This window comes from Streptomyces sp. NPDC056128 (assembly GCF_042263835.1).
Lineage (GTDB): Bacteria > Actinomycetota > Actinomycetes > Streptomycetales > Streptomycetaceae > Streptomyces.
Genome location: NZ_JBHJVQ010000001.1, coordinates 338,356 through 569,041 on the forward strand (window position 1 = coordinate 338,356; position 230,686 = coordinate 569,041).

General features: G+C 72.7%; 188 protein-coding genes, 1 tRNA gene and 1 pseudogene (1 of these 190 cut by a window edge). 121 read left to right on the forward strand and 69 right to left on the reverse strand.

The features are described from left to right. The first annotated feature begins 123 nt into the window (after positions 1–123). The 5 genes from ACFC1X_RS01580 to ACFC1X_RS01600 all read left to right on the forward strand — a co-directional run bounded on the left by ACFC1X_RS01580 (position 124) and on the right by ACFC1X_RS01600 (position 5,764). Positions 124–795: a DUF4328 domain-containing protein gene (locus ACFC1X_RS01580; protein ID WP_376347773.1), complete on the forward strand. Its 672-nt coding sequence runs from the start codon at positions 124–126 to the stop codon at positions 793–795. Positions 796–938: 143 nt separating this feature from the next. After that, entirely contained in the window at positions 939–2,774 is a 1,836-nt protein-coding gene (locus tag ACFC1X_RS01585) for a gamma-glutamyltransferase family protein (RefSeq protein ID WP_376347775.1), read from the forward strand. Positions 2,775–2,859: 85 nt separating this feature from the next. Further along, complete coding sequence (locus ACFC1X_RS01590) at positions 2,860–3,705, forward strand: inositol monophosphatase family protein (RefSeq protein ID WP_122618892.1); 846 nt, start codon at positions 2,860–2,862, stop codon at positions 3,703–3,705. A 99-nt stretch (positions 3,706–3,804) separates the two neighbouring features. Continuing rightward, on the forward strand, positions 3,805–5,214 hold the full coding sequence (locus tag ACFC1X_RS01595) for a phytoene desaturase family protein (protein ID WP_376347777.1): 1,410 nt from the start codon (positions 3,805–3,807) through the stop codon (positions 5,212–5,214). 40 nt (positions 5,215–5,254) lie between these two features. Beyond that, complete coding sequence (locus tag ACFC1X_RS01600; protein ID WP_376347778.1) at positions 5,255–5,764, forward strand: O-acetyl-ADP-ribose deacetylase; 510 nt, start codon at positions 5,255–5,257, stop codon at positions 5,762–5,764. Between the two features lie 176 nt (positions 5,765–5,940). Here the strand turns inward: ACFC1X_RS01600 and ACFC1X_RS01605 are convergent, their stop codons facing one another. The 4 genes from ACFC1X_RS01605 to ACFC1X_RS01620 all read right to left on the reverse strand — a co-directional run bounded on the left by ACFC1X_RS01605 (position 5,941) and on the right by ACFC1X_RS01620 (position 12,733). Continuing rightward, entirely contained in the window at positions 5,941–8,148 is a 2,208-nt protein-coding gene (locus ACFC1X_RS01605) for a trypsin-like serine protease (RefSeq protein ID WP_376347780.1), read from the reverse strand. A gap of 34 nt (positions 8,149–8,182) precedes the next feature. After that, the gene (locus tag ACFC1X_RS01610) at positions 8,183–8,689 is read right to left on the reverse strand and encodes a hypothetical protein (RefSeq protein WP_376347782.1); all 507 of its coding nucleotides are present in this window, start codon (positions 8,687–8,689) and stop codon (positions 8,183–8,185) included. Positions 8,690–8,900: 211 nt separating this feature from the next. Continuing rightward, positions 8,901–9,296, reverse strand: a complete 396-nt coding sequence (locus tag ACFC1X_RS01615) for a hypothetical protein (protein WP_376347784.1) — start codon at positions 9,294–9,296, stop codon at positions 8,901–8,903. Next, on the reverse strand, positions 9,293–12,733 hold the full coding sequence (locus tag ACFC1X_RS01620) for an ALF repeat-containing protein (RefSeq protein ID WP_376347786.1): 3,441 nt from the start codon (positions 12,731–12,733) through the stop codon (positions 9,293–9,295). The genes ACFC1X_RS01615 and ACFC1X_RS01620 overlap by 4 nt, the downstream gene beginning before the upstream one ends. Positions 12,734–13,228: 495 nt before the next feature. Between ACFC1X_RS01620 and ACFC1X_RS01625 the strand changes: the two genes are divergently transcribed. Next, on the forward strand, positions 13,229–14,263 hold the full coding sequence (locus ACFC1X_RS01625) for a LuxR C-terminal-related transcriptional regulator (protein ID WP_376347788.1): 1,035 nt from the start codon (positions 13,229–13,231) through the stop codon (positions 14,261–14,263). Positions 14,264–14,325: 62 nt separating this feature from the next. Here the strand turns inward: ACFC1X_RS01625 and ACFC1X_RS01630 are convergent, their stop codons facing one another. The 7 genes from ACFC1X_RS01630 to ACFC1X_RS01660 form a co-directional block, all read right to left on the reverse strand. Further along, positions 14,326–15,543: a cytochrome P450 gene (locus ACFC1X_RS01630; RefSeq protein ID WP_376347789.1), complete on the reverse strand. Its 1,218-nt coding sequence runs from the start codon at positions 15,541–15,543 to the stop codon at positions 14,326–14,328. A gap of 70 nt (positions 15,544–15,613) precedes the next feature. Further along, positions 15,614–16,234, reverse strand: coding sequence for a GAF domain-containing protein (locus ACFC1X_RS01635; protein ID WP_376347791.1), 621 nt, complete (start codon positions 16,232–16,234; stop codon positions 15,614–15,616). Beyond that, complete coding sequence (locus tag ACFC1X_RS01640) at positions 16,231–17,130, reverse strand: S8 family serine peptidase (RefSeq protein ID WP_376347792.1); 900 nt, start codon at positions 17,128–17,130, stop codon at positions 16,231–16,233. Before ACFC1X_RS01640 ends, ACFC1X_RS01635 begins: the two co-directional genes overlap by 4 nt. 4 nt (positions 17,131–17,134) lie before the next feature. After that, entirely contained in the window at positions 17,135–20,506 is a 3,372-nt protein-coding gene (locus tag ACFC1X_RS01645; RefSeq protein ID WP_376347794.1) for an adenylate/guanylate cyclase domain-containing protein, read from the reverse strand. Positions 20,507–20,521: 15 nt separating this feature from the next. After that, complete coding sequence (locus ACFC1X_RS01650; RefSeq protein ID WP_376347796.1) at positions 20,522–20,725, reverse strand: aroma-sacti cluster domain-containing protein; 204 nt, start codon at positions 20,723–20,725, stop codon at positions 20,522–20,524. Further along, complete coding sequence (locus tag ACFC1X_RS01655; RefSeq protein WP_376347798.1) at positions 20,718–21,449, reverse strand: iron-containing redox enzyme family protein; 732 nt, start codon at positions 21,447–21,449, stop codon at positions 20,718–20,720. Before ACFC1X_RS01655 ends, ACFC1X_RS01650 begins: the two co-directional genes overlap by 8 nt. Further along, positions 21,446–22,573 (reverse strand): radical SAM protein, encoded by a 1,128-nt coding sequence (locus ACFC1X_RS01660; RefSeq protein WP_376347800.1) that lies wholly within the window; start codon positions 22,571–22,573, stop codon positions 21,446–21,448. The genes ACFC1X_RS01655 and ACFC1X_RS01660 overlap by 4 nt, the downstream gene beginning before the upstream one ends. A gap of 399 nt (positions 22,574–22,972) precedes the next feature. On the opposite strand from ACFC1X_RS01660, the gene ACFC1X_RS01665 reads away from it, so the two are divergent. The 7 genes from ACFC1X_RS01665 to ACFC1X_RS01695 all read left to right on the forward strand — a co-directional run bounded on the left by ACFC1X_RS01665 (position 22,973) and on the right by ACFC1X_RS01695 (position 30,842). Beyond that, a complete protein-coding gene (locus ACFC1X_RS01665) occupies positions 22,973–23,257 on the forward strand; it encodes a hypothetical protein (protein ID WP_376347801.1) in 285 nt (94 codons plus the stop codon). 129 nt (positions 23,258–23,386) lie between these two features. Beyond that, a complete protein-coding gene (locus tag ACFC1X_RS01670; RefSeq protein ID WP_376347802.1) occupies positions 23,387–24,586 on the forward strand; it encodes a radical SAM protein in 1,200 nt (399 codons plus the stop codon). Between the two features lie 24 nt (positions 24,587–24,610). Then, on the forward strand, positions 24,611–26,005 hold the full coding sequence (locus tag ACFC1X_RS01675) for an MFS transporter (protein WP_376347803.1): 1,395 nt from the start codon (positions 24,611–24,613) through the stop codon (positions 26,003–26,005). After that, a complete protein-coding gene (locus ACFC1X_RS01680) occupies positions 26,002–28,164 on the forward strand; it encodes a prolyl oligopeptidase family protein (protein WP_376347805.1) in 2,163 nt (720 codons plus the stop codon). Before ACFC1X_RS01675 ends, ACFC1X_RS01680 begins: the two co-directional genes overlap by 4 nt. Before the next feature lie 280 nt (positions 28,165–28,444). Next, a complete protein-coding gene (locus ACFC1X_RS01685) occupies positions 28,445–28,654 on the forward strand; it encodes a hypothetical protein (protein ID WP_376347806.1) in 210 nt (69 codons plus the stop codon). A 4-nt stretch (positions 28,655–28,658) separates the two neighbouring features. Then, complete coding sequence (locus tag ACFC1X_RS01690; RefSeq protein WP_376347807.1) at positions 28,659–28,886, forward strand: hypothetical protein; 228 nt, start codon at positions 28,659–28,661, stop codon at positions 28,884–28,886. 111 nt (positions 28,887–28,997) lie between these two features. Further along, the gene (locus ACFC1X_RS01695) at positions 28,998–30,842 is read left to right on the forward strand and encodes a BTAD domain-containing putative transcriptional regulator (protein ID WP_376347809.1); all 1,845 of its coding nucleotides are present in this window, start codon (positions 28,998–29,000) and stop codon (positions 30,840–30,842) included. 25 nt (positions 30,843–30,867) lie between these two features. Here the strand turns inward: ACFC1X_RS01695 and ACFC1X_RS01700 are convergent, their stop codons facing one another. Next, a complete protein-coding gene (locus ACFC1X_RS01700; protein ID WP_376347811.1) occupies positions 30,868–32,028 on the reverse strand; it encodes a Cmx/CmrA family chloramphenicol efflux MFS transporter in 1,161 nt (386 codons plus the stop codon). A 321-nt stretch (positions 32,029–32,349) separates the two neighbouring features. Between ACFC1X_RS01700 and ACFC1X_RS01705 the strand changes: the two genes are divergently transcribed. From ACFC1X_RS01705 to ACFC1X_RS01750, 10 genes are all read left to right on the forward strand, one after another. Then, on the forward strand, positions 32,350–33,942 hold the full coding sequence (locus ACFC1X_RS01705) for an ABC transporter substrate-binding protein (RefSeq protein ID WP_376347813.1): 1,593 nt from the start codon (positions 32,350–32,352) through the stop codon (positions 33,940–33,942). A 32-nt stretch (positions 33,943–33,974) separates the two neighbouring features. After that, a complete protein-coding gene (locus tag ACFC1X_RS01710; protein ID WP_376347814.1) occupies positions 33,975–34,943 on the forward strand; it encodes an ABC transporter permease in 969 nt (322 codons plus the stop codon). Then, a complete protein-coding gene (locus ACFC1X_RS01715) occupies positions 34,933–35,850 on the forward strand; it encodes an ABC transporter permease (protein ID WP_376347816.1) in 918 nt (305 codons plus the stop codon). The genes ACFC1X_RS01710 and ACFC1X_RS01715 overlap by 11 nt, the downstream gene beginning before the upstream one ends. Continuing rightward, a complete protein-coding gene (locus ACFC1X_RS01720; protein ID WP_376347817.1) occupies positions 35,847–36,833 on the forward strand; it encodes an ABC transporter ATP-binding protein in 987 nt (328 codons plus the stop codon). Before ACFC1X_RS01715 ends, ACFC1X_RS01720 begins: the two co-directional genes overlap by 4 nt. Further along, on the forward strand, positions 36,826–37,485 hold the full coding sequence (locus ACFC1X_RS01725) for an ABC transporter ATP-binding protein (protein WP_376347819.1): 660 nt from the start codon (positions 36,826–36,828) through the stop codon (positions 37,483–37,485). The genes ACFC1X_RS01720 and ACFC1X_RS01725 overlap by 8 nt, the downstream gene beginning before the upstream one ends. Before the next feature lie 125 nt (positions 37,486–37,610). Next, a complete protein-coding gene (locus tag ACFC1X_RS01730; protein ID WP_376347821.1) occupies positions 37,611–39,212 on the forward strand; it encodes an alkaline phosphatase D family protein in 1,602 nt (533 codons plus the stop codon). Between the two features lie 181 nt (positions 39,213–39,393). Beyond that, entirely contained in the window at positions 39,394–43,308 is a 3,915-nt protein-coding gene (locus ACFC1X_RS01735) for a glycoside hydrolase family 2 TIM barrel-domain containing protein (RefSeq protein WP_376347823.1), read from the forward strand. 142 nt (positions 43,309–43,450) lie between these two features. Then, positions 43,451–44,923: an AlkA N-terminal domain-containing protein gene (locus ACFC1X_RS01740; protein WP_376348507.1), complete on the forward strand. Its 1,473-nt coding sequence runs from the start codon at positions 43,451–43,453 to the stop codon at positions 44,921–44,923. Between the two features lie 19 nt (positions 44,924–44,942). Beyond that, a complete protein-coding gene (locus ACFC1X_RS01745; protein ID WP_376347825.1) occupies positions 44,943–45,437 on the forward strand; it encodes a methylated-DNA--[protein]-cysteine S-methyltransferase in 495 nt (164 codons plus the stop codon). 178 nt (positions 45,438–45,615) lie between these two features. Beyond that, entirely contained in the window at positions 45,616–46,467 is an 852-nt protein-coding gene (locus ACFC1X_RS01750) for an LLM class flavin-dependent oxidoreductase (RefSeq protein ID WP_376347827.1), read from the forward strand. 34 nt (positions 46,468–46,501) lie between these two features. Here the strand turns inward: ACFC1X_RS01750 and ACFC1X_RS01755 are convergent, their stop codons facing one another. Together ACFC1X_RS01755 and ACFC1X_RS01760 are read right to left on the reverse strand one after the other, a co-directional pair. After that, the gene (locus tag ACFC1X_RS01755; protein ID WP_376347828.1) at positions 46,502–47,227 is read right to left on the reverse strand and encodes an NAD-dependent deacetylase; all 726 of its coding nucleotides are present in this window, start codon (positions 47,225–47,227) and stop codon (positions 46,502–46,504) included. Between the two features lie 41 nt (positions 47,228–47,268). Then, positions 47,269–47,763: an NUDIX domain-containing protein gene (locus tag ACFC1X_RS01760; RefSeq protein WP_376347830.1), complete on the reverse strand. Its 495-nt coding sequence runs from the start codon at positions 47,761–47,763 to the stop codon at positions 47,269–47,271. Between the two features lie 183 nt (positions 47,764–47,946). On the opposite strand from ACFC1X_RS01760, the gene ACFC1X_RS01765 reads away from it, so the two are divergent. Continuing rightward, complete coding sequence (locus tag ACFC1X_RS01765) at positions 47,947–49,071, forward strand: glycerate kinase (protein WP_376348508.1); 1,125 nt, start codon at positions 47,947–47,949, stop codon at positions 49,069–49,071. Between the two features lie 173 nt (positions 49,072–49,244). Here ACFC1X_RS01765 and pssA read toward each other — a convergent pair whose 3' ends face one another. From pssA to ACFC1X_RS01810, 9 genes are all read right to left on the reverse strand, one after another. Further along, entirely contained in the window at positions 49,245–50,063 is an 819-nt protein-coding gene (pssA, locus tag ACFC1X_RS01770; RefSeq protein WP_376348510.1) for a CDP-diacylglycerol--serine O-phosphatidyltransferase, read from the reverse strand. Between the two features lie 22 nt (positions 50,064–50,085). Further along, entirely contained in the window at positions 50,086–50,742 is a 657-nt protein-coding gene (locus ACFC1X_RS01775) for a phosphatidylserine decarboxylase (RefSeq protein ID WP_161330558.1), read from the reverse strand. A 170-nt stretch (positions 50,743–50,912) separates the two neighbouring features. Then, the gene (locus tag ACFC1X_RS01780; RefSeq protein WP_376347832.1) at positions 50,913–52,118 is read right to left on the reverse strand and encodes an acyl-CoA dehydrogenase family protein; all 1,206 of its coding nucleotides are present in this window, start codon (positions 52,116–52,118) and stop codon (positions 50,913–50,915) included. Continuing rightward, a complete protein-coding gene (locus ACFC1X_RS01785) occupies positions 52,119–52,631 on the reverse strand; it encodes a MaoC family dehydratase (protein ID WP_376347834.1) in 513 nt (170 codons plus the stop codon). It abuts the gene before it with no gap. A gap of 5 nt (positions 52,632–52,636) precedes the next feature. Beyond that, positions 52,637–53,599 carry an HpcH/HpaI aldolase/citrate lyase family protein gene (locus tag ACFC1X_RS01790; RefSeq protein ID WP_376347836.1) on the reverse strand — a complete coding sequence of 321 codons (963 nt, stop codon included), beginning with the start codon at positions 53,597–53,599 and terminating at the stop codon, positions 52,637–52,639. Beyond that, a complete protein-coding gene (locus tag ACFC1X_RS01795; RefSeq protein ID WP_376347838.1) occupies positions 53,596–55,623 on the reverse strand; it encodes a protein meaA in 2,028 nt (675 codons plus the stop codon). Before ACFC1X_RS01795 ends, ACFC1X_RS01790 begins: the two co-directional genes overlap by 4 nt. 10 nt (positions 55,624–55,633) lie before the next feature. Next, positions 55,634–56,971 (reverse strand): crotonyl-CoA carboxylase/reductase, encoded by a 1,338-nt coding sequence (ccrA, locus tag ACFC1X_RS01800; RefSeq protein WP_376348512.1) that lies wholly within the window; start codon positions 56,969–56,971, stop codon positions 55,634–55,636. A 387-nt stretch (positions 56,972–57,358) separates the two neighbouring features. Beyond that, positions 57,359–58,174, reverse strand: a complete 816-nt coding sequence (locus tag ACFC1X_RS01805) for a TetR family transcriptional regulator (RefSeq protein WP_376347840.1) — start codon at positions 58,172–58,174, stop codon at positions 57,359–57,361. A gap of 136 nt (positions 58,175–58,310) precedes the next feature. Next, entirely contained in the window at positions 58,311–60,116 is a 1,806-nt protein-coding gene (locus tag ACFC1X_RS01810) for a 3-hydroxyacyl-CoA dehydrogenase family protein (RefSeq protein ID WP_376347842.1), read from the reverse strand. 384 nt (positions 60,117–60,500) lie between these two features. Here ACFC1X_RS01810 and ACFC1X_RS01815 point away from each other — a divergent pair, with 384 nt between their 5' ends. Then, on the forward strand, positions 60,501–61,094 hold the full coding sequence (locus ACFC1X_RS01815) for an adenylosuccinate lyase (RefSeq protein ID WP_376347844.1): 594 nt from the start codon (positions 60,501–60,503) through the stop codon (positions 61,092–61,094). A 4-nt stretch (positions 61,095–61,098) separates the two neighbouring features. On the opposite strand, the gene ACFC1X_RS01820 is transcribed toward ACFC1X_RS01815, so the two are convergent. From ACFC1X_RS01820 to ACFC1X_RS01835, 4 genes are all read right to left on the reverse strand, one after another. Further along, a complete protein-coding gene (locus ACFC1X_RS01820) occupies positions 61,099–61,602 on the reverse strand; it encodes a GNAT family N-acetyltransferase (RefSeq protein WP_376348514.1) in 504 nt (167 codons plus the stop codon). A 20-nt stretch (positions 61,603–61,622) separates the two neighbouring features. Further along, positions 61,623–62,021 carry a RidA family protein gene (locus ACFC1X_RS01825; RefSeq protein ID WP_376347846.1) on the reverse strand — a complete coding sequence of 133 codons (399 nt, stop codon included), beginning with the start codon at positions 62,019–62,021 and terminating at the stop codon, positions 61,623–61,625. An 80-nt stretch (positions 62,022–62,101) separates the two neighbouring features. Continuing rightward, complete coding sequence (locus ACFC1X_RS01830; RefSeq protein ID WP_376347848.1) at positions 62,102–63,703, reverse strand: alpha/beta hydrolase; 1,602 nt, start codon at positions 63,701–63,703, stop codon at positions 62,102–62,104. 146 nt (positions 63,704–63,849) lie between these two features. After that, entirely contained in the window at positions 63,850–64,905 is a 1,056-nt protein-coding gene (locus tag ACFC1X_RS01835; protein WP_376347850.1) for an Rv2578c family radical SAM protein, read from the reverse strand. A 159-nt stretch (positions 64,906–65,064) separates the two neighbouring features. Between ACFC1X_RS01835 and ACFC1X_RS01840 the strand changes: the two genes are divergently transcribed. From ACFC1X_RS01840 to ACFC1X_RS01855, 4 genes are all read left to right on the forward strand, one after another. After that, on the forward strand, positions 65,065–65,511 hold the full coding sequence (locus ACFC1X_RS01840) for an SRPBCC family protein (protein ID WP_307016039.1): 447 nt from the start codon (positions 65,065–65,067) through the stop codon (positions 65,509–65,511). Positions 65,512–65,685: 174 nt separating this feature from the next. After that, positions 65,686–68,085 carry an MFS transporter gene (locus ACFC1X_RS01845; RefSeq protein ID WP_376347852.1) on the forward strand — a complete coding sequence of 800 codons (2,400 nt, stop codon included), beginning with the start codon at positions 65,686–65,688 and terminating at the stop codon, positions 68,083–68,085. 144 nt (positions 68,086–68,229) lie between these two features. Next, complete coding sequence (locus ACFC1X_RS01850; protein ID WP_376347854.1) at positions 68,230–70,707, forward strand: SpoIIE family protein phosphatase; 2,478 nt, start codon at positions 68,230–68,232, stop codon at positions 70,705–70,707. A 126-nt stretch (positions 70,708–70,833) separates the two neighbouring features. Continuing rightward, on the forward strand, positions 70,834–71,562 hold the full coding sequence (locus ACFC1X_RS01855) for a class I SAM-dependent methyltransferase (RefSeq protein ID WP_376347856.1): 729 nt from the start codon (positions 70,834–70,836) through the stop codon (positions 71,560–71,562). A 28-nt stretch (positions 71,563–71,590) separates the two neighbouring features. Here the strand turns inward: ACFC1X_RS01855 and ACFC1X_RS01860 are convergent, their stop codons facing one another. Beyond that, entirely contained in the window at positions 71,591–72,424 is an 834-nt protein-coding gene (locus tag ACFC1X_RS01860; RefSeq protein ID WP_376347858.1) for a PIG-L family deacetylase, read from the reverse strand. A gap of 209 nt (positions 72,425–72,633) precedes the next feature. On the opposite strand from ACFC1X_RS01860, the gene ACFC1X_RS01865 reads away from it, so the two are divergent. The 4 genes from ACFC1X_RS01865 to ACFC1X_RS01880 are packed head-to-tail and all read left to right on the forward strand — an operon-like array spanning position 72,634 to position 77,690. Beyond that, complete coding sequence (locus ACFC1X_RS01865; protein ID WP_376347860.1) at positions 72,634–73,467, forward strand: M55 family metallopeptidase; 834 nt, start codon at positions 72,634–72,636, stop codon at positions 73,465–73,467. Next, positions 73,460–74,779, forward strand: coding sequence for a M20/M25/M40 family metallo-hydrolase (locus ACFC1X_RS01870; protein ID WP_376347862.1), 1,320 nt, complete (start codon positions 73,460–73,462; stop codon positions 74,777–74,779). The genes ACFC1X_RS01865 and ACFC1X_RS01870 overlap by 8 nt, the downstream gene beginning before the upstream one ends. A gap of 26 nt (positions 74,780–74,805) precedes the next feature. After that, positions 74,806–76,761: a prolyl oligopeptidase family serine peptidase gene (locus ACFC1X_RS01875; protein WP_376347864.1), complete on the forward strand. Its 1,956-nt coding sequence runs from the start codon at positions 74,806–74,808 to the stop codon at positions 76,759–76,761. Then, complete coding sequence (locus ACFC1X_RS01880; protein ID WP_376347866.1) at positions 76,758–77,690, forward strand: LD-carboxypeptidase; 933 nt, start codon at positions 76,758–76,760, stop codon at positions 77,688–77,690. Before ACFC1X_RS01875 ends, ACFC1X_RS01880 begins: the two co-directional genes overlap by 4 nt. Before the next feature lie 22 nt (positions 77,691–77,712). Here ACFC1X_RS01880 and ACFC1X_RS01885 read toward each other — a convergent pair whose 3' ends face one another. Genes ACFC1X_RS01885 through ACFC1X_RS01895 form a run of 3 tightly spaced genes read right to left on the reverse strand, consistent with a single transcriptional unit; the run spans position 77,713 to position 81,302 of the window. Next, positions 77,713–79,233 (reverse strand): peptide MFS transporter, encoded by a 1,521-nt coding sequence (locus ACFC1X_RS01885; protein ID WP_376347868.1) that lies wholly within the window; start codon positions 79,231–79,233, stop codon positions 77,713–77,715. After that, on the reverse strand, positions 79,230–80,672 hold the full coding sequence (locus ACFC1X_RS01890; protein WP_376347870.1) for an NAD(P)/FAD-dependent oxidoreductase: 1,443 nt from the start codon (positions 80,670–80,672) through the stop codon (positions 79,230–79,232). The genes ACFC1X_RS01885 and ACFC1X_RS01890 overlap by 4 nt, the downstream gene beginning before the upstream one ends. Positions 80,673–80,729: 57 nt before the next feature. Continuing rightward, complete coding sequence (locus ACFC1X_RS01895; RefSeq protein ID WP_376347872.1) at positions 80,730–81,302, reverse strand: XRE family transcriptional regulator; 573 nt, start codon at positions 81,300–81,302, stop codon at positions 80,730–80,732. Positions 81,303–81,396: 94 nt separating this feature from the next. Between ACFC1X_RS01895 and ACFC1X_RS01900 the strand changes: the two genes are divergently transcribed. Next, a complete protein-coding gene (locus ACFC1X_RS01900; RefSeq protein WP_376347874.1) occupies positions 81,397–81,969 on the forward strand; it encodes a GNAT family N-acetyltransferase in 573 nt (190 codons plus the stop codon). 135 nt (positions 81,970–82,104) lie between these two features. Beyond that, on the forward strand, positions 82,105–84,087 hold the full coding sequence (locus ACFC1X_RS01905) for a DUF5107 domain-containing protein (protein WP_376347876.1): 1,983 nt from the start codon (positions 82,105–82,107) through the stop codon (positions 84,085–84,087). Positions 84,088–84,110: 23 nt separating this feature from the next. Here ACFC1X_RS01905 and ACFC1X_RS01910 read toward each other — a convergent pair whose 3' ends face one another. Beyond that, complete coding sequence (locus tag ACFC1X_RS01910; protein WP_376347878.1) at positions 84,111–84,458, reverse strand: VOC family protein; 348 nt, start codon at positions 84,456–84,458, stop codon at positions 84,111–84,113. An 80-nt stretch (positions 84,459–84,538) separates the two neighbouring features. On the opposite strand from ACFC1X_RS01910, the gene ACFC1X_RS01915 reads away from it, so the two are divergent. The 14 genes from ACFC1X_RS01915 (at position 84,539) to ACFC1X_RS01980 (ending at position 95,087) form a co-directional block, all read left to right on the forward strand. Beyond that, the gene (locus ACFC1X_RS01915) at positions 84,539–85,021 is read left to right on the forward strand and encodes a phage holin family protein (protein ID WP_376347880.1); all 483 of its coding nucleotides are present in this window, start codon (positions 84,539–84,541) and stop codon (positions 85,019–85,021) included. Positions 85,022–85,132: 111 nt separating this feature from the next. Then, entirely contained in the window at positions 85,133–86,890 is a 1,758-nt protein-coding gene (locus tag ACFC1X_RS01920) for an FAD-dependent oxidoreductase (protein WP_376347882.1), read from the forward strand. Further along, positions 86,887–88,734, forward strand: a complete 1,848-nt coding sequence (locus ACFC1X_RS01925) for a transketolase (protein ID WP_376347884.1) — start codon at positions 86,887–86,889, stop codon at positions 88,732–88,734. The genes ACFC1X_RS01920 and ACFC1X_RS01925 overlap by 4 nt, the downstream gene beginning before the upstream one ends. Continuing rightward, a complete protein-coding gene (gene ligD / locus ACFC1X_RS01930) occupies positions 88,731–89,663 on the forward strand; it encodes a non-homologous end-joining DNA ligase (protein ID WP_376347886.1) in 933 nt (310 codons plus the stop codon). The genes ACFC1X_RS01925 and ligD overlap by 4 nt, the downstream gene beginning before the upstream one ends. Before the next feature lie 106 nt (positions 89,664–89,769). Then, on the forward strand, positions 89,770–90,132 hold the full coding sequence (locus ACFC1X_RS01935; protein ID WP_376347888.1) for a gas vesicle protein: 363 nt from the start codon (positions 89,770–89,772) through the stop codon (positions 90,130–90,132). A 57-nt stretch (positions 90,133–90,189) separates the two neighbouring features. Further along, complete coding sequence (locus ACFC1X_RS01940) at positions 90,190–90,627, forward strand: gas vesicle structural protein GvpA (RefSeq protein ID WP_376347890.1); 438 nt, start codon at positions 90,190–90,192, stop codon at positions 90,625–90,627. Next, entirely contained in the window at positions 90,624–91,397 is a 774-nt protein-coding gene (locus ACFC1X_RS01945; protein ID WP_376347892.1) for a GvpL/GvpF family gas vesicle protein, read from the forward strand. The genes ACFC1X_RS01940 and ACFC1X_RS01945 overlap by 4 nt, the downstream gene beginning before the upstream one ends. A 4-nt stretch (positions 91,398–91,401) precedes the next feature. Next, the gene (locus tag ACFC1X_RS01950; protein WP_376347894.1) at positions 91,402–91,665 is read left to right on the forward strand and encodes a gas vesicle protein GvpG; all 264 of its coding nucleotides are present in this window, start codon (positions 91,402–91,404) and stop codon (positions 91,663–91,665) included. Then, positions 91,662–92,342, forward strand: coding sequence for a DNA primase (locus ACFC1X_RS01955; protein WP_376347896.1), 681 nt, complete (start codon positions 91,662–91,664; stop codon positions 92,340–92,342). The genes ACFC1X_RS01950 and ACFC1X_RS01955 overlap by 4 nt, the downstream gene beginning before the upstream one ends. Further along, positions 92,339–93,499 (forward strand): SRPBCC family protein, encoded by a 1,161-nt coding sequence (locus ACFC1X_RS01960; RefSeq protein WP_376347898.1) that lies wholly within the window; start codon positions 92,339–92,341, stop codon positions 93,497–93,499. The genes ACFC1X_RS01955 and ACFC1X_RS01960 overlap by 4 nt, the downstream gene beginning before the upstream one ends. After that, positions 93,496–93,822: a gas vesicle protein gene (locus ACFC1X_RS01965; protein WP_376347900.1), complete on the forward strand. Its 327-nt coding sequence runs from the start codon at positions 93,496–93,498 to the stop codon at positions 93,820–93,822. Before ACFC1X_RS01960 ends, ACFC1X_RS01965 begins: the two co-directional genes overlap by 4 nt. Beyond that, positions 93,819–94,613 (forward strand): GvpL/GvpF family gas vesicle protein, encoded by a 795-nt coding sequence (locus ACFC1X_RS01970; protein WP_376347902.1) that lies wholly within the window; start codon positions 93,819–93,821, stop codon positions 94,611–94,613. The genes ACFC1X_RS01965 and ACFC1X_RS01970 overlap by 4 nt, the downstream gene beginning before the upstream one ends. Then, positions 94,610–94,792 (forward strand): gas vesicle protein, encoded by a 183-nt coding sequence (locus ACFC1X_RS01975; protein WP_376347904.1) that lies wholly within the window; start codon positions 94,610–94,612, stop codon positions 94,790–94,792. Before ACFC1X_RS01970 ends, ACFC1X_RS01975 begins: the two co-directional genes overlap by 4 nt. A 1-nt stretch (position 94,793) precedes the next feature. Beyond that, a complete protein-coding gene (locus ACFC1X_RS01980; RefSeq protein WP_376347906.1) occupies positions 94,794–95,087 on the forward strand; it encodes a gas vesicle protein K in 294 nt (97 codons plus the stop codon). Positions 95,088–95,122: 35 nt separating this feature from the next. Here ACFC1X_RS01980 and ACFC1X_RS01985 read toward each other — a convergent pair whose 3' ends face one another. Next, positions 95,123–95,941, reverse strand: a complete 819-nt coding sequence (locus ACFC1X_RS01985) for a class I SAM-dependent methyltransferase (RefSeq protein WP_376347908.1) — start codon at positions 95,939–95,941, stop codon at positions 95,123–95,125. Positions 95,942–96,043: 102 nt separating this feature from the next. Next, complete coding sequence (locus ACFC1X_RS01990; protein ID WP_376347910.1) at positions 96,044–97,552, reverse strand: bifunctional phosphatase PAP2/diacylglycerol kinase family protein; 1,509 nt, start codon at positions 97,550–97,552, stop codon at positions 96,044–96,046. A gap of 122 nt (positions 97,553–97,674) precedes the next feature. On the opposite strand from ACFC1X_RS01990, the gene ACFC1X_RS01995 reads away from it, so the two are divergent. Then, positions 97,675–99,294 carry an ATP-binding cassette domain-containing protein gene (locus ACFC1X_RS01995; RefSeq protein ID WP_376347912.1) on the forward strand — a complete coding sequence of 540 codons (1,620 nt, stop codon included), beginning with the start codon at positions 97,675–97,677 and terminating at the stop codon, positions 99,292–99,294. Between the two features lie 25 nt (positions 99,295–99,319). On the opposite strand, the gene ACFC1X_RS02000 is transcribed toward ACFC1X_RS01995, so the two are convergent. Then, the gene (locus ACFC1X_RS02000; protein ID WP_376347914.1) at positions 99,320–100,441 is read right to left on the reverse strand and encodes a Vms1/Ankzf1 family peptidyl-tRNA hydrolase; all 1,122 of its coding nucleotides are present in this window, start codon (positions 100,439–100,441) and stop codon (positions 99,320–99,322) included. A 60-nt stretch (positions 100,442–100,501) separates the two neighbouring features. On the opposite strand from ACFC1X_RS02000, the gene ACFC1X_RS02005 reads away from it, so the two are divergent. After that, positions 100,502–100,777 (forward strand): DUF6158 family protein, encoded by a 276-nt coding sequence (locus ACFC1X_RS02005; protein WP_376347916.1) that lies wholly within the window; start codon positions 100,502–100,504, stop codon positions 100,775–100,777. Positions 100,778–100,814: 37 nt separating this feature from the next. Here the strand turns inward: ACFC1X_RS02005 and ACFC1X_RS02010 are convergent, their stop codons facing one another. Next, positions 100,815–101,357 carry a type 1 glutamine amidotransferase domain-containing protein gene (locus ACFC1X_RS02010; RefSeq protein ID WP_376347918.1) on the reverse strand — a complete coding sequence of 181 codons (543 nt, stop codon included), beginning with the start codon at positions 101,355–101,357 and terminating at the stop codon, positions 100,815–100,817. A 34-nt stretch (positions 101,358–101,391) separates the two neighbouring features. Continuing rightward, entirely contained in the window at positions 101,392–101,781 is a 390-nt protein-coding gene (locus ACFC1X_RS02015) for a DUF2795 domain-containing protein (RefSeq protein WP_376347920.1), read from the reverse strand. Positions 101,782–101,982: 201 nt separating this feature from the next. Here ACFC1X_RS02015 and ACFC1X_RS02020 point away from each other — a divergent pair, with 201 nt between their 5' ends. The 7 genes from ACFC1X_RS02020 (at position 101,983) to ACFC1X_RS02050 (ending at position 109,874) form a co-directional block, all read left to right on the forward strand. Further along, a complete protein-coding gene (locus ACFC1X_RS02020) occupies positions 101,983–104,379 on the forward strand; it encodes an ATP-binding cassette domain-containing protein (RefSeq protein WP_376347922.1) in 2,397 nt (798 codons plus the stop codon). Between the two features lie 58 nt (positions 104,380–104,437). Continuing rightward, positions 104,438–104,866, forward strand: a complete 429-nt coding sequence (locus ACFC1X_RS02025; protein WP_122618953.1) for a helix-turn-helix domain-containing protein — start codon at positions 104,438–104,440, stop codon at positions 104,864–104,866. Between the two features lie 5 nt (positions 104,867–104,871). After that, a complete protein-coding gene (locus tag ACFC1X_RS02030; RefSeq protein ID WP_376347925.1) occupies positions 104,872–105,288 on the forward strand; it encodes a VOC family protein in 417 nt (138 codons plus the stop codon). Positions 105,289–105,599: 311 nt separating this feature from the next. Further along, the gene (locus tag ACFC1X_RS02035; RefSeq protein ID WP_376347927.1) at positions 105,600–106,394 is read left to right on the forward strand and encodes an RNA polymerase sigma factor SigF; all 795 of its coding nucleotides are present in this window, start codon (positions 105,600–105,602) and stop codon (positions 106,392–106,394) included. A gap of 182 nt (positions 106,395–106,576) precedes the next feature. Next, a complete protein-coding gene (locus tag ACFC1X_RS02040) occupies positions 106,577–107,431 on the forward strand; it encodes a hypothetical protein (protein ID WP_376347929.1) in 855 nt (284 codons plus the stop codon). A gap of 122 nt (positions 107,432–107,553) precedes the next feature. Continuing rightward, positions 107,554–108,816, forward strand: a complete 1,263-nt coding sequence (locus tag ACFC1X_RS02045) for an aminotransferase class I/II-fold pyridoxal phosphate-dependent enzyme (protein WP_376347931.1) — start codon at positions 107,554–107,556, stop codon at positions 108,814–108,816. After that, on the forward strand, positions 108,813–109,874 hold the full coding sequence (locus tag ACFC1X_RS02050) for an MBL fold metallo-hydrolase (protein ID WP_376347933.1): 1,062 nt from the start codon (positions 108,813–108,815) through the stop codon (positions 109,872–109,874). The genes ACFC1X_RS02045 and ACFC1X_RS02050 overlap by 4 nt, the downstream gene beginning before the upstream one ends. Positions 109,875–109,925: 51 nt before the next feature. Here the strand turns inward: ACFC1X_RS02050 and ACFC1X_RS02055 are convergent, their stop codons facing one another. Beyond that, positions 109,926–110,561 carry a DedA family protein gene (locus tag ACFC1X_RS02055; protein WP_122618958.1) on the reverse strand — a complete coding sequence of 212 codons (636 nt, stop codon included), beginning with the start codon at positions 110,559–110,561 and terminating at the stop codon, positions 109,926–109,928. Beyond that, positions 110,558–111,331 carry an MBL fold metallo-hydrolase gene (locus tag ACFC1X_RS02060; protein ID WP_376347935.1) on the reverse strand — a complete coding sequence of 258 codons (774 nt, stop codon included), beginning with the start codon at positions 111,329–111,331 and terminating at the stop codon, positions 110,558–110,560. The genes ACFC1X_RS02055 and ACFC1X_RS02060 overlap by 4 nt, the downstream gene beginning before the upstream one ends. A gap of 83 nt (positions 111,332–111,414) precedes the next feature. On the opposite strand from ACFC1X_RS02060, the gene ACFC1X_RS02065 reads away from it, so the two are divergent. The 6 genes from ACFC1X_RS02065 to ACFC1X_RS02090 all read left to right on the forward strand — a co-directional run bounded on the left by ACFC1X_RS02065 (position 111,415) and on the right by ACFC1X_RS02090 (position 119,003). Further along, a complete protein-coding gene (locus ACFC1X_RS02065; RefSeq protein ID WP_122618959.1) occupies positions 111,415–111,816 on the forward strand; it encodes a hypothetical protein in 402 nt (133 codons plus the stop codon). Positions 111,817–111,972: 156 nt separating this feature from the next. Beyond that, entirely contained in the window at positions 111,973–114,063 is a 2,091-nt protein-coding gene (locus tag ACFC1X_RS02070; RefSeq protein WP_376348516.1) for a phage holin family protein, read from the forward strand. An 84-nt stretch (positions 114,064–114,147) separates the two neighbouring features. Further along, complete coding sequence (locus tag ACFC1X_RS02075) at positions 114,148–115,554, forward strand: amino acid permease (protein ID WP_376347937.1); 1,407 nt, start codon at positions 114,148–114,150, stop codon at positions 115,552–115,554. 74 nt (positions 115,555–115,628) lie between these two features. Then, on the forward strand, positions 115,629–116,690 hold the full coding sequence (locus ACFC1X_RS02080) for an ATP-binding protein (protein WP_376347939.1): 1,062 nt from the start codon (positions 115,629–115,631) through the stop codon (positions 116,688–116,690). After that, a complete protein-coding gene (locus tag ACFC1X_RS02085; RefSeq protein ID WP_376347941.1) occupies positions 116,687–118,492 on the forward strand; it encodes a hypothetical protein in 1,806 nt (601 codons plus the stop codon). The genes ACFC1X_RS02080 and ACFC1X_RS02085 overlap by 4 nt, the downstream gene beginning before the upstream one ends. An 85-nt stretch (positions 118,493–118,577) precedes the next feature. Next, the gene (locus tag ACFC1X_RS02090) at positions 118,578–119,003 is read left to right on the forward strand and encodes an OsmC family protein (RefSeq protein ID WP_376347943.1); all 426 of its coding nucleotides are present in this window, start codon (positions 118,578–118,580) and stop codon (positions 119,001–119,003) included. A 3-nt stretch (positions 119,004–119,006) separates the two neighbouring features. On the opposite strand, the gene narI is transcribed toward ACFC1X_RS02090, so the two are convergent. The 7 genes from narI to ACFC1X_RS02125 all read right to left on the reverse strand — a co-directional run bounded on the left by narI (position 119,007) and on the right by ACFC1X_RS02125 (position 128,276). Beyond that, a complete protein-coding gene (gene narI, locus ACFC1X_RS02095; RefSeq protein WP_376347945.1) occupies positions 119,007–119,729 on the reverse strand; it encodes a respiratory nitrate reductase subunit gamma in 723 nt (240 codons plus the stop codon). Then, complete coding sequence (gene narJ, locus ACFC1X_RS02100) at positions 119,726–120,220, reverse strand: nitrate reductase molybdenum cofactor assembly chaperone (RefSeq protein ID WP_376347947.1); 495 nt, start codon at positions 120,218–120,220, stop codon at positions 119,726–119,728. Before narJ ends, narI begins: the two co-directional genes overlap by 4 nt. Before the next feature lie 4 nt (positions 120,221–120,224). After that, positions 120,225–121,820 carry a nitrate reductase subunit beta gene (gene narH / locus ACFC1X_RS02105; protein ID WP_376347949.1) on the reverse strand — a complete coding sequence of 532 codons (1,596 nt, stop codon included), beginning with the start codon at positions 121,818–121,820 and terminating at the stop codon, positions 120,225–120,227. Continuing rightward, positions 121,820–125,515: a nitrate reductase subunit alpha gene (locus tag ACFC1X_RS02110; protein WP_376347951.1), complete on the reverse strand. Its 3,696-nt coding sequence runs from the start codon at positions 125,513–125,515 to the stop codon at positions 121,820–121,822. Before ACFC1X_RS02110 ends, narH begins: the two co-directional genes overlap by 1 nt. A gap of 110 nt (positions 125,516–125,625) precedes the next feature. Beyond that, positions 125,626–126,441, reverse strand: a complete 816-nt coding sequence (locus tag ACFC1X_RS02115; protein WP_376347953.1) for an SAM-dependent methyltransferase — start codon at positions 126,439–126,441, stop codon at positions 125,626–125,628. Between the two features lie 57 nt (positions 126,442–126,498). Beyond that, on the reverse strand, positions 126,499–127,362 hold the full coding sequence (locus ACFC1X_RS02120) for a helix-turn-helix domain-containing protein (RefSeq protein WP_376347955.1): 864 nt from the start codon (positions 127,360–127,362) through the stop codon (positions 126,499–126,501). 86 nt (positions 127,363–127,448) lie between these two features. Then, positions 127,449–128,276, reverse strand: coding sequence for a helix-turn-helix domain-containing protein (locus ACFC1X_RS02125; protein ID WP_376347957.1), 828 nt, complete (start codon positions 128,274–128,276; stop codon positions 127,449–127,451). Positions 128,277–128,401: 125 nt separating this feature from the next. Between ACFC1X_RS02125 and ACFC1X_RS02130 the strand changes: the two genes are divergently transcribed. From ACFC1X_RS02130 to ACFC1X_RS02140, 3 genes are all read left to right on the forward strand, one after another. After that, positions 128,402–128,707, forward strand: coding sequence for a 4a-hydroxytetrahydrobiopterin dehydratase (locus ACFC1X_RS02130; RefSeq protein ID WP_376347959.1), 306 nt, complete (start codon positions 128,402–128,404; stop codon positions 128,705–128,707). 4 nt (positions 128,708–128,711) lie between these two features. After that, entirely contained in the window at positions 128,712–129,452 is a 741-nt protein-coding gene (locus ACFC1X_RS02135) for a class I SAM-dependent methyltransferase (RefSeq protein WP_376347961.1), read from the forward strand. Positions 129,453–129,528: 76 nt separating this feature from the next. Then, on the forward strand, positions 129,529–131,403 hold the full coding sequence (locus tag ACFC1X_RS02140) for a rhamnogalacturonan lyase (protein ID WP_376347963.1): 1,875 nt from the start codon (positions 129,529–129,531) through the stop codon (positions 131,401–131,403). 45 nt (positions 131,404–131,448) lie between these two features. On the opposite strand, the gene ACFC1X_RS02145 is transcribed toward ACFC1X_RS02140, so the two are convergent. Both ACFC1X_RS02145 and ACFC1X_RS02150 read right to left on the reverse strand, forming a co-directional pair. Continuing rightward, positions 131,449–134,076, reverse strand: coding sequence for a cellulose binding domain-containing protein (locus ACFC1X_RS02145; RefSeq protein WP_376347965.1), 2,628 nt, complete (start codon positions 134,074–134,076; stop codon positions 131,449–131,451). A gap of 184 nt (positions 134,077–134,260) precedes the next feature. Then, positions 134,261–137,182, reverse strand: a complete 2,922-nt coding sequence (locus ACFC1X_RS02150; protein ID WP_376347967.1) for a glycoside hydrolase family 48 protein — start codon at positions 137,180–137,182, stop codon at positions 134,261–134,263. A gap of 513 nt (positions 137,183–137,695) precedes the next feature. Here ACFC1X_RS02150 and ACFC1X_RS02155 point away from each other — a divergent pair. The 3 genes from ACFC1X_RS02155 (at position 137,696) to ACFC1X_RS02165 (ending at position 141,310) form a co-directional block, all read left to right on the forward strand. Beyond that, on the forward strand, positions 137,696–139,414 hold the full coding sequence (locus ACFC1X_RS02155) for a glycoside hydrolase family 6 protein (RefSeq protein WP_376347969.1): 1,719 nt from the start codon (positions 137,696–137,698) through the stop codon (positions 139,412–139,414). Between the two features lie 151 nt (positions 139,415–139,565). Then, positions 139,566–140,498 carry a class I SAM-dependent methyltransferase gene (locus tag ACFC1X_RS02160; protein ID WP_376347971.1) on the forward strand — a complete coding sequence of 311 codons (933 nt, stop codon included), beginning with the start codon at positions 139,566–139,568 and terminating at the stop codon, positions 140,496–140,498. Between the two features lie 110 nt (positions 140,499–140,608). Further along, positions 140,609–141,310 (forward strand): SDR family oxidoreductase, encoded by a 702-nt coding sequence (locus tag ACFC1X_RS02165; protein ID WP_376347973.1) that lies wholly within the window; start codon positions 140,609–140,611, stop codon positions 141,308–141,310. Between the two features lie 70 nt (positions 141,311–141,380). Here ACFC1X_RS02165 and ACFC1X_RS02170 read toward each other — a convergent pair whose 3' ends face one another. The 3 genes from ACFC1X_RS02170 to ACFC1X_RS02180 form a co-directional block, all read right to left on the reverse strand. After that, positions 141,381–142,214 (reverse strand): aldo/keto reductase, encoded by an 834-nt coding sequence (locus ACFC1X_RS02170; RefSeq protein WP_376347975.1) that lies wholly within the window; start codon positions 142,212–142,214, stop codon positions 141,381–141,383. Between the two features lie 83 nt (positions 142,215–142,297). Then, entirely contained in the window at positions 142,298–144,124 is a 1,827-nt protein-coding gene (locus ACFC1X_RS02175) for an AMP-dependent synthetase/ligase (protein WP_376347977.1), read from the reverse strand. Positions 144,125–144,337: 213 nt separating this feature from the next. Further along, positions 144,338–145,843 (reverse strand): MFS transporter, encoded by a 1,506-nt coding sequence (locus tag ACFC1X_RS02180; RefSeq protein WP_376347979.1) that lies wholly within the window; start codon positions 145,841–145,843, stop codon positions 144,338–144,340. Between the two features lie 114 nt (positions 145,844–145,957). On the opposite strand from ACFC1X_RS02180, the gene ACFC1X_RS02185 reads away from it, so the two are divergent. Then, entirely contained in the window at positions 145,958–146,941 is a 984-nt protein-coding gene (locus tag ACFC1X_RS02185) for an Lrp/AsnC family transcriptional regulator (RefSeq protein ID WP_376347981.1), read from the forward strand. Here the strand turns inward: ACFC1X_RS02185 and ACFC1X_RS02190 are convergent. Beyond that, positions 146,920–147,801 carry a LysR substrate-binding domain-containing protein gene (locus ACFC1X_RS02190; RefSeq protein ID WP_376347983.1) on the reverse strand — a complete coding sequence of 294 codons (882 nt, stop codon included), beginning with the start codon at positions 147,799–147,801 and terminating at the stop codon, positions 146,920–146,922. The two genes, ACFC1X_RS02185 and ACFC1X_RS02190, sit on opposite strands and share 22 nt — an antisense overlap. Positions 147,802–147,973: 172 nt before the next feature. Here ACFC1X_RS02190 and ACFC1X_RS02195 point away from each other — a divergent pair. Further along, a pseudogene (locus ACFC1X_RS02195) lies at positions 147,974–148,984 on the forward strand (bile acid:sodium symporter family protein); the annotation flags it as partial. Here the strand turns inward: ACFC1X_RS02195 and ACFC1X_RS02200 are convergent. Together ACFC1X_RS02200 and ACFC1X_RS02205 are read right to left on the reverse strand one after the other, a co-directional pair. Then, positions 148,884–150,890: an exo-alpha-sialidase gene (locus ACFC1X_RS02200; RefSeq protein WP_376347985.1), complete on the reverse strand. Its 2,007-nt coding sequence runs from the start codon at positions 150,888–150,890 to the stop codon at positions 148,884–148,886. The pseudogene ACFC1X_RS02195 and the gene ACFC1X_RS02200 sit on opposite strands and share 101 nt — an antisense overlap. Before the next feature lie 114 nt (positions 150,891–151,004). Continuing rightward, positions 151,005–151,394 (reverse strand): hypothetical protein, encoded by a 390-nt coding sequence (locus ACFC1X_RS02205; protein ID WP_376347987.1) that lies wholly within the window; start codon positions 151,392–151,394, stop codon positions 151,005–151,007. 250 nt (positions 151,395–151,644) lie between these two features. Between ACFC1X_RS02205 and ACFC1X_RS02210 the strand changes: the two genes are divergently transcribed. From ACFC1X_RS02210 to hypE, 15 genes are all read left to right on the forward strand, one after another. Beyond that, positions 151,645–153,375: a hydrogenase maturation protein gene (locus tag ACFC1X_RS02210; protein ID WP_376347989.1), complete on the forward strand. Its 1,731-nt coding sequence runs from the start codon at positions 151,645–151,647 to the stop codon at positions 153,373–153,375. 55 nt (positions 153,376–153,430) lie between these two features. Further along, positions 153,431–154,516, forward strand: coding sequence for a hydrogenase expression protein HypE (locus ACFC1X_RS02215; protein WP_122618983.1), 1,086 nt, complete (start codon positions 153,431–153,433; stop codon positions 154,514–154,516). A 54-nt stretch (positions 154,517–154,570) separates the two neighbouring features. Next, complete coding sequence (locus ACFC1X_RS02220; RefSeq protein ID WP_376347991.1) at positions 154,571–156,352, forward strand: nickel-dependent hydrogenase large subunit; 1,782 nt, start codon at positions 154,571–154,573, stop codon at positions 156,350–156,352. Next, complete coding sequence (locus tag ACFC1X_RS02225; RefSeq protein WP_376347993.1) at positions 156,349–156,927, forward strand: hypothetical protein; 579 nt, start codon at positions 156,349–156,351, stop codon at positions 156,925–156,927. The genes ACFC1X_RS02220 and ACFC1X_RS02225 overlap by 4 nt, the downstream gene beginning before the upstream one ends. A gap of 74 nt (positions 156,928–157,001) precedes the next feature. After that, a complete protein-coding gene (locus ACFC1X_RS02230) occupies positions 157,002–157,610 on the forward strand; it encodes a DUF5947 family protein (protein ID WP_376348517.1) in 609 nt (202 codons plus the stop codon). After that, complete coding sequence (locus tag ACFC1X_RS02235; RefSeq protein WP_376347995.1) at positions 157,607–158,245, forward strand: DUF6084 family protein; 639 nt, start codon at positions 157,607–157,609, stop codon at positions 158,243–158,245. Before ACFC1X_RS02230 ends, ACFC1X_RS02235 begins: the two co-directional genes overlap by 4 nt. Then, a complete protein-coding gene (locus ACFC1X_RS02240; RefSeq protein WP_376347997.1) occupies positions 158,242–159,705 on the forward strand; it encodes a hypothetical protein in 1,464 nt (487 codons plus the stop codon). Before ACFC1X_RS02235 ends, ACFC1X_RS02240 begins: the two co-directional genes overlap by 4 nt. Further along, entirely contained in the window at positions 159,702–160,211 is a 510-nt protein-coding gene (locus tag ACFC1X_RS02245) for a hydrogenase maturation protease (RefSeq protein ID WP_376347999.1), read from the forward strand. The genes ACFC1X_RS02240 and ACFC1X_RS02245 overlap by 4 nt, the downstream gene beginning before the upstream one ends. A 45-nt stretch (positions 160,212–160,256) precedes the next feature. After that, the gene (locus ACFC1X_RS02250) at positions 160,257–160,373 is read left to right on the forward strand and encodes a DUF6893 family small protein (RefSeq protein ID WP_373463032.1); all 117 of its coding nucleotides are present in this window, start codon (positions 160,257–160,259) and stop codon (positions 160,371–160,373) included. A gap of 145 nt (positions 160,374–160,518) precedes the next feature. Further along, positions 160,519–160,911 carry a hydrogenase maturation nickel metallochaperone HypA gene (locus ACFC1X_RS02255; protein ID WP_376348519.1) on the forward strand — a complete coding sequence of 131 codons (393 nt, stop codon included), beginning with the start codon at positions 160,519–160,521 and terminating at the stop codon, positions 160,909–160,911. A gap of 2 nt (positions 160,912–160,913) precedes the next feature. After that, positions 160,914–161,609: a hydrogenase nickel incorporation protein HypB gene (gene hypB / locus ACFC1X_RS02260; protein WP_376348001.1), complete on the forward strand. Its 696-nt coding sequence runs from the start codon at positions 160,914–160,916 to the stop codon at positions 161,607–161,609. Continuing rightward, on the forward strand, positions 161,606–164,029 hold the full coding sequence (gene hypF, locus ACFC1X_RS02265; RefSeq protein ID WP_376348002.1) for a carbamoyltransferase HypF: 2,424 nt from the start codon (positions 161,606–161,608) through the stop codon (positions 164,027–164,029). The genes hypB and hypF overlap by 4 nt, the downstream gene beginning before the upstream one ends. A 10-nt stretch (positions 164,030–164,039) precedes the next feature. After that, positions 164,040–164,369, forward strand: a complete 330-nt coding sequence (locus ACFC1X_RS02270; RefSeq protein ID WP_376348004.1) for a HypC/HybG/HupF family hydrogenase formation chaperone — start codon at positions 164,040–164,042, stop codon at positions 164,367–164,369. Next, entirely contained in the window at positions 164,366–165,502 is a 1,137-nt protein-coding gene (hypD, locus tag ACFC1X_RS02275) for a hydrogenase formation protein HypD (RefSeq protein ID WP_376348005.1), read from the forward strand. Before ACFC1X_RS02270 ends, hypD begins: the two co-directional genes overlap by 4 nt. Beyond that, the gene (hypE, locus tag ACFC1X_RS02280; protein ID WP_376348007.1) at positions 165,495–166,562 is read left to right on the forward strand and encodes a hydrogenase expression/formation protein HypE; all 1,068 of its coding nucleotides are present in this window, start codon (positions 165,495–165,497) and stop codon (positions 166,560–166,562) included. The genes hypD and hypE overlap by 8 nt, the downstream gene beginning before the upstream one ends. Positions 166,563–166,596: 34 nt before the next feature. On the opposite strand, the gene ACFC1X_RS02285 is transcribed toward hypE, so the two are convergent. The 7 genes from ACFC1X_RS02285 to ACFC1X_RS02315 form a co-directional block, all read right to left on the reverse strand. Continuing rightward, on the reverse strand, positions 166,597–166,827 hold the full coding sequence (locus tag ACFC1X_RS02285; protein WP_376348009.1) for a hypothetical protein: 231 nt from the start codon (positions 166,825–166,827) through the stop codon (positions 166,597–166,599). Then, positions 166,811–167,038, reverse strand: coding sequence for a DUF6400 family protein (locus ACFC1X_RS02290; protein WP_125490636.1), 228 nt, complete (start codon positions 167,036–167,038; stop codon positions 166,811–166,813). Before ACFC1X_RS02290 ends, ACFC1X_RS02285 begins: the two co-directional genes overlap by 17 nt. A gap of 179 nt (positions 167,039–167,217) precedes the next feature. Next, positions 167,218–168,066, reverse strand: coding sequence for a formate dehydrogenase accessory sulfurtransferase FdhD (fdhD, locus tag ACFC1X_RS02295; RefSeq protein WP_376348011.1), 849 nt, complete (start codon positions 168,064–168,066; stop codon positions 167,218–167,220). Between the two features lie 17 nt (positions 168,067–168,083). Further along, positions 168,084–168,944 carry a 2Fe-2S iron-sulfur cluster-binding protein gene (locus ACFC1X_RS02300; RefSeq protein ID WP_161330810.1) on the reverse strand — a complete coding sequence of 287 codons (861 nt, stop codon included), beginning with the start codon at positions 168,942–168,944 and terminating at the stop codon, positions 168,084–168,086. Next, positions 168,941–170,881 carry an NAD(P)H-dependent oxidoreductase subunit E gene (locus ACFC1X_RS02305; RefSeq protein WP_376348013.1) on the reverse strand — a complete coding sequence of 647 codons (1,941 nt, stop codon included), beginning with the start codon at positions 170,879–170,881 and terminating at the stop codon, positions 168,941–168,943. The genes ACFC1X_RS02300 and ACFC1X_RS02305 overlap by 4 nt, the downstream gene beginning before the upstream one ends. Continuing rightward, complete coding sequence (locus tag ACFC1X_RS02310; RefSeq protein ID WP_376348015.1) at positions 170,862–172,805, reverse strand: molybdopterin oxidoreductase family protein; 1,944 nt, start codon at positions 172,803–172,805, stop codon at positions 170,862–170,864. Before ACFC1X_RS02310 ends, ACFC1X_RS02305 begins: the two co-directional genes overlap by 20 nt. Beyond that, on the reverse strand, positions 172,802–173,773 hold the full coding sequence (locus ACFC1X_RS02315; RefSeq protein ID WP_376348017.1) for a 2-dehydropantoate 2-reductase: 972 nt from the start codon (positions 173,771–173,773) through the stop codon (positions 172,802–172,804). The genes ACFC1X_RS02310 and ACFC1X_RS02315 overlap by 4 nt, the downstream gene beginning before the upstream one ends. 169 nt (positions 173,774–173,942) lie before the next feature. Here ACFC1X_RS02315 and ACFC1X_RS02320 point away from each other — a divergent pair, with 169 nt between their 5' ends. The 19 genes from ACFC1X_RS02320 (at position 173,943) to ACFC1X_RS02410 (ending at position 198,016) form a co-directional block, all read left to right on the forward strand. Further along, positions 173,943–175,283, forward strand: coding sequence for an OFA family MFS transporter (locus ACFC1X_RS02320; protein ID WP_376348018.1), 1,341 nt, complete (start codon positions 173,943–173,945; stop codon positions 175,281–175,283). Continuing rightward, entirely contained in the window at positions 175,252–175,395 is a 144-nt protein-coding gene (locus ACFC1X_RS02325) for a hypothetical protein (protein ID WP_163016127.1), read from the forward strand. The genes ACFC1X_RS02320 and ACFC1X_RS02325 overlap by 32 nt, the downstream gene beginning before the upstream one ends. 177 nt (positions 175,396–175,572) lie before the next feature. Further along, positions 175,573–176,523, forward strand: a complete 951-nt coding sequence (locus ACFC1X_RS02330) for a beta-ketoacyl-ACP synthase III (RefSeq protein WP_376348019.1) — start codon at positions 175,573–175,575, stop codon at positions 176,521–176,523. 129 nt (positions 176,524–176,652) lie between these two features. Further along, complete coding sequence (locus tag ACFC1X_RS02335) at positions 176,653–177,330, forward strand: GntR family transcriptional regulator (protein ID WP_307016132.1); 678 nt, start codon at positions 176,653–176,655, stop codon at positions 177,328–177,330. 240 nt (positions 177,331–177,570) lie between these two features. Beyond that, positions 177,571–178,752 carry an ROK family transcriptional regulator gene (locus ACFC1X_RS02340; RefSeq protein ID WP_234956977.1) on the forward strand — a complete coding sequence of 394 codons (1,182 nt, stop codon included), beginning with the start codon at positions 177,571–177,573 and terminating at the stop codon, positions 178,750–178,752. A 109-nt stretch (positions 178,753–178,861) separates the two neighbouring features. Beyond that, entirely contained in the window at positions 178,862–180,379 is a 1,518-nt protein-coding gene (locus ACFC1X_RS02345; protein ID WP_376348021.1) for a sugar ABC transporter ATP-binding protein, read from the forward strand. Next, the gene (locus ACFC1X_RS02350; RefSeq protein ID WP_376348023.1) at positions 180,376–181,395 is read left to right on the forward strand and encodes an ABC transporter permease; all 1,020 of its coding nucleotides are present in this window, start codon (positions 180,376–180,378) and stop codon (positions 181,393–181,395) included. The genes ACFC1X_RS02345 and ACFC1X_RS02350 overlap by 4 nt, the downstream gene beginning before the upstream one ends. Positions 181,396–181,412: 17 nt before the next feature. Next, the gene (locus tag ACFC1X_RS02355; protein WP_376348025.1) at positions 181,413–182,456 is read left to right on the forward strand and encodes a substrate-binding domain-containing protein; all 1,044 of its coding nucleotides are present in this window, start codon (positions 181,413–181,415) and stop codon (positions 182,454–182,456) included. 86 nt (positions 182,457–182,542) lie between these two features. Continuing rightward, positions 182,543–183,796, forward strand: a complete 1,254-nt coding sequence (locus ACFC1X_RS02360) for a Gfo/Idh/MocA family protein (protein ID WP_376348027.1) — start codon at positions 182,543–182,545, stop codon at positions 183,794–183,796. Positions 183,797–183,812: 16 nt separating this feature from the next. After that, positions 183,813–184,811 carry a sugar phosphate isomerase/epimerase family protein gene (locus ACFC1X_RS02365; protein ID WP_376348028.1) on the forward strand — a complete coding sequence of 333 codons (999 nt, stop codon included), beginning with the start codon at positions 183,813–183,815 and terminating at the stop codon, positions 184,809–184,811. A 263-nt stretch (positions 184,812–185,074) separates the two neighbouring features. Beyond that, positions 185,075–188,788: a ThuA domain-containing protein gene (locus ACFC1X_RS02370; protein WP_376348029.1), complete on the forward strand. Its 3,714-nt coding sequence runs from the start codon at positions 185,075–185,077 to the stop codon at positions 188,786–188,788. A 121-nt stretch (positions 188,789–188,909) separates the two neighbouring features. Continuing rightward, the gene (locus ACFC1X_RS02375) at positions 188,910–190,082 is read left to right on the forward strand and encodes an inositol-3-phosphate synthase (protein WP_376348031.1); all 1,173 of its coding nucleotides are present in this window, start codon (positions 188,910–188,912) and stop codon (positions 190,080–190,082) included. A gap of 518 nt (positions 190,083–190,600) precedes the next feature. Next, positions 190,601–191,602 carry an SCO3242 family prenyltransferase gene (locus ACFC1X_RS02380; RefSeq protein WP_376348520.1) on the forward strand — a complete coding sequence of 334 codons (1,002 nt, stop codon included), beginning with the start codon at positions 190,601–190,603 and terminating at the stop codon, positions 191,600–191,602. Next, positions 191,599–192,513: a sugar phosphate isomerase/epimerase family protein gene (locus tag ACFC1X_RS02385; RefSeq protein ID WP_376348032.1), complete on the forward strand. Its 915-nt coding sequence runs from the start codon at positions 191,599–191,601 to the stop codon at positions 192,511–192,513. Before ACFC1X_RS02380 ends, ACFC1X_RS02385 begins: the two co-directional genes overlap by 4 nt. 14 nt (positions 192,514–192,527) lie before the next feature. Further along, positions 192,528–193,265, forward strand: a complete 738-nt coding sequence (locus ACFC1X_RS02390) for an EboA domain-containing protein (protein WP_376348033.1) — start codon at positions 192,528–192,530, stop codon at positions 193,263–193,265. Beyond that, positions 193,265–194,113, forward strand: coding sequence for a TatD family hydrolase (locus tag ACFC1X_RS02395; protein WP_376348035.1), 849 nt, complete (start codon positions 193,265–193,267; stop codon positions 194,111–194,113). Before ACFC1X_RS02390 ends, ACFC1X_RS02395 begins: the two co-directional genes overlap by 1 nt. A 3-nt stretch (positions 194,114–194,116) precedes the next feature. Then, the gene (gene eboE, locus ACFC1X_RS02400) at positions 194,117–195,292 is read left to right on the forward strand and encodes a metabolite traffic protein EboE (RefSeq protein WP_376348037.1); all 1,176 of its coding nucleotides are present in this window, start codon (positions 194,117–194,119) and stop codon (positions 195,290–195,292) included. After that, positions 195,289–196,668 carry a nucleotide pyrophosphatase/phosphodiesterase family protein gene (locus ACFC1X_RS02405; RefSeq protein WP_376348039.1) on the forward strand — a complete coding sequence of 460 codons (1,380 nt, stop codon included), beginning with the start codon at positions 195,289–195,291 and terminating at the stop codon, positions 196,666–196,668. Before eboE ends, ACFC1X_RS02405 begins: the two co-directional genes overlap by 4 nt. A gap of 112 nt (positions 196,669–196,780) precedes the next feature. After that, positions 196,781–198,016, forward strand: a complete 1,236-nt coding sequence (locus ACFC1X_RS02410) for a sugar phosphate isomerase/epimerase family protein (protein ID WP_376348041.1) — start codon at positions 196,781–196,783, stop codon at positions 198,014–198,016. A gap of 110 nt (positions 198,017–198,126) precedes the next feature. Here the strand turns inward: ACFC1X_RS02410 and ACFC1X_RS02415 are convergent, their stop codons facing one another. The 4 genes from ACFC1X_RS02415 to ACFC1X_RS02430 form a co-directional block, all read right to left on the reverse strand. Beyond that, positions 198,127–199,506 (reverse strand): OFA family MFS transporter, encoded by a 1,380-nt coding sequence (locus ACFC1X_RS02415; protein ID WP_376348043.1) that lies wholly within the window; start codon positions 199,504–199,506, stop codon positions 198,127–198,129. Between the two features lie 123 nt (positions 199,507–199,629). Further along, the gene (locus tag ACFC1X_RS02420; RefSeq protein ID WP_376348522.1) at positions 199,630–201,774 is read right to left on the reverse strand and encodes an acetate--CoA ligase family protein; all 2,145 of its coding nucleotides are present in this window, start codon (positions 201,772–201,774) and stop codon (positions 199,630–199,632) included. Positions 201,775–201,778: 4 nt separating this feature from the next. Further along, positions 201,779–203,011, reverse strand: a complete 1,233-nt coding sequence (gene frc, locus ACFC1X_RS02425) for a formyl-CoA transferase (protein ID WP_376348045.1) — start codon at positions 203,009–203,011, stop codon at positions 201,779–201,781. An 11-nt stretch (positions 203,012–203,022) separates the two neighbouring features. Then, complete coding sequence (locus ACFC1X_RS02430; protein ID WP_376348047.1) at positions 203,023–204,705, reverse strand: thiamine pyrophosphate-binding protein; 1,683 nt, start codon at positions 204,703–204,705, stop codon at positions 203,023–203,025. 143 nt (positions 204,706–204,848) lie between these two features. Here ACFC1X_RS02430 and sucC point away from each other — a divergent pair, with 143 nt between their 5' ends. From sucC to ACFC1X_RS02445, 3 genes are read left to right on the forward strand one after another with little or no spacing between them, the layout of a single operon-like run. Beyond that, entirely contained in the window at positions 204,849–205,991 is a 1,143-nt protein-coding gene (gene sucC, locus ACFC1X_RS02435) for an ADP-forming succinate--CoA ligase subunit beta (protein WP_376348049.1), read from the forward strand. A gap of 22 nt (positions 205,992–206,013) precedes the next feature. Then, positions 206,014–206,916: a succinate--CoA ligase subunit alpha gene (gene sucD, locus ACFC1X_RS02440; protein WP_376348051.1), complete on the forward strand. Its 903-nt coding sequence runs from the start codon at positions 206,014–206,016 to the stop codon at positions 206,914–206,916. Further along, complete coding sequence (locus tag ACFC1X_RS02445) at positions 206,913–208,472, forward strand: aldehyde dehydrogenase family protein (protein WP_376348053.1); 1,560 nt, start codon at positions 206,913–206,915, stop codon at positions 208,470–208,472. Before sucD ends, ACFC1X_RS02445 begins: the two co-directional genes overlap by 4 nt. A 3-nt stretch (positions 208,473–208,475) precedes the next feature. Here the strand turns inward: ACFC1X_RS02445 and ACFC1X_RS02450 are convergent, their stop codons facing one another. Continuing rightward, a complete protein-coding gene (locus tag ACFC1X_RS02450; protein WP_376348055.1) occupies positions 208,476–209,816 on the reverse strand; it encodes a DUF2254 domain-containing protein in 1,341 nt (446 codons plus the stop codon). Positions 209,817–209,957: 141 nt separating this feature from the next. On the opposite strand from ACFC1X_RS02450, the gene ACFC1X_RS02455 reads away from it, so the two are divergent. Together ACFC1X_RS02455 and fusA are read left to right on the forward strand one after the other, a co-directional pair. Next, positions 209,958–210,042, forward strand: a tRNA-Leu gene (locus ACFC1X_RS02455). A gap of 378 nt (positions 210,043–210,420) precedes the next feature. Further along, the gene (gene fusA / locus ACFC1X_RS02460) at positions 210,421–212,466 is read left to right on the forward strand and encodes an elongation factor G (protein ID WP_376348057.1); all 2,046 of its coding nucleotides are present in this window, start codon (positions 210,421–210,423) and stop codon (positions 212,464–212,466) included. A gap of 57 nt (positions 212,467–212,523) precedes the next feature. Here fusA and ACFC1X_RS02465 read toward each other — a convergent pair whose 3' ends face one another. Then, positions 212,524–214,341, reverse strand: a complete 1,818-nt coding sequence (locus ACFC1X_RS02465; protein WP_376348058.1) for a coagulation factor 5/8 type domain-containing protein — start codon at positions 214,339–214,341, stop codon at positions 212,524–212,526. 264 nt (positions 214,342–214,605) lie between these two features. Between ACFC1X_RS02465 and ACFC1X_RS02470 the strand changes: the two genes are divergently transcribed. The 4 genes from ACFC1X_RS02470 (at position 214,606) to ACFC1X_RS02485 (ending at position 221,188) form a co-directional block, all read left to right on the forward strand. Then, on the forward strand, positions 214,606–215,679 hold the full coding sequence (locus tag ACFC1X_RS02470; RefSeq protein WP_376348060.1) for a DUF1996 domain-containing protein: 1,074 nt from the start codon (positions 214,606–214,608) through the stop codon (positions 215,677–215,679). An 86-nt stretch (positions 215,680–215,765) separates the two neighbouring features. After that, on the forward strand, positions 215,766–217,535 hold the full coding sequence (locus tag ACFC1X_RS02475) for a discoidin domain-containing protein (RefSeq protein WP_376348061.1): 1,770 nt from the start codon (positions 215,766–215,768) through the stop codon (positions 217,533–217,535). Positions 217,536–217,579: 44 nt separating this feature from the next. Then, positions 217,580–220,093 carry a glycoside hydrolase family 3 C-terminal domain-containing protein gene (locus ACFC1X_RS02480; RefSeq protein WP_376348063.1) on the forward strand — a complete coding sequence of 838 codons (2,514 nt, stop codon included), beginning with the start codon at positions 217,580–217,582 and terminating at the stop codon, positions 220,091–220,093. 54 nt (positions 220,094–220,147) lie between these two features. Continuing rightward, positions 220,148–221,188, forward strand: a complete 1,041-nt coding sequence (locus tag ACFC1X_RS02485; RefSeq protein WP_355835635.1) for a LacI family DNA-binding transcriptional regulator — start codon at positions 220,148–220,150, stop codon at positions 221,186–221,188. Positions 221,189–221,297: 109 nt separating this feature from the next. Here ACFC1X_RS02485 and ACFC1X_RS02490 read toward each other — a convergent pair whose 3' ends face one another. Beyond that, positions 221,298–222,608 (reverse strand): ROK family protein, encoded by a 1,311-nt coding sequence (locus ACFC1X_RS02490; protein ID WP_376348065.1) that lies wholly within the window; start codon positions 222,606–222,608, stop codon positions 221,298–221,300. Positions 222,609–222,781: 173 nt separating this feature from the next. On the opposite strand from ACFC1X_RS02490, the gene ACFC1X_RS02495 reads away from it, so the two are divergent. The 4 genes from ACFC1X_RS02495 to ACFC1X_RS02510 are packed head-to-tail and all read left to right on the forward strand — an operon-like array spanning position 222,782 to position 227,435. Next, positions 222,782–224,098: an ABC transporter substrate-binding protein gene (locus tag ACFC1X_RS02495; protein WP_376348066.1), complete on the forward strand. Its 1,317-nt coding sequence runs from the start codon at positions 222,782–222,784 to the stop codon at positions 224,096–224,098. 58 nt (positions 224,099–224,156) lie between these two features. After that, positions 224,157–225,194 carry a carbohydrate ABC transporter permease gene (locus tag ACFC1X_RS02500; RefSeq protein WP_376348068.1) on the forward strand — a complete coding sequence of 346 codons (1,038 nt, stop codon included), beginning with the start codon at positions 224,157–224,159 and terminating at the stop codon, positions 225,192–225,194. Beyond that, positions 225,187–226,041 carry a carbohydrate ABC transporter permease gene (locus ACFC1X_RS02505; protein ID WP_376348070.1) on the forward strand — a complete coding sequence of 285 codons (855 nt, stop codon included), beginning with the start codon at positions 225,187–225,189 and terminating at the stop codon, positions 226,039–226,041. Before ACFC1X_RS02500 ends, ACFC1X_RS02505 begins: the two co-directional genes overlap by 8 nt. Before the next feature lie 35 nt (positions 226,042–226,076). Next, a complete protein-coding gene (locus ACFC1X_RS02510; protein WP_376348523.1) occupies positions 226,077–227,435 on the forward strand; it encodes a GH1 family beta-glucosidase in 1,359 nt (452 codons plus the stop codon). Between the two features lie 188 nt (positions 227,436–227,623). On the opposite strand, the gene ACFC1X_RS02515 is transcribed toward ACFC1X_RS02510, so the two are convergent. After that, the gene (locus ACFC1X_RS02515; RefSeq protein ID WP_376348072.1) at positions 227,624–228,442 is read right to left on the reverse strand and encodes an SAM-dependent methyltransferase; all 819 of its coding nucleotides are present in this window, start codon (positions 228,440–228,442) and stop codon (positions 227,624–227,626) included. A 167-nt stretch (positions 228,443–228,609) separates the two neighbouring features. Here ACFC1X_RS02515 and ACFC1X_RS02520 point away from each other — a divergent pair, with 167 nt between their 5' ends. Both ACFC1X_RS02520 and ACFC1X_RS02525 read left to right on the forward strand, forming a co-directional pair. Continuing rightward, the gene (locus tag ACFC1X_RS02520; RefSeq protein ID WP_376348073.1) at positions 228,610–230,256 is read left to right on the forward strand and encodes a phosphodiester glycosidase family protein; all 1,647 of its coding nucleotides are present in this window, start codon (positions 228,610–228,612) and stop codon (positions 230,254–230,256) included. Positions 230,257–230,324: 68 nt separating this feature from the next. Further along, on the forward strand, positions 230,325–230,686 hold the start of the coding sequence (locus ACFC1X_RS02525) for an alpha/beta hydrolase (protein WP_376348075.1). 682 nt of this gene lie beyond the right edge of the window; the window shows 362 of its 1,044 coding nt (coding positions 1–362); its start codon is at positions 230,325–230,327; its stop codon lies beyond the right edge, outside the window.

Consider the following 230,686-nt stretch of genomic DNA (forward strand, 5'->3'; position numbering starts at 1 on the left):
GGCTGACCGCACGAGAGCGGCAGCCTGCCGCGCCGGGCCTGGGACAGGTCACCGCGCTCAACACCGCCTCGGGGGCCCGCCATGACGTATGCGTCGACACCCACGCCGAGTCCGCACCCGCCCGTGCCCGGCCGTGTGCTGCGCTCGCCGATCGGCCTCGCGCACGCCGTCACCGCCTTGCTCGGCGTCGTCATAGCTGCTGATCTGCTGACCGTCGCGGCATCGCTCAACATGCGGGCGATGATGGGAAGGGTGGCCTCGGGCGGCGCGGTCGACTTCGACGAGGGCGAGTTGAGCCGGGCCGACTTCGCGATGGCGGGATCGGTCGTGCTGTACGGCATCGCCATGCTGGCGACGGCCGTGGTCTTCGTCGTCTGGTTCTACCGGGTCCGCCAGAACGCGGAGGTGTTCGCGCCAGGTGCCCTGAGCAGGGCTCCTGGCTGGGCGATCGCGTGCTGGTTCATCCCCGTCGCGAACCTCTGGATTCCGCGGAGCATCGCCGCCGACATTCTGTGGGCCGCCCAGCCCGAGCCTCGCAGCCGGGCACCGCGCCACCGGGGACTGCTCAACGCCTGGTGGGGCGCCTGGGTCTGGGCCATCATCTTCGACCGGTACGCGTCGAGGACGTACGACAAGGCGCAGGGCGTCGAGGCGGTCCGCGACGCCGCCGGGCTGGTCACGATCAGCGCCGGATTCGATGTGCTGGCCGCGGTACTCGCGATCCTCTTCGTGCGCCGGCTGACCGCCGCACAGCATGAAAAGGCCCTCGCCGGGCCGGCCACACAGGGCCGTTGAAGGGGCGGGCGGAGGGCGATCGATAGCCTCCTGGGGGAGCGGGAGGAGGAGGCCGCTGACGCGTACTCTCCAGATTCCCCAGAACTCGTCCTACGTGCCCAACACCTGGGCCGCGACACGTAAACAGCGAGGTGAGAGGCCCGATGTTCACCACCCGACCCACCCTCCAGGGCACCTTCGGCATGGTGTCCTCCACCCACTGGCTGGCCTCGCAGTCGGCCATGGCCGTCCTGGAGGACGGGGGCAACGCCTACGACGCCGCCGTGGCCGGTGCCTTCGTGCTGCACGTCGTCGAGCCGCATCTCAACGGGCCCGCCGGGGAGGTGCCGATCCTGCTCGCGCCCGCGGACGGCGAGGTGCGGGTGCTGTGCGGGCAGGGCGTCGCGCCCGCCGGGGCGACGGTCGCGCACTACAAGGGGCTCGGTCTGGACCTCGTACCCGGCACCGGCCCCCTGGCCGCCGCCGTGCCCGGAGCCTTCGACGCCTGGCTGCTCCTGCTGCGCGACCACGGCACCAAACCGCTGGCCGACGTGCTGCGGTACGCCATCGACTACGCCGAGCACGGGCACGCGCCCGTGGAGCGCGTCGCGGAGACCGTCGAGACCGTACGGAACCTCTTCGAGACGGAGTGGACGACCTCGGCCGAGGTCTACCTGCCGGACGGCCGCCCGCCCCGCCCCGGCGAGCTGTTCCGCAACCCCGCCCTCGCCGCCACCTGGAAGCGCCTGCTCGCCGAGGCGGCCGGCGCGGGGGACCGGGAGGCGGAGATCGACGCCGCGCGGGAGGTCTGGCGCTCCGGGTTCATCGCCGAGGCCCTCGTACGACAGGCGGGCCGGCCCACCACGGACACCAGCGGCGAACGCCACACCGGCACGCTGACCGCCGCCGACCTCGCCGGCTGGTCCGCGCATTACGAGGCTCCCGCCACCTACGACTGGAACGGCTGGACCCTGTGCAAGGCCGGCCCGTGGAGCCAGGGTCCCGTCCTCCTCCAGCAGCTGGCGCTGCTCCCGCCCGAACTGCCCGCATACGGCTCCGCCGACTACGTCCACCTGCTGGTCGAGGGCTGCAAGCTGGCCATGGCGGACCGGGAGGCCTGGTACGGCGACGCCGACGGCGCCGACCGGGTGCCGCTCGGCGACCTGCTCTCGGCCGGGTACAACGCCGCGCGGCGCGACCTTGTCGGCGACAAGGCGTCCTTCGAACTGCGGCCCGGCGGTCCGGGTGGCCGCACCCCACGGCTCAGCGCCCACGCGCTGCTGGCGGCCGACGAGGCGGAGGGCTTCGACGCCCTGGGGGTCGGCGAGCCGACGGTCGCCAAGAGCCCGGCCTCCCCGGTGCCGGGCGAACCGGACGTTGCCGCCGACGGAGGCACCCGCGGCGACACCTGCCACCTCGACATCGTGGACCGCTGGGGCAACATGGTCTCGGCCACGCCCAGCGGCGGCTGGCTCCAGTCCAACCCCGTCGTGCCCGAACTGGGCTTCCCGCTCGGCACCCGGCTGCAGATGACCTGGCTGGAGGAGGGCCTGCCCAACTCGCTCACCCCCGGCCGCCGCCCCCGCACCACGCTCACGCCCTCAATCGCCCTGCGCGACGGCGTCCCCGTCATGGCCTTCGGCACGCCCGGCGGCGACCAGCAGGATCAGTGGCAGCTGCACTTCTTCCTGGCGGTCGCCCTGCGCGCGCGGATCCGCGGCGGCCTCGACCTCCAGGGCGCCATCGACGCCCCGAACTGGCACAACGACGGCTTCCCCGGTTCCTTCTTCCCGCGCGGCATGCGGGCAGGCAGCGTCACCGTCGAGTCCCGGATGCCGGCCGAGGTGGTCGAGGAGCTGCGGCGCCGCGGGCACGACGTGACGGTGGGCGACGCCTGGTCGGAGGGCCGGCTGTGCGCCGTCGCACGGGACCCGGAGACAGGCGTGCTGTCGGCGGCGGCGAACCCGCGCGGCATGCAGGGGTACGCGGTCGGCCGCTGACCCCCGCACCTCATGTTCGTGTCGATTCCACCCGGAGTACACCACCCGGGCGGGCATTGTCAGTGGGACGTGCTCTCATGGAGTCATGATCGAGAACAACGAAACCATCGACGAGTTTCTCGCCCGGCACGCCGACGACGTGGAGGAGGCCGTCCGCAAGGCGGCCGCCCAGGAGATCATGCCGCGCTGGCGGCGGCTCGCGGCGGACGAGGTCGACCAGAAGGCCGGCCCGCACGACCTGGTGACGGACGCCGACCGCAAGGCCGAGCTGTACCTCACCGACGCCCTCGCCGACCTGCTGCCCGGCTCGGTCGTCGTCGGCGAGGAGGCGGTGCACGCCAATCCCGCCTCCTACGAGGCGATACGGGGCGACGCACCGGTGTGGATCGTCGACCCGGTCGACGGAACCCGGCAGTTCGTGCGCGGCGAGCGGGGCTTCTGCACCCTGGTCGCGCTCGCCCGGCACGGAGTCGTGCACGCCTCCTGGACCTACGCCGCCGCCGACGACCGGCTCGCCACGGCCGTCCGGGGCAGGGGCGCCTACCTGGACGGGGAGCGGCTGTACGCGGGCGTGCCCGAGCCCGGCCGCGACCTGCGCGTCGCCACCTCCCACCCGGACTACACGACGGACGAGCAGAAGCACGACCTGCTCGGCCTGCGCACCCCGGGCGTGGCCCCGCGGGCCTGCGGCTCGGCCGGCCTGGAGTACCTCGCCGTCGCCCGCGGCGAGTCCGACGCCACCGCCTTCTCGTGGGAGGCCGCCTGGGACCACGCGGCCGGACTGCTCCTGGTCGAGGAGGCGGGCGGCGTCCACCTGACCCGTACGGGCGTACCCTTCCGCATCACCGGTGGCAATGACCTGCCGTTCACCGCGGCCCGCGACGCGGCCACGGCCCGCCGGGTGGTGGGGCTGCTGTCCGGCGAGGCCTGATCCTCGCCCGCCCCACCCGCGACCGCCGACTGTCGGACCCCGGGCATATCCTGATCCGGAGTTGCCATCGGCTGACGAAGGGGTCCGAAGGTGCCGTCGATGCTCGATGCGGTCGTAGTGGGTGCGGGGCCGAACGGGCTGACCGCTGCCGTGGAGCTGGCCCGCCGGGGTTTCTCGGTCGCCGTCTTCGAAGCCCAGGGCGCGGTGGGCGGCGGGGCGCGCACCGAGGAGCTGACGCTGCCCGGCTTCCGGCACGACCCGTGCTCCGCCGCGCACCCGCTCGGCATCAATTCGCCCGCCTTCCGCGACCTCCCCCTGGAGCGGTACGGACTGGAGTGGCTGCACCCCGCGCTGCCCATGGCGCACCCCTTCCTCGACGGCTCCGCCGCGGTGCTGTCCCGGTCGGTCGGCGAGACCGCCGCCTCCTTCGGGGCGCGCGACGCGGGCACGTACCGCAGGCTGGTCGAGCGCTTCCTGCCCCGGTGGGACACCCTGGCCCGGGACTTCATGTCCCTGCCGCTGACCGCGCTGCCCCGCGACCCGGTCACCCTCGCCCGGTTCGGCCTGGTCGGGCTGCCCCCGTCGACGTGGCTGATGCGCCGCTTCCGCGACGAGCAGGCCAAGACCCTCTTCGCGGGCCTCGTCGCGCACGTCATGGCCCCGCTCGGCGGCTTCGCCACCGGCGCCATCGGCCTGGTCTTCGCCCTCGCCGCGCACGCCCGCGGCTGGCCCGTGGCCCGCGGCGGCTCCCAGGCCATCTCCGACGCCCTGGCCGGCCACCTCGAGGACCTCGGCGGCACCATCCACACCGACTACGTGGTCAAGCGCCTCGACGACCTGCCGCCCGCCCGCGCGTACGTCTTCGACACCTCGCCCACCGCCCTCGCCCGCATCGCCGGCCTCGGCAACCACTACGCCGGCTACCGGTACGGCCCCGGCGTCTTCAAGATCGACTACGCGCTGGACGGGCCCGTGCCGTGGACCGCCGAGGCACCGCGCCGCGCGGGCACCGTGCAGATCGGTGCCGACAGCGCGGAGATCGGCGCCGCGCTGAACGCGGCCTCCCGCGCCGGCCGCGCGCCCGACGCGCCGTTCCTCATCACCGTGCAGCCCAGCGTCGCCGACCCCACCCGCGCCCCGGCCGGCAAGCACGTCTTCTGGGCGTACGGCCACGTCCCCAACGGCTGGACCGGCGACCTCACCGACGCCATAGAACGCCAACTGGAGCGCTTCGCCCCCGGCTTCCGCGACCGCGTCCTCGCCCGCGCCACCGCCGGCCCACCCGAACTGGCCGCCCGCAACGCCAACTACGTCGGCGGCGATATCGCCTCCGGCGCGGTCTCCGGCCTCCAGCTCCTGCTCCGCCCCAAGCTGTCCCTGTTCCCGTACGCCACCCCGCACCCGGCCGTCTTCATCTGCTCGTCGGCCACCCCGCCCGGCCCGGGTGTGCACGGCATGTCGGGACACAACGCGGCCAAGGCCGTGTGGCGCAGGCTGCGCCAGACGTGACGGCGCGCGGGAATCGCCGACGACCGGGAAGGGGTACCCCATGACCACCATCACGCTCGTCCAGGGCGACATCACCCGCGAGAGCGCCGACGCGATCGTCAACGCGGCCAACTCCTCCCTGCTCGGCGGAGGCGGCGTCGACGGCGCCATCCACCGGCGCGGCGGCCCCGCGATCCTCGCGGAGTGCCGAAGCCTGCGCGCCGGTCACCTCGGCAAGGGCCTCCCCACCGGCCGCGCGGTCGCCACCACCGCCGGCGACCTGGACGCGCGCTGGGTCATCCACACGGTCGGCCCGGTGTACAGCACCACCGAGGACCGCTCCGACCTCCTCGCCTCCTGCTACCGCGAGTCCCTCCACCTCGCCGACGAACTGGGCGCCCGCACGGTCGCCTTCCCGGCCATCTCCACGGGCGTCTACCGCTGGCCGCTGGACGACGCGGCCCGCATCGCCGTGGAGACGGTGCGGGGAGCCGAAACGGCCGTTGAGGAGGTCAGGTTCGTCCTCTTCGACGACCGGGCCTACGAGGCGTTCGCTGCGTATGCCGGCTGACCGCCGGGGCGCTGGATCGTGCCACACCCCCGGGCCCGCAACCGCACCAGCCGCTGCGCAGCACTCGGCCCCGCCGGGCCGAAGCCCGGCGGGGCCGAGAGGAGCCTGCCCCCGAATGACCGACAACGTCATGTCGCGATCCCCGGGGGAGGGCTCATGTCATGCGGTCGCAGCCTTTACCGCGCCGAGTACCCGAAGTAGTTGCCGTTGGCCGGGAGTCCGCCCTTGCCCGGCTGGTACGTGGTCGCGGGCATGCTCGTACCGCCCGATACGGCGTTCGGGAACGGCAGGACGTGCAGGGCTCCGGTGGCGGCGGGCCCGTAGGGCATACCGGCGTAGAGGTTCCGCGGGGTGAAGTGGATGCTCGTGCCCAGCTTGTTGCCCTCACCCGGGGATCCGGGGATGCCGTCGCCGTCGCCGGCCTCGATCCACAGGTCGTTGGCGCCTGCCGAACCCATCAGCGAGAAGGTGTGGATGGCACCGGCGTCGGTGACGCCCGCGAGATCCTCACCCGGGGTGCCCACGGCGATCTTCAGGGTGGCGGCCGAACCGACTTCCCGGGGCGCGGTGTTGACCGCGCTGAGGGACGAGCCCGTGTAGTCACCGGCCTCGATCGTGCCGGAGCGGTCGTCGGTCCCGGAGCCCTGGTTGAGCGCGTGCATGTAGTCCCAGGTGCCGTTGGCCTTGAGGTGCACGAGGATGACGTTGCCCGCGCCGGCCTGCTGCGCGGCCCCGGTCTCGGCGGCCAGGGCCTCGCCGGGCGTGCCGACTGCCAGGATCGAGTCGGTGGCCGTGGCCGCACCGGACGGGCGGTAGGCGACCATCGCGAGGGCCTGACCGAACTTGTCACCGGCCTCGGCGCCGGCGTTGATCTTCTCGTTGTCCTGGTCCAGGCCCGCGACCACGGAGGGCCGTCCGTCGGCGTTCAGCTTGTGGCTGAGCACGGCCAGGTTGCCGGCGTTCGCGTCGCCGCCGATGTCGTCACCGGGAGCACCGATGGCGATGAAGTTGGCATCGCCGGTGACGGACGTGCCGAAGGCGTCGTTGGCCTCGGCCGCGCCGGGGACGTCCGCGGTGTCCTGGTTGATGCTGACGTTGGTGTCGCCGTGCACGTAGAAGGCACCACCCGCCTTGGCGAGCGAACCGAGCGCCTCGCCCGGCGCGCCGATCAGGATCCACGGCTTGCCTTCGGCGGTGGTTCCCGCATCGAGGGCGGCACCCATCCGGTCGCCGGTCTCGGGCGCGGCGGCGCCGATGGAGCCGTTGCCGGAGCCCTGTTCGAAGTGGCGGGCGGCCGGGCCGCTGCCGAGGCCGTTCTTGCCCCCGAACAGGATGTCGACGAAGCCGGCGTCGACACCGCTGCCGACGTTCTCCTCGGACGCGGAGACGACGAGGTCGGTGTAGCCGTCCTCGTTGTAGTCGACGGTCGCGAGGTGGTTGCCGAAGTGGTCCCCGGCCTCGGCGCCGCCGGGCACCCAGTCGAGGTCCTGGGTGATCTCGGCGTTGCCCTTGCCGCCGCCGTGGACGACGCGGACGAGACCCGCGGTGGTCTCCCCGCCGACCGTGGCCATCGGGTCGCCGACGGCGATGTCCTCGATGGCGTCGCCGTTGAAGTCGACGATGCGGGTGGCACCGGCCTTCGCGTTGATCCAGGAGGCGAGGTCGTCGACGCGCGCGATGACGCCCGCGGTGGAGGTCTGGGTCTCGTCGACGCCGAGGCAGCCGCCCTGGAAGGACTGGCTGTTGAGGCCGACGAGCTTGCCGCCGGAGATGACCGGGCCGCCGGTGTCGCCCATGCAGGCGGCCGCGCCGTTCTTGCCGGTGACGCCCGCGGAGGTGGCCGCGGTGGAGTCGACGGTGTAGGTGCCGGTGTGCAGCTCGAGCGGTGCCCAAACGGTCTTCGTACGGCCGTAACCGGCGAAGGTCAGCTCCGCACCGGCCGCGGGCGCGGCGGTGGCGAGCTGGGCCGGGGTCACGTTGGTGACGGGCCGGTTGAGGCGGGCCAGGACCACGTCGCGGTCCGTGCGCGGCACGATCTCGACGACGCGGCGCTCGGCGCCCTGCGTGCCGGAGAGGTCGGAGCGGCCGATGACGGCGGTGGTCGACTTGGCGGGGGCGCCGGCCGGGACGGCGAGCGAGGCGGCCGGGTTCTCGGCGAAGCAGCTGGCCGCGGTGAGCAGCCACTCGGCGTCGACGAGGACGGCGGAGCAGCCGCGGTCGTGGGCGCCGATGGTGATCTGTGCGGCGTAGGCGTAGGTGGTGTCCGAGTCGGCGACCGGTGTGCCACCGGTGATGGCGACGGCAGGTGCCGTGCTCAGCGCGAGCGACCCGGCGGCCAGGACCACGCCGAGCGCGGTCAGCCGGGGACGTCTGATGGAAGACATACGAGTGGTTTCCTCAATCACAGGGCGACGTCGGTTAGTTGGTGACACGGATCTCGACCAGGACGTGGTCCCTGCCGTCGACGGACTCGCCGACGCCCTTCCACGTGTCCGCGGGGATGTCGTACTCGACCTGGTCGTCCTCGGCGGTCATCTCCAGGTGGGTGTTGGTGGAGTCATCCGTCTTCACCCCGTGCACCGCGGGCAGTTCGAGGGTGAGCCAGCCCTCGTCGGCGGTGACCTTGAAGCAGACGTCCTCGTGGTCGCGCGCGAGGAACTGCAGGAGGTTGTCCCCGCTGGCGCAGTCGGCGAGCACGATGTGGCCATCGCCGCGCTTGAGGAGGATGTTCTGCTCCGCCAGGATCTTGTCGGCGTTCGGGTAGTTGTAGTCCTCGACGACGTAGCCGGGCGCGGCCTCGGCGACGGTCTCGGTGGAGGACCCGGCGGCGGCACCAGCGCCGCCCTGGGCGAGCACGGCCCATGCCAGGGCGCCGGCGGTGGCCGCGGCACCCAGAACGCGCACGAATGCGCTGCGTGTCTTCATCACAGTCCTTGAAACTCGACTTTCTTGGGGTTGAAGTCCCTTATCGGAGCGGGCGTTTGGTGAGCCCGTCCCATTCCTAAGGGTTGTAGTGATCGTCATAACGACTTCGTAAAGGCGCGCAATGCGGTCCGACCAGAGGCGTCCGTGAAGAAGGGGGGTAAGGGCGCGAAGGAAAACTCCGCGACCTCACCGCCCTGCGCCGTCAGGCCGCTCAGCTCGCCTTGTCGAGCTTCTGGGTGATCGGCCCATCAGGGTCGTACCGGAAGTACACCGTGTCCTGGTCCTCCGTGTAGAGCTGGATCCCGCCCGTCTTGCCGAGCTCGCCGTCCTCGACGAGCAGGTACACGAAATCGCTCGAAGTGTCGCGCTTCACGTAGTCCCAGTTGCCGCTGAAGTCGACCGGGCCATAGCCCTCGCGCGTCGTCACGTCCGTGGCCGAGAACGTTCCGCCGGCCCCGAGCTCGATCTGCGCGCCCTCGGCATTGCGGTACACACCGGGCAGCTTCTCCGGGTCGACCGCCTCCGAGCACCCCGAGACGAGCAGTGCGGAAGCGGAAGCGGCCAGGGCGGCGAAGAGCCACTGCTTTCCGGTCCTCCCGCGGATCACGGGCCCAGCGTGACGTTGAACTCGATCACCTGAGTCGTGCGCGACCCCGGCCCGTCGTCACCGATGACCTTGTCCAGGAACGCGCCCACGTTGTCGCTCCACCAGTCCGTGTACCCGATGACCGGCGGGTGCGTCGCCGACTCGATGTCCGATTCGTTGTACATGGTGTAGCGCCATACGACCGACCCGTCCGAGTTCTTCCGGATAGGAGTCATACGTACCTGGTGCGAGCCCAGGTACGTGTACGCGAGGTTGCCGGTGTGCCCGGCCGTGGTGAGCGTCCCGAGGTCCCTGAGGTACTTGCCGACGCCCTCCCAGGTACTGAGTGAGTAGTCGTTCATGTAGGTGTGGCCCAGCTCGTAATCCCCGCTCCGCTGCATTTCGAGGAAGAAGTCGAGCACCGCCTGGGTTTCCGAGTGCTCGCGGTAGGTCTTGGTGAAGGGGTCGTCCGGGCCGAAGCACAGCGACCGGGGGCCGTCGCCGCTGAGCCAGCTCCACCCCAGCTCCCACGGGTTGGTGTTGTTCCGGTGCGTGATCGGGTCGCCGAACGGCGTCAGGCAGCTCTCGGCGCCCTCCGGCAGGCCGTTTTCGTCGTTGATCGGCACCTTCGAGTTGTCGATCGCGTTCTGGTACGCCTGCCGGATCGCGGCCTGGATGACCAGGATCTTCGCCTCGGTCGCGGCGACGGCCGCCTCGGTGGCGCTCTTGCCCGCCGCGAGCTTCGAGGCCCGCGCGGACGCCGCCGAGGCCTGCGCGTCCGCGGCGTAGGACGCGGCGACCACGCCGGAACGCGCGGCCCGGCCCGCGGCGTTCCGCGCCACTCTGCTCGCCTCACGGGCCACCGCGGCGGCGTTGGCCGCGGTCCGCGCGGACTGCGCGGCGGCGGCCGCGGAGGCTTCGGCGGCCGTCGCGTTCTGCCGGGCCTCCTCGGCGGAGACCTTGGCGTCGGCCGCCCACCCCTTGGCCTTGTTGGCCCAGTCGGTCGCCTTCTCCGCCTCCGAGCGGGCGAGGGCGGCCGCCTCGGAGGCCCGCGCCGCGTCCTCGAGGGCGTCCTGCGCGATCTTGGCCGCTTGCGCGATCGCCGCACGGATCGCGCTGATGTGCGTGGCGTGGTCGTGGTCGATCCGCGCGAACTCGTGCTGCGTGGTGCCGACGAACTGGCGCAGCATGTGCGAATCGCCTTCGAGCGCGACCTTCGCCGCGGCCTGTACGTACGGGCCGCCGGTCGTCAGGAGCGTGGTGGCCGCCACCTGGTCGTCCTCGTGGACGGCCGCGGGGAGCTCCACGTGCAGGAAGTGGTGCAGCGCTTCGCCGGTGCCCTTCTCGAGCGCTGCCTCGGCCGCCCGCCGTACCGCCTTACCGGTGGAGTCGTCGGCGAGGAGCGTGGTCACCTCGACCTCGTTGTCGTCCCTGGCCGCCTCGACCGCACCGGTCTCCAGGAACGCCTTGATGGCGGCGGCGTCCTCGGTCTGCAGCGCCGACGCGGCCGCCGTGGCCACGTGCTGCGTGGAGATTGCGGCGATGGCCGCTGCGTTCTCCGCGTTGTCCTGCTGCAGGGTGAGGACCCGGTCGGCCTCGATCCACCGCAGTACGTCGTCATCCGAGCCCGCGAGGGCGAACTGGGCCGCCTCCCGGGTCCACGTACCCGGCCCGTCGAGCAGCTGGACGGCGGCCTGCCGCCCCTTGTCCACGGCCTCACCGGTCCGGCCTCCGGCGAGCGCCGCCTCCATCGCGGTGATCAGCGTGGCAAGTTCCTCGGAGAGGCGTGCTTCCTGGGTGCGCTCCTGGTTGGCGCGCGCCAGCTCGTCGCTCTCGGTGGCCGCCTGCTGCTTGGCGACCTCCATCGCTTCCGCGGCCTCCTCGTTCAGCCGCGCGATCTCGGCCTCACGGGCCTCCTGCTCGACCTCCCGCGCCTCGTTGACGGCGTCGTACGCCTTGTTCGCCGCTTCCACGGCGGCGTTCGCGGCGGCGGTGGAGCGGTTGGCGTAGTCCACGGCCTTGCCGGCGTGCCGGGCCGCTTCCTCGGCGGCGTCGGCCGCCTTCTCCGCGTGGTCGGCCGCGCTGTCGGCGGCGGCGGATGCGGAACGCGCGGCGGCAGCTGACCTGCTGGACAGAGCCGAGGCCCGGCTCGCGGCCGCCGTGGCCCGACCGGCGGCGGCCTCCGCGATGGCGGCCTGGCGCTGCGCTTCGGCGGCCTCGGACCGCGCGGCACCGGCGGACACGGCGGCGTCGGCCGAAGCGCGCGCGGCGGCGGCGGAGTTGACCGCGGCACCCGCGGCGGCGTTGCCCGCGGCCCTGGCCGCATCGGAGGCGAAGGCCGCGAGCTTGGCCTTCGCGGCCACGGTGCGCACCCAGTCGACCATGACCCGCGCGGCCTTCGCCGCCTGATTGGCGGCCTCCGCCATGTTCGCGTTCTTGGAGGCGCTGATCGCGGCGCGGTACGCACGCGATGCGGCGCGCCCCGCGGCGGCGGCTGCTGCCGCGGCGGCGTTCGCCGCGGCCACGGAACGCCGGGCCGCGGCCTGCGCGGTACGCGAGGCGGACACCGCGGTCGAGGCGGCGGCCGCGGCACCCTGGGCGGCCCGCGCCGCCTTGTTCGCGGCCTTGGCCGAGCGCTGCACGTCCTGCTCGGCGGCCTTCGCCTCCGCCTTCGCCTCCAGCGCGGCCGCCTTGGCCTTCTCGGCGGCCTTGACCGCCTGCTCGGACAGCTCGACCGCTTCGTCGGTCTTGCGCTCGGCGCGCCGCCCCTCCGACTCCACGATCTTGACCAGCTGCTGGATCTCCGCCGACTCCTCGTCCCGCGCCCGGGCGATGTACTGCCCCGTCGTCAGGAACCACTGGATCGCGCGCGGCGAGCCGTCGTTGAGCGCCCGCTCCGCGTACTCCCGCACCTGCGGCGAGGCGGTCACGAGGATGGAGGTCACCTGGACGCGCTGGTCCTCGTCGTGCGCGTCGTACTGCCCGCTGCTGAGGAAGTTCCGCAGCGCGAAGTCCGTACCGGTCGCGAGCGCCTCGGAGGACTCACGCTTCACGGCCCTGCCGCCATGGGCGTTGACCGTGGTCACGGCCACTTCGAGGTCCTCGTGCACCGCCGACGCGAAGCCGCCCTGCAGATAGGCGGCGACCGCGGCGTCCCCGTCGGACAGCGCCTGCCCGATCCCCGCACGCGTCGCCTTGCCCGCACTGACCAGGGCCTGGGTGAGCGTGAACCGGTTGTCCTCGGCCGTGGCCGCCGGCAGCTTCTCGCGGAGGAACGTGGCCACGTCCTCAGCGCTGCCCACGAGCGCCGCCGCCGCGGCCGTGCGCACCGCGCGGTTGCCGGTCCGGTACGCGTGCACGACCTTGCCCCGGTCGGTGTCGGGCAGCTGTGTAACGCCGTCGGCCCCCGCCGTGTCCGCCGCGTACGCGGCCTGGGACCCGAACAGCCCCAGGGGCACTGCGGTACCTGCCGCGATCCCCCCGAAAATGGCCAGTGACTGGCGTCTGCTAAATACCCGTGGTGATGCTGACATCACGACTCCCCTTCACGTGACGAGGGGAAATCGCGCCGCCCCCCCTGCGGTCCAAGCGCTCTATCGAAGCCTGGGCTTGGGGGACTCGTCCAATGCAGAAAACGGTCGGAAATCGGGTAATCCTCGAGTGCCCGTCGTGATGTGTGTCACGACCCGAAAGGGTTGTAGCGATCTTGATAACGAATTGATGGAGACTGCGAATTCGCTTGATTCCACGTCCGGCTGCGGAGGCCGACTGTACGATGTCCGGAGTGTGGCGTTCGCTGCGCTCGCACCGGGGGGAGCGCGTGTTCATCAGGCGTACAGCTCGTGGCCCGGGGCGCCACGGCCGCCTGGGCGCCGGTTCGGTCACGACCCAGGACCCTGGCCCCGGGAGGCGCTATGGCCGACCAACCAGACACGCCGACAACGTTTCCTTACTTGAGCGAGCAAGAGATCCTTGTCTATCAACTCGCGCTGCGCAAAGGCGACCTGACGCGAAGACAGGTCTCGCAGGAGTTGGGACTGGCCGACGCGCACGTGGCTGGGATCGTCTCCGTCTTACTCGACCTGCACCTGCTGCGCCCCAAGGACGAGCCCCAGGCGGACGGTTCCGCCCGCGTGTTCCTCCCGGTCCCGCCGGCCGTGGCTGCGGCCAGCCGGGTGGCACCGGTCGAGGCGGAGCTGCGGCGTCGGCTGGCCGAGGCGGAACGGGCGCGGGCGCAGCTGTCGGTCCTGGAGGAGGTCTACGCCGCGGGCGGCCGGCGCTCGGAAACCAGCGGCTTCGACGAGATCCTCGACCTGCCGACGGTGCTCGACCTGATCGAGTGGCTGACCACGACCTGCCGTACAGAGGTGCTGACCGCGCAGCCGGGCGGCCCCCGCGCACCGCATCTGCTGGAGCAGGCGTTCGCGCGGGACCTCGCGATGATCCGCCGCGGGGTGCGCATGCGCACCCTCTACCAGCACACCGCGCGGCGGCACGCGCCGACGCAGGAGTATGTGCAGCGGGTCACCGCCGCCGGGGCCGAAGTCCGGACGCTCACCGAACTGTTCGGACGGATCCTGGTCTTCGACCGGGAGGTGGCGGTGCTGCCGCACCGGCTCAGCATCGATGGTGCGGTCGTGGTCCGCGAGCCGTCGCTGGTGCTGTATCTGTGCGGGGTGTTCGACCAGTCCTGGTCCTCCGCCGAGGCGTACACCCCGCTGCGGCAGTGGGACTACGTCCTCGACGACGTGAAGCACGCGGTGATCCGCCTGCTCGCGGAGGGCATGAAAGACGAGATGATCGCGCGGCGCCTGGGCATGTCGCTGCGCACATGCCGCAAGCACGTCGCCGAGCTGATGGAGGTACTGGGGGCGTCCAGCCGGTTCCAGGCGGGCTACCTCGCCCGTACAAGGCTCGACGTGACCGCGCCGATGGCGATGGCGCCCCCGTCCGCGGGTACGGAGCGGCCGGAGGCCGACCAAGGGTGAGGCGCGGCGGGGTGCCGACCGTGCGTGAGGCGCCGCCCGGACGGGCCGTGCGTGGGACGCTGTCACGTGGCCTTCCCGGTGAGCAGCGGCAGTTCCAGCAGCCGACGGTGCTGGTACCCACCGCCCCAGCGCAGCCGGCCCGACGGTACGGCGAGCCGCAGGTGCGGCAGCCGGCCGACCAGCGCATCCAGGGCCGCGACCAGGGACATCCTGGCCAAGGCCGATCCCAGGCAGTAGTGCGCGCCCAGCCCGAAGCTCAACTGGCGGGCCCGGGTCGGCCGGTCCAGTCGCAGCAGGTGCGGCTCCTTGTGGGCGCGGGGGTCGTGGTTGGCGGCGGACACCGACAGCAGTACCGCGCTCCTCGCCGGGATCACCGTCCCTCCGATCTCCACGTTGCACAGGGCGCGGCGGGTGGTCGCGAAGGGGCCGGGTGTGTCGACGCGCAGCAACTCGTCCAGTGCGCCGGGCAGCGACCCGGGGTCGGCGGCGAGCGAGGCCAGAGTGCCTTGCGGGGCGGTGACCAGCGTCAGCACGGCCATGCCGAGCGCCTGCACCGTACTGTCGTAACCGGCCAGCAGCAACATCGCGAGCAGGTCGAGGAGTTCGTCCCGGCTCACGGGCGGCCCGTCCGCTGTGCCGTCCGCAGCCCGCCAGGCCCCGACGATCTCCGCGAACACCCCGCCGGACCCCTCCGGCGGCCGATTCCGGTCGGCCGCGACGCGCACGCAGGCGTCCAGGGCGTCCAGGGCCGACTCCCGCTGCCGGTCGGTGCGGCCGCCCGAGTCGGCCAGGACGTCGAGTGCCCGGTGGACGCCGGGACGGTGGCCTTCCGCGACGCCCATGACCTCGGACAGCACGGCGAACGCGAAGGGGCGGGCGAAGTCCGTCAGCAGCTCCAGGCGCTCGGGGCGGCCGAGTCCGTCCAGCGTGTGCCGGGCCAAGGCGTCGACGCGGACCCGCAGCGGGGCCAGCCGTGCCGGGGCGAGCGCGGGCGCGGCCAGGCGCCGCAGACGTGTGTGGTCGGGAGGGTCGTAGTTCACCAGCGTCCGGTCCAGGGCGCGCCGACGCCGCCCGGACGGGCGCGGCACGCTGTGCAACGACAGCCGCTGATCGCGCAGTGCGGCGCGCACGTCCGCCTCCCGGGTCACCACCCACACGACGTGCCCCGACGGTGTGGTGGTACGGGTCACCGGACAGGCTTCCCGCATCCGCGACAGCACGGGTCCGGGGTCGGAGACGAAGGCGGCGCCCAGCGGTGAGTCGGTCGGCTCGAAGGACACGAAGGGCTCCTTGGACGTCAGGGTGCGGGTGTGTGGGTGCTGTGGCGACGAGAGCCGGGGCGCGGGCGGTTCAGGAGCGGCCGCCCGGTGCCAGGAGCAGGTCGCGTACGGCGTCGACCAGGACCAGGCCCACTGCCCGGCCCGCCGCGTCGAGCTCGGCGACTGCCTGCACTCCCGTAGCCTCCCGTGGGCGGGGCGGATGGCCGGGGACGCCTTCCGTCACCACGCGCAGGGCGCTGGCGGACTGGCGGGCGAAGAGCGAGAGCAGATCGAGTTCGGCCAGGTCGGAGCGGGCCTGCGGGGCTGGGTCCAGGACTTCCAGCACACCCAGGACGCCGGCGGAGTCCAGCAGCGGCGCGGCCATCAGGGCGGTGGGCACGAACCGGGTGGACTCGGCCAGGTCGCGGGCGAAGCTGCGGTCGTGCGTGAGGTCGTCCACGACGACGGGCTCGCCGGAGCTGACCACCCAGCCCGCGATGCCGCGTCCGGCGGGGAACCTGCGGCCGACGAGGAAGTCCTGTCCCTCACCGGAGACCGCCTGGAAGACCAGTTCACCGGCTTCCTCGTCGAACAGGAAGATCGAGCTGGCCGCCGCGCCGAAGATGGCCCGCGCGGTGTCCACGACGGACTGGAGCAGTTCGCGTGCCCGCGGGTCCAGCCGCTCTGGGGCCGCGTTGTCGGGGTGGCTCATGCTGCACCTCTGGAATCGACTCGTACGTTGGCTGCGGTGAGATAGAGGACGCTCTTGAGCTGGAACAGCGTCAGGTCCGGGTGCTTGGCGCGGACGCGCGCGCAGGTGCCGGCGATGTAGGGGGCGGCGAAGCTGTTGCCGGTGGTGCGGATCGTCCCGGCGTTCAGCCAGGCGACCGGGATGTTCTGGCCGGGGGCGAAGAACTCCACGGGCGGCTCGGGGTTGTAGAGGTGCAGGCCGGGTCCGGTCTCCTGGTGGCTGCCCACCGAGAACACCGAGGAGAACCGCCACGGGAAGCTCTCCACGGGGGCGTTGTGTGCGGACGCGACCAGCGCGGTGCCGCCGAAGTACGCCTCGTCGGCCAGCTCCCGCAGTTCCTGTGCGAACCGGGCGCGGGTGGTCGACAGGCTCAGGTTGACCACGTCGAATCCCTCCCGTACGGCCCAGCGCAGCCCGGCGAGCAGCACGTCGCCGGTTCCGGAGAAGCGCTCGCCCAGCACACGGAGGCTGTGCAGTTCGCAGTCGGGCGCGAGCCGCCGGATGATCCCGGCGCACGCGGTGCCGTGCCCGCAGGTGTCCCCGGTGTCGGTGGGCACGACGCGTGGCCCGTCTGCGTCGCTGGTGACCACCCAGGACCCGTCGACCGGCCCCACGTCCGGATGGTCGCGTTCGACGCCGCTGTCCACGACACACACCCGCACCCCTCTTCCGCCGGATCCGCCCCAGGCCCAGTCGGGGGTGACGCGTGGCCCGTCGGCAGCGAGCGCGATGTCCAGCGGGGTGCGCCCCCGCAGACTCCAGGTGAGCCCGGGCGGCTCCGGCCGGGGCCGGGCCGTCGGGGAAGGCGGCCCCTGGCCGCCCGGCGGCGCGGTGGGATCTGCGGTTGGCGGAGTCATGCTGTCATCTCTCCTGCGGGACGGGGGCCTCGTGCCGGCGACCGGACGTGCCCAGGAACTCTTCGGCGCGGCGCGCGCCCGGTCGATGGCCCTTGGCGGTGAACAGGGCGTGCGCCGTACCGGCGGCCCGGAGCGCTTCCGCACCCAGCCCCGACTCCGCGGCGCAGCAGGCCAGATCGAGGGCCGCGGTGGCCTGGAGCACCGGCGAGTCGGCGGCCTGGGCCTCGGTCACCGCCTGCCGGGCCAGCTCCAGGGCGCGGGCGGGATCGGTGTGTACGAGAGCGCGGGCGAGCAGCCCGTGCAGGTCGACGGCGTCCTCCAGGGGCAACGGGCCGGGACGGGCAGGCGGCAGCAGTCTCCGCGCGGCGGCAGGGCGCCCGGCGTCGAGCAGCGCCCTGGACTCGGCGCGCGCGAACTGGTCCGGCGTCCCCGCCGCTCCCAGGCGCGACGCGGCCTCACCCGCCTGCCGCAGCAGCTCGTACGCCGCGTGCGGGCGGCCGGTGAGCGACGCCACGGTGGCGCGGAAGAACGGAAGGAAGACGGCCGTCTCCGCGTACCCGCAGTCGCGTGCGCACTCCTCGGCCGTGTCCAGGCATGCCGTGGCCTGCTCGGGCCGGTCGTCGAGGGCCAGCAGCACAGCCAGGGGGCCGTTGAGGGTGACGCGTACGATGCGCCGGACGCCGTGGCGTGCGAGCAGCGCCCGGCAGCGTTCCACGGCCTCGGGCACCGGAGTGGGCCCGCCCCACAGGGAGATGCCGAGCGCGCCCAGCACGGCCGCGCGCTCCGGTTCGGCGTCGGCGCGCAGCGCGTGCTCGGCGGCGCGCAGCAGCAGCCGCTCGGCCTCGCCGTGGCGGCCGAGGGTCTGCCGTGCCTGGGCCATGCGCAGGCAGGCCCGGGCCTGGCCGAGTTCGTCCCCTGCGGCGACGAACTCTCCCATCAGCTCGTCGGCGACGCGTGCGGCGTGGAAGGGGTCCGTGTCCGTGCCGGCGTGCACGGCGCTCGCGAGCCGGGCGTGCGCGCGGATCAGGGTGGGGGACGCGCGGCCGGGGCCGGTGCGCGGGGTCGCCCGGACGGGCGGACAGGAGGAATGTGCCTGCGCCGTCTCCGGGGCCACGGTCGTGGCAGTCTCCGCTTCCGCGTCCCTGTACGCGTCGGTGTGCGTGACCGTCCTCGTGTCTGTGGCCGCGAGGATCTCCCCGAGCAGCGCACGGCCCTCGTCCAGCTCGCCCCCGGCCACCAGTACCTCGGCCAACTGCCAGAGCACATAAAGACGTTGCATGTCATGGGGGCGGGTCAGTGCCGCCGCGCGACGCAGGAGCGGTTCCGCCCAGCCGAGGTCGGCCCGGGCGAGTGCGAGCGCACCCGCAGCGGCCGTGTACGTGGCCGCCTGGACCCGCAGGTGCTCGGTGCGGTCGTTGGCCATGCCCAGTTCGGTGCGGTAGTGGTGGGCGTGTTCCAGGTGGGCGCCGATCTCGTGGTCCGGGGCGGCGGACGCGGCGAGCATGTCGGCGGTGCGTTCGTGACGGTCGGCTCTGGTCCGCTTGGCGGTGCGCTGGTACGAGACCTCCTGGACCAGGCCGTTGGCGAAGCGGTAACGGCTCGCAGAACGGTCCCGCCGCCCCACCTCCTCGACCATGCTGCGGCGGGTCAGGTCGCGCAGCGCGGTCGCGGTCGCGTTCCGCAGTTCACCGCCGGGCGCACCCTCGGGGCCGGAGTGGGCCAGCCCCGCGACCTGCTCGGCCTCGAACTCGCGGCCGAGGACCGCGGCGAGGGACAGGGCAGCGCGTTCGGCCGCACCCAGCGCGTCGATGCGGACGCCCAGCAACGCCTGGACCGTGGGCGGCAGGTCCTCGGCGCCGGCGGTGCCGGCGACCACGAGGAGCTGTTCCAGCAGCAGCGGGTTGCCCTCGGCGCGTTCGAGGACGCGGGCGGAGACCCGAGGACTTCCCGCGCCGGACGGCCCTGAGGGCGGATGTCCGGCCGGCGGCTGCCCGGTGGGCCGGCCTCCGGGCAGCCCACCCGCGGGGGTCCGTTCGACGTGCGCCGCGGCAAGGCGGGCGCATTCGGCCTCGGACAGCGGGGGGAGCGTCAGCCGGGCGTCTGCCCGGGTGCGGGCCGGGCCCGCGGCGGGGGCGCGGTCGGCCGGGTCCTCCGGTCGTCCGGCGCAGATCAGCAGCAGGGGAATGCCTGCCGTGAAGGCCGACAGCCGTTCCACGCAGGTGCGCAGGTCCGGCCGCGACCAGTGGAAGTCGTCCAGCACCAGCACCAGGGGCTGTTCGGCCGCCAGCTCCCGCAGCACGACCGCCAGCGCGGCGCAGGTGTCTTCGACGGACGGGACGGGGGTGCCGTCGTGCAGCATCCCGGCGCGCAGCAGGGCCAGCGCGTCCGCCAGGTCCGGCGCCACGGCCGCCTCGTCCGGGCCGGTGGCGGGGGTGCCGGCCGCGTCGAGGAGCGCGGTCACGGCCTCGGCCAGCGCTGTGAGACTACCGCTCTCGCCGTACGGGCGGCAGCGCCCGGTGCCCGCACGCGCCCGCCGGGCCGGTGTCCGGTCCAGCCACTCCCGCAGCAGCCGGGTCTTGCCCAGGCCCGCCTCGGCCCGCAGCGTAAGCAGCCGTACCGCACGCTCCCTGATCACATCGGCCAACGCATCGTCCAGCGCGGAGAGTTGATCGCTACGCCCCACGAAGGGCAGGTCGAACCTGCGCAACATGTCAGGGTCGTCGCCGTTCAGGGCGCGCAGCCGGAAGGCGCGTACGGCATCGGCCTTGCCGCGCAGTTCCAGTGGGCCCGCTTCGTCCACGACGGCCGCCGAGGCGACCGCGAGGCGGGTCTCCGGGCAGATGAGGATCTCACCGGGCGCCGCGTTCTGCTCCAGTCGGGCAGCCACGTTGGGGACTTCGCCCGACACGAGGACCTGCCTCGCGTCGGCGTCGGTGCCGACCACCGCCTCGCCGCTGCTCACGCCGATCCGCACGGCCAGGCGTACGCCGAGGGAGGCGTCGAGTTCCCGGTTGAGGCGCTCGACGGCACCCAACGCCTCCAGTGCGGCGGAGGCGGCGCGCAGCGCGTCGTTCTCGTGCAGCCGCGGAATGCCGAAGACGGCCATCACGGCGTCGCCGATGAACTTCTCGACGGTCCCGCCGTGTGCCTCGATAGGGATGCGCACGGCCTCGAAGTACCGGAGTACGACGGACCGCAGCGTCTCCGGGTCGAGGCGGCCGGACAAGGCGGTGGAGCCCACCAGATCGCAGAACAGCACGGTGACCGGTCGCCGCTCCTCTCCCTGCCGGGTGGAGGCGGCGGCCACGGGCTCGCCGCAGTGTGGGCAGAAGCGAGCGTTGCCCGGCAGCGTCCCGGAACACGAACGGCACTTCATGGGGCCTCCTTTCAGTCAGAACAGGGCGCCGCCGGCCAGGCTGGTGTGCGCCTGGACCTCCGGTTCGACCTCGTCGAGCCGCGCCTTGAGGCCGAGCAGCAGTCCGACCTCCTCTTCCGACATCGAGCCGAGGACGTCTCGCTGCTCCTGGCTCAGCGCGGCCAACGGGAGGCCGGCCGCGGCGAGTCGGTCCAGGACGGGATTGCCGAAGTCATCCACGGTTACCTCCGGGGCGCGGTGCGGAAATCTCGGTGATCAGGTCGGTCAGGGCACCGATGGTGTGCAGTGCGCTCGCCCCTACGGCGGCGGTCTCCGCGCCGCTCAGCGGGAGGCTGTCCAGCAGGGCGTCGAGCTCACCGGCATGGCCGGGGTCCAGGGTGGCGTGGGCGCGTACGGTGCGGAACGCGGAGGCGGGCAGACCAGTCAGCGCCGCGAGCCGGTCGGCCAGCCCGGCGGCCGGGGCGCGGCCCTCGAGCACGGCCATGTACCCGAGCAGGGACACCGGATGGCAGTGCTCGATCCAGTAGTACTGCGCGCCCACCAGACGCGCCGCCGCCGCGCCGGCCCACGGCGCCGGAACCGGGCCGCGGCTGCCGTGCAGCACGGACAGGTCCTCCAGCAGCCACTGGTCGTGGTCCTGTTCCTCCGTGATGTGCCGCGCGAAGTAGGCGGCGAGGGGCGTGGAGAGCGCGTCGGCGCCCCCGCGTTCGGCGCAGCGCGCCCCCGCCAGCTCCATCAGGGGGACCGAGGCGCGGATCACCTGGTGCATCGCCGCCAGGTAGCGGGCATACCGCGGGAGCAGGTCGCCGTCGTCGTGCCACAGGCCTGCGAGGGAGGTGCTCAACACCTGGCCGGTCAGGCGGATCTTGAGGTTCAGAGCCTGGCTGTGAGGCAACGGTGTCCGCGAGGGTGACGGCGCGGTCCGGCTGCGGCCGGCGGTCATCGGGAGCCGCCCGGCGAGACCAGCCCCGCGTAGCGCGCGCAGCCGAAACGTCGCACGAGCGCGACCGGGCCGGAACGGGTCTGGGTCCGTGCGGCGTACGCGTCGAGCAGTTCCCCGGCCGGCCCTGCCCCGTAGCCGCGCACGGCCTCGTGCAGTGCGCGGTCCCGGGGGAGTGCGACACAGGTCGCGCAGTATCCGTCCGCGCCGCACACACCGGCCCCGGACGCCCCGGCCCCGGACGCCCCGGCCTCGGACGCTCCGGGCCCGAAGCGGCTCCGCAGGTGCAGCGGTCCGAGCGACCGGATCAGCCGCAACTCGGGGGATTCCAGTGCACGCCGGCGCAGCGTCGGCCAGTCGTCCTGGGCGATGTGTCCGAGCAGGAGGTGCTCCGGCACTGGCCGCAGATCCACGGCGTCCTGGTTCCCACAGGCGAGCACCGCACCGTCGGGCGCGACGACCGGCCAGGCGGCCATCGCGCAGGGGAGGACCCGCGCGGTGTCCGGCGGCGCCGCCGAGGGCGCGGTCGGGGTCCCGGCCCACGATGCCGCACGGCCCACCGCCCGTACCTCGTTCACGAGCATCGGAACCTGGTCGCCGAAGGCCAGCCGGACCTCCCGGGTGACCTCGGCCAGGTACGGATCGTCGTCACCGAGGCCCGTGACGTGCAGGCTCACGGCCGTGCCGTCCTCCAGGAGCGCCGCCAGCACGCGCAGCACCTCGGCCCTCGGCACCTCGCGTTCGTGCTCACGGTCGATGCTCGCGGAGAAGTGGTCGACCGCGTGGACCGCACGCCGGATCGAGGCCGGCAAGCGGCCGCCGCGGGCGAAGAACATGCCGCTCAACAGGGCGGTGCGTACGCCGCGAGCCCTGGCTGCCTCGGCCAGCTCGGTCACCAGCCGGGGGCGCAGCAGCGGCTCCCCGCCGGTGAGCATCAGCAGCTCCGGGCGGTCCGCGGGGCCGAAGGACTCGACCAACCGCAGCAGTGCCGCGCCGTCCGTGTGCGCGCCCGCCATGGTGGACGAGGTCGAGCAGTGGGCGCAGCGCAGCGGACAGCGCTGCGTGACCATCAGCAGTACGCCGGCGCAGGGCACTGGCCGCAGTCCGACCAGTTCGGCTAGCTCCACCGCGGTCTCCTTCCGGCTGACGGGGCGTCCGAGTCGGGGCATCCGTTTGTGGACGCCCGCACAGCACCGTCCCGGGGTCCGGTTCCGCACCGGTTGGCGACCGCACTCGTGTCGGTATACCCGCAGCTCAGGGGAGAGGAAGAGGCCTGCGAAGCACCCGGGTTGCCGGACCGCGCGCCTGGTCGGCGCTCGCATACGTCCGCCTGCGGGACCGCCGGGCTGGGGCTATACCGGCACCGAATCACGGGGCAACCGTGAGCGAACCGGAGGCGCCGAACGTGGTCGCCGTACTCCCCACGAGCCGCATCCGGCGACCGGGACAGGCCGTGTGAGCGGCGGTCCCGGGCGTCGGATGCCGGCCCGAGAGCCTCATTCCTCCGTACAGATCTGGAGACCACGATGGCCGAGAACAACAAGCCCGCCCCCGACGAGCAGTCCGAGCCCGAGTCCGAGGTCACCGCGCACTCCGCCGGTGAGGACACGCCGTGGTGCGCTGTCAACACCGGCACGGCGGTGGACGAGCCGGAGGTCAAGGCGCATTCCGCGGGTGAGGACACGCCGTGGTGCGGCGTCAACACCGGCACGGCGGTGGACGAGCCGGAGGTCAAGGCGCATTCGGCGGGTGAGGACACGCCGTGGTGCGGCGTCAACACCGGCACCTCCGTCGACGAGCCCGAGGCCTGACCGACCCCCCCCCCCGTAGAACACCGCCGGGCCCAGGGGCAGGGCGTACGCCCTTACGCCCCTGGGCCGGTGGCCACAGGCCCGTCCCGTTCCGTTCCGTTCCGTTCGACAGGAGGCACCGTGCTCCGGATGCTCAGACCGCAACCCGTCGCGGACGCGCCCTCGCGCCTGCTCCCCGCCCACGATGGCTGGTGGTTCGTCAGCGAGAACGGCTACGCCAGGCTGCGCCCCACGCAGGTGGATCCGGAAGGTGTGCCGGAACCGGCCGTCATGGACCGGCTGCGCGCCCAAGGACTGCTGCGGAAGCGCGAGCCGGGCTCGTACTCGCTGACCGTGCTCACCAGTACCGACTGCAACCTCGGCTGCGGCTACTGCTTCCAGAACACCGCGCAGGACCCGCGCGGGGGCTCGCGGCCGCCGCGTATCGCGCATGCCCGGCTCACCTCTGACACGATCACCCGCGTACTGGACTTCACACGACAGAGGATGCGGGCGGGCGGGTTCGACACGCTGGCTCTCATGCTGTTCGGTGGCGAGCCCCTGCTCAATCTTCGTGGAGCCGTCGAACTGCTGCAACGCGCAGCCGAGTTGGGCGAGCTCAATGTGTCGATGACGTCCAACGGCACACTGATGACACCACTTGTCGTCAAGAGCCTGTACGCGGCAGGGCTGAGATCCGTCCAGCTCACCCTCGACGGTGACAGGCGCGAACACGACGCCATCCGCGTCACCCGCGCCGGTGGGGCCACCTTCGACCGCATCGTGGAGAACGCGGCCCGCGCGATGGGCACCGTACCGCTCCGCTGGCACCTGCGGGTCAACGTCTCGCACCACAACAGGCACGGCATGGACGCCTTGGTGGAACGGCTCGCGGAGCGTCTGGACCCGTCTCTGTGCGGCATCCAGTTCGCCCTGATCGGCGACGTCGGCGTCGGCTACGGCAACGACCTGGACTACGGTGGCGCGCTCGCCGCCGACTTCACACGCTGGCACCGGCTGGCGCTGGACCGCGGGTTCTCGCTGACCCGCCCCCGTTCCGGCAAGGGCTGCCAGGCGTGCGACCACCCCGACGGCCTGTACGGCGCGGTGGTCAGCGCGGACGGCTCCCTGTCCAGTTGCTGGGAGACCGCGGGCCGGCCCGATTGGACGGTGGGCGCGATCGACGAGGGCTACCTGCCGGCGGAGCAGACCGAGGGCCGCTGGATCACCTGCACCGACCAGTATCAGCACGGTGAGAACGCGGCGGCGCTGGCCGCCTTCCAGGACGAGGTGGACGCGGCCCTGCTCGACCTGCTGGACGGGGCGGGCCGACTCGGCCCCGCGAGCTGACCCCGCTGGGTCTCGGAGGTACACATGAAAGGCACCGCCGGTGCCGGGGTCCTGCGTGGGAACAAGGACTTCAGGCTGTACTGGACCAGCTCGGCGCTCTCCACGCTGGGCTCGCAGATGTCCCTCATCGCCTTCCCCCTGCTCGTCCTCTCGCTGGGGCAGGGAGCCGCCCAGGCCGGGCTCGTGGCCACCGCGTCGCTGCTGACCCGCTTCGTACTGCGCCTGCCGGCAGGGCAGTTGGCCGACCGGATGGACCGGCGGCGGCTGATGGTCGGTACGGACCTGATCCGGATGGTGGCCGTGGGCAGCATCCCGGTCGCCGCGTCGCTCGGCTCGCTCGTCTACCCGCACCTGCTCGCCGTCGCGGTGGTGGAGGGCTGCGCCACGGCGGTCTTCTCCCCGGCCGGCGTCATCGCGGTACGGGACGTGGTGTCCGAGGACCAGTTGCCCGACGCCCTGGCGAAGAGCCAGGCGGCGCTGTCGACCGCCTCTCTGGTGGGGCCCTTCACCGGCGGCTGGCTGTTCGCCGTGGACCGGTTGCTCCCGTTCACCGTCGACGCCCTCTCGTACGGTGTCTCCGCGCTGCTGCTGCTCCGCATGACCTCCCGGCCGCCCTCGGCCGAGCCGTCCGCTGCCGGAGACGGCAGTCCGCTCGCCGGACTGCGCTGGCTCGGACGGCAGCCCACGCTGCTGCGGGCGTTGCTCTTCGCCGCGGTACTCAACCTGGCCGGCTCGGCCGCGGAGGTGGCCGTGGTGATCACCCTGCGTGGGCAGGACACCGGCAGCACGGCGATCGGCCTCGTGATGGCCTGTGCCGGTGTCGGTGCCGTGCTCGGCGCCCTCGCGGCGCCCAGGGTGCTCCGGTTGCTCACCCCGGCGCGCTTGTTCCTGGCCGTGGGCGTGATCTGGGCGCTGGGCCTGGCGGTCCTGGCGATCCCACCTGGGCCCCTGGTGGTCGGCGTGGTACTGGTGCTGCTGATCTTCCTCACCTCACCGGCCGGGATCGTCGTCGGCGGGGCCCTGATGACCGGCCCGCCACGGGAACTGCTCGGCCGGGTCAGCACCGCGGGGAACCTGCTGATAGCGGGTCTCGCGGCGGTGGGGCCCGCTGTGGTGGGCCTCCTGATCGAGGACGTGGGGGTGTCCAACACCTGGCTGCTGCTGGCCGCCCTGGTGGCCGCCGCGACCGCGGCCGCGGCGATCCCGCTGCTGCGGGGCGGATCGCTGATACCGGCCGCCGAGGAGGCGGCGGCCGAGGAGGCGGCGGCCGCCGACAAGCCGCAAGGTGATCTCGTCCTGCATTCGGATTCGGCCCCCCAGCGTTCCGGAACCGAGCCCGGAGGCCCCGGAACCGTTCCCCTCCTCCCCGACGCCGGCCAGGGAAAGACCGACGCCGACCGCGCCGAGGAGCCCTCGTGACCGCCCCCGCCGTCACCGACGCCCCCGAGTACCCGCCGGCCCGGCGGACGGGCCCCGTGGAGCGCCTGCACGGCACGGCCGTGGCCGACCCCTACCGGTGGCTGGAGGACGAGGACGAACCGGCCACCGCCGCGTGGAGCGCCGCCCAGGACGCACTGTTCGCGGCGCACAGGAACACCTGGGCGTCGCTGGGGCCGCTGCGCCGGCACCTGACGGTCCTGATGGCAGGCGGCTCGGTCACCGCTCCCGTCCCCCGGGGCGGGAGGCTCTTCGACAACGTCCGCGCACCGGGCCGTGACCAGCCCGTACTGCGGGTCGTGGAGGACGGCGGCGCACGCACCCTGTGGGATCCGCTCGCCCACGACCCGGCAGGGCTGACCGTAATGGAGAGTTGGGAACCGTCCTGGGACGGTTCCCTGGTCGCGGTGCAGTATTCGGCGGGCGGCACCGAGCGGTGCGAACTCGTGGTGCTCGACGTGGCGAGCGGGCGCACGCTGGACGGACCCATCGACCGGCTGCGGCGTTCCCCCGTCGCGTGGCTGCCGGACTCCGCCGGCTTCTACTACGTACGCAACCTCCCGCCGCCGGACGCACCGGGAGAGGAGCGCTACCACCGCCGGGTGCTGCTGCACCGGATCGGCGCCGCCCCGGAGCGGGACGCGCTGGTCTTCGGCGCGGGCCGCGCGATGGACGACTACTACGTGCCGGCGCTGTCCCCCGACGGCCGCTGGCTCACGGTCACGGCCACCCGGGGCGCCTCACCGGCTACGGAGCTGTGGCTCGCCGACCTGACGGCGGCCGCCCCCGAGTCGCCCCGGCTGCGCCGGGTGGGCGGCCCCGACGGCACCCGGGCGACGCTGCTGCTGCCGTCCGGCACGGCGCCGGACGGCCGGGCGTACCTCCTGACGCGCCGGAACGCGCCCAACGGGCGGGTCGAGGTGACCTCACCGGCGCGGCTGACCGGGTGCGGGGCGCGGACACCGGACGAGCGCCACGCCACCTCGGCGCCCGCGACCGTCCTGATACCCGAGGACCCCGTCGCCGTGCTCACCGACTTCGCCGTGCTGGACGGGCCGGGACTCGCCCGCTCCGTCGCACTGGTCACCCGGGTGCGACACGCCGTCGGCGAGATCACCGTCCACGACCTGGAAACAGGACGCCTGCTCAGCACGCTGGAACTACCCGGGCCGGGCACCGTAGGTGAGCTGCACACCGCGCCCGGTGGGCACGAGGCCTACTTCGGCTACACGGACCACGCGACACCGGCACGCGTACTGCGCTTCGACGCCCGCTCCGGGACACTGGCACCGCACCACGGCGGGAGCGTCACCGGACCGCCCGACGGGCGCGCCGCCGGGTGCGTCACACGGCGCGTGCGCTACCGCTCGCACGACGGGACGCCGGTCACCCTGTTCGTGCTGTCGCCCACCGGTCGCCCGGACCGGCCCCGGCCGACGGTGCTCAGCGGCTACGGAGGCTTCGGGGCGTCCATCGTGCCGGGGTTCGCGCCACAGGCGCTGGCCTGGGTCGCGGCAGGCGGCGTGTACGTCTTCGCCTGCCTGCGCGGCGGCGGCGAGGAGGGCCAGCGGTGGCACGACGCGGGGCGACGCGCCGACAAGCAGAACACGTTCGACGACTTGGACGCCGCGGCGGACTGGCTGGTGGCCGAGGGCTGGGCCGACCCGGCCCGGCTCGGACTGCTCGGCAGCTCCAACGGCGGCCTGACCGTGGCCGCCGCGATGACCCAGCACCCGGAGAAGTACGCGGCCGTCGTGGCGGTCGCTCCGCTGCTCGACATGGTCCGCTACGAACGCTCCGGCATGGGGCCGAGTTGGCGAGAGGAGTACGGCAGTGCCGAAGACGCCGGCGACTTCGCCGTGCTGCACGCCTACTCCCCGTACCACCGGGTCCGGGCGGGCGTCCGCTACCCCGCGGTCCTGCTCGGCGCGGCGGACGGCGACACCCGGGTCAGCCCGTCGCACGCCCGCAAGATGTGTGCCGCCCTCCAGCACGCGACCACGGGCCCCGGACCAGTACTGCTGCGCCTGGAGCACGGGGTCGGGCACGGCACACGCGGCACCGCGACGACCACGGCACTCTTCGCCGACGTGATGGCGTTCCTGGCCGAGCATCTGCGTCTGGCAGTCCCCGGGGCCTGACCGGCTCCCGCGCGTCGTGCGGGGCAGATTCCGTGAGATACGACGACACAACGACACGCGCGAGCATATGCGCGCCATTTCCACCGTCAACAGATGATTTGCGCGACAGGGTTCTTGGTGCATGCAGTTTCTGACATGGGAGCGCTCTCTTCAGCGGCCACCGTCCGTGGAGGAGTCTGAGACCACGACAGGGCGCGGCAGCCCGGAACGGCGGAAAGCCGACCGGGCCACGGTCGCCAGTCGTCGGCCCGACTCGACCCACCGACCGAGGGAGCACCCGATGAACCGAATCCGTCGCCTCACCCGCCGCTACGGCGTCGCAGCAGCGCTGGCCCTGCTCCTGGCGGGCCCACTGGCGGCGGCAGCCGGGCACGGCCCCGCCGTGTCCGACGGGCCTGGTGGGATCGTCAGACACCTGACCGGCACGGCTGCCGTCCACTCGAGTGCCGTCGCCGACGGCACCACCGACGACACAGCTTGGGGTCGTTGACGCGGTGCACAGTCCTCAGCAGCCCGATCCCGCCGCCTCGCGGGAGCGCCGGCGCCCGCAGCGGCTCCGCTCGGCGCTGCCGATCGTGCTGGCCGTGCTGGCCGGGCTCGGCGGCGCCGCGGCCGTCCGGTGTGCGACCCGCCTGACGGCCGCCCGTCGCCGTGTCCATCAGCGCCGGGCCCGGCAGGTCCTGGCGGAGCAGGACCGGGACGAGCAGTACCCCTGGCCCTGAGGCGCGCGGGTACGACGGGACCCATGGATACGACGGGCCGCCGCCACCGGCGACGCAGTACGGGCGGCGAGCCGCCGGCGTCCACCGCACAGCAGACAGGGAGGAACCGTCATGGCCGGATCCGCGGTCCAGTTCCGCGTCCTCGGCGAACTGGCCGTCGAGGTCGGCGGCCGGGAGGTCGATCCCGGCCCCCACAAGCGGCGCCTGGTGCTGGCCCTGCTGCTGTGCCGGGCGAATTCCGTGGTCTCCACCGATCTGCTCACCGAGGCCGTCTGGGGCGACGATCCGCCGCGCACCGCGCGCAAGAACCTCCAGGTGCACGTCTCGTGCCTGCGCGCCCTGCTGCCGACCGCGAGTCCGGGCGGCGCGCCGCGGATCGTGCACCGGCCGACCGGCTACCAACTGCGCGTCGAGCCGGACGAACTGGACCTGCTGCGCTTCGAGCGCCTCGTGCACACCGCCCGGAAGGCGTCCTTGCTCGCCGCGGAACAGGTCGGCCGGGCCGCCTCCGGGGTCTCCGAACACGCCGCGCGGCTCCTGGAGGAGGCGCTCGCCCTGTGGCACGGCGACATGCTGGCGGATCTGGGCGACTCCGATGCGATACGCGAGGAGGCCGACAGGTGGTCCCTGCGCCGGCTGACGGTCTGCGAGGACTGGGCCGAGACCTCCGTGGCGCTCGGCCGCCACACCGTCGTGGCGGACCGCCTCGCCGATGCGGTACGCGCCCACCCTCTGCGGGAACGGCTGCTCGCTGTGCACATGACCGCCCTGCACCGCTCGGGACGCCGCACGGAGGCGCTGGCCTGCTACGACGAGTACCGCAAGCTGCTCGCTGCGGAACTCGGCCTTGAGGTGGGCCCCGCAGTCACCGCCGTGCACCGTTCCTTACTGGCGGCCGCGTCCCCGGCCCCGCTCGCGGAGTGGGCACGGGAGCGGCCGCGGCGCGGTGCCGCTCCCCGGACCCGGCTGCTGCTGCCGGCCGACCTCGACGACTTCACGGGGCGTACCGCCGAGACAGCCGAGATGCTGGACAGCATCGGAGCCCGCCGCAGGTCCGTGCAACTGTCCGGGCCGCTCGGCGTGGGCAAGACCGCCCTGGCCGTACACGCCGCACACCGGTTGGCGGCGGCATTCCCAGACGGCTGCCTGCTGATCCGGATGCGTCGCCCCGACGGCACGTCCCGCCCGGTGTCCTCCCTGCTCGCCGAAGTCCGGCGGATCACCGGGACGGCCCTGCCGCCGCCCGACGACGAGGAGGACGCGGCCCTGCTCTGGCAGGCCGAGCTCCTGGACCGCGCGCTGCTGCTCGTACTCGACGATGCCGCGTCCGCCGCGTCCGTACGTCCGCTGCTGCCCGGCTCCGGCGACAGCGCCGCGGTGGTCACCACGCGCTGCGGGCTGCCCGGCATCGGCTCGCCGCACCGGATCGAGCTCGGCCCCTACCCGCTGCGCGACGCGGTGGAGTTCCTCGGCCGCCTGGTCGGTGCGCACCGCGTTTTGGCCGACCGCGCGGCGGCGGAGCGCGTCGTCGCCGCCGTCGGCCTGCTTCCGCTGACCATCCGCCTGTACGGCGGGAAACTCGCGGCGCTGCGGCACATGTCCCTGCCCGCGTACGCGTCACGTCTGGAGCGAGGGGCCGCGATGCTCGACGAACTGACCACGGCCGATCCCGCTGTCCGCCCACTGCTGGCCGGCTGGTGGCGTGATCTGCCGCCGTCCGCCCGCGACACCCTCGCGGCACTGGGCCGACTGCCCGGGCCCCTGTTCACACTGGCCGACGCGGCCGAAGCCCTCTCACTGCCGGAGGAACACGCGTACCGCCTCCTGGAAGTGCTCCTGGAACGGGGGGAGTTGGACAGTCAACTGGCGGAGGTCACCGCCCACACCACACTCTACGAGCTGCCCCTGCTGTCCCACCTCTACGCCCGCGAACAGGTGACGTCCGCGCAGGCGTGAGCCTCGGGCGGTCGTACGACGCGTTTCACCGCGCGGGTCGGCTGACCGGTTTCCCCAGCGACACCCCCACCACCAGCGCCACCGCCACCAGCCCCCCGCTCACCCACAGCGGTCCGGTCGCCCCTGCCGGGGTGTGGAGGGTCGTCGCCGCGATGACGGGACCCGTGGCCGCGCCGGTGTTGAGGGCCGCCGTCGCGTACGAGCCGGCCATGGTGGGGGCGCCTGAGGCGGCGTAGAGGACCCGCGTGATCAGCGTGCTGCCCACCGCGAAGGACAGGGCGCCCTGCGTGAAGACCAGGAGGAGCAGCGCGGTGGGCCGGTCCGCCAGGACGGCCATGGCCGGCCAGCCGAGGAGCAGCGGCGGGCCGCAGGCGGCGACGACCGCGCCGGGACGGCGGTCGGACAGCCGGCCGGCGACGGTGACCCCGGTGAGGGAGCCGGCTCCGAAGAGGACCAGGGCCACCGTGACCCACAGTTCGCCCAGCCCCGCGGTGTCGGTCACGAGCGGCGCGAGGAAGGTGAGGCTCGCGAAGGTCGCCGCGTTCACCAGCGCGCCGAGCAGCATGACCACCAGCAGCCGCGCGTTCCCGAGCTGGGCGAGTTCCTGGCGGAGGGGCGCGGAGGAAGAGTCCCGCGGTCCGGGGCGGGCCGGGACGCCGGTGAGGATGCCGACGGCCGCGGGCAGACAGAGGGCGGCCACCGCCCAGAACGTGGCCCGCCAGTCGAGCAGCGTGCCGAGCAGCGATCCGCCGGGGACACCGGCGATCGTGGCCACCGTGGTGCCCGACAGGAGGACGGCGAGCGCGCGGCCCTTGCGGTCCGGCGGGACCAGTGCGGCGGCGGTCGTCAGGGCCACGGCGAGGAATCCGGCGTTCGCGAGCGCCGCGACGACCCTCGTCGCGAAGAGGAGGATGAAGCTCGACGTGACGGCGCCCGCGACGTGGGACGCCAAGAAGACCAGCACGCAGCCGAGCAGGCTCGCCCGTGCGGGCAGGTTGCGGGCGAGGGCCGCCATGAGCGGCGCCCCGACGACCATGCCGACCGCGAAGGCCGAGGTGAGGGTGGACGCGGTGGCTACGCTCACGTCGAGGTCGGCGGCGATGTCCGGCAGGAGGCCGGCCAGCATGAACTCCGAGGTGCCCATGGCGAAGACGGCCACGGCGAGCAGGTACAGGGGGAGGGGCATCGCGTGGCTCCGGGGTGAGGAGAGGAACGAGGAGTCATCTCGTCACCGCGGCCGGCCCGTCCCCGAAGGCGCACCCGTCGGACCGCGGAAGGCGGTTCGACGACGGGACTGCACTACTACGGGGATGTGAACTGCGGACTAGTGGTTCAGGGGACCGACGGCGTGACCGAAGGCCCCCACCCTGTCCGACTCGGGGCTCGACATGGCCCGCACGCTACCCGACCGCTCCCCGCCCCGCCCCGCACGCACCCCCACCTGGCTTGACGCTTTAATGCCACTGATGTGCAATAACGACGCATCGACAACAAGCGTGGGGGAGACATGACAACCCGTCGGATACGAAGTGCCGCCGTCGCGGCGGCGGTTGCCGTCGGCGTCACCGCCTGCTCCGCGCCCGGCGGCGGCGGAACGGGCGACGACGCCAACGCGGCCGAGTCCGTGGTGATCGGGGTGGGCTCCGAACCGGACACCCTCAGCCCGCTGCTCGGCTACGGCAAGGACGGAAACTCCAAGATCTTCGACGGGCTGCTCGCCCGCGACACCGACCTGAAACTGAAGCCGGCCCTCGCGACCGCCCTGCCTAAGATCGCCGACGGCGGCCTGACCTACACCTACACGCTCCGCAAGGGCGTGAAGTTCAGCGACGGCGAACCGCTCACGGCACAGGACGTGGTCTACACGTACCGCACCGTCCTCGACGAGAAGACGAACAACACCGCCCGCAGCGAACTCGACGCCGTCAAGGACGTCCGCGCGACCGGTGACGACACCGTCGTCTTCACGCTCAAGTACCCCTACGCCGCCTTCGCCGCCCGCACGGTGCTGCCCGTCGTCCCCGAACACGTCGCGGGCGGGCAGGACCCCAACACCGGTGACTTCAACACCAAGCCCGTCGGCACCGGGCCGTACGTGCTCACCAACTGGAGCAAGGGCGAGAAGCTCGCCTTCAAGGCGAACCCGCACTACTGGGGCGACAAGCCCGCCGTGAAGTCGTTCACCATGGCGGTCATCGCCGACGACAACGTGCGCGCCACCCGGCTGCGCTCCGGCGACCTCGACGGCGCCGTCCTGCCGCCCAACCTCGCCGCCACCTTCAAGAACGACGAGGGCAAGCGCACCTACGAGGCCAGGTCCTACGACTTCCGGGCCGTCACCCTGCCCACCTCCGGCAAGGTCACCGGCGACCGCGCGATCCGGCGGGCCCTGGACGCCGCCGTGGACCGCCGGGCGATGGTGGACAAGATCCTCGACGGCGCGGGGCGTCCGGCGTACGGGCCGCTGCCCGTCGACGACCCCTGGTACGAGCGCGCCATCGAGCGCCCGCACGACCTCGCCAAGGCCGAGCGCGTCCTGGACGAGGCCGGCTGGAAGGCCGGTTCCGGCGGCATCCGGGCCAAGGACGGACAGCGCGCCTCGTTCACCCTGTACTACCCCTCGGGCGACAAGGTCCGCCAGGACCACGCGCTCGCCTACGCCTCCGACGCCAAGAAGGCCGGCATCGAGGTGAAGGTGGAGGGCGCCACCTGGGAGGTCATCGAGCCGCGCATGGGACGCGACGCCGTCCTCGCGGGCTTCGGCAGCGTCGGCGACCCCGACTTCGGCCTCTACACCCTGCTGCACTCCTCGCTCGCCGGCGACGGCTTCAACAACATGGCCCACTACGACAACCCGGCCGTGGACCAGGCCCTCGACACCGGCCGCCGCACCCAGGACCCGAAGACACGCGCCGCCGCCTACAACAAGCTCCAGAAGGCGCTCGTCGAGAACCCGGGCTACACCTTCCTCACCCACATCGACCACCTCTACGTCCTCGCCGACCGCTGGGACGGGCTGACCACCCAGCTGGAGCCGCACGAGCACGGCTTCGCCAGCGGACCCTGGTGGAACATCGAGGACTGGCAGCCCAAGAAGTGACCCGGTCTCCCCGGCGCGTGCCCTGGGGAGCGATGGCACGGCTGGCGGGGCGGCGGGCGCTGTTCGCCGTCCCCGCCGTCCTCGTCGTCACCTTCGGCGTGTTCGCGATCGCCGCCGCCTCCCCCTTCGACCCCGTCAAGGCGTACGCCGGCACCGCCGCGCTCGGCGCCGACCAGGAGACCCTGGACCGGCTGCGGGAGAACCTCGGTGTCGACCAGTCCTTCGTCGTCCGCTGGTGGAACTGGCTGACCTCCGCCGTCACCGGCGACCTCGGCCACTCCGGGGTGATGCGCCAGCCGGTGACACAGGTCATCGGCGAACGCCTCGTCTGGTCCGCGCTGCTGTGCGCCGTCGCCTTCGCCGCCGCCGTCCTGGTCGGCACGGTCCTCGGCGTACTGGCCGCCCGCCGCCCCGGTTCGATGCTCGACCGGGCGGTCACCTCACTCGCGTACACCCTGGAGGCGGCACCGGTCTTCTGGATCGCGCTGCTCGCCGTGTGGCTGTTCGCCCTCCAGTGGGACGTCCTGCCGGCCGGCGGCCTGACGGACACCGCCAGCGAGCGGGTCACCCCCGGCCAGGTCGCGAGCCACGTCGCACTGCCCGCGGGCGTGCTCGCCGTCTCCCAACTGCCGTGGTTCACGCTGTACGTGCGCCAGGGCGTCGGCGACGCCCTCGCGGAGGACCCGGTGCGCGGTGCGAGGGCCCGCGGCCTGGGGGAGGGCACCGTCCTGCTCGGGCACGCCCTGCGCTCGGGACTGCTGCCGGTGCTCACCCTGATCGGCTCGCGTGTTCCCGAACTCATCACCGGTGCCCTGCTGGTGGAGAGCGTCTTCAGCTGGCCGGGGATCGCCGCGGCCACCGTCGAGGCGGCCACCGCCGTCGACTTCCCGCTGCTGGCCGCCCTGACCACCCTCGCCACCGCCGCCGTACTCGCCGGCAACCTGCTCGCCGACCTGCTCTACGGACTGTTCGACCCGAGGGTGAAGCTCAGTGACATGTGACCCCGCCGCGCCGCCACCCACCGCGCCCGCACCCACCCCGGCCCCCGAACCCGCCTGGCGCTCCCAGGGCACCGCCCGCCGCTCCACCCGCACCCTGCGCCTGCGCACCTCCGCCGCGCTGCTCGCCCTGACCGTCCTCGCCGTGCTGCTCGTGCCGCCGCTGGTCCAGCTCGACCAGCAGGCCGTCGACCTCGCGGCGAAGCTGCGGCCACCGAGCTGGGAGCACCCCTTCGGCACCGACGACGTCGGCCGCGACCTGCTGCTGCGCTGCGTGTACGGACTGCGCGTCTCCCTGCTGGTCGGGGTGGCGGCCGCGCTGACGGCGACGGTCGTCGGCACCGCCGTGGGCGCCACCGCCGGGGCGCTGGGCGGCTGGGTCGACCGGGGCGTGATGCGGGTCGTCGACACCATCTCCTCCGTGCCCCACCTGCTGCTGGGCATCTTCATCGTGGCGATGTTCCGGCCGGGCGTCTGGCCGGTGGTGGCCTCCGTCGCGCTCACCCACTGGCTGTCCACCGCGCGCATCGTCCGCGCCGAGGTGCTGTCCCTGCGCTCGCGTCCCTACGTCGACGCGGCCGTCTCCGGCGGCGCGTCCCGGTGGCGGGTGGCCGTACGGCATCTGCTACCCGGCGTGCTGCCGCAGGCCGCGCTGGCCGCCGTACTGATGGTGCCGCACGCCATGTGGCACGAGTCGGCGCTGTCCTTCCTCGGGCTCGGGCTGCCCACGCACACCGCCAGCCTCGGCAACCTCATCCAGGAGGCGCGGGGCTCGCTGCTCGCCGGGCAGTGGTGGCCGACCCTCTTCCCGGGACTGTTCATCATCGTCCCCACCCTCGCCGTCGCCGGACTCGCGGGCGCCTGGCGGGAGCGGATCAACCCCCGCCGCCGATCGGAGCTGATGCTGTGACCGAGCGAGCCCCCGTGCTGTCGGTACGCGGTCTGTCGGTGCGCTTCCTGATGCCCGGCGGGCGCCGCGTCGCCGCCGTGACCGACGCCCACTTCGACGTGGCGGCCGGCGAGTGCCTGGCCCTGATCGGCGAGAGCGGCTGCGGCAAGTCCGTCCTCGCCTCCGCCCTGCTTGGCCTGCTGCCCGGCAACGCGCAGACCGCCGGTGCAGCGCTCCTCGGCGACCTGGACCTGCTCGCCACCGACGAGCGCACCTTCGCCCGCACCGTGCGGGGCCGGCTGGTCGGCCTCGTCCCGCAGAGCCCGGCCGCCCACCTCACCCCCGTCCGCACCATCCGCTCCCAGCTGGAGGAGACGGTCGCCGAACTCACCGGCGTCCGTGGCCGCGCGGCCCTGCGCAAGGCCGCCGAAGCCGCCGCCGGACGCGCCGCGTTCCCCGTGGACCACCTCGACCACCACCCGCACGAACTCTCCGGCGGCCTCGCCCAGCGCGCCGCCACCGCCCTCGCCCTGGTCGGCGACGCCCCGCTGCTGCTCGCCGACGAACCCACCACCGGACTCGACCGGGACCTGGTCGACCGCACCGTCGACGAGCTGAGACGACATGTCCACAACAAGACGGACGGCGAGGGCCGCGCCCTGCTGATGATCACCCACGACCTGGCCGCCGCCGAGCGCGTCGCCGACCGGATCGCCGTGATGTACGCGGGCCGGATCGTCGAACTCACCGACGCCACCGAATTCTTCGGCGCCCCCGGCCCGCGCCACCCCTACAGCCGGGGTCTGCTCGACGCGCTGCCCGACCGCGCCTTCACCCCGATCCCCGGGCTGCCGCCCGAACTCGGCGCCCTCCCCGACGGCTGCGCCTTCGCCGCCCGCTGCGACCGGGCGACCGACGCCTGCGCCGTCCTGCCGCCGCTGACCGGCACGGTCGCCTGCCACCACCCGCACGCCGCGCTCCCGGAGGCCGCCGACCGTGCTTGAACTGCGCACCGTGACCGCCGGATACGCCCGCAACGCGCCCGTCTTCCGGGACGTCACCCTCTCCGTCGCGCCGGGGGAGGCCGTCGGACTGCTCGGCCCCAGCGGCTGCGGCAAGTCCACCCTCGCCCGCGTCGCCGCCCTGCTGCACCAGCCCGAGGCCGGCACCCTGGTCGTCGACGGCACGCCCGTAGGGCGCTGGCGCCACCGCGCCCCGCGCGAGCGCCGCACCGCCTTCGGCGTCGTCTTCCAGCAGGCCCGGCTCTCCGCGGACCCCCGGCTGACCCTCGCCGACCTGATCGCCGAACCGCTGCGCGCCACCGGCCGGCGCGCGGACGCCGCCGTCCGGGTCGCCGAACTGGCCGCCACCGTCGGACTGACCACAGACCTGCTGACCCGGCGCCCGCACGAGGTCAGCGACGGCCAGTTGCAGCGCGCCTGCCTGGCCCGCGCCCTGGTGCTGCGCCCGCGCTGGCTGGTCTGCGACGAGATGACGGCGATGCTCGACGCCTCCACCACGGCCGCCCTGGTGCGGGTCGTGGAGGACTACCGGGCGGCCACCGGCGCCGGGCTGCTGGCCGTCGGCCACGACCGCGTCCTGCTGGACCGCTGGTGCGACCGCACCGTCGAGTGGGACACCCTCACGCGTCCCTGACCCCTCCCGGCCGAACCTCTGCATGGACATGTATCGGTCAAGCTTGGTCCACGAGGGCAGCAGTTGGGGTTCACCTCGCGCCGTTTGCCTGGTTGTCGTCCGACCATCCGTCCCCTGGAGGTTCGATGACCCCGCCGCGCAGCTATCCGAACTCCCCGAACCCGCTGAACAGAAGGGGCTTCCTCGGCATCGCGGGCGCCGCCGGCGCCGGCGCGGTGCTGCTCGGCACCGGCGCCGCGCCGTTCGCCACCGCCGCGCCCGGCCGTGTCCCGACCGACCCGTTCCGGCTCGGGGTGGCGTCCGGCGACCCGTTGCCCGACGGCGTCGTCCTCTGGACCCGCCTCGCGCCCGAACCGCTCGACGACGACGGTGGCATGCCCGCACGTCCCGTCGCCGTGCGCTGGGAGGTCGCCCTCGACGAGCGGTTCCGCAAGGTCGTCCGGCGCGGCGTCGAGCACGCCGTGCCCGCGGAGGCGCACACCGTCCACGCCGACGTACGCGGCCTGCGGCCCCACCACGAGTACTACTACCGCTTCCGCGCCGGCGACACCCTCTCCCCGGTGGGCCGCACCCGCACCGCCCCGGCCCCCGGCACCTCGCCCGCCGTCGACTTCGCGTTCGCCTCCTGCGCCAACTGGGAGGAGGGCCACTTCACGGCGTACCGGCACATGGCCGAGGAGCACCCCGATGTGGTCTTCCACCTGGGCGACTACCTCTACGAGTACGCGGCCGGCGCCAACGGCGACGTGCGCACCCACCACGGTGACGAGATGAACACCCTCGCCGAGTACCGCGCGCGGCACGCGCAGTACAAGACCGACCCCGACCTGCGGCTGCTGCACGCCGCCGCGCCGTTCGTCGTCACCTGGGACGACCACGAGACCGACAACAACTATGCCGACCTGAGCCCGGAGAACAACGACGCCGGCCAGGGCAACGACAGCACCGCCCGCTTCGCCGCCCGCCGCCGCGCCGCCTACCAGGCGTACTGGGAGCACATGCCGCTGCGCCGCCTGCGCAAGCCGGTGGACACCGCGCTGCCGCTGTACCGGCGTCTGGAGTTCGGCGCCACCGCGACCTTCAGCGTCCTCGACACCCGCCAGTACCGCACCAACCAGCCGTACGGCGACAAGTGGCAGGTCTCCGGGCCGGAGCAGTGGGATCCGAAGGCCACCATCCTCGGCGACGAGCAGCACGCCTGGCTGGAGCGGAGCCTGTCGCGCTCGCGCTCCACCTGGAACGTGCTCCCGCAGCAGATCTACTTCGCCAACTGGGACGCCGTGGCCGGCCCCGATGACGGCGGCTACAACGACGGCTGGGACGGCTACCGCGTCTCCCGCGACCGGGTGCTCGGCTACGTCGAACAGCGCCGCATCGACAACTTCGTGGTGCTCACCGGCGACGTCCACCACAACTGGACCAACGACCTGCGCCGCGACTTCGAGCGCCCCGAGACGCGCGTGCTGGGCAGCGAGTTCGTCACCACGTCCATCACCTCGGGAGGCGACGGCTCGGCCACCCACGACCCCGGCCAGGTGTACTGGGACGAGAACCCGCACACCAAGTACTACAGCAGCCGCCGCGGCTACGTCCGCTGCACCGTCTCCCGGGACAGCTGCACCGCCGACTACCGCGTGGTCGACTACGTCACCCGACCCGGCGCGCCGGTCCGCACCGACAAGTCGTTCGTGATCGAGGCGGGGGTGCCCGGGGTCCAGGACGCCTGACGGCCCTCGCTCAGGAACCAACAGAGTCCCACGGGGTAATTGATTCGTTTGTGTGCGGGTCCTAGGGTGACCCTGACTCAGTAGTCGCCGCGTCACCGGCAGTTGTGAACGATCCCAGTGTCAACTGCTTCCACAGCACCGTGTGTTGAGCCGCCCCCGAAACCCACGGAAGGCCACGGTCATGCCGCACTCGCCCGTGTCACCCACCGGATCCCCGGCCCGCCCGCCCCGCACCGTCGTCAGCCGCCGCCGTCTCATGGAGGGCGGTGCCGCCGTCCTCGGCGCCCTCGCCCTGTCCGCGCCGCCCGCCGGAGCGCACGCGGCCGGACGGCGGCCGCAGCCCGCCGCGCCCCCGGAGTGGAACGACTTCGGCGTCTTCCGGCTCGGGACCGAGCCCCCGCACACCACGCTCATGCCGTACCAGGACGTCGAGCAGGCCCTCGCCGCCGACCGCACCCGCTCGCCGTACCGGCAGAGCCTGGACGGCACCTGGAAGTTCGCCTACGCCGACCGCCCCGAGGACCGGGACGCCGACTTCCACCGCACCGACACCGACGACGGCGACTGGGAGACGATCCCCGTCCCGTCCGTCTGGCAGCTGCACGGCCACGACTTCCCGATCTACCTGAACATCACCTACCCGTACTGGGGCCCCAACGGACGCGGCGAGGACCCGCAGCCGCCCACCGCGCCGACCCGCTACAACCCGGTCGGCCAGTACCGGCGCACCTTCACCGTCCCCCGCGACTGGACGGGCCGCCGCACCTTCCTCCACTTCGAGGGCGTCAAGTCCGCCCACTACGTGTGGATCAACGGCGAACTGGTCGGCTACGACGAGGACTCCTACACCCCCTCCGAATACGACATCACCGACCACCTCAAGCCCGGCACCAACCAGATCGCCGTGGAGGTCTACCGCTACGCCGACGGCGACTGGCTGGAGGACCAGGACATGATCCGGCTGAGCGGCATCTTCCGCTCGGTCTACCTCTACTCCACCCCCGCCGTGCACCTGCGCGACTTCAAGCTCGACACCCCGCTGAACGACACGTACACCGCCGCCGAGCTGGCCGTCACCGCCAGCGTGCGGGCGTACGGCGACGGCGGCACCGGCCGCTACACCGTCGAGACCCAGCTCTACGACGCGCGCGGCCACGCCGTCTGGTCCCGGCCCCTGCAGCAGTCCGCCGACCTCGGCACGGCCGGCCCCGGCGAGGACGTCACCGTACGGGCCGCCAAGGCGGTGCCCGAGCCCCGGCTCTGGTCGGCCGAGCAGCCGTACCTGTACACGGCGGTGCTGCGGCTGCGGGACCCGGCGGGCAAGGTGGTCGAGACCCTGTCGCACCGGGTCGGCCTGCGCGAGTTCGCGCTCAGGGACGGGCTGATGCGGATCAACGGCCGGCCCGTCTCCTTTCGCGGCACCAACCGGCACGAGATGCACCCCTCCCGCGGCACCGCCCTCACCCGCGAGGACATGGCCGAGGACGCCAGGATCATCAAGCGGACGAACATCAACAGCGTCCGCACCTCGCACTACCCCAACAACCCGTACTGGCTGGAACTGGCCGACGAGTACGGCCTCTACCTCGTCGACGAGACCAACCTGGAGACCCACGGCATCCGCGACGAGTACCCCGGCGACCACCCCGAGTGGACCGAGGCCTGCGTGGCCCGCGCCCAGAACATGGTCCACCGCGACAAGAACCACGCCTCGGTCGTCATCTGGTCGCTCGGCAACGAGGCGGGCGGCGGCAGCACCTTCACCGCCATGCACGACTGGATCCGCTCCTACGACCCCACCCGCGTCATCCAGTACGAGGGCGACGACCGCCCCGGCATCAGCGACATCCGCTCGGAGATGTACGACACCCCGCAGCGCGTCGAGCAGCGCGCCCGGGACACCTCCGACACCCGGCCGTACGTCATGATCGAGTACGCCCACTCGATGGGTAACTCCACCGGCAACTTCAAGAAGTACTGGGACGTCGTACGCGCCCACGACGTGCTCCAGGGCGGCTGGATCTGGGACTTCGTCGACCAGTCCCTGTACACCCCGGTCCCCGCCCGCACCCTGCTCACCGAGTCCGGACCGGCCGCACTGCGCGGCGAGATCCTGGCCACCCGGGGCAGGCTGGACCGGGACGAGGGCCTGTCCGGCATCACGGTCTTCGAGCGCGACGACAGCCTCGACCTCCGCGACTCCCTGACCCTGGAAGCCTGGATCACCCCGCACGTGACCGGCTACCACCAGCCGCTCATCGCCAAGGGCGACACCCAGTACGCGCTCAAGCAGAACGACCGGAAGCTGGAGTTCTTCATCCACTCCGAGGGCCAGTGGATCACCGCGAACTGGGACGTGCCGGACGACTGGACCGGCCGCGAGCACCACCTCGCGGGTGTCTTCGACGCGGACGCCGGAACGCTGACCCTCTACGTCGACGGCGTGGTACGGGCCACCCGCACCACCGACCGGCGCCCCAGCGGCAACACCGCGCCCCTCGCCCTCGCCACCGACGCCGACGCGCAGACCCGCGAGTTCAGCGGCAGGATCCGCCGCGCCCGCGTCTACGCCCGGGCGCTCTCCGCTGGCGAACTCGCCCGGGACGACCGCGGTCCGAAGGACGACGGCGTGCGGTTCTGGTTCGACGCCGCCACGGTGAAGACCGAGAAGAAGCGGCCCCGGGAGAAGACCTTCCTCGCGTACGGCGGCGACTGGGGCGACAACCCCAACGACGGCGCCTTCGTGGCCGACGGCATCGTCACCGCCGACCGCGGCCACACCGGCAAGACCGCCGAGGTCAAGCGCGTCTACCAGGCGATCCACGCCACCCGCCGGCCCGGCGGCGACCCCGGGGCGGTCACCCTCACCAACGAGTACCTGTTCACCGGCCTGCGCGAGTTCGACGGCCGGTGGGAGCTGGTCGCCGACGGCCGGGTGGTGCGGCGCGGAAGGCTGACCCGGGACCAGCTCGACGTGGCGCCCGGGGCGGCCAAGGACATCACCGTCCCCGTCCGCCTCCCGGACGACACGGACGACGGCACCGAGTACTTCCTGGAACTGTCCTTCACCACCAAGGACTCCACGCCGTGGGCGAAGGCGGGCTTCGAGGTGGCCCGCCAGCAGCTCCCCGTCGGCCCCGAAGCCCCCGCGGCGGCCCTCGTACGGCTCGCGAGCGTCCCGGCCCTGCGCCACGACGACCGCGACAAGGACGTCAGGGTCCGCGGCAAGGGCTTCTCCGTCACCGTCGACAAGCGCACCGGCACCATCACCTCCTACGAGGCGAAGGGCACCCGGCTGCTCACTTCGGGGCCCGCGCCCAACTTCTGGCGGGCACCCACCGACAACGACAAGGGCAACGGCCAGCACACCCGCAACCAGACCTGGCGCGACGCCGGCACCCGCCGCGAGGTCACGGACGTGGCCGTGCGGCCCCTCGGCGACCGCGCCGTCGAGATCAAGGTCAGCGGCACCCTGCCGACCACGGTGGAGTCGACGTACACCACCACCTACACCGTGTTCGGCAACGGCGAGATCAAGGTCGACAACACCCTGCACCCGGGCGCCGCGACCCTGCCCTACATCCCCGAGATCGGCACCCTGCTCTTCCTGCCCGGCCGCCTGGACCGCCTGCACTACTACGGGCGCGGCCCCGAGGAGAACCACTGGGACCGCAACACCGGCACCGACGTCGGCCTCTACTCCGGCACCGTCGCCGAGCAGTGGACCCCCTACATCCGCCCGCAGGAGAACGGCAACAAGACCGACGTCCGCTGGATCGCCCTCACCGACCGCCACGGGGTCGGCCTGCTCGCGTCCGGCGAGCCGCTGCTGGAGGCCAACGCCTCGTACTTCACGCCGGAGGACCTGTCGGCCGGCGTCCGGCACGACTACCAGCTGACGCCGCGGGACGAGGTGGTCCTGCGCCTCAACCACCGCCAGATGGGCGTCGGCGGTGACAACAGCTGGGGCGCGCACACGCACGACGAGTTCAAGCTGTTCGCCGACCGGGACTACGCCTACACCTACCGGCTGCGCCCGCTGACGGACGTGAAGCAGGCGACAGCGGCCTCGCGGCGGCCCACGGCCACCGAGTAACCGGGGACGGACGGGGAGCCCGGGGCAACCCGGGCTCCCCCCACCCGGCGATCCGGGCAGGCCCAGGAAGCGCGAGGTCCATGTCGGATTCTCGCCAGCGCCCGCCCGGCCGGTGGACCATCCTGGACCCATGCAGACGGGAATGCACACCGACACCGAGCGCTGCGTGCGCGCCGTCCGGTCCAAAGACGCGCGGTTCGACGGCTGGTTCTTCACGGCCGTCCTGACCACCCGCATCTACTGCCGGCCCAGCTGCCCGGTGGTGCCGCCCAAGCCCCAGAACATGACCTTCTACCCGAGCGCGGCGGCCTGCCAACAGGCCGGGTTCCGGGCGTGCAAACGCTGCCGCCCGGACACCAGCCCCGGCTCCCCGGAGTGGAACCAGCGGGCCGACCTCACCGCCCGCGCCATGCGCCTGATCGCCGACGGCGTCGTGGACCGCGAGGGCGTGCCCGGCCTCGCCGCGCGCCTCGGCTACAGCACCCGGCAGGTCGAACGCCAGCTCCTCGCCGAGCTGGGCGCGGGACCGCTCGCGCTCGCCCGCGCGCAGCGCGCCCAGACGGCCCGGGTGCTGATCGAGACCACCCCGCTGCCCATGGCGGACGTCGCCTTCGCGGCCGGCTTCGCCTCCGTGCGCACCTTCAACGACACCGTCCGCGAGGTCTTCGCGCTCTCCCCGAGCGACCTGCGCACCCGCGCCCCGAAGCACCGCGTCGCCGGCACCACCCCCGGCACCCTCTCCCTCCGCCTCCCCTTCCGCACCCCCCTCAACCCCGACAACCTCTTCGGCCACCTCGCCGCCACCGCCGTCCCCGGCGTGGAGGAGTGGCGGGACGGCGCCTACCGCCGCACCCTGCGCCTCCCGTACGGTCACGGCATCGTGGCCCTCACCCCCGGCCCCGACCACATCGCCTGCCGCCTCACCCTCAGCGACCCGCGCGACCTGACCGTCGCCATCAGCCGCTGCCGCAGGCTGCTCGACCTGGACGCCGACCCGACGGCGATCGACGACCAACTGCGCGCCGACCCGCTGCTCGCGCCGCTCGTCGACAAGGCGCCCGGCCGCCGCGTGCCGCGCACGGTGGATGAGGCGGAGTTCGCGGTCCGGGCGGTGCTCGGCCAGCAGGTCTCCACCGCCGCCGCCCGCACCCACGCCGCCCGCCTGGTCACGGCGCACGGCGACCCGGTCGACGACCCGGAGGGCGGCCTGACCCACCTCTTCCCGTCGACGGCCGCACTCGCCGCGGTGGACCCGCAGACCCTGGCGATGCCGCGCACTCGCCGCACGACCTTCACCACCCTGGTCGCCCACCTCGCCGACGGCTCGGTCAACCTGGGCGTCGAGTGCGACTGGTCCGAGACCCGCGCCCGGCTCCTGGCGCTGCCCGGCTTCGGCCCCTGGACCGCCGACGTCATCGCCATGCGCGCCCTCGGCGACCCCGACGCCTTCCTCCCCACCGACCTCGGCATCCGCCGCGCCGCGGGAGACCTGGGCCTGCCCTCCACCCCGGCCGCGCTCACCGCCCACGCGGCGGCCTGGCGGCCCTGGCGGGCGTACGCCGTCCAGTACCTGTGGGCGACCGACAGCCACCCGATCAACTTCCTGCCCGTGTGAGCCCGGCCGAGGAGCCATCATGAAACAGCACACTGTGGTCGACAGCCCCTACGGCGCCCTCACCCTCGTCGCCGAGGACGGCGTCCTGTGCGGCCTCTACATGACCGACCAGCGCCACCGCCCGCCGGAGGAGACCTTCGGAACGCCCGACGACGCACCGTTCGCGCAGGCGCAGGAGGAACTGACCGCGTACTTCGACGGCAGGCTGACCGACTTCACCCTCGACCTGCGCCTGAACGGGACCCCCTTCCAGCGCACGGTCTGGGACCAACTCCGCAGCATCCCGTACGGCGAGACCCGCACCTACGGCGAACTCGCCGACGCCCTCGGCAACCCGGCCGCCTCCCGAGCCGTGGGCCTCGCCAACGGCCGCAACCCGATCGGCATCATCGTCCCCTGCCACCGCGTCATCGGCGCGAGCGGCGGCCTCACCGGCTACGGCGGCGGCCTGGAGCGCAAGCGCCGGCTGCTGGACTTCGAACGGGGCACGGCGGGACCGGCGCCGTTGTTCTAGGGGTGTTCCAGGGGCAAAAGACGTTGCCCGCGTCGCGCGGGCGGCGTTAAGGTCAGCGAACTCTGAGAACGAGGCTCTCCAGAAGCATGCCGCAGAACGGGAGCAGGCCCGCGCACAGCGCGCGAAGCCACGGAGGGGCGGCGCCACTGTTCGGCATGCCCTCCGGAGGACAGCTCCCATGAAGATCGGCCTCGGCCTTCCCATCGACGACCCCGCCCTGCTGCTGACCTGGGCACGGCGCGCGGACGCCGGCCCGTTCAGCACACTCGGCCTGCTCGACCGGCTCGTCTTCGACAACCCCGAGCCTCTCGTCACCCTCGCGACCCTCGCCGGCGCCACATCCCGCATCCGCGTCCAGACCGAGGTGCTGATCGCCCCGGTCCACAACACCGCACTGCTCGCCAAGCAGACCGCGACCCTCGACCGGCTGTCGGGCGGCCGCTTCACGCTCGGCATCGGCGTCGGCGGCCGCGCCGACGACTGCCTCGCCGCCGGCATCGACCTGCACCGCCGGGGCCGCCGCCTCGACGAGCAGCTGACTGTCCTGCGCCGGATCTGGAACGGCGAGCCCTACGGCCGGGACGTCGGCCCCATCGGCCCGCGCCCCGCGACGCCCGGCGGGCCCGAGATCCTGTTCGGCGGCTTCGCCCCGGCCGCACTCGACCGGGTCGGCCGCTTCGGCGACGGCTTCCTCGGCGCCGCACTGCCGCCCGCGCACATGGCGGGCCTGTTCCGCGACGTCGAGGCGGTCTGGCGGACGTACGACCGTCCCGGCCGACCGCGCCTGGTCGCCCAGGCCAGTGTCGCGCTCGGCCCCCGGAGCACGGTGGACCGGGCCCTCCACAACCTCCGCGACTACTACGCCTTCACCGGCCGCGCCGAGCACATGACCAAGGGCCTGCTCACCACCGCGCGAGAGATCCGCGCGGCCGTCGGCGCCTTCCACGACATCGGCGCGGACGAGGTCGTGCTCTACTGCTGGGCCTCGGACCCCGAGCAGGTCGACCGCCTCGCCGACGCCCTGTTCTGACGCGCCGCGCCCGGCGTCCCGACCCGCCGGGCGCTCAGCCCAGCCCGCGCAGCAGCTCGGGCAGGGCCGTGCCGATCGGCTCGCGGACCACCTCGTCGGCCATGTCGTCGTACGGTGTCGGTTCCGCGTTGACGATGATCAGCCGGGCGCCGTGGTCGGCGGCCACGCCGGCCAGACCGGCGGCGGGCTGCACCTGGAGGCTGGTGCCGACGGCGACGAACACCTGGCAGGCCTTCGTGATGGCGAGCGCCTCACCCATCACCACCGGGTCGAGGCGCTCGCCGAACATCACGGTCGCCGACTTCAGGATCCCGCCGCACTCCAGGCACGGCGGGTCGTCCTCACCGGCGTCGACCCGGGCGAGCGCGTCCGTCATCGGTCCGCGGACCCGGCAGCCGGTGCACACGTAGCTCAGCGCGGTGCCGTGCAGTTCGAGGACCTTGCGGGCGGAGAGCCCGGCGAGCTGGTGCAGGCCGTCCACGTTCTGCGTGATCACGCGGACCGGCACCCCCGAACGCTCCAGCTCGGCCACGGCCCGGTGCGCCGCGTTGGGCTCGGCCCCCAGCGTCCGGTTCGCCCGCCGCATCAGCCAGGAGCGGCGCCGGATCTCCGGATCGGCCATGTAGTACTCGTACGTGACGAGCTTCTCGGCCTCCGGGTCGCGCCGCCACAGCCCGTTCGGACCGCGGTAGTCCGGGATGCCGGAGTCGGTCGAGACGCCGGCCCCGCTGAGGACGGCGACGAGCGGCTTGCTGGTCATGCGGTCGAGGGTAGGGCGGCCGCGGTCCGCCCGGCGAACGGTTATCGGCCGACCCGGACGCCGTTCTCCAGCTCCGCCGGGCCGCTGCCGTCCGCCAGTACGTCCAGCGCGGCCAGGACCCGGCCGTGCAGTGTGCCGAGCAGGTGGGTGCCCAGTTCGCCGCGCGGCACCAGCCGCCACGACAGCAGTTCCTCCTCCTGGAGCCTGATCGCCTTCAGGTCGTCCTCGGAGAGCACCCCGCCGTCGTACAGGTACGCCACGATCGGCGGGCGGCCCGTCCCGCCCACCCAGTCCACCGCGAGCAGCGGACCGAGCCGCACGTCGAGACCGATCTCCTCCAGGGTCTCCCGCCAGGCGCCCTGCCGCGGCGTCTCCCCGTCGTCGGACTCGATCGTCCCGCCGGGCAGCGCCCATCCCTCGCGGTAGTTCGGCTCGACGAGCAGCACCCGTCCCTCGGCGTCCCGGAAGAGCGCGGCGGCACCGGCGAGGACACGGGGGAGACCGGCGATGTAGGTGGCGTAGTCAGGAGTGGTCATCCCGAAAGCGTAGCGAGAGCCGGGCCCGCCCCCGGCACGGTCGTTCCAGGGTGCGGGCAGGGCATGACGACGCGGGTGTCCTCCGGTTATGGTCGCAGCGGCGCGACTGCCTTGACGTGCGCAAGGCTCGGAGAGCAAGGGGAGATCAAGGTGGCTGACGCTGCTGTGGACGGGGCCCGTCGGGTGCTCGTCGCCGCGGACAAGTTCAAGGGGTCGCTGACGGCCGTGGAGGTCGCCGAGCGGGTGACGGCCGGGCTGCGCCGTGTCGCGCCGGACGTCCGGGTCGAGGCGCTGCCCGTGGCCGACGGCGGCGACGGCACCGTGGCCGCGGCGGTCGCGGCCGGGTTCGAGCGCCGTGAGGTGCGGGTCGCCGGGCCCCTCGGAGACGAGGTGACGGCGGCGTTCGCGCTCCGCGAGGACACCGCGGTCGTGGAGATGGCCGAGGCCAGCGGCTTGCAGCGGCTGCCCGAGGGCGTCCTCGCGCCGCTGACCGCCTCCACGTACGGCTCGGGCGAGCTGCTGCGGGCCGCGCTGGACGCGGGGGCCCGGACGATCGTGTTCGGCGTCGGCGGCAGTGCGACCACGGATGGCGGTGCCGGGATGCTCGCCGCGCTGGGCGCGCGGTTCCTGGACGCGGACGGCGAGCCGGTCGCGCCGGGCGGTGGCGGCCTCGCCGGGCTGGCCTCGGCCGACCTGTCGGGTCTGGACCCGCGGCTCTCGGACGTCGAGCTGGTGCTCGCGAGCGACGTCGACAATCCGCTGACCGGGCCGAAGGGCGCCCCGGCGGTCTACGGCCCGCAGAAGGGTGCTTCGCCGGAGGACGTGGCGGCCCTGGACGCGGCCCTCGCGCACTTCGCGAAGGTGCTGGCTCAGGCGGAGAGTGTGGGCGCGCGGGCCGCCGAGTACGCGGCGTCGCCGGGTGCCGGTGCGGCGGGCGGCATCGGATACGGTGCGCTGCTGCTCGGGGCGCGGTTCCGGCCCGGCATCGAGGTGATGCTGGACGTGCTGGGCTTCGCGCCGGCGCTGGAGCGGGCCGACCTCGTGGTCACGGGGGAGGGCTCGCTGGACGAGCAGACCCTGCACGGCAAGGCCCCGGCGGGCGTCGCGGCGGCGGCGCGGGCCGCGGGCAAGGAGGTCGTCGCGGTGTGCGGGCGGCTGGCGCTGCCGGCGGAGGCGCTGGGGCGGGCCGGGATTCGCCGGGCGTACCCGCTGACTGCCGTCGAGCCGGACGTGGAGAAGTGCATCGCCGAGGCGGGGCCGATCCTGGAGCGGGTGGCCGAGGACATCGCCCGGGACTTCCTGAGCTGAGTGCTGAACGGCGTTGTTGCGGTCCCTCCCATCCCACCGAGTCGGGTGGTGGGTGGGCATAAGGCCCGGGGGTCTGGGGGCGGAGCCCCCAGCGAGGGCGGCACCAGCGCCGGGCCCGGCCAAAGCGAAGGGCCCCGAACCCAACCCGGGTCCGGGGCCCTGCCAAGACGCCGTCACGGCAATTGCGCCGCCCGCGCCTCCCGCCGATTGTCACGGAAGTTGTTCACCCGCCGAGCCGTCGCGAACAGCGGGATCACCGCCCCCATCACCAGCTGCAACGCGCACCCCGTCTGCAGCAGCAGCTGCCCGCTCGGCGCGTCGAACGCCCACGCGGCCAGCAGCCCCATCGACAGCACGATCCACGACAGCATCGCCACCGCGAGCCGCCCCCGCGGCTTCGGGTACTCCACCCGGCTCACCATCAGCCACGCCGTCCCGATGATCGCGAGCAGCGTCGCCACGAACGGCAGCTCCAGCAGGACGATCGACACCACCGTCAGCGCCCCGAACGGCGACGGCATGCCCTGGAAGGTGCCGTCCTTGACGGTGACGCAGGAGAACCGCGCAAGCCGCAGCACCACCGCCAGCAGCACCACGATCGCCCCCACCGCCGCCACTCGCTGGTAGGCGTCGTCCGCGACCATGCCGTAGACGAGGACGAAGTACGCCGGCGCCAGCCCGAAGCTGATCAGGTCGGAGAGGTTGTCCAGCTCCGCGCCCATGGGCGACGACCGCAGCTTGCGCGCCACGAGGCCGTCGCACAGGTCGAAGATCGCCGCGCACAGCATCAGGATGACCGCGGTGGCCGCGCTGTGCCGGGCCATGCCCGACTCGTCGCTGCCCATGAGGTGCGGGATGAGGATCCCGGTGGTGGTGAAGTACACCGCCATGAACCCGCACGTGGCGTTGCCGAGAGTGAGGGTGTCCGCTATCGACAGACGGAGCGAGAGAGGCATCTCCTCCTCTTCGTCCATCTCGTCGGCCTCGGGCACCCAGCCGGCCTGGGTCTGTGGATCAATCACGGTCAATTCGAGTCACCCCAGCCACCGTCTTCTGACCCACTTCGACGTCGACCTCCACACCCTCGGGCAGGTACAGGTCGACCCGCGAGCCGAAGCGGATCAGACCGACCCGGTCGCCCTGCTCGACCTTGGTGCCCTGCGGCACGTAGGGGACGATGCGGCGGGCCACCGCGCCGGCGATCTGGATCATCTCGATGTCGCCCAGCTCGGTGTCGAAGTGCCACACGACGCGCTCGTTGTTCTCGCTCTCCTTGTTGAAAGCGGGAACGAAGCCGCCCGGCACGTGCTCGACCGACGTCACCGTGCCCGACAGCGGGGCGCGGTTGACGTGGACGTTGAGCGGGCTCATGAAGATCGCGACGCGGGTACGGCCGTCCTTCCACGGCATGATGCTCTGCACCACACCGTCGGCGGGCGAGATGACCCGGCCCTGGGTGATCTCGCGCTCGGGGTCGCGGAAGAACCACAGCATCCCGGCCGCGAGCGCGGTGGCGGGGACGGCGACGGCCTTGGCCGCGCCGGAACGGCGGGCGCGCAGGAGGCTGACGGCTGCGGTGGCGACGGTCGGCAGAAGCCACGGCGATGCTCCGCGCGCGAGGCGTACGCCGGCGAGGCTGTCGCGAGGTGCAGAGGTTTGGCTGTGGGGCATGGATGACCTTCGTAGCGGATGATGCCGCACACTGACGGGGGACGGCGGCTTTCCGGCGATCGTAGCGGCTCTCAGCCGCAACTGGGTAAGCCAGGAAGCCGAGTCGGCGGCCGAACACTGCCTACGGGGTGTGACCTTGTTCTCCAAGAAAACACCCCGTATCCGGACATCTAACCCTGGAATCGATACTCTTCGAGCAGTCGGCGGCCGATGATCATTTTCTGGATCTCGGCGGTGCCTTCACCGATCAGGAGCATCGGAGCCTCGCGGTAGAGGCGCTCGATCTCGTACTCCTTGGAGAAGCCGTACCCGCCGTGGATCCGGAAGGCGTCCTCCACGACCTCTTTGCAGTACTCGGATGCGAGGTACTTGGCCATCCCCGCTTCCAGGTCGTTTCGTTCGCCCGAGTCCTTTTTGCGTGCAGCGTTCACCATCATCGCATGCGCCGCCTCCACCTTGGTAGCCATCTCCGCGAGCTTGAACTGAATGGCCTGGTGCTGGGCGATCTGCTTGCCGAAAGTGTGACGCTGCTGGGCGTACCGGACGCCGAGTTCGAAGGCACGCTGAGCGACGCCGCAGCCACGCGCCGCCACGTTCACGCGGCCGACCTCGACGCCGTCCATCATTTGGTAAAAACCTCGCCCGGTGACGCCGCCGAGCACCCGATTGGCCGGAATGCGCAGGCCGTCCATGATGAGCTCGGTGGTGTCGACGCCCTTGTAGCCCATCTTGTCGATCTTGCCGGGGATGGTCAGGCCGGGGCGGACCTCACCGAATCCGGGCTCCTTCTCCACCAGGAAGGTCGTCATCGACTTGTGGGCGGCGGTCCCCTCGGGGTGACCCTCGTCACTTTTCACCAGAACGGCCACCAGCGACGACGTACCGCCGTTCGTGAGCCACATCTTCTGGCCGTTCAGGACGTACTCCTCGCCGTCCCGCACCGCCTTCGAGGAGATGGCCGACACGTCGGAACCCAGCGCCGGCTCGGACATCGAGAAGGCGCCGCGGATGTCGCCCGCCGCCATCCGGGGCAGGAAGTGGTCCTTCTGCTCCTGGGTGCCGTGCTGCTTGAGCATGTACGCCACGATGAAGTGCGTGTTGATGATGCCGGACACCGACATCCAGCCCCGGGCGATCTCCTCCACGCACAGCGCGTAGGTGAGGAGCGACTCGCCCAGGCCCCCGTACTCCTCCGGAATCATCAGCCCGAACAGGCCGAGTTCCTTGAGCCCGTCGACGATGTCCTGCGGGTACTCGTCCCGGTGCTCCAGCTCCGTCGCGACCGGGATGATCTCCTTGTCCACGAAGTCCCGGACGGTGGAGAGGATCTCCGTCTGGACGTCCGTCAGGCCGTGGGTCTGGGCGAGGCGGCTCATCTACTTCCCCTGTTCCTTCAGCTCGGGGCGGCCCGGCTGCTCGCCGCCGCGCTCCTTGATGTACGTCTCGGTCGGCACCATCACCTTGCGGCGGAACACGCACACGAGGGTGCCGTCCTGCTTGTAGCCCTTGGTCTCGACGTGGACGATGCCCCGGTCGTTCTTCGACTTGGACGGCCACTTGTCGAGCACGGTCGTCTGGCCGTAGATCGTGTCGCCGTGGAAGGTCGGCGCCACGTGCTTCAGCGACTCGATCTCCAGGTTGGCGATCGCTTTGCCGGAGACGTCCGGGACGGACATGCCGAGCAGGAGCGAGTAGATGTAGTTGCCCACCACCACGTTCTTGCCGAAGTCCGTCGTCTTCTCGGCGTAGTTCGTGTCCATGTGCAGGGGGTGGTGGTTCATGGTGAGGAGGCAGAACAGGTGGTCGTCGTACTCCGTGACCGTCTTGCCCGGCCAGTGCTTGTACACCGCCCCGACCTCGAACTCCTCGTAGGTCCGTCCGAACTGCATCGCCGTCACGCCTCCGGGATCTCGAACTTGCTGGTGCGCTTCATGCCGGCGGCGCGTCCCTTGCCGGAGACGACCAGGGCCATCTTGCGGCTGGCCTCGTCGATCATCTCGTCGCCGAGCATCGCGGAGCCCTTCTTGCCGCCCGCCTCGGACGTGTAGTAGTCGTACGCGTCCAGGATCAGCTCGGCGTGGTCGTAGTCCTCCTGGGACGGCGAGAAGATCTCGTTGGACGCCTCGACCTGGCCCGGGTGCAGCACCCACTTGCCGTCGAAGCCGAGGGCGGCGGCGCGCTGCGCGACCTCGCGGTAGCCGTCGACGTTGCGGATCTGGAGGTAGGGGCCGTCGATCGCCTGGAGGTCGTTGGCGCGGGCGGCCATCAGGATCTTCATCAGGATGTAGTGGTAGGCGTCGGCCGGGTAGCCGGGCGGCTGCTCGCCCACCACGAGCGACTTCATGTTGATGGACGCCATGAAGTCGGCCGGGCCGAAGATGATGGTCTCGACGCGCGGGGAGGCCTCGGCGATCTCGTTGACGTTGTTCAGGCCCTGCGCGTTCTCGATCTGCGCCTCGATGCCGATGCGGCCGACCTCGAAGCCCATCGTCTTCTCGATCTGCGTGAGCAGCAGGTCGAGGGCCACCACCTGCTGGGCGTCCTGCACCTTCGGCAGCATGATGCAGTCCAGGTTCGGGCCCGCGCCCTCCACCACCGTCACGACGTCGCGGTACGTCCACTCGGTCGTCCAGTCGTTGACGCGCACGACACGGGTCTTGCCGGTCCAGTCGCCCTCGTTGAGGAACTTGACGATGGTGTGCCGCGCCTCGGGCTTGGCGAGCGGCGCGCACGCGTCCTCCAGGTCGAGGAAGACCTGGTCGGCCGGGAGGCCCTGCGCCTTCTCCAGGAAGCGCGGGTTGCTTCCCGGAACCGCCAGACAGGAGCGGCGGGGACGCAGGCGGTTGACGCTGGTCATGCGGGGACCTCCAGGGGGTCGAGCTTGTTCGCGTACCGGATCTCGTCGACGATCCGGCCGATGATTCCGGTGATGTCGAAGTCCTTCGGGGTGAAGACCGCGGCCACTCCGGCGGCCCGCAGCGCTTCGGCATCTCCGTTGGGGATGATGCCACCGGCGATCACCGGTATATCCGTGGCACCGGCCACACGGAGGCGGTCCAGCACGTCCGGGACGAGCTGGGCGTGCGACCCGGACAGGATGGACAGGCCCACCGCGTGCACGTCCTCGGCCAGCGCGGCGTTCACGATCTGCTCCGGGGTCAGCCTGATGCCCTGGTAGACCACTTCGAACCCGGCGTCGCGGGCCCGCACCGCGATCTGCTCGGCGCCGTTGGAGTGGCCGTCCAGGCCGGGCTTGCCGACCAGGAAGCGCAGCTTGCCCACCCCGAGGTCCTTGGCCGTCAGTTCCACCTTGCGACGCACCCCGGCCAGCGCCGACCCCTCCTCGGCGGCGACGGCGACCGGCGCCGACGACACGCCCGTCGGGGCCCGGAACTCGCCGAAGACCTCGCGCAGCGCCCCGGCCCACTCGCCGGTCGTGACGCCGGCGCGGGCGCACTCCAGGGTGGCCTCCATGAGGTTGTCGGTGCCCTTGGCGGCCTCCTTCAGCTTGTCCAGCGCCTTGCAGGGGCGCGGGTGGTTGAAGGGCGGCTGGTAGCGGGTGTCCCGCCAGTTCAGCAGCGAGGCGATGACCCGTGCCTCGACCGCCGGGTCGACGGTCTGGATCGCGGTGTCCAGGTCGGCGGTGAGCGGGTTCGGCTCGGTGCCCTCGAAGGCGTTGACGCCGATGATCTTCTCCTCGCCCGACTCGATCCGGGCCCGGCGCTCGGCGTGCGAGGAGACCAGCTGGGACTTGAGGTAGCCGGACTCGACGGCGGCCATGGCGCCGCCCATCTCCTCGATGCGCTCCATCTCCGCGAGCGACTCCTCGACCAGCTCGGCCACCTTGGCCTCGACCACCGTGGAGCCCTCGAAGAGGTCGCCGTACTCCAGCAGGTCGCTCTCGTACGCCAGCACCTGCTGGATGCGCAGCGACCACTGCTGGTCCCAGGGGCGGGGCAGGCCCAGCGCCTCGTTCCAGGCCGGCAGCTGCACGGCACGCGCGCGTGCGTCCTTGGAGAGGGTGACCGCCAGCATCTCCAGGACGATGCGCTGGACGTTGTTCTCCGGCTGGGCCTCCGTCAGGCCCAGGGAGTTGACCTGGACGCCGTAGCGGAAGCGGCGGTGCTTGGGGTTCTCGATGCCGTACCGCTCGCGGGTGACGCGGTCCCAGATGCGGCCGAAGGCGCGCATCTTGCACATCTCCTCGACGAAGCGGACGCCCGCGTTCACGAAGAAGGAGATGCGGCCGACGACGTCCCCCATGCGCTCCTGCGGCACCTGGCCGCTGTCGCGCACGGCGTCCAGCACGGCGATCGCGGTGGACATCGCGTACGCGATCTCCTGCACCGGCGTGGCGCCCGCCTCCTGCAGGTGGTAGCTGCAGATGTTGATCGGGTTCCACTTCGGGATGTGGGAGACCGTGTAGGCGATCATGTCCGTCGTCAGGCGGAGCGAGGGCCCCGGCGGGAAGACGTGCGTGCCCCGGGACAGGTACTCCTTGACGATGTCGTTCTGGGTCGTGCCCTGGAGCTTGGTGATGTCCACCCCCTGCTCCTCGGCGACGACCTGGTAGAGCGCCAGCAGCCACATGGCCGTGGCGTTGATGGTCATCGAGGTGTTCATCTGGTCCAGGGGTATGTCCTGGAACAGCCGGCGCATGTCACCGAGGTGCGCCACCGGCACGCCGACCCGGCCCACCTCGCCGCGGGCGAGGATGTGGTCGGAGTCGTAGCCGGTCTGGGTCGGCAGGTCGAACGCGACCGACAGACCCGTCTGGCCCTTGGCGAGGTTGCGCCGGTACAGCTCGTTGGACGCCTCGGCCGTGGAGTGACCGGCGTAGGTCCGCATCAGCCACGGCCGGTCCTTCTGACGATCGGTCATGCGGCGCTCCTCAGATGTTCCGGAAGCGGTTGATGGCGTCGACGTGCTTGGCGCGCATCTCCTCGTCGCGCACGCCCAGGCCCTCCTCGGGGGCGAGGCACAGCACGCCGACCTTGCCCTGGTGGGCGTTGCGGTGGACGTCGTGGGCGGCCTGGCCGGTCTCCTCCAGGGCGTACACCTTGGAGAGGGTCGGGTGGATCTTGCCCTTGGCGATGAGGCGGTTGGCCTCCCAGGCCTCGCGGTAGTTGGCGAAGTGGGAGCCGATGATGCGCTTCAGCGACATCCACAGGTAGCGGTTGTCGTACTCGTGCATGTAGCCCGAGGTCGAGGCGCAGGTGGTGATGGTGCCGCCCTTGCGGGTGACGAAGACGCTCGCGCCGAAGGTCTCGCGGCCGGGGTGCTCGAAGACGATGTCGATGTCCTCGCCGCCGGTGAACTCGCGGATGCGCTTGCCGAAGCGCTTCCACTCCTTCGGGTCCTGGGTGGTCTCGTCCTTCCAGAACTTGTAGCCCTCGGCGTTGCGGTCGATGATCGCCTCGGCGCCCATCGAGCGGCAGATGTCCGCCTTCTGCTCGCTGGAGACGACACAGACCGGGTTGGCGCCGCCGGCCAGCGCGAACTGGGTGGCGTAGGAGCCGAGGCCGCCGCTGGCGCCCCAGATGAGCACGTTGTCGCCCTGCTTCATGCCGGCGCCGTTGCGCGAGACCAGCTGGCGGTAGGCGGTGGAGTTGACCAGGCCCGGTGCCGCGGCCTCCTCCCAGCTGAGGTGGCCCGGCTTGGGCATCAGCTGGTTGGACTTGACGAGCGCGATCTCCGCGAGGCCGCCGAAGTTGGTCTCGAAGCCCCAGATGCGCTGCTCGGGGTCGAGCATCGTGTCGTTGTGGCCGTCGGAGGACTCCAGCTCGACGGAGAGACAGTGCGCGACGACCTCGTCGCCGGGGTGCCAGGAGTTGACGCCGGGGCCGGTGCGCAGCACCACGCCCGCGAGGTCGGAGCCGATGATGTGGTACGGCAGGTCGTGGCGCTTGGCCAGGTCGCTGGTGCGGCCGTAGCGCTCCAGGAAGCCGAAGGTCGACAGCGGCTCGAAGATCGAGGTCCACACCGAGTTGTAGTTGACCGAGGAGGCCATGACGGCCACCAGGGCCTCGCCGGGGCCCAGCTCCGGCAGCGGCACCTCGTCGAGGTGGATCGACTTGCGCGGGTCCTTGTCGCGGGTTTCGAGGCCCGCGAACATCTCGGTCTCGTCCTTGTGCACGGTGATCGCGCGGTACGACTCGGGGAGCGGCAGGGCGGCGATGTCGGCCGGCGTGGAGTCGGCCGACTGGATCGCGGCCAGGATGTCCTTCATGGTCACGGTGTTGCCTCCGGCGTCGAGCGCCCTGAGGGAGGGGCGCTGAGGGTTACGTCGGTGTTGCTGAGGGTTGGGTGAGGGGTGCCGTCGGTTCGGCGGGTGTGGTGCTGTTCGGCGGCGCTTTGTGGCGCGGAGGGTGCCTGTGACGCAGGCGCCGGGCACGCGGGCGATGGCTCGCGGGGACAGCCCGGACACCTTCAACGTATGGCACCGCGTGTCACCCCGCAAGGCACTCGGTGCCAGAACTTGCTCTCAGATGAAATCTTTACGCGACAGATGAGCGATGATCGATCGAATAGGGGTCGCGAGAGGCGGGAAAAGGGGCGTTGACATGCAAAAACGGCCACCCGAAGGGTGGCCGTCGTCACAGGGGGAAGGGCGGGCTCAGTGCTCCTTGAGGGCCTGTTCGATGGTCCGCATGACCTCGTGCAGCGGCGCGTCGGTGCGTGCCACCGTCACCAGCACGTCGCCGTGCACCGAGGCCGAGGCACCCTCCGGACGCCCGGTGGAGGCCGTACCGCGCCCCGCGCCGATGCCCGTCCCGAACGTCTTGCGCACGATCGCGAAGGCGTGGTCGAGCTGCGCCTCCACGTCGCCCTGCCCGCCCGCCCGCAGCCAGCGCCGCAGCACGTGGTTGTGCGCGGTGACCACGGCGGACGCGGCCACCTCCGCCAGCAGCGGGTCGTCGTTGGCGTCGTCGTCGTGCGCGTGCTCGTCGAAGTGGCCGAGCAGATAGCGGGTGAACAGGCGCTCGTAGCGGGCCACCGACGCGATCTCCGCCTCGCGCAGCGTGGGCACCTCGCGGGTCAGCTTGTAGCGGGCGACCGAGATCTCCGGCCGCGCCGCGTACATCTTCATGACCTCCTTGATGCCGCGGCACACCGTGTCGAGCGGATGCTCGTGCGCCGGCGCCGCGTTGAGGACCGCCTCGGCGCGCACCAGGGTGTCGTCGTGGTCCGGGAAGATCGCCTCTTCCTTGGAGCGGAAGTGGCGGAAGAAGGTGCGTCGGGCGACCCCGGCCTGGGCCGCGATCTCGTCGACGGTGGTCGCCTCGTACCCCTTGGCCGCGAACAGCTCCATGGCCGCCGCCGCCAGTTCCCGGCGCATTTTGAGCCGCTGGGCGGCGGCGCGGCTGCCGGCCGCGCTCTCCGGCGCGTCGGGCGTGGCTGGTGTACGTGAGGACCTGGCGGGCTGGGGCATGACCCGAACGTACTGCATGTGTGCGCAATCATGCGCGTGACCGGGGATCTCCCCGCCCGCGGGGGGCGGGGGAGACCCGGCCGGATCGAGCAGTCCGCCCCAGTCCTCCGGTGACCGGAACCAGTCGCCCGGACGCTCAGCGGCGGGCATGTTCGCGGAAGCCGCGGCCCGTCTTGCGGCCGAGGCAGCCCGCGGCCACCAGGTGCTCCAGCAACGGCGCCGGGGCCAGGCCCGGATCGCGGAACTCGCGGTGCAGGACCTTCTCGATGGCCAGCGAGACGTCCAGACCGACCACGTCAAGGAGTTCGAAGGGCCCCATCGGGTAGCCGCCGCCCAGCTTCATCGCGGCGTCGATGTCGTCGAGCGTCGCGTAGTGCTCCTGCACCATCTTGACCGCGTTGTTCAGGTACGGGAACAGCAGCGCGTTCACGATGAACCCGGCCCGGTCGCCGCAGTCCACGGCGTGCTTGCGGATCTTCGCGCAGACCTCGCGGACGGTGGCGTGGACGTCGTCCGCCGTGAGCACCGTGCGGACCACCTCGACCAGCTTCATGGCCGGCGCCGGGTTGAAGAAGTGCATGCCGATCACGTCCTGCGGGCGCGAGGTGGCGCGGGCGCAGGCGACGACGGGCAGCGAGGAGGTGGTGGTGGCCAGCACCGCGCCGGGCTTGCAGACCTTGTCCAGCGTGGCGAACAGCTGCCGCTTCACCTCCAGGTCCTCGGCGACCGCCTCCACGGCCAGGTCGACGTCGGCGAAGTCGTCGTAGGCCCCCGTCGGCGTGATCCGCTCCAGCGTCCGCGCGGCGTCCTCGGCGCTCATCCGCCCCTTGTCGACCGAGCGGGCCAGCGACTTGCCGACCCTGGCCCTGGCCGTCTGCGCCTTCTCCGCGCTGCGGGCGGCGAGCACGACCTCGTACCCGGCCTTGGCGAACACCTCCGCGATGCCGGACGCCATCGTGCCCGACCCGGCGACGCCCACCGCGCGCACCGGACGGCCGGCGACGGGGGTGGCGTCCGCGCGCGGGGTCAGGGCGTCCGGCACCACGACCGCGCTGCCGGGCGCCTCGTAGGTGTAGAAGCCGCGCCCCGCCTTGCGGCCCGTCAGGCCCGCCTCGCTGAGCTGCCTGAGGATCGGGGCGGGGGCGTGCAGCCGGTCGTGGGAGGCGGCGTACATGGCCTCCAGGACCGTGCGCGCGGTGTCCACCCCGACCAGGTCCAGCAGGGCCAGCGGCCCCATCGGCAGACCGCAGCCGAGGCGCATCGCGGCGTCGATGTCCTCCCGCGAGGCGTAGTTCGCCTCGTACATGGCCGCGGCCTGGTTGAGGTAGCCGAACAGCAGGCCGTCGGCGACGAACCCGGGCCGGTCGCCGACCGCCACGGGCTCCTTGCCGAGGTCCAGGGCGAGGTCGGTGACCGCCGCGACGGCGGCCGGCGCGGTCAGCACCGAGGAGACGACCTCGACCAGCTTCATCGCCGGGGCCGGGTTGAAGAAGTGCAGGCCGAGCACCCGCTCCGGACGGGAGGACTCGGCGGCCAGCCGCGTCACCGACAGGGCGTTGGTGCCGGTCGCCAGGATCGTCTCCGGACGCACGATCCCGTCCAGTTCCCTGAAGACCTGCTGCTTGACCTCGTACGACTCCGGGACCACCTCGATCACCAGGTCGGCGTCGGCCGCCGCGCGCAGGTCGGTGGTGGTACGGACGCGGGCGAGGGCGTCGGTGCGCTCCTGCCCGGTGAGGCGTCCGCGCTCGACGGCGCGGGCGGTGGACGACTCCAGCGCGGCGAGCGCCTTGGCGGCCTGCGCCTCACTGACGTCGACGCCGACGACGGCACGGCCGGCCCGGGCCAGGACCTCGGTGATGCCGGTGCCCATGGTGCCCAGGCCGATGACGGCGATGGTCCGGAGCGGGGACAGAGGGGTGTGGGACAGGGGAGTGGCCATCGCGGGACTCCAGGAATGAGGGTGACGACGGAACACGCCCGGACGCGCCACTGGCGCGTCCGGATGCGTGAAAGAGGAAGGAGTGCGGAGTGCGGGTGTTGCCGGGCTGGGATCGCACACGCCCGGTGCCGTCGCGGAGGCGTGCACACGCCCGCCCGGCGGCTCTCTCCGACCTGGCCCTGTCCCGGGGCCGAGTCGTCCTGCGGTACCCGTGGTACCGAACCGACTGTTCTCCCGGTGGCCGCGTCACCAGACCACCGTGAGGAGTTGCTGCGAGTGGGTGACCCGCTCGTCTGAGATTAACTCGCGAGTAACGAGCGCGCCAGCCCCCTGTGTTCGTGATGTACGTCCCACACGCGGGGCGACCCCCCTAACCTCGGTGTCATGGACGAAGAGTTGCGAGTGCTCACGGAGCGCTTACGGGTCGAGGCGGCGACGTCGGGGGTGCCGGGCGCCCCGACGGTCCACGACCGGCTCGTGGTCACTGGGGACCAGGACGAGCTGGCCGCGGTGCTCACCGATCCCGGACACCCGCTCTGGGCCCGGGAACTGGCCGCCTTCCGGCTCGGGACGGCGGGGGACCGGCGGGCCTTCGAGTCCCTCGTGCTGCTGCTCAACCACCGGGACCCGCCGCGCTGCGCCGCCGCCGCCCATGCCCTGGCCCGCCTCGGCGACCCCCGCACCGCCCGCGCGGCCGCCGCCCTCGCCACCAACGAGCTGCGGGTCGCCTACGCCCTGCACCCGGTGCGGCTGCTGGTCGAGCTGCGGGCCCCCGAGGCCGTGCCCGCCCTGATCACCACGCTGCAACGCCGGCTGCGCCCGCACGACCCCCACCGGCGGGTCGCGCTCGCCTGCGTCGAGGGCCTGGGCGCCCTCGGCGACGACCGGGCCGGACCCGTGCTGAACGACGCCCTCGCCCACCCGGCGCTGGCCCAGGCGGCGGTGCGGGCGCTGGCACGGATCCCGGGTCAGCGGTGAGCGGTCAGCCGGACAGGTCGGCGGCGTACCGCACCTCGGGCACCTCGGCCCCCTCCACCAGGAAGGGCTCCTCGGCGCCGTCGGCGCCGAAGCCCGCCCGTTCGTAGAAGCGCCGGGCGCGCGCGTTGTCCTTGAGCACCCACAGGAGCATCCGCGGGTGCCCGGCCGCCGCGCACCGGCGCACCGACTCCCGGATCAGGGCCTGCCCGATGCCCGCGCCGAGCCGCTCCGGGTCGACGTAGATCGCGTACAACTCGGCGTCCCCGGTCGGCCGTTCACCGTCCCGGTAGGGGCCGTGGCAGGCCCAGCCCACGACGTCGCCGCGGTCGTCCTCGGCGACCAGGTTCACCACGCCGGCCGGGGCCCCGGCGAACAGGACGCGGCGCCGCTCGGCGTCCCCCGCGGCGTCCATGCCGTCCAGGTACACCTGCGGGACCAGGCCCCGGTAGGCGGTCTGCCAGCCCCGGACGCGGATCAGGGCCACCCGGTCGCAGTCGGCGACCGTCATCTCCCGCACCAGCGGCCCGCTCACGGGGCCACGACCGCGAACGCCTCGATCTCCATCAGGAACTCCGGCCGGACCAGCGCGGCCACCTGCACCGCTGAGGCGGCCGGCAGCCGGTCGCCGGGTATGTGCGCGGCGCGTGCGGCGCGGATCGCGTCCATGTGGGCCATGTCCGTGACGAAGTACGTCAGTTTCACCACGTCGTCGAAGCCGGCGCCGGCCGCCGACAGGCACCGGCGCAGGTTCTCGAAGACCTGGCGGGCCTGGGCCGCGGGGTCGCCCACGCCGACCGGCCTGCCGTCCCCGTCCAGGGCGAGCTGACCCGAGACGGCCACGAACCGCCCGGTGCCGAGGACGACATGGGTGTACTGGGCGGCGGGCGCGACGCCGTCGGGGGCGTGGATCCTGGTCAGCTCACTCATGCGCCCATCGTGGACCACGGCACTGACAACGCCCCCGGCGGGCCGTCGTCTGCGGGCCGCCGCCTGCGGGGCGCGGTCGGCTAGCCGCGGAAGCCGAGCAGCGCGTGCAGCGTCGAGCCGCGTGCGGACGTCGAAGCCGCCTTGGACTCCAGCGGCTCGGGCTGGGGCAGCGCCGCGCACACGGCGTCCGGCTCACCCGCGTCCGCCTCGCCCGCGCCGCGCGGCACGGTGCCGTCGGTCAGGTACGCGGCCAGGTGCTCGTCCAGGCAGGAGTTCCCGCTCAGCGTGATGCCGTGGTTGCCGCCGCCCTCCTCGACGACGAGGCGGGAGCCGTGCAGCAGGCGGTGCGCGGTGACCGCGCCCTCGTACGGGGTGGCCGCGTCGCCGGTCGCCTGGAACAGCAGCGCGGGCGGCAGTTCGCCGTTGGCGACGTCCACGGGTTGCCGCGCGCTCGTGGGCCAGGATGCGCACGGCGCGTTGTACCAGACGTTGTTCCAGACCATGAACGGCGCCTTCTCGTACAGGTCCCAGTTGTCGTCGCGCCACTCGTCCCAGTCGCGCGGCCAGGCCGCGTCGCGGCACTGCACCGCGGTGTAGACGCTGTAGCCGTTCTCGCCCGAGGCGTCCAGGGCCCCGAAGTTCTCGTACACCTCGACGAGCGGGTCCGTGTCCCCGGAGTTCACGTAGGCGGCGAAGGCCTCCGCCAGATAGGGCCAGTAGCCGTTGTAGTAGCCGCCGGGGATGAAGGTGTCCTCCAGCTCCGACGCGCCGACCCGCCCGTCCGCGGGCTCCTTCGCCAGCGCCGTCCGCATGGCGTACCACCGCTGCTCGATCCGCTCCGGGTCGGTGCCCATCCCGTACGCGGCGTCGTGTTCGGCGATCCACGCCAGGAACGCCCGGTGGCGGTCGTTGAAGGCGAGGTCCTGGTTGAGGTTCGCGTCGTACCAGACGTCGTCCGGCCCGACGACGGAGTCCAGGACCAGGCGCCGCACGCGCGTGGGGAAGAGCTTGGCGTAGACGGCGCCCAGATAGGTGCCGTAGGAGTAGCCGAAGTAGTTGATCCGCTCCGCGCCGAGCGCCGCGCGGATCGCGTCCACGTCCCGCGCGGCACTGACGGTGTCGATGTACGGCAGCACGTCCGCGTACTTGTCGCCGCATGCCTCGGCGAACGCCTCCGCGCGTGCGAGGTTGGCCCGCTCGACGTCGGGCGTGTCGGGCAGCGAGTCGGGGCGCACGGGGTCGAAGTGGCCGGGCAGGCAGTTCAGGGCGGGGCTGCTCTTCCCGACTCCGCGCGGGTCGAAGCCGATGACGTCGTACTGCGCGGCCACCTTCTCGGGCAGCGAGGACGCCACGAACCCGGCGAGCGTCAGCCCGCTGCCGCCGGGGCCGCCGGGGTTGACCAGCAGGGGGCCCTGGTACGTCGCGGCGGTGTGCGGGACGCGGGACAGCGCGAGCGTGATCTGCCTTCCGCGCGGGCGCGCGTGGTCGAGCGGCACCTCGAGGGACGCGCACTGGAGCGTCGGGTAGTCCGCCGTGGCGCACTTCTTCCACTGGAGGTCCGCGGCGGGCGCGGCGGCCGGGGTCCCGGCGGGGTGCGGCGCGTTCGCCTCCGCGGGGACGGCCGTGACACTTCCGGCGGCGATGACGGCGGCGCCGCACAGCACGGCTGCGCGTTGTCTCATGGCGTCCTCCGGAGACGGCGGGGCTGCGGTCCGCGCGGGTCGCGGTCCTCGCCGCATCGTCCCGGGGGGCGCCCCTGGAGGAACGCATTCTGCTCATACTTGACCCAATTGGGCCGGAAGATGCCCTCGAATGCCCTCGAATGATCCTAGATGAGCGAAAGTTGGGTCGGCTCGGTGGCGGCGGCCTCGGCGGTCTCGGCGGGCCGTGCGGGCTCGGGCTCCGCGATCCGCCGCGGCATCCCCGCGCGCGTGGGCCCGATGCCGTACTCGCGGGCCAGGTCGTGCACCTGGCGCGTGATCCGGCGCTGGTACCACTTCGGGGCGTAGGCGCCCTCCGCGTACAGCCGCTCGTACCGGCGCACCAGGTGCGGGTGGTGCTGGGCGAGCCAGGCCATGAACCACTCCCGGGCGCCCGGCCGCAGATGCAGCACCAGGGGTGTCACCGAGGTGGCCCCAGCCGCGGCGATCGCCCGCACGGTCGCGCGCAGTTGGGCCGGTTCGTCGCCGAGGAAGGGAATCACCGGCGCCATCAGGACGCCGCAGCCGATGCCGTGCTCGCCGAGGGTCCGTACGACCTCCAGCCGGCGTTCCGGCGCGGGCGTGCCCGGCTCCACGGTGCGCCACAGCTCCGCGTCGGTGAAGCCGACCGAGACCGAGATCCCCACGTCCGTCACCCGGGCCGCCCGCGTCAGCAGGTCCAGGTCGCGCAGGATCAGCGTGCCCTTGGTCAGGATCGAGAAGGGGTTCGCCCGCTCGGTGAGCGCCTCGATGATGCCGGGCATCAGCCGGTAGCGGCCCTCGGCGCGCTGGTAGCAGTCGACGTTCGTGCCCATCGCGACGTGCTCGCCCTGCCAGCGGCGCGAGGCCAGCTGGCGGCGGAGCAGCTCGGGCGCGTTCACCTTGACGACGATCTGCGAGTCGAAGCCGAGTCCGGTGTCGAGGTCCAGGTAGCTGTGCGTCTTCCTCGCGAAGCAGTACACGCACGCGTGCGTGCAGCCCCGGTAGGGGTTCACGGTCCACTCGAACGGCATGCGCGAGGCCCCCGGCACGCGGTTGAGGATCGAGCGGGCCCGGACCTCGTGGAAGGTGACGCCGCGGAACTCGGGCATGTCGAAGGTGCGGGTGGTCACCGCGTCCGCGCCGAACAGCGCGGGGTCGGCCGCTCGGGCGTGGTCGGAGTCGGTGAGGTTCTCCCAGCGCATGGACGCCTCCTCGGTAGCACTGGCCACACAATAGAACACTTGTTCCCTTGATCGTGCGGCCCAGTCGCACGGGGCCGCTTCACGCCCCCCGATTTGGTGGCCGGGCGGCGGGGTGGTTGGCTTGCCCCGACCCCGAGAACCAGGCCCTGGAGGAACCCGATGGCGCAGGTCGAGGCGGAGACGGAGCGGATCGTCGCGGCGGACGCGGAGACGGTGTTCGACACCCTCGCCGACTACAGCGGCACCCGCGAGAAGCTGCTCCCCGAGCACTTCAGCGAGTACGAGGTCCGGGAGGGCGGCGACGGCGAGGGCACCCTCGTGCACTGGAAGCTCCAGGCCACCAGCAAGCGCGTCCGCGACTGCCTGCTGGAGGTCACCGAGCCGACCGACGGCGAGCTGGTCGAGAAGGACCGCAACTCCTCCATGGTCACCACCTGGCGGGTCACCCCCGCGGGCGAGGGCAAGTCCCGGGTCGTGGTCGTCACCACCTGGCAGGGCGCCGGCGGCGTCGGCGGCTTCTTCGAGAAGACCTTCGCGCCCAAGGGGCTCGCCCGGATCTACGACGCGATGCTCACCAAGCTCGCCGCCGAGGTCGAGAAGCAGTAGTCCCGGCCGACCGTCCGGAAGTGGCCAAACGGCAAGCCACGGGCGGCCGTTGGCCGCCTCACCGGTTCGAGTGATCTCCGGTCGAACCCGCCGCGTTTCCGTAACTCGTCGCACTTGTTCGCAGTTGTCGCCTCAGGCGGCAATTCTGAGCAGGTGTGACGAGGGGAGCGGGACGTGGGCGGGATCACTCTGGTGCAGGACGAACCGGTCACCGCACCCCAGGCGCCTCCCCAGCCACCCACTCCCGACCCGGAGCCGGGCGCGGCACTGAGCCCGCGCCGGGTGCGTCTGGTCTTCGTCGGGCTGATGCTCGCGCTGCTGCTCGCGGCGCTGGAGCAGATGATCGTCGCCACGGCGCTGCCGAAGATCGTCGGCGAGCTGCACGGCCTGGACAAGATGTCCTGGGCGATCACCGCCTACCTGCTCACCTCCACCGTCGGCCTGCCGATCTACGGCAAACTCGGCGACCTCTTCGGACGCAAGGGCGTCTTCCAGTTCGCCATCCTGGTCTTCGTCGTCGGCTCCGCACTCGCCGGCCGCGCGCAGACCATGGACCAGCTGATCGCCTTCCGTGCGGTGCAGGGCGTCGGCGCGGGCGGCCTGATGATCGGCGTCCAGGCGATCATCGCGGACATCGTCCCGCCCCGCGAGCGCGGCCGCTTCATGGGCCTGATCGGCGCCGCCTTCGGACTCGCCTCGGTCGCCGGCCCGCTGCTCGGCGGCTACTTCACCGACCACCTCTCCTGGCGCTGGTGCTTCTACATCAACGTGCCCTTCGGCCTCGTCACCATGGCCGTCGTCGCCGTCGTCCTGAAGCTGCCCAAACCGCGGGTCAAGCCGCGCCTCGACATCCTCGGCGCCCTGCTCCTCGCCGCCGCCTCCACCTGCCTGGTCCTGCTCACCAGCTGGGGCGGCACCGAGTACGCCTGGGGGTCGGAGGTCATCCTCGGCCTCGCCGCCGGAGCCGCCGGGTCCACCCTCCTCTTCCTGGTCGCCGAGCGCTTCGCGCCCGAACCGCTCATCCCGCTGCGGCTGTTCCGGGACTCCGTCTTCAACGTCACCGCCCTGGTCGGCCTCGTCATCGGCGTCGCCCTGTTCGGCGCCGCCAGCTACCTGCCGACCTTCCTGCAGATGGTCGACGGCGCCAGCGCCACCGAGTCCGGCCTGCTGATGCTGCCCATGATGGGCGGCATCGTCGTCGCCTCGATCGTCTCCGGACAGCTCATCAGCCGCACCGGGCACTACCGCTCCCACCCGATCCTCGGCAGCGCCCTGTCCGTCGCCGGCATGTGGCTGCTCTCCCGCCTCGACGCCGACACCCCCCGGCTGCACTACAGCGTCTGGATGGCCGTCCTCGGCGCCGGCATCGGCATGGTGATGCCCGTCCTGGTCCTCGCCGTGCAGAACTCCGTGCGCCCCGCCGACCTCGGCACCGCCACCAGCGCCAACAACTACTTCCGGCAGATCGGCGGCAGCGTCGGCGCCGCCATCTTCGGCACCCTCTTCGCCGACCGGCTCACCGACGCCCTGGCCGACCGGGTCCCCGCCGAGGCGGGCGCCGGGCTGCCCGACGCCGAGGCCATCACCCCCCAGCTCGTCCACTCCCTGCCCCCGGCACTGCGCGACGCCTACATCGGGGCGTACGCCGACGCCATGCCGCGGATCTTCCTCTACCTGGTGCCGGTGCTCGTCCTCGGACTGCTCATCGCCCTCTTCCTCAAGGAGAAACCACTGGTGTCCCACAACGCCCCCGTCACCGACCCGGAGACCGCGCAGCCCACCGTCCAGGTCCCGCAGGCGCGATCGCCACACGCCGCCGGGATCGCCGTCTGCGGCACCGTGCAGCACCCCGACGGCACCGTCGTGCCCCGCGCGGCGCTCACCCTCATCGACGTCGGCGGACAGCAGATCGGCCGGGGCGCCAGCGGCGACGACGGACGCTACGCCCTCGCCACACCCGGCTCCGGGGCGTACGTCCTGATCGCCGCGGCCGGCGGCCACCAGCCGCAGGCGGTCTCCGTGACCGTCGGTGAACGCCCGGTCGAACTGGACGTGGTCCTCGGCGGCGCCGGGCGCCTGGCCGGCGGCGTGCTCACCGCCGACGGCAGCCCGGTGCGCGACGCGATCGTCACCCTCACCAACGTCCACGGCGAGGTCGTCGCGACCACCCGCAGCGGACGCGAGGGCGGCTACGTCATCACCGAGCTGGTGGCCGGCGAGTACACCCTCGCCGCCAGCGCCCCCGCCTTCCGCCCGGCCGCGCTGCCCGTCAGCGTCCAGGCCGCCCGCGAGACCCGCCAGGACGTCGAGCTGGCCGGCGGCGCCGTGCTGCGCGGCACCGTGCGGGCCAGTGGCGGACGGGCGGTGGAGGACGCGCGCGTGACGCTGCTCGACGCGGCGGGCAACGTCGTCGACACCCTGACCACCGGCCCCGACGGCACCTTCCGGTTCATCGACCTGTCGTCCGGCGAGTACACCGTCATCGCCGCCGGATACCCGCCCGTCGCCACCGTCCTCCAGGTGGCCGGCGGCGGCCGCACGGAGCGCGACCTGCAGCTCGGACACGAGGACTGAGGCGGTCACCGGCGCGCGGGCGCGCGCCGGTGCGTTTGCGCGCCACCAATTCCCCCGTTGCCGCACATGGTCACCGGGCACCGCCGTACGGTGGTGACGGCGACACAGATCTTGCGGAGCCGTGGGCAGAGAGGGCCTGACGCCATGGACCATGGCACCGAGCGGGACACACCTCCCGGCCGCCCGGCCGGACGCGGCGCCGTGCCGCCCGATCCCGTGACCGGCCGTGTCCCGCTGGCCGTCGTCGTGGTGGACCGCGACGGACTGGTCTCCCACTGGAGCCGTGGCGCACGGCGGCTGTTCCGCCTGCCCAAGGAAGAGGCGATCGGCCGGCCCGCACCCGACCTGCTGCCCGTCTCCGGCGTCCTTCCCGAGGCGGGTACCGAGGACGACCCGGCGTACGGCGCGTACGCCGACTACGACGGCCTCGGACCCGGCCTGGAGTCCTCCCTCGACGGGCGGCTGTCCTACCCGGCGGCGGGCCGCGCCCGGCTGACCGTGCCGGCCGACCGGCGGGTCGACGTCCTCTGGTGGGCGTACCCCCTGGTTGGGCCGGGCCCGGAGCGACTGCTGGTGCTCGCCGCCGACGCGGACGGGCTGCGGCGGGACTACGCCGACGGCGGCGCCCAGGCGCCCACGGTGGAGCGGATCGCGCCCGCTTTCGCGCTGCACACCGACTTCCCCGGCGCCGACGAACTCGCCCGCCGCCTCCCCGAGATCCTGCCCAGCATGAGCGTCGGCGAAAGCGCCCGCATCGTCGCGCAGGTCCTCGAACTGGGCTATCCCGTCCTGGAGTTCAGCCAGAACGACCGGGTGCCGGTCACCCCCGACTGGGGCGTGCCCCGGCGGGCCGGACGCAGGGCGCGCCGCGAGCGGGCCGCGCGGGCGCTGGCGGCTGGCGAACCGGTGCCGGAAGACCTGCGCGACGAGGCGGAGGACCTGGAGTACGCCGCCGTCCGCGAACGCCTGGAGTTCCTCAACGAGGTCAGCGGCGCGATCGGCACCTCGCTCGACCTCTCGCGGACCATCGTCGAGGTCAGCAGGGCGGTGGTCCCGCGCTTCACCGACGTCGCCGGCACCTATCTGCGCGAACAGGTCGTCGCCGGCGAGGGCTTCCCCGACGGCGTGCCGGACACCACGACGATGTGGCACCGGGTCGCCCTGGAGCACACCGACGAACCCGGCCGCTGGGACGACGTCGTACCGGTCGGCGAGGCCATGCCGTTTCCGGCGCACACCCCCTTCTTCCAGTGCATGACCAGCGGCGAACCGGTCCTGGTGCCGCGCATCACCGAGGAGATGGGCCACGCCATCGCCTCGCAGTTCGAGAAGCGGGACATCCGGCCGCTGATCACGGGCCGCTCGATGCTGCTGGTGCCGCTGAAGGCGCGCCATGTCGTCCTCGGCTTCATGATTCTGCTCCGGCACCCGGAGCGGCCCGTCTTCAACGACATGGACCGGGTCACCGGCGCCGAACTCGCCGCCCGCGCGGGGCTCGTGCTCGACAACGCGCGCATGTACACGTACCAGGAGAACGTCGCCGAGACGCTCCAGGACAGCATGCTGCCGCACATCCCCGAGCGCATGGCCGGCTGCGACATCGCGACCCGCTACCTGCCCGGCACCCTCCTCGGCCGCGTTGGCGGCGACTGGTTCGACTCGGTCAAGCTGCCCGGCGCCCGCACCGCCCTCGTCGTCGGCGACGTCATGGGCCATGGCCTCAACTCGGCCGCGATGATGGGCCAGTTGCGCACCGCCGTCCAGACCATGGCCGGCCTCGACCTGCCGCCCGCCCAACTGCTGCGCAACCTCGACGACCTCGCCCAGCGGCTCGGCGACACCCACCTCGCGACCTGCCTGTACGCCGTCTACGACCCCATCGCCGGGGATCTCCACCTCGCCAACGCCGGGCACATCCCGCCGGTCCTGGTCCGCGCCGAGGACGGCGCCAGCGAGCTGATCGAGCTGCCCACCGGGGCGCCGATCGGCGTCGGAGGGGTGCCCTTCGAGTCGGTACGGGTGCCGGTGGCGCCCGGCGACCGGCTGGTGATGTGCACCGACGGACTGGTGGAGATGCGGGGCGAGGACATCGGCGTCGGCCTCGCCACCCTGTGCGAGTCCGCCGCCCACCCCGCCGCGTCCATGGACGACGCCTGCGACACCATCATCCGCGCGCTGGGCACCCGCGGCGGCCGCAAGGACGACGTCGCCCTGCTGATGACGCGGCTGGGCGGCATCGAGCCCGACGCGGTCGCCGAGTGGCGCCTCGCCCGCGACCCCTCCGAGGTCGGGCGGGCCCGCGCGGCGGTCCGCGAGCAGCTGCACGACTGGGGCCTGGCGAAGCAGGCCGACGCCGCCGGGCTGATGGTCAGCGAACTCGTCACCAACGCCGTACGGCACTCCCACGCCCGCCCCGTCGAACTGCGCCTGGTGCGGGCGGACACGCTGCTGTGCGAGGTGGACGACGACGACCACGAACTGCCGGCGCTGAAGACCGCCGGACCGGACGACGAGACCGGGCGGGGTCTGCGCGTCGTCAGCACCCTCGCCCGCGAGTGGGGCGCGAGCCGGACGAGGACCGGCAAGACCGTCTGGTTCGAACTGACCCTGCCCCGCCGCTGATTGACGGAGTTCGCACGTCCGGTGAAGGAATGCGCCGGACGCTTGTGGCCGTGCGCGGAGCGCGATACACCGTACGCACCCGTCGCTCTCGACGGGCCGTACGTCGTCGCACCTGGGGAGACGGGCATGAGCGTGACGAGTCGGTACCGGGCAGCCTGGGAGAGCTTCTGGAACGAGGCACCCGGGAGCCAGGGGGCGGTGTTCTGGGACGCGGAGCCGGTGCTGACGGCCGGCCGCCACCTCGCCCACTTCGAGCCCCACCTGACCGACCCCGCCCTGCCGCTGATCGACCTCGGCTGCGGCAACGGCACCCAGACCCGCTACTTCGCCGAACGCTTCCCGCACGTCGTCGGCGCCGACCTCGCCACCGCCGCCCTCGACCACGCCCGCCGCGCCGACCCCGCGGGCCGGGCGACGTACCGGCAGCTGGACGCCGCCGACAAGGCCGAGGCGGAGACGCTCCACGCCGAGCTGGGCGACGCCAACCTCTACGTGCGCGGCGTCCTGCACCAGTGCGAGCCCGACGACCGGCAGCCCCTCGCCGACGCCCTCGCCGCCCTCCTCGGCGCCCGCGGCCGCGCCTTCCTGGTGGAGCCCGCGCAGGCGGCCCGCACCGTCCTCGCGGACCTGGCCCAGGGCCCCGACGGCCCGCCCGCCAAACTCGCCCCCGTCCTCCGGCACGGCCTCACCCCCGGCGCGGTCCCCGACGAGGCGGTACCGGAGCACCTGCGCACGGCCGGCCTCACCGTCCTGGCGACCGGCGAACTCCCCCTGATCACCACGGAGTACACGCCGGACGGCGTCCGCATCGAGCTGCCTTCCACGTGGGTGGTGGCGGGAGCCCGGGCGGTGTAGCCAGTCCGGCTGTGGTCAGGGGGGCGGATCAGCGCAGTCCGGCGAAGAGGTCGTTCTCCGGGACGGCTGAGCCGGTGGTGTCCCGGACGCGTAGGAAGGTCTCCGTGCCCATCAGCTCGCCGAACGTCTCCTTGCCCATCCTGAGGAAGAAGATGTTCTCGCCCTGACTGGCGTGCGCGGCCAGCGCGTCGAACTTCTGGTCACTGAACGCGGTGGTGTCCACCCACGTGGTGACCTCGTCGTCGGGCAGACCGATCTCGGCCATCGCGGCGGCCTCGGCGGGGTCCGGCTCCGGCATGTGTTCCTGGTGCTCGCTCATGATCTCGCCGAAGCGCCGCATCGCCGAGTGGGGCATCGTCGTCCAGTACACCTTCGGAGTCAGTTCGGTCATCTCCAGCGCCGCCATGGTGATGCGGTGCGCCTGGATGTGGTCGGGGTGGCCGTAGAAGCCGTTCTCGTCGTAGGTGACGACCACGTCGGGACGGTAGTGCCGCATGAGTTCCGCGAGCCGGGCGGCACCCTCCGCCACCGGCGTCCGCCAGAAGGAGCCGGGAGCGTCGTTGCTCGGCCAGCCCATCATTCCCGAGTCGGCGTAGTCCAGCGTCTCCAGATCGCTGATCTTGAGGGCCGCACGGCTCGCCTCGAGTTCCTGACGGCGCATCCGGGCGACGGCCGCCGGATCGTGCCCGGGGTCGCCGGGCTTGACACCTCCCGGTCCGTCACCGCAACCGCCGTCGGTACAGGTCACCAGAACCGTGCGGATGCCCTCCGCCGCGTACCGCGCGAGGATGCCGCCCGTTCCGGTGGCCTCGTCGTCGGGGTGGGCGTGCACGGCCATGAGCGTCAGGGGCCGGTCGGTCATGAAGCAGTCCTCCTGCGTAAGTACGTCTCGTTCCGGGTGCGCGGCGCCCCCGGTCTCTCCGCCGGATCCAACCGCGCGGGCCGGTCCGGCTGTTCCCGATACCGCCGTCCGACCGCGAGACGGCCGGAAGCGGCCGCCCGAGTGGTATGGACCAGTGGCTGTCGTGTGGCCCCTGGCCAGCGTTTTCGGCGCCATGTAGCGTCCTCCGCATGAAGATCCTCATCAGCGCCGACATGGAAGGCGCCACCGGCGTCACCTGGCCGGCCGACGTGCTGCCGGGGACGCCGCAGTGGGAGCGGTGCCGGTCCATGTTCACCTCCGACGTGAACGCGGCCGTGCTCGGGTTCCTCGACGGCGGGGCCGACGAGGTGCTGGTCAACGAGGCGCACTGGAGCATGCGCAACCTGCTCCTGGAGCGGCTCGACGAGCGGACCCAGATGCTCACCGGGCGGCACAAGACGCTGTCCATGGTCGAGGGCGTCCAGCACGGGGACGTGGACGGCATCGCGTTCATCGGGTACCACGCGGGCGCCGGCATGGAGGGCGTCCTCGCGCACACCTACCTCGCCAACCAGATCACGGGCGTCTGGCTGAACGACGTACGGGCCAGTGAGGGTCTGCTCAACGCGCACGTCGTCGCCGAGTACGGGGTGCCGGTCGTGCTGGTCACCGGGGACGACGTGGCCTGCGAGGACGCGCTGGGCTACGCGCCCGAGGCGCGGAAGGTCGCGGTCAAGGACCACGTGTCGCGGTACGCGGCCGTGTGCCGTACGCCGGCCAGGACCGCCGCCGACATCCGCGCGGCGGCCAAGGAGGCGACGGCGCTCGCGGTGCGGTACGAGCCGGTGCGCGGCGGGCCGTTCACCGTCGCCCTGGAGTTCGACGCCGAGCACCTGGCGGCGGCCGCGACCGTGGTGCCGGGTGTGGCGCAGGTGGGGGAGCGGAAGGTGGCGTACACCCACGACACCATGTTCGAGGCGATCCGGACGTTCAAGGCGGTCACCACGATCGTCTCGGCGGCGGTGGAGGAGCAGTATGGCTGAGCACGCGGGGACGGACGCGGAGGCACTGGACGAGGTCGTCCGGTTCACCTCCGAGCTGATCCGGATCGACACCACCAACCGGGGCGGCGGCGACTGCCAGGAGCGGCCGGCCGCCGAGTACGCCGCCGCGCGGCTCGCCGAGGCCGGGATCGAGCCGACGCTGCTGGAGCGCACCAAGGGCCGCACCAACGTCGTGGCCCGCATCGAGGGCACCGACCCGTCGGCCGACGCGCTGCTCGTCCACGGTCACCTGGACGTGGTGCCCGCCGAGGCCGCCGACTGGAGCGTGCACCCCTTCTCCGGGGAGATCCGCGACGGCGTCGTCTGGGGGCGCGGCGCGGTCGACATGAAGAACATGGACGCGATGATCCTCGCCGTCGTGCGCGGCTGGGCCCGCGCGGGGGTGCGGCCCCGGCGCGACATCGTGCTCGCCTTCACCGCGGACGAGGAGGCCAGCGCCGAGGACGGCTCCGGCTTCCTCGCCGACCGGCACGCCCCGCTGTTCGAGGGCTGCACCGAGGGCGTCAGCGAGTCCGGGGCGTTCACGTTCCACGACGGGGCCGGGCGGCAGTTCTATCCCATCGCCGCCGGTGAGCGCGGTACCGGCTGGCTCAAGCTCACGGCTCGCGGACGGGCCGGGCACGGCTCGAAGGTGAACGCGGAGAACGCGGTCACCCGGCTCGCCCTGGCCGTCGCCCGCATCGGCGGCCACGAGTGGCCGCTGCGGCTGACCCCCACCGTGCGTGCCGCCCTGACCGAGATCGCCGCCGTCTACGGCATCGAGAGCGACCTGAGCGACGTCGACGCGCTGCTGGACAAGCTCGGGCCCGCGGCCAAGCTCGTCGAGGCCACCGTCCGCAACAGCAGCAACCCGACCATGCTGGACGCCGGGTACAAGCTGAACGTCATCCCGGGCGAGGCCGTCGCGCACGTCGACGGGCGGTTCCTGCCCGGCGGCGAGGACGAGTTCCGCGACACCCTCGACCGGCTCACCGGGCCGCACGTGGACTGGGAGTTCGCGCACCGCGAGGTCGCCCTGCAGGCGCCGGTGGACTCGCCGACGTACGCCCGGATGCGCGCCGCCGTCGAGGAGTTCGCGCCGGAGGGGCACGTGGTCCCGTACTGCATGTCCGGCGGCACGGACGCCAAGCAGTTCTCGCGGCTCGGCATCACCGGCTACGGCTTCGCGCCGCTGAGGCTGCCCGAGGGCTTCGACTACCAGGCCCTCTTCCACGGTGTGGACGAACGCGTGCCCGTCGAGGCGCTGCACTTCGGCGTCCGGGTCCTGGACCGGTTCCTGCGCACGGCCTAGCGGGGCCTGGAGAGAGGGGAGAGTCAGTGCGGACTCTTGCGTACGGGGCCTGGCCCTCGCCCATCGACGCGGCGCTCGCCGCCGCGCACGACGGGCGCCCCGAGGACGTGGGCTTCGTCGGCGACGAGGTGTGGTGGACCGCGCCCCGGCCCACCGAGGGCGGGCGGCGCGCGCTGGTGCGGCGGCACCCCGACGGCACCGAGGAGCCGGTGCTGCCCCCGCCGTGGAACGTGCGCAGCCGCGTCATCGAGTACGGCGGCCGGCCGTGGGCCGCGGTCACCACCGACGCCGGTCCGCTGGTGGTCTTCGTGAACTTCGCCGACCAGCGGCTGTACGCCTACCGGCCGGGCGGTGCCGAACCGCGTCCGCTGACGCCCGTCTCCCCGGTCGGCGGCGGGCTGCGCTGGGTCGAGCCGCAGCTGCGCCCCGAGCGCGGCGAGGTGTGGTGCGTCCTGGAGGAGTTCACCGGCGACGGGCCCACCGACGTGCGCCGCCTCCCGGTCGCGGTGCCGCTGGACGGTTCGGCGGCCGACGACCGGGACCGGCTCCGCGAACTCACCGGCGCACGGCACCGCTTCGTCACCGGACCCCGCGTCTCGCCCGACGGGCGGCGCGCGGCCTGGCTCGCCTGGGACCACCCGCGCATGCCCTGGGACGGCACCGAGCTGATCGTCGCCGACATCGGCCCCGACGGCACCTTCCGGGACACCCGGACCGCCGCCGGCGGCCCCGAGGAGTCGGTCACCCAAGTGGACTGGGCCCCGGACGGCGCCCTGCTGTACGCCTCCGACCGCACCGGCTGGTGGAACCTCTACCGCGACGGATCGCCGCTGTGCGCCCGCGACGAGGAGTTCGGCGGGCCGCTGTGGAAGCTCGGGCAGCGTTGGTTCACGCCCCTGGACAGCGGACTCATCGCCGTCCTGCACGGCCGGGGCGCCGCCGTCCTCGGGATACTCGACCCGGAGACCGGCGAGGTCGTCGACGCGGCCGGCCCCTGGACCGAGTTCGCGCCCGCCCTGGCCGCGCACGGTGAGCGGGTCGCAGGGGTCGGCGCCGGTGCGCACAGCGGCTACGAGGTCGTCGAGCTGGACGCCCGCACCGGCCGGGCCCGCGTGATCGGCTCGCCCCACGAGGACGTCGTGGACCCGGCGTACTACCCCCGGCCGGAGATCCGCACCTTCACGGGCCCGGACGGCCGCGACATCCACGCGCACCTCTACCCGCCGCACCACCCCGGCTGCCGCGCGCCGGAGGGCACCCTGCCGCCGTACGTCATCTGGGTCCACGGCGGTCCCACCACCCGCTCCCCGCTCGTCCTCGACCTGGAGATCGCCTACTTCACCTCCCGCGGCATCGGCGTCGCCGAGGTCAACTACGGCGGCTCCAGCGGGCACGGCCGGGAGTACCGCAACCGGCTGCGCGAGCAGTGGGGCGTGGTCGACGTCGAGGACTGCGCGGCCGTCGCCCTCGCCCTCGCCGAGGAGGGCACCGCCGACCGGCGGCGGCTCGCGGTGCGCGGCGGCAGCGCGGGCGGCTGGACCTCCGCGGCCTCCCTGGCCACCACCGACGTCTACGCCTGCGGCACGGTCAGCTACCCGATCCTCGACCTGACCGGCTGGGGCACGGGGGAGACCCACGACTTCGAGTCCCAGTACCTGGAGAGCCTGATCGGCCCGTACGCCGAGGTGCCCGGCCGGTACACCGAGCGGTCGCCCGCCGAGCACGCCGACCGGGTCACCGCCCCGTTCCTGCTGCTCCAGGGCCTGGACGACGTGATCTGCCCGCCCGTGCAGTGCGAGCGGTTCCTCGCCCGCATGGCCGGCCGCGGGGTGCCGCACGCCTACCTCACCTTCGAGGGCGAGGGGCACGGCTTCCGCCGGGCGGAGACCATGGTGCGCGCCCTGGAGGCCGAACTCTCCCTCTACGCGCAGGTCTTCGGTCTTGACCCGCAGGGCGTCCCCACCCTGGAGCTGACCCGGTGACCGGCGCGGTGGAACTGACCCGGCCGGACCGGCTCGCCCCCGGCGCCCGGGTGGCCGTCGTCGCGCCCAGCGGGCCGGTGCCCGAGGAGCGGCTCCAGGCGGGTCTGGACGTCCTGCGCGGCTGGGACCTCGACCCGGTCGTGGCACCGCACGTCCTGGACCGGCACGGCACCTTCGACTACCTCGCGGGCACCGACACCGACCGGGCCGCCGACCTCCAGGCCGCATGGTGCGACCCGTCCGTGGACGCCGTGCTGTGCGCCCGCGGCGGGTACGGCGTCCAGCGCATGGCCGACCTGCTCGACTGGGAGGCGATGCGCGCGGCCGGGCCGAAGGTGTTCGTCGGCTTCAGCGACATCACCGCCCTGCACGAGGCGTTCGCGACCCGCCTCGGGCTGGTCACGCTGCACGGTCCGATGGCCGCGGGGGTCGACTTCATCAAGAACGCGCGGGCGCAGGAGCACCTGAGAGCCAGCCTGTTCGCCCCCGACACCGTCCGGGTGATCGCGTCCGGAGGCTCCCCGATGGTCCCCGGCCGGGCGCGGGGCGTCACCCTCGGCGGCTGCCTCGCCCTGCTCGCCGCCGAACTGGGCAGCCCGCACGCCCGGCCCTCCGCGCGCGGCGGGCTGCTGTGCCTGGAGGACGTGGGGGAGGAGACGTACCGCCTCGACCGCTACCTCACCCAGCTGCTCCGCGCGGGCTGGCTGGACGGGGTCGGCGGGGTGCTGCTGGGCTCCTGGCAGGAGTGCGAGCCGTACGAGCGGCTGCGGCCCCTGCTGGCCGACCGGCTCGGCGGCCTCGGCGTCCCGGTCGTCGAGGAGTTCGGGTTCGGGCACTGCGAGGGGGCGCTGACCGTCCCCTTCGGCGTAGCGGCGGAACTCGACGCGGACGCGGGCACCCTGACCCTGGAGCGGCCCGCACTGCGCTGACGCCGGTCCGCGCGCCGCCCGGTCACCGTCGCAGCCCGGATTCGAGCATCCGCCCCTGCGGTCGCCGTACGGCGAACAGGGTCAGCCCGATGCCGATGCCGCAGACGGCCGTGATCGTGAAGTACGAGGCGTTGTCGATCGCGGTGAACAGCTGACCGAGCAGTCCGGCCAGGGACGAGCCGAGGGCGAGGGTGAGGAAGTTGAGTCCGACCATCTGGGAGCGGAACTTCTCGGGACCGATGCGCGTGGCCAGGGACAGGCCGATGGGACCGATGAAGACCTCGGAGGAGCCGGCCATCATCATGAACAGCAGGATCAGGAACAGCGGGATCTCGGCGTCTCCGGTGGCTTCGGAGACGATGAGCAGGAACAGGTAGGCGCAGCCGATCTGGGTCAGGCCGATGGCGACCTTGGTCACCGGGCCGGGCTGGCGCTCACCCAGCCTGTTCCACAACCGTGCGACGAGCGGCGTGATGAGCACCGCCGCGAGCGGACTGGCGGTGGTGATCCAGGCCACGGGAAAGGTCCAGCCACCGATCTGCAGGTCGATGCGCTCGGTGATCAGGATCGAGATGGCGGTGAACTTCTGGAAGAGGAAGCCGAAGTAGACCCCGGAGGCCAGGAAGAGCGGCAGATAGCCGAGGATGCGGCGGCGTTCGTCGCGGCTGACGGACGGCGAGGTGGTCATGGTCAGGAAGTAGGCGGCGGCCGCCACGAGCGCGGCGACGGTCACCACGGTCGACAGGTTCTCCGGCCGCAGGACTCCGGTGCCGACCGCGCTGCCCACGGCGACGGTGAAGAGCAGCGCCGCACCGGCCGCGAGCGGTCGGCGCCTGGCGGGCAGGGGGTTGTTGACCGTGCGGGCGCGCTCGGGGAGGTGCTTCATGGAGACGGCGTACTGCGCCAGCGCGGCGCCCATGCCGATCGCCGCGAGCCCGAATCCGTAGTGGAAGCCGAGTTCGTTCTGGGCGAGACCCGTGGTGAGCGGGCCGACGACGGCACCGATGTTGATGGCCATGTAGAAGTAGGAGAAGCCGGCGTCCCGGTAGCGTTCGTCGGCGTGCTGGTCGAGGACGAAACCGACGATCGAGGTGATGTTCGTCTTGAGCGCGCCGGTGCCCAGGACGATGCACACCAGGCCGATGGCGAGGCCCGTGATACCGGGCGCGAAGGCGAGGACCAGGTGTCCGCAGGTGATGACCCAGGCGCCGTACAGCACCATCCTCTGCGGGCTGACGAGCCGGTCGCCCAGCCAGGCGCCGAGGATCTGGGACAGGTAGACGGCGCCGCCGTAGGCGCCGACGACGCCGGACGCGATGGCCGGGTCCAGGGCGAGCCCGCCGTCCGCGAGCTCGTAGAGCAGGTAGAACGAGAGGATGCCCTGGAGCCCGTAGAAGGAGTAACGCTCCCACAGTTCGGTGAAGGCCATGCTCCACAGGCCGCGCCGCGTGGCGCTCCGGTCCGTCTGGGCGGATGCCTGCTCGGCCGTCCTCTCGGATGTCGGGGGCGCGGGCGTGGCGTGCTGCTGCGGTGTCGGTTTCATTCGCTCAGTCCTGCCAGCCGGGAGCCGAAACGGGCGATGAGCGAGGTGCTCCGGGAGTGCCGGCTCTCCTCCCAGCGGTCGGCCATGCCGAAGAGCCGGTACATGCCGTGGACGCCCGTCCACCGCAGCGGTTCGGGTTCCCAGCGTCCGGAGTAGTGCTCGTTCCACGGCAGCCGGGTCAGCGCGGTGTCGCGGTGCTCGGCCCGGTCGAGCAGGGTACGGGCGGCGAGCCGGGTGGCGGTCACACCGTGCCCGGCGTAGCCGCGTGCGACGCCGATCCTCGTGGCCCGGTCGAAGGTGATGCCGGCGCACCAGTCGCGCGTGACGCCGATGGAACCGCGCCAGGCGTGCTCGATGGAGAACGGCATGTCCGGGAAGAACAGGCGGAGCCGCTCGCTGAGCGTGCGTACGGTGCGGGCGTCCACCCGTCCCTCGCCGGGGGTGCCGGAGTTGAAGGCGTACGGCGTGCCGCGGCCGCCGATGGCGATGCGGTCGTCGGCGGTGCGCTGTGCGTAGACGAAGGTGTGCGCCGCGTCGCCGAGGCACTCGCGGCCGTCCCAGCCGATGCGCTCCCAGACGTCCTCGGGCAGCCGGTTGGTGACGACCATGGAGGAGTTGACCGGGATGACGTCGCGCGCGCCCAGGCCGCGGGCGTCGCTGTCGATCTGTCCGGAGTAGGCCTCGACACAGGCCAGGACGGTTCCGGCACGCACGGTGCCGCGCGATGTGGTCACGACGCCGGGCGCGATGCGGGTCGCGCGGGTGTCCTCGCAGATCCGCACGCCCTTGGCCCGTACGACGGCCGCGAGGCCGTGGACGAGCTTGGCCGGGTCGATCCGGACGGTGCTGCGGGTGAGCAGGCCGCCCAGGGCCGGCTGGACGGCGATCCGCTTCCTGACGGCCTCGGAGTCGAGAAGCTCCAGGTCCTGCGCGGGGTATCCGTGGGACAGGTCCGCGGCGTAGGTCGTCTCCAGGCGCTTCATCGCCGCGGGGGTGGTGGCCACCCGCAGGTGCCCTCCCCGGTGCTGGTCGGCCTCGATGCCCTCCTGTTCGAGGGTGCGCAGGGTGTCGTCGATGCACCGGTGCATCTCCTCCTGGAAGGAGACGACGGCCGCGGCTCCGTCGCGCCCCCGCCGGCGCGCGGCCTTGGCGTAGACGGCCCGGTTGCCGGGGATGAGCGGGGAGAGCCAGCCGCCGTTGCGCCCGGAGGCGCCGTAGCCGACCTCCTTGGCCTCGACGACGGTGATCCGCGCTTCGGGGCGTTCCGCGATCGCGTGGTAGGCGGCCCACAATCCGGTGAGACCACCGCCCACGATGACGAGGTCCTGCTCCTGGCCGGGCAGGTCCGTCGTCGTGCGGTGGGCCTCGTGGCCCGGGTCCGCGGCGGTGCGGGCCGCCGTCATCCAGTGCGATATCTGACCGTTGCGGTACGGAGTCATGGGCGAGTTCCCGGTGGTGAGGTGCTGGGTCGGTGTGCGGTGCGGCGGTTGGGGGGCTCAGTAGGTGGGTGGCGCCATGGCCCACAGGACCCGGGCTTCGTCGACACCCGTGGTCTCGGCGACGCGGTGCGGGTCGCTGCTGCGGTAGTGAACGGAGTCCAGGGCCGACAGCCGGTGCAGCTGGTCGTGGATCTGCACTTCCACCTCGCCGGAGAGCACCAGGAGGATCTCCTCGGAGCTGCCGTGCGTGTAGGGCTCGACGCCGGTGGACCCGCCCGGAGCGAAGTGGCCGAGGAGCACCTCGAGGTGGTCGAAGGACGACGGGGTGAGCTTGATCTTCGTGGCACCCTCGCCGAACGACATGCCGTGGGCGTCGCGGAAGCGCAGTACGGGGTTGGCCGCGGTACCGGCCGCGGCGAAGAGGTCACCGACGTTGAGTCTGAGTACTTCGCACAGCCGCTGGAGGGTGCGCACGCTGGCGTTGGCCTGGTCCCGTTCGACCTGGGACAGGTAGCCCTCGGTGACTCCGGACTGGTCCGCCACGTCCTTGAGGGTCAGGTGGAGGGCCCTTCTGCGGCGGCGCAGACGTCCGCCTATGCCGGCCGCGGGGCCGGGGTGCTCGTTCGCCATGGGACGGGAACCTAACAATGGTTTGCCGTCAGCACAATGAATGTTGGCAGAATCAAAGAAATCTTTGATGACGTCGGCCCTTTAGGCTGACCCCATGCCGCACACCCCGTCCCGTCACCTCGCCGAGGGCCCTCGCGTGGGCATACGGCACTTCACCTACGCGGACGCCGCCGAGTTCACCGCCCGGGCCCGGGAGAGCAAGGACCTGCACCACCCCTGGCTCTTCCCGCCGGACAGCCCCCAGGCGTACGACGCCTACGCGGCCCGGCTGATCGAGGACCCCACCAAGGCCGGGTTCCTGATCTGCGAGAAGGACAGGGCGGGCGGTTCCGGCGACGGCGGGGCCATCGCCGGGTTCGTCAACATCAACAACATCGTCGAGGGCGGCTTCCTCAGCGGCGCCCTCGGCTACGGCGCCTTCGCACACGCGGCCGGCCGGGGGCTGATGCGCGAGGGGCTGGGCCTCGTGGTGCGGCACGCCTTCGGGCCGATGCGGCTGCACCGGCTGGAGATCAACGTGCAGCCGGGCAACGCCGCCTCGATCGCGCTGGCCCGCTCCTGCGGCTTCCACCTGGAGGGCTTCTCACCGAGGATGCTGCACGTGGACGGGGACTGGCGCGACCATCAGCGCTGGGCGATCACCGCCGAGACCGTGACTTCCGGTTGACCGCCGACCGCCCGGCCTCAAACCCCCGCCCGCACCGCGCCCCACGGAGTCAAACGTGAGCCACGTCGCGCCACGGTGACCGGCTCCGCCCCTGTTCACCGCGCCGGGGAGCGGCTTCCATGGGGAACCGTGACGATGATCCGACGTGAGGTACTGACCCTGCCCGCCGCGCCGCAGGGCCCGGACAACCCGCTGCCGCCGCTGCGCCCCCTGGACGAGGCCCACCGCATCGACGACCGGGACCGGGCCGCCCTGCCGCGCGACATGGCCCGCCAGGTCGACTACGAGCCGCTGCGCAGCCTGCTGCCCGTCATGGTCCGCGACGGCTACGGACGCGCCCGCGAGGCCCGGGAACTGGACGCGCTGGTCATCGAGAACGATCGGCTGCGCGCCACCGTGCTGCCCGCGCTCGGCGGCCGGATCGCCTCCCTGCACCACAAGCCGACGGACCGCGAACTCCTCTACGTCAACCCCGTCCTCCAGCCTGCCAACTTCGCCCTCAACGGCGCCTGGTTCTCCGGCGGCATCGAGTGGAACATCGGCGCCACCGGACACACCACCCTCTCCTGCTCCCCCGTGCACGCCGCGCGCGTGCCCGCCCCGGACGGCGGCGAGATGCTGCGCCTGTGGGAGTGGGAGCGGCTGCGCGACCTGCCCTTCCAGGTCGACCTGTGGCTCCCGGAGGGCTCGGACTTCCTGTACGTGGGTGTCCGCGTCCGCAATCCGCACGAACGCCCGGTGCCGGCCTACTGGTGGTCCAACATCGCCGTGCCCGAGGACCGCCGGGTCCTCGCCCCCGCCGACGAGGCGTACCACTTCGGCTACGAGCGGCGGCTGCGCCGCGTGCCCGTCCCGGAGTACGACGGCACCGACCGGACGTACCCCCTGAACAGCACCTACGCCGCCGACTACTTCTACGACGTGCCGGACGGCCGGCGCCGCTGGATCGCCGCGCTCGACGAGCACGGCCACGGGCTGGCGCAGACCTCCACCGACGTGCTGCGGGGCCGGAAGCTGTTCGTGTGGGGCACCGGACCCGGCGGGCGCCGCTGGCAGGAGTGGCTCACCGAGCCCGGCACCGGCGGCTACTGCGAGATCCAGGCGGGCCTCGCCCGCACCCAGCTGGAGCACGTCGGGCTGGACGCGGAGAGCGAGGTGTCCTGGCTGGAGGCCTACGGCCCGCTCGAGGCCTCGCCCGACGACGGCGACTGGCACACCGTGCTGCGCGGCGCGGAGGAGCGGCTGGAGAGCGCCCTGCCGCGGGCCGACGTCGACGCCGCGTACGAGGCCTGGCGGGCTCACGCCGACACCGAGCCCGGCGAGCGCCTGGCCACCGGCTCGGGCTGGGGCGCGCTCGAAGCGCTGCGCGCGGGTTGGAAGCTGCCCGGCACCCCGTTCGGTGAGGACACGCTCGGCGCGGAGCAGGAACCCTGGCTGCACCTGCTGCGCGCCGGGACCCTCCCCGACACCGGACGCCACGAGCCGCCCGGCGCCACCCTGGTCGCCCGGCCCTGGCGGGACATGCTGGAGACCACCGCCGCCACCCCGCTCGCCGAGTACCACCTGGGGGTCGCCCAGTGGCACGGCGACGACCGCGCCCAGGCGGTACGCAGCTGGGAGCGCGGCCTCAAGGACGCTGCCGACCGCTGGCCGTTGCTGCGCTGCCTCGCCGCCGCCGACCAGGCGGACGGCCACCCCGAGCGGGCCGCCGACCAGTACGCGGAGGCCTTCGACGACCTGTGCGAGCGCCGACCGGATCCCGCGGGCGCTCCAGACGCGGACGCCCCGGACCGGGACGAACGGTGGACGGCCGTCGCCGCCGCCCTCGGCCGGGAGGCCATCGGGGCGCTGCTCGCGGTCGGACGCACCGCCGACGCCCGTGCCGTGTGGGAGCGGCTGGACCCCGCGACCCGGGCCCGCGGCCGGTTCCGGCTGGCCGAGGGGGAGTTGCTGGCCGCCGAGGGCCGGCGCGAGGAGGCGCGGGCCGTCTTCGACGAGGGCTTCGAGGTCGCCGACCTGCGGGAGGGCGACGAGAGCATCGGAGCGCTGTGGGCGCGGCTCGGCGACGAACCGCTCCCGGCCCGGCACGACTTCCGGATGCGGCCGGACGGGGGGTGAGGTGAGCCTCGTCCGGCCCGGGGCTACGCCCGCCGGTCCACGTACTCGTAGATCGCGCCGTCCGGATGCCGGGCGATCAGGTTGCGGCCCGCGGGCGTCGGGACCGGACCGGCGATGACGTCGCCCCCCAGCGAGGTGAGGACCCGCTGGGTCTCCTCGACGTCCGTCACCGCGATCGTCGCCGCCACCTTGCGCAACACCTCGAGCTGGGACTCGGGCCCGCTCATCAGCAGGAAGCAGCCGACCGCGGCGACCTCGACCCCGCCGCGTTCGGAACGCATGGCCCGGCCGCCGGCCAGACCCTCGTAGAAGGGGATCGCCTTGTCCAGATCGTCGACGTAGACGCGCAGTGTGGCTCCCAGAATGTCCATGAGGACGAGCCTAGTTGGCGGGCGCCGGGTCCGACTCGCGCCCCGGCCATGGAAGTTCCGGGCCCGGGTACCCGCAAGGTATGGACCGCATGGATCACTTGGAACACCTGGACAAGCATCTGGTCGACGAACTGGCACAGGTGGCACGCGAGACCGTGCGCGACGAGCTGCGCGAACAGACCCGCAAGCAGCGCCGCAAGGCCACGCTGTACGCCGCGTCCGGTGCCGCCGCCCTGTACGCGGGCGCGGCCGTCGCGCTCACCGTGGGCCTGGCGCTCGCGCTGGTACTGCCCGGCTGGGCCGCCGCGCTGATCACGGCCGCCCTCCTGGGCGTCGCCGCGTATCTGCTGCGCGGTGCGGCCCGGCCCCACCCGTCGGGGCCGGGGTCCGGCCACGGCGTCGGCGGTGACGCGCCGCCCGTGCCGCCGGTCGCGCCCGAGGTGCCGCCGATGCCGCCGGTCGCGCCCACCGCCCCGGCGGGCACACCCGCACCGGGCGGTACGGGGCCGGTGGCGCCGCGCCAGGACGGCACCGACGCCGAGGGCCCGCGCGAGCGCGGCTGAGCCGCCGTACGCGGACACAGTGCCGGAAACCCGCCTGCTCGCGACGTTTGGGTGCCCTGGTCAAGGGGACGCGGAAGGCTCACGAGGTACGCGACAGCCCGGAGGCGAACCGTGAGCCGACCCCGCATCGTGATCGTCGGTGCCGGTTTCGCCGGGTACCGGACGGCCCGCACCCTGTCCCGGCTCACCCGGCACCAGGCCGACATCACCCTGCTCAACCCGACCGACTACTTCCTCTACCTGCCGCTGCTGCCGCAGGTCGCCGCCGGAATCCTGGAGCCGCGCCGGGTCACCGTGTCCCTCTCGGGCTCGCTGCCGCACGTCCGGCTGGTGCTGGGCGAGGCCGACGGCATCGACCTCGACGAGCACACCGTGCACTACACCGGGCCCGAGGGCGGCGAGGGCACCCTGCCCTTCGACCGGCTGGTGCTCGCCGCGGGCAGCGTCAACAAGCTGCTGCCCGTCCCGGGCGTCGCCGAGCACGCCCACGGCTTCCGGGGGCTGCCGGAGGCGCTGTACCTGCGCGACCACGTGACGCGCCAGGTGGAGCTGGCCGCCGCGGCCGACGACCGCGAGGAGTGCGCCGCGCGGTGCACCTTCGTCGTGGTCGGCGCCGGATACACCGGCACCGAGGTCGCCGCGCACGGCGCGATGTACACCGACGCCCAGGTCCGCAAGCACCCCATGCGCACCGGTATGCGGCCCCGCTGGATGCTGCTGGACGTGGCGCCCCGGGTGCTGCCCGAGATGGACGAACGGCTCTCCCGCACCGCCGACCGGGTACTGCGGCAGCGGGGTGTCGACGTGCGGATGGGGACCTCGGTGAAGGAGGCCACGCACGACGGGGTGGTACTGACCGACGGTACGAGCGTCGACACGCGCACGCTGGTGTGGTGCGTGGGCGTGCGGCCGGACCCGCTGGTCGAGTCCCTGGGGCTGCCGGTGGAACGCGGCCGGCTGCTCGTCGACCCGCACCTCCAGGTGCCGGGCCGCCCCGAGTTGTTCGCCTGCGGAGACGTGGCCGCGGTGCCCGACCTGACGCAACCCGGCCAGTTCACGCCGATGACCGCGCAGCACGCCTGGCGGCACGGCAAGGTCTGCGCGCAGAACGTCGCCGCGTCGCTCGGTATCGGCGAGCGGCGGCCCTACCGCCACCGTGACCTGGGGTTCGTCGTGGACCTCGGCGGGGCCAAGGCCGCCGCCAACCCCCTCGGCCTGCCGATGTCCGGCCCCGCGGCGGGCGCGGTCACCCGCGGCTACCACCTCGCGGCGATGCCGGGCAACCGCGTCCGGGTGGCCGCGGACTGGCTGCTGGACGCGGTACTGCCCCGTCAGGCGGTGCAGCTGGGCCTCGTCCGCTCCTGGTCGGTACCGCTGGAGTCGGCGTCACCGGAGGTGGCCCGGGTGGCCGGGCACCCGGAACGGGCCGCGAAGCAGACGGCGCCGACCGGGACGCCCGGGAAGGGCTCCGGCACCGCGCCCGCGAAGAGCCGGCCGGGCGGTGAGCCCGCCACGAACCGGCCGGGCGGTGAGCCCGCCAAGAACCAACCGGGCGGTGAGCCCGCGAAGAATCAGCCCGGTGGTGAGCCCGCCAAGAACCAGCCGCACCCGCCCCGTGCCGCCGGTAAGCCGCGTCGGGCCGGGGAAGGCGGCGGTACGGGCCCCGCCCGGGGTTCCGGCAAGGCGCGCAAGACGTCCCGGGCGTCCGGCGGAGGCCGGGCCGCCGCCCCGTCCGGACCGACCCGGGCCGCGGGCCCGCCCGCCGACCCCGGCCCCGAACCCCCGGCGAACCAGCCGCCCCCCGGACCCGACATCGCCCCCGGCCCGGTCAAACGCACCGACGGCCGCCGCACGGAAGGAGACTCATGAACACCGGTGAACTCGTCGACCTCGGACAGCAACTGCGCGTCGACAGCGTACGGGCGGCGGACGCCGCCGGCTCCGGGCACCCGACGTCGTCGATGTCCGCCGCCGACCTGATGGCCGTACTGCTGGCCAACCACCTCCGCTACGACTTCGCGCGCCCCGCCCACCCCGGCAACGACCGCTTCGTGCTCTCCAAGGGACACGCCTCGCCCCTGCTGTACTCCGCCTACAAGGCGGCCGGCGCCATCGACGACGAGGAGCTGCTCACCTTCCGCAAGGAGGGCAGCCGCCTGGAGGGCCACCCCACGCCGCAGCGGCTGCCGTGGGTCGAGACGGCCACCGGTTCGCTCGGGCAGGGCCTGCCCGTCGGCGTCGGCATCGCCCTGGCCGGCAAGCGCCTGGACCACAACGACTACCGCGTGTGGGTGCTGTGCGGCGACAGCGAGATGGCCGAGGGATCGGTGTGGGAGGCCGCCGAGCACGCCGGGCACGAGCACCTCGACAACCTCACCGTGATCGTCGACGTCAACCGGCTCGGGCAGCGCGGCCCCACCCGGCACGGCCACGACCTCGACGCGTACGCGCGCCGCTTCCGCGCCTTCGACTGGCACACGATCGAGGTCGACGGCCACGACGTCGACGCCGTGGACCGCGCCTACGGCGAGGCCCTGTCCACGAAGGGCCAGCCCACCGCCGTCATCGCCCGCACCCTCAAGGGCAAGGGCGTCAAGGCGGTCGAGGACCGCGAGGGCCACCACGGCAAGCCGCTGCCCGACGCCGAGGAGGCCGTCGCCGAACTGGGCGGCCCGCGCGACCTGCGGGTCACGGTGCACGAGCCCGAGGACGCGCGGTCGCTGCACTCGGCCGGCACCGGGCAGACCGAGCTGCCCCGCTACGAGCCGGGTGACGAGGTCGCCACCCGCAACGCCTTCGGCGAGGCGCTGGCCGCGCTCGGCACCGCCCGCGGCGACGTCGTCGCCCTCGACGGCGAGGTGGGCGACTCCACGCGTGCCGAGTTCTTCGCCAAGGACCACCCCGAGCGCTACTTCGAGTGCTACATCGCCGAGCAGCAGATGGTCGCCGCGGCCGTGGGGATGGCGGCACGCGGCTGGGTGCCGTTCGCCACCACCTTCGCCGCGTTCCTGACCCGCGCCTTCGACTTCCTGCGCATGGCCTCCGTCAGTGGCGCCGGCATCAACCTCGTCGGCTCCCACGCGGGTGTCGCCATCGGCCAGGACGGGCCCAGCCAGATGGGTCTGGAGGACCTGGCGATGATGCGGGCCGTCCACGGCTCGACCGTGCTGTACCCGTGCGACGCCAACCAGACCGCGCGCCTGGTCGTCGAGATGGCGGGCCTGGAGGGTGTCCGCTACCTGCGCACCTCGCGCGGCGAGAGCAAGGTCGTCTACGGCCCCGACGAGGAGTTCCCGGTCGGCGGCAGCAAGGTCCTGCGCTCCTCCGACGGCGACCGGCTCACCCTGGTGGCGGCCGGCGTCACCCTGCACGAGGCGCTGGCCGCGGCCGACGCCCTCGCCGGGGACGGCATCCCGGTCCGGGTGATCGACCTGTACTCGGTCAAGCCCGTCGACCTGGCCACCCTGCGCCGGGCCGCGGAGGAGACCGGCTGCCTGGTCACCGTCGAGGACCACCGCCGGGAGGGCGGCATCGGCGACGCGGTCCTCGACGCGTTCTGCGACGGCCGCCCCGTGCCCCGGCTGGTGCGGCTCGCCGTCGGGACGATGCCGGGCTCCGCGACCCCCGCCGAGGAACTGCACGCCGCGGGGATCGACGCCGAGTCCATCGCCGCGGCCGGACGGATGCTGGTGGAGCAGGCGATCGTGCCGTGAGCGGGCGCGACGGCGCGCGGACCGTGCGGGCGGGCCGCCGCACGGTGGAGGTCCACCGGCCGGGCAAGGTGCTGTTCCCCGCGGGCGAGGACGGCGCGCCGGAGTACACCAAGGGTGATCTCGTCGACTACCACCGCGCCGTCGCCCCGTTCATGCTGCCGCACCTGCGGGGGCGCCCGCTCATGCTGGAGCGGCACCCCGACGGCGTCGACGGGCCCCGGTTCATGCAGAAGAACACTCCGGAGCACTACCCGGAGTGGGTCGGCCGCGTCGAGGTCGGCAAGGAGGGCGGCACCGTCTGCCACACGGTCTGCGACGACTCGGCCACCCTCGTCTACCTCGCCGACCAGGCCGCCCTCACCCTGCACCGCTGGCTCTCCCGGACCGGGCAGGTCGACCGGCCGGACCGGATGGTCTTCGACCTCGATCCTGCCGGTGACGACTTCGAGGCGGTCCGCGAGGCCGCCCGGCTGGTGGGCGAGCTGCTCGACGAACTGAGGCTGCCCTCCGCGCTCATGACCACCGGATCCCGGGGACTGCACGTCGTGGTGCCCCTGACGGCGCGTCAGGACTTTGACGAGGTAAGGGAGTTCGCACGGGCCGCGGCCGAGGTCCTGGCCGCGGCCCATCCGGACCGGCTCACCACCGCCGCCCGCAAGAAGGACCGCGGGGACCGGCTCTACCTCGACATCCAGCGCAACGCCTACGCCCAGACCGCCGTGGCGCCCTTCACCGTCCGCGCCCGGCCCGGCGCGCCCGTGGCCACACCCGTCTCCTGGGACGAACTGGACGACCCCGCCCTGCACGCCCGCCGCTGGACGATCGCGGACGCCGTCGAGCAGGCCCGCACCCGGCCCTGGGCCGGGATCATGAACCGCGCCCGGGCCCTGGGTCCCGCCCGGCGACGGCTGAACGCGCTGCGCGGCTGAGCCGCCGCCGGGGGGGATGAGCCAGGTCACGTCGGCGCGTGGCACATGCACGCGTCCGTGGAGGTTTGGCGAACATCCTTGCGGCCACACGGAGGGGGAGGTGGCCATGTCGAATACGAACAACACATCCGAATCACAAGGCTCACAACAGAGTTCACGTAGGACCCGCAAGCCCCAGCAGTCACAGGAGTCACGCAAGCCCCGGCCGATGGAGGTGCTGCGCGAGGCGCGCGCACAGCTCGCGGAGCTCACCGGCATGACCGCCGAGTCAGTGTCGTCCTTCGAGCAGACGGAGGAGGGCTGGTCGCTGGAGGTCGAGGTGCTCGAACTCGAGCGGGTGCCCGACACGATGAGCCTGATGGCGAGCTACCAGGTGGAGCTTGATTCCGAGGGGCAGCTCACGGGCTACCGGCGCGTGAGGCGTTACGAGCGCGGTCGGGCCGACGCGCGAGGTTCCGGAGGCCGCTAGGCCGGACCGGACCGACTGGACGCGCACACCGCAACCCAAGATGGAGGAACGGCTGGCATGACTGTTGTACCGGCACAGCAATCCGGTGGTGGAGGCGGCAGCAGTGGCCTCTACGACGTGCTTGAGCTTGTCCTGGACAGGGGGCTCGTCATCGACGCATTCGTACGCGTCTCCCTGGTCGGCATCGAGATACTGAAGATCGACGTCCGTGTCGTCGTCGCGAGCGTGGACACGTATCTGCGCTTCGCCGAGGCGTGCAACCGGCTCGACCTGGAGGCCGGGCCGCGCAAGGACCCCGGCCTGCCCGACCTGGTCGGCAAGATGACCGAGTCCGGCGCCAAGGGCAAGTCCAAGGGCGCGCTGTCCGGCGCGGCGGAGACGATCTCCGACGCCTTCAAGCAGGCCCGTGAAGAGGACGGCTCCGAGCGCGAGACCACCTCGCGTCCGCGTGCCCGCAAGACCGCCGCCTCGCGCCGGAAGGAGGAGCAGGAGTGAGTACGTACGTCTACGGCATCACCGCCGCCTCCCATCCCTCGCTCCCCGAGGACGCCGGCGGCGTCGGCGACCCGCCGCGCGGGATACGGATCCTGAAGCAGGGCGGGCTGGCGGCCATCGTCAGCGACGCGCCCGAGGGGCTGCGGCCCAAGCGCAGGGAGCTGCTCGCCCACCAGACCGTGCTCAGCGAGGTCGGTGCCGACGGCTGCGTGCTGCCCATGCGCTTCGGCAGTGTCGCCCCGGACGACAGCGCGGTGACCGGTGTGCTCGCGGAGCGCGCCGAGCACTACGAGGAGCGCCTCCGGGCGCTGGACGGCCGGGTCGAGTACAACATCAAGGCCACCCACGACGAGGAGGCCGTACTCCACCACGTGATGGCCCAGCACCCGGAGGTCCGGGCCCTCGCGGACGCCAACCGCCAGGCGGGCGGCGGGAGTTACGAGAACAAGATCCAGCTCGGTGAGATGGTCGCGGCCGCCGTCAAGGGCAAGGAGGCCGAGGACGCCACCACGCTGGAGCGCGCCCTGGAATCGGACGCCGACGCGGTGAGCGTGGGCCCCGAGTCCACCGGCTGGCTGGCCAATGTGTCGTTCCTGGTGAAGCGGGACTCCGCCGAGGACTTCCTGGCCGCCGTGGAGCGCGCCCGCAGGGACATGCCGCACCTGGAGGTGCGGGTGAACGGCCCGCTGCCGCCGTACAGCTTCGTGGAGCCCGGCCCGGCCGAGCCCGCGGGCACCTCGGCCGGCGGGATGGATGTCGGAACGGAGTGAGGACGTGGGACTGATCTCGGAGGTCCTGCTGCTGCCGTTCGCCCCGGTGCGCGGCAGCGCCTGGGCCATCAGACAGGTCATGAACGAGGCCGAGCGGATCTACTACGACCCCGCCACGGTCCGGGCCGAACTAGCCCGCCTGGAAGAGCAGTTGGAGGCCGGAGAGATCACGGAGGAGGAGTTCGACCAACAGGAGGACGAGCTTCTGGACCGGCTGGAGATCGCTTCGCGCACGAGCGCGGGATTGGGCAACGGGACGGCACCATGAATCGAGTGGGACTGGGCCTCGCGGTAGGGGCCGGATATCTGCTGGGACGCACGAAGAAACTGAAACTGGCGGTCGCCGTGGGCACCATGGTGGCCGGCAAGAAGATGAACCTGACGCCGAAGGGCATCGCCGAGCTGGTCAGTACGCAGCTGCAGAACAACCCCCAATTCAAGGAGATCGGGGACCAGCTGCGCACGGACCTGCGGGGCGTGGGCAAGGCGGCCTCGGGCGCCATGGTCGAGCGGCAGATCGACGCGCTGGCCAACCGCCTGCACGGGCGTACCGCCGAGGTCCGCGACCAGCTCTCCGGCGTGACGTCCCAGGTGCCGGGCGTCGGCTCCCGCGACTCCGAGGCCTCGGAGGACTCGGAGGAGTACGCGGAGTCCGACGAGCGCGCCGACGACGAGCACGACGAGCACGACGAGCAGGACGAGCGCGCCGACGAGCAGGACGAGCGCGACGACCGGCGCGAGTCGGCGCCCGCCGCGCGCAAGACGGCCAGGAAGGCGCCCGCGAAGAAGACGCCGGCGAAGAAGGCGGCCGCCAAGGCGCCCGCCAAGAAGACCGCGGCGAAGCGGGCCCAGCCCGCGAAGAAGGCGGCCGGCAAGAAGACGGCCGGTGCCCGGAGCGCCGCCCGCGGAGCCACCCGGCAGACGAAGGGCGGTGGTGAGCGATGACCGACACCCTGGGATCCGCGGCCTCCACGGCGGGCAAGGCCGCGAAGAAGAACCCCCTGGCCGACGTGGCGCAGAGCGAGGCGGCGGACCGCCTCAAGGCGGAGGTGCAGGACTACCTCGCCGCGCAGGTCACGCGGCTGCTGACGGGCGTCGGCACCAAGCTCGGCGAGACCACCGGCAAGCTCAACGACATAGCCGACGGCAAGAGCCCCGGCTTCGCCAAGCTCGCCCTCGACGGCGGACGCAAGCTCGCCGAGGGCAAGAGCCCGATGCGGGCCGCGTTCGAGGTCGGCGCCGGCAAGGTGAAGGACAACGTGGTCGGCGCCGTCAAGGGCCTCTTCGGCGGCAAGGGCCGCAAGAAGGGCGGCGCCGGTCAGAAGCCGACGGTCATCCTCGAGTACGTCGACGTCGGCGTGCCGGTGCGCACCGCCTACGACCAGTGGACGCAGTACCAGGACTTCAGCACCTTCGCCAAGGGCGTCAAGAGCGCGAGCCGCGCCGACGACACGTCGTCCGACTGGCAGATGAAGGTCTTCTGGTCCAACCGCAGCTGGAAGGCGAAGACCACCGAGCAGGTGCCGGACGACCGGATCTCCTGGTCCTCGGAGGGCGCCAAGGGCACCACCAAGGGTGTGGTCACCTTCCACGAGCTGGCCGACAACCTGACCCGGGTGATCCTGGTCATCGAGTACTACCCCAAGGGCCTCTTCGAGAAGACCGGCAACATCTGGCGCGCCCAGGGCCGCCGGGCCCGCCTGGACCTGAAGAACTACGTCCGGCACATCACCCTCAAGGGCGAGGCCGACGACGGCTGGCGCGGCGAGATCCGCGACGGCGAGGTCGTCCGCAGCCACGAGGACGCCGTGGCGGAAGAGGAGCAGGAGCAGGAAGAGGGGCAGGAGCCCGAGGGCGAGGAGGAGTACGAGGGCGAAGAGGAAGCGCCCGAGGGCGAGTACGAGGAGGAGCCCGAGGCCGAGGGAGAGCCGGAGGGCGAGTACGAGGAGGAGTACGAGGAGGAGCCGGAGGCCGAGGAAGAGCCCGAGGCGGAGTACGAGGAGGAGCCCGAGGGCGAGTACGAGGAGGACAAGGAAGCCGGGGAGGACGAGACCGCGCCCCGTGAGGAGTACGAGGACGCCGGCCGCGGGAGCCGTCGATGACCACACCCAGCCGGCTGCCCGATCCCTACGGCCAGGGACAGAGCGCCAACCTCGCCGACATCCTGGAGCGGGTGCTCGACAAGGGCATCGTGATCGCGGGCGACATCAAGATCAACCTGCTCGACATAGAGCTGCTGACGATCAAGCTGCGGCTCGTGGTCGCCTCCGTCGACAAGGCCAGGGAGATGGGCATCGACTGGTGGGAGAGCGACCCCGCGCTCTCCTCGCGCGCCCGGCGCGACGAACTCACCCGGGAGAACGCCGCACTGCGCGAACGCCTGCGTGAGCTGGACCCGGGCCGTGTACCGAGGGAGGAAACGTGACCGGACTGCGGTACGTCTACGCCGTCTGCCGCCCCTTCGGCGCGGCCCTCCAGGCCCAGCTCACGGGGGTGGCGGGCGACCCGCCCCGGCTGCTGGTCCACGGCGACCTGGTCGCCGTCGTCAGCCATGTGCCCGAGGCCGACTTCAGCGAGGAGGCCCTGCGCGCCCATCTGGAGGACCTGGACTGGCTGGCCGCCACCGCCCGCGCGCACCAGCAGGTGATCGACGCGCTCACCGCCGTCACCACGCCGCTGCCGCTCCGACTGGCCACCGTCTTCCGGGACGACAGCGGCGTACGCGTGATGATGGAGCAGCGCGACGAGGCCTTCCGGAACACGCTCTCCCGGCTGGACGGACGGGTGGAGTGGGGCGTGAAGGTGTACGTCGAGGCGGAGCCCGAGCAGGCGGCCAAGCCGGCCCAGCCCGCGCCCAAGCCCGCCTCGGGCCGGGACTATCTGCGGCAGCGGCGTCAGCAGTCACGGGCGCAGGACGACCTGTGGACGAAGGCCGAGGGGTTCGCGACGGGGCTGCACACGACCCTGTCCTCCCTGGCCGACGACGCGCGGCTGCACGCGCCGCAGAACCCGCGGCTGTCCGGTCACGCCGGACGCAACGTCCTCAACGCCGCCTATCTGGTGCGCCGCGACGCCTCCGAGGAGTTCGTGGAGAAGGTGGATCTGACGAAGGACGACGCCCCGGGAATCCGCGTGGAACTCACCGGACCCTGGGCCGCCTACTCCTTCGCGGGCGAAGGAGTAGGCGCTGAGGAACAGCCGGGGGAGGGTACGTGACCGTCGTAGAACGCCGGGAGATCGCTCTCGTGGACCTGCTCGACCGGCTGCTGGCCGGCGGCGTCGTCATCTCCGGCGACGTCACGCTGCGCATCGCGGACGTGGACCTGGTCCGCATCGACCTCAACGCGCTGATCAGCTCGGTCAACAGCAACGTTCCATCGCCGTTCGGGGACTGACGTGAGCGAACAATCGGAGCCCCGCAAACGCCTCGACCTCGACCCCGACACGGTCGAGCGCGACCTGATCAAGCTGGTGCTGACGGTCGTCGAGCTGCTGCGCCAGCTCATGGAACGCCAGGCGCTGCGCCGCGTCGACGAGGGGGACCTGAGCGAAGAACAGGAGGAGCGGATCGGACTCACCCTGATGCTCCTCGACGACCGTATGACCGAACTGCGCGACCGCTACGGACTGCGGCCGGAGGATCTGAACCTGGACCTCGGACCGCTGGGCCCGCTGCTGCCCCGGGAGTGAGTCTCCCGGGGCCGCGGCCTCACCCCGTTTTCTCATCACTCCTTGCGGCACAGAACCTCTCCGTGCAGCACGCTGAACCAGCTTTCCGGCCGCTCGCCCCAGTCCCGCCAGGCGGCCGAGACCGCCCGCAGCTCCTCGACGGTCGCGTGGCCGCCCTCGGTCGCGCGGTCGGCGTACGCGGACGCCAGGGTCCGGTCCGCCCACAGGCCGCTCCACCACTCCCGCTCCTCGGCGGTGGCGAAGGTCCAGGTCGCGGAGGTCGCCGTGACGTCGGTGAACCCCGCCTCCAGCGCCCACGCCTTCAGCCGGCGCCCGGCGTCCGGTTCGCCGCCGTTGGCGCGGGCCACCCGCCGGTACAGGTCCAGCCAGTCGTCCATGCCCGGGGACGCGGGGTACCACGTCATGGCCCCGTAGTCCGAGTCGCGGACGGCGATGATCCCGCCGGGCCGCGCCACCCGCCGCATCTCGCGCAGCGCCCCCACCGGGTCGCCCACGTGCTGGAGCACCTGGTGGGCGTGGACCACGCAGAACGTGTCGTCCGGGTAGTCCAGCGCGTGTACGTCCCCCACCGCGAAGTCGGTGTTGCCGAGCCCGCGTTCCGCCGCCGTGGCCCGGGCCCGTTCGACGATCTCCGGTGCCCGGTCCACGCCGGTGACGTGCCCGTCCGGGACCAGCGCCGCGAGGTCCGCGGTGATGGTGCCGGGCCCGCAGCCGATGTCCAGGACCCTCATGTGGGGTCGCAGGGAGCCCAGCAGGTAGGCGGCGGAGTTGGCGGCGGTGCGCCAGGTGTGCGAGCGGAGCACGGACTCGTGGTGCCCGTGCGTGTAGACGGCGGTCTCCCGCGGCTTCGGCATGGTGGATCCCCTCTCCGACGGTGTGATCACGCTACGCCCGTCACCCGAATGGTGAGACCCACGTTTTACATGGTGGACTGACGGTGTGTCAGGAACGCTGAGTCAGGACAGCAGCCCGCCCTCACCGGGCAGCGGCCGGTACACCGTGAGCGCCTCCGGCAGCTTCTCCAGGGTCAGGTCGCCCTCGGTCTCCGTCAGCTCGCCGTCGAACGCCATCAGCGTGCCCGGCGCCACACCCGACAGCCGCAGCCGGGGCACCTGCACCGCCGCGTGGGCCGGGGAGCGGGTCAGCGGACCCGCGAGCGCCGCGGACAGCAGCCGCAGGGCCGGCCGGCGGCCACCGTGCACCACCCGCACGTCCAGCTGCCCATCTGCCAGATCGAGCCGGCGGCCCGAGGCGAGGCCCCTGCGGTGGTACGTGCCGTTGCCCGCGAACAGCATCCACAGCGGGCGCCGGCGGCCGCGCACCTCCGCCTCCAGCGGGTGCCGGTCCGCGCGCAGCACCCGCACCGCCGCCAGCACCCCGGCCGGCCAGCCGCCGATCCTGGACGACCAGTGCTCCCGCTCCCGCACCAGCTCCGGGTAGACGCCGAGGCTGAAGGTGTTGAGGAAGACGCCCTGCCGCCCGCCCGAGACGAACCGGCCCACGTCCACCCGCACCCCCTCGCCCCGCTCCAGCGCTCCGCACAGGTCCCGCACGTCCTCCACGCCCAGGTCGTAGGCGAAGTGGTTGAGCGTGCCGCCGGGCAGTACCGCCAGCGGCAGGCCGTGCCGCAGGGCGACCTCGGCCGCCGCGTTCACCGTGCCGTCGCCGCCGCACACGCCGAGCACCCGGGCGTGGTCCGCCGCCTTCTCCAGCTCCGCCGGGATGTCCTCCGGCTCGCACTCCACCACCTCGGCGTCGGGCAGCGCGTCGCACAGCGCCCGCACCCGGTCCGAGGTGCCCGAGCCGACGTTGGCCACCATCACGAGCCCCTCGCCCTTGGGCAGCGCCGGCACCTCGGCGCGCGGCCGGGCCGGCGGGGTGTGCTGGGCCCGCGTCGGCACCATGCCCCGTACGGCGAACGCGGCGCCCGCCCCGAGGGCCGCGCCGGCCAGCACGTCGCTCGGGAAGTGGACGCCGGTGTAGACGCGGGAGAGGGCCACCGCGGCCGCCACCGGGGCCACCGCCGCGCCCCACGCCGGAGACTCCAGCGCCACCCCGGTCGCGAACGCGGCCGCCGACGCGGCGTGCCCCGACGGGAACGACGTCGTGATCGGCTGCCGCTTCAACTGCCGGACCAGCGGCACCGGGTCCAGCACCGGACGGGACCGGCGCACCGAGCGCTTGCCGAGGGTGTTGATCGTCAGCGAGGCGAGGCTCAGCGAGGCGAGGCCCCGGGCGGCGGCGCGGCGGGCCCGCGGGGTGCGGGACGCGGCCAGGGCGGCGGCCACCCCGAACCACAGCACCCCGTGGTTGGCGGAACGGCTCAGCCGGGGGAGCAGCGGGTCGGCGCCCGGCCAGGTGCGGGCGGCGACGGCCTCGAACGCACGCTGGTCCAGCCGCAGGAAACCGTTGCGGAGGGGGTGCGGGCCGGGCGTCAGGGCGGTGAGATCTACGTCGGGGCTCATGCCCCCCGCCTACCCGGTGCGCGCCGTTTTCTGCCGGTGGCGCTCGCCACGTCCGCCGGCGCCGTCCGGCCCGCCGTAATCGGTTTGCCCGGGGCGTGGCCCGAGCCGCACAATCCGGTGCCATGGGCCATCTCGAAGCAGCGCACCTGGAGTACTACCTCCCCGACGGGAGGGCGCTGCTCGGCGACGCCTCCTTCCGGGTGGGGGAGGGGGCCGTCGTGGCCCTCGTCGGGCCCAACGGCGCGGGCAAGACCACCCTGCTCCGGCTGCTGTCCGGGGAGCTGAAACCGCACGGCGGGACCGTCACCGTCGGCGGCGGCCTCGGGGTGATGCGCCAGTTCGTGGGCTCCGTCCGCGACGAGACGACCGTACGGGACCTGCTGGTGTCCGTCGCCCCGCCGCGGATCCGCGAGGCGGCGCGCGCCGTGGACACCGCCGAGCACGCGCTGATGACCGTGGACGACGAGGCCGCCCAGATGCGCTACGCGCAGGCGCTCGCCGACTGGGCCGAGGCCCAGGGCTACGAGGCCGAGACCCTGTGGGACATCTGCACCACGGCCGCGCTGGGCGTGCCGTACGAGAAGGCCCAGTGGCGGCGGGTGAGCACCCTCTCCGGCGGAGAGCAGAAACGTCTCGTACTGGAGGCGCTGCTGCGCGGCACCGACGAGGTGCTGCTGCTCGACGAGCCGGACAACTACCTCGACGTGCCCGGCAAGCGCTGGCTGGAGGAGCGGCTCGCCGAGACCCGCAAGACCGTGCTCTTCGTCTCCCACGACCGGGAACTCCTCGCCCGCTCCGCCCACAAGATCGTCTCCCTGGAGCCCGGACCCGCCGGCGCCGACGCCTGGGTGCACGGCGGCGGCTTCGCCACCTTCCACGAGGCCCGCCGCGAGCGCTTCGCCCGCTTCGAGGAACTGCGCCGCCGCTGGGACGAGAAGCACGCGCAGCTGAAGAAGCTGGTGCTGACGCTGCGTCAGGCAGCCGAGAACAGCGCCGACCTGGCGTCCCGGTACCGCGCCGCCCAGACGCGGCTGCGCAAGTTCGAGGAAGTGGGGCCGCCGCCCGAGCCGCCGCGCGAGCAGGACATCAGGATGCGCCTGAAGGGCGGCCGCACCGGCGTCCGCGCCGTCACCTGCGAGCAGCTGGAACTCACCGGCCTCATGAAACCCTTCGACCTGGAGGTCTTCTACGGCGAACGGGTCGCCGTCCTCGGCTCCAACGGCTCCGGCAAGTCGCACTTCCTGCGGCTGCTGGCCGGCGACGACGTGACGCACACCGGGAACTGGAAGCTCGGGGCGCGCGTGCTGCCCGGACACTTCGCGCAGACCCACGCCCACCCGGAACTCCTCGGCCGGACCCTCCTGGACATCCTGTGGTCGGAGCACGCCCAGGACCGGGGCGCCGCCATGTCGAGGCTGCGCCGCTACGAGCTGACCCACCAGGCGGAGCAGACCTTCGACCGGCTCTCCGGCGGCCAGCAGGCCCGCTTCCAGATCCTCCTGCTGGAACTCCAGGGCGTCACCGCCCTGCTGCTCGACGAGCCGACCGACAACCTCGACCTGGAATCGGCCGAAGCCCTCCAGGAGGGCCTGGAGGGCTTCGAGGGCACGGTCCTCGCCGTCACCCACGACCGCTGGTTCGCCCGCTCCTTCGACCGCTACCTGGTCTTCGGCAGCGACGGACGCGTCCGTGAGACGCCGGAGCCGGTCTGGGACGAGCGGCGGGTGGAGCGGGCCCGGTAGGAAACCGGGGCGGGGGGCCTACCGGTCACTTCCAGCGCAGCAGCGCCCCCAGGCCGCCCACCGGAGCCTTGTCCGCGGCCTCCGACGGCAGCGCAGGCGTCACCGAGACCGCCGGTGCGCCGGTCATCACCGCCGACCGCAGCAGGGCGTCGTCCGCCCGCGCCGACCAGGAGTTCTGCTCGCCGAGCGTCTTCAGCTCGGTGCGGCGCACCGCGAGCTGGTCGGCGTCCTCGCCGATCCACACCTCGCGGTGGGTGTCAGGGGCGTCCGGGATGACCAGCAGCTCGTCGATGCGGTGCTCCCGGGCCGCCTCCACCAGCGCGGGCACGCCCTCGGCGGCGCCCGCCCGGCCCTCGTCGTCGGGTGCCCGGGCGGCCAGGAACCGGTCCAGCTCCTCCCGCGCCCGCGAGCGCACGTGGTCCTCGCGCAGCCCCTCCACCTCGTCGTCGAGGAGCCTGCTGCCGGCGCCGCGCGAGGCCTCGGCGATCCGCTCCTGGAGCCGCTTCGGCAACCGCTCGTGCACGGACCGCCGCTCCCGGTCGTCACCGACCAGGATCAGCAGGTCGGCGCCCGTCTCCTCCTGGCACACCGCGAGCGCGTCCGCGATCTCCGCCGCGTTGTGCTCCCAGGTGTTCTCCACCCGCAGCTGGAAGTGGCGCTCCGACCAGTCGGCGCTGCTCGTGCGGTGCAGCGGCCACTGCCGGCCGGTCACCCCGCCCGCGTCCGAGCTGCCCAGCGCGCCGCGCAGCTCGAAGTCGGCGCCCTTGCGGTCGATGTACGCCACCACGCACACCGGGTCCTCGCCCGCCAGGTCGAGCAGCGGGGCGACGTGCGGCAGCGGTGCCCAGTCGGCGGTCGTCCCGCCGTACGGGGGCCGGGCCAGCCGCGGGTCCAGGACCACCCGTCCGGCGCACGCGAACAGCGCCCGGCCGTGCGGGTCGGAGGCGTGCCGCAGCTCGTCCACGGCCTCCCGCACCGCCTGGCAGGTGGCGTCGTCGGCGCCCTGCTCCGCCAGCTCCCGGGCCACCGCGGCCGCCGTCAGCTCACGCTCGTGCGCGGTGTCCTCCGTGTGCCGGGACAGATCGACGTACACGGAGGCCCAGGGCCCCTGGTGTTCGTAGAGGGGATGCAGAAACGCGAGATCCATGGCGCTCTCCCGGGTGGCGCTGGGGGGTGGTAGTGCTGCGGGGGCGGGTACCCGGACCGCATGAACGAACACGACATAGGGGACACCATGACCGGAGTGGACCCGGGCCGCCTGGACGACCAGCAGCTCATGAAGGAGCTGGAGACCATCCACCGGACCCGCCACGACACCCTGCTCTACGGGTCGAACGACGCGCTGCGGGCCCATAATGACCGCATGGCGCGGCTGGAGGGCGAGTGGCTGCGCCGCAACCCGCGGCGCCCGGTCGCCCCCGGCCGCACCCGCGAGGGCGCCCGGGAACGCGGCTGCGGCCAGGCCGCCACCCCGGGAGCCTAGGTCTCCGGGGCGGCGGCCCGGCCGCCGTACGCGTCGCTCAGCCGCCCGCCTTGGCGAACTCGGCGAGGAAGGCCCCGCAGAACGCCTCGAGGTCGTCCGGCTTGCGGCTGGTGACGAGGATGCTGTCGCCGTGGTCGCAGACCTTCACCTGCTCGTCGACCCAGGTGGCGCCCGCGTTGCGCAGGTCGGTCCGGAGACTGGGCCACGAGGTCAGGACCCGGCCGCGTACCACGTCGGCCTCGATCAGGGTCCACGGCGCGTGGCAGATCGCGGCCACCGGCCTGCCCTGGTCGAAGAAGGCCCGGACGAACGCCACGGCCTTCTCGTCGGTCCGCAGGAAGTCGGGGTTGGCCACCCCGCCGGGCAGGACCAGCCCGCCGAACGAGTCGGCCGAGGTGTCACCCACCACCTCGTCCACCGGGAACGTGTCCGCCTTGTCGAGATGGTCGAAGCCCTGGATCTCGCCGGCTTGCGTGGACACGAGCACCGGCTCGTGACCCGCGTCCTTCGCCGCCTGCCACGGCTCGGTCAGTTCGACCTGCTCCACGCCCTCGGGCGCGGTGAGAAACGCGATGCGCATGGGGTTCGGATTCCTTTCCTGACGCCTGGGCGCCCTACGCCCCCGAAGGGCCGGCTTCGGTGAGCGCCACCGCCAGCTCCTGGACGTTGTCGTAGCGCGCCTTGTTCGGCAGCCGGTCCAGCTCCTCGACGAGGGCGTCGGGCGCGTTGCCGTGGCGCAGGGTGCGGGTCAGTTCCCGCGGTCCCGCGGGGAAGCTGCCCCGGGTCAGGTTCCGGGCCAGTTCGAACCGCAGGGCCTCCAAGTACGTCGGTCCGCGGCCCGGTGTCACCGGCCCGTGCGTGACGTCCGGATCGTCCTCCGCCACCGGCTCCGGGTCGTGCCACTCCTCGGTCCGGGTGGGGTGCCCGGACCTGAGCAGACCCTGCAGTTCGTGCTTCATCTCGTCGTCGCGGTGGGCGCTCATCCGGTCGCTGCCTCGCTGCATGTCTCCCTCCAGATCTTCAGGGGTGTCGACCGCGTACCCGGACACCGGAGACCGACACGGATTCACCCGGACGGGTCCGCTCCGATTTCGCCGGCCGGCACCGGATCAGTAATCGAGAAGCGCGGGTCCCGTCGGCCCCTCTAGCGTGTGAAGACCGCGGGCGTCAGCCTTCACATGGAGCCCCCGACAGATGGAGACACGATGAGCAGCGCCAAGAGGACGGGCAGCCAGGCACCCGTGCCGCACGCCGCCGACAGCCACGACCTCATCCGCGTGCACGGCGCCCGCGAGAACAACCTCAAGGACGTGAGCATCGAGATCCCCAAGCGCCGCCTGACGGTCTTCACGGGAGTCTCCGGTTCGGGCAAGAGCTCGCTGGTATTCAACACCATCGCCGCCGAGTCGCAGCGGCTGATCAACGAGACCTACAGCGCCTTCGTGCAGGGCTTCATGCCGACACTGGCCCGCCCCGAGGTCGACATCCTCGAAGGCCTGACCACCGCGATCATCGTGGACCAGCAGCGGATGGGCGCCGACCCCCGCTCCACCGTCGGCACCGCCACCGACGTCAACGCGATGCTGCGGATCCTCTTCAGCCGCCTCGGCGAGCCGCACATCGGCCCGCCCAGCGCGTACTCCTTCAATACCGCCTCGGTCCGGGCGAGCGGCGCGATCACCGTCGAGCGCGGCAACAAGAAGGCGGTCAAGGCGACGTACGAGCGCACCGGCGGCATGTGCACCCGCTGCGAGGGCCGCGGCAGCGTCTCCGACATCGACCTCACCCAGCTCTACGACGACTCCAAGTCGCTCGCCGAGGGCGCCTTCACCATCCCCGGCTGGAAGTCGGACAGCCAGTGGACCGTGCAGGTGTACGCCCAGTCCGGCTTCGTCGACCCCGACAAGCCGATCCGCGAGTACACCGAGAAGCAGCTGCGGGACTTCCTCTACGGCGAACCGGTCAAGGTCAAGGTCAACGGCGTCAACCTCACCTACGAGGGCCTGATCCCGAAGATCCAGAAGTCCTTCCTGTCCAAGGACAAGGAGGCGATGCAGCCGCACATCCGGGCCTTCGTGGAGCGGGCCGTCACCTTCACCGTCTGCCCCGAGTGCGACGGCACGCGGCTCAGCGAGGGCGCCCGCTCCTCGAAGATCGGGAAGATCTCCATCGCCGACGCCTGCGCGATGGAGATCCGGGACCTGGCCGAGTGGGTGCGCGACCTCGACGAACCGTCCGTGGCGCCGCTGCTCGGCGCCCTGCGGGACGCCCTCGACTCCTTCGTCGAGATCGGCCTCGGCTACCTCTCCCTCGACCGGCCGGCGGGCACCCTGTCGGGCGGCGAGGCGCAGCGCGTCAAGATGATCCGCCACCTCGGCTCCTCGCTCACCGACACCACGTACGTCTTCGACGAGCCCACCATCGGACTGCACCCGCACGACATCCAGCGGATGAACGACCTGCTGCTGCGGCTGCGGGACAAGGGCAACACGGTCCTCGTCGTCGAGCACAAGCCCGAGGCGATCGCCATCGCCGACCACGTGGTGGACCTCGGCCCCGGCGCCGGTACGGCGGGCGGCACCGTCTGCTTCGAGGGCACCGTCGAGGAGCTGCGGGCGGGAGACACCGTCACCGGCCGCCACCTCGACGACCGGGCCGTCCTCAAGGACACGGTCCGCAAGCCCACCGGCGCCCTGGAGATCCGCGGCGCCACGACGCACAACCTCCAGGGCGTCGACGTCGACGTCCCGCTCGGCGTGCTCTGCGTGGTGACCGGCGTGGCCGGCTCCGGCAAGAGCTCGCTGATCCACGGCTCGGTCCCGGCCGGCGCGGGCGCCGACGTCGTATCGGTCGACCAGAGCCCCATCAAGGGCTCGCGGCGCAGCAACCCGGCCACGTACACCGGACTGCTCGAACCGATCCGCAAGGCCTTCGCCAAGGCCAACGGCGTGAAGCCGGCCCTGTTCAGCGCCAACTCCGAGGGCGCCTGCCCCACCTGCAACGGCGCCGGTGTCATCTACACCGACCTCGCCATGATGGCCGGGGTCGCCGCCCCCTGCGAGGACTGCGAGGGCAAGCGGTTCCAGCCCGCGGTGCTGGAGTACCGTTTCGGCGGCCGGGACATCAGCGAGGTGCTCGCCATGTCCGTGGCCCAGGCCGAGGAGTTCTTCGGCTCCGGCGAGGCACGCACCCCCGCCGCGCACAAGATCCTCGACCGGCTCGCCGACGTCGGACTCGGCTACCTCACCCTCGGCCAGCCCCTCACCACGCTCTCCGGCGGCGAGCGGCAGCGGCTCAAGCTGGCCACCCACATGGGCGACAAGGGCGGCGTCTACGTACTCGACGAGCCCACCACCGGCCTGCACCTCGCCGACGTCGAGCAACTGCTCGGCCTCCTTGACCGCCTCGTCGACGCCGGCAAGTCGGTCATCGTCATCGAGCACCACCAGGCCGTTATGGCGCACGCCGACTGGATCATCGACCTCGGCCCCGGCGCCGGCCACGACGGCGGCCGGATCGTCTTCGAGGGCACCCCCACCGACCTCGTCGCCGACCGCTCCACCCTCACCGGCGAGCACCTCGCGGCATACGTCGGCGCCTGACCGCGGCGGCCCACGGCGCCGGTACCGGTGGCGGCCGGCGCTGTGGGATCGTAAGGGCGTGACGAGCCTGGAGGACCTGGCCCGGCTGCGCCGGGCACGCGACCTGATGGACCGCGAGTACGCCGAGCCGCTCGACGTACCGGCGCTCGCGCGGGTCGCCCTCATGTCGGCGGGCCACTTCTCCCGCAGCTTCCGCGCCGCCTACGGGGAGACCCCCTACAGCTACCTGATGACGCGCCGCATCGAGCGCGCCAAGGCCCTGCTGCGACGCGGCGACCTGTCCGTCACCGAGGTCTGCTTCGCGGTCGGCTGTACCTCGCTGGGATCGTTCAGCTCGCGCTTCACCGAGCTGGTCGGCGAGAGCCCGAGCGCCTACCGGGAACGCGACCACGCCGACGGCGCCGCCATCCCCGCCTGCGTCGCCAAGGTCTACACCCGACCGGTCAGGAACGGAGAAGCCGGGCCCGCGCGCCCGCCCGTAGCGTGACACGCATGGACATCAACCTCGCGCAGTGCTTCATCGCCGTCGACGACCACGACACGGCGCTCGCCTTCTACCGGGACGTGCTCGGGATGGAGGTCCGGGACGACGTCGCGTTCGAGGGGATGCGCTGGGTGACCGTCGGCTCCCCGGCCCAGCCCGACGTGGGCATCGTCCTCGAACCCCCGCTCGCCGACCCCAACGCCTCGGCCACCGACCGCGAGGCCATGGCCGAACTGCTGGCGAAGGGAATGCTGCGCGGCCTGAACTTCACCACCGACGACGTCGACGCCACCTTCGAACACATCCGGGCCGCCGGCGCCGAGGTCCTCCAGGAACCGGTCGACCAGCCCTACGGCGTCCGGGACTGCGCCTTCCGCGACCCGGCCGGGAACATGGTCCGCTTCAGCCGGCCCCGCACCGGCTGACCCGCCCCCGGGCGGCTCGGCGCATCGCGGTGCCGCCGAGGGTTTGCGACGGGCTTCAGGGGGCAGGGGCAAAATCAGTGCTTCGGACAGGAGGCACGTCCGTGGGAGCGGCGCCAATGCGCCCCGGACGAGTCGGTCCGGACCCGGACGCCCTCCCACGGAGACCGCCCGACCCCATGGGCCGGGTCGTCGTACCGGTGCAGCCCGCGCGCCGGAGGTTCCCGGAGCCCCCGCCGCCCCGCGGGCCGCGCCCCAGGGCCCAGGCCCGGCGCGACGACCGGCCCCCGCGCTCCGAGGGAGTTGCGACGCACATGCCGATCCACGCCAGCGTGAAGCACCCGCACGACGACGCCCCCGACACCGCGGACGCGTTCCGCCGGCTGACCACCCTCCCCGACGGCCCGGAGCGCGACGCGGTCCGCGACCGGATCGTGGAGGCCTGGCTGCCCATGGCCGAACGCCTCGCGGGACGCTTCCGCAGCCGCGGCGAGAGCTACGACGACCTGCGCCAGGTCGCCGCCCTCGGCCTGGTCAAGGCCGTCGACCGGTACGACCCCGAGCGCGGCAACGCCTTCGAGAGCTACGCCGTGCCGACCATCACCGGCGAGATCAAGCGGCACTTCCGCGACCACATGTGGACGCTGCACGTGCCGCGCCGGGTCCAGGAACTGCGCAACCGCGTGCGCTTCGCCCGCCAGGAGCTCTCCCAGACCATCCCGGGCCGCAGGCCCACCGTCACCGAGATCGCCGAGCACGCCGACCTCAGCGAGGAGGACGTCCGGGTCGGTCTGGAGGCGCTGGAGAGCTTCACCGCCCTGTCCCTGGACGCCGAGCTGCCCGGCAGCGAGGACGGGTTCTCGCTCGGTGACGCCCTCGGCGGGCCCGACCCGGCCCTCGACACCGTCGTGGACCGCGAGGCCGTCAAGGAGCGCCTGGCCGCCCTGCCCGACCGGGAGCGCGCCATCCTGTACATGCGCTTCTTCGACGACATGACCCAGAGCCGCATCGCCGAGCAGCTCGGCATCTCCCAGATGCACGTCTCCCGCCTGATCAGCCGCTGCTGCGACCGGGTGCGGGAGCAGGTGCTGCGGGATCCGGGGGCCTGAGGGAGCCCGCGCGCCGGTCCGGGACCGCGATTCCGGGCTCCGAAACCTCGGGCTCACCCGCCCGGGGGTCGCGTTCGCGCGAACGGCGCAGGGTGGCGCGCGCACCCGGGGCGGGCGGGCTGTGATGGCCGAGGGGCGCGAGTGCCGTGCCCCCGCCGCCGCAGCTCGAAGGAGCCCGCCCCATGCGCCGCACTGCCCGCGCCCTGTCCGTGGCCGTCCTGGCCAGTGCCGCCCTCGGCGCCCTCGCGGGGCCGAGCGCGGCCGATCCCGGCGTCCCTCCGCCGCCCGCCGGCGCCGGTGAGCCCGTACCGCCGCCGGTGGCCGAGGAACCCGTACCGCCGCCGCTCGCCGAGGAGCCCCTCGCTCCGGCGGCGGGCCGGGCGGCCGCCGAGGTCAGCCCGGCCGACGTGGTCCCGGGCGGCACCGTCACCGTGTCGGTCTCGTGCGCCCCGACCGGCGGCTCCGCGCCGGCGACCCTCGACGCCACCTCCGTGGCCTTCGACGAGGGCACCGTCGCGCTGCGCAAGGTGGAGGGAGAGGGAGGGACGGGCGCCGGTCCTGCCTACCGGGGGACCGCCCGGATAGCCGCCGCCGAGGACTTCGGGAGCGAGGCGGACGCGGAGGGCGCCGAGGAGGACTGGACCGTCGACGGCTCCTGCCCGGACGAGGCGGGCGGGGAGGGCGACCCGTGGAGCGCCACCATGAACGTGCCGGGTGGCACGGCGGGGGAGAGCGGCACCGCCAAGCCCGCGTGCCCCCCGTCCACCGCCCCGCACGGCGGGAAGCCCACCCACGGCACGTCCTGCGCCACCGAGCCGCCGTGCCCCGGGACCGCCGCCCCGCACGGTGAGTCCGCCGAGGCCGGGAAGTCCTGCGTCGGTGGGAAGGCGGAACACGGGGTGCGGGCCGGGGCCGGCGGCACCTTCACCGACTCGGTGCCCGCCCTGGCCGCGGGCGGCGTCCTGATCGCGGGCGCGTGCGCGGCCGCCGCCCACCGGCTGCGGCTCCGGCTGCGCGGGGAGGACGGGGAGCGCTGAGCCGGGCGGCCACCGTCGTGCGCGGACACACGCGACCGGGGCCGGAGTCATGGCTCGCGTGCCGGATGGGTACTGGGATCAACGACCGGTGAGCGGCAGTACGGACCCGCGCGGAGGTACGCATGCGGCGCACGGACCCCGAAGGCGACGACGCCGTGGGCCACGGCCCCGTCCGGTACGGCCCCCATCTGCCCGACGACGGGCTGCCGGTGCTGCCCGAGCTGTCCGCCGTACTCGCCGCCGCCGCGGACCGCGCCCAAGGGGAACCGGTCGGCGGCGCCCCCGCCCTCACGGCCGCCGCGAGCGGCTACTGGCACCGGCGCGGCCTGCCCACCGAGCCCGGCCAGGTGGCCGCCGCCCCCGGTGCGCACGCCCTGCTGCTGGCGCTGACCGCCGCGCTCGGCGGCGACGTCCTGGTGCCCCGCCCCTGCGCCGCCTGGTGGGCACCGGACGCGCGGCTGCTCGGCAGCCCCGTCTTCCACGTCCCGACCTCGGCCGAGAGCGGCGGCGTCCCCGACCCGTACGCCCTCCTGGAGACCGTCCGCCGGGTGCGCGCCGAGGGCGGCGCCCCCCGCCTGCTCGTGCTGGCCGTCGCCGACGACCCCACCGGCACCGTCGCGCCGCCCGAACTGCTGCACGAGACCGTCGAGGCCGCCGCCGGGGAGGGACTGCACCTGGTCAGCGACGAGACCTGGCGGGACACCCTGCACGACCCGCACGCCACCGTGCTGCTCAGTCCCGCCGAGATGCTGCCCGAGCGGGTCACCGTCGTCACGGACCTGGCCGGGGGACTGCTGCCGCCCGGCTGGCCGGCCGCCGTCGCCCGCTTCCCGGCGTCCGCGGCCGGCGACGGCCTGCACGCGCGCGTGCTCGACGTGCTCACCGCCCTCGGCGCGGGCGTGGCCGCGCCCGTCGCCGCCGCGGCCGGGTACGCGCTCGACGAACCCGAGCCGGTCACCGCCCGCCGGTCGGCCGCCGTACGCCTGCACGCGCGCGTGGCCGCCGCCATGCACGCGGCCGTCGTGGCGGCGGGCGCCACCGCGCGGCCCCCGCAGGCCGGGCGCCACCTGTACGCCGACCTCGGCCCGCTGCGCGACGCCCTCGGCGCGCAGGGCGTCGGCGACGCCCAGGAACTGGAGGACTTCCTCTCCGCCCGGCTCGGCATGCCCGCTCCCGGCGGACACCGCTTCGGCGACGACCTCGCGGCCCTGCGCGTGCGGCTCGCCACCGGCCCGCTGCTCGGCACCGGCACCGCCGAACAGCGCGCGGAATGCCTCACGTCCCCGGACCCGTTGGAACTGCCACACGTGCGACGCGCGTTGACCGCTCTCGGGTCGGTCTTCGGCGATCTGCGCGACGCTCAGCGATGGGAGCCTCCTCGATGACGCAGCAGCCCCGGTCGACCACGAGCACCCCCGCGTCCACCGAGGACACCGCCGCGCCGCCGGACACGTCCTCCCGGGCCCCCTCGTACCCGCCGCTCGCCGATCCCCGGCCGCCCGCCGAACACCGCGTATGGCCGCGCACCTTCCACGACCGGCTGACCGCGCCGCTGCCCGGCCTGAAGGCCCTCGCCAGATTCGCCCGCGAGGGCGCGGTGAGACCCGGCCGCGAGGCCCTCGCCGACATCCCCCGGCTGCCCTACGCCCCCGGCCCGCTGCCCCGCGTCGACGCCGACACCGTCGCCGTCACCTGGGCAGGACACGCCAGCTGGGTGGTGCGGATCGGCGGCCTCACCGTGCTCACCGACCCGGTCTGGTCCCGCCGCATCCTCGGCACCCCCGCCCGGGTCACCCCCGTGGGCGTCGCCTGGAGCGCCCTGCCCCGCGTCGACGCCGTCGTCATCAGCCACAACCACTACGACCACCTGGACGCCCCCACCCTGCGCAGGCTCCCGCGCGACACCCCCGTCCTGGTGCCCGCCGGGCTGGGCCGCTGGTTCCACCGCCGCCGCTTCACGCGCGTCACCGAGCTGGACTGGTGGGAGGCGACCAAGCTGGGCGGCGTCCGGTTCGACCTCGTTCCCGCGCACCACTGGTCCAAGCGCAGCCTCGTCGACACCTGCCGCAGCCTGTGGGGCGGCTGGGTGCTCACCGCACCCGACGGCCGGCGCGTGTACTTCGCCGGGGACACGGGGTACGGCCACTGGTTCACCCGGATCGGCCGCCGCTACCCCGGTATCGACCTCGCCCTGCTCCCCATCGGCGCCTACGACCCCCGCTGGTGGCTCAGCGACGTGCACTGCGATCCGGAGGAGGCGGTCCGGGCCGCCCAGGACGTCGGCGCCCGCCGCATGGCGCCGATGCACTGGGGCACGTTCGTCCTCTCCGCGGAACCGGTACTGGAGCCCCTCACCCGCACCCGCGCCGCCTGGCACCAGGCGGGCCTGCCCCGGGACCACCTGTGGGACCTGCCGGTGGGCGGGTCGCGGGTGCTGGAGTGACCCACGAGCCGCCCCTTCTCCGGGCGCCCCCTCCTCCCGCCCCGCGGAGCCCTACGCCTTAGCCGGCCCCCGGAACCGTCGCCACACTCCCGGCGCCACGCTGACCAGGACGGTGAGGGCGATGGCCGCGGCCACGCCCTCCCAGGGCTTGCTGAACAGGGCGCCGCTCAGGACGCCGATCAACTGGTACGTCACCGCCCAGGCCAGGCAGGCGGGCAGGTTGCCGCGGGCGAAGCGGCGCAGCGGCCACTCGGCGAGCAGGCAGGCCAGCATCACCGGTATGCGGCCGGCCGGCACCAGCCGGGACAGCACCAGCACCGCGACGTCGTGCTCCGCGAGCTTGTCCTGCGCCTGCTCCAGCCGGTCCTCCGGCGCCCGGGACCGGATCGCCTCCAGCCAGCGCGAGCCGTTCTTCGAGCCGACCCCGCGCCGGCCCAGCCAGTACAGCGCCATGTCCCCGCAGAACGCGGCCAGCGACGCCGTCGCGAACACCATCAGCATCGAGAACGGCAGCGTCTGGTGCATCGCCACCACGGCCGCCGAACTCACCAGCGCGCCCGTCGGCACCACCGGCACCAGCGCCCCGATGAGCACCAGCAGGAACAGCGACGGATACCCGAACGCCTGCTGCGTCGGCTCCGTCGGAATGCTCGTCATGCTCGTCGTGGCGGCGTCCAGCCAGTTCACCGCGCGACCTCCACCCGCACACTCTCGCCGTGCCCCAGCCGGTGCACGGCGACCCCCGGCGCGCGCAGCGCCGACAGGCGCACGAACTCGTCGCCCGGCGTGTGGAACTCGTGGGGGCGCACGGCGTCCATCCCGATCGGCCAGTACGTGCCGTAGTGCACCGGCACCGCCGTGCGCGGCGCCAGCCGGGTCAGCGCCTCCGCCGCCCGCCCCGCGTCCAGATGCTCCGCCCCCAGGTACGGGCCCCAGCCGCCCACCGGCAACAACGCCGCGTCGACCGGCCCGACCTCCTTCTCCATACCGTCGAACAGACCGGTGTCCCCGGCGAAGTACGTCCGCGCCTCGCCCTCGACGACGTACCCGAGCGCGGGGGAGCGGTGCCGTCCGACCGGCAGCCGCCGCCCGTCGTGGAGCGCGGGCACCGCCCGTATCCGCAGGTCCCCGACGTGCGCCACGTCGCCGGGCGCCACCTCCGCCACGTCCAGGTGTCCGAGCCGCCGCAGCCCCGGCACCGCCCGTCGCGCGCCCCGGGGCACGAGCAGGCGCGTGCCCGGCGCGAGCCGCGCGAGCGACGGCACGTGCAGGTGGTCGGCGTGCAGATGGGACACCAGCGCCACGTCCGCGCGCCAGGCGTCCGGCGGCGGCACCGCGCCCCGCCTGCGGCGCAGATGGGCGAGGCGGCGGGCGAACAGAGGATCGGTGAGCACACGGATGTCCGAGTCCTCGACCGTGCAGGTGGCGTGACCCCACCACGTGAGCTCCACCGGCACCTCTTTGCCTCCTTCGCGCGACTCCCCGAAGCCTACGTCCAGGAGTAGGGTCGGCGGCGAAAACGGGAGGTGAGGGGGACACCATGGGGCCGGTGCGGGTGACGGCGATCGCGAGTCTGACGCCGCTGGAACTGCTGGACGACGATCCGTTCCTGGTCGACTCCCGCAGCCAGCACGCCATGTGCGCCCGCTGGGCGGCGGAACACGGCTACGTCGTCGCCAGGGAACTGCTGGTACGCGGCCTGCGGCCGGACCACGACGCCCTGTGGGACGGGGTCCGCCCGGGCCACGACCTGTTCGTGGCCCCCAGCCGACGAGTGCTGGAGAGCGCGCTGGCCTCCGTCGACGACTTCACCGCGGAGTGCGCGCGGCGCGGCGCCCGCGTCGAGACCGTCGGCCACGCGGAACCGGCCTACGACGCCCGGATGAAGGCGTGCGTACACCGCAGGCTGTCCATGCCCACGGCGGGATACGACGGCCGCTGACCACCCTTTCGGGGTGTGAACCGGGCTCAGGGGGACAAACGGGTGCCCCGGAGCGTTGTGGCAGGGTGGGGAAGGCCCGGACGACGGGCCGGGACGTGAGGTGTGCGGAGCGTGGGTGGAGGCCGTTGGCGCCGGGTCGCCAGTCAGATCGGGCGGATGGTCGCGGTGTGGGCCGTGTCCACCCTCACCATGCTCGTGCTCGCGGGCATCCTGCCGGACTTCCGGCTCCAGTCGCCCGACGGGGACAGCGCGACCGACATCGCGATGACCGCCGCGGTCGGCGCGGGCGCCTTCGGGCTGCTCTCCGCCGTGGTGTGGCCGCTCATGGTCCGCCTGCTGCTCCTGGTGCCGGCGCTCGTCCTCGGACTGCTGGTCTTCTTCCTCAACGGCGGGCTGCTGCTCCTCGCGATCGACGTGAACCCGGCCGGCCGCGGCGGCGTCGCCCCCGAGACCGCGGTCGTGGTCGCCGCCGTCATGTCCGCCGTCGCCTCCGCCACCGGCGGCGCCCTGACCGTGCGCGGCGACGACGCCTACCGGCGCCGGCTCTACCGCCTCGCCGACCGCCGCCGCAGATCGGGCCCGCCCTGCCCGGCCGGCCCGGGCATCGTCTTCCTGCAACTGGACGGCGTGGGCCACGACGTCCTGCTCGACGCCGTCGACACCGGCGCCATGCCCACCGTCGCCCGCTGGCTCGGCCGCCACGGCGCGTCCGCGAGCCACCGGCTGGCCCCGTGGCGCACCGACTGGTCCAGCCAGACCGGCGCCAGCCAACTCGGCATCCTGCACGGCAGCAACCACGACGTGCCCGCCTTCCGCTGGTACGAGAAGGACACCGGCGAGGTCATGGTCTGCAACCGGCCGACCAGCGCCGCCGAACTCCAGCACCGCGCCGTCCGGCGCACCGGCGACGGCGGGCTGCTCAGCCTGGACGGCGCGAGCCGCGGCAACCTCTTCGGCGGCGGCGCCGACGAACAGGCCCTGGTGCTGTCCATCGCCACCCGCCGCCGCAGCCCCGAGACCCGGTCCAGGTCCGGCTACTTCGCCTACTTCTCCGACCCGGCCAACGCCGTCCGCACCGCGATGTCCTTCGTCGCCGAGGTGGGCCGGGAGATCGGCCAGTCCACCCGCGCCCGCGCCCACAAGGTCCGCCCGCGCGTTTCCCGCGGCGGCCTCTACCCCTTCGTCCGCGCCTTCGCGACCGTCGTCGAACGCGACGTCGTCGTCGCCGCGGTGATGGGCGACATGCTCGCCGGCCGCACCGCCGTCTACGCCGACCTCGTGGCCTACGACGAGGTGGCGCACCACTCCGGGCCGCACGGCCGGGACGCCCTCAACGTCCTCCGGCGGCTCGACCGGTCCCTCGCGCTGATCGAGAAGGTCGCCGACCAGGCCCCCCGCTCCTACCGGATCGTCCTCCTCTCCGACCACGGCCAGAGCCCCGGCGAGACCTTCCGCACCCGCTACGGCCTCACCCTCGGCGACCTGGTCCGGGCCGGCTGCGGGCTGCCCGTGCCGCGCCGCGCCCAGCGCACCCGCAGCGGAGCCGAGGCCCGCAACACCGTCCGCGCCGCCCTGCACCGCCCCGTCGAGGAGGGCGCCGCCCAGCAGAGACCCGCCGACACCCCGACCGGCCGCCGCTCCGAGCCGATCGTGCTGGCCTCCGGCAACCTCGGCCTGGTCTCCTTCCCGGACGTGCCGCACCGGATGACCAGGGAGGAGATCGACGCCCGCCACCCCGCGCTGCTGCCGACCCTCGCCAACCACCCCGGCATCGGCTTCCTGCTGGTACGCAGCGAGCAGCACGGCGGCCTGGTGCTCGGTGCGCACGGCGCCGAGATACCCCTGGACCGGCTCGACGAGGACCCCGGCCCGCTCGCCCCCTTCGGCCCCGGCGCCGCCGACGCCGTACGCCGCACGCACTCCTTCCCGCACACCGCCGACATCATGGTCAACTCCTTCCACGACCCGGCCGACGGCGAGGTCCTCGCGTTCGAGGAGCAGATCGGCTCCCACGGCGGCCTCGGCGGCGCCCAGTCGCACGCCTTCCTGCTGTCACCGGCCGTGCTGTCCGACCCGGTCGAGGAGGGCACGGAGATCGTCGGCGCCGAACACGTCCACCAGGTGCTGCGCCGCTGGCTGCGCGAGTCCAACGGCCCGCAGGTGCCGGTGGAAGATCCACGGCCGAACGTCGTCGAGAACGCACCTTTTCCCGTCGCGGACGGGTTCGTGCAGGAGAAAAGCGCCTGATTTTGAGGTGCGCCGGACCGTGCCCGACCATGGGCGCCGTCCCGGCGATCCCGGGCCACAGTTCCATGAGAGGCGCACCACCCCATGCACGTCACCGGGACCGTCCCCCCACCGGCTCCGGAACCGCAGGAGACCCCCGCGGCCCCCGACCCCACCTCCGGCAACGGCCGGCACGCCCGCCGCTTCGGGCTCCCCGTCGCCACCGCCCTGGTCATGGGCAACATCATCGGCGGCGGCATCTTCCTGCTCCCGGCCTCCGTCGCGCCCTTCGGCACCATCAGCCTGCTCGCCTTCGGCGTCCTGACCGTCGGCGCCATCGCGCTCGCCCTGGTCTTCGGCCGCCTCGCCGCCCGCGACCCGCGCACCGGCGGCCCCTACGTCTACGCCCGCGGCGCCTTCGGCGACTTCGCCGGCTTCCTCGCCGCCTGGGCGTACTGGATCACCACCTGGGTGTCCAACGCGGCGCTGGCCGTCGCCGCCGTCGGCTACCTCGACGTCCTGATCCCGGTCAACGACCACCGCTGGACCGCCTGTCTGGCCGCGCTGGTCATCCAGTGGCTCCCGGCGCTCGCCAACTTCGCGGGCACCCGGTACGTGGGCGCCGTGCAGCTCGTCGCCACCGTGCTGAAGTTCGCGCCGCTGCTGCTCGTCGCGGTCGGCGGGCTGTTCTTCTTCGACCCGGACAACCTCGGCCCGTTCAACGCGAGCGGCTCCAGCGGCATCGGCGCGGTCTCCGCCGCCGCCGCGATCCTGCTCTTCTCCTACCTGGGCGTGGAGTCCGCCGCCGTCAGCGCCGGCGAGGTGAAGGACCCGCGCCGCACGGTCGGCCTCGCCACGGTCATCGGCACCGCGGGCGCCGCCCTCGTCTACCTGCTGGGCACGCTCTCGGTCTTCGGCACCGTCTCCCACGACCGCCTGGTCACCTCGACCGCGCCCTTCTCCGACGCCGTGAACGCCATGTTCGGCGGCGCGTGGGGCGGCTGGGCCGTCGCGCTGGCCGCCCTGGTCTCGATGACCGGCTGCCTCAACGGCTGGACCCTGCTCAGCGCCCAGACCCCGTACGCCGCCGCGAAGGACGGCCTCTTCCCCGCCGCGTTCGCGCGCAGGCGCCGGGGCGTCCCCACGACCGGCGTCGCCGTCACCGTCGTCCTCGCCTCCCTGCTCACCGTCTACAACTACACGTCCGGTTCGGCGAAGGTCTTCGAGGTCCTCGTCCTCGTCACCACCTTCACCGCGACCGTGCCCTACCTGCTGGCCGCCGCCGCCCAGATCTTCCACCTCGTCTCCGGCCAGGGCGAGAAGGTCGACCGGGCCCGCCTGGTCCGGGACGGCGTGATCGCGGCGGTCGCCGCCGCCTTCTCGCTGTGGCTCGTCGCGGGCGCCGGCTACGCGGCGGTGTACCAGGGTGTGCTGTTCCTCTTCGCGGGCGTGCTGGTCTACGCGGTGATGGCGGCCCGCAGGCGGCGCGCGGAAGGGCCCGCCGCACCGTAATTCGGCTGCGTGCGGGCGCCTCGGAACCCACACTGGTGCGGTCACCTTCCCCCTGATCGCCCAGGAGCCCCTGCGTGCAGGCAGCCGTCACCGTCACTCCCGCCCGTCTCCCGGAACTGCTGCTCGGCCTCGCCACCGTGCGGCCGGTCTTCCTGTGGGGCGCACCCGGCATCGGCAAGTCCTCCCTGGTGAGGGCGTTCGCCGACTCGCTGGGCCTGGAGTGCGTGAGCCTGCTCGGCACCCAACTCGCGCCCGAGGACCTGATCGGCGTACCGCAGATCCGGGACGGCCGGTCGGTGTTCTGCCCGCCCGAGTCCATCGCCCGCGACGAGCCGTACTGCCTGTTCCTGGACGAGCTGAACGCGGCCACCCCGGACGTGCAGAAGGCGTTCTACTCCCTGATCCTCGACCGCCGTGTCGGGAACTACGAGCTGCCCAAGGGCTCCATCGTCATCGGCGCCGGCAATCGCGCCACCGACAACGCCCTGGCCCGCCCCATCGCCTCCGCGCTGGTCAACCGCCTCACCCACGTCCACCTGGACGCCTCGGCGAAGGACTGGCTCGTCTGGGCCGCTGAGCACGGCATCCACCCCTGGATCACGGACCACCTCACCGACCGCCCCGACCACCTGTGGTCCAAGCCGCCCAAGACCGAGGAGCCCTTCTCCACCCCGCGCTCCTGGCACATGCTCTCCGACGCCCTGCACTCCTTCGGCCGCGACCTCGACGAGGAGACCCTCAAGGTCCTCGCGCACGGCACGCTGACGCCCGCGCACGCGACCGCCTTCTGCGGCTACGTCAAGATCGTCCGCAGCCGGTTCGGCATCGAGGCGATCCTCAAGGGCGAGGCGCGCTGGCCCAAGGGCCTCCAGGACCGCGACCTGCTCTACTACCTCGCCGAGTCGTTCCGCGGCCGGCTGGTCAAGGAGCTGCCCGCGAGCAAGGAGCACATGTCGGCGAACGGACGCCAGACCGCGTACCGCGCCAAGTCGCTGCTCGTGCAGCTCGCCGAGATATCCGTCGAGGTCGCCCAGACCGTCATCGCCTCCGACCCCGACGGCAACCCGGTGCTGCCCGCGTGGTTCCTGGTGGAGGCGGCACGGGACATGCCCCGCCTGGTGGAGGCGCGGCGGTGAGCCGCGCCCGCAAGCAGGACCAGCAGCAGAAGAAGGACCCGGCCGCCGAGGACTGCGCCAAGGGCGTGCAGCTGGTGTGGGCCAACCCGGCGCTCGCGGCGATGGAGGTCAAGTGGTGCCGGGAGGCGGAGTGCAAGGTCGCGCCCCGGCAGGGACTCGTCCGCGTCAGCTCCAACGGCCGGGTCCATCTGCACCCCACCCGCCGCGCCGAGCCCGCCGAATGGGCCTGGGCCATCGCCCACGGCCTCATCCACCTCGGCTTCGGCCACGTGCCCGCCGCCACTGGGGAGCGCGTCCAGCCCGACCGCTACGACCTCGCCGCCCGCTGCGTCGTCGTCAACCGGTTCCTCCAGACCTTCCCGGTCGGCCGCACCCCCGACGACCTGCCGCCGACCTACCCCGACGGGGACGAGGAGCGCATCGCCGCCGCCTGGCGCCGCGAGGGCGGCATCCCGGCGGCGTACGAGCACTGCGGCACCGCGGGCGGCGAACCCGACCAGCTGCTCTCGCCCTGGGACGGCTGGAACGGGCAGGTGCCCGACTGGCAGCTGGCCTTCGCGCACGCGCTGACCCGCACCATGTCCACCGCCCTGGACCTCGCGGGCGGCCGGCGCGACGACATGCTGGGCGGCCCCACCCGCCTGCACCCCTGGCAGCAGGCCCTGAGCTGGTTCGTCTCCTCCTACCCGCTGCTCGGCGGCATCGCCTCCGGCATCACCCTCGTCGCCGACGCCGAACTCGCCCGCGCCCACGGCATCTCGATCGCCGCCGTCAACGCCGAGGCGGGCGAGATCTACGTCAACCCGCTGCGCCGGTACGACGACGAGGAATGGCGTTTCATCCTGGCCCACGAGATGCTGCACGCCGCCCTGCGCCACGGCGACCGCTGCGGCACCCGCGACCCGTACCTCTTCAACGTCGCCTGCGACTACGTCGTCAACGGCTGGCTGGTCGAGATGCGGGTCGGCGCCATGCCCGAGGGCCTGCTGCACGACCCGGCGCTGGCCGGCCTGTCCGCCGAGGAGGTCTACGACCGCATCGCCGGCGACCTGCGCCGCAAGCGCCGCCTGGCCACTCTGCGGGGCAAGGGCGTCGGCGACGTCCTCGGCGCCCCGCTGGGCTCGCCCCGCGACTACGTCGACCTCGACGGCTTCTACCGCCGGGGCCTCGCCCACGGCCTGGACCTGCACCGGCAGCAGGAGCGCGGCTACCTGCCCGGCGGCCTGGTCGAGGAGATCCGCGCCCTCAGCCATCCGCCGCTGCCCTGGGACGCGCGCCTCGCCCGCTGGTTCGACGAGTTCGTGCCCCGCCCGGAGCCCGTACGGTCGTACGCGCGCCCCTCCCGCCGCCAGGCGGCCACCCCCGGCATCCCGCGCGCCGGGCGCTACTTCCCGCCCGAGGAGATCGCCCGCTGCACCTTCGGCGTCGTCCTGGACACCTCCGGCTCCATGGACCGCAGGCTGCTCGGCAAGGCGCTCGGCGCCATCGCGTCCTACGCTGAGGCCCGCGACGTCCCCGCCGCCCGCGTCGTGTTCTGCGACGCGGCCCCGCACGACGCCGGCTACCTGCCCGTGACCGACATCGCCGGCCGGGTGCGGGTGCACGGCCGGGGCGGCACCGTGCTCCAGCCCGGCGTCGACCTGCTGCTGCGCGCGGACGACTTCCCGCCCGCCGCGCCGGTCCTCGTCATCACGGACGGCTGGTGCGACGTGCTGCGGGTCCGGCGCGAGCACGCCTACCTGATCCCGCAGGGCGCGCGGCTGCCGTTCACGGCCCGGGGGCCGGTCTTCCGGGTGAGCTGAGCCGGAGTGTGATCGGATGGGGGCGGGAACCCGGGCACGGGCTTCCATCGCCCCAGTACAGCAAGCGAATTCGAGAGGACCCGCCGTGGCAACCACGCGCTCCGCACACACCGTCTGGGAAGGCAACCTGCTCGAGGGCAAGGGTGTCGTCACCTTCGACTCGTCCGGCATCGGCGAGCAGCCGGTGTCGTGGCCGTCGCGCGCCGAGCAGGCGAACGGCAAGACCAGCCCCGAGGAGCTGATCGCCGCCGCCCACTCCAGCTGCTTCTCCATGGCGCTGTCGCACGGCCTGGCCGGCGCCGGCACCCCGCCCACCAAGCTCACCACCTCCGCGGACGTCACCTTCCAGCCCGGTGAGGGCATCAAGGGCATCCACCTCACCGTGGAGGGCACCGTCCCCGGCCTCGACGCCGACGCGTTCACCGCCGCCGCCGAGGACGCCAAGAAGAACTGCCCGGTCAGCCAGGCCCTGACCGGCACCACCATCACCCTCACCGCCAAGCTGGCCTAGCGGCTAGGAGCCCGTACGCTCCCACCCCCGCCGGTCCGGGCGCGGCCCCAGCTGTCTGGGGTCGCGCGACCGGTACACCACGTACGGGCGGGTCAGGTACTGCAGCGGCGCGCTGAACATGTGCACGAGCCGGGTGTAGGGGACCAGGGCGATCAGGACCATGCCGATCACCGCGTGCACGTGGTACAGCACCGGCACGCCCTCCATCAGCTCCACCTTCGGGTTGAGGGTGAACAGGCTGCGCGACCAGGGCGCGATGGTGCTGCGGTAGTCGTAGCCGTCGCCGGAGGTGTCGGAGAGCTTGGCGATCATGCCGAGGACGATGGCGCCGAGCAGGAAGACGTACATGAACTTGTCGTTGGCGGTGGTGGCGCGGAAGACCGGTGCCTTGGTGCGGCGCCGGTAGACCAGCATCCCGATCCCGGCGACCGTGAGGACCCCGGCCAGGGTGCCGCCGTACAGGGAGAACAGGTGGTACGCGTGTTCGCTGACGCCGACCGCCTGGGTCCAGGACGCGGGAATGAACAGCCCGATCAGGTGGCCGACGAGCACGAAGAGGATGCCGTAGTGGAAGACCGGCGAGGCGATGTTCAGCAGCTTCGACTCGTAGACCTGCGAGGAGCGGGTCGTCCAGCCGAACCGGTCGTAGCGGTGGCGCCAGACCAGGCCCGCGATCAGCAGGGCGAAGGCGGCGTAGGGCAGGACGCCCCAGAGGAAGACGTTCATCGGCGGGCTCCGGTGGAGGCGGGCGGCAGGGTGGCGCACACGGCGTCCAGCACGCAGGCGTAGGGCGTGCCGAAGGCGGTCAGCCGGGAGCGCAGCTCGTCCAGGGCGTCGCGGTGCTCGGTGAGCATGCCGATGTCCCCGGTGCGCGAGACGAACTCCAGCACCGCCGGCAGGAAGTCGGGCAGTTCCTCGCCGGTGAACTCCAGGCCGTGGGCGCGGTACAGCTCCTTGAAGCGGACCAGGGACATCCCGCGGTTGCGGGTGTCGCCGTCGGTCCACCAGCTCAGGTACAGGCTGTGCCGGTTCTTGAAGTCGAAGACCCGCACGTAGTGCGCCTGGAGTTCGCCCTGGGGCGTCACGGCCGCGTGGTCGGTGAAGGCCCGCAGCTGCGGGGCGGCCTCACGCAGCAGCGGCAGCCGGTCGCGGAAGTCGTCGTCGGGATAGGTCAGGCAGAGCGCCGCCGCCTGGTACAGCACCTCGAACCCGGGCATGGGATCAGGCCTCCCTCTCGTCGTCCGCGGTCTGCCGCCGGCGCAGGATGTGGAAGTTCTCCACCGGCACCAGCGGCAGCATCCTGCGTCCCGAGTCCTGGCCGAACGGCCCGTCGCCGCCCATGCCGGGCCCGCCCTCGGTGTCGAGGCTGCACGTGTCCGGCAGCGCCGACGCCTCCAGCCGGTGCGCGTCCCCGACGGCCGCCGTCGGGATCACGTACCGCTCCTCGTACTTGGCGAGCGCCAGCAGCCGGTACATGTCCTGGATCTCCTCCGGGCCCATGCCGACGCCCGCGCAGACCGCCGGGTCGGGGTCCTCGCCGAGGTTGACCGACCGCATGTGGGCGCGCATCGCCGCCAGCTTCTCCAGCGACGCCCGCACCGGGCCCACGTCCCCCGCGGTGAACAGCTCCGCCAGGTACTCCAGCGGGATGCGCAGGGTGTCGATCGCGCCGAACAGGTTGTCCGCGTCCTCGCCGTCGTGCCCGGTCTCCGTCAGCGCGTCCACCACCGGCGACAGCGGCGGGATGTACCAGACCATCGGCATGGTGCGGTACTCCGGATGCAGCGGCAGCGCCACCCGGTACCTGCTGACCAGCGCGTGCACGGGGGAGCGCCGGGCCGCCTCGATCCAGTCGTACGGGATCCCCGCCTCCTCGGCCGCCCGCCGCACCGCCGGGTCCTCCGGGTCGAGGAAGAGCCTCAACTGCGCCTCGTACAGGTCCTGTTCGTTCGGGGTCTCGGCGGCCTCGGTGACCTTGTCGGCGTCGTACAGCACCACCCCCAGGTACCGGAGCCGGCCCACGCAGGTCTCCGAGCAGACCGTCGGCTGGCCGATCTCGATGCGGGGATAGCAGAAGGTGCACTTCTCCGCCTTGCCGGTGCGGTGGTTGAAGTACACCTTCTTGTACGGGCAGCCGGTCACACACATCCGCCAGCCCCGGCAGCGGTCCTGGTCGACCAGGACGATGCCGTCCTCCGAGCGCTTGTACATCGCCCCGGACGGACAGGACGCCACGCACGACGGGTTGAGGCAGTGCTCGCAGATGCGCGGCAGGTAGAACATGAACGTCTCTTCGTACGCGAATCGCACCTTGTCCGACGCCTGTTGGCGGGTCCGCTCCACCATCGGGTCCAGGTCGCCGTAGGCGGGCGCGCCGCCCAGGTCGTCGTCCCAGTTCGAGGACCAGCCGATCTTCATCGGTTTGCCGTCGAGCTGCGAGACGGGCCGCGCGACCGGGTAGTCGTCGCCGAGCGGGGCGTCGGTGAGGTTCTTGTAGTCGTACGTCCAGGGCTCGTAGTAGTCCTTGATCTCCGGCAGCTTCGGGTTGGAGAAGATCCCGGCGAGCTTCTTGATCCGGCCGCCCGCCTTCAGCTTCAGCGCGCCGCGCCGGTTCAGTTCCCAGCCGCCGCGCCACCGCTCCTGGTCCTCGTAGCGGCGCGGGTAGCCCTGGCCGGGGCGGGTCTCGACGTTGTTGAACCAGACGTACTCCATGCCCCGCCGGTTGGTCCACGCCTGCTTGCAGGTGACCGAGCAGGTGTGGCAGCCGATGCACTTGTCGAGGTTCATGACCATCGCGATCTGGGCCATCGGGCGCATCAGTACTCGACCTCCTGGCTGCGGCGGCGGATGACCGTCACCTCGTCGCGCTGGTTGCCCGTCGGGCCGAGGTAGTTGAACGCCCAGGACAACTGGGCGTAGCCGCCGATGAGATGGGTCGGCTTGAGGAGCAGCCGGGTGAGCGAGTTGTGGACGCCGCCGCGCTTCCCGGTGGTCTCCGTGAGCGGCGTGTTCACCGTGCGCTCCTGGGCGTGGTGCATGTACACCGTGCCGGGCGGCATGCGGTGCGAGACGATCGCGCGGGCCACCACGACGCCGTTGCGGTTGACCGCCTCGATCCAGTCGTCGTCCGCGACCCCGATGGCGTCCGCGTCCTGCGGTGACATCCAGACGCACTGGCCGCCCCGGGACAGCGCCAGCATGAACAGGTTGTCCTGGTACTCGGAGTGGATGGACCACTTGTTGTGCGGGGTCAGGTAGCGGACCGTCACCTCGCGGTGGCCGTCCGGACCGAGCTGCGGTTCCCCGAACAGCCGGCTCATGTCCAGCGGCGGCCGGTACACCGGCAGCGCCTCGCCCAGCTCGTGCATCCAGTCGTGGTCGAGGAAGAAGTGCTGCCGTCCGGTGAGGGTGTGCCAGGGCTTGAGGTGCTCGGTGTTGAGCGTGAACGCCGTGTACCGGCGCCCGCCGGCCTCGCTGCCCGACCACTCCGGCGAGGTGATCACCGGCACGGGGGCCGCCTGCGTGTCCGCGTACGTGATCCGCTTGCCCTCGTGTTCGGCGGCGAGGTGCGCCATCTCCTGCCCGGTCTTCGCCTCCAGCGTGTGGAAGCCCTGGGTGGCCAGCCGCCCGTTGGTGGTGCCGGAGAGGGCCAGGACGGTGTTGGCCGCCTTGACCGCCGTGTCCAGCGCCGGGCGCCCGTCGGCCGGGCCGCCGCGCACCGCGCCGTTCATCAGCCGCAGCCGCTCCACCTCCTCGTCCGGCTTCAGCGTGATGCCCTTGGCGGGCAGACCCTTCGTCTCCACCAGCGGGCCGAGGGCCGCGAACTTCGCGCCGATCGCCGTGTAGTCGCGCTCCACCACGACCAGGTTCGGCATGGTCTTCCCGGGCTCCGGAGCGCACTCCCCGCTCCGCCAGTCCCGTACCACCCCGCCGGGCTGGGCGATCTCGCCCGGGGTGTCGTGCTGGAGCGGCGCCGCCACCAGGTCCTTGCGCACCCCGAGGTGCCCGGCGGCCAGCTCGCTCAGCTTCTCCGCGATCACCTTGAACGTGTCGAAGTCGGTGCGCGCCTGCCACGGCGGACTCACGGCCGGGGAGAAGGCGTGCACGTAGGGGTGCATGTCCGTGCTGGACAGGTCGTGCTTCTCGTACCAGGTCGCGGCGGGCAGCACCACGTCCGAGAGGAGCGTGGACGAGGTGTGCCGGAAGTCCAGCGACAGCAGCAGGTCGAGCTTGCCCTCGGGCGCCTCCTCGTGCCAGACGACGTCCCGCGGGCGCTCGCCGGGCGCGGCCTCCTCGGCGCGCAGCGAGGACTGGGTGCCCAGCAGGTGCTTGGTGAAGTACTCGGCGCCCTTGCCCGACGAACCGAGCAGGTTGGCCCGCCACAGGGTCACGATCCGCGGCCAGTTCTCCGGCGCGTCCGGGTCCTCGCACGCGAACTTCAGGGTGCCCGCCCGCAGTTCGGCCACCGCGTTCGCCACCGGGTCGCCGAAGGTCTCGCCCAGCTCCAGCGGGTTGCGGTCGAAGGTCGGGTAGGAGGGCATCCACCCCGTGCGCGCCGACAGGGCGAGGCAGTCCGCGCCCGTCATGCCGGAGAGCCGCCCCTCGCCGAGCGGCGAGGCCAGCACGTCCGCGCGGAACCGGTCGTAGCGCCACTGGTCGGTGTTGAGGTACCAGTACCCGGTGCCGATCATCTGCCTCGGCGGGCGCGACCAGTCCGACGCGGCGGCCAGCGTCGCCCAGCCGGTCACCGGACGGCACTTCTCCTGCCCGACGTAGTGCGCCCAGCCGCCGCCGTTGCGGCCCTGGCAGCCGGTGAGCTGGAGCAGGGCCAGGAAGGTCCGGTAGATCGTCTCGGAGTGGAACCAGTGGTTGGTGCCCGCGCCCATCAGGATCATGCAGCGGCCCTTGGACCGCTCCGCGGTCCGCGCGAACTCCCGCGCGATGCGCACACAGGCCGCCGCCGGGACCGAGGTGTGCGTCTCCTGCCAGGCCGGGGTGCCGGGCGCCGCCACGTCCTCGTACGACGCCGGCCAGTCGCCCGGCACCCCCGGCCGCGCCACCCCGTACTGGGCCAGCAGCAGGTCGAACACCGTCGTCACCAGCGGCCCGGTCGCCCCGCCGAGCCGGGTCGCCGGGACACCCCGCCGCAGCACGTCACCGCGCCCCTGCCCGTGCGCACCGCCCTCGGTGTCGAAGCGGGGGAGCAGCACCTCGACACCCGACGCCATCTCGTGTCCGTGCAGGCTCAGCCGGGGCCGCACGTCCCCCAGGTCGAGGTTCCAGCGGCCCTGGTCCGCCTCGTTCCAGCGGAAGCCGAGCGAGCCGTTCGGGACGACCGCCCGGCCCGTCGCCCCGTCCAGCACGACCGTCTTCCAGCGGGCGTCGTCGCCGCCCTGCCCCAGGTCGGCGGCGCGCAGGAACTTCGCCGGGACGTACGCCCCGTCCCGCTCGGTCAGCGTCACCAGGAACGGCAGGTCGGTGAAGCGCCGCACGTAGTCGTCGAAGAACGGGGTCTCACGGTCGACGAAGAACTCCTTGAGCACCACGTGCCCCATCGCCAGGGCCAGCGCGGCGTCCGTGCCCGGGTGCGGGTGCAGCCACTGGTCGGCGAACTTGGTGTTGTCGGCGTAGTCCGGCGACACCACCACGACCTTCTGGCCCCGGTAGCGGGCCTCCGCCATCCAGTGCGCGTCCGGCGTCCGGGTCACCGGCACGTTCGAACCCCACATGATGAGATACGCCGCGTCCCACCAGTCGCCCGACTCCGGCACGTCCGTCTGGTCGCCGAACACCTGCGGGGAGGCCACGGGCAGGTCGGCGTACCAGTCGTAGAACGACAGCATCGGCGCGCCGATGAGGGAGTGGAAGCGGGCGCCCGCCGCGTGCGACACCATCGACATCGCGGGGATGGGGGAGAAGCCCGCGATGCGGTCGGGGCCCTGGGTGCGGAGGGTGTGGACGTGGGCGGCGGCGATCATCTCGACCGCCTCGTCCCAGTCCGCCCGGACCAGCCCGCCCTTGCCCCGCGCCCGCTGGTAGCGCCGCCGCCGCTCGGGGTCGCCCTGGATATCGGCCCAGGCCAGCACCGGGTCCTTCAAGCGCCCCTTCGCCTCCCGGTACATCTCCAGGAGCACCCCGCGCACGTACGGGTAGCGCACCCGCGTCGGCGAGTACGTGTACCAGGAGAACGCCGCCCCCCGCGGGCAGCCGCGCGGCTCGTACTCGGGGCGGTCCGGGCCGACCGACGGATAGTCCGTGGCCTGCGTCTCCCACGTGATGATGCCGTCCTTGACGAACACGTTCCAGCGGCACGAGCCCGTGCAGTTCACGCCGTGCGTGGAGGTCACGACCTTGTCGTGGCTCCAGCGGTCCCGGTAGAAGGCGTCCGCCTCCCGGCCGCCGACCAGCCCGATGCTGTGCAGGTCGGGTGCGGCGGTCCCCGGCCGGAAGAACCGTCCCGCGCGCAGCAGCGCCGCGCCCGGCTCGGTGGGCGGTATCCGCGTGTCGGTCACGTGCGCTCCCTTGGTCGCCCTGGTTCTCGAACCTAGGGGCGGGCACGGGAGCGCACCCGTTCGCGGGGCCCGTACGGGTCAGCGCGGGCGCCCGGTGTCCGGCGTCCGGGTCAGGGCTTGCGCGCGACCCCCGCGTAGACCGGCACGATGCCCTCCGCCTGGGCGGCCACGTCCTCCGGGTCCGGCCGCCATCCGGTGACCGGGATGATGCCGGGGCCCAGCAGCTCCAGGCCGTCGAAGAAGCGGGCGAACTCGGTGAGCGAGCGCGGGTGGAACGGCGTGCCGCTGCGGGTGAACAGAGCGGCGGCCCGGCCCACCGCCTCGGGGTTCAGATCGGGCGTGACCTGCGACAGCACCAGGTAGCTGCCCGGGGCGAGGGCGTCGACGTACCGCCCGAGGAGTCCGTGCACGTCGTCGCCGTCGACCGCGTCGCCGAGGTAGTGCGTCAGCGCCACCAGCGACAGCGCCACCGGACGGCCGAAGTCCAGGCTCTCGCCCGCCAGCCGCAGGATCAGGTCAGGATCCCGGACGTCGGCGTGCACGTACTCCGTGGAGCCCTGCGCCGAGCCGTGCAGCAGCGCCTCCGCGTGCCGCAGGACGATCGGGTCGTTGTCGGCGTACACGACCCGCGACTCGGGGGCCACCGCCTGCGCCACCTGGTGCAGGTTCGGCTCGGTCGGGATGCCGGTGCCGATGTCCAGGAACTGCCGGATCCCGGCCTCGGCGAGGGTGCGGACCGCCCGGTGCATGAACCGGCGGTTGGCGCGCGCGCCGCGCACCGCCGTGCCGTCCGCGGCGAGGATCCTGCGGGCCAGCTCCTCGTCCACCGGGTAGTTGTCCTTGCCGCCCAGCCACCAGTCGTAGACGCGCGCCGGGTGCGGCCGGCTGGTGTCGATGGGGGCGGCGGTGCCGTCGAATCCGGTCATGCCGTGTCGTCTCCTGGGAGCCTCGGGCCTCGGGCCTCGGTGGTGGGGTTCGCCGGGTCAGTAGTTCTCGCGGTACTCGCGCAGGACCTTCTCGGTGCGCTGGGTCGACGCGGCACGCGCCGTCATGTGGTCCAGGACCTCCAGGTGCGCCGAGACCTCGGGCCGGGAGTCCAGGTACAGGGCGCCGGTCAGATACTCGGTGAAGACCATGTCGGGCAGCTCCGGCTCCGCGAACCGGAACAGGGTGAACGGCGCGTACGTCCCCGGGTGCGGCCCGTCCTCGAACTCGGCGACCTGGAGCGTCACCCGGTCCCGGGACGCGAACTCCAGCAGCTTGTCCAGCTGTTCGCGCATCACCCGGCCGTGCACGCTGACCGGGCGCCGCAGCACCGTCTCGTCCATCACCACCCACAGGTGCGGCGGGTCCGCGCGCTCCAGCAGCCGCTGCCGCTCCATCCGCAGGGACACGTGCCGCTCCACGGCGTCACCGCCCGCGTTGCCGATCGTCCCGGCCTCCAGGACCGAGCGCGCGTAGTCCTCGGTCTGGAGCAGCCCCGGGACGAAGTGCGGCTCGTAGGAGCGCACGATCCGCGCGGCGCCCTCCAGGCTCACGTACATGCTGAACCAGTCCGGCAGCACGTCGTGGTACCGCTGCCACCAGCCCGGCTGGTTGGCCTCCTCGGCGAGCGTGACGAACGCGGCGACCTCGTCGGAGGCGACCCCGTACGTCGTCAGCAGGATCTGGACATACGGTATCTTCAGCGAGACCTCGGCCATCTCCATGCGCCGCACCGTGGCCGGGGCCACGCGGAGCACCTTGGCGGCCTCCTCGCGTCTGAGGCCCGCGGTCTCCCGCAGTTCCTGCAACCGTCTGCCGAGGACCACCTGGCCCACGGTGGGTGCGGCCCGTCGCTCACTCACGCCACGCCTCCCCAACGCGCCCAAGTCACACCGCAGTCTGTCATGTACCCCCGCCGCTCTCACAGGGGTGTCGGCGATCAACCTTGTCAGGACAGCAGAGTGTGCAGGTACTTGACCGTCGCCGGGTCGGCCGGCAGCAGCGTCTCGATGGCCAGCTCGGCCACCGTCACGTCCATCGGAGTGTTGAAGGTGGAGATGGACGAGATGAACGACAGGGTCCGGCCCTCGTGCTCGATCCGCATCGGCAGCGCGAAGTACGGCACCGCTTCGTCCGGCTCCCCGTCCGGCGCGATCTCCGGCGCGGTGTCCGGCACCGGATAGGCCGCCACCTCGTCGTACAGCGCGCGCAGCGGCTCCGAGCGCTGCAGGGCGATCTGCCGCTCCATCTGCTCCAGCAGGTGCCCGCGCCACTGGCGCAGGTTGCGGATGCGCGGTGCCAGTCCCTCCGGGTGCAGGGTCAGCCGCATCGCGTTCAGCGGCGGCGCGAGCAGATGCTCGGCGACGCCGTCCATCAGCATCGCCACGCCCCGGTTGGCCGCCAGCACCTGGTACGTCCCGTCGACGACCAGCGCCGGATACGGCTCGTAGCCCCGGATCAGCCGCTCCATGCCCTCGCGCAGGGCGCCCAGCGCCGGGTCGTCCAGCGGGGTCTCCGGGTAGTGCGGGGCGTAACCGGCCGCGAGCAGCAGGGCGTTGCGCTCGCGCACGGGGACGTCCAGGTGCTCGGCGAGGCGCAGCACCATCTCCTCGCTCGGCCGGGAGCGGCCCGTCTCGACGAAGCTGATGTGCCGGGCGGAGGAGTCGGCGCGCAGGGCCAGCTCCAGCTGGCTGACCCGCCGCCGTTCCCGCCAGGACCGGAGCAGCGGACCCACGCCCTGGGCGGCGGGGACGGTGCCGGACGTGGGTGCGGTCATGGGCCGAACGGTAGTCGACGGCGGGCCGCGGCGGGACCGGCCGGCCCTCCTGACCAGGGCCCCGGCGGAAGCGATGTGGCAGGCTGAAGACCGGTTACCCGACGCCCAGGACAGGAGCGTGGCACATGCCCGTCGAACCGCTGTCACGGCAGGAGATCGAAGAGCGGCTGGCCGGGCTGCCCGGCTGGACGCTGGAGGACGGCCGCCTCACCCGTGCCTACCGGCTCGGCTCGCACTTCGCGGCGACCGCCATGGTCGTGCACATCGCCCAGGTGCAGGAGGAACTCGACCACCACTCCGACCTCACCCTCGGCTACAACACCGTGTCCCTCGCGGTGCACACGCACAGCGCGGGCGGCGCCGTCACCGCGAAGGACATCGAGCTGGCCCGCAGGGTGGAGGATCTGGCCGCCGGTCACGGGGCACACTGACGGTGTGCTCGACTACGACAAGGAAGCGGAGCGGTACGATGCGGCCCGCGGCGGCGAGCCCCGGGCCGAGGCCGCCGCACGGGCCGTACTGAGCCTCGTGCCGCCAGGGGCGCGCAGCCTGCTCGACGTCGCCTGCGGCACCGGCATCGTCACCCGGCGGCTGGCGGCCGCGCCGGGTGCCCCGCGGGTGACCGGCGCGGACCTCGCCCCCGCCATGGCCCGGCGGGCCGCGGCCCGGCTGCCCGGTGCCGTCGTGCTCGCCGACAGCCGCCGGCTGCCGTTCCGCGACGGCGGGTTCGACGCCGTCACCAGTGTGTGGCTGCTGCACCTGGCGGGGAGCGCCGGGGACGTGCGGGCGATCGTCGGCGAGTGCGCCCGCGTCCTGCGGCCCGGCGGGGTGTACGTGACCACCGTCGACAAGGGTGCCTCGCACAACGTGGGCAGTGACATCGATGCCGTGCTCGCGGCCCGCCCGCCCAGCACCGCGCACGACGCCGTCGCCCTCGTCGAGGCGCACGCCCGCGCGCACGGCCTGGTCCCGGCCGGGGAGGCCCGCTTCACCGGCCACGGTCAGGGCCGCAGCCCCCGCCGTACTGTCGCCGACCTGCGGCGCGGCTGGTTCGTCACGCTGCCGCCCGGCGACCCGCGCGCGGAGCACTTCGCCACCCGGCTGGCGGCCCTGCCGGATCAGGACCGGCCCCGGCCCGACCCCGTCTTCACCCTCCGGGCGTTCGTGAAGTCGTAGGCGGGGGGCGGCAACCCGGCCCTCCCGGGCGGCGACCGAGAGGCGGAACCCATCCGTCCTCCAGGAGGTCCGTCCCGTGAGGCACCCCCACACGTACCGCAGACGCCCGCTCGCCCTGGCCGCCGCCCTCGCCGCCGCGGGGCTGGTCGGCGCGGGCCCGACGACGCTCGCCCCCGACACCGCCCTGGCCGCCACGGCACGGCAGGTCGAGGCCCTCGACCGGGGCGTGGTCAGCGTCCACACCGGCGACGGCAATCTGGTCGGCTGGCGCTGGCTGGGCACCGACCCGGACGACGTCGCGTTCAACGTCTACCGGGCCGGCACCAAGGTCAACGCCGGCCCTGTCACCGGCTCCACCACCTTCTTCCACGCCGGCGCCCCGTCCCACGCCGACTACACCGTCCGCGCCGTCGTCGACGGCACCGAGCAGGGCGACTCCGTCCACGCCGTCCAGTTCCGGGCCGGCTACAAGGACGTGCCGATCAGTCCGCCCGCCGGCGGCACGACACCCGACGGCGTCTCCTACACCTACGAGGCCAACGACGCCTCCGTCGGCGACCTCGACGGCGACGGCGCGCTCGACCTCGTCCTCAAGTGGCAGCCGGCCAACGCCAAGGACAACTCCCAGTCCGGGTACACGGGCAACACGATCGTCGACGGCATACGGCTGGACGGCACCCGGCTGTGGCGCGTCGACCTCGGCCGCAACATCCGCTCGGGCGCCCACTACACCCAGTTCCAGGTGTACGACTACGACGGCGACGGCAGGGCCGAGGTGGCGATGAAGACCGCCGACGGCACCCGGGACGGCACCGGCGCGGTCGTCGGCAGCCCCTCGGCCGACCACCGCAACTCCTCCGGCTACGTCCTGTCCGGCCCCGAGTACCTGACGATGTTCGACGGCCGGACCGGCAGGGCCATGGGGACCGTCGACTACGTCCCCGCCCGGGGCAACGTCTCCTCCTGGGGCGACTCCTACGGCAACCGCGTCGACCGCTTCCTGGCGGGCACCGCGTACCTGGACGGCTCCCGGCCCTCCCTGATCATGGCGCGCGGCTACTACACGCGCTCCGTGATCGCGGCCTGGGACTGGCGGAACGGGCGGTTCACCCGCCGCTGGACCTTCGACACCAACTCCTCCACCAACACCGGCAAGGGCTACGACGGCCAGGGCAACCACCAGCTCTCCGTCGCGGACGTCGACGGCGACGGCAGGGACGAGATCGTCTACGGCGCGATGGCCGTCGACGACAACGGCAACGCCCTGTGGACCACGAGGAACGGCCACGGCGACGCCATGCACGTCGGCGACCTCGACCCGTCCCGCGCGGGCCTGGAGGAGTTCAAGGTCGACGAGGACACCTCGAAGCCCTCGTCCTGGATGGCGGACGCGCGCACCGGCCGGATCATCTGGTCCACCGGCGCGGGCGGCGACAACGGCCGGGGCGTCGCCGGGGACATCTGGTCCGGCAGCGCGGGCGCCGAGTCCTGGTCCTCCGCCGAGAGCGGCATCCGCGACCCCAGGGGCACGGTCGTGAACGGCCGCAAGCCCTCCAGCGCCAACTTCCTGTCCTGGTGGGACGGCGACCCGGTCCGCGAACTCCTCGACGGCACCCACGTCGACAAGTACGGCACCTCCGGCGACACCCGCCTGCTCACCGGCTCCGGCGTCGCGTCCAACAACGGCACCAAGGCCACCCCGGTCCTCGCGGGCGACCTCCTCGGCGACTGGCGCGAGGAGGTCGTCTGGCGCACGTCGGACAACGCGGCCCTGCGCGTCTACTCCACCCCGTACGACACCGACACCCGCATCACGACCCTCCTCCACGACACCCAGTACCGCACGGCCCTGGCCTGGCAAAATACGGCTTACAACCAGCCGCCGCACCCGAGCTTCTTCCTCGGCGACGGCATGCCGACGGCGCCGAGGCCGGCGGTCTACACCCCGTGAACAACGGTGGGGTGGGCGCCCTCGGACACCCGCCCCACCGTCGGCTCAGCCGGTCGCGCAGCTCCGGCCGGCCATCCCGAACGCGGTCGGTTCCGCGTTGGTCCCCGACCCCTCGCCCGTGAAGCCGAAGCTCACCGAGGCGTCGGGGGCGACGCGGGCGTTCCAGCCGACGTTCTTCGCCGTCACCGTGGTGCCCGCCCGGGTGTGCTCGGCGTTCCACATCCGGGACACCCGCCGGCCGCCCGCGAACGTCCAGTCGAGGGACCAGCCGTTCCAGGCCGCCGTGCCGGTGTTGGTGAGCCGGACGTCCGCCTGGAAGCCGCCGGGCCACTGGTTCGTGACCCTGTACGTCACCTCGCAGGCTCCGGTGGGCGTCGGGTCGGGGCCGGGGTCGGTGCCGCCGTCGCCCGCCGTGTCGCCGTACACGATCCCCCGGCCGTTGGTCGCCACGTACACCCGGCCGTACACCCGCGGATCCCCGGTGATGGCCGCGCCCGTCCAGCCCCACTGGTGCGCGTCGTCGTTGACCCGGGTCCAGCTCGCTCCCGCGTCGGTGGAGCGGAAGATGCCGCGGACGCCGCCGATCTCCGCACTGGAGTAGAGGGTCTGGTAGGACGCGCCCGGGGCCGCCTTGCCGAAGCCGATGGTGTCGGCCGCGTCGACGCCGGACAGCCTGGTGAAGGTGGTGCCGCCGTCCGTCGAGTGCCACAGGCCGTACGGGCCGTCCGCCGCCCCGCCCGCCAGCCAGACGTCGCCCTCGCCGCCGGGCAGCGCCTTGAAGCGGACGCTGTCACCGGAGGGCAGGCCGGTCGCCGGTGAGGCGGTGAAGGTCGCGCCGCCGTCCGTGCTGACGTAGAACGTCCCGGACTTGAAGCCGTAGAAGGTGTGCGGGTCGACGCGGTCGGACTCGACGACCGCCCCCGCCGGGATGCCGCTCGACGCCTGCCAGGACGTGCCGAAGCCCGTCGTGTGGTGCACGCCGGCACCCTGCGGGCTCCACACGAAGCGGCCGCCGTCCGCGCCCGCCGCGACCGTCCCGCCGCCGCTCACCCCCGCCGGGTCGGTTCCGCCGAACCAGTTGGCGCCGTTGTCCGTGGAGAACGCGATGTGCGGGCCGGAGTCGAGGTTGCCGGCCCGGACGACCGTGTCCGGGTTCGACTCCGCGAAGTCGAGGCTCGTGGTGGAGGTAAAGTTGGGGGAGGTGTACATCATCGACGGGACCTCGGTCAGGCTGGTGTGCCGGAAGCCGCCGATGTCGCCGAGCGCGCTGAGCAGCGGGGCGCCGGACGGGGGAGCGGCCAGGTCGTTGACCGCCGTCTCCTCCAGGCCGCGCACCATCGGCTCGATGGCGAAGGTGCCGCCCTCGTCGTCCCAGTTCGTGAGGTTCTCGGTGCCGTAGATCGTGGCGCCCGTGCCGTACATCATCCGGTCCGGGTCGAACGGGTCGATCTCCAGCGCCTCCGTCATCCAGCCCAGCTTCGGGGTCTGCTCGGGCGGAGCCGGGTTCGCGCCCCAGGTGAGCCACGGGGAGGAGGAGACGTCCATCGTGTAGCGGTTCTCGCGGGTCGGGTACGACGTGTAGTCCCACGCCTGCGTCCAGGTCGCGCCGCTGTCCGTCGAGCGGAAGATCTGCGTGTCCGGCCACCAGGAGCTGTACGCCGTCGCCATGACCGTCCCCGGGTTCTGCCGGTCGACGGTCAGGCCGCTGAACCCGAAGTAGGTGTCCGCCTCCGCGACCGGGCTGATGTCCGTCCAGGTGCCCGTCGCCGTGGCGTACCGGTACAGCCGCCCCTTGCCGCCGTCGTACGGCCCGCCCGTGTCGCTGTAGGCCAGGTACAGGTAGCCGTTCTCCGCGTCCAGGACGCCCTTGTGGGCCAGGTAGCCCGTGGGCTGCCCGGCGACCCGCTCCCAGGTCGCGCCCGCGTCCGTGGAGCGGTAGACGGCGTTCTCCTTGTCGGCGACGCCGACGTAGATCGTCTCCGTGGCCGTGCCCGCGCCGCCCGTCGACTCGTCGAAGGTGACCCAGGTGATGCCCTGGTTGTCGGAGGCGTAGCCGGACGTGTCGCTCGGGTCCTGCGCGTAGTTGCCGGGGTTCGGGAAGGCCGTCACCTCGGACCAGGTCACGCCAGCGTCGGTCGACCGCCACAGTCCGTGGCCGCTGGGCGCGCCCAAGTAGAGCACGTCGTTGTCGTGCGGATCGACGGCCAAACGCTCACCCATGCCCCGGCCCGGCATGTTGCCGCCCAGCTTGAACGGCAGGTCCGTCTTCGCCCAGGTCGCGCCCCGGTCGGCGGAGCGGAGCACCGCGCCGTTGCCCGGGTCCCAGTCGTTGGTGTAGGTGCCGACCGCCGCGTACACCCGGTCGGGGTCGACGGAGTCGGAGGCGATACTGGCCACGCCCGTGTGGCCCCAGTCGTCCCAGCCGACGTGGTCGAGGAGCGGCGTCCAGGTGCGGGACGACTCCTGCCAGCGGTAGGCGCCGCCGATGTCGGTACGGGCGTAGGCCAGGTCCTTCTCGGTGCGGTTGAAGACGATGCCGGGGACGAATCCGCCGCCGTCGATCCGGGCGTTCTTCCAGGTGTAGGTCTCGGCGGCCCGCGCGGTGGGCGGGCCGACCGCCAGGAGACCGGCCGCGAGCGCCAGCAGAACGGTGACGATCCTGGTTCTTCGCACGGTGGGGAACCGTCCTTCCATCAGGAGCAGAACACACACGAACACCGGACGACCCTCGCCATGAACGAGGGCCGCCCGGCAGTTGGAGCCGTAAGGCGCCCCAAAGGGGCGCGGGGAACTGCGCGACCAGCCACAACGGACCCGCAGCCAAAAACCGCCCAACCCGCGGAGCGCCCCGCGGGGGCTATTCCAGAAGCTCCGCGTACGAACCCATGGCGAGGGCGATGTCCGCCTGGGCCCAGAACCGGTGGTACGTGAACGTGGGCGCGGCACCGCCCGCGAGATAGTCCTCGATCTTCGACCAGGCCGGGTCGTCCTGGTAGAAGGAGCGGATCGAGGCGAACGTCGACGACGCGTCGATCGTGTCGCCGTTCGGCATGGTCCCGGTCCAGCCGTTCGGGACGTACACCGGGTCGTCGAAGCGGTTGTAGTCGGCGCGGGTCTCCGGGACGGCGATGCCGAGCGCGTCCTGGTTGTTCTCCCACATGCCGTCGAGCAGCGCCTTGGCGGTCGCGGCCGCCTCCGTGTCGCCCGAGCGGTCGGCGTAGTACGTCAGGGTCTTGGCGTACGCCGCCGCCACACCGACATCGTTGGTGTAGTCCGAGACGGTGACGTGCAGGTCGCCGTTGTCACCCGGGGAGGACGCGTTCCAGGTGTCGGGCTGCCCCGACCACCGCATCGTCGAGGGGATCCGGAAGGTGCCGTCCGGGTTGACCGTCGTCTCCGACAGCGCCCAGTCGACCCACTTGTCCAGGACCTCCTTCGCCGCCGCGTCGCCGCTCTGCTGGTAGTACTCGGCGACCCGCTCCATGGACCACGCCTGGAAGCCGAACCACTGGTTGGACGGCGGGTCATGGTACACCGGCTTCTCGTCGTAGTACATGCCGTAGAAGGTCGGCGTACCGGCCGGCGGTGTCGCGTACCGGCCCGCCCAGCTGTTGGTCGCGCCGCCCGCGATGGCACCCTCGTCGGACTGCAGCCAGCGGTAGAACTCCACTTGCCGGTCGAGGGACTTGGCCCAGTCGGAGGCACCGGTGGCCGACTTGGGCTTCAGGTCGGCGTAGGTGCTCAGCGCGTACGCGGCCAGCGGGTTCTGGTAGCCGCCGTGGGTGTGGCTGGAGCCGATGCGCCAGGCCCAGCCCGCCGAGGTGTCCACCGCGCCGCCCCAGGCGTAGTACCAGGACAGCAGGTAGTGCGAGGAGTCCTTGCCGGTGCCGGCCGGGCAGCTCGACGGCCCCACGCAGTTGCCGACCTTCTTGAAGTACTTGTCGAACATGGCGTAGCGCAGGTAGTCGCCCATCTTCGCGGCCTTGTCCAGGGTCCCGGCGATCTCGTCGCCCTTGCCCTGCTCCTCGGCCCAGACGTCCGCCCAGTACGCGGCCTGCACGGCCCGCGCGTCGGCGTCCGGGGCGTTGGTGAACTTCCACTGCTTCGCGTAGGACGCGTCGCCGGTGAACAGGTCCAGGTAGCCGTTCGGGCCGCCGTACTTGAAGGCGTCGCAGGTCGGCTGCGGCACCGTCTCCCACACCGACTCCTGCGCGCCGCGCTGGAAGGTATTGATGTAGGAGGGACCGGTGTCCGTCGGACCCGCCTCGCACTTGCCCGGCGAGTTGCCGTAGCCGTAGGTGTTGTCGACGTCCTGGAGCCAGTGCATGCCGTAGACGTCGTCGGTGCCGTACGCCGACTTCAGCTCGCCGGCGATCGGGTCCGGACCGACGGAGACCGCGCCGTCCAGGGGCGCCGGATACTCGTTCGGCGTGTCCAGTTCGGGGGCGTAGGTCGCCGGCTTCGAGGCGTTGTAGGCCGAGTTGGTCGGCTGGTCGGCGTGGGTGGGGATCATGTACGTCTCCATGATCTCCCAGGCGTTGTTGAACCTCGACCAGTCGCCGGTCACCTTGCCGTACATGGCCTGGAGCCACAGCAGGTAGCTGTACGCCTCGGAGGTCGTCTCGTGGCCGTGGTCGGGCGCCTCGACGATCAGCGTCTCGACCGAGTGGTACGGGATTCCCTCGGGGGAGAAGTAGCCGTTCGCCGGGTCGGTGATCTTCCCGTACAGCTCCAGGAAGCGGGCGTCGTAGTCCTTCGCCGCGGCCAGCTGGGTCACGGTGACCGCGGCCTTTCCGTGGCCGGGGGCCGTCGACTCGAAGACCGCCGAGCCGCTGCCGGAGGCGTCCGCGGAGACGGTCACCCGCTGGGCGGTGTCCCAGTTCGACGGGGTGAAGGTGAGACTCGCCCCACCGGTCAGCGAGAGCCCCGTGTTGCCGCTCGCGCGGGACGTCGTGACGGTGACACTGGCGGCCGGCTGCTTCGACAGCTTGACCTCGTACGTCCCCGACTCGCCCTGCTGGACGCCGAGTTGGCCGGGTGAGGCGACCACGGTCGGTCCCGAGGCGACCGTGATGCCGACCGGCGTCGAACTGCCGGAGGCGCCCATGCTGTCGTACGCCTTCGCCACCAGGGAATGACTGCCCACGGTCAACCCGGAGGCCGAGTGCGTGTAGGGCGCGCTGGTGTCGGTGCCGAGCAGGGTGGTGTCGTCGTAGAACTCCACCTTGGTGACGCCGGCGCCGTCGGCCGCGGCGGCCGTGGCCGCGAGCGGCACCGCCTCGCCCTGCGAGTACACCGCGCCCGCCTCCGGGCTGGTCAGCACCGTGATCGGCGGCTGGTGCGCGCCGGCGCAGGAGGTGCCGTTGACCGCGAAGTTCGTGGGTGCCGTGTTGGTGCCGCTGTACGTGAACTGCCCCCCGGTGGTGACGGCGGCCCCGGCGGCGACCCGCCCGTTGAACGAGGCGTTCCTGACCGTGACGTTCCGGCCCGACTGGGACCAGGTGCCGTTCCAGCCGTTGCTCAGCTTCTGGTCGCCCGCGTAGGCGTACGTCAGCGTCCAGCCGTCGATGGCGTCGGTGCCGCGGTTGGTGAGCGTCAGCTCCGCGGTGAAGCCCGAGCCCCAGTCGTTCGTCCGGTAGTCCACGCTGCACTGAAGTGCCGCCGCCTGGGCGGGAGTCGAACCGGTGCTCAGCATCGTGAGGGGTAGTGCGAGGGCCGCCAGCGCGGCGGTCCACAGCCGCCGCGCGGTGCGGCGTCTGCGTCTGTGTCGGGGGTGCATGGTGCTGGTTCCTCCTTGCGGCTCGGGGAGGGGTGGGGGAGGAGCAACAAGCCTTGAACCAGTGGGAGCGCTCCCATAGTGGAGAGAGGGGCAACGGCGGTCAAGATGCGTGAAGAGTCGAAAAGATTCGACAGGGTGTGCGGAGAGAAAGTCGGCAACTCCTCTGTTCTTTGCCGTCACTTGGCGCTACCTTCGCTGAACCAGTGGGAGCGGTTCCATCAGTCGGCGCGACCGTCACGGCGTGCCCGAGCTGCAAGGAGTCGCTCATGCGACACCCCCCGCTCCACCTTCCGCGTTCAGGACTTTTAGCCGCGGCTGAGGCCTGTCCTCCCACGCGCCTTCGGCCGGCCCGCCGGCCCGCACCCACCCCGGGCTCCCGCACCGTGCCCGCGGGCCGTTCCTGACCTTCGATCACGACGGCACCCCCATGCCGATCGGCAGCGGACCGCGCCGACGGACGCGCGGCCCCGGACGACAGCACCCGCACCCCCACGAAAGAAGGAACCCGCACTCATGACCCGTACCAGAACCGCGATGCTCGCTGCCCTGACGCTGGTCGCCGGCGCCTCCGGCACGGCGCTGGCCGCCCACTCCGCGAGCGCCGGAGCCGCGGCCGCCGCCTGCACCGTCGACTACAAGGTGCAGAACGACTGGGGAAGCGGCTTCACCGCCGCCGTGACCGTCACCAACAACGGTGCCGCCACCTCGAACTGGTCGCTGGGCTGGACCTACGCCGGCAGCCAGAAGGTCACAGGCGGCTGGAACGCGAAGGTCAGCCAGAGCGGTGCCGCCGTCACCGCGGCCAACGAGTCGTACAACGGCACCCTCGCCACGGGCGGTTCGGCCAGCTTCGGCTTCCAGGCCACCTACAGCGGCGCCAACGCGGTCCCGGCCACCTTCACCCTCAACGGCGTGACCTGCAACGCCGACGGCGGTCCGACCGACCCGACGGACCCGACGGACCCGCCGGAGACGGGCGACCGGGTGGACAACCCCTATGACGGCGCCGAGGTCTACGTGAACCCCGAGTGGTCCGCGAAGGCCGCCGCAGAACCGGGCGGCTCCCGGATCGCGAACCAGCCCACCGGTGTGTGGCTCGACCGGATCGCCGCCATCAACGGTGTGAACGGCGGTATGGGTCTGCGCGATCACCTCGACGAGGCGCTGACGCAGAAGGGCTCCGGCGAACTCGCCGTCCAGCTCGTCATCTACAACCTGCCCGGTCGCGACTGCGCCGCCCTCGCCTCCAACGGCGAACTGGGCCCGACGGAGATCGACAAGTACAAGACGCAGTACATCGACCCGATCGCCGAGATCCTCGCCGACCCGAAGTACGCGGGCCTCAGGATCGTCACCACGGTCGAGATCGACTCGCTGCCCAACCTCGTCACCAACGTCAGCGGCCGGCCGACCGCCACGCCGAACTGCGACGTGATGAAGGCCAACGGCAACTACCAGAAGGGCGTCGGATACGCCCTGAACAAGCTCGGCGACATTGGCAACGTCTACAACTACGTCGACGCCGGCCACCACGGCTGGCTCGGCTGGGACGACAACTTCGGTGCCTCCGCGGACATGTTCAAGACCGCCGCCACCACCGAGGGGGCGACCGTCGCCGACGTGCACGGCTTCATCGTCAACACCGCCAACTACAGCGCCCTCAAGGAGGAGAACTTCAAGATCGAGGACTCCGTGAACGGAACCTCCGTGCGGCAGTCCAAGTGGGTCGACTGGAACCGCTACACCGACGAGCTGTCCTACGCCCAGGCCATGCGCGCCAAGCTGGTCTCGATCGGCTTCGACCAGAACCTCGGCATGCTGATCGACACCTCCCGCAACGGCTGGGGCGGCACCGCCCGGCCCACCGGACCGGGCGCGACCACCAACGTGGACACCTATGTGAACGGCGGACGCTACGACCGCCGTATCCACCTCGGGAACTGGTGCAACCAGTCCGGAGCCGGCCTCGGCGAACGTCCCCAGGCGAGCCCCGCGGCCGGGATCGACGCGTACGTCTGGATGAAGCCCCCGGGCGAGTCCGACGGAGCGAGCAAGGAGATCCCGAACGACGAGGGCAAGGGCTTCGACCGGATGTGCGACCCCACCTACGAGGGCAACGCGCGCAACGGCAACAACCCCTCGGGCGCGCTGCCGAACGCCCCGGTCTCCGGGCACTGGTTCTCCGCGCAGTTCCAGGAGCTGATGAAGAACGCCTACCCGCCGCTGTCGTGAGCGGCTTCCCCCGCGGGTGAGTCACCGGGGTCCGGTCCTTGCGGGCCGGGCCCCGGCGGCCTCCCGTTTTTTGCGGGACCGGCAACGTTGTTTGCCCGGGCGGGGTGAGTCGTCGCACCCTGAGGTCACCGCGAACGGGAGGCTGACCAGCATGGCGCACGACCACCACCACGACGAGCACGGTTCCGCGCACGGGCACGGGCACGGGCACGGCCACGGCCACGGAACCGGGCACGACCACACCGACCTGGACTGGGCCGAGATGGCCCCGCTCCTCGAGGCGCAGGCCGAGCTGTACACGCCGCTGTACCGGCAGGCCATGAGCTGGCTGGCACGGGAGGTGACCGACCCCGGCCTGGTCGTCGACGTCGGCAGCGGACCGGGCGTCGTCTCCTGCCTGTTCGCCGACACCTTCCCCGGCGCCCGCGTCGTCGCCGCCGACGGCGCCGGTCCGCTGCTGGAACGGGCCCGGGACCGGGCCGCCCGGCTCGGTGTCGCCGACCGCTTCGGCACCCTCACCGGCGACCTGCCCGGCGCCCTGGGCGAGCTGGAGTACCCCGCCGACCTGATGTGGGCCAGCCAGAGCCTGCACCACCTCGGGGACCAGCGGGCCGCCCTCGCCGCCCTCGGCGGGCATCTCGCGCCCGGCGGCACGCTCGCGATCCTGGAGGGCGGCCTGCCCGCCCGGTTCCTGCCCCGCGACATCGGGTTCGGGCGTCCCGGCCTCCAGGCCAGGATCCACGCCGTGGAGGAGGACTTCTTCGCGGAGATGCGCGCGAGCCTGCCCGGCTCCGTGCCCGAGACCGAGGACTGGCCCGCGCTGCTGACCGCCGCCGGCCTCAAGCCCACCGGCACCCGCAGCTTCCTCCTTGACCTGCCCGCGCCCGTCTCCGACGCGGCCCGCGCCTACGCCGCCTCCTCCCTCTCCCGGCTGCGCGAGCGGATCGGCGACGGTCTGGACGCCGTGGACCGGGACACCCTGGACCGGCTGCTCGACCCCGGGGACGAGGGGAGCGTGCACCGGCGGCAGGACGTGTTCGTGCTGGTGGCGCACACGGTGTACACGGCGGTACGGCCGGTCTGAACGGCCGCCGTGCCGGGCCCTTGACTTCGAGAGCGCTCCAAGTGATGGACTCCCCTCCGTCCGGAAGAGGTGCCTGCACAGACACACAGGCACAGACACAGGGGGGAACCATGGCCGACGCACCGGTCGCGCTCATCACCGGCGGCGGCAGCGGTATCGGAGCCGCCGTCGCCCGGCGGCTGCTGGACGCGGGGCACCGGGTGGCCGTCACCGGGCGCGGGGAGGCGAGGCTGCGCGCGTTCGCCGGCGAACTCGGCGATCCCGAGGGCCTGCTGACCCTGGTCGGCAACGCCGCCGACCACACCCAGGTGGCCTCCGCCGTCGAAGCGACGCTCAAGGAGTTCGGCCGCCTCGACACGGTGGTCGCCAACGCCGGGTTCGCCACCCACGACTCGGTGGCCGAGGGCGACCCGGCGGGCTGGACGGAGATGGTGCTGACCAACGTGCTGGGACCGGCGCTGCTGATCAGGGCGTCGATCGACGCCCTGAAGGCGACGCGCGGGCGGATCGTGCTGGTCGGCAGCGTCGCCGGGTTCGTGAACACGCCGGGCAACATCTACGGCGCCACGAAGTGGGCGGTGACCGGTCTCGCCGAGAACACCCGTAGGGAGGTCACCCAGTGGGGTGTCGGCGTGACCCTGATCGCGCCGGGCCGGGTGGAGACCCCGTTCTGGGAGGCGACCGGCGGTCTACCGCCCGGCGACCTGCTCACCGCCGACCAGATCGCCGACTCGATCGTCTGGGCCACCACCCAGCCGGCCGGCGTCGACGTCAACACGGTGGTCGTACGGCCGCTGGGACAGCCCAACTGACAGGAGAGGAGGGGCCCGGCCGGGCCCCTCCTCTCGTGCCTGACTCTCGTGCCTGACGCTCAGACGGTGCTCAGGAGTTGACCTCCGCCGGGTCCGAACCCAGACGCCGGTCCTCGTTCAGCGCGCTGATCGCCGCCAGGTCCTCGGTGTCCAGGGTGAAGCCGAACACGTCGATGTTCTCCTTGATCCGCGACGGCGTCACGGACTTCGGGATCACCACGTTGCCGAGCTGGAGGTGCCAGCGCAGCACGACCTGGGCCGGGGTGCGGTTGTGCTTCTGGGCGATGGCCACAATCGCCGGGATCTCCAGGATCCCCTTGCCGGAGCCGAGCGGGGACCACGCCTCGGTGGCGATGCCCTGCTCCGCGTGGACCTCGCGGGAGGCGTGCTGCTGGAGGTGCGGGTGCAGCTCGATCTGGTTGACGGCCGGGACGACCGACGTCTCGCCGGTCAGCCGCTCCAGGTGCTCCGGCAGGAAGTTGGAGACGCCGATGGCCCGCACCCGCCCGTCGGCGAGCAGCTTCTCGAACGCCTTGTACGTGTCGACATACCGCTCCTTGGCCGGCATGGGCCAGTGGATCAGGTAGAGGTCCAGGTACTCCAGGCCCAGCTTCGCCAGTGAGGCGTCGAAGGCGCGGAGGGTCGTGTCGTACCCCTGGTCGCTGTTCCAGAGCTTGGTGGTGACGAAGAGATCCTCGCGGGCCACGCCGGAGGCGGCGAGCGCCCTGCCGGTGCCCTCTTCATTGCCGTAGATCGCCGCTGTGTCGATGCTGCGGTACCCGGCCTCCAGCGCCTGGACCACCGCGGTCTCTGCCTCGTCGTCCGGCACCTGCCAGACGCCGAAGCCCAGCTGGGGCATCTCGACGCCGTTGTTCAGGATGATCGGGGGGACCTTGCTGCTCACGAGCTCTTGATCCTTCGGTTGTGGTCAGGTGGTACTCATATCGTCAACGATCACGAGCCCTTACGCATTCCTGACCGTGGAACTCACGCCGTGTAAAGCGCCGCGACCTCGGCACCGTAGGCCTTCTCGATGGCCTTGCGCTTCAGCTTCAGCGAAGGCGTCAGCAGGCCGTGCTCCTCGGTGAACGGCTGGGCGAGGATGCGGAAGGTGCGGATCGACTCGGCCTGCGACACGAGCGTGTTGGCCGCGACGACCGCGCGCCGCACCTCCGTCTCCAGGTCGGAGTCGTGCACCAGGTCGGCCGGGGGCATCTGCGGCTTGTTCCGCATCGCCAGCCAGTGCTCGACGGCCTCCTGGTCCAGGGTGATGAGGGCGGCGACGTAGGGCCGGTCGTTGCCGACGACGATGCACTGGTTGATCAGCGGGTGGTCCCGCACGCGCTCCTCCAGCAGCCCCGGGGAGACGCTCTTGCCGCCGGAGGTCACCAGGATCTCCTTCTTGCGGCCGGTGATGGTGAGGTAGCCGTCCTCGTCCAGGGCGCCCAGGTCGCCGGTGGCCAGCCATCCGTCGTGCAGGGTCTCGTCGGTGGCCTTCGGGTTGTTGAGGTAGCCCTGGAAGACGTTCTCGCCGTTCAGCCAGATCTCGCCGTCGTCCGCGATGTGCACGGTGACGCCGGGGACGGGGCGGCCGACCGTGCCGTAGCGGGTCCGCTCGGGCGGGTTGGCGGTGGCGGCCGCCGTGGACTCGGTCAGGCCGTAGCCCTCGTAGATCTGCACGCCCGCGCCAGCGAAGAAGAGCCCCAGCCGCCGGTCCATCGCCGAGCCGCCCGACATGGCGTTGCGGATGCGTCCGCCCATCGCCGCCCGCACCTTGGTGTAGACGAGCTTGTCGAACAGCTGGTGCTGCATACGCAGTCCCGCCGACGGTCCCGGCCCGGTGCCCCAGGCCTTCGCCTCCACCGCCTCGGCGTACTTGACGGCCACGTCGACGGCCTTCTCGAAGGGGCCGCCCCTGCCCTCCTTCTCGGCCTTGCGCCGGGCCGCGTTGAACACCTTCTCGAAGATGTACGGCACGGCCAGGATGAAGGTGGGTCTGAACGCCGCCAGGTCGGGCAGCAGGGCCGCGGCGTTCAGCTGGGGCTGGTGGCCGAAGCGGACCTTGCCGCGGATCGCCGCGACCTCCACCATCCGGCCGAAGACGTGGGCGAGCGGCAGGAACAGCAGCGTCGCCGCCTCGTCTCCCTTCTTGGAGTGGAACACCGGCTCCCACCGCTCGATGACGGTGTCCGCCTCCCACATGAAGTTGCCGTGCGAGATGACACAGCCCTTGGGCCGTCCGGTGGTGCCGGAGGTGTAGATGATGGTGGCGACCGAGTCGGGCGTGACCGCCTTGCGGTGCCGGTGGACCACCTCGTCGTCGAGGTGCGCCCCCGCGTCGTACAGCTCCTGGACGGCGCCCGAGTCGAGCTGCCACAGGCCGCGCAGGTGCGGCAGCCGGTCGATGACGGTGGCGATCGTCATCGCGTGGTCCTCGTGCTCCACGACCGCGGCCGTCACCTCGGCGTCGTACAGCATCCACATGCACTGGTCGGCCGAGGAGGTCGGGTAGATGGGCACGACCTGGGCGCCGATCGTCCACAGGGCGAAGTCGAACAGTGTCCACTCGTAGCGGGTGCGGGACATGATGGCGACCCGGTCGCCGAAGCGGATGCCCTGGGCGAGCAGGCCCTTGGCGAGCGCCAGCACCTCGTCGCGGAACGCGCCGGCGGTGACGTCCCGCCACTGCCCGGCCGCGTCCTTGCGGCCCAGCGCGATGTGCTCCGGATCCTCCTGGGCATGCTGGAAGACGACGTCGGCCAGACCGCCCACCGGTGGTGCCGACGTCAAGGGAGGACTGGTGAACTCACGCAAACCCCGCTCCCCGCTCTGGAATGAAGCCCCCGCACAGCGCGGTGAAAGCTACCCCACCCCGGAGAGGGGCGGGAGGGGTGCCAAAATCGAACAGGGCTCATGTTCGCGCTGGTCAGCGAGAGAAAATGCGCTCACATGGGGAAGGGTCGGACAGTTTCCTGACGGTTGAGTAAGTTTCGGTGCCGTAATCTCCACCGAATCTGTACGACCCACTTACCGCCGGTACGGTGTCGCCGGCTCCTTCTCCGCGGCCGGTGCCGCGGCGGCCGTCACGCGGGTGTCGCGGCTCTCCCGGCCGGCCCGCACCAGCACGAGCACCAGTACTCCGGCGACCGCCGCGACCGTGCCTGCGGTCAGCGCCGCGGCGTTCAGCCCGGAGGCGAACGCGGCCCGCAGCGCGTGCGCACCGAACACGCCCTCCAGGGCGTTCGCCGCACCGCCCGCCAGACCGTGCGCCGCGTCGTGCGGCAGCGTGTCCGTCATCCGTGAGGTCAGCACCGTGCCGAACACGGCGATGCCGAGCGCGTACCCGAGCTGCCGGAAGGTGTTGACCGCGCCGCCCGCCATCCCGGCCCGCTCCGCCGGCACCGCCGCCAGCGCCGCGCCCGCGATACCCGGCGACACCAGACCCGTACCGACGCCCACCAGCAGCAGCCCCGGCACCAGGGCGGACGCGCCGGACGAGGCGTCCAGGAACGCCATGGCGAACTGCCCCGCCGCGATCAGCAGCAGCCCGCCCCCGATGGTGAACCGCGCGGGCACCCCGTGCAGCAGCCGCCCGCCCGCCGCGGCCACCACGAACGACGCCAGCGACAGCCACACGAACACCAGCCCGCCCCGCACCGGGCTCATCCCGAGCAGCGTCTGCAGCCAGATGGAGGTGTACGCCATGACGCCGAACGCCGCCGCGTTGAAGGCCAGCGCGCCCAGCATCACGCCCGAGAACGCGGGCCGCAGGAACAGCCGCGGGTCGAGCAGCGGATCGGCGACCCGGCGCTCGACGGCGACGAAGCCGCCCAGCGCCGCCGCCGCGAGGCCGAAGGAGACGAGGGTGCCCGCCTCCGTCCAGCCGTGCGACCCGGCCCGCACCGCCCCGTAGGTCACCGCACCCGCGAACGCCGCGAACGCGGCCGTACCCGCCCAGTCCACGCGGCGGCCGCGCGCACCGCGCGACTCGGGCACCACGCGCAGCGTCAGCCAGACCGCCGCCACGCTCACCGGCAGGTTCACCCAGAAGATCCACCGCCAGCCCGGACCGTCCGTGAGCAGCCCGCCGAGCACCGGCCCCACGGCCGCCGCGGCACCGCTGACCGCGCCCCACACCCCGAGCGCCATCGACCGCCGGCGCCCCTGGTACACCGAGCCGAGCAGCGGCAGCGTGGTGGCGAACATCGCCGCCGCGCCCACGCCCTGCAGTCCGCGGGCGGCGACCAGCATCCCCGGCCCGGTGGCCAGCCCGCACAGCAGCGACGCCGCCGCGAACAGCACCACGCCCGCCACGTGCACCCGGCGCCGCCCCAGCACGTCGGCCGCGGCCCCCATGCCGAGCAGCAGCGCCGCCAGTGCCAGCGCGTAACCGTCCATCACCCACTGCAGATCGCTCAGCGACGCGTGCAGCCCCCGGGCCATGTCCGGCAGCGCGACGACCGCGATCGTCACGTCCAGCAGCAGCATGAACGTCCCGAGGCACACCGCCGTCAGCGGCCCCCATGTACGCATTCCGTCTTCTCCCTGTGTGCGACGACTTCCCGTGCCTCCGTACGATGAGGCGCGCCCGGCCGATCGCGCCGGTCCTCGGCGTCCGGCCGACGAAATCCGACGGGAGCAGCGGTCATGCGGATGGAATCCGACACCTTCGACGAGCTGGACCTGCGCGTCCTCGACGCGCTGGAGGTCAACGGCCGCGCCTCCTTCAGCCGCATCGGGGCGGTCCTCGGCGTCTCCGACCAGACCGTCGCCCGCCGCTACCGCAGGCTGTGCGCCGAGGGCGGGCTGCGGGTGGTCGCCGTGCGGGACGCCCAGCGGCTCGGCCAGGACCACTGGACGCTGCGGCTGCGCTGCGTCCCCGACAGCGCCCCGGCCATCGCGGACGCCCTCGCCAAGCGGCCCGACACCAGCTGGATCGGGCTGGCGGCGGGCGGCACGGAGGTCATCTTCGGTACCCGCCCGCGCAGCGCGGGGGACCGGGACGACCTGCTGCTCGGCAAGCTGCCGCGCACCCCGCGCGTCCTGGAGATCCACGCCCACCAGATGCTGCACCGCTTCTACGGCGGACCCAGCGGCTGGCTCCGCAAGTTCGCCGTGCTCAGTGACGACGAGGTCGCGGCTCTGCGCCCCCGGCACGACCCGGCGGCACGGGAACCGGCCCGCATCGAGCCCGAGGACGAGCCCCTGCTGGCCGTCCTGGAACGCGACGGGCGCGCCACCCACCCGGAGCTCCAGCGGGCCACCGGGCGTTCCGAGTCCGCCGTCAAGCGCCGCCTCGCCGCGCTGTTCGCCTCCGGGGCCGTCTACGTCGACGTGGAGTACCACTCCGAGATCCTCGGCTACCCCACCGCCGCCGTCCTGTGGATCACCACCAGCCCGGCCGCCCTCCACCGGGTCGGCCAGGCCCTAGCCGCGCACGACGAGATCGCCCACGCCGCCGCCACCGCCGGCCCCTCCAACATCATCGCCACGGCGGTCGTCCGCAACACCGCCGACCTCTACGCCTACCTCAGCGGCCCGCTCGGCCGCCTGGAGGGCGTCCAGCACGTGGAGGCGTCGCCCTTCCTGCGCCGGGTCAAGCAGCTCACCTATCCGAGCCCCGCCCGCTGAGGCCGGTGCAGCCGGTCGCCGCCCGCGAGGACCGCCGCCGCCAGCGCGTCCGCCGCGCCCTGCGCGGAGGGCCGGCGCCGGCCGTGCACCAGCACGAAGTCGACGCGGCCCAGCTCGGGCAGTCCGGCCCGGTCCGGGACGCGTACCAGGCCGGGCGGGACGAGCCCGCGCGAGTGCGCCATCACGCCCAGGCCCGCGCGGGCGGCCGCGATCAGGCCGTTGAGGCTGCCGCTGGTGCACGCGACGTGCCACTCCCGGCCCTGCCGCTGAAGGGCCTCCAGCGCGAGCGCCCGGGTGATGCCCGGCGGCGGATAGACGATCAGCGGCACCGGACGGTCGGGGTCGAGGCGCAGCCGCTCCGCGCCGATCCACACCAGCCGGTCGCTCCAGACCGGCTCGCCCCGCGGGTCCTCGGGCCGCCGCTTGGCGAGCACCAGGTCCAGCTCCCCGTCGGCCAACTGCTGGTGCAGCGTGCCCGACAGCTCCACCGTCAGCTCCAGGTCGACCTCGGGATGGTCGTGCCGGAAGCCCTCCAGGATCTCCGGCAGCCGGGTCAGCACGAAGTCCTCCGAGGCCCCGAACCGGAGCCGCCCGCGCAGCCGGGTGCCGGTGAAGAAGGCAGTGGCCTGCTCGTGCACCTCCAGGATCCGGCGGGCGAACCCGAGCATGGCCTCCCCGTCCTCCGTCAGCTCCACCGAGTGCGTGTCGCGGCTGAACAGCTGACGCCCCGTGGCGTCCTCCAGCCGTCGCACGTGCTGGCTCACGGTCGACTGACGCAGCCCGAGCCGCCGGGCGGCCTGCGTGAAGCTCAGCGTCTGGGCCACCGACAGGAACGTACGCAGGTGGGAGGGGTCGTACACGCCACCAGGTTATCGCGGTACGTGATGACAGTCAGAGCGGTATACCGGATTCCCGATCGCAGGGCGGGCGAGCAGGATGGAGCGGGGACCCGTGAGCCTCCGGACGCGAGCCCCCGAACGACCGTGAACAAGCAAGTGGAGCACCGTGAAACGCCTGCGATGGCCCCGTTGGATGCCGATCGACCCGTACATCCTGCTGCTGCTCGGGACGGTGGGCCTCGCGGCGCTGCTGCCGGCCCGCGGCACGGGCGCGGACGTCGCCTCCGGGGCCTCCACCGCCGCGATCGCGTTCCTCTTCTTCCTCTACGGCGCCCGGCTCTCCACCCGTGAGGCGATGGACGGAGTACGCCACTGGCGGCTCCACGTCACCGTGCTGGCCTGCACCTTCGTAGTCTTCCCGCTGCTCGGGCTGGCGTCGCGCGGACTCGTGCCCGTCTTCCTGACCGACCCCCTCTACCAGGGCCTGCTCTTCCTCACCCTGGTCCCCTCCACCATCCAGTCCTCGATCGCCTTCACTTCCATCGCCCGCGGCAACGTGCCCGCCGCGATCTGCGCCGGCTCCTTCTCCTCGCTGGTGGGCATCGTCGTCACGCCGCTGCTGGCCGCGGCCCTGCTCGGCAGCGGCGGGGGCGGGTTCTCCGCCGACTCGGTGCTGGAGATCGTGCTGCAACTGCTGGTGCCGTTCGCCGCCGGGCAGGTGCTGCGCCGGTGGATCGGGGGCTTCGTCGCCCGGCACAAGAAGGTCCTCCAGCTCGTCGACCGCGGTTCGATCCTGCTCGTCGTCTACACCGCGTTCAGCGAGGGCATGGTCCAGGGCATCTGGCATCAGGTGAGCCCCGTCCGGCTGGCCGGGCTGCTGGCCGTGGAGGCGGTACTGCTCGCCGTGATGCTGCTGCTGACCTGGTACGGGGCGAAGGGGCTCGGCTTCGGCCGGGAGGACCGGATCGCGATCCAGTTCGCGGGGTCGAAGAAGTCGCTCGCCGCCGGACTGCCCATGGCGAGCGTCCTGTTCGGCGCCCACGCCTCGCTGGCCGTGCTGCCCCTGATGCTCTTCCACCAGATGCAGCTCATGGTGTGCGCGGTCATCGCCAAGCGCCGCTCGCACGACCCGGAGGTGCCCGCCCCCGGCGACGACACCGCCGCGTCCGTGCCCGCCCCGGTGCGCACCGGCCGCGGGGGGGGCGCCCCCCCGGGGCCGCGCAGCCCCCCCCCCCCCCCCCCGCCCCCGGGGGCAAGGGGAGGTGGGGGTCGGTGTTCCCGACGGCCGGGGGCGGGTCCCCGGCGGCGATCTCCTCGTCGGTCAGCGCCCGGTTCCACACGTGCACGTCGTCGATGGCGCCGGTCAGGCGGGCCCGGCCGTCCACGCGCTCGCCGACGTGCACGCCGAACGGCGAGTCGCGGCCGACCGACCCGGGCACGGCCGCCGTCTCGCCGACCGCCGCGCCGTCCACGAACAGCGCGAGCCGGCCTCCGCCACGGCGCAGCGCCAGGTGGTGCCAGCGCCCGTCGTTGAGCGCGCCGGCGGTGCGCACCCACGCCGAGCGGGGGGCCGCCGAGCCGTCGCGCGCGGTGATCAGCCCCTGCACCCGCCCGTTGCCGGGCTCCGCCCGCAGCCACACCTGCGGCTGCGAGGTCCCGACGCCGCCCATCCACAGCAGCGGCTGCTCCCCGTCGGCCGCCGCGTACCGGAACCGCAGCGACGCCGTGAAGTCCCCGGCCCCCAGCGGCAGCCGCTCGTCGAACGGCAGCCGTACGGCGTCGTCGGCACCGTCGAAGGAGAGCGCGCCGCCCACCGCGCCGGACGTCGTCCCGGCACCGCCGAGCACCGTCGCGGGCGCCGCGCCGGGGGCGAGGTCCGGGGTGGTGGGATCGGTGGCCCGGCGCGGCCGCAGCCAGTCCTCGGTGAAGCGGGCGAAGCGGATCTCGTCGCGGGCGTCGACCGTCCCGGCCTCGTACAGGAGGCCCACCGTCGTGTCGTCGACGGCCACCATGTCGGAGTAGCCGGACCAGTCCCGGGTGACGACCGTGCCGCGGTCCACGCTGTCCCAGGTCGCGCCGGAGTCGTAGGAGGAGCGGACCGACATCGTGCGGCGGCGGTCGGGATCGGCGGGGGCGGAGAGCAGCATCCGGTCGCCCAGGCGGAGCAGGGCCCCCTGCACCTGCGGGGTGTACAGGTCGGGCAGGGTGCGGAAGGGGGCCTCGAAGCTGTCGCCGCCGTCCCGGCTGACGGCCTGGGTGCGGTGGCCGAGGTCGGTGCCCCGCTCCTCCCGGCCGCTGACCAGGAGCGCTCCGTCGGCGCGCTCGGTGAGGGTCAGTTCGGAGGGCTTCTGCCGGAAGGTGCCGTCGGCGGCGACGGGCCAGGTGTCGGTGGCGCCGACCCTCCAGTGCTCGCCGCCGTCGTCGCTGACCACGAGCGCCGCGTGGTTGGCGGTGACCCGGTCGCCGTCCCAGGTCTCGGCGTTGACGCCGACGACGAGCCGCCCGGGGTGGGCGCCGCCGGTGAGCTGGACGCCGTGCACGGGGCCGGTGGCGTACCAGGAGTTCCAGCCGGCCGGCAGGATCTCCGGGCTCAGGTCGCGGGGCGCGGACCAGGTGCGGCCGTCGTCGTCGCTGTACTGGAGGTGGGGCGTGCGGGCGCAGGGGATCGCGCAGTTGGCGGCGTCGGTGCGGCCGGCGTTGTAGGTCTCGGTCAGCAGGATGCGGCCGGTGGCGCGGTCGACGACCGGCGCCGGGTTGCCGTGCGTGTCGCCGCCGCCGTCGTTGACGACCTGGAGCGGGCCCCAGGTGCGTCCGCCGTCGGTGGAGCGCTTGAGGACGATGTCGATGTCGGCGGCGTCCCCGCAGTTCAGGACGCGGCCCTCGGCGAAGGCGAGCAGGGTGCCGTCCGTCGTCCGCACGATCGCCGGGATGCGGAAGCAGGCGTAGCCGCCCGGGTCGGTGGCCGCCTGGAAGAGGACCCGCTCCTCGAACTCCGGTGCCCGGTTCTCGGACCGGGCGTGGGCCGGCAGGGGGGACACGGCCAGGGCGGACAGCGCCGCGAGGGCGAACCAGGGGGTGCGCGCACGCGTGCGGGAACGTGATGACGGCATGGAACGCTCTGCCCTTCGGACGGCTGGTGGGAGCCGGTCGTCCGGACATCAATACAGCAGTACGTTCCGAGCACGTCCTACATGATCACGCGCGTGTCGGCGGCAGCGGCGGGATCAGCCGGGCCGGCGCTTGCCCTTGGGCTCGTCCGCGTCGACTCCAGTGAAGGCGGAGTCGTCCTTCGTGCCGCTCGGGCGCCCGGAGCGGCCCCGGGCGCCGGTGTCCCGCATGCCCTTCTCCGGTTTGCCGCCGCGCTTCTCGCCCCGCCGGGCGTTGTCGGGGGCGACATCGCCGGAGACCGGCGTGCGCTCCTCCTTCGAGGTCTTCCGGCCCGCTCCGCGCTCCGGCGCGTGCTTCTCGGCGTGGAAGGAGCGGCGGGCGCTCGGATTGTCCTGCTGCTGCCGCGTCTCGTCGACGTCCGGCGACCAGCCGTGCTGCTCGCGACCCTGATGACGGCTGGTTCCGTGACCGTCCGACGATTTCGACGACTTGCGTTCCTCGGGCATGTGCCGACCTGCCTGTGCGCTCGCGGGAGGGCACGTCCGTCCGTGCCCAGAACACTTCAAGTGTCCCACTTGTCCGTATGGGCGGCACTTTCGTGTCCCTCGGTCGGAGCCCTGCCATGTGGCCGGAAGCGTCACCCGTGCGGGTGAGGTGCGGGGCTGGTGTCGACGTTCGGGGGCCCGTCTGTCCGACCATCGCAGGCAGCCGGACGCCCACAGCACCGACGCCCGACGCACCCTCGGAAGGGTCGCCATGCGCATCCTGCTCATCGCCAGCGCCTACAACAGCCTGACCCAGCGCGTGCACGCCGAGCTGCGGGACCGCGGGCACGCCGTGCACGCCGAGGTGACACCCCGCGGGAACGACGTGAGCGCGGCCGTCGACCGGCACGCACCCGACCTGATCGTGGCCCCCATGCTCAAGACCGTCGTGCCCCGCGCGGTCTGGACGAGCAGAACGTGCCTGATCGTGCACCCCGGGCCCGTCGGCGACCGTGGGCCCTCCTCCCTGGACTGGGCCGTCCACGAGGGTGCCGGCGCCTGGGGCGTGACCGTCCTCCAGGCCGAGGAGGAGATGGACGCGGGTCCCGTGTGGGCGACGGCGAGCTGCCCGGCGCCACGGGTCGGCAAGAGCGACCTGTACCGCAACGAGCTGGCCGACGCCGCCCTGGACGCCGTACTGACCGCCGTCGACCGGTTCGCGTCCGGCACGTACACGCCACTCGACCAGGGCACACTGCCGAGCGTGCCCGGTGCCCGGACCCGGCCCCCGATGCGCCAGGGAGCCCGCCGCATCGACTGGGCCGCCGATCCGACCGCGACCGTCCTGCGCAAACTGCGCGCCGCCGACTCCCAGCCCGGCGTCCTGGACGAGGTGCTCGGCCGGGAGTGGTTCCTGCACGGCGGCCATCCCGAGCCGCGGCTGCGCGGACGCCCCGGCGACCTGCTCGCCACCCGGGCGGGCGCGGTCTGCCGGGCCACGGTGGACGGCGCGGTGTGGCTTCCCGAGCTGCGGGCCCGCACCGGCGCCGGTGCCCCGCGTGCCTGCAAGCTGCCGGCCACGCTCGCCCTGGCGGCCGGAGTGCCGACCGGGCTGCCCGCCGGACTGCGGGAGGCCCCGGCGCCCGTACTGCCGTCGGCGGACGACGACGGCTGGTCGGACATCCGGTACCGGGAGGAGGGGGCGGTGGGCGTGCTGTCCTTCTCGTTCCCCGGCGGCGCCCTGTCCGCCGACCACTGCCGGCGCCTGCTCGCCGCCTACCGCGCGGCGTGCGACCGGCCGACCTCCGTGCTGGTGCTGGGCGGCGCCCGCGACTTCTTCTCCAACGGCATCCACCTCGGCGTCATCGAGGCGGCGCCCGATCCGGCCGCCGAGTCCTGGGCCAACATCAACGCGATGAACGACCTCGTCGAGGCCGTCCTGACCACCACCGACCGGCTCGTCGTCAGCGCGATCGGCGGCAACGCGGCGGCCGGCGGGGTCATGCTGGCGCTGGCCGGCGACGAGGTGTGGTGCCGCTCCGGCTCCGTGCTCAACCCGCACTACCGGCGCATGGGCCTGACCGGCTCCGAGTACTGGACGTACAGCCTGCCGCGCCGGGTGGGCGCCGCCATGGCGGAACGGCTGACCCGTGAGGCGCTCCCGGTCAGCGCCCGCCGGGCCCGGGAGACCGGCCTGGTCGACCGGGTGGTCGAGTGCGCTCCCGCCCGCTTCACCGACGAGGTCACCCGACTGGCCGAACGCTGGTCGGCCGCTCCCGGGGCCCAGACCCGCCTCGCCGCGAAGAAGGCCGAGCACGAGCGCCGGGAGGCCGTCGCACCACTGGCGGCGGTCCGTGAGCGTGAACTCGACCGCATGCACAAGATCTTCTTCGACCCCGAAGCCCCTTACCACGCGCTGCGGCGGGCGTTCGTCCGCAAGGAGCCGGCGCCGGAGCGGCCGCCGTCTACGGGTGCGAGGTCGGCGGAGCTGGCCGACTCTTAGCCAGGACAAAGGCCGATTCCGTCGGCTTCGCCGTTTTCCTCCCCGGGAGGCAGTGATGAACGCAGCACCCCCGGCCACGGGCGCGGAACCGGACTCCGCCGCGGTCGGCACGGACGAGAAACCGATCCACATCCTCTGGATCAACGCCGGCCTGAGTTGCGACGGCGACTCGGTCGCCCTGACGGCCGCCATGCAGCCCAGCATCGAGGAGATCGCCCTCGGGGCCCTGCCGGGCCTGCCGAAGATCGCCGTGCACTGGCCGCTCATCGACTTCGAGTGCGGACCGGTCGGCGGCTCGGACACGTTCATCGAGTGGTTCTTCAAGGGCGAGCGCGGCGAGATCGACCCCTTCGTCCTCGTGGTCGAGGGCTCGATCCCGAACGAGTCGATCAAGCAGGAGGGCTACTGGTGCGGCTTCGGCGACAACCCGGAGACCGGCCAGCCCATCACCACGTCCGAGTGGATCGACCGGCTCGCCCCGAAGGCGCTGGCCGTGGTCGCGATCGGCACCTGCGCCACGTACGGCGGCATCCACGCGATGGCCGGGAACCCGACCGGCGCGATGGGCGTGCCCGACTACCTGGGCTGGGACTGGAAGTCGCAGGCCGGCATCCCGATCGTCTGCGTGCCCGGCTGCCCCATCCAGCCCGACAACTTCGCCGAGACCCTCACCTACCTGCTCTACCAGGCCGCGGGTTCGGCGCCGATGATCCCGCTGGACGACAAGCTCCGCCCGACCTGGCTGTTCGGGGCCACCGTCCACGAGGGCTGCGACCGGGCCGGCTACTACGAGCAGGGCCAGTTCGCCGAGTCCTACGACTCGCCCAAGTGCCTGGTGAAGCTGGGCTGCTGGGGCCCCGTCGTGAAGTGCAACGTGCCCAAGCGCGGCTGGATGAACGGCATCGGCGGCTGTCCCAACGTGGGCGGCATCTGCATCGCCTGCACCATGCCCGGCTTCCCCGACAAGTTCATGCCGTTCATGGACGAGCCGCCCGGCGGCAAGCTCTCCTCCACCGCGAGCGGCGCGTACGGCGCCGTGATCCGCAGGCTGCGGACCATCACGGCCCGGACGGTGGACAAGGAGCCCAAGTGGCGGCACACCGGCCGCGAGATCACCACCGGCTACCGGCCGCCGTGGTGACATCCCGCACCCTCTCCCGCAGACCCCAACCGAACGAAGGGCAGCACAGACACCATGGCGACCTCGACGACGGCCGGTGACGGCACCGGTCTGGTGGAGATGGCGTGGGACCCGATCACCCGGATCGTGGGCAGCCTCGGCATCCACACGAAGATCGACTTCAAGCAGAAGCGGGTCGCCGAGTGCTACAGCACTTCGTCGGTCTTCCGCGGCTACAGCGTCTTCATGCGCGGCAAGGACCCGCGGGACGCGCACTTCATCACCAGTCGCATCTGCGGCATCTGCGGCGACAACCACGCCACCTGCTCGGTGTACGCGCAGAACATGGCGTACGGCGTGAAGCCGCCGCACCTCGGCGAGTGGATCATCAACCTCGGCGAGGCCGCGGAGTACATGTTCGACCACAACATCTTCCAGGAGAACCTGGTCGGGGTCGACTACTGCGAGAAGATGGTCCGCGAGACCAACCCCGGCGTCCTCGAACTCGCCGAACGCACCGAGGCGCCGCACGCCGCCGAGCACGGCTACCGCACCATCGCCGACATCATGCGCTCGCTCAACCCGCTGGAGGGCGAGTTCTACCGCGAGGCGCTCCAGGTCAGCCGGTACACCCGCGAGATGTTCTGCCTGATGGAGGGCCGCCACGTGCACCCCTCCACCCTCTACCCGGGCGGCGTCGGCACCATCGGCTCGGTCCAGCTCTTCACCGACTACATGTCCCGGCTCATGCGCTACGTGGAGTTCATGAAGCGGGTCGTGCCGCTCCACGACGACCTCTTCGACTTCTTCTACGAGGCCCTGCCCGGCTACGAGGAGGTCGGCCGCCGGCGCGTCCTGCTCGGCTGCTGGGGCGCCCTCAACGACCCCGAGTACTGCGACTTCACGTACGCCAACATGTCGGACTGGGGGCGGCGCATGTTCGTCACCCCGGGTGTCATCGTGGACGGCAAGCTCGTCACCAACGACCTCACCGACATCAACCTCGGCATCCGCATCCTGCTGGGCTCCTCGTACTACGAGGACTGGGAGGGCCAGGAGCAGTTCGTCACCCACGACCCGCTCGGCAACCCGGTCGACCCCCGCCACCCGTGGAACCAGCACACCATCCCGGCGCCGCAGAAGCGGAACTTCGACGACAAGTACAGCTGGGTGATGTCACCGCGCTGGTTCGACGGCAAGGACCACCTGGCACTGGACACCGGCGGGGGTCCCATCGCCCGCCTCTGGTCCACCGCGCTGTCGGGCCTCGTCGACATCGGCTACGTCAAGGCCACCGGCCACAGCGTCGTCATCAACCTGCCGCGCACGCTCACCAAGCCGGAGACCACCTTCGAGTGGAAGATCCCGAAGTGGAGCAACGCGCTGGAGCGCAACCGCGCCCGCACCTACTTCCAGGCCTACGCCGCCGCCGTCGCCCTGCACTGCGCGGAGATGGGCCTCGCCGAGGTCCGCGCCGGACGCACCCAGACCTGGGAGAAGTTCGAGGTGCCCGAGGAGTCCATCGGGGTCGGTTTCACCGAGGCGGTGCGCGGCGTGCTCTCGCACCACATGGTCATCCGGGACGGCAAGATCGCCAACTACCACCCGTACCCGCCGACCCCGTGGAACGCCTCCACCCGCGACACGTTCGGCACCCCCGGCCCGTACGAGGACGCCGTGCAGAACACGCCGATCTTCGAGGAGAACTCCCCGGAGAACTTCAAGGGCATCGACATCATGCGCGCCGTACGCAGCTTCGACCCCTGTCTGCCGTGCGGAGTCCACATGTACGTCGGTGACGGCCGGACGGTGAAGTCCATGCACGTGCCCACCGGACTGAGCGGCCTGGCCGGATGAGCGGCGCGCACGGCGCACTCGACGCGGAGTCGGCCGGCCAGCGGGTCGAGGAGATCCTCGACCGGCTCGCCGCCTCCGGTGACCGCACGGCGTGCGAGGCCGCCGACGAACTGGTGCGCGTCCTCATGGAGTTCTACGGCGCCGGGTTCGCCCGCACCGTCGAACTGCTCGGCCGCGAACCCGGCCGTCCGGCCGCCGGCGCCCTGGACGCCCTGCTCGCCGACGACCTCGTCGCGAGCCTGCTGGTCCTGCACGGACTGCACCCGCACGACGCCGCCACCCGCATCGCCCGCGCCCTGGAGGGCCTCCCGCAACCCGTGGAGAACACCGGCTTCGACCCGGCCACCGGCGAACTGCGCCTGCGCCCGGTCGCGTCCGGCGGCTGCGGCTGCGGCGGCTCCCGTGACGCCGTCGAGGAGTCGGCCCGCGACGCGCTCGCCTGCCTGGCCCCCGAGGTCACCAAGGTCGTCCTGGAGGACGACACGGCAGGGGAACCGGTCCTGCTCCAGATCGGCGCGGGACCCCCGGAGGCCACCGGGGCCGGCGGCCGCCCACCGGCCCGGACGACCCGGTGACCGCGCCCCGGCCGGACGCGGTCACCGCGGAACGGCGGGGGACGGGCGGCCGCCACGATGCCGGGCCCCGCGGACTGCGCCGGTTCACGGCGCCCCGCCCGCCCCGGGAGGAGCGGTGCGAGCTGTGCGCGCTGCCGTTGGCCGACACCCGGCACCGGCATCTGGTCGACACCGAGAAGCGGGCGCTGGCCTGTGCCTGCGACCCCTGCGCCCAGTTGCTGGACCGCTCCGGCGGGACCACCGGCCGCTTCCGTACGGTCCCCGGACGCTACCTGAGCGACCCCGGGCACCAAGTCGACGAGCAGGCGTGGGAACGCCTGCGCATCCCCGTCTCCGTCGCCTTCTTCTTCCGCAACTCCGCGCTGGACCGGCTGGTCGCCCTCTACCCCAGCCCGGCCGGCGCGACCGAGAGCGAACTGGAGCCGGAGTCCTGGCAGTCGGTGCTCGCCGCCTCCTCCCTGGCCGGCCTCCTCGAACCCGACGTGGAGGCGCTGCTGCTGCGCAAACACCAGGACCGCGTCGAGTGCTACCTGGTCCCCGTCGACATCTGCTACGAGCTGGTGGGCCGCATGCGGCTGCGGTGGCAGGGCTTCGACGGGGGCGCGGAGGCGCGTGCCGACCTGGAGGCCTTCTTCACCCACGTCCGCGAGCGGGCCCGCGACCACCGAGGGGACCGCCCGTGACCGCGTTCGACTTCACCTGCACCGGGGTGCGCGCCGACCCATACGCCGCGGGTCCCACGCTCGTCTTCCGGCTGCGGGTCACCGCGTCCCCCGGCACCCGCGTGCACGCGCTGGCGCTGCGCTGCCAGATCCGCATCGAGCCGGCCCGCCGCGGCTACGGCGACGGCGAGGCCCGGGCCCTGGGCGACCTCTTCGGCGAGCGCTCCCGCTGGGGCAGCAGCCTCAACCCCGTGCAGTTCGCCCAAGTACCGGTGATGGTCCAGGGGTTCACCGGCGAGACCGAGACCGACCTGGTGGTGCCCTGCACCTACGACATGGACATCGCCTCCACCCGCTACTTCAACGCCCTGGAGGAGGGCGAGGTGCCCCTGCTGATGCTGTTCTCCGGCACCGCCTTCACCGGGGCCCGCGGCTTCCACGTCGAACCCGTCCCCTGGGACAAGGAGGCCGCGTTCCGGATGCCGGTGAAGACCTGGCGGGAGATGGTCGAGCAGCACTTCCCCGGCTCCGGCTGGCTGCGCCTGCCCCGGGACGCCATGGACGCGCTGCTCGACTACCGGTCGCGGCAGGCGCTGCCCTCCTGGGAAGCCACCGTCGACCAGCTCCTGCGGGCGGCGGGGGAGAGGACACCGTGACCACGACCACGTTCACCTCCGCGACCGAGACCCGGCTGGCCGTCGCCCGCCAGGTCGCCGACGCCGTGCTGTTCGAGGGGTACGTGCTCTACCCCTACCGCGCCTCGGCCGCCAAGAACCGGCTGCGCTGGCAGTTCGGCGTCCTCGTACCCCCGGCCTGGACCTCGGCCGCCGAGGAGCACGACTTCCAGCACACCGAGCTGCTGATGGAACCCCGCAAGGGCGCGAGCCTCGCCGTCGAGGTGCGGTTCCTGCACGCCGGGCGGCGCACCGTCCAGCGGGCCCTGCCGGACGGCGGCTTCGAGACCGTACCCGAACTGCGCCTGGACGACCGGGTCCTGGTCCCCTGGGACGAGGGGCACGAGGAACAGGTCCGGCTCACCGTCGCCGTGGACGCGCTCGCGGGCGCCGGAGTCGTCGTCCCCGTCACCCGGCCGGCCGGAGAGGAGACCGAGCCGGTGACCGACGCCGCCGGGCGGACCGTGGGCCGGCTGCTGCGCCGCCGCGAGGAGATCAGCGCCCGGCTGCGCCTGTCGGCGGACGACCTGGACGGCCCGTACACCACCCAGCGCCTCCGCGTGGTCCTGGAAAACACCAGCGACTGGGCGCCGGACGAGGACACCACCCGCGACACCGCCCTGGCCAGGTCCCTGGTCGCCGCCCACACGCTGCTGAGCCTGGACGCCGGACGCTTCCTGTCGCTGACGGACCCGCCGGAGTGGGCCAAGGGCGCCGTCGCCCAGTGCCGCAACCTGCAGACCTGGCCCGTACTCGCGGGCGAACCCGGCACCGCCGACCTGGTGCTGTCCTCACCGATCATCCTGGAGGACCACCCGGCCATCGCCCCCGAGAGCCCCGGGGCCCTGTACGACGCCACGGAGATCGACGAGATCCTCGCCCTGCGCACCGCCGCCCTCACCGACGAGGAGAAGCGCGAGGCCCGCGGCACCGACGACCGGGCCGCCGCGGTGATCGACCTCGCCGACTCCATGCCCGCCGAGGTGCTGGAACGGCTGCACGGAGCGGTCCGCGGGCTGCGCGAGATCACGACCCCCGGCGCGCCCCCGCCGCCCGACGGTGTACCGGTGTTCGGCGGGCCCCCGCCCGATCCGAGCGCCGCGGGGCCGGGCGGCGTACGGCCCGACACCCCCTGGTGGGACCCGGGCGCCGACGACTCCGTGGACCCGGCCACCGACCACGTCCTCGTCGACGGCCACCACGTGCGGGCCGGCAGCCGCGTCGTACTGCGGCCCCGGCTGCGGCACACCGACGCCCAGGACCTGTTCCTCAGCGGGCGGCGTGCCCTGGTGGAGGCCGTCCTCCACGACGTCGACGGGGGCGTGCACATCGCGGTCACCGTCGAGGACGACCCCGGCGCCGACATCCGCCGGGAACAGGGCCGCTACCTCTACTTCCAGCCCGACGAGGTGGACGTCGCGGACACCGAGGAGGCCGTATGACCACCGGCACCGGACCCGCCCGCCCCCGCACCCTGGTCGCCGGGGTGGGCAACATCTTCCTCGGCGACGACGGCTTCGGCGTCGAGGCGGCCCGCGTCCTGGCCCGCCAGGACCTCCCCGACGGCGTCGAGGTCACCGACATCGGCATCCGCGGCGTCCACCTCGCCTACCAGCTCCTCGACGGGTACGACACGCTCATCCTGCTCGACGCGACCGCGCGGGGCGGCGAGCCGGGCACGCTGTACGTGATCGACGCCTCGGGCGCCCGCCGGGCACCCGACGCTCCCGCCCTGGACGGCCACCGGATGTCGCCCGATGCCGTACTGGCCCTGCTGGACACCCTGTGCGCGGGCACCGGCGCGCGGCCGCCGCGCCGGACCCTGGTCGTCGGCTGCGAACCGCAGACCGTCGAGGAGGGCATCGGCCTCAGCCCGCGGGTCGCCGCGGCCGTGCCCGAGGCGGCGCGGATGACCGGCGAACTGATCCGCGACACCGCGGTCGTCTGACGCGCCGCCGCACGAAGCCCCCCGGAACCGAGAACGGAGAACCCCATGAACAAGCGTTTCGTCGGCGGTGCCGCCGCCTCCCTCACCGCGACCGCCCTGGCGGTGGCCGTCGCGAGCTTCTGGCCCGACGTCCGGCGGTACCTGCGCATCCGCAGGATGTGACGCCGCCCGGCAGCACCTGCACCGAACGGGCTACGCGTCCGTTCCGCCCCGGCGCGCCGGTCGGTCCGGCACCGGCGAGCCTCCTCTAATGAGCGGCGCAACCAATGAGCGGCGCCGGTCATCCCCCGCCCAGGACGGAGTGGCGATGCACGAGATGTCCGTCGCGATGTCCGTCGTGGACCAGGTCGAACAGGCCGCGCACGCCCGCGGCGCCCACGGGGTGCGACAGGTGAGCGTCGACATCGGCGAACTGGCCGGAGTGGTCCCCGACGCGCTCGCCTTCTGCTTCGAACTCGCCTGTGCCGGCACGGTCCTGGAGGGCTGCGAACTCCGCACCCGGACCATCCCCGGCCGGGCGGGCTGCACCCCCTGCGCGCGGACCTGGGACACGGGAATGCCCCCGGACCTGGTGTGCGCCCACTGCCGCGGGGCCGCCACCGAGCTGCTGTCGGGCCGCGAACTGACCATCACCGAGGTGGGCTGGGCGGACGGGACACCCGTCACCACCACCCCCGTAACGCACCCCGAGGAGAACTGACGATGTGCCGCACAGTCGACCTCCGGCAGGCCGTGCTCGCCAAGAACACGATGGCGGCCGGCATCCTGCGCACCGAACTCACCGCCCGGGGCACGACGGTGATCAACCTCCTGTCCAGCCCGGGCAGCGGGAAGACGGCCCTGCTGGAGCGTGAGCTGCGGCTGGCCCGGGAGCGCGGCGTCGCCGTCGCGGCCCTCACCGCGGACCTCGCCACCGAGAACGACGCCAACCGCCTGGCCCGGGCCGGCGTACCGGTCAAGCAGGTGCTCACCGACGGGCTGTGCCACCTGGAGGCGGACATGCTCGCCGGGCACCTGCACGACTGGCTGCCCGAGGACACCCGCCTGCTCTTCGTGGAGAACGTGGGCAACCTCGTCTGCCCCGCCTCCTACGACCTGGGCGAGTCCCTGCGAGTCGTCCTCGCCTCCGTCACCGAGGGCGAGGACAAGCCGCTCAAGTACCCCACCGCGTTCGGCCTCGCCCAGCTCGTCATCGTCACCAAGTCCGACCTGGCCGGACCGGCCGAGTTCGACGAGGCCGCCTTCCGAGCCAACGTGCAGCAGGTCAACCCCGGTGTCGACGTCGTCCTCAGCTCCGTGCGCACCGGTGAGGGCGCCGGTGTGCTCGTCGACCGGGCGCTCGCCGCGGCCGGCGGAGACGCGGTCCACGCCCCGGTGATGGACCGGGCACAGGTGTGAGCACCACGCCCGGCACCGGCGCACCACCGAAGGGGGACCCACCGGCACGGCGGGCCCGTGTCGTCGTACGCGGCGTGGTGCAGGGCGTGGGCTTCCGCCCGTTCGTGTACGGGCTCGCCACGGACCTGCGGCTGGCCGGGCACGTGACCAACACCGGTGACGGCGTCCTGGTGGAGGTCGAGGGGCCGACGGGGGACGTCGACCTCTTCTGCGCCAGGCTCGCACCCGGCGCACCGCCCCTCGCGGTGGTCGACTCGGTGGAGACGACCGAGGTACCCGCCACCGAGGAACGCGGGTTCAGCATCGTCCCCTCCGGCGCCGGCGGCCGGGTCCGCACCCTCGTGGCACCCGACACCGCGACCTGCCGCGACTGCCTGGCCGAACTCGCCGACCCCGCCGACCGGCGCCACCGCCACCCCTTCATCACCTGCACGCACTGCGGGCCGCGCTTCACCATCGTCACCGGCCTGCCCTACGACCGTGCGCAGACGACGATGGCGGGCTTCCCCCTGTGCGCCGACTGCGACCGCGAGTACCGGGATCCCGCCGACCGCCGCTTCCACGCACAGCCCGTGGCCTGTCCCGCGTGCGGACCACGGCTGCGGCTCGTCACGGCGGACGGCCGGGACGCCGTCGCCCCGGACGGCTCGGCATCCGGGGCCGACCCCGTCGCCGCGGCTCGCGCGCTGCTCTCCGCCGGTGCCGTCCTCGCGGTGAAGGGCATCGGCGGCTACCACCTCGCCTGCGACGCCACCCGCCCGGAGGCGGTCGCCGAGCTGCGCCGCCGCAAGGCCCGGGGCGCCAAGCCGTTCGCGGTGATGGCCCGGGACGTCCCGGACATCGAACACCTCGTGCACCTCGGCCCGGTGGAACGGCAGTTGCTCACCGGCGCGGTCCGCCCCGTGGTCCTGATGCGGCGGCGTACGGATGTCCGTCCCGCACCGGGCGCCCCGCTGCCCGCCGACGGTGTCGCGCCGGGCAGCCCCGACCTCGGCGTCATGCTGCCGTACACGCCCGTGCACCATCTGCTGCTCGGGACGACCGACCCGGACGGCCCGGGCGACGCGCCGCGGCTGCTGGTGATGACGAGCGGCAACCTCTCCGGAGAACCCATCGTCACCGACGACGACGAGGCCCTGGAGCGGCTGGCCGGGCTGGCCGACGCCTGGCTCACCCACGACCGCGCGATCCACGTGCCGTGCGACGACTCCGTCGTCCGCGTCTGCGACGGCGAGCCGCTGGTCCTGCGCCGCTCCCGCGGCTACGCCCCGCTGCCGGTGACGCTGCCCGTCCCGGTGGCCCCGGCGCTCGCCGTCGGCGGCGACCTGAAGAACGTCTTCTGCCTCGGGCAGGGCGACCGAGCCTGGCTCTCCGCCCACATCGGCGACATGGACGACCTGTCCACCCAGCGGGCGCTCGGCCGGGCGGCACGGCAACTGGAGTCGGTCACCGGCGTCCGCCCGGAGGTGCTGGTCACCGACACGCATCCGGCGTACCGGTCGGCGTCCTGGGCGCGACGGCACGCCGGGGGCCGCCCGGTGCTCCGGGTCCAGCACCACCACGCGCACATCGCCTCGGTCCTGGCCGAGCACGGTGTGCCCGAGGGGGAGAGGGTGATCGGCGTCGCCTTCGACGGCACCGGGCACGGGGACGACGGCGCCGTGTGGGGCGGCGAGTTCCTGCTCGCGGGGTACGACGGCTTCCGCCGCTTCGCGCACCTCGCCCACGTGCCGCTGCCCGGGGGCGACGCGGCGGTACGACGTCCCTACCGCATGGCGCTGGCGCACCTGCACGCGGCGGGCCTCGCCGCCGGACCCGGCCTGCCGTGCACCGCGGCCTGCCCGCCCGATGAACTCGTACTGCTGCAACAGCAGTTGAAGACCGGGCTGAACTGCGTGCCGACCTCCAGCATGGGCCGGCTCTTCGACGCCGTCTCGTCACTGGCCGGTGTCTGCCACCACGCCGGCTACGAGGCGCAGGCCGCCATCGAGCTGGAGGCGGCGGCCGTCCTCGCCGGGGACGACACCGGCGAGGACCCGCGCCACACCTTCCACCTGACGGCCGGCCGCAGGCGGGACGACGGCACCCCGCTCCTCGCCGACCCCGCGCCCCTGCTGGCCGCCGTGGTGGAGGACGTACGACGGGGCACCCCCGCGGCCGTCGTCGCGGCCCGGTTCCACCACGCCGTCGCCCGCCTGGTGCGGACGGTGTGCGCGGCGGCCCGCGAGGAGACCGGCCTGCGGACGGTGGCCCTGACCGGCGGAGTCTTCGCCAACACGGTGCTCTCCTCCGCCTGCGCCCGCGGCCTGCGCGCCGACGGATTCACCGTGCTGCGCCATCGGGAGATCCCGCCCAACGACGGCGGACTGGCGCTCGGCCAGCTCGTCGTGGCCGCCCGCGCGGCAGCTCTCAACCAGTGAGGAGACAGACATGTGCCTGGCGGTACCCGGCAGAGTGCTGGGCGTCGAGGACAGGGACGGCACCCGCATGGCCACCGTCGATTTCGGCGGCGTGGTCAAGGAGGTGTGCCTGGAGTACCTGCCCGACCTGAAGGTCGGCGAGTACACCATCGTCCATGTCGGCTTCGCCCTCCAACGGCTCGACGAGGAGTCGGCCCGCAGGACACTGGAGCTGTTCGAGAACCTCGGGATGCTCCAGGAGGAGTTCGGCGACCCCTGGGAACAGGCCGAGCAGGCCGCCCGGTCCGGGCAGTCCGGCCCGGCGGACGGCGACGGCCTCGCCGAGGAGGTGCGGCGGTGAAGTACATCGACGAGTTCCAGGACCCGGAGCTGGCGGCCCGCCTCCTCGACGACATCAGGGCCACGGTGACCAGGCCGTGGGCGCTGATGGAGGTGTGCGGCGGCCAGACGCACACCATCATCCGGCACGGCATCGACCAACTGCTCCCCGATGAGATCGAGTTGATCCACGGGCCGGGCTGTCCGGTGTGCGTCACCCCGCTGGAGGTCATCGACAAGGCCCTGGAGATCGCCTCCCGGCCCGGGGTGATCTTCTGCTCGTTCGGCGACATGCTCCGCGTGCCGGGCACCGGCCGTGACCTGTTCCAGGTCCGGAGCGCGGGCGGCGACGTCCGCGTCGTCTACTCCCCGCTCGACGCCCTGCGGATCGCCGAGGAGAACCCCGACCGCGAGGTCGTGTTCTTCGGCATCGGCTTCGAGACGACCGCCCCGCCCAACGCCATGACGGTCCATCAGGCGCGCAGGCGCGGCATCCGCAACTTCAGCCTGCTCGTCTCCCACGTGCGCGTCCCGCCCGCTATCGAGGCGGTCATGCAGTCGCCGGACTGCCGGGTGCAGGGCTTCCTGGCCGCCGGACACGTGTGCAGCGTGATGGGCACCGAGGAGTACCCGGCGCTCGCCGAACGGTTCGAGGTGCCCATCGTGGTGACCGGCTTCGAACCGCTCGACATCCTGGAAGGCGTACGCCGCACGGTGCGCCAGCTGGAACGGGGCGAGCACACCGTCGAGAACGCCTACCCGCGCGCGGTGCGGCCCGAGGGCAACCCGGCCGCGCTGGCGATGCTGGCCGACGTCTTCGAGGTCACCGACCGCGCCTGGCGAGGCATCGGGACCATCCCGGACAGCGGCTGGCGGCTCTCCGCCCGCTACCGGGACCACGACGCCGAACACCGCTTCCAGGTCGGCGACATCGCCACCCGCGAGCCCGCCGAGTGCCGCAGCGGAGAGGTCCTGCAGGGCCTGCTCAAACCCCACGAGTGCGAGGTCTTCGGCACCACCTGCACCCCGCGCACGCCCCTCGGAGCCACCATGGTCTCCAGCGAGGGCGCCTGCGCGGCCTACTACCTGTACCGGCGGCTGGAACTGCCGGCCCGTCCGGCCGCCACGAGCCTGGAGGACAGCGCCGTTGTCTGACACCACCGCAGCACCGGACATGCTCTCCTGGACCTGCCCGGCGCCCCTGCGGGACCGGCCGCGCGTGGTGATGGGCCACGGCGGGGGCGGCGCCCTGTCCGCCGAGCTGATCGAGCAGGTCGTCGTCCCGGCGCTCGCCGGTCCCGCGCCGGCGCCGCTGACCGACTCGGCCGTGGTCGAGCTGGGCGGGGCGCGGCTCGCCTTCTCCACCGACACCTTCGTGGTGCGGCCGCTGTTCTTCCCCGGCGGCAGCATCGGCGACCTCGCCGTCAACGGCACGGTCAACGACCTCGCCATGAGCGGTGCCCGTGCCGCCTACCTCTCCTGCGGGCTGATCCTGGAGGAGGGCGTCCCGATCGACACGGTCGCCAAGGTGTCCGAGGCGCTCGGGGCCGCCGCCCGCGCGGCCGGGGTCCGGGTCGTCACGGGCGACACCAAGGTCGTGGAGGCCGGTCACGGCGACGGCGTCTACGTCAACACCTCCGGCATCGGCCTGGTGCCCGACGGCGTCGACCTGCACCCGCGGCGGGTCGTGCCGGGCGATGTCGTGCTGGTCAGCGGCGCCATCGGGGTGCACGGTGTGGCCATCCTGAGCGAGCGGGAGAACCTGCGGTTCGAGACGGACGTCGAGAGCGACTGCGCGGCGCTGGGCGGGCTGGTCGAGGCCATGCTCGCGGTCTGCCCCGACCTGCACGCGCTGCGCGACCCGACCCGCGGCGGTCTGGCCGCCTCGCTCAACGAGATCGCCGCGGCCGCCGGGTGCGGGATCGCCGTCCAGGAGCGCGCGGTGCCGGTGCCGGCGCCCGTCGCAGGGGCGTGCGCCATGCTGGGCCTCGACCCGATGTACGTGGCCAACGAGGGCAAGCTCGTCGCCTTCGTCCCACGCGACCACGCCGACGCGGTCCTCGCCGCGATGCGGGCCCATCCGCTGGGCGCCGAGGCGGCTGTGGTCGGCGAGGTGGTCGCGGACCACCCCGGCATGGTCGTCGCCCGGACCGGGCTCGGCGGCACCCGGGTGGTGGACATGCCGCTCGGGGAGCAACTGCCGCGGATCTGCTGACCGGTCCCCGCGAGGGGCGGGCCGGGGCGCCGGGTCAGCCGGACCGGCCGCGCCTTCCGGGGCGGGTGTCCAGGGTCCAGGTGTGGGTGCAGCCCGGGCACTGGAGGTGGACGCGCGGTCCTTCGTTGGCTATGAGGTAGCGCCAGTGCGCCGGGCAGTTCTGCCGCGCGGCGCACGTCCCGCAGTCGCGGGCGTCGTCGCAGCCGGGGCAGGGGACCCAGGCGCGGCGGGCCCGGTCGGCCTGCGGATCAATGGGGAGACGCATCGCCCCGGTCCGCTTCCGGCAGCACACCGGCCGCCACGAGCATCGCGTACGTCCGCTCCTGCTCCGCGTCCAGCCCGGAGTAGAGCAGGGCGTGCGCCTCCTGCTCCGAACGCAGCGCGGCGACGGGGTCCCAGTCGGGACCGAGCGCCGCCACCACCTCGGCACGCCTGCGGGCCTCCTCGAGGGAGAGGTCGAGCACGAAGTCAGTCATGGAACGCGGCTTTCGCGGGGGAACGTACTGGTCCAGCCACTCCTACCAGAGCGTGAGGCCGTGGGGAAAGGCGATGTGACCGACGCCATCCAGACCGACGCCATCCACGGCGGGGCCCCGCGGCGCAGGGGGCGCTCCCCGCCGGCCGGGGCCCCGCCGCCGTGCCGCGGGGAGCAGGGTCAGCCCTGGGCGGCCGCGGCCCGCAGGGCCACGCGGTCCTCGCCCGCGTACACGTTCATGGAGCTGCCGCGCAGGAACCCGACCAGCGTCAGCCCCGTCTCGGCGGCCAGGTCCACCGCGAGCGAGGACGGTGCCGACACCGCGGCCAGCACCGGGATGCCCGCCATCACGGCCTTCTGCGCCAGCTCGAAGGAGGCCCGGCCGGACACCAGCAGCACGGAGCGGGACAGCGGCAGGTCCCCGTTCTGCAGGGCGCGGCCGACCAGCTTGTCGACCGCGTTGTGCCGGCCCACGTCCTCCCGTACGTCGACCAGCTCCCCGTCCTCGGTGAACAGGGCCGCCGCGTGCAGTCCGCCGGTCCGGTCGAAGACCCGCTGGGACGCGCGCAGCCGGTCGGGCAGGTCCGCCAGCAGCTCCGGGGTGACCAGGACCGGGGGAGTGTCGGCGATGGGCCAGCGGGCCGTCGTCCGCACCGCGTCCAGGCTCGCCTTGCCGCACAGCCCGCAGGACGAGGTCGTGTAGACGTTCCGCTCCAGGGTGATGTCGGGAATCGATACGCCCGGCGAGGTCCGCACGTCGACCACGTTGTACGTGTTCGAGCCGTCGACCGTCGCGCCGGCGCAGTACACGATGTTCTGGAGATCGCCCCGCTCGGCGAGGACGCCCTCGCTGACCAGGAAACCGGCCGCCAGCGCGAAGTCGTCGCCGGGGGTGCGCATCGTGATCGCCAGCGGCTTGCCGTTCAGCCGGATCTCCAGCGGTTCCTCGGCGACGAGCGTGTCCGGGCGGGTGGAGACCGCGCCGTCCCGTACGCGGATCACCTTGCGTCGTTCCGTGACTCGTCCCATTCCGTGCCCCTTGCCGGTCAGTCCCGGTTCTGTACGTGCTGGTAGCCGAAGCGGCCCTTGATGCAGAGGTTGCCGTGGGTCACCGGGTTGTCGTGCGGCGAGGTGACCTTCACGATCTCATTGTCCTGCACGTGGAGCGTGAGATTGCAGCCCACACCGCAGTACGCGCACACCGTCGTCGTCGCGGTCTGCCGCTCCTCGTCCCACGTCCCGGCGGCGCGCATGTCGAACTCCGACTTGAAGGAGAGGGCGCCCGTGGGGCACACCTCGATGCAGTTGCCGCAGTAGACGCACGCCGAGTCGGTCAGCGGACCGTCGTGCTCCACCGCGATCCGGGCGTCGAAACCCCGGCCGGAGACGGAGATGGCGAAGCTGTTCTGCCACTGGTCGCCGCAGGCGTCCACGCACTTGTAGCAGAGGATGCACTTGCCGTAGTCCCGCACGTACAGGTCGTTGTCGACGCGCGGTTCCTCGTCGACCCGCGCCGCGTCCGGGCCGAAGCGGTCCGGCTTCGCCTCGTACTCCTTGATCCACTGTGCCACCGAGGGTGTGGTCGAGAGGTCGACCGAGGACGCGAGCAGTTCGAGCACGACCTTGCGGCTGTGCCGGGCGCGCTCGGTGTCCGTGCGCACCACCATGCCCTCCTCCGCGCGGCGCGAACAGGCGGGGGCGAGGGTCCGGGCGCCCTCGACCTCCACCACGCAGACCCGGCAGGCGTTCTTCGGGGTGAGCGTGTCGCCCTGGCACAGGGTCGGGACGTCCTTCCCCGCGGCCCGGCAGGCGTCCAGGATCGTCGACCCCTCGGGGACCCGGGCCTCCTGCCCGTCGAGGGTGAACTCCACCAGCCGGCGCGGCACTCCGAGCGGTATCGCGGTCATTGGTACGCCCCCAGACGGTCGATGGCGGATTCCACGGCGTTCCACGCGGTCTGCCCCAGACCGCAGATCGAGGAGTCCCGCATCGCCCGCCCGACCTCCCGCAGCAGCGCGACGTCCCCGGCCGCGGCGGCGCCCGTGCGGTCCGCGATCCGGTGCAGCGCCTCCTCCTGACGCACCGTCCCGACCCGGCACGGCACACACTGGCCGCACGACTCGTCGCGGAAGAACTCGGCGATGCGCAGCAGCAGCCGGGGGAGCGGAACGGTGTCGTCGAAGGCCATGACCACCCCGGAGCCGAGCGTCGTGCCGGCCTCGCGGGTGCCCTCGAAGGTGAGCGGGATGTCCAGCTCGTCGGGGCGGACGAACCCGCCGGCCGCCCCGCCGAGCAGCACCGCCCGCAGGTTGTCCCGGACACCGGCCAGGGTGAGCAGTTCGCCCAGGGTCGCGCCGAAGGGGAGTTCGTACACGCCGGGCCTGCGCACGCTGCCCGACACGCAGAACAGCTTCGGCCCGGTGGACGTCGGCGTGCCGATCGCCGCGTACGCCTGGGCGCCCATGGTCAGGATCGGCAGGACGTTGACCAGCGTCTCGACGTTGTTCTCCACCGTCGGCTTGCCGAACAGGCCCTTCTCCACGGGGAACGGGGGCTTGGAGCGCGGCTCGCCCCGGTAGCCCTCGATGGAGTTGAACAGGGCGGTCTCCTCACCGCAGATGTACGCGCCCGCGCCCCGCCGGATCTCGATGTCGAAGGCGTAGCCCTGGCCGAGGACGTCGTCGCCGAGCAGGCCGCGGGCGCGGGCCTGCGCGAGGGCGTGGGTGAGGTGGGCGAGGGCGCGCGGGTACTCGCCGCGGAGGTAGAGGTAGGCGCGGTGCGCGCCGGTCGCGTAGGCCGCGATCGTCATCGCCTCGACGAGGGCGTAGGGGTCGCCCTCCATCAGGACGCGGTCCTTGAAGGTGCCCGGCTCGGATTCGTCGGCGTTGCAGACCAGGTAGTGCGGGTGGTCGGGCTGGGCGGCGGTCGCCTGCCACTTGCGGCCGGTGGGGAAGGCGGCGCCGCCGCGGCCGACCAGGCCGGCGTCGGTGACCTCGCGGATGACGCCGGCGGGGCCGAGGGCGAAGGCGCGGCGCAGGGCGGTGTAGCCGCCGGCGGCGCGGTAGGCGTCCAGGGAGGTGGGGTCGGTGGTGCCGATCCGTTGGAGCAGGGTGAGGGCGGGTGAGCCGGCCTGGGGGACCGCGAGCGCGGGGGCGGGTTCTGGGGTCGCCGTCTCGGGGGCGGTGGCCGCGTTGATGGTGGCCTCGGGGGTCGCGGGGGCGACGACGGCGGTCGCGTACTCCAGTTTTCGCCCCCGCCGCCCCTTCCCGGTCCCGACCCCGGGGGCTGCCGCCCCCGGACCCCCGCTGTCGGCCTGGACGGCCTCGTCCTCAAACGCCGGACGGGCTGAAATGCCTGCGCGTATCACCAAGGCTGCGGGTGCTCGTTCGCACAGGCCCAGGCACGGGGAGCGCTCGACCTTGACGCCGCTCTCCGGGCCCAGGCGTGCCTCCACCGCCGCGCACAGCTCGCTCGCGCCCGCCGTCGTGCACGCCAGGTCGGTGCAGACGTGGAGCACCGTCGCGGGGCGGGGGCGGACCGAGAACATGGCGTAGAACGTGGCGACGCCGTACGCCTCGGCCGGTGGCACGGTCAGGCGGCGGCACAGGTAGTCCAGGGCGCCCTCGCTGATCCAGCCGACGCGGTCGTTGAGGGCGTGCAGGCCCGGCAGGAGCTGGTCGCGGCGGTCGCGGGCCTCGCGTCCGCCGCGGGCCCATCTGAGGTCGGCGGCGTCCGTCCTGTCGCGGGCGGCGCCCTCCCAGGACGACTCGGGCGGGCCGAGCAGGGCGTCGACGGCCGCGCGTTCCTCGTCCGTCGGCTTGCCGTCACCGAAGCGCAGGTCCACCGGTGCTCACCTTCTCGATCCGGATCGCCGAGGCCTTGAACTCCGCCGTCCCGGCGATGGGGCAGTTGGCCTCGATGGTCAGCTGGTTGGTGTCCACCTCGTCGGGAAAGTGGAAGCTCATGAAGGCCAGCCCGGGGCGCAGCGCCGTGTCGACCCAGACGGGCGCGAGCAGCGAGCCGCGCCGCGAGGTCACCCGCACCTCCTCGCCGACCACGACCCCGTAGCGTTCGGCGTCCTCGGGGCACAGCTCGACGGACTCGCCACGGCGCAGCGGGGAGGCGTAACCGCCGGTCTGCACGCCGGTGTTGTAGGAGTCGAGGCGCCGTCCGGTGGTGAGCCGGATCGGGTACTCCTCGTCGGTGAGGTCCACCGGCGGGTCGTGCGCCACGATCCCGAAGGGCGCGGGCAGACCGCGCAGGGCCGGGTCGGGCTCCCACAACCTGCCGTGCAGATAGGTCGGTTCCAGTGCCTCGGTGCTCGGGCACGGCCACTGGATGCCCTGGTGCTGCTCCAGGCGCGCGTACGTCATCCCGTGGTGGTCCGGGGACAGGGAGCGCAGCTCGTTCCAGACCGCCTCGGCGTCGGCGTACTTCCAGTGGTGGCCGAGGCGGGCCGCGAGGTCGCAGAGGATGTCGATGTCCTCCCGGGCCGTGCCGGGCGGGGTCACCGCCTTGCGGACGCGCTGCACACGGCGTTCGCTGTTGGTGGTGGTGCCGTCGGTCTCCGCCCAGCCGGCCGTCGCCGGGAGGACCACGTCGGCGAGTTCGGCGGTCTTCGTCAGGAAGATGTCCTGGACGACGAGGAAGTCCAGGGCCCGCAGCCGGCGGATCGCCTGTTCGCTGTCCGCCTCCGACTGGGCCGGGTTCTCGCCGATGCAGTAGACGGCCCGCAGCGAGCCCTCGTCCATCGCCTCGAACATCTCGGTGAGGGTGAGGCCGTGGTGCGGCTGGATGACCGTGTCCCAGGCCGACTCGAACTTCAGCCGGACCTCCGGGTCGAGCACGTCCTGGAAGCCGGGCAGCCGGTTGGGGATGGCGCCCATGTCCCCGCCGCCCTGCACGTTGTTCTGGCCGCGCAGCGGCTGGAGGCCCGAGCCGTAGCGGCCGACGTGGCCGGTGAGCAGGGAGAGGTTGATCAGCGCGCGGACGTTGTCGGTGCCGTTGTGGTGCTCGGTGATGCCGAGGGTCCAGCACAGCTGGGCGCGCTCGGCGCGGGCGTAGGCGTGCGCCAGATCGCGGATGGCGGCCGCCGGTACGCCCGTCACCTTCTCGGCGAGGGAGAGCGTCCAGGGCTCGACCAGCGCCCGGTACTCCGCGAAGCCGGTGGTGGCCCGCTCGATGAACGCCTCGTTGGCCAGCCCGGCGTGGATGATCTCCCGGCCGACCGCGTGCGCCAGCGGGATGTCCGTGCCCACGTTGGGGCCGAGCCAGCTCTCCGCCCACTCGGCGGTGGAGGTCCGGCGCGGGTCCACGGCGTACATGCGGGCGCCGGCCCGGATGCCCTTCAGCACGTGCTGGAAGAAGATCGGGTGCGCGAAGCGGGCGTTGGAGCCCCACATCACGATGAGGTCGGTGTGCTCGACCTCCTCGTACGACGAGGTCCCGCCGCCCGAGCCGAAGGCGGCCGACAGGCCCGCGACGCTGGGCGCGTGGCAGGTGCGGTTGCAGGAGTCGACGTTGTGGGTGCCCATGACCACCCGGGCGAACTTCTGCGCCACGTAGTTCATCTCGTTGGTGGCCCGGGCGCAGGAGAACAGCCCGAAGGCGCCCCGCGCCGCGGCCAGGCCCCGGGCGGTACGGTCCAGCGCCTCGTCCCAGGTGGCGCGGCGGAAGGGCGCGTCGCGCGAGTCCCGGACGAGGGGGTGGGTGAGGCGGGTGTAGGTCTTCGGGTTCCGGTCCCGGCGGTTTCGTTGGCGTTGGCTCATGCGGCGCTCCTCAGCGCGAGCAGGTCCGACAGGGCGTGCACGGTGCGCAGGGTCGGCACCGGGACCCCGGTGATCTCCGCCAGCTCGACGACGGCCGCGAGCAGCACGTCGAGTTCGAGCGGCTTGCCGCGCTCCAGGTCCTGGAGCGTGGAGGTGCGGTGGTCGCCGACCCGCTCGGCGCCCGCCAGGCGGCGTTCGATGGAGACGCCGACCTCGCAGCCGAGCGCGGCGGCCACCGACAGCGTCTCCGTCATCATGGTCTCGATGACCCGCCGGGTGCCGCCGTGCAGGCACATCTGCCGCATGGTGGCGCGGGCCAGGGCACTGATCGGGTTGAAGGAGATGTTGCCCAGCAGCTTCAGCCAGATGTCGCCGCGCAGATCGGGCTCGACCGGGCACTTCAGCCCGCCCGCGCGCATTGCCTCGCTGAACGCCAGACACCGTGCCGAGACACCGCGGGCGGGCTCGCCCACGGAGAACCGGGTGCCTTCCACGTGCCGGACGACGCCCGGCTGTTCGAGTTCGGTGGCCGCGTAGACCACGCAGCCCACGGCCCGTTCGGGCGCGAGCACCGCGCTGACCGCGCCGGCCGGGTCCACGCTCTCCAGCCGGCGCCCGTCGTAGGGGCCGCCGTGGCCGTGGAAGTACCACCAGGGAATGCCGTTCTGGGCGGCCACGACCGCCGTGGTGTCGTGCAGCAGCGGCTCGATCAGCGGCCCGCACGCCGCGTACGAGTTGGCCTTCAGTCCCAGGAACACGTAGTCGGCCGGGCCGACTTCGCCCGGGTCGTCGGTGGCGCGGGGGTGCGCGGTGAAGTCGCCGCGCGGACTGCGTACTTGGACTCCGTACTGCCTCATGGCCGCCAGATGCGGTCCACGGGCGATGAGATGCACGTCGGCGCCCGCACGGTGGAGCGCGGCACCGACGTAGGCGCCGATCGCCCCGGCGCCGAGGACTGCGACTTTCATGACGGGAAGCTCCGTTCGGTCGAGGGATACCGCGGAACTGCCGAACGAGATGTCGACGAAATATTGTCTACAGTATGGAGGTTGGCGCAGCAAGGCTTTGTGCAGCACTAGTGGTTGTGCGCTCAACAGTCTTCTCAAGCGCTTTCCCAGTCCTTACGGTTGGGGACCCATGAGTCCCCCCGTCGCACCCCCGGGCTGGAGCCGCTGGCTCGTTCCCCCGGCAGCTCTCTCGGTCCACCTCTCCATCGGTCAGGCCTACGCCTGGTCCGTGTTCAAACCGCCCCTGGAATCAGCGCTCGGCCTCAGCGGCACCCAGAGCGCGCTCCCCTTCCAGCTCGGCATCGTCATGCTCGGCCTGTCGGCCGCGTTCGGCGGCACGCTCGTGGAACGGCACGGCCCGCGCTGGGCGATGACCGTCGCCTTGGTCTGCTTCTCGTCCGGCTTCCTGCTCTCCGCGCTCGGCGCGGCGGTGGAGCAGTACTGGCTGATCGTCTTCGGCTACGGCTTCGTCGGCGGCATCGGTCTCGGCATCGGCTACATCTCGCCGGTCTCGACCCTGATCAAGTGGTTCCCGGACCGGCCCGGCATGGCCACCGGCATCGCCATCATGGGCTTCGGCGGCGGCGCCCTCATCGCCTCGCCCTGGTCGGCGCAGATGCTGGAGTCCTTCGGCACCGACAGCTCGGGGATCGCGCTCGCCTTCCTCGTGCACGGACTGGCCTACGCCGTCTTCATGCTGCTCGGCGTGGTGCTGGTACGCGTGCCGCGCCCCAAGGAGCGCGCGGACGGCGGACCGGTCGCCCTGGCGGGCGTGCAGGTCTCGGCCCGCGCCGCCCTGCGCACCCCGCAGTTCTGGCTGCTGTGGGTCGTGCTCTGCATGAACGTGACGGCCGGCATCGGCATCCTGGAGAAGGCCGCGCCGATGATCACGGACTTCTTCGCCGACACCTCCACACCGGTGTCCGTGACCGCCGCCGCCGGGTTCGTCGCCCTGCTGTCGGCGGCCAACATGGCGGGCCGGATCGGCTGGTCCTCTACCTCCGACCTGATCGGACGCAAGAACATCTACCGCGTCTACCTCGGCGTCGGCGCGGTGATGTACGCGCTGGTCGCCCTGTTCGGCGACGCCTCCAAGCCGCTGTTCGTCCTGTGCGCCCTCGTCGTGCTGTCCTTCTACGGCGGCGGCTTCGCGACCATCCCCGCCTATCTCAAGGACCTCTTCGGCACCTACCAGGTCGGCGCGATCCACGGCCGGCTGCTCACCGCCTGGTCCACCGCCGGTGTGCTCGGCCCGCTGATCGTGAACTGGATCGCCGACCGGCAGGAGGAGGCCGGGCGGCACGGCTCCGCCCTGTACGGCACTTCCTTCGTCATCATGATCGGGCTGCTGGTGGTCGGCTTCGTCGCCAACGAACTCGTCCGCCCCGTCCACGCCCGCCACCACCTGCCCGCCAGCGAGGCACCGAAGGAGGCCGCCGATGTCCCCCGAGAGCAGCCAGAGTCCGCCTGACGTCCCCGACCGGCGCCCGCTGATCGCCTTCACCTGGCTCTGGGTGGGCGCACCGCTCGCCTACGGGCTGTACGAACTCGTCCGGAAGGCCACCCAGCTGTTCACCGGGTAGGGAGGAACACGGGGAGCGAGGAACGGGGGACAGAGGGGAACGGGTGGCCCGCCGGCGCCCGGATGCTGACCGAAGCCGACAAGCCGGGCGCCCGTTTCCTGTCGTATCACCTGCCGTCGTACCCGTCGGTCACTGATCACACTGGTGGATCCCGTACCCGAAGCGAGGACTCCACCCATGCACCATGGCTCCCGCATCACCGCCGTCGGCCACTACCAGCCGGCCCGGGTCCTGACCAACGAGGACCTGGCGGGCATGGTCGACACCAGCGACGAGTGGATCAGGAGCCGGGCGGGAATCCGGACCCGTCGGATCGCGGGGCCGGACGAGCCGGTCGACGAGCTGGCCGGCCACGCCGCGGCCAAGGCGCTCGCCTCGGCCGGCCTGACCCCCGCCGACGTGGACATGGTCGTGGTCGCCACCTCCACCGCGATCGACCGCTCCCCGAACACCGCCGCCCGCGTCGCGGCCCGTCTCGGCATGCCGGGCCCCGCCGCGCTGGACCTCAACGTCGTGTGCGCGGGCTTCACCCACGCCCTGGCCACCGCCGACCACGCGGTCCGGGCCGGTTCGTCGAGCCGGGCGCTGGTCATCGGCGCGGACAAGATGTCCGAGGTGACCGACTGGACCGACCGCACCACCTGTGTGCTGGTCGGCGACGGGGCGGGGGCCGCCGTCGTGGAGGCCTGCGCGCCGGGCGAGGAGGCCGGGATCGGCCCCGTGCTGTGGGGCTCGGTGCCCGAGATGGGCAACGCGGTCCGCATCGAGGGCACGCCTCCGAGGTTCGCCCAGGAGGGCCAGAGCGTCTACCGCTGGGCGACCACGCGGCTGCCCGCCATCGCCCGCCAGGCCTGCGAGCGCTCCGGCCTCGAACCCGCCGACCTCGCGGCGATCGTCCTGCACCAGGCCAACCTGCGCATCATCGAACCCCTCGCCGCGAAGATCGGCGCGGCCCGCGCCGTGGTCGCCCGGGACGTCGTCGAGTCCGGCAACACCTCCGCGGCGAGCATCCCCCTCGCCCTCTCCAAGCTGGTCGAGCGCGGCGAGATCACCACCGGCGACCCGGTCCTGCTCTTCGGCTTCGGCGGCAACCTCTCCTACGCCGGACAGGTCGTCCGCTGCCCCTGAACGGCCCCGCCAGACCCTCGATGTGACGTGGCCTACACCCGGCTCCCCGCCCGCTGCGCGCCGTAGACTGTAGACGAAAGACAATCAATACTTCCCGTACGGGTTGTGCCGGCTTTCGAGGGGGGACCGATGTTGTCCGCAGGACTGCCGCAGGGCGCGGTGCCCAGGCTCGAACGCCCCGGCCCGCTGCGCGACCGGGTCTACGAGGCGCTGCTCGAACTCATCACCACCCGGGCCCTCCAGCCCGGCCAGCACCTCGTCGAGAGTGAACTCGCCGGCCACCTGGGGGTGTCGAGGCAGCCGGTGAGGGAGGCCCTGCAGCGGCTCAACACCGAGGGCTGGGTCGATCTGCGCCCGGCGCAGGGCGCGTTCGTGCACGAACCGACCGAGGAGGAGGCGGACCAGCTCCTGACGGTGCGCACACTCCTGGAGGCCGAGGCGGCCCGGCTCGCCGCGGCCAACGCCGGGCGGGCGGGCGTGACCGCGCTGGAGGAGCTGTGCGACGAGGGCGAGCGGGCCGTCGCCGCCGACGACGTGGACGCCGCCGTCGTCCTCAACGCCCGCTTCCACGCGAAGATCATGGACCTGGCGAGCAACGCCGTCCTCGGTGAACTGGCCGCACAGGTCGACCGCCGGGTCCGCTGGTACTACACGCCGATCGCCCGGCAGCGCGGCCGGCAGTCCTGGATCGAGCACCGCGGGCTGATCGCCGCCATCGCCGACCGGGACGAGCAGACGGCGACCCGGCTGATGCGCGAGCACACCGAGCACACCCGGCGTTCGTACCACGCGCGCGGAGAATCCTGAGGTCAGAGCCTGTGCGGAAGCCGCCCGGCGGACAGGCCGGGCGGCTTCGTCGTGCCCGCCCACGACCGACGGCACCCCCGCCTTTGTCCACTCAGTGGAGAAAGTTCGCAGTAATTCGTGCGTGACTTCTTCCCACACCCGGCGCCCACTGCTACGTTCCCTCCGAAAGCAGGCCACGGAACGTGGCCGGAAACCGGCACACTCAAGGCCGATTGAGGCGGGGAGGGGCTCGTGAGACGCATGACCGCACGACCCGCCAACACCCACCAGGCGCGACTGCTCCAGCTGTTGCGCGACGGCGGGCCCAACTCCCGCGCCCAGCTGGGCGACCAGGTCGACCTCTCCCGGTCCAAGCTGGCCGTGGAGGTGGACCGGCTGCTGGAGACGGGGCTGGTCGTGGCCGACGGACTCGCCGCCTCGCGCGGCGGGCGCCGCAGCCACAACGTCCGGCTCAACCCGGAACTGCGCTTCCTCGGCGTCGACATCGGCGCGACCTCGGTCGACGTCGCCGTCACCAACGCCGAGCTGGAGATCCTCGGCCACATCAACCAGCCCATGGACGTACGCGAGGGACCCGTCGCGGTCTTCGAGCAGGTGCTGTCCATGGCCGCCAAGCTGCGGGCCTCGGGACTCGCGGAGGGCTTCGACGGCGCCGGCATCGGCGTCCCGGGGCCGGTCCGCTTCCCCGAGGGTGTGCCGGTGGCTCCGCCGATCATGCCGGGCTGGGACGGCTTCCCCGTGCGGGAGGCGCTCAGCCAGGACCTCGGCTGCCCGGTCATGGTCGACAACGACGTCAACCTGATGGCGCTGGGGGAGCAGCACGCGGGCGTCGCCCGCACCGTGCACGACTTCCTCGTCGTCAAGATCGGTACCGGCATCGGGTGCGGCATCGTCGTCGGCGGTGACGTGTACCGGGGGACCACGGGCAGCGCGGGCGACATCGGGCACATCCAGGCCGTGCCCGACGGACGCCAGTGCGCCTGCGGCAACCGGGGGTGCCTGGAGGCCCACTTCAGCGGCGCGGCGCTGGCCCGCGACGCCATGGAGGCCGCCGAACAGGGCGGTTCGGCCGAACTCGCGAACCGGCTGGAGGCGAACGGCGTCCTCAGCGCCGCCGACGTCGCCGCCGCGGCCGCCGCGGGCGACGCCACCGCACTCGACCTGATCCGCGAGGGCGGCCGCAGCACGGGCCAGGTCATCGCGGGCCTGGTCAGCTTCTTCAACCCGGGCCTGGTGGTGATCGGCGGCGGGGTGACCGGCCTCGGCCACAACCTGCTCGCCGCGATCCGCACCCAGGTCTACCGCCAGTCGCTGCCGCTGGCGACCGGCAACCTCCCCATCGTTCTGGGGGAGTTGGGCCCCACCGCCGGAGTCATCGGCGCGGCCCGCCTGATCAGCGACCACCTGTTCTCACCCGCGTAGGCACCGTTCGGTACCTCAGCCACGCTCCACCAGTACAGCGCTCTGCCCTGCCCTGCTCTGCCCCGCTCTGCCCTGACACCGGCCCGCATGCCCGCCGAGGGGACCTCACATGGCACCAGAACCACCGCTGCTCAGCATGTCCGGCATCACCAAGTCGTTCCCCGGAGTCCGGGCCCTGGACGGCGTCGACCTCGACGTCCAGGCCGGCGAGGTGCACTGCCTGCTCGGCCAGAACGGCGCCGGGAAGTCCACCCTCATCAAGGTGCTGGCCGGCGCCCACCAGCCCGACACCGGCACCATCCGCTGGCGCGGCGAGGACGTCACCCTGCGCTCGCCCATCGCGGCCATGCGCCTCGGCATCGCCACCATCTACCAGGAACTCGACCTGGTGGAACACCTGTCGGTGGCCGAGAACGTCCACCTCGGCCACGAGCCGACCAGCGCCGGCTTCGTCGTGCGCGGAAAGGCGGCGAAGACCTCGACGGCCCAGCTGCTGAAGCGGCTCGGGCACCCCGAGGTCGACCCGGGCCGGCTGGTCGGGGACCTCTCCGCGGCCCAGCAGCAGATCGTGTCCATGGCGCGGGCGCTCTCGCACGACGTACGGCTCATCGTGATGGACGAGCCGTCCGCCGCGCTCGACCCGGACGAGGTCGACAACCTCTTCCGCATCGTCGCCGACCTCACCGCCGACGGCGTCGCCGTCGTCTACATCTCGCACCGCCTGGAGGAGATCCGCCGCATCGGCGACCGGGTCACCGTCCTCAAGGACGGCCGGGCGGTGGCCGGCGGGCTGCCCGCCAAGGAGACGCCCACCCGCGAGGTGGTGGCGCTGATGACGGGACGCAACGTCGAGTACGTCTTCCCGGACCGGCCCGCCGCCCCCGGCACCGGTGAGCCGGTGCTGAGCGTCCGCGGACTGACCCGGCACGGCGAGTTCGCCCCGCTCGACCTGGAGGTGCGGCCCGGCGAGATCGTCGGCCTCGCCGGACTCGTCGGCTCCGGCCGCTCCGAGATCCTCGAGACGGTCTACGGGGCCCGCAAGCCGAACGCCGGACAGGTCCTCGTCGACGGACGGCCGCTGCGGCCGGGCAGCGTGCGCGCCGCGGTCCGCGCCGGACTCGGACTCGCCCCCGAGGAGCGCAAGGCGCAGGCCCTGCTGATGCTGGAGTCCGTCACCCGCAACGTGTCGGTCTCCGCCATGTCCCGCTTCTCGCGGGCCGGTTGGATCGACCGCGGCGCCGAACTGAAGGCGGCCCGCGCCGCGACCCGCGAACTGTCGCTGCGGCCCGACAACCCCACCGCGCCGGTGCGCACCCTCTCCGGCGGCAACCAGCAGAAGGCGGTCCTCGCCCGCTGGCTGCTGCGCGGCTGCCGGGTCCTGCTGCTCGACGAACCCACCCGCGGCGTCGACGTGGGCGCCCGCGCGGAGCTGTACGCCGTCATCCGGCGCCTCGCCGACGAGGGCCTCGCCGTCCTGCTGGTCTCCAGCGAGGTCCCCGAGGTCCTGGGCCTGGCCGACCGCGTGCTGGTACTGCGCGAGGGGAGCGTCGTGCACGAGGCCCCCGCCCGCGAACTCGACGAACACCGCGTACTCGACCTCGTGATGGAAGGAAGCCCGGCGTCATGACGCAGCACGTGTCCCCGCCGCGGGACGGCACCGGCAAGGCGGCACCGGTGGACACCCCGCCCGCCTGGAAGAACCTGACGGCCGGCGCCGACGTCCGCACCCTCAGCCTGCTCGGCGTGCTCGCCGTACTGGTCCTCATCGGCGGCATCACCCAGCCCGACGCGTTCCTCGACACCCGCAACCTCCAACTGGTGCTCACCCAGGCGTCCGTCATCGGCGTCGTCACCGTCGGCATGACCTTCGTGATCATGTCCGGGGGCATCGACCTCTCCGTGGGCGCCATCGTCGCCCTGTCCTCGGTGTGGGCGACCACCGTCGCCACCCAGGACTTCGGCTTCGCCGGCATCCTCTTCACCGCGGTCGTCGTCGGAGTGGGCTGCGGCCTGGTCAACGGCGTGCTCATCGCGTACGGCACGATGGTCCCGTTCATCGCCACCCTCGCCATGCTGGCCTCGGCGCGCGGTCTGGCGCTCCAGATCACCGACGGGCGCACCCAGGTGGTCACGGTGCCGAGCGTCCTCGACCTCGCCGAGCGGGACTGGTACGTGCTGGGCATCCCGCCGCTGGTCCTGGTCTTCGCGGCCGTCACCGTCATCGGCTGGCTGGTGCTCAACCGGACCACCTTCGGCCGCCGCACCGTCGCCGTCGGCGGCAACCCGGAGGCCGCCCGGCTGGCCGGCATCGACGTCCGCCGCCAGCGGCTCTACATCTACCTGCTCTCCGGGCTGTGCTGCGGCATCGCCGCCTTCCTGCTGATCGCCCTGGCCGGCTCCGGCCAGAACACCAACGGCAACCTCTACGAACTCGACGCCATCGCCGCCGCGATCATCGGCGGCACGCTGCTCAGCGGCGGACGCGGAACCATCGTCGGCTCCGTGCTCGGCGTCCTGATCTTCACCACGATCACGAACATCTTCGCCCTGAACAACCTGCAGACCGACGTGCAGCAGATCGCCAAGGGCGCGATCATCGTCGCCGCCGTGCTGGTCCAGCGCCGTACCGCAAGCACGCATTGAGGAAAGGGTTCACCGTCATGACGAAGCTCACGAGTCGCAGAGGGCTGCTCTTCGGAGCCGCCGCCGTGTCCGCCGGTGCCGTCCTCACGGGGTGCACGAGCAACGACCCCGACGACGGCGGCGACAAGGCGGCGGACACGCAGCCGGCCGCCGACGACAAGCCCGGCAAGCAGGTCACCATCGGCTACGCGGGTCCGCAGGCCGACCACGGCTGGCTCAACGCCGTCAACGACCAGGCGCAGAACCGCGCCAAGAAGTACTCGGACGTCACCCTCGAGGTCACCGAGGGCTCCAACGACACCGCCCAGCAGATCGGCCAGATCGAGACCCTCATCAACAAGAAGGTCGACGTCCTGGTCATCCTGCCCGCGGACGGCAAGGCCCTCACCCAGATCGGCCTCAAGGCGATGCGCGCCGGCATCCCGGTCGTCAACCTCGACCGCATCTTCAACAGCCCCCAGGCCTACCGCTGCTGGGTCGGCGGCGACAACTACGGCATGGGCCTCAACGCCGCCCACTACATCGGCGAGAAGCTGAAGGACAAGTCGAACGCCAAGGTCATCGAGCTGGCCGGCATCGACAACCTCGAACTGACCCAGCAGCGCACCCAGGGCTTCGACGACGGTCTGAAGAACTACCCGAACATCAAGAAGGTGGCCCGCCAGGCCGCCGAGTTCACGGTCGAGTCCGGGCAGTCCAAGATGGCCCAGCTGCTGCAGGCCCAGTCGAGCTTCGACGCCCTGTGGAACCACGACGACGACCAGGGCGTGGGCGCCCTGCGCGCCATCGAGCAGGCCGGACGCGACGACTTCCTGATGGTCGGCGGCGCCGGCGCGCTCTCCGCCTTCCAGGCCATCAAGGCCGACAGCGGCGTACTGAAGGCGACGGTGCTCTACCCGCCGACCATGGCGGCCTCCGCGATCGACCTGGCCCGCGCCCTCGGCCAGGGCAAGGGCATCAGCGGCCTCGCCGAGTTCGAGATCCCCTCGACGGTCACCTGCTACTCGGCCGTCGTCGACAAGGAGAACGTCGACCAGTACATGTCCACGGGCTTCAAGTGATGGACTCCGCCCCGGCAGCGGCCTGACCAGCCGGCCGGGGCGGGTCCCACCCCCCACCGCGCCACCACGACGAGGAGGACATCCGCATGGGACAGCCGCAGCAGCCCGAGGGGGCCGGGGCAGCAGCCGCCGGGACCGGAACCGGGGCTACGGGGGCATCCGTGACCAGACCGGCCCTGCGTGTCGGCATGGTCGGCTACGCCTTCATGGGTGCCGCCCACTCCCAGGGCTGGCGCACCGCCGGCCGGGTCTTCGACCTGCCGCTGAACCCGGTGCTGGCCGCGATCTGCGGGCGGGACGCCGACGCCGTCCGCACGGCGGCCGACCGGCACGGCTGGCAGAGCACCGAGACGGACTGGCGGGCCCTGGTCGAACGGGACGACATCGACCTCGTCGACGTCTGCACCCCCGGCGACAGCCACGCCGAGATCGCGCTGGCCGCGCTGGCCGCCGGCAAGCACGTGCTGTGCGAGAAGCCGCTGGCCAACACCGTCGAGGAGGCCGAGCGGATGACCCGCGTGGCCGAGGAGGCGGGCGCCCGCGGCCAGCTGGCGATGGTCGGCTTCAACTACCGCCGGGTGCCCGCCACCGCGCTGGCCCGGCGGATGGTCGCCGAGGGCCGCGTCGGACGGCTGCGGCACGTGCGGGTGACCTACCTCCAGGACTGGCTGGTGGACCCCGAGGCCCCGCTCACCTGGCGGCTGCGCAAGGAACTCGCCGGATCGGGGGCGCTCGGCGACCTCGGCGCCCACATCGTCGACCTCGCCCAGTACCTGACGGGGGAGAGGATCGCGGGCGTCTCCGCCCTCACCGAGACCTTCGTACGGCAGCGCCCGCTGCCCGCCGGTGCCGCCCGGGGCCTGACCGCGGGCTCGGCGGACGGCGTCACCGGTGAGGTCACCGTCGACGACGCGGCCGTGTTCACCGGCCGCCTCACCTCCGGCGCCCTGGTCTCCTTCGAGGCCACCCGGTACGCCACCGGACGCAAGAACTCCCTGCGCATCGAACTCAACGGCGAGCGCGGCTCGCTCGCCTTCGACCTGGAACGGCTCAACGAGCTGTCGTACCACGACGGTACCGAGCCCGGGGAGCACGCCGGGTTCCGCCGCATCCTCGTCACCGAACCCGAGCACCCCTACCTGGACGCCTGGTGGCCGCCGGGCCACGGACTCGGCTACGAGCACACCTTCGTGCACCAGGCGCGCGACCTCGTCCACGCCGTCGCCGAGGGCCGCCGCCCCGAACCCTCCTTCGCGGACGGGCTCCAGGTGCAGCGGGTGCTCGCGGCGGTGGAGGAGAGCGCCGAGAAGAACTCCGTCTACACCCCGATCGCCCTCTGAGGAGGCTGGCAGCGACATGCCGCGCAACTTCACTCTCTTCACCGGTCAGTGGGCGGACCTGCCCCTGGAGGAGGTCTGCCGCCTCGCCCGCGACTTCGGCTACGACGGCCTCGAACTCGCCTGCTGGGGAGACCACTTCGAGGTCGACAAGGCCCTCGCGGACCCCTCCTACGTCGAATCCCGGCACCAGCTGCTCGACAAGTACGGCCTCAAGTGCTGGGCGATCTCCAACCACCTGGTCGGCCAGGCGGTCTGCGACGCCATCATCGACGAACGCCACGAGGCCATCCTGCCCGCCCGCATCTGGGGCGACGGGGACGCCGAAGGGGTGCGGCAGCGCGCCGCCGCCGAGATCAAGGACACGGCGCGGGCCGCCGCCCGCCTCGGCGTCGACACCGTCATCGGCTTCACCGGCTCGGCCATCTGGCACCTGGTCGCCATGTTCCCGCCGGCCCCCGAGCCGATGATCGAGCGCGGCTACCAGGACTTCGCCGACCGCTGGAACCCGATCCTCGACGTCTTCGACGCGGAGGGCGTGCGGTTCGCGCACGAGGTGCACCCCAGCGAGATCGCCTACGACTACTGGACCACGCAGCGCGCCCTGGAGGCGGTCGGCCACCGGCCCGCCTTCGGGCTGAACTTCGACCCCTCGCACTTCGTCTGGCAGGACCTCGACCCGGTCGGCTTCCTGTGGGACTTCCGCGACCGCATCTACCACGTCGACTGCAAGGAGGCCCGCAAGCGCCTCGACGGCCGCAACGGCCGCCTCGGCTCCCACCTGCCCTGGGGCGACCCGCGGCGCGGCTGGGACTTCGTCTCGGCCGGCCACGGCGACGTCCCCTGGGAGGACGTCTTCCGCATGCTCCGCTCCATCGACTACCAGGGGCCCGTCTCCGTCGAGTGGGAGGACGCCGGGATGGACCGGCTCCAGGGCGCCCCCGAAGCCCTCACCAGCCTCAAGGCCTTCGACTTCGAGCCGCCCAGCGCGTCCTTCGACGCCGCGTTCAACAGCTGACCCACACGTCCGGCCGCGGGCCGGGACGGGGGCCGGTGCCACCACCGGTCCCCGGTCCGGCCTGCCCGGATCCCGCTTTGTCCTGAGTTGGGAAAAAGTTCAAACAAGTCCCGGCCCAAGGGGTGTTGGCCCCGGACGAACGCGGTTACCGTCCCTGAAGTGTTCAGGACACCCACGCCTCCGGGGTGACGGCGCACCCCGGCGCCCGCATCGCACGTCATCGCACCCGTTCCGTACGGCCCACCCGTTCCCGGAGGGACTTCGTGCACAGAAGCAGACTCAAAAGCACCAGGACCACGAGGCGTCCCAGGCTCCGCACCACCCTCGCCCTCTTCACCGGCCTGATGCTGGCCGTGGGCACCCCGGCGACCGTCGCCGGCGCTCACCCCGGCCACCCGGAGCACGACGAACCGGCGGCCGCCGAGGGACAGTTCCAGCAGGTACCGCTCGCCAAGGGCGAGCCCGAGATGGGCGAGCCGATGTCGCTCGCCGTACTCCCGGACCGCAGCGTCCTGCACACCTCGCGCGACGGCACGCTCCGCCTGACCGACCAGGGCGGCGTCACCAAGGTCGCCGGCAAACTCGACGTCTACAGCCACGACGAGGAGGGCCTCCAGGGCGTCGGCATCGACCCGGACTTCGAGAACAACCGGGCCATCTACCTCTACTACGCCCCGCCCCTCGACACCCCCGCGGGCGACGCCCCGGAGACCGGCACCGCCGAGGACTTCAAGAAGTTCGACGGCGTCAACCGCCTCTCCCGCTTCGTCCTCAAGCCCGACGGCACCCTCGACCAGGCCAGCGAGAAGAAGGTCCTGGACGTCGCGGCCTCCCGCGGCACCTGCTGCCACGTCGGCGGCGACATCGACTTCGACGCCGAGGGCAACCTCTACCTGTCCACCGGCGACGACACCAACCCCTTCGCCTCCGACGGCTTCACGCCGATCGACGAGCGGGCGGACCGCAACCCGGCCTTCGACGCCCGCCGCAGCGCCGGCAACACCAACGACCTGCGCGGCAAGATCCTGCGGATCAAGGTCGCCGAGGACGGCTCGTACACCGTCCCGGAGGGCAACCTCTTCGCCCCGGGCACCGAGAAGACCCGCCCCGAGATCTACGCGATGGGCTTCCGCAACCCCTTCCGGCTGAACGTCGACGAGAAGACCGGAACGGTCTACGTCGGCGACTACGGTCCCGACGCCGGCGCCGCCGACCCGAACCGCGGACCGGCCGGACAGGTCGAGTTCGCCAAGGTCACCAAGGCCGCCAACTTCGGCTGGCCGTACTGCACGGGCAACAACGACGCCTACAACGACTACGACTTCGCCACCGGCGCCTCCGGTGACAAGTTCGACTGCGCCGCGCCCAAGAACACGTCCCGGCACAACACCGGACTCACCGACCTGCCGCCCGCGCAGGCCGCCTGGATCCCGTACGACGGCGCCTCCGTGCCCGAGTTCGGCACCGGCTCCGAGTCCCCGATGGGCGGCCCGGTCTACCGCTACGACCCCGACCTCGAGTCCAGCGTGAAGTTCCCCGAGGAGTACGACGGAGACTTCTTCGCGGGTGAGTTCGGCCGCCGGTGGATCAAGCGGATCGAGCAGAACGCCGACGGCACGGTCGCGAAGATCAACGACTTCCCGTGGACCGGCACCCAGATCATGGACATGGAGTTCGGCCCCGACGGCGCGCTCTACGTCCTCGACTACGGCCTCTCCTGGTTCCAGGGCGACGAGAACTCCGCGCTGTACCGCATCGAGAACGCCGCGGACGGCTTCTCCCCGATCGCCGAGGTGAGCGCCGACAAGACGTCCGGCGCGGCCGGACTGAAGGTCAAGTTCACCGCGAGCGCCAAGGACGCCGACTCCCCGGACCTCAGCTACAGCTGGGACTTCGGCGACGGCACCAAGGGCGAGGGCCTGACCCCCACCCACAAGTACAAGAAGGTCGGCACCTACACCGCGACCTTCACCGCCAAGGACCCCGAGGGCAACACCGGCACCGCCAGCGTGCGGGTCGTGGTGGGCAACACCGCGCCCAAGGTGACCATCGAGACCCCGGGCAACGGCACCCTGCTCCCGATGGGCGAGCCCATCCCGTTCAAGGTGAAGGTCACCGACCCCGAGGAGACCGTCGACTGCTCCAAGGTCAAGGTCGCCTACAGCCTCGGCCACGACTCCCACGCCCACGAGCTGACCAGCGAGATGGGCTGTGAGGGCACCCTCAAGCCGCCGCCCGGCGACGGCGGTCACGACCCCAACGCCAACATCTACGGCGTCGTCGGCGCCAGCTACACCGACGGCGGGGCGAACGGCCAGGAGGCCCTGACCGGCACCGCCCGCACCGTGATCCAGCCCCCGCACCGCCAGGCCGAGCACTTCGCCGACCAGTCGGGCGTCTCGGTCATCGACAAGACCGGGGCCCACGGCGGCAAGACCGTCGGCAACATCGACGACGGCGACTGGATCTCCTTCAGCCCCTACCGGTTCAACGGCCAGAAGAAGCTGACCGTACGGGCCTCCTCCGGCGGCGCCGGCGGCTACGTCGAGGTGCGCACGGGCTCGCCGACCGGCAAGCTGCACGGCTCCGCGTACATCCCGCCGACCGGCAGCTGGGAGACCTTCCAGGACGTCGACGTACCGCTGCGGTCCCTGCCCAGGAAGACCACCGACGTCTACCTGGTCTTCAAGGGCGGCGAGGGCGCGCTGTACGACGTGGACGACTTCGAGTTCTCCACCGAGCCCTTCAAGGCCGGCAAGAAGGTCCTGGTCTTCTCCAAGACGGCCGGCTTCCGGCACGACTCCATCCCGGAGGGCATCGCCGCGCTGAAGGAGCTCGGCGCCCCCGCCGGCATCTCCGTCACCGCGACCGAGGAGGCCGGCCAGTTCACCACCGCCAACCTCGCCAAGTACGACGCGGTCGCCTTCCTGTCCACCACCGGTGACGTCCTCAACGCCGCTCAGCAGACGGCGTTCGAGAACTACGTCAAGAACGGCGGCGGCTACATGGGCATCCACGCCGCCGCCGACACCGAGTACGACTGGGAGTTCTACGGCGGCCTGGTCGGCGCCCACTTCGACTCGCACCCGGCCATCCAGAAGGCCACCGTCCGCGTCGAGGACCACGACCACCCGTCCACCGCGCACCTGGACGACGCCTGGGAGCGCACCGACGAGTGGTACAACTACCGCACCAACCCGCGTGAGCAGGCCAAGGTCCTCGCCACCCTCGACGAGACCACCTACGACGGCGGGAACATGAAGGGCGACCACCCGATCGCCTGGTGCCAGAGCTACGGCGGCGGCCGCTCCTTCTACACCGGCGGCGGTCACACCAAGGAGTCCTACGCGGACGAGGCCTTCCGCGGCCATCTGCTCGGCGGCATGCAGTACGCCACCGGCCAGGTCAAGGCGGACTGCAAGCCGAGCAAGGGCTACCGGGACATCTTCAACGGCCAGACCCGGGAGGGCTGGAAGCAGGCCGGCCCCGGCACGTTCGACGTCAAGGACGGCACGCTGGAGTCCAACGGCGGCATGGGCCTGCTCTGGTACCAGGCCAAGGAGCTGAAGTCGTACTCGCTCAAGCTCGACTGGAAGATGCGGGGCGACGACAACTCCGGGATCTTCGTGGGCTTCCCCGCCTCCGACGACCCCTGGTCCGCGGTGAACAAGGGCTACGAGATCCAGATCGACGCCACGGACGCGCCGGACCGCACCACGGGGTCCGTCTACTCCTTCAAGTCGGCGAACATCAAGGCCCGTGACCAGGTTCTGCGGCCGCCCGGCCAGTGGAACTCCTACGAGATCAAGGTCCAGGGCGAACGCCTCCAGGTGTTCCTCAACGGGGTCAAGATCAACGACTTCACCAACAAGGATCCCGAGCGGAGCCTGACCGACGGGTACATCGGCCTCCAGAACCACGGCGCCGGCGACCAGGTCTCCTTCCGCAACATCCAGCTCAAGGAACTGCCCCGCTAAGGGCGATCAGACGGCGGCGGGCGGAGGACGCCGGACCTCCGCCCGCCGTCCCGCCGGGCCCCGCGCCCGGCCCCCGCTTCCGGCGCTCACATCCGGTTCGCGTACGACAAGGAGGCTGCCCATGTCCGCCGAACCGTTCCTGCCCACCCCCTCCACGGCCCCGCGTTTCGGCGTCTGGCTCATCGGGGCACGCGGCTCCGTGGCCACCACCGCGATCGCGGGCTGCGCCGCCGTCGCCGCCGGGCTCCACCCCGCGACCGGCATGGTCACCGAGACCGCGCCCTTCACCTCGTGCGGTCTGCCATCGTTGTCTTCGCTCGTCTTCGGCGGTCACGACACCCTCGACTGCCCGCTGCCCAAGCGCGCCGAGCACCTCGCCGCGGGTGGTGTGCTGCCGCACGGTCTGCCGTCCGCGGTGCACGCCGAACTCGTCGCCGCCGACCGGGAGATCCGGCCCGGCGGTCCGCTGCCGGGCGCCCCGGCGCCCACCCAGGAAGCGCTGATCGACGCCTTCGCGTCCGACATCCGCGACTTCGTGCGCCGCCAGGACCTCGCGGGCGCCGTCGTCGTGAACGTCGCCTCCACGGAGCCCGCGCCCACCGACGACTCCCTGCCCCCCAGCTCGCTGTACGCGGCGGCCGCCCTCCGCGCCGGGTGCCCCTACGTCAACTTCACCCCGTCCACCGGCCTGCACCACCCCGCGCTGGCCGCGCTCGCCGAGTCCTCCGGGCTCCCGTACGCGGGCCGCGACGGCAAGACCGGGCAGACCCTGCTCCGTTCGGTGCTCGGCCCGATGTTCCTCCAGCGGGCCCTCGCCGTGCGCGCCTGGTCCGGCACCAACCTCCTCGGCGGCGGCGACGGCGCGGCCCTCGCCGACCCCGCGGCGGCCGCCGCCAAGAACGCCGGCAAGGAACGCGTCCTCGTCGACACGCTGGGTGCCGCGCCCGAGGGCGAGGTCCACATTGACGACGTGCCCGCGCTGGGCGACTGGAAGACCGCCTGGGACCACATCGCCTTCGACGGCTTCCTCGGCGCCCGGATGGTCCTCCAGACCACCTGGCAGGGCTGCGACTCGGCGCTGGCCGCTCCGCTGGTCCTCGACCTGGCCCGCCTTGCCGCCCGCGCCCAGGAGAAGGGCCTGTCCGGCCCCCTGAGCGAACTGGGCTTCTACTTCAAGGACCCGGTCGGCGACGGCCCGTCCTCCCTGGCGGAGCAGTACGCGGAGCTGCGGGGCTTCGCGGGGCGCTTGCGGGACGACGGGGGCGCCGCGGCCGAGCACGGGGTGCGGCGATGAGCCGCGCGGGGGCGCGGGACAGGTCCGCGTTGTCCGGGGTGCCTGGGGTGCCTGGGGTGCCCGGGGTGCCCGGGGTGCCCGGGGCGTCCGGTGTGTCGGCGGACGGCCGGGGCGGCGACGCCGCGGTGCCGCCGTCCGACGGCCAGGACCCGAACGCCGCGGCGCCGTCCGCCGACGGCCGTGGCGGCGACGCCGTGACGTCGTCCGCCGAGGTCGAGGGCGCTGACGCCGTGGCGCCATCCGCCGAGGGCGAGGGCGCTCACGCTCCCGCGCTGCCCGCCGATGGCCAGGCGGCCGGCGCTGCGACGCCGTCCGCCGACGGCGAGGGTGCTCACGCTCCGGCCCTGCCCGTCGATGGCCCGGCGGCTGGCGCTGCGACGCCGACGGCCGACGGCGAGGTTGCTCACGCTCCCGCGCTGCCCGCCGACGGCGAGGGTGCTCACGCTCTGGCCCTGCCCGTCGACGGCCAGGCGGCTGACGCTGCGACGCCGCCCGCCGACGGCCAGCCCGCTGACGCCGTGGCCCCGCCCGCCGACGGTGTCGCGGCCCGCACACCCGGCGCCACCCCCCGCCCCGGCCGCGCCGGTGCCTGGGCCGAGTTGCTGCGGCTGCCCGCGCTGTTCACCGTGCCCGGAGACGCCCTGGCCGGTGCCGCCGTGGCTGGGGTGCGGCCCGGGCGCCGTACGGTGCTCGCCATCGGGTCGTCCCTGTGCCTGTACGAGGCGGGCATGGCCCTGAACGACTGGGCGGACCGGGCCGAGGACGCCGTGGAACGTCCGCACCGTCCGATTCCGTCCGGCCGGATCCGTCCGGCCGCCGCCCTCGCCGCGGCCTGCGGCCTCACCGGTGCCGGTCTAGCGCTCGCCGCCGCGGCCGGGCGCCCCGCGCTGGCGGTGGCCGCGCCGCTCGCGGGGTCCGTCTGGGCCTACGACCTCGTCCTGAAGCACACACCCGCCGGGCCCGCGGCCATGGCCGCCGCCCGCGGACTGGACCTGCTCCTGGGCGCGGCCGCCACCTCCGGCGGGACCCGGGCAGCGCTGCCCTCCGCCGCGCTGCTCGGCAGCCACACCCTCGCGGTCACGGCCGTCTCCCGCCGGGAGACCACCGGCGGTTCGGTCCTGGCCCCGTCGGCGGCCCTGGCGACGACGGGGGTGCTGACCCGGCTGGTCGGCCACCGCCGCACCCGACTCCCGGCAGGCCGGTGGGCAGCAGCCGCCCCCGGCCTGTCGGGCTCCAACCCGGCCGTACGCGCCCCGGAGGCCAGGGACGTCCTCACCGCCGCCTTGAGCGCCGCGTACGCCGCCACCGCGGCGCGTCCCTACTTCCACGCCACGCTCAACCCCTCACCTCCGCTCACCCAACGCGCCGTCGGCGGCGGCATCCGGGCCACGATCCCCCTCCAGGCCGCCCTCGCCGCCCGCGCCGGGGCACCCGCCACGTCCCTGGTGATCGCGGCCCTGGCCCCGGCGGGCCGGATGTTCGCGAGGAGGGCCGCCATGAGGAAGGTGAGCATCACGTGAGCCACGACCCGAACGCCACCCCGTCGACCCCCCTCCGCTTCGGCTACGGCACCAACGGCCTCGCCGACCTCCGGCTCGACGACGCCCTCGGCCTCCTCGCCGACCTGGGCTACGACGGCGTCGGCCTGACGCTGGACCACATGCATCTCGACCCGCTCGGCGACGACCTGGCGGACCGCACCCGCCGGGTCGCCCGCCGGCTGGACGCGCTCGGGCTGGGCGTCACGGTGGAGACGGGCGCCCGCTACGTGCTGGACCCGCGCCGCAAGCATGGCCCCTCCCTCCTCGACCCGGACCCCGACGACCGCGCCCGCCGCACCGACCTCCTGGTCCGCGCCGTCCGGGTCGCCGCCGACCTGGGGGCCCACGCGGTGCACTGCTTCAGCGGCGTCACCCCGCCCGGCACGGACGAGGACACGGCGTGGAAGCGGCTGGCCGAGTCCCTCACCCCGGTCCTGGAGGCCGCAGCCACCGCGGGCGTCCCGCTCGCCGTCGAGCCCGAACCGGGCCACCTCCTGGCCGAACTCGCCGACTTCCACACCCTGCGCCGCGCCCTCGGCGACCCCGAGCACCTCGGCCTCACCCTGGACATCGGCCACTGCCAGTGCCTCGAACCCCTCCCTCCCGCCGACTGCGTGCGCGCCGCCGCCCCCTGGCTGCGCCACGTCCAGATCGAGGACATGCGCCGCGGCGTCCACGAACACCTCCCCTTCGGTGACGGCGAGATCGACTTCCCGCCCGTCCTCGACGCCCTCGCCGCCACCGGCTACCAGGGACTGACCGTCGTCGAACTGCCCCGCCACTCCCACGCCGGTCCCCACTTCGCCGAACGCTCCCTCCCGTTCCTCCGCCGGGCCGCGGCGGCGTCACCCCGTACGAACCGCTCGGGCGAGCCCTCCGCCACCCGTTGAAGGGAGCCACACCCATGACGCAGCCACACGCCACCCACGCCACCCCCACCCAGGGCACGGATGGCAACCCCGCCGGGCAGGACCCCCAGGGCACCAACCCCGCCCACGTCCCGCCCGCCGACCTGCGCGCCGCCCTCACCGCCGAGCTGGGCGGAGCCGCCCGGGCCTGGCTGGACCAGGCCCTGGACGAGGCCGCCGCCCACCCCGGCACCCACGGACCCATCTCCGTGTGGGAGCTGCGCCTGGCCGAGGCGGGCCGGCGCTGCGGTCCCGCCCACGCCGACGCCGCCCGGGTCCTCGTCCTGCACGCCGCCCGCGCCGGCACGGAGGCCCTGAGCCGGGTCTACTCCCAGGGCACCGCGGACGAACGCCGCGCCGTCCTGCACGCGCTGCCCCACCTGGTGCCCGGCCCGGACGCCCTCCCGCTCGTCGAGGACGCGCTGCGCACCAACGACACCCGGCTCGTCGCCGCCGCCCTCGGCCCGTACGCCGCCCGTCACCTGGACGCCCACCAGTGGCGGCACGCCGTACTGAAGTGCCTGTTCACCGGCGTCGCCGTCGAGCGCGTGGCGGATCTCGCCGGCCGGGCCCGCGGCGACGACGAACTCGCCCGCATGCTCGCCGACTACGCCGCCGAACGCACCGCCGCGGGCCGCACCGTCCCCGAAGACCTGCACCGCGTCCTGGCCCTGACCGGGACCGAGCAGCCTCCCGCGCCCGGCAACGCCGACCCCCACGGCAAGGAGTCCTGATGCGCATCTTCGACCCCCACATCCACATGACCTCCCGCACCACCGACGACTACGAGGCCATGCACGCCGCCGGTGTCCGCGCCGTGGTCGAACCCTCCTTCTGGCTGGGCCAGCCCCGCACCTCTCCCGACTCCTTCCGCGACTACTTCGACGCCCTGCTCGGCTGGGAACCCTTCCGCGCCGCCCAGTACGGCATCGCCCACCACTGCACGATCGCCCTCAATCCCAAGGAGGCGAACGACCCCCGCTGCCTCCCCGTCCTCGACGAACTGCCCCGCTATCTGGTCAAGGACCGCGTGGTGGCGGTCGGCGAGATCGGCTACGACTCGATGACCCCCGCCGAGGACACCGCCCTGGCCGCCCAGCTCCAGCTCGCCGCCGACCACGGCCTGCCCGCCCTCGTGCACACCCCGCACCGCGACAAGCTGGCCGGCCTGCGCCGCACCCTGGACGCGGTCCGCGAGTCCGCGCTGCCCACCGAGCACGTGCTGGTCGACCACCTCAACGAGACCACCGTCAAGGAGGCGAAGGACAGCGGCGCCTGGCTCGGCTTCTCCGTCTATCCGGACACCAAGATGGACGAGGCCCGGATGGTGGCCCTCCTGCGTGAGTACGGCCCGGAGCGGGTCCTGGTGAACTCCGCCGCCGACTGGGGCAGGAGCGACCCGCTCAAGACCCGCAAGGTCGGCGACCTGATGCTCGCCGAGGGCTTCACCGAGGACGACGTCGACCTGGTCCTGTGGCGCAACCCCGTCGCCTTCTACGGACTCAGCGGGCGGCTGGAGCTGGACGTCGCCACGGCCGACGCCACGCACGAGGGCAACTCCATCCTGCGCGGCGGGGAGTGAGCCATGCGCTTCCGGCACCCCGACGGCTCCACCGTCCACCTCGCCTACTGCACCAACGTCCACCCCGCCGAGACCCTCGACGGCGTCCTCGCCCAGCTCCGCGACCACTGCGAGCCGGTCCGCCGCCGCCTGGGCCGCGACCGCCTCGGCATCGGGCTGTGGCTCGCCCGCGACGCCGCGCACGCCCTGGTCACCGACCCCGCCGCGCTGCGCGGCCTGCGCACCGAACTCGACCGGCGGGGCCTGGAGGTCGTCACCCTCAACGGCTTCCCCTACGAGGGCTTCGGCGCCGAAGAGGTCAAGTACCGCGTCTACAAGCCGGACTGGGCCGACCCGGAACGCCTGGAGCACACCACCTCCCTGGCCCGCCTGCTCGCCGGACTGCTGCCCGACGACGTCACCGACGGCACCATCTCCACGCTGCCCCTCGCCTGGCGCACCGCGTACGACGAGACCCGCGCCGACAAGGCGCACGCCGCGCTGGGCACGCTCGCCGAACGCCTCGACGCGCTCCAGGAACTGACCGGCCGCTCCATCCGCATCGGCCTCGAACCCGAACCCGGCTGCGTCGTGGAGACCACCCACGACGCGATCGCCCCGCTGACCGCGATCGGCCACGACCGGATCGGCGTCTGCGTCGACACCTGCCATCTCGCCACCTCCTTCGAAGATCCGGACACCGCTCTGGACGCCCTCGCCGCCGCCCGTGTCCCCGTCGTCAAGTCCCAGCTGTCCGCCGCCCTGCACGCCGAGCACCCCGGCGACCCGGCGGTCCGGGAGGCGCTGGCAGCCTTCGCCGAGCCGCGCTTCCTGCACCAGACCCGGACCACCACCACGGCCGGCGGCCGGCAAGGCACCGACGACCTCGACGAGGCCCTGGCCGACGGCAGCCCCCTGCCCGACACCGCGCCCTGGCGCGCCCACTTCCACGTCCCCCTGCACGCGGCCCCCGCCGCGCCCCTCACCTCCACCCTCCCCGTGCTCAAGGCCGCGCTGACCCGGCTCGTCGGCGGGCCGCGCCCCCTCACCCGCCACCTGGAGGTCGAGACCTACACCTGGCAGGCCCTCCCGCCCGAGCTGCGGCCCCGCGCCCGCGCGCAGCTCACCGACGGCATCGCCGCCGAGCTGACCCTCGCCCGCGACCTGCTGACCGACCTCGGCCTGAAGGAACTGCCATGACCCGCCCGACCCCCCTCCTCGTCCTGGACGTCGTCGGCCTCACCCCCCGTCTCCTCGACCACATGCCCCACCTCAAGCGGCTCGGCCAGTCCGGCTCCCGGGCACCGCTCGGCACCGTGCTGCCCGCCGTCACCTGCGCCGCCCAGTCCACCTTCCTCACCGGCACCCACCCCTGCGAGCACGGCATCGTGGGCAACGGCTGGTACTTCCGCGAACTCGGCGACGTCCTGCTGTGGCGCCAGCACAACGGACTCGTCGCCGGCGACAAGCTCTGGGACGCCGCCCGCCGCGCCCACCCCGGCTACACCGTGGCCAACATCTGCTGGTGGTACGCCATGGGCGCCGACACCGACTTCACCGTCACCCCCCGTCCCGTCTACTACGCCGACGGCCGCAAGGAACCCGACTGCTACACCAGGCCCCCGGCCCTGCACGACGAACTCACCGACAAGCTCGGCACCTTCCCGCTCTTCCACTTCTGGGGGCCCGGCGCGGACCTGGTCTCCAGCCAGTGGATCATCGACGCCACCCGGCACATCATGGCCACCCGGCATCCCGACCTGACGCTCTGCTACCTCCCTCACCTGGACTACGACCTCCAGCGCTTCGGCCCCGAAGACCCCCGCTCCCTGAAGGCCGCCGCCGACCTGGACGCGGCGCTGGCCCCGCTCCTCGAGGACGCCCGTGCCGAGGGGCGGACCGTCGTCGCGCTCTCCGAGTACGGCATCACCCCCGTCAGCCGGCCCGTGGACATCAACCGCGCCCTGCGCCGCGCCGGCCTCCTCGAGGTGCACACCCAGGACGGCATGGAGTACCTCGACCCGATGGCCTCCCGCGCCTTCGCGGTCGCCGACCACCAGATCGCCCACGTGTACGTTCGCCGCCCCGAGGACCTGGACGCGACCCGCGCCGCCCTGGACCAACTGCCCGGCATCGCGCAACTCCTCGACGACGAGGGCAAGAAGGCCCAGCACCTCGACCATCCCCGCGCCGGTGAACTCGTCGCCGTCGCCGAGCCGGACGCCTGGTTCACGTACTACTACTGGCTCGACGACGACCGCGCGCCCGACTTCGCGCAGCTCGTCGAGATCCACCGCAAACCCGGCTACGACCCGGTCGAGCTGTTCATGGACCCGCTCGACCCCTACGTCAAGGTCAAGGCGGCCTCCGCCCTGGCCCGCAAGAAACTCGGCATGCGCTACCGCATGGCGGTGGTGCCCCTGGATCCCTCACCTATTCGAGGCAGCCACGGCCGCCTCCCCGCGAGCGACGACGACGGTCCGCTCCTCATCTGCTCCACCCCCCGCGCTGTCGGAGACCGCGTAGCGGCCACTGATGTGAAACAACTCCTGCTCCGGCTGGCCGGTCTCGACTGACGCTCCGTCACACGCGCCGCCGAGATCCAGCTACTGAGAGTGAAACACACGGCACTGACAACGGCCCGCCCGAGCCGCATCGGGGCAGGCCACGACCCAGAAGGCAGGCACCGTGACCCCGTTCACCGATCCCTCCCGCACCGACGCCGGCACGGACCCGGCCCTCGACGGCCCGGACGAGAGCCTCCGCCGCAGCCTCGGCGTGGGCCGGCGCCGCTTCCTCAGCACCTGCACCGCGGTGGCGGCGGGAGCCGTCGCGGCCCCCGTCTTCGGCGCCGCCCCGGCCCTCGCCCAGGACCGGGACAGAGGCCACGGCCATGGCCATGGACACGACCACGACCACGACCACGGTCATGGGCACGACCGCGGTCGGGTCCTCGTCCCGGCGGACAAGCGCGGCATCATCCTCTACACCGTCCGCGACGCCACCGCCCGCGATCCCCTCGCCTCCGACCTGCCCTCCGGCTTCCGCGAGGTGTTCAAGCAGCTCGCCCGCCACGGCTTCCGGCAGGTCGAGTTCGCCGGATACAACCAGCACGCCAACGCCCCCGGCGGCGCGAGCCTGGAGTCCGTCAAGGGCGCGAAACTGCTCCGCTCCTGGCTCGACGACTACGGCCTGCGCGCCCAGGGCAACCACGGCTTCATCCCGTCCTCCTGGCCGCTGACCGCGGAGGACAAGGACACCTTCAAGAAGCACCTGGAGATCGCCAACATCCTCGGCATGGACCACATGGGCACCGGCGGCGACCCCACCGGCAGCTCCTACCGCGCCGACTGGGACGTGGCCGCCGACAAGTGGAACGCCCTCGGCCGGATAGCCCGCCGCGAGGGCATCAAGCTCTACACCCACAACCACGACGGCGCCTACGGCTTCCTGCTCGACGGCGGCCCGCTGGACGACCAGGGCCGGCCGACCCGCAGCTCGGGCATCCGGAAGCTGGAGTACTTCCTCAAGGTCACCGACCCGAGGGTGGTCTGGCTGGAGATGGACATCTTCTGGGCGCACGTGGCCCAGTACAAGTTCCACTCCTACACCGCCCACGACGGCTCGACCCGGAAGGACGTCTTCGACCCGGCGGGTCTGGTCGCCCGCAACAACAAGCGCTACCCGCTGTTCCACGCCAAGGACGGCGTGGCCAGCACCACCAACGGCATGGGCTACGACATGGTGCCCTTCGGCACGGGGGTCATCGACTACCGCACGTTCTTCTCCCGGGTCGGGGAGCGGAACTACCACAACCCGATGATCGAGGACGACAACTCCCCGAGCGCCACCGACCCGGCGCAGTCGCTGCGGGAGGCCAAGATCAGCTACGACAACCTGGCGGCCCTGCGCAAGCGCTGCTGACCCGCCGCCGCACGGACGGGCGGCCCTCCCCACGCCGCGGGGAGGGCCGCCCGTCCGTACGAAGAACGTGCGAAAGCCGTGCCAAGGCCGTGCGAAGCGGAGTGGTGCGGTCACTCCTCACCGAGCGGCCGGGGGTTGGGCGCGATGCGCTTGTCCCTCGGCCGTCCCGGCGGTTGCAGGAACAGCGCCACGAACCCCGCGAAGATCGAGATGCAGCCCGCCAGCATGAACGCTCCGTTGTAGCCCCAGGCGCCCACGACCACGGCACCCATGCCCGCGCCCAGACCGGAGACGAGCTTGGAGCTGTAGACCATCCCGTAGTTGGTGGCGTTGTTGTTCTCGCCGAAGTAGTCCGCCGTCAGTGCCGCGAACATCGGGAAGATGGCACCGCCACCGAAGCCGGAGACGGCGGAGAAGACCAGGAACAGTGGCAGGTTCTTGATCTCGGCCGACCAGATGATGCCGAACTGGGCGAGGCCCAGGATCGCGCACACGTAGAGCAGGCACCGCTTGCGGCCGTAGAGGTCGGAGAGCCAGCCGATGACGCCGCGCCCGGTGCCGTTGACGATCGCCTTCAGCGACATCGCCGTGGCCACGATCCCGGCCGCGAAGCCCGCCTCCTCGCCGATGTCGACCTGGAAGGCGATGCCGAAGATGTTCACGCCGGAGGTGCAGGCGAGGCAGAACCACATCAGCGCCACCCGGCCGGTCCGCCAGGCCTCCAGCGGGGAGTACTGCTTGGTCGCCGGGGGGTTCTTCTCCAGTGAACGCCGGGCCCGCGGGTCGTCCGGCGGGTTCAGCGGGTCGACGGCGGCGGGCCACCAGTTCTTCGGCGGGTCCCGGAAGTACACCCCGGCCAGGGCCACCGTCGCGGCGAGGAAGACACCCGCGGAGACCAGCACCCAGCGGAAGTTGGAGCCGTCCATGTAGCCGTGGAAGAGGAAGACGAACGGCACCGAGCCGTAGGCGAAACCGCCGTTGACGAAGCCGGTCTTGCCGCCCCTGCGCTCCGGGTACCACTTGCCGACCATGTTGACGCAGGTCGCGTAGACCATGCCCGCGCCCATGCCGCTGAACACGCCGAACCCGATGAACGCGAGCGCGACGTGCGGTGCGAAGGCCAGGGACAGATAGCCGAGCAGCGTGCCGACCGAACCCAGCATCATCGCCCAGCGGGCCGGCAGCTTGCCGTTCTCACGCAGCCGCCCCGCCGGAAACGCGACGGCGGCCTGACAGAAGATCCAGGCGGTCATCATCCAGTAGATGCTGCCGCTGGACCAGTGGTGCGCCTCGTGGAGCGTGTCCTCGGCGGACGCGAACGCGTACTCGGCGGAGGAGATGCCCATCATGCCGATCCAGGGCAGGATCACCATCCACTTGCGCTTGCGCCCCATGATGTCGATGTCGGACTCGCCCACGCGATAGACGCGTCCGTTCCGGTCGGTCACCTCCCGGTAGACGGCGACCCGTGTGACGTCCGTGGTTGTCATGTCGTTTGCACCCCTTGCGTCGAAAGATCTGGCCAGCGCCCCCTGTCCCATGCCTTTCGTGCGCAGCGCGGGTTCCGGGGCCGGCCGACGCGCACCCGTCGGCCGGCCCTCCGCGGGCTCACCTCATGTGCCGCCCCCCAGCAGTCCCGCGGCCCGCGCCCAGCGGTACTTCGCGCCGAGCACGGCCACCGGCTTCTCGGTGGTGTACGGGTAGGCCACGACCCCGTGCTCGAAGAGGTACTGGCACGCCTCCTCCACCTCGACGTCGCCGGCGAGGGAGGCCACCACGGGCTTCTCGATGCCCCGCGCGCGGAACTCGCCCACCACACGCGCGGTGAGTTCGGCGAACACCATGGGGGGAGTGACGATGGTGTGCCAGTAGCCGAGGACCAGCGCGTGGATGCGCGGATCCTCCAGACCCAGCCGGATCGTCGCCTCGTACGTCGACGGCGGCTCGCCCCCGGTGATGTCCACCGGGTTGCCCGCCGCGCCGAACGGCGGGATGAACGCGCGGAACGCCTCGTCCAGGTCCGGCGGAATCTCCATCAGCGACAGGCCGTTGTCCGTCACCGCGTCCGAGAGCAGTACGCCGCTGCCCCCGGCCCCGGTGATGATCACCACGTTGTCGCCCTCCGGCGCGGGCAGCACCGGCAACGCGCGCGCGTACTCCAGCATCTCGTTCAGCCCGGGCGCCCGGATGACGCCCGCCTGCCGGAGGATGTCGTCGTACACGGCGTCGTCCCCGGCCAGCGCCCCGGTGTGCGACCCGGCGGCCTTCGCGCCCGCCGCCGTCCGCCCCGCCTTGAGCACGACCACCGGCTTCCTGGGCACCGTCGCCCGCGCGGCCTCGACGAAGGCGCGCCCGTCCTTGAGGTCCTCCAGGTGCATCGCGATGCACTCGGTGCGCGGGTCCTCGCCGAACCAGGTCAGCAGGTCGTCCTCGTCCAGGTCCGACTTGTTGCCCAGGCCGACGATCGCCGACACGCCGGTCTTCGTGGTCCGCGCGAAACCCAGGATGGCCATCCCGATCCCGCCCGACTGCGAGGTCAGCGCGACCCCGCCCTTGACGTCGTACGGCGTGCAGAACGTGGCGCACAGGTCCTGCCAGGTCGAGTAGTAGCCGTAGATGTTCGGCCCGAGCAGCCGTACGCCGTACCGCTCGGCGACCGCCACGATCTCGTCCTGGAGCGCCTGCTCGCCGGTCTCCGCGAAGCCGGAGGGGATGAGTACGGCGTTGGGGATCCGCTTGCGTCCCACCTCTTCCAGGGCCGCCGCCACGAACCGCGCGGGGATCGCGAAGACCGCCACATCCACCTCACCGGGAACGTCGGTGACACTCTTGTACGCCTTGCGGCCCAAGATGTCATCGGCCTTAGGGTTCACCGGGTGGATCTCGCCCGCGAAACCGCCGTCGACGAGGTTGCGCATCACCGAGTTGCCGATCTTGCCGGGCTCGCCCGACGCGCCGATCACCGCCACCGAGGAGGGCTGCATCAGGCGCCGCATCGAGGTGAGGATCTCCTCGCGCGTGTACCGGCGGCGCTGCTTCGGCGTGTCGGTGGCCAGGATGACGCGGATGTCGGCCGCGACCGCGCCCTCGGGCGTGGCGATCACCGGGTTGAGGTCCACCTCGGCGATGTCCGGGAAGTCAGCGACGAGTTCGGAGACCCGGCGGATCTGCTCGGCCACCGCCCACCGATCGACGCCTGCCTGCCCGCGCACCCCGCGCAGCACCTCCGCCGCCCGGATCGAGTCCAGCATGGACAGCGCCTCGTCGGCGTCCACCGGCGCCAGCCGGAACGTGACGTCCTTGAGGACCTCGACCAGCACGCCGCCCAGCCCGAACGCCACCACCTTCCCGAACGTCGGATCGGTCACCGCGCCGACGATCACCTCCTGCCCCTGCGGCAGCAGTTCCTGGACCTGCACGCCCTCGATGCGCGCCGACGCGTCGTACGCGCGCGTGTTGTCGACGATCCGGCGGAACGCGGCCCGCACGTCCGCCGCGCCCTCCACCCCGACGACCACACCGCCGGCGTCGGTCTTGTGCAGGATGTCGGGCGAGACGATCTTCATCACGACCGGCCCGCCGAAGCGCGCCGCGCAGGCCACCGCCTCCTCGACGTCCCGGGCCAGTTCCTCGCCCGGTACGGCGATCCCGTAGGCGTCCGCGAGCACCTTTCCCTCGGGCGCGGTCAGCGCGGTGCGCCCCTCGGCCCGCACGGAGTCCAGGAGTGCCCGCACCCGCGCCACCCGGTCCTCGGCCATCACGTCAGACCACCCCGTTCGACTTGAGCAGGCGCAGTTCCTCGTCGCCGAGACCCAGCTCGCCGACGTACACCTCTTCGTTGTGCTCGCCGAGCAGGGGCGAACTGGTCACCTTCACCGGCGAGTCGGAGAGCTTGAGCGGGCTCCCGACGGTGACGAACTCGCCCCGCTCGGGGTGCGGCACGGTGACGACCATCTCGTTGGCGGCCAGCGATGCGTCCTCGATGATCTCCCTGGTGGACAGGATCGGCCCGCACGGGATGTTGCGGGCGTTCAGCCGCTCCAGCACCTCCCACTTGGGCAGCGTGGACGACCACTCCTCGATCAGCTGGAACATCTTGCCTAGCTTCGGCAGCCGCGCCTGCGGCGTCGCCCACTCCGGGTCGTCGGCCAGCTCGGGCCGGCCGATCAGCTCGCTGAGCGGCTGCCAGCCGACCGGCTGGACGATGACGTACACGTAGTCGTTCGGGCCGCCCGGCGCGCACTTGACCGCCCAGCCCGGCTGCCCGCCGCCGGACGCGTTGCCGGACCGGGGAACCTCGTCGCCGAAGTCCTCGTTGGGATATTCGGCGAGTGGACCATGGCTCAGGCGCTGCTGGTCGCGCAGCTTCACCCGGCAGAGGTTGAGCACCGCGTGCTGCATGGCCACGTTCACCCGCTGCCCGCGCCCGGTGCGCTCCCGCTGGTACAGCGCGGCGAGGATGCCCGCCACGGCGTGCACGCCCGTGCCCGAGTCCCCGATCTGGGCGCCCGTCGCCAGCGGCGGCCCGTCCTCGAAACCGGTGGTGGACATCGATCCGCCCATGGCCTGCGCGACCACCTCGTACGCCTTGAAGGCGGTGTACGGGCCGTCGCCGAACCCCTTGATGGAGGCGTAGACGATCCGTGGATTGATCTCCTTGATGCGGTCCCAGGTGAACCCCATCCGGTCCACCGCGCCCGGCCCGAAGTTCTCGACCATGACGTCCGAGCGCCGGATCAGCTCGGTGAGGATGTCCTTGCCGCGCTCGGTCTTGGTGTTGAGGGTGATGCTCCGCTTGTTGCAGTTGAGCATCGTGAAGTACAGGGAGTCGACGTCCGGCAGGTCGCGCAGCTGCTTGCGCGTGATGTCACCGCTGGGCGCCTCCAGCTTGACGACGTCCGCGCCGAGCCAGGCGAGCAGCTGGGTCGCCGAGGGCCCGGACTGCACATGCGTCATGTCCAGCACGCGGATGCCCTCAAGAGCCTTGGCTGTCATGGGCCTTCACCTCACTTGTACATCGTCTGGTTCATGGTTCCGGGGGCGTACGCGTCCGGGTCCACCCAGACGTTGACCAGGGACGGCTTGCCGGACTCACGGGCGCGCCTGAGGGCCGGGCCGATCTCGGCGGGGTCGCGGACCTCCTCGCCGTGGCCGCCCAGCATCCGGGCGAACTCGTCGTAGGGCACGTCGCCGAGGGTGTTGCCGACCCGCTCGCGCTCCTTGCCGTACTTGGCGGCCTGGCCGTAGCGGATCTGGTTCATCGAGGAGTTGTTGCCGACGACGCCGACGAAGGGCAGGTCGTAGCGGACCAGGGTCTCGAAGTCCCAGCCGGTGAGCGAGAAGGCGCCGTCGCCGAAGAGGGCGACCACCTCCTTGTCGGGTCGCGCCTGCTTGGCGGCGAGCACGAAGGGCACCCCGACGCCGAGCGTGCCGAGCGGCCCGGGGTCCATCCAGTGGCCGGGCGACTTGGGCTGTACGACCTGTCCGGAGAAGGTGACGATGTCGCCGCCGTCGCCGATGTACACCGAGTCCTCGGTGAGGAAGTCGTTGATCTCGCTGACCAGCCGGTACGGGTGGATGGGGGAGGCGTCCGACCTGAGCTGCGGCAGCCGCTTGTCCAGCGCGGTCCGCTCCGCCGCGCGCAGTTCGTCGAGCCACTCCTTGCGCTTGGACGCGCCCCCGTTGAGCCGCCCCGACGCGGCCTCGGCCACCGACCGGAGCACCAGCCCGGCGTCGCCCACGATTCCGAGGTCGATGTCGCGGTTCTTGCCGACGGTGCGGTAGTCGAGGTCGATCTGGACGACGGTCGCGTCCGGCGACAGCCGCTTGCCGTAGCCCATGCGGAAGTCGAAGGGCGTGCCGACGATGACGATGACGTCGGCGTTGGAGAAGGCGTACCGGCGCGACAGCTGGAAGTGGTGCGGGTCGCCGGGCGGCAGGGTGCCGCGGCCGGCGCCGTTCATGTACGCCGGGACGTTCAGCGTGCGGACCAGGTCGACGGCGGCCTCGGTCGCGCGGGTCGTCCACACCTGGCTGCCGAGCAGGATGGCGGGCTTCTCCGCGTGCACCAGCAGGTCGGCGAGCCGCTCGACCGCCTCCGGGTCGCCCGCCGAACGGGTCGAGGCGCGGTACGCCCCGGCCTTCGGGACCCGCGCCCTGTCCGCCGGCACCTTGGCGTCCAGCACGTCGCGCGGGATCTCCAGGAAGGAGGGGCCCGGCGCGCCGTGGTAGCACTCGCGGAACGCCATCGACACCATGTCGGCGGCGCGTGCGGTGTCCGGCACGGTCGCCGCGAACTTGGTGATCGGCGTCATCATGTCGACGTGCGGCAGGTCCTGGAGGGACCCCATCTTGTGCTGGGTGTGCGCTCCCTGACCGCCGATCAGCAGCATCGGCGACTCGGCGCGGAAGGCGTTGGCGACACCGGTGACGGCGTCGGTGGTCCCCGGTCCCGCGGTGACCACCGCGCAGCCGGGCTTTCCGGTGATGCGGGCGTAGCCGTCGGCGGCGTGCGCGGCGACCTGCTCGTGGCGTACGTCGACCACCTCGATGCCCTCGTCGACGCAGCCGTCGTAGATGTCGATGATGTGGCCGCCGCACAGGGTGTAGATGCGGTCGACCCCCTCGGCCTTGAGTGCCTTGGCGACGAGGTGACCGCCGGAGATGAGGTCCTGGGTGTCGTCGGGCATGGCGAAGTCCTGTCCCTTCACAAGGGGTTGGGGCGCTCTCGCGGTAGATTGCATACAGTCGACGAATACTGTATGAAGCTTGTTATCCCGCATCCGGTGGGTGGTGTCCAGGGGGCGTGCGGCACTTTCAGTCAGGAGCCGGAATGGACCTGTACGAACACCAGGCAAGGGAACTCTTCGCAGAACACGGCATCGTGGTGCCGAGGGCCGAGGTCACCGACTCGCCCGCACGGGCCCGCGAGATCGCCCGCGCGCTCGGCGGACGCGCCGTCGTCAAGGCGCAGGTGAAGACCGGCGGACGCGGCAAGGCGGGCGGCGTACGGCTCGCCGCCGACCCGGCCGCGGCCGAGGAGGCCGCCCGGCACGTCCTCGGCATGGACATCAAAGGCCACACCGTCGGCGTGGTCATGCTCGCCGAACCGGTCGAGATCGAGCGGGAGTTCTACGTCTCCTACGTCCTCGACCGCGCGGCCGGCCGGTTCCTCGCCATCGCGTCCGCCGAGGGCGGCACGGAGATCGAGGAGATCGCCGCCGAGCGGCCCGAGGCCGTCGCGCGCGTCCCCGTCGACCCGGCGGCGGGCGTCACCACGGCGACGGCGGTACGCATCGCGGACGCCGCCGGCCTGCCACCGCAGAGCGTCGACGTACTCGTCCGGCTCTGGCAGGTACTGGTCCGCGAGGACGCCCTGCTGGTCGAGGTCAACCCGCTGGTCAGGACCGTCGAGGGGCAGCTGGTGGCGCTGGACGGCAAGGTCACCCTCGACGACAACGCCCGCTTCCGGCAGACCCGTTGGGGCAGCGGACCGGACACGGCCGCCGACCCGCTGGAGGCACGGGCCGCGGCCAAGGGCCTCAACTACGTCAAGCTCGACGGCGAGGTCGGCGTCATCGGCAACGGCGCCGGACTGGTCATGTCGACGCTCGACGTGGTCGCCGGCTGCGGCGCCCGGCCCGCCAACTTCCTCGACATCGGCGGCGGCGCCTCCGCCCGGGTCATGGCCGACGGACTGTCCGTCGTCCTCTCCGACCCCGCCGTGAAGTCCGTCCTCGTCAACGTCTTCGGCGGCATCACCGCCTGCGACGCGGTCGCCGACGGCATCGTCCGCGCCCTGGACGAGGTCCGGCCGACCAAACCGCTCGTCGTCCGCCTCGACGGGAACAACGCCGCCCGGGGCCGTGCCCTGCTCGACGCCCGCGCCCATCCGCTGGTCGAACAGGCCACCACCATGGACGGCGCCGCCCGCCGTGCCGCCCGGCACGCCACCGCGGCGTCCACCGCCGGATAACCGGATAGGGAGACAGATCGACATGCCGATCTACCTCACCAAGGAGAGCAAGGTCCTCGTCCAGGGCATGACCGGCGCCGAAGGCATGAAGCACACCCGCCGGATGCTCGCCGCCGGCACCGACGTGGTCGGCGGCGTCAACCCGCGCAAGGCCGGCCGCACCGTCGACTTCGACGAACGTGCCGTACCCGTCTTCGGATCGGTGCGCGAGGGCATCGACCACACCGGCGCCGACGTCACCGTCGTCTTCGTGCCGCCGGCCTTCGCCAAGGCCGCGGTGACCGAGGCCGCCGACGCCGGCATCGGGCTCGCCGTCGTCATCACCGAGGGCATCCCCGTCCACGACTCCGTCGCCCTCACCGCCCACGCGAAGGCGCGCGGCACCCGGGTCGTCGGCCCCAACTGCCCCGGCCTGATCAGCCCCGGCCAGTCCAACGCGGGCATCATCCCGCCCGACATCACCAAGCCCGGCCCCATCGGCCTGGTCTCCAAGTCCGGCACGCTCACCTACCAGCTCATGTACGAACTGCGCGAGATCGGCTTCTCCACCTGCGTCGGCATCGGCGGCGACCCCGTCGTCGGCACCAGCCACATCGACTGCCTCGCCGCCTTCCAGGACGACCCCGACACCGAACTCGTCGTCCTCATCGGCGAGATCGGCGGCGACGCCGAGGAACGCGCGGCGGACTACATCCGCGACCACGTCACCAAGCCCGTCATCGGCTACATCGCGGGCTTCACCGCTCCCGAGGGCCGGACCATGGGCCACGCGGGCGCGATCGTGTCCGGCTCCTCGGGCACGGCACGGGCGAAGCGGGCGGCACTGGAGGCGGCCGGAGTCCGGGTCGGCGGCACCCCGACCGAGACGGCACGGCACGTCCTCTCCGTACTCGGCGGCGCCGCACGGGACGGAGCCCGCGCATGACGGCCGCCGCCGAGGGCACCCCGGGCCTCACCCTCAAGTCCGGTACCGCCTGGGCCGACGCCTGGCAGCGCTGCCGCACCGTCGCCCCCGAGGCGTTCCGCGACGACCGCGTCCTCAACCTCTGGGACGCCACCTGGCGGGCCGACGGCCGCGTCCTGCCCGCCACCAGCCCGGTCGACGGCACCCCCGTCACCGGCCCGCCCCGGCTGGACGGCGCGACCGCCCACCGCGCCGTACGCGCCTCCCTCGACCAGCACCGCGCCTGGCGCCACGTCCCCCTGCCCGAACGCCGCGCCCGCGTCGCGGCCACCCTCGACGCCCTCGCCCACCACCGCGACCTGCTCGCGCTGCTGCTCGTCTGGGAGATCGGCAAGCCCTGGCGGCTCGCGCGGGCCGACGTCGACCGGGCCGTCGACGGAGTGCGCTGGTACCTCGACGGCATCGACGCGATGACCGAGGGCCGGGCCCCGCTGGACGGACCGGTGTCCAACATCGCGAGCTGGAACTACCCGATGAGCGTGCTCGTCCACGCCCTGCTCGTCCAGGCCCTCGCGGGCAACGCCGTCATCGCCAAGACCCCGACCGACGGCGGCGTCGCGTGCCTCACCCTGGCCTGCGCGCTCGCCGCCCGCGAGGGCGTCCCCGTCACCCTCGTCAGCGGCAGCGGGGGCGAGCTGTCCCGGGCGCTGGTGCGGGCGCCCGAGATCGGCTGCGTCTCCTTCGTCGGCGGCCGCGACACCGGCGCCGCCGTCGCCACCGCCGTAGCCGACCTCGGCAAGCGGCACATCCTCGAACAGGAGGGCCTCAACACCTGGGGCATCTGGAACTTCACCGACTGGGACACCCTCGCCGCCGTCATCCCGCGCCTCTTCGACTACGGCAAGCAGCGCTGCACCGCCTACCCGCGCTTCGTCGTCCAGCGGCAGCTGTTCGACGCGTTCCTCGCGGCCTACCTCCCGGCGGTCCGCACCCTGCGCGTCGGCCACCCGCTCGCCGTCCACGCACCGGACGACCCCTTCCCGGCGCTCGACCTCGGACCGGTCATCAACGCGGCCAAGGCCAAGGAACTGCACGACCAGGTCGCCGAGGCCGTCGACCGCGGCGCCGTGCCCCTGCACCGCGGCAGCGCCGCCGACGCGCGGTTCCTCCCCGGCCAGGACACCTCCGCCTACGTCCATCCGGTCACCCTCCTCAACCCGCCCCGGTCCTCGCCGCTGCACCACGCGGAACCGTTCGGGCCGGTCGACACCATCGTCCTGGTCGACACCGAGGCCGAGCTGCTGGCCGCGATGAACGCCTCCAACGGCGCGCTGGTGGCCACCCTGTCCACGGACGACCCGGCGACGTACGACAGGCTGGCGCCGCACATCCGCGCCTTCAAGGTCGGCCACGGCGTGCCACGTTCCCGCGGGGACCGCGACGAGCTGTTCGGCGGCCACGGCGCGTCCTGGCGCGGCGCCTTCGTGGGCGGCGAGCTGCTGGTGCGGGCCGTCACCCGCGGCCCGGCGGGGGAGCGGCTGCCGGGGAACTTCCCGGACGGCCACCTCATGCCGTAGCGGTCAGCCGATGCCCTGGCGGTCCGGCAGCAGCGCGAAGGCCCGGTCCGCCGGGGCCGGCGTGCCGCGCTCGACGGCCTGCCGCAGCAGCTCGCGGTGGCGCAAAAGGGGTTCGCGCCGGTCCGGCGGCGCGAGCAGCAGCAGGTCGTCGAGCCCGGCCAGCAGGCGACGCGAGACCTGCGGCACCCCCACCGCACAGCCACGGACCTCGGCGAAGCCCAGGTCCACCAGCTCCGTCCACCCGGGCACGGGCTGCACCAGCCGGGCCGCACCGCGCCGGTCCCGGTGCACCACGGCGTCCAGCGGCCGGCGGGACAGGGCGGCCAGGATCTGCACGACCCGGTCCAGGGCCTGCACGGCCGTGGTCGGATCGTTGACCGCCGGGGACAGGGCACGCAGCCCGATGTCGGACAGCTGACGCAGCCCGAACGCCAGATCCTGGTGGAAGGTGCGCTCCACCCCCACCGACAGCGTGTACCGCAGGGCCCGGCGCGGCGGCGCGGCCCCGCCGTGCACCGCCAGCACGGGCGTGCCCGGCACCAGGAAGTCACCGATCCGCGGGACCAGCCGCAGCACCACCCCGTGCCCGCGCGCCACCCGCACCAGCCGCGCGATGTGCACGTCCCGCAGCACCCCGGCCCGCCCCTCGTGCGCGACCCACGCCGTGACCTGGCCCAGCCCGTCCGCCTCCCCGTCGTCAGCGTCGTCAGCGGGCGCCGGCATCAGCGCCGCCGCACGGAAGGACTCCGCCGCGATCCGGGCGATCACATGGCTGATCCGCATCAGCCGCAGCGTGCCGTTCACGTACATCACGAAGAGCAGCAGGCTCAGCGCGACCATGAGGAGCGTGAGCACCGACTGCACCAGCGGCACGGAGGTGGCGGCGCGGGGGTCCGGGTTGCTGTCATAGCTGGTCAGGACCAGCAGCGTCAGGACGAAGGTGGCCAGGAACACCGCGAAGGTCGCCTTGGTGATCCGGCTGCGGACGAACAGCCGCACCACGCGCGGCGTGAACTGCCCGCTCGCCATCTGCACCGCGACCAGCGAGATGCTGAACACCACCCCGATGAACGTCATCATCGCCGAGCCGACCGCCGACACCACCGTCTTCGCGTCGTCCGCGAACCGCAGCAGCTCGGCGAGCGTGTCGAAGTCACCGCCGTCCTGCAGCGAACGGACGAGAGCGGCATCCAGCTCCTGAGCCACCAGCCACACCACGAAGACGCCCACCATCGCCGCGGTGGGCGCGAACCAGAACGTGTCCCGCAGATGCTCCCGGAGCGGCGACAGCGCCCGCGCCCGGCCACGCGGAAGCGGGCTCCGGGTAACCGTCCAGTCACTCATGGTGCGACCCTAGGCGCCCCGGCCCCGCCGGTCGCGGACCGCCGCTCAGGGGAAGGAAACGCAGGTGAAAGGCGCTGCGAAACCTTGGTATGGTTGTCCATGTCGCCGCGGGGAACACCCCCGCGCCGCGACAGACAGCTGGTCCGGGTGGCGGAATGGCAGACGCGCTAGCTTGAGGTGCTAGTGCCCTTTATCGGGCGTGGGGGTTCAAGTCCCCCCTCGGACACAAGATCAGGCAGATGGATGCCGGTCGGGAGAGATCCCGGCCGGCATTTCGCGTTCCCCGTCCTCCGCGGCGTCGCACGCCGGAAAACCCGGTGCGCCGACGTCAACGATCTCCCTACACTCACCACGACATCGAGACCGAGTGAGGGGAGCAGGGCCGTGCGTATCCGCACCGCTGCCGTCGTTCCCCCGTCCCGGTACGAGGTGATCCTGGTGTCCTCGGCCCTCCGGTGTCCGCCGCGCGGCCGGCACCGGACGCCCGCGACCGGTCTCTGACGTCCCGTCACGCATGCCCTGAGGGCCGTGGCCCCATTCCGACGTGCCGCCCGTCCCGGGAATCGCGCCGCCCTGCTCGCAGACCAGCGAAAGGCCACCGGCCGTGCGTACCCGTACCAACCCCCTGACCACCATCCGCAACCTCGGCATCCTCGCCCACGTCGACGCCGGCAAGACCACCGTCACCGAGCGGATCCTCTACACCACCGGCACCACCTACAAGCGGGGCGAGGTGCACGACGGCACGACCGTCACCGACTTCGACCCGCAGGAGCGCGATCGCGGCATCACCATCTTCGCCGCGGCCGTCAGCTGTGCCTGGGACGGTCACCGGATCAACCTGATCGACACCCCGGGGCACGTCGACTTCGCCGATGAGGTCGAGCGGTCGCTGCGCGTCCTGGACGGCGCCGTCGCGGTGTTCGACGCGGTCGCCGGGGTGGAGCCGCAGAGCGAGTCCGTGTGGCGGCAGGCCGACCGGCACGGCGTGCCGAGGATCGCGTTCGTCAACAAGATGGACCGGGCGGGCGCCGACCTCGACACGGCCGTCGCCTCGATCCGGGCGCGACTGCACCCCGTACCCCTGGTGGTGCAGTTGCCCATCGGCGCCGAGGACGGCTTCACCGGCGTTGTCGACCTGCTGCGCATGCGCGCGCTCGTGTGGTCCGACGGCGCGGAGACGGCCGAGGAGGGCCCGGTGCCCGACGCCCTGCGCGAGGAGGCGGTCCGCAGGCGGCGGCTGCTGGAGGAGGCGGTGGCCGAACGCCATCCGGCCGCGCTGGAGGAGTTCTGCGACCGGGAGACGCTCACCGCGGACACCCTCGCCGCAGCCCTGCGCGACCTCACGCGCGGCGGCGACGGCGTGGTGGTGCTGTGCGGCTCGGCCTACCGCAACCGCGGAGTCGAACCGCTGCTCGACGCCGTCGTGGCCTACCTGCCGTCACCGCTGGACGTGCCGCCGGTACGCGGGACCCACGACGGCACGGAGGAGGAACGGCCCGCCGACCCGGCGGCGCCGATGACCGCACTGGCGTTCAAGGTGAACGCCACCCCGACGGGACGGCTGACGTACCTGAGGGTGTACTCGGGCACCATCGAGAAGGGAGACACCGTGTGGGACACGGGCACGCGCCGCACCGAGCGCATCGGCCGCATCCTGCGGGTGCGGGCCGACCGGCACGACCCCCTGGAGCGGGCGGTCGCCGGGGACATCGTCGCCGTGGTCGGGCTGAAGACCGCCCGGGCCGGTTCGACGCTGTGCGCGCCGGGCGACCCGCTGGTCCTGGAGCCTCCGGGCGTGGCCGAACCGGTCGTGCACGTCGCCGTGGAGGCCCGGCGCTCCACCGACACCGACAAGCTGGCCGCCGCGCTCGCCCGGCTGACCGAGGAGGACCCCTCGCTGGCCGTGCGGACCGACCCGGAGACCGGGCAGACCGTGCTGTCGGGCATGGGCGAACTCCACCTGGAGGTCGCGGTGGAGCGGGTCAGGAGCGAGCACGGCCTGGCGGTCGCGGTCGGCCGTCCCGGCGTGGCGTACCGCGAGACGGTCGGCGAGGGCGTGACCGGATTCGTCCACCGGCACGTCAAACAGGACGGCGGCGCGGGCCAGTTCGCGCACGTCGTGCTCGACGTCGAGCCCTGGGCGGAGGGCGGTTTCGTGTTCCGCTCGACGGTGACCGGCGGCGGCGTGCCGCAGGAGTTCGTGCGGGCCGTCGAGGCTGGCTGCCGGGACGCCCTGGCCGAGGGGCCGATCGGCGGGCACCCGGTGACCGGCCTCAGGGTCACGCTCACCGACGGCCGGACCCACGTGAAGGACTCCTCGGACACGGCCTTCCGCACCGCCGGCCGGTTCGGTCTCCGCGACGCCCTGCGCGCCTCGGAGATGGTCCTGCTCGAGCCGGTCGTGGAGGTCGCGGTCACCGTGCCCGAGGACGCGGTCGGCGCCGTACTCGGTGACCTCGCCGCGCGCCGCGGCCGGGTCACCGGCTCCGACCCGCGGGGCGGTACGACCGTGGTCACGGCCACCGTGCCGCTGGCCGAGCTGTTCGGCTACGCGACCCGGCTGCGCAGCCGCACCCAGGGCCGCGGCACCTTCACCGCCCGGCCCACCGGCTACGCGCCGGCACCGGCCGCGGCACCGGCACGGTAGCGTCGCCGGGCCGCCCCCGCCCAGCACGGGCGGGGGCGGCCCTCCGGCACGGCGCGCTCAGGGGTACTGCACCACCGTCGACGGCACGGTCGACGTCCCCGACGTGGGCGAACCCGTGTCGTTGATGACGCACTCGTACTGTCCGTTGCCGCCCAGCGACACCACGAGCAGCCCGTGGAAGCGCACCCCGGACCGGTTCGGCGCGGCGAAGCCGTGGTGCTGCACGATGGACGGGTTCACGTTGTAGTAGCAGTAACTGCCCAGGCCCCAGCCCTCGTGCTCGGTGACCTGGTCGCCGACCTTGTAGGCGGCGTAGCCCTTGATCGGGCCGTTCTGGATGGCGGCCTGGTCGGGGGCGTCGTACGCCTTCTCGTTCTGGAAGAAGATCGTGCGGCCCCGCTGGCCGTTCCACTGCACGTCGTACTTGTTGAAGTGCTCGACGAACAGTCCGGTGGCCAGGACGTCGTCGCCGTTGACGACCACGCCGTAGTCGGCTCGGTTGGTCTCCCAGCCGACGCCCTCGCCGTGGTCGGCGCGCCACACCCAGGTGTGGTCGACGACGGTGTGCCGGCTGTTGATCACCATGCTGGTGGTCGCCTTGCCGGGGCCCGCGCCGCCGATCCGGATGAACACGTCCTGCACGGTGATCGGGTTGGCGGAGTGGTCCGCTGACGCGCCCGCGGGCCCGACCTCCAGCAGGGTCGCGGAGTTGACCGGCCCCGCGTCGACGAGGAACCCGGCGAGCCGGACCCCGTCCACGTCGGCGACCTTCAGCGCGGTGACGCCGTTGTCGGGGATGAGCGTGGCATAGCCGAGGCCCAGCACGACCGTGCCCGCGCGCTTCACCTCGACGGTGCCGTCCAGGTGGTAGATCCCCGGCGTCAGCAGCAGGTGCAGGCCCTCCTCCAGCGCCTGGTTCAGCGTGGCCGCCGAGACGCCGGGCTTGGCGACGTAGAACTGGGTCAGCGGGAGCGAGGTGCCGCGCGGGGTGCCGTTGCCCCAGGACACGCCGCGCGCGTTGGTGCGCTTCTCCGGCAGGAAGACGCGGTACGCGTCGCCGTCCAGGTACAGGAACGGCTTCTCCCGGGAGACGGGCGTCGTCTCCAGCGTGGTGTACGGCGGGTCCGGGAAGCTCTGCCCGGGGGCGCCCTCCACGCCGGAGAACACCATGTTCCAGACGGCGTTGAGCCACCCGCCGACCGAACTGTCCCGGGTGTACCACTGCTGCTGCGAGTACGGGCCGACCTGGCCGTCGATCCGGCTGTCGGCGATGTAGCCGCCGCTCGCCCAGCCGTAGCCGTCGGGGGCGAGGTTGAGCCCGCCGCGTACGTGCATGCGCCGGAAGGGCGCCGCCTGCGACACCGCCCAGCGGTTGGTGCCGTTGACCGGGACGAGGGCGAGGTTCTCCGCCGAACGCCAGAAGTTCTGCGTGGCGTTGCCGTTGAACCAGCCGGCGTCGACCGTCACGTCGCCGTTGATGGTGGTGTCGTCGGGGGAGAGGCCGAGTCCGGCGATGGCGGTGTAGAAGCCGATCTGGGCGTTGAGTCCGTTGTACGTGCCCGGCTTGAACAGCAGGGCGTAGCGGCCGGTGCCGAACTGCGCCGACTCCTGCTGCCGGAAGATCTCGTCCAGTCTGCCCTGGATGTTGGCCGTGGACGGGTCGAAGACGATGACGTTCGGCCCGAGGTCACCGCCGCCGGGCAGTGCGCGGGGGCTGTCGCGCGGGACGGAACTGCTGGAGCCGGGGGCCGCGGCGGCGGTCCCGGCACCGGCCAGTCCGGCGAGCACGGGGGCCGCGGCGGCCGCCGAGAGGACGGTGCGCCGTCGCACGCCGGACGGCTCGGGCGCGGGTGAGTGGGTGGGGGAAGAGGGCATGGGGGCGGCTCTCCTTGTTCGGAAAATGAACGAAGTGGGGGTGGGGGAGCGCTCTCTGGGTGTGCATGCTTCATCTGCCCGCACGACACGTCAAGAGTTGCGACCGTTTCTTGTGTGCCGTGTTCAACAAGTAGGCACAGTGGGCCCGTTGGCCCCGCACCTGCCCCTTCTGTCGAATCCCTTGACACCTCTCGTCGCGCGCTCAACACTCCGAGTCGGGAGAGCGCTCTCCGAGAATTTCCCCGACCTTCTCAGGAGGTCTCCATGCCACGGAGATCGAAAGTCCTGTCCGGCACCCTCGTCGCCAGCGCGCTGCTGCTGACGTCGATCGGCGTCGGCACCCTCGCGGTCAACGCCGGTGCCGCGACCCCGCCGGCCCAGTCGCACACCGGGCACACCATGGCGGCCTCGACCGCCTTCTCACCCGAGGACCCGGACGGCGACGGCTACATCCCCGCCAATCCGCCGGTCACCGGCGTCACCCCGTCCACGAAGGAGCCGCCGCACCGCTACTTCCACGAGTTCCAGGCCAACTGCGCGGTCAGCCACACGGCTCCGGACGACCCGATCGTCTATCCGCAGCAGCCCGGCAAGTCGCACGACCACACGTTCATGGGCAACACCACGACCAACGCGAACAGCACGACGGCCTCGCTGGACGCCGGTTCCACCACCTGTCTCGCGCCCGGCGACCGGTCGGGGTACTGGATGCCCACCATGTACGACGGCGACCGGCCGGTGCTGCCGATCGGCCCGCAGGTCATCTACTACAAGGCCGGCGTCACCGACTACACCAGTGTGCGGCCCTTCCCGAAGGGCCTGCGCTACGTCGTCGGCAGCCCGATGCAGAGCGGCCAGGAGTTCCGGAACCACAAGGGGTTCGTCGAGGGCTGGGAGTGCGGCGACAGCTTCTTCAACGTCGACTTCCCGTCCGACTGCCCGGAGCGCCAGGACGTCCAGGTCAACATCCGCTTCCAGGCGCCCAGTTGCTGGGACGGCAGGAACCTGGACACGCCCGACCACAAGAGTCACATGGCGTATCCGGTGGTGAACCCCGGGACCAACAACAACATCTGCCCGGCCACTCACCCGGTCGCCCTGCCGATGATCGAGTTCAAGATGGCCTTCCCGGTCAACGGCGACCTGTCCCGGGTCCGCCTCGCCAGTGGCGCGAGCTACTCGTTCCACTACGACTTCTTCAACGCCTGGGACGAACCCACCCTCAAGGCCCTCGTCGACCACTGCGTCGTCGGCGGCCTCCAGTGCAACGCGCGCGGCTACGACGAGACCCATCCGGAGGCCGGAGCGGCGCTCGACGAGAACTACGAACTCCCCTGACCCCGGCCCCCCACCGAGACCGGCCCGGCCGTCCACGTCCCCGCAACGGCCGGGCCGCCCCACCCGCAGACCGGAGACACACCACCATGAGCCGACCCCGCACCCCCACCCCGGGCCTCGTACCGGCCCGCAGACTCACCGTGCCACTCACCGCCGCCCTGCTCACCGCCTGCGCCCTCACCGCCGTGCCCGCCCAGCAGGCGCACGCCGCCGGCAGCGTCGTGAAGGTCACCGGCGGCCAGGGCAACTGGCAGCTGACCGTGGACGGCAGCCCGTACCAGGTCAAGGGCCTCACCTGGGGCCCCTCACCCGCCGACGCCGACCGGTACATGCCCGACCTCAGGTCCATGGGCGTCAACACCGTCCGCACCTGGGGCACCGACGCGAGCAGCAAGCCCCTCCTCGACTCCGCCGCCGCGCACGGCGTCAAGGTCATCGCCGGCTTCTGGCTCCAGCCCGGCGGCGGACCGGGCAGCGGCGGCTGCGTGAACTACCTGACCGACACCGCGTACAAGGACCAGATGCTGGCCGAGTTCCCGCGCTGGGTCCAGGAGTACAAGGACCACCCGGGCGTCCTGATGTGGAACGTCGGCAACGAGTCGGTGCTCGGACTCCAGAACTGCTACAGCGGCGACGAGCTGGAGCGCCAGCGCGACGCCTACACCACTTTCGTCAACGACGTCACCAAGAAGATCCACGCCGTCGACCCGAACCACCCGGTCACCTCCACCGACGCCTGGGTCGGCGCCTGGCCGTACTACAAGGAGAACGCCCCCGACCTGGACCTGTACGCCGTCAACTCCTACGACGCGGTGTGCGACGTCCGCGCCGCCTGGGACCAAGGCGGCTACACCAAGCCGTACATCGTCACCGAGGGCGGCCCGGCCGGCGAGTGGGAGGTGCCGGACGACGCCAACGGCGTGCCGAAGGAACCCACCGACCAGGCCAAGGCCCAGGGCTACACCGACGCCTGGAACTGCGTCACCGGGCACCGGGGCGTCGCCCTGGGCGCGACCCTGTTCCACTACGGCACCGAGTACGACTTCGGCGGCATCTGGTTCAACCTGCTGCCCGCCGGACAGAAGCGGCTGTCGTACTACGCGGTCAAGCGGGCCTACGGCGGTGACACCTCCCGCGACAACACCCCGCCGGTCGTCTCCGCCTTCGGCGTCGAGGGCGACGCGGGCAAGGTGCAGGCGGGCAAGGACCTCGTCCTCACCACCCGCGCCACCGACCCCGACGGCGACCCGATCGCGTACGAGGTGCTGGCCAACAGCAACTACATCGACCAGAGCAAGCAGCTCACCACGCTCCCCGCGACCGACCTCGGCGGCGGACGCCTGAAGGTCACCGCCCCCGACCGGCCCGGCGTCTGGAAGCTGTACGTCAAGGCCACCGACGGCAAGGGCAACGTCGGAGTGGAGACCCTCTCGGCGCGGGTCGTGCCGCCCCCCGTGGACGGCACCAACGTCGCCCTCGGAAAGCCAGCCACCGCCTCCTCCTTCCAGCCGAGCTACGGCGACTGCCCCTGCCCCGCCGCCAACGCCGTGGACGCCAACCCCGACACCCGCTGGGCCAGCGACTGGAGCGACCCGCAGTGGCTCCAGGTGGACCTCGGCACCCGCACCACGTTCCGGCACGTCCAGCTCCACTGGGAGACGTCCTACGCCAGGGCCTACACCGTCCAGACCTCCGACGACGGACAGAACTGGCGCACCGTGCACACGGTGACCGACGGCAACGGCGGCGTCGACACCCTCGACGTGACCGGCACCGGCCGCTACGTGCGCGTCAACGGGACCGCGCGCGGCACGGGTTACGGCTACTCGCTCTACGAGTTCGGCGTCTACAGCTGACGCCGACGACCGCGCACGGCACGACAGGGGGACGGGAGACCCGGGTGGGGACGAGCGACGAAGAGATCGACCGGCTGCTCGGCAAGCTGACACCGCGCGCCCGCGCGCTGCTGCTCGACGGCGCCACGACCTGGCGCACCAGAGCGGAACCGGCCGTCGGATTGCGGGAGTTGGTGATGTCCGACGGCCCGGCGGGCGTACGGGGCGAGGCATGGGACGAACGCGACACCTCCGTCCTGCTGCCCTCGGCCTCGGCGCTCGCCGCCACCTGGGACGAACCCCTGATCGAGAGCCTCGGCGGCCTCCTCGCCGCCGAGGCCCGGCGCAAGGGCGTGGACGTCCTCCTCGCCCCGACCCTCAACCTGCACCGCAGCCCCCTGGGCGGCCGGCACTTCGAGTGCTTCTCGGAGGACCCCGAACTGACCGGCCGCATCGGGGCCGCACTCGTGCGCGGTGTGCAGTCCCACGGAGTGGCCGCCACCGCCAAGCACTACGTGGCCAACGACTCCGAGACCGACCGTCTCACCGTCGACGTACGGGTGGGCGAGCGGGCGCTGCGGGAGGTCTACCTCGCGCCCTTCGAGGCGGCGGTGGCCGCCGGGGTCCGGCTCGTCATGGCGGGGTACAACGCGGTCGACGGCACCACGATGACCGCTAGTGATCTGCTCACCGATCCGCTGAAGAGCGAGTGGGGCTTCGACGGCGTGGTCGTCTCCGACTGGGGCGCGGTGCGTTCCACGGTGGCCACCGCGTGCGCCGGGCTGGACCTCGCCATGCCCGGTCCCGACAGCCCCTGGGGCGAGGCGCTGGCCCGCGCGGTGGCCGACGGCGTGGTGCCCGAGGCCGCGGTGGACGACAAGGTACGGCGACTGCTGCGGCTCGCGGCGTGGGTGGGGGCGTTGGGGGTGGGGGAGGCGCGCGGAGGCGGTGGACCGCCAGAGGCGCGTGGCGGTGGCGGACCGCGAGCCGGTGACCCACACCCACCCGCGCCCCGCCCGGCCGTCGCCCCGGAGGACAGGGCACTGGTCCGACGGGCCGTCGCCGCCGGGAGCGTGCTGCTCGCCAACCGGGACGTCCTGCCCCTTGACCCCGGAGGACTGCGCACGGTCGCCGTGATCGGCGCGCACGCCGCGCGGACCCGTAGCCAGGGCGGCGGCAGCGCCGGTGTCTTTCCGCCGGACGAGGTGTCCGTCCTCGACGGCATCCGGGCCGCGCTGCGCGGCCGTGCCCGCGTCGTCCACGTCCCGGGCCCCCGGCCGGACGGCCCCGCGCCCCCGCTGGACCACGACGCGTGCACCGACCCGCGCTCCGGGCTGCCCGGCGTGCTGCTGCGGATGCTGGACGCCGACGGCCGCGAGCTGTACGCCGAACGACGGCGCGGGGGACGCCTGCTGGAGCCCCGGCTGGTGCTGGGCGCGCACACCGTCGAGATCAGCGCCCGCCTGCGCCCCCGTACCGCGGGCCGCTGGACGCTGGGCGTGGCCGGCTTCGGCCGGATGAGCCTCGCCCTGGACGGACGGCCGCTGTTGGTCGGCGACTTCCCGCCGCCGACCGACGATCCGGCGGTGGTCCACGTCAACCCGCCCGCCCAGTACGCCGAGGCCGACCTCGCCGTCGGCCAGGACGCCCTGCTCGTGGCCCGCCGCGAGCTGGCCCCCGGCACCGGCCGGGCGACGGTCGTCAGCGCGGCGCCGCCCGCCCCCGACGTCGCCGCGTCGCTCGCCGAGGCCGCCCGCGCGGCCGCCGCGGCGGACGCGGCGATCGTGGTGGTGGGCACCACCGAGCACGGCGAGTGCGAGGGCTACGACCGTACGAGTCTGACGCTCGGCGGCACCCAGGACGCGCTGGTCCGCGCCGTCGCGGCCGCCCATCCGCGCACGGTGGTGGTCGTCAACAGCGGCGGCCCGGTGGAACTGCCCTGGCGCGACGCGGTGGGCGCGGTACTGCTCGCCTGGTTCCCCGGCCAGGAGGGCGGCGGCGGACTGGCCGACGTGCTCTTCGGGCAGACGGAGCCGGGCGGACGGCTGCCCACCACCTGGCCGGCCGTCCTCGCCGACGCCCCGGTCACCCGCACTCGACCGGCCGACGGCCGCCTCCACTACGACGAGGGCCTGCACATCGGCCACCGCGGCTGGCTGCGCCACGGGCGCACGCCCGCCTACTGGTTCGGGCACGGACTGGGCTACACGGCCTGGGCCTACGAGGAGCTGACCGTGCCGCCGGAGGCCCGGGTGGGAGACGCCCTGACCGTGCGGGTGCGGGTGCGCAACACCGGCGGGCGGGCCGGCCGGGAGGTCGTCCAGGTGTACCTCGCCCGACCGGAGTCGGCGGTCGAGCGCCCCGTGCGCTGGTTCGCCGGATACGCGGCCGTCCGCGCGCGGCCGGGGGAGACGGTGACGGCGACGGTGCGGGTCCCGGCGAGGGCGCTGCGCCACTGGTGCGTGGAGGAGGGCGTCTGGTGTACGGAGGGGGGCCGCTGGCGGGTGCTCGCGGGCCGGTCGGCGGGCGAGGTGCCGCTGGTCGCGGACCTGGAGGTGGTACGCCCGGGCATCGGATGAGGGCAGGGGAGAGCGCTCTACCACGCGCCCGACCCCGCCGGTTAAGGTGCGGGCATGAGCAGACAGGCCCCGACCCTGGAGGACGTGGCCCGGGAGGCCGGCGTCTCCCGGGCCACCGTCTCACGGGTGGTCAACGGCGTCCGCAACGTGGACCCCGCCATCCAGGACCTGGTCCGCCGGGCCATCGAACGGACCGGGTACGCCCCCAACCAGGCCGCCAGGCAACTGGTCACCCGGCGCACCACGACCGTGGCGCTGGTCGTCTCCGGCGCGGGCGACGCCTCGGACACCGAGCAGAACGCGTTCGCGACCCGGGTGTTCGCCGACCCGTTCTTCGGCCGTGTCGTCGGCGGCGTCGTCGGACACCTGCGGCCGCGCTCGATGCACCCGGTGCTGATGTTCGCCGAGACGCCCGAGGCGCGGCAGGAGGTGGTGGCGTACCTCAGGCAGGGCGGCGCGGACGGTGCCCTGGTCGTGTCCACCCACCCCGACGACCCGCTGCCCGCGCTGCTCGCCGGGGCAGGGCTGCCGGCGGTGCTCTTCGCCCGGCCCGGGCGTCCGGTGCCGCTCAGCTACGTCGACCTCGCCCACCGCGACGGCGGGCGGCTGGCCGCCGAGCACCTGCTGGAGCGGGGCTGCCGGCGGATAGCCACCGTCACGGGGCCGCTGGCCGTCGCGGCGAGCCAGGAGCGGCTGGCCGGCTTCCGGGACACCCTCGCCCGGCACGGCCACCCGTACGTCCCGGTGGCCGAGGGCGGCTTCACCGTCGACAGCGGCATGGCGGCGGCGGCCTCGCTGCTGGCCGAACACCCGGACCTGGACGGCCTGTTCACCGCCAACGACCTGATGGCGCAGGGCGCCGTCCAGGTGCTGCGCGACCACGGCCGCCGAGTGCCGCGGGACGTCGCGGTCATCGGCTTCGACGACTCCAGCGTGGCCGTCACCTGCCGGCCCCGGCTGACCACCGTCCGCCAGCCGGTGGAGGAGATGGCGGCCACGATGGCCCGCCTCCTCGACGAACACATCAGAGGCGAGCGCACCGCCCCGACGTCGGTGATCTTCGACCCGGAACTGGTGGTACGGGACTCGGCGTAGGCGTCACCTCGCCGTTCCGAGCGCCCGTTCACGCCCCGCGCCCCCGCGTCCCCGCGCCTCCGCGTCCCCGCGTCCCCGCGCCGGGGCGCAACCCACCCGGCCCGAGCCCTCACCCCCCACCCCGCTGCCCCGCCAACCGCCCCCCGAGGGCCGCCCGCCACGCCGGCACCGGCCCGGGGGCGGTCACCGGTGGCCGTCGGCCGCCGCGGGTGAAGAAGGCCGCGAGGGGCAGGGTCGCGGCGCCGACCGTCACCGCGTCGGGGCCGAGGCGGCCGAGGGCGATGCCCACCCGGCCGGCCGGGTGTCGGAGCGCGTGGGCGAGCGAGTGGGACCGTACCGACTCCAGGAAGGACGCGCCCAGTTGGAGTCCGGCCCAGCCGCCCACGACGACCCGCTCGGGCTGGAAGAGGTTGATCAGGTCGGAGAGGCCCGCGCCCAGGTACTCGGCGGTCTCGGCCAGGACCCGCGTCGCCACGGGGTCCGGTGCGCCCCCGTCCCCGGGGCGGGCGGCGGACAGCAGGGCGGTCAGCGCGGCCTCCTCGTCGGCGCCGGGCGGCGGCTGCCCACCCGCCTCCCGCCACCGCGCGAGCAGCGCCTCCGCGCCCGCGTACGCCTCCAGACACCCCCGCGCCCCGCACCGGCACCGGCGCCCCCGCACCCGCACCGTCAGGTGCCCCCACTCCACCGCGCGGCCGCGCTCCACGTCGTCCGTGACGACACAGGCGCCGACGCCGGAACCGAAGAGCACGACCACGGCGTTGTGCGCCCCGCGCCCGGCGCCGAACCACATCTCGGCCTGCCCCAGCGTCTTGGCGCCGTTGTCGATGAACAGCGGCACGTGCGCGGGCAGCCGCCCCGAGCCCCGCAGCAGGGCCTCCAGCGGCACCGCGTCCCACCCGATGGTCTGCCCGTGCACCAGCGTGCCGTCGGCGGTGTGCTCCACGATGCCGGGGACCCCGACGCCGACGCCCAGCAGCTCACCGGAGCCCAGGGCGGGGGCGCCGAGGACCTCCGCGATGCCGTCCAGGATGTGCCCGGCGACGACCTCCACGTCGTACGAGCGCGACCCGTGACCGGGCAACGCCCGCTCCGCCCGCGCCAGTTCGGACATGGACAGGTCGAACAGCTCGACGCGCACCCGGGTCTCGCCGACGTCGACCCCGATCAGGCGGCCCCGGTCCGCCGCGATCCGGACGAGGGTGCGCGGCCGGCCGCCGTCCGCGCCGAGGCTGCCCGCCTCCTCGACCAGACCGTCGGCGATCAGTTCGGCGACCACGTTGCTGACAGAACCCGAACTCAGTCCGGCCGCCGAACCCAGCGCGAGCCGGCTCATCGGCCCGTCGAAATACAACCGTTGCAGAACGGCGGTGCGGCTCTCGCGCCGCAGGTCACGGACGGTTCGCCCGCTGTGCCTGGCCATCCGGCCCCTTCCTTGGGCGCCTCCGCCCGCCCTTCGACCGCGCGCGACACCTTGACGAGTCTTTCTCTCGGGGTTTAACTCACGTCCTAAATTAAGCCATGAGGGGCTTCGGGAAGTACACCGGGGCCGTCCTCGGACTTCACGACCGACTCCCGGAAGGAACCCCAGGAGCCATGCGCAGTATGCGAGCCGCGGCCGTAGGCGCCGTCACCATGTCTCTCGCTCTCGCCGCCTCGGCCTGCGGAGGGGGCTCCTCCTCGGGCGGCGGATCCAACGACTCGCCGAAGGAACTCACCTACTGGGCCTCCAACCAGGGCGCCAGCGTCGAGGTCGACAAGAAGGTCCTCCAGCCCGAACTGGACAAGTTCGAGAAGGAGACCGGCATCAAGGTGAAGCTGGAGGTCGTGCCCTGGTCCGACCTGCTCAACCGGATCCTCACCGCCACCACCTCGGGCCAGGGCCCGGACATCCTGAACATCGGCAACACCTGGAGCGCCTCCCTCCAGGCCACCGGCGCGCTGCTGCCCTGGGACGCGAAGAACTTCGACAAGATCGGCGGCAAGGACCGCTTCGTGGAGTCCGCGCTCGGCTCCACCGGCGTCGAGGGCCAGGACCCGGCGGCGGTCCCGCTGTACTCGATGGCCTACGCGCTCTACTACAACAAGCAGATGTTCGCCGACGCGGGCATCACCAAGCCCCCGGCCACCTGGGACGAGCTGGTCGAGACCGGCAAGAAGATCTCGAAGGACGGCAAGTGGGGCCTCGGCGCCGAGGGCTCCAACCTGTCGAACAACATCCACCAGGTCTTCGTCCTCGGCAAGCAGCACGGTGCCGACTTCTTCACCGCCGACGGCAAGCCCGACTTCACCTCCGACGGCGCCGTCGCGGCCGTCAAGCAGTACGTCGACCTGATGGCCGAGGACAAGGTCATCGCCCCCGGCAACGCCGAGTACGCGCAGAACCAGTCCCTCAGCGACTTCGCCAAGGGCAAGACGGCGATGGTGCTGTGGCAGACCGCCTCCGCCACCTTCAAGACCATGGGCATGGAGGAGGACGAGTGGGGCGTCGCGCCCGCCCCCGTCGCGTCCGGCACCCCCGGCACCGGCAAGGCCACCAACTCCATGGTCGCCGGCATCAACATGGCCGTCTTCAAGAACACCGACAACGTCGACGGCGCCACCAAGTTCGTGAAGTTCATGACCAGCGACGCCGAACAGAAGATCCTCAACGAGGCGTACGGCTCCATCCCGCCGGTCAAGGCCGCCCAGACCGACCCGGCGTTCAACACCCAGGCCACCGCCGTGCTGCGCGAGACCCTCGCCACCAGCGCCGCCGCCCTGCCCCAGGTGCCCGACGAGTCGCAGTTCGAGACCGCCGTCGGCACGGCCGTGAAGGAGCTGTTCGCGGACGCCGCGGCCGGCCGTGAGGTGACCGCCGAGTCGGTCAAGGAGAAGCTCGCCAAGGCCCAGCAGCAGATGCCGACGAAGTGAGCGCGCCCCGACCCCCACGGACCCGCACCGACTCCGACACGACGACACGGATCTCGCCATGACCACCACGACCGCGTCGGCGCAGCCCGGCGAGCGGACGGTCGGCAAGAGCTCCCCCGGGACGGCGCGCGGACCCCGCCGCCGTCCCGGGCGGATCCGCCGCATCGGCCTGCCCTACCTGCTGCTCCTGCCGGCCCTGCTCCTCGAACTCCTCGTCCACCTGGTGCCGATGGTCATCGGCATCGTGATGAGCTTCAAGGAGCTCACCCAGTTCTACATCCGCGACTGGACCGTCGCCCCGTGGACCGGCCTCGACAACTACGGCATGTCGGTCGACTTCGACGCCCCCGTCGGCGAGGCCCTGCTCCACTCCTTCCTCGTCACCTGCGCCTTCACCGTCCTGTCCGTCGGACTGTGCTGGCTGATCGGCACCGCCGCCGCGATCTGCATGCAGGACGCCTTCCGCGGCCGCGGCCTGCTCCGCGCGATCTTCCTGGTGCCGTACGCGCTGCCGGTCTACGCGGCCGTCATCACCTGGGCGTTCATGTTCCAGCACGACAACGGCCTGGTGAACCACGTCCTGCACGACCAGCTCGGCCTCACCGACAAGCCCTCCTTCTGGCTGATCGGCGACAACAGCTTCGTCGCGCTGCTCGTGGTGTCGGTCTGGAAGGGCTGGCCGTTCGCCTTCCTCATCGTCATGGCCGGCCTGCAGAACATCCCCAAGGAGCTGTACGAGGCCGCCGCCCTGGACGGCGCCGGCGTCTGGCAGCAGATCCGCCGCATCACCCTGCCGTCGCTGCGCCCGGTCAACCAGGTGCTGGTCCTCGTGCTGTTCCTGTGGACCTTCAACGACTTCAACACGCCGTTCGTCCTGTTCGGCAAGGCCGCACCGGAGGCCGCCGACCTGATCTCCATCCACATCTACCAGTCGTCGTTCGTCACCTGGAACTTCGGCGCCGGCTCCGCGATGTCGGTGCTGCTGCTGCTCTTCCTGCTCCTGGTGACGGGCGTGTACCTGTTCCTGACCTCCCGGTCCGCCAGGACCCCCCGGGCCGCCCGGGCCTCCCGCGAGAGGAAGACGGCCGATGTCTAGGTCCCCGATGGCGGCGCCGCGCTCCTTCCTCTGGACCCGCCGCGTCTTCCTCACCCTGCTCACCGGCTTCGTCATGCTGCCGGTGTACGTCATGGTCTCCAGCTCCCTGAAGCCGCTCCAGGACGTGTCGAGCGAGTTCCGCTGGCTGCCCAGCGAGCTGACGATCCGCCCGTACATCGACATCTGGTCGACGGTCCCGCTGGCGAAGTACTTCGTCAACTCGCTGATCGTGGCGGGCGCGGCGACCGTCTGCTCCGTCGTGATCGCCGTCTTCGCCGCCTACGCGGTCAGCCGCTACGAGTTCCGCGGCAAGCGCGTCTTCTCGGTGACCGTCCTGTCCACGCAGATGTTCCCCGGCATCCTCTTTCTGCTGCCCCTCTTCCTGATCTACGTGAACATCGGCAACGCCACCGGCATCGCCCTGTTCGGCTCCCGCGGCGGCCTGATCCTCACGTACCTGACCTTCTCCCTGCCCTTCTCCATCTGGATGCTGATCGGCTACTTCGACTCGGTGCCGCGCGACCTGGACGAGGCGGCCCTGGTGGACGGCTGCGGCCCGCTGCGCGCCCTGTTCAAGGTCGTCGTGCCGGCCGCGATCCCCGGCATCGTCGCGGTCGCCGTCTACGCCTTCATGACCGCCTGGGGCGAGGTCCTGTTCGCCTCCGTGATGACCAACGACGCCACCCGCACGCTCGCGGTCGGTCTCCAGGGCTACTCCACGCAGAACGACGTGTACTGGAACCAGATCATGGCCGCCTCCCTGGTGGTCAGCGTCCCCGTGGTGGCGGGCTTCCTGCTCCTCCAGCGCTATCTCGTGGCGGGGCTGACGGCGGGTGCCGTCAAGTGACCGCGACCAACCTTCCCGAACCCGAGAGGACCCACGTGACCATCGACTTCGCCGCACTCCCGCACGACTTCCTGTGGGGCACGGCCACATCGGCGTACCAGATCGAGGGAGCCGTGGCGGAGGACGGACGTTCGCCGTCGATCTGGGACACCTTCTCGCACACCCCCGGGAAGATCGACAACAACGACCACGGCGACGTCGCCTGCGACCACTACCACCGCACGCACGAGGACATCGAGCTGATGCGGCGCCTGGGCACCAACGCCTACCGCCTCTCGATCGCGTGGCCGCGCGTCCTGCCCGGCGGCGACGGCCCGGTCAACGCGAAGGGCCTGGCCTTCTACGACCGGCTCATCGACGACCTGCTGGCGGCCGGCATCACACCGTCCGTGACCCTCTACCACTGGGACCTGCCGCAGACGCTCCAGGACCGGGGCGGCTGGCCCGAGCGCGCGACCGCCGAGCACTTCGCGTCGTACGCCTCCGTCGTCGCCGAACGCCTCGGCGACCGCGTCCAGCACTGGGCCACCCTCAACGAGCCGCTCTGCTCGGCCTGGATCGGCCACCTGGAGGGCAAGATGGCCCCCGGCTGGACCGACCTGACGGCGGCCGTGCGCGCCTCCTACCACCTGCTCCTCGGCCACGGCATGGCCATGCGCGCCATCCGCGACGCGGCCCCGGGTGCCCAGGTGGGCATCGTCAACAACCTCTCCACCATCCACGCCGCCACCGACCGCGACGAGGACCTGGCCGCCGCCCGCCGCATGGACGGCCACACCAACCGCTGGTGGCTGGACCCGATCCACGGCCGCGGCTTCCCGGAGGACATGCGCGAGGTCTACGGCGTCGAACTCCCCGAGCAGCCCAGCGACATGGACCTCATCGGCGCCGAACTGGACTGGCTGGGCCTGAACTACTACTTCCCCCAGACCGTCGCCGCCGACCCCACGGGTCCCGCCCCGCACGTCCGCACCGTCCGCCGCGTCGGCGTCCCGCGCACCGGCATGGACTGGGAGATCGACGCCGGGGGCATCGAGGACCTGCTGCTGCGCCTGACCGGCGAGTACGGCCCGCGCAGGCTCTACGTCACGGAGAACGGCTCGTCCTTCCCCGACGTGGTCCGCCCCGACGGCACGATCGACGACCCGGAGCGCCAGGAGTACCTGACCGCCCACCTCGCGGCCTGCGCCTCGGCCGCCCGCAGGGGTGCCCCCCTGGCGGGCTACTTCGCCTGGTCGCTCCTCGACAACTTCGAGTGGGCGTACGGCTACGACAAGCGCTTCGGCCTGGTCCACGTCGACTACGCGACCCAGGTCCGCACGGTCAAGGGCAGCGGGCGGCACTACGCGGACATCATCCGCCGGGCACGGAAGAGCGAGCGCAAGGCGGCCTGACCCCGGGGTGGGGGGGGGGGCGGGGGGCGGGGCGCCCCCCCCCCCCCCCCCCGGCCCCCGCCCGTACGGCCGATTCGACCACGACCAGTACGTGATCCTGAACCTCGCCCTCGGCGGCGCCTACCCGGCCGGGTGGAACAAGGTCACCAGCCCGTACTGGGGGCCGGTCGGATTGCCCCGTCCGTCCGTCAGGAGCCCTTCTTCGCGACCCCGCCGTAGATGCCGATCGGCGGCGCGTCCGGCCGCGGCGTCTCCTCGGGGCGCCAGTCGGTGACCCGGACGAGCCCCGGTTCGACCAGCGCGAAGTCGCCGAACAGATCGAGGACCTCGGCGTGCCGGCGCAGGCTCAGGGACGCGGTGGCGTTGTTGTAGACGGCCGCCGCGTCCTCGCGCCGGTCCTCGTGGACGTCGCCCGTCGCGTGCGAGAGCACGAGGTAGGACCCGTCGGGCAGCGCGTCGCGCAGGGTGGCGACGATGCCCGCCGGGTCCTCCGCGTCGGAGACGAAGTGCACGACCGCCACCAGCAGCAGCGCCACCGGCCGGTCGAGGTCGATGACCTCGCGGACCTCGGGGTGGTCGAGGATCGCGCGGGGGTCGCGCAGGTCGGCCAGGACGACGGCGGTGTCCGGGTCGTCCGACAGCGCCCTGGAATGCGTACTGACGATGGGGTCGTTGTCGACGTAGGCGACCCGGGTCTCCGGGGCGATGGACCGCGCGATCTGGTGGACGTTGGGCTCGGTGGGCAGACCCGTGCCCACGTCGAGTATCTGACGGACGCCGCCCTCGGCCACCACGTGCCGGACCGCGCGGTGCATGAAGCGCCGGTTGGCGAGGACGCCCTCGCGCACCTCGGGCGCCGCCTTCATGAACTGCTCGGCGGCCCGCTGGTCGACCTCGTAGTTGTCCTTGCCGCCGAGGAAGTAGTCGTACATCCGGGCGGGGTGGGGCTTGCTCGTGTCGACCCGGTACGGGTGGGCGGCGCTCTCGCCACCGCTCAGGGAGGTCATGCGGCCTGACTCCGTCCTCAACTCGCGGGCCACCGGCGGGAGGAGCATGGCGACCGACTGTCGGAACATCATCTTGGCAGACTGCTTCTTGACGCGAGCCGGAACGGGTCGATACTTGTGCGCAGCATGCGTCGGTTGGTGTCCGTGGTCGGCACGAGGCGGGTCCAATGAAGAGCCGGACGAACCTGAGACTGAGCGCCACGGGTGCCGCACTGGGCATCATCGCCGCGCTGGGCGCACCGCCGGCCCAGGCGGCCCAGCCCTCGCCCCAGCCGTTGAGCCGCGCCACCACCCTCCCCCTCGGCCCCGGCGACCTCCCCGAGACCCGCACCACGACGACCCTCCAGCCGGGCGTCACCCTCACCCGCATCGTGCGCGGGAACGCCGACGACCCGGCACTCCACTGGACGGTGGAGGTCTCCATCCCGGGCGGCGACACCTCCCCCGACCCGGACGCGCCGCCGACGGCCCTCAAGGACCGGGCGAGCGCGGACGAACTCGCCGCCGACCTGCGGCAGAAGGGCTTCGAGGCCCGTGTCGAGCAGGTGCGGACACCACGAACGGCCGACTACCCCGGCGGCACCCTCGGCTGGCGGGTCCGCATCGGCGCGTACGACGCGCAGTCCGGCGCGACGGCCGAACGCGCCCGCCTGACAGCGGCGGGCTACACGGGATCCGCCGTGTACACGGGCTGGGACGGTGAGACCACCGACCGGGGCCCCTGGCGCGTGGACGTACTGACCGTCGACCCGCGCAGGTTCCGCGGCAGCCTCGACGCGTCGTACGGCCCCGACCTGGAGGCCCGCGAGACGACGAGCCGGCTGTCGGCGGCGGCCGACGCGACCGCCGCGGTCAACGCGGGCTTCTTCGTCCTCGACCCCAAGGCGGGCGCGCCGGGCGACCCGGCCGGGGTCGGCGTGTACGACGGGCGCCTGCTGAGCGAACCGGTGGCGGGCCGCCCGAGCCTGGTGCTCCACGACAACGCCCGCGGTACGCGGGTCGCCCGCTTCACCTGGCGGGGCCGGGTCACCGGTGCCACGGCCTCCCTGCGCCTGGGCGGCGTCAACCGCGTACCGGGCCTGATCAGGAACTGCGGCGGCTCCAAGGGCGACCTCCCCACGTCGCTGCCGCTGCACGACGTCACCTGCACCAACCCGAACGACCTGGTCGCCTTCACGCCCGAGTTCGAGGGAGGCCGGACACCCGGGGGCGAGGGGGCGGAAGCCGTACTGGACGCACACGACCGGGTGATGGAAGTACGCTCGCCTCGGGGTGGAACCCTCCCGCCGGGCGGCTCCTCGCTCCAGGCGACGGGCCGACGCGTGGCAGACCTGACGGCCCTTGCCCACGTGGGCGACCGCCTGCGCGTGAACACGACGCTGCTGGACGCCCGCGGCCACGCTTACCAGCCCTCACCCCGCACCGACATCGTGAACGCCGGTCCGGAACTGGTCCGCGACGGCCGTATCCACATCACCCCGGCCGCGGACGGCATGGTGCACCCCGACGATCCGAGCTGGTACTACGGCTGGGTGCACAAGCGCAATCCACGCACCCTGGCAGGCGTGGACGCCGCGGGCCGCACCGTACTCGTCACCGCCGACGGACGCGGCACCCGGTCCCTCGGACTGAGCATCGCCGAGAGCGCCGCGGTCGCCAGGTCGCTCGGCCTGCGCGACGCGGTCAACCTGGACGGCGGCGGCTCCACGACGATGGTGACGGACGACACCGTCATCAACACCCCGTCCGACGCGACCGGCGAACGCCCGGTCGGTGACGCCTTGTTGATCCTTCCCCGCAAGCACGGCCACTGACGCGCGTGTGACATCAGAGGACCCGCACCACAGCGCGACGAAGAGCCACCCACCCCCAGGGAGCCGCCGTGTTCGCGAACGTGCCCACCACCCCGACCCGCCCGCGCGTGAGAGCGCTCCTCGCCCCGGCGCTACCCCTGGTCGTACTCCTGGTAGTCCTGCTGGCGACCCTCACCCCGACAGCCCCGGCGCGGGCAGCGGGCCCGCCGGACGCCTCCCGCCCCGGCGCGGAGGTGGTGGCCGTCACCCAGGTCGCGGACCGGCAGGTCGACCTGTCGGTCCGCTCAACGGCCCTGGGCGGCCGCACCGTCAAGGTCCGGCTCCTCACCCCTGACGGCTGGAAGCCCTCCGCCCGGCACCACCGCCGGCACTGGCCCACGCTCTGGCTCCTGCACGGCTGTTGCGGCGACTACACGTCATGGACCGCGAA

What these genes read in the sequence shown, in the direction of transcription:
- ACFC1X_RS01805 (WP_376347840.1), bottom strand. Translation starts at nt 58,174, where the DNA reads ATGCCCCAGCCCGCCAGGTCCTCACGTACACCAGCCACGCCCGACGCG.
- ACFC1X_RS01915 (WP_376347880.1), top strand. Translation starts at nt 84,539, where the DNA reads ATGGACCGCATGGATCACTTGGAACACCTGGACAAGCATCTGGTCGAC.
- ACFC1X_RS01995 (WP_376347912.1), top strand. Translation starts at nt 97,675, where the DNA reads ATGGGCCATCTCGAAGCAGCGCACCTGGAGTACTACCTCCCCGACGGG.
- ACFC1X_RS01895 (WP_376347872.1), bottom strand. Translation starts at nt 81,302, where the DNA reads ATGGCGAACGAGCACCCCGGCCCCGCGGCCGGCATAGGCGGACGTCTG.
- ACFC1X_RS02405 (WP_376348039.1), top strand. Translation starts at nt 195,289, where the DNA reads ATGACCCGCCCGACCCCCCTCCTCGTCCTGGACGTCGTCGGCCTCACC.
- ACFC1X_RS02125 (WP_376347957.1), bottom strand. Translation starts at nt 128,276, where the DNA reads ATGACCGCACCCACGTCCGGCACCGTCCCCGCCGCCCAGGGCGTGGGT.
- narI (WP_376347945.1), bottom strand. Translation starts at nt 119,729, where the DNA reads ATGAACGTCTTCCTCTGGGGCGTCCTGCCCTACGCCGCCTTCGCCCTG.
- ACFC1X_RS01795 (WP_376347838.1), bottom strand. Translation starts at nt 55,623, where the DNA reads ATGACCGATCGTCAGAAGGACCGGCCGTGGCTGATGCGGACCTACGCC.
- ACFC1X_RS02250 (WP_373463032.1), top strand. Translation starts at nt 160,257, where the DNA reads ATGAACAAGCGTTTCGTCGGCGGTGCCGCCGCCTCCCTCACCGCGACC.
- ACFC1X_RS01900 (WP_376347874.1), top strand. Translation starts at nt 81,397, where the DNA reads ATGCCGCACACCCCGTCCCGTCACCTCGCCGAGGGCCCTCGCGTGGGC.
- ACFC1X_RS01695 (WP_376347809.1), top strand. Translation starts at nt 28,998, where the DNA reads ATGGCCGGATCCGCGGTCCAGTTCCGCGTCCTCGGCGAACTGGCCGTC.
- ACFC1X_RS01830 (WP_376347848.1), bottom strand. Translation starts at nt 63,703, where the DNA reads ATGAGACAACGCGCAGCCGTGCTGTGCGGCGCCGCCGTCATCGCCGCC.
- ACFC1X_RS02205 (WP_376347987.1), bottom strand. Translation starts at nt 151,394, where the DNA reads ATGCCCGAGGAACGCAAGTCGTCGAAATCGTCGGACGGTCACGGAACC.
- frc (WP_376348045.1), bottom strand. Translation starts at nt 203,011, where the DNA reads ATGACAGCCAAGGCTCTTGAGGGCATCCGCGTGCTGGACATGACGCAT.
- ACFC1X_RS02490 (WP_376348065.1), bottom strand. Translation starts at nt 222,608, where the DNA reads ATGGCCAGGCACAGCGGGCGAACCGTCCGTGACCTGCGGCGCGAGAGC.
- ACFC1X_RS02285 (WP_376348009.1), bottom strand. Translation starts at nt 166,827, where the DNA reads ATGCGTCTCCCCATTGATCCGCAGGCCGACCGGGCCCGCCGCGCCTGG.
- narH (WP_376347949.1), bottom strand. Translation starts at nt 121,820, where the DNA reads ATGCGCCCGATGGCCCAGATCGCGATGGTCATGAACCTCGACAAGTGC.
- fdhD (WP_376348011.1), bottom strand. Translation starts at nt 168,066, where the DNA reads ATGGGACGAGTCACGGAACGACGCAAGGTGATCCGCGTACGGGACGGC.
- ACFC1X_RS01685 (WP_376347806.1), top strand. Translation starts at nt 28,445, where the DNA reads ATGAACCGAATCCGTCGCCTCACCCGCCGCTACGGCGTCGCAGCAGCG.
- ACFC1X_RS01910 (WP_376347878.1), bottom strand. Translation starts at nt 84,458, where the DNA reads ATGGACATTCTGGGAGCCACACTGCGCGTCTACGTCGACGATCTGGAC.
- ACFC1X_RS01640 (WP_376347792.1), bottom strand. Translation starts at nt 17,130, where the DNA reads ATGACTCCGCCAACCGCAGATCCCACCGCGCCGCCGGGCGGCCAGGGG.
- ACFC1X_RS02320 (WP_376348018.1), top strand. Translation starts at nt 173,943, where the DNA reads ATGAGTCCCCCCGTCGCACCCCCGGGCTGGAGCCGCTGGCTCGTTCCC.
- ACFC1X_RS01665 (WP_376347801.1), top strand. Translation starts at nt 22,973, where the DNA reads ATGGCCGAGAACAACAAGCCCGCCCCCGACGAGCAGTCCGAGCCCGAG.
- ACFC1X_RS01855 (WP_376347856.1), top strand. Translation starts at nt 70,834, where the DNA reads ATGAGCGTGACGAGTCGGTACCGGGCAGCCTGGGAGAGCTTCTGGAAC.
- ACFC1X_RS01860 (WP_376347858.1), bottom strand. Translation starts at nt 72,424, where the DNA reads ATGACCGACCGGCCCCTGACGCTCATGGCCGTGCACGCCCACCCCGAC.
- ACFC1X_RS02185 (WP_376347981.1), top strand. Translation starts at nt 145,958, where the DNA reads ATGCGGATGGAATCCGACACCTTCGACGAGCTGGACCTGCGCGTCCTC.
- ACFC1X_RS02005 (WP_376347916.1), top strand. Translation starts at nt 100,502, where the DNA reads ATGAACGAACACGACATAGGGGACACCATGACCGGAGTGGACCCGGGC.
- ACFC1X_RS02355 (WP_376348025.1), top strand. Translation starts at nt 181,413, where the DNA reads ATGACGAAGCTCACGAGTCGCAGAGGGCTGCTCTTCGGAGCCGCCGCC.
- sucD (WP_376348051.1), top strand. Translation starts at nt 206,014, where the DNA reads ATGCCGATCTACCTCACCAAGGAGAGCAAGGTCCTCGTCCAGGGCATG.
- ACFC1X_RS01890 (WP_376347870.1), bottom strand. Translation starts at nt 80,672, where the DNA reads ATGACTCCGTACCGCAACGGTCAGATATCGCACTGGATGACGGCGGCC.
- ACFC1X_RS01840 (WP_307016039.1), top strand. Translation starts at nt 65,065, where the DNA reads ATGGCGCAGGTCGAGGCGGAGACGGAGCGGATCGTCGCGGCGGACGCG.
- ACFC1X_RS02375 (WP_376348031.1), top strand. Translation starts at nt 188,910, where the DNA reads ATGTCCGCCGAACCGTTCCTGCCCACCCCCTCCACGGCCCCGCGTTTC.
- ACFC1X_RS01885 (WP_376347868.1), bottom strand. Translation starts at nt 79,233, where the DNA reads ATGAAACCGACACCGCAGCAGCACGCCACGCCCGCGCCCCCGACATCC.
- ACFC1X_RS02350 (WP_376348023.1), top strand. Translation starts at nt 180,376, where the DNA reads ATGACGCAGCACGTGTCCCCGCCGCGGGACGGCACCGGCAAGGCGGCA.
- ACFC1X_RS02345 (WP_376348021.1), top strand. Translation starts at nt 178,862, where the DNA reads ATGGCACCAGAACCACCGCTGCTCAGCATGTCCGGCATCACCAAGTCG.
- ACFC1X_RS02505 (WP_376348070.1), top strand. Translation starts at nt 225,187, where the DNA reads ATGTCTAGGTCCCCGATGGCGGCGCCGCGCTCCTTCCTCTGGACCCGC.
- ACFC1X_RS02215 (WP_122618983.1), top strand. Translation starts at nt 153,431, where the DNA reads ATGAACGCAGCACCCCCGGCCACGGGCGCGGAACCGGACTCCGCCGCG.
- ACFC1X_RS01810 (WP_376347842.1), bottom strand. Translation starts at nt 60,116, where the DNA reads ATGGCCACTCCCCTGTCCCACACCCCTCTGTCCCCGCTCCGGACCATC.
- ACFC1X_RS01775 (WP_161330558.1), bottom strand. Translation starts at nt 50,742, where the DNA reads ATGCCCCACAGCCAAACCTCTGCACCTCGCGACAGCCTCGCCGGCGTA.
- ACFC1X_RS01785 (WP_376347834.1), bottom strand. Translation starts at nt 52,631, where the DNA reads ATGCAGTTCGGACGGACCTACGAGGAGTTCGAGGTCGGGGCGGTGTAC.
- ACFC1X_RS01730 (WP_376347821.1), top strand. Translation starts at nt 37,611, where the DNA reads ATGACCCCGCCGCGCAGCTATCCGAACTCCCCGAACCCGCTGAACAGA.
- ACFC1X_RS02010 (WP_376347918.1), bottom strand. Translation starts at nt 101,357, where the DNA reads ATGCGCATCGCGTTTCTCACCGCGCCCGAGGGCGTGGAGCAGGTCGAA.
- ACFC1X_RS01735 (WP_376347823.1), top strand. Translation starts at nt 39,394, where the DNA reads ATGCCGCACTCGCCCGTGTCACCCACCGGATCCCCGGCCCGCCCGCCC.
- ACFC1X_RS02150 (WP_376347967.1), bottom strand. Translation starts at nt 137,182, where the DNA reads ATGCACCCCCGACACAGACGCAGACGCCGCACCGCGCGGCGGCTGTGG.
- ACFC1X_RS02360 (WP_376348027.1), top strand. Translation starts at nt 182,543, where the DNA reads ATGGGACAGCCGCAGCAGCCCGAGGGGGCCGGGGCAGCAGCCGCCGGG.
- ACFC1X_RS01755 (WP_376347828.1), bottom strand. Translation starts at nt 47,227, where the DNA reads ATGACCAGCAAGCCGCTCGTCGCCGTCCTCAGCGGGGCCGGCGTCTCG.
- ACFC1X_RS02160 (WP_376347971.1), top strand. Translation starts at nt 139,566, where the DNA reads ATGGCGCACGACCACCACCACGACGAGCACGGTTCCGCGCACGGGCAC.
- ACFC1X_RS02335 (WP_307016132.1), top strand. Translation starts at nt 176,653, where the DNA reads ATGTTGTCCGCAGGACTGCCGCAGGGCGCGGTGCCCAGGCTCGAACGC.
- ACFC1X_RS02330 (WP_376348019.1), top strand. Translation starts at nt 175,573, where the DNA reads ATGCACCATGGCTCCCGCATCACCGCCGTCGGCCACTACCAGCCGGCC.
- ACFC1X_RS02035 (WP_376347927.1), top strand. Translation starts at nt 105,600, where the DNA reads ATGCCGATCCACGCCAGCGTGAAGCACCCGCACGACGACGCCCCCGAC.
- ACFC1X_RS01750 (WP_376347827.1), top strand. Translation starts at nt 45,616, where the DNA reads ATGAAGATCGGCCTCGGCCTTCCCATCGACGACCCCGCCCTGCTGCTG.
- ACFC1X_RS02040 (WP_376347929.1), top strand. Translation starts at nt 106,577, where the DNA reads ATGCGCCGCACTGCCCGCGCCCTGTCCGTGGCCGTCCTGGCCAGTGCC.
- ACFC1X_RS01710 (WP_376347814.1), top strand. Translation starts at nt 33,975, where the DNA reads ATGGCACGGCTGGCGGGGCGGCGGGCGCTGTTCGCCGTCCCCGCCGTC.
- ACFC1X_RS02395 (WP_376348035.1), top strand. Translation starts at nt 193,265, where the DNA reads ATGCGCATCTTCGACCCCCACATCCACATGACCTCCCGCACCACCGAC.
- ACFC1X_RS02070 (WP_376348516.1), top strand. Translation starts at nt 111,973, where the DNA reads ATGGTCGCGGTGTGGGCCGTGTCCACCCTCACCATGCTCGTGCTCGCG.
- ACFC1X_RS02000 (WP_376347914.1), bottom strand. Translation starts at nt 100,441, where the DNA reads ATGGATCTCGCGTTTCTGCATCCCCTCTACGAACACCAGGGGCCCTGG.
- ACFC1X_RS02415 (WP_376348043.1), bottom strand. Translation starts at nt 199,506, where the DNA reads ATGACAACCACGGACGTCACACGGGTCGCCGTCTACCGGGAGGTGACC.
- ACFC1X_RS02495 (WP_376348066.1), top strand. Translation starts at nt 222,782, where the DNA reads ATGCGCAGTATGCGAGCCGCGGCCGTAGGCGCCGTCACCATGTCTCTC.
- sucC (WP_376348049.1), top strand. Translation starts at nt 204,849, where the DNA reads ATGGACCTGTACGAACACCAGGCAAGGGAACTCTTCGCAGAACACGGC.
- ACFC1X_RS01655 (WP_376347798.1), bottom strand. Translation starts at nt 21,449, where the DNA reads ATGACCGCCGGCCGCAGCCGGACCGCGCCGTCACCCTCGCGGACACCG.
- ACFC1X_RS01595 (WP_376347777.1), top strand. Translation starts at nt 3,805, where the DNA reads ATGCTCGATGCGGTCGTAGTGGGTGCGGGGCCGAACGGGCTGACCGCT.
- ACFC1X_RS01760 (WP_376347830.1), bottom strand. Translation starts at nt 47,763, where the DNA reads ATGACCACTCCTGACTACGCCACCTACATCGCCGGTCTCCCCCGTGTC.
- ACFC1X_RS02065 (WP_122618959.1), top strand. Translation starts at nt 111,415, where the DNA reads ATGGGGCCGGTGCGGGTGACGGCGATCGCGAGTCTGACGCCGCTGGAA.
- ACFC1X_RS02115 (WP_376347953.1), bottom strand. Translation starts at nt 126,441, where the DNA reads ATGACCGGATTCGACGGCACCGCCGCCCCCATCGACACCAGCCGGCCG.
- ACFC1X_RS02155 (WP_376347969.1), top strand. Translation starts at nt 137,696, where the DNA reads ATGACCCGTACCAGAACCGCGATGCTCGCTGCCCTGACGCTGGTCGCC.
- ACFC1X_RS02420 (WP_376348522.1), bottom strand. Translation starts at nt 201,774, where the DNA reads ATGGCCGAGGACCGGGTGGCGCGGGTGCGGGCACTCCTGGACTCCGTG.
- narJ (WP_376347947.1), bottom strand. Translation starts at nt 120,220, where the DNA reads ATGCCCGGGTTCGAGGTGCTGTACCAGGCGGCGGCGCTCTGCCTGACC.
- ACFC1X_RS01610 (WP_376347782.1), bottom strand. Translation starts at nt 8,689, where the DNA reads ATGAAGACACGCAGCGCATTCGTGCGCGTTCTGGGTGCCGCGGCCACC.
- ACFC1X_RS01850 (WP_376347854.1), top strand. Translation starts at nt 68,230, where the DNA reads ATGGACCATGGCACCGAGCGGGACACACCTCCCGGCCGCCCGGCCGGA.
- ACFC1X_RS02500 (WP_376348068.1), top strand. Translation starts at nt 224,157, where the DNA reads ATGACCACCACGACCGCGTCGGCGCAGCCCGGCGAGCGGACGGTCGGC.
- ACFC1X_RS01940 (WP_376347890.1), top strand. Translation starts at nt 90,190, where the DNA reads ATGACTGTTGTACCGGCACAGCAATCCGGTGGTGGAGGCGGCAGCAGT.
- ACFC1X_RS01675 (WP_376347803.1), top strand. Translation starts at nt 24,611, where the DNA reads ATGAAAGGCACCGCCGGTGCCGGGGTCCTGCGTGGGAACAAGGACTTC.
- ACFC1X_RS02485 (WP_355835635.1), top strand. Translation starts at nt 220,148, where the DNA reads ATGAGCAGACAGGCCCCGACCCTGGAGGACGTGGCCCGGGAGGCCGGC.
- ACFC1X_RS01905 (WP_376347876.1), top strand. Translation starts at nt 82,105, where the DNA reads ATGATCCGACGTGAGGTACTGACCCTGCCCGCCGCGCCGCAGGGCCCG.
- ACFC1X_RS01790 (WP_376347836.1), bottom strand. Translation starts at nt 53,599, where the DNA reads ATGACCAGCGTCAACCGCCTGCGTCCCCGCCGCTCCTGTCTGGCGGTT.
- ACFC1X_RS02180 (WP_376347979.1), bottom strand. Translation starts at nt 145,843, where the DNA reads ATGCGTACATGGGGGCCGCTGACGGCGGTGTGCCTCGGGACGTTCATG.
- ACFC1X_RS01820 (WP_376348514.1), bottom strand. Translation starts at nt 61,602, where the DNA reads ATGACGGTCGCCGACTGCGACCGGGTGGCCCTGATCCGCGTCCGGGGC.
- ACFC1X_RS01780 (WP_376347832.1), bottom strand. Translation starts at nt 52,118, where the DNA reads ATGAGCCGCCTCGCCCAGACCCACGGCCTGACGGACGTCCAGACGGAG.
- ACFC1X_RS01740 (WP_376348507.1), top strand. Translation starts at nt 43,451, where the DNA reads ATGCACACCGACACCGAGCGCTGCGTGCGCGCCGTCCGGTCCAAAGAC.
- ACFC1X_RS02255 (WP_376348519.1), top strand. Translation starts at nt 160,519, where the DNA reads ATGCACGAGATGTCCGTCGCGATGTCCGTCGTGGACCAGGTCGAACAG.
- ACFC1X_RS01600 (WP_376347778.1), top strand. Translation starts at nt 5,255, where the DNA reads ATGACCACCATCACGCTCGTCCAGGGCGACATCACCCGCGAGAGCGCC.
- ACFC1X_RS01745 (WP_376347825.1), top strand. Translation starts at nt 44,943, where the DNA reads ATGAAACAGCACACTGTGGTCGACAGCCCCTACGGCGCCCTCACCCTC.
- ACFC1X_RS01990 (WP_376347910.1), bottom strand. Translation starts at nt 97,552, where the DNA reads ATGAGCCCCGACGTAGATCTCACCGCCCTGACGCCCGGCCCGCACCCC.
- ACFC1X_RS02470 (WP_376348060.1), top strand. Translation starts at nt 214,606, where the DNA reads ATGCCACGGAGATCGAAAGTCCTGTCCGGCACCCTCGTCGCCAGCGCG.
- ACFC1X_RS02045 (WP_376347931.1), top strand. Translation starts at nt 107,554, where the DNA reads ATGCGGCGCACGGACCCCGAAGGCGACGACGCCGTGGGCCACGGCCCC.
- ACFC1X_RS02225 (WP_376347993.1), top strand. Translation starts at nt 156,349, where the DNA reads ATGAGCGGCGCGCACGGCGCACTCGACGCGGAGTCGGCCGGCCAGCGG.
- ACFC1X_RS01815 (WP_376347844.1), top strand. Translation starts at nt 60,501, where the DNA reads ATGGACGAAGAGTTGCGAGTGCTCACGGAGCGCTTACGGGTCGAGGCG.
- ACFC1X_RS01605 (WP_376347780.1), bottom strand. Translation starts at nt 8,148, where the DNA reads ATGTCTTCCATCAGACGTCCCCGGCTGACCGCGCTCGGCGTGGTCCTG.
- ACFC1X_RS02325 (WP_163016127.1), top strand. Translation starts at nt 175,252, where the DNA reads ATGTCCCCCGAGAGCAGCCAGAGTCCGCCTGACGTCCCCGACCGGCGC.
- ACFC1X_RS01635 (WP_376347791.1), bottom strand. Translation starts at nt 16,234, where the DNA reads ATGAGCCACCCCGACAACGCGGCCCCAGAGCGGCTGGACCCGCGGGCA.
- ACFC1X_RS02200 (WP_376347985.1), bottom strand. Translation starts at nt 150,890, where the DNA reads ATGCCGTCATCACGTTCCCGCACGCGTGCGCGCACCCCCTGGTTCGCC.
- ACFC1X_RS02130 (WP_376347959.1), top strand. Translation starts at nt 128,402, where the DNA reads ATGCCCGTCGAACCGCTGTCACGGCAGGAGATCGAAGAGCGGCTGGCC.
- ACFC1X_RS02290 (WP_125490636.1), bottom strand. Translation starts at nt 167,038, where the DNA reads ATGACTGACTTCGTGCTCGACCTCTCCCTCGAGGAGGCCCGCAGGCGT.
- ACFC1X_RS02030 (WP_376347925.1), top strand. Translation starts at nt 104,872, where the DNA reads ATGGACATCAACCTCGCGCAGTGCTTCATCGCCGTCGACGACCACGAC.
- ACFC1X_RS02165 (WP_376347973.1), top strand. Translation starts at nt 140,609, where the DNA reads ATGGCCGACGCACCGGTCGCGCTCATCACCGGCGGCGGCAGCGGTATC.
- ACFC1X_RS01925 (WP_376347884.1), top strand. Translation starts at nt 86,887, where the DNA reads ATGAACACCGGTGAACTCGTCGACCTCGGACAGCAACTGCGCGTCGAC.
- ACFC1X_RS02310 (WP_376348015.1), bottom strand. Translation starts at nt 172,805, where the DNA reads ATGAGCCAACGCCAACGAAACCGCCGGGACCGGAACCCGAAGACCTAC.
- ACFC1X_RS01705 (WP_376347813.1), top strand. Translation starts at nt 32,350, where the DNA reads ATGACAACCCGTCGGATACGAAGTGCCGCCGTCGCGGCGGCGGTTGCC.
- ACFC1X_RS02515 (WP_376348072.1), bottom strand. Translation starts at nt 228,442, where the DNA reads ATGACCTCCCTGAGCGGTGGCGAGAGCGCCGCCCACCCGTACCGGGTC.
- ACFC1X_RS01645 (WP_376347794.1), bottom strand. Translation starts at nt 20,506, where the DNA reads ATGAAGTGCCGTTCGTGTTCCGGGACGCTGCCGGGCAACGCTCGCTTC.
- ACFC1X_RS02465 (WP_376348058.1), bottom strand. Translation starts at nt 214,341, where the DNA reads ATGCCCTCTTCCCCCACCCACTCACCCGCGCCCGAGCCGTCCGGCGTG.
- ccrA (WP_376348512.1), bottom strand. Translation starts at nt 56,971, where the DNA reads ATGAAGGACATCCTGGCCGCGATCCAGTCGGCCGACTCCACGCCGGCC.
- ACFC1X_RS01590 (WP_122618892.1), top strand. Translation starts at nt 2,860, where the DNA reads ATGATCGAGAACAACGAAACCATCGACGAGTTTCTCGCCCGGCACGCC.
- ACFC1X_RS02075 (WP_376347937.1), top strand. Translation starts at nt 114,148, where the DNA reads ATGCACGTCACCGGGACCGTCCCCCCACCGGCTCCGGAACCGCAGGAG.
- ACFC1X_RS01825 (WP_376347846.1), bottom strand. Translation starts at nt 62,021, where the DNA reads ATGAGTGAGCTGACCAGGATCCACGCCCCCGACGGCGTCGCGCCCGCC.
- ACFC1X_RS02390 (WP_376348033.1), top strand. Translation starts at nt 192,528, where the DNA reads ATGACGCAGCCACACGCCACCCACGCCACCCCCACCCAGGGCACGGAT.
- ACFC1X_RS01870 (WP_376347862.1), top strand. Translation starts at nt 73,460, where the DNA reads ATGGCTGAGCACGCGGGGACGGACGCGGAGGCACTGGACGAGGTCGTC.
- ACFC1X_RS02340 (WP_234956977.1), top strand. Translation starts at nt 177,571, where the DNA reads ATGACCGCACGACCCGCCAACACCCACCAGGCGCGACTGCTCCAGCTG.
- ACFC1X_RS01955 (WP_376347896.1), top strand. Translation starts at nt 91,662, where the DNA reads ATGAATCGAGTGGGACTGGGCCTCGCGGTAGGGGCCGGATATCTGCTG.
- ACFC1X_RS02475 (WP_376348061.1), top strand. Translation starts at nt 215,766, where the DNA reads ATGAGCCGACCCCGCACCCCCACCCCGGGCCTCGTACCGGCCCGCAGA.
- ACFC1X_RS01585 (WP_376347775.1), top strand. Translation starts at nt 939, where the DNA reads ATGTTCACCACCCGACCCACCCTCCAGGGCACCTTCGGCATGGTGTCC.
- ACFC1X_RS02050 (WP_376347933.1), top strand. Translation starts at nt 108,813, where the DNA reads ATGACGCAGCAGCCCCGGTCGACCACGAGCACCCCCGCGTCCACCGAG.
- ACFC1X_RS01985 (WP_376347908.1), bottom strand. Translation starts at nt 95,941, where the DNA reads ATGCCGAAGCCGCGGGAGACCGCCGTCTACACGCACGGGCACCACGAG.
- ACFC1X_RS02210 (WP_376347989.1), top strand. Translation starts at nt 151,645, where the DNA reads ATGCGCATCCTGCTCATCGCCAGCGCCTACAACAGCCTGACCCAGCGC.
- ACFC1X_RS02020 (WP_376347922.1), top strand. Translation starts at nt 101,983, where the DNA reads ATGAGCAGCGCCAAGAGGACGGGCAGCCAGGCACCCGTGCCGCACGCC.
- ACFC1X_RS02300 (WP_161330810.1), bottom strand. Translation starts at nt 168,944, where the DNA reads ATGACCGCGATACCGCTCGGAGTGCCGCGCCGGCTGGTGGAGTTCACC.
- ACFC1X_RS01960 (WP_376347898.1), top strand. Translation starts at nt 92,339, where the DNA reads ATGACCGACACCCTGGGATCCGCGGCCTCCACGGCGGGCAAGGCCGCG.
- ACFC1X_RS02220 (WP_376347991.1), top strand. Translation starts at nt 154,571, where the DNA reads ATGGCGACCTCGACGACGGCCGGTGACGGCACCGGTCTGGTGGAGATG.
- ACFC1X_RS01865 (WP_376347860.1), top strand. Translation starts at nt 72,634, where the DNA reads ATGAAGATCCTCATCAGCGCCGACATGGAAGGCGCCACCGGCGTCACC.
- eboE (WP_376348037.1), top strand. Translation starts at nt 194,117, where the DNA reads ATGCGCTTCCGGCACCCCGACGGCTCCACCGTCCACCTCGCCTACTGC.
- ACFC1X_RS02365 (WP_376348028.1), top strand. Translation starts at nt 183,813, where the DNA reads ATGCCGCGCAACTTCACTCTCTTCACCGGTCAGTGGGCGGACCTGCCC.
- ACFC1X_RS01700 (WP_376347811.1), bottom strand. Translation starts at nt 32,028, where the DNA reads ATGCCCCTCCCCCTGTACCTGCTCGCCGTGGCCGTCTTCGCCATGGGC.
- ACFC1X_RS02450 (WP_376348055.1), bottom strand. Translation starts at nt 209,816, where the DNA reads ATGAGTGACTGGACGGTTACCCGGAGCCCGCTTCCGCGTGGCCGGGCG.
- ACFC1X_RS02245 (WP_376347999.1), top strand. Translation starts at nt 159,702, where the DNA reads ATGACCACCGGCACCGGACCCGCCCGCCCCCGCACCCTGGTCGCCGGG.
- ACFC1X_RS02520 (WP_376348073.1), top strand. Translation starts at nt 228,610, where the DNA reads ATGAAGAGCCGGACGAACCTGAGACTGAGCGCCACGGGTGCCGCACTG.
- ACFC1X_RS02445 (WP_376348053.1), top strand. Translation starts at nt 206,913, where the DNA reads ATGACGGCCGCCGCCGAGGGCACCCCGGGCCTCACCCTCAAGTCCGGT.
- ACFC1X_RS01935 (WP_376347888.1), top strand. Translation starts at nt 89,770, where the DNA reads ATGTCGAATACGAACAACACATCCGAATCACAAGGCTCACAACAGAGT.
- hypB (WP_376348001.1), top strand. Translation starts at nt 160,914, where the DNA reads ATGTGCCGCACAGTCGACCTCCGGCAGGCCGTGCTCGCCAAGAACACG.
- ACFC1X_RS02315 (WP_376348017.1), bottom strand. Translation starts at nt 173,773, where the DNA reads ATGAAAGTCGCAGTCCTCGGCGCCGGGGCGATCGGCGCCTACGTCGGT.
- ACFC1X_RS01835 (WP_376347850.1), bottom strand. Translation starts at nt 64,905, where the DNA reads ATGCGCTGGGAGAACCTCACCGACTCCGACCACGCCCGAGCGGCCGAC.
- ACFC1X_RS02270 (WP_376348004.1), top strand. Translation starts at nt 164,040, where the DNA reads ATGTGCCTGGCGGTACCCGGCAGAGTGCTGGGCGTCGAGGACAGGGAC.
- ACFC1X_RS02430 (WP_376348047.1), bottom strand. Translation starts at nt 204,705, where the DNA reads ATGCCCGACGACACCCAGGACCTCATCTCCGGCGGTCACCTCGTCGCC.
- ACFC1X_RS02015 (WP_376347920.1), bottom strand. Translation starts at nt 101,781, where the DNA reads ATGCAGCGAGGCAGCGACCGGATGAGCGCCCACCGCGACGACGAGATG.
- ACFC1X_RS01670 (WP_376347802.1), top strand. Translation starts at nt 23,387, where the DNA reads ATGCTCAGACCGCAACCCGTCGCGGACGCGCCCTCGCGCCTGCTCCCC.
- ACFC1X_RS01965 (WP_376347900.1), top strand. Translation starts at nt 93,496, where the DNA reads ATGACCACACCCAGCCGGCTGCCCGATCCCTACGGCCAGGGACAGAGC.